This window comes from Brevibacterium daeguense, assembly GCF_021729135.1.
Classification (GTDB): Bacteria; Actinomycetota; Actinomycetes; order Actinomycetales; family Brevibacteriaceae; genus Brevibacterium; species Brevibacterium daeguense.
On the sequence record NZ_JAJTWW010000001.1, the window covers coordinates 1 to 230,686 of the forward strand.

General features: G+C 69.1%; 192 protein-coding genes, 5 tRNA genes, 1 other RNA gene and 2 pseudogenes (1 of these 200 cut by a window edge). 133 read left to right on the forward strand and 67 right to left on the reverse strand.

The window, feature by feature from the left end:
* Nucleotides 1-227: NAD(P)H-dependent flavin oxidoreductase (locus LXN01_RS00005; RefSeq protein ID WP_336885209.1), on the reverse strand; the 227-nt coding region annotated here is incomplete at its 3' end.
* 224 nt (nt 228-451) lie between these two features.
* Here LXN01_RS00005 and LXN01_RS00010 point away from each other — a divergent pair.
* On the forward strand, nt 452-1,648 hold the full coding sequence (locus LXN01_RS00010) for a C45 family autoproteolytic acyltransferase/hydrolase (RefSeq protein WP_236862485.1): 1,197 nt from the start codon (nt 452-454) through the stop codon (nt 1,646-1,648).
* 18 nt (nt 1,649-1,666) lie between these two features.
* Here LXN01_RS00010 and LXN01_RS00015 read toward each other — a convergent pair whose 3' ends face one another.
* A complete protein-coding gene (locus LXN01_RS00015; protein WP_236862486.1) occupies nt 1,667-2,077 on the reverse strand; it encodes a VanZ family protein in 411 nt (136 codons plus the stop codon).
* Between the two features lie 369 nt (nt 2,078-2,446).
* Between LXN01_RS00015 and LXN01_RS00020 the strand changes: the two genes are divergently transcribed.
* Together LXN01_RS00020 and LXN01_RS00025 are read left to right on the forward strand one after the other, a co-directional pair.
* Nucleotides 2,447-3,859, forward strand: a complete 1,413-nt coding sequence (locus LXN01_RS00020; RefSeq protein ID WP_236862487.1) for an APC family permease — start codon at nt 2,447-2,449, stop codon at nt 3,857-3,859.
* Nucleotides 3,860-3,878: 19 nt separating this feature from the next.
* Nucleotides 3,879-4,286 carry a universal stress protein gene (locus LXN01_RS00025; protein WP_236862488.1) on the forward strand — a complete coding sequence of 136 codons (408 nt, stop codon included), beginning with the start codon at nt 3,879-3,881 and terminating at the stop codon, nt 4,284-4,286.
* Nucleotides 4,287-4,297: 11 nt separating this feature from the next.
* Here LXN01_RS00025 and LXN01_RS00030 read toward each other — a convergent pair whose 3' ends face one another.
* The 4 genes from LXN01_RS00030 to LXN01_RS00045 form a co-directional block, all read right to left on the reverse strand.
* Entirely contained in the window at nt 4,298-4,675 is a 378-nt protein-coding gene (locus LXN01_RS00030; protein WP_236862489.1) for a VanZ family protein, read from the reverse strand.
* Entirely contained in the window at nt 4,676-5,419 is a 744-nt protein-coding gene (locus tag LXN01_RS00035) for an MBL fold metallo-hydrolase (protein WP_236862490.1), read from the reverse strand.
* Nucleotides 5,420-5,490: 71 nt separating this feature from the next.
* Nucleotides 5,491-7,218 carry a RecQ family ATP-dependent DNA helicase gene (locus LXN01_RS00040; protein ID WP_236862491.1) on the reverse strand — a complete coding sequence of 576 codons (1,728 nt, stop codon included), beginning with the start codon at nt 7,216-7,218 and terminating at the stop codon, nt 5,491-5,493.
* Nucleotides 7,219-7,367: 149 nt separating this feature from the next.
* Nucleotides 7,368-7,541, reverse strand: a complete 174-nt coding sequence (locus LXN01_RS00045) for a CsbD family protein (protein WP_236862492.1) — start codon at nt 7,539-7,541, stop codon at nt 7,368-7,370.
* 256 nt (nt 7,542-7,797) lie between these two features.
* Between LXN01_RS00045 and LXN01_RS00050 the strand changes: the two genes are divergently transcribed.
* The 6 genes from LXN01_RS00050 to LXN01_RS00075 all read left to right on the forward strand — a co-directional run bounded on the left by LXN01_RS00050 (nt 7,798) and on the right by LXN01_RS00075 (nt 14,087).
* Nucleotides 7,798-8,670 carry an HTD2 family dehydratase gene (locus LXN01_RS00050; protein ID WP_236862493.1) on the forward strand — a complete coding sequence of 291 codons (873 nt, stop codon included), beginning with the start codon at nt 7,798-7,800 and terminating at the stop codon, nt 8,668-8,670.
* Between the two features lie 201 nt (nt 8,671-8,871).
* A complete protein-coding gene (locus tag LXN01_RS00055; RefSeq protein WP_236862494.1) occupies nt 8,872-9,618 on the forward strand; it encodes a DUF5058 family protein in 747 nt (248 codons plus the stop codon).
* Nucleotides 9,619-9,638: 20 nt separating this feature from the next.
* Nucleotides 9,639-10,433: a hypothetical protein gene (locus LXN01_RS00060; RefSeq protein ID WP_236862495.1), complete on the forward strand. Its 795-nt coding sequence runs from the start codon at nt 9,639-9,641 to the stop codon at nt 10,431-10,433.
* A gap of 84 nt (nt 10,434-10,517) precedes the next feature.
* Nucleotides 10,518-11,777, forward strand: a complete 1,260-nt coding sequence (locus tag LXN01_RS00065; protein WP_236862496.1) for an amidohydrolase — start codon at nt 10,518-10,520, stop codon at nt 11,775-11,777.
* Nucleotides 11,774-13,207 carry an amidase gene (locus LXN01_RS00070; RefSeq protein ID WP_236862498.1) on the forward strand — a complete coding sequence of 478 codons (1,434 nt, stop codon included), beginning with the start codon at nt 11,774-11,776 and terminating at the stop codon, nt 13,205-13,207. Before LXN01_RS00065 ends, LXN01_RS00070 begins: the two co-directional genes overlap by 4 nt.
* A 355-nt stretch (nt 13,208-13,562) precedes the next feature.
* Nucleotides 13,563-14,087: a hypothetical protein gene (locus LXN01_RS00075; RefSeq protein ID WP_236862500.1), complete on the forward strand. Its 525-nt coding sequence runs from the start codon at nt 13,563-13,565 to the stop codon at nt 14,085-14,087.
* Between the two features lie 58 nt (nt 14,088-14,145).
* Here LXN01_RS00075 and LXN01_RS00080 read toward each other — a convergent pair whose 3' ends face one another.
* Nucleotides 14,146-15,168 carry a hypothetical protein gene (locus LXN01_RS00080; RefSeq protein ID WP_236862501.1) on the reverse strand — a complete coding sequence of 341 codons (1,023 nt, stop codon included), beginning with the start codon at nt 15,166-15,168 and terminating at the stop codon, nt 14,146-14,148.
* A 202-nt stretch (nt 15,169-15,370) separates the two neighbouring features.
* Here LXN01_RS00080 and LXN01_RS00085 point away from each other — a divergent pair, with 202 nt between their 5' ends.
* From LXN01_RS00085 to LXN01_RS00100, 4 genes are all read left to right on the forward strand, one after another.
* Complete coding sequence (locus LXN01_RS00085; RefSeq protein WP_236862502.1) at nt 15,371-19,474, forward strand: Pls/PosA family non-ribosomal peptide synthetase; 4,104 nt, start codon at nt 15,371-15,373, stop codon at nt 19,472-19,474.
* Nucleotides 19,471-20,742 carry a heparan-alpha-glucosaminide N-acetyltransferase domain-containing protein gene (locus LXN01_RS00090; RefSeq protein ID WP_236862503.1) on the forward strand — a complete coding sequence of 424 codons (1,272 nt, stop codon included), beginning with the start codon at nt 19,471-19,473 and terminating at the stop codon, nt 20,740-20,742. The genes LXN01_RS00085 and LXN01_RS00090 overlap by 4 nt, the downstream gene beginning before the upstream one ends.
* Before the next feature lie 14 nt (nt 20,743-20,756).
* A complete protein-coding gene (locus tag LXN01_RS00095; protein WP_236862504.1) occupies nt 20,757-21,464 on the forward strand; it encodes a 4'-phosphopantetheinyl transferase family protein in 708 nt (235 codons plus the stop codon).
* Between the two features lie 78 nt (nt 21,465-21,542).
* The gene (locus LXN01_RS00100; RefSeq protein WP_236862505.1) at nt 21,543-22,592 is read left to right on the forward strand and encodes a M20/M25/M40 family metallo-hydrolase; all 1,050 of its coding nucleotides are present in this window, start codon (nt 21,543-21,545) and stop codon (nt 22,590-22,592) included.
* Nucleotides 22,593-22,625: 33 nt separating this feature from the next.
* On the opposite strand, the gene LXN01_RS00105 is transcribed toward LXN01_RS00100, so the two are convergent.
* Nucleotides 22,626-23,309, reverse strand: coding sequence for a TetR/AcrR family transcriptional regulator (locus LXN01_RS00105; RefSeq protein WP_236862506.1), 684 nt, complete (start codon nt 23,307-23,309; stop codon nt 22,626-22,628).
* 133 nt (nt 23,310-23,442) lie between these two features.
* On the opposite strand from LXN01_RS00105, the gene LXN01_RS00110 reads away from it, so the two are divergent.
* Together LXN01_RS00110 and LXN01_RS00115 are read left to right on the forward strand one after the other, a co-directional pair.
* Nucleotides 23,443-26,280 carry an MMPL family transporter gene (locus tag LXN01_RS00110; RefSeq protein WP_236862507.1) on the forward strand — a complete coding sequence of 946 codons (2,838 nt, stop codon included), beginning with the start codon at nt 23,443-23,445 and terminating at the stop codon, nt 26,278-26,280.
* A complete protein-coding gene (locus LXN01_RS00115) occupies nt 26,280-28,769 on the forward strand; it encodes a YhgE/Pip domain-containing protein (protein WP_236862508.1) in 2,490 nt (829 codons plus the stop codon). The genes LXN01_RS00110 and LXN01_RS00115 overlap by 1 nt, the downstream gene beginning before the upstream one ends.
* 96 nt (nt 28,770-28,865) lie before the next feature.
* On the opposite strand, the gene LXN01_RS00120 is transcribed toward LXN01_RS00115, so the two are convergent.
* The 3 genes from LXN01_RS00120 to LXN01_RS00130 all read right to left on the reverse strand — a co-directional run bounded on the left by LXN01_RS00120 (nt 28,866) and on the right by LXN01_RS00130 (nt 32,710).
* Nucleotides 28,866-29,717: a PDDEXK family nuclease gene (locus LXN01_RS00120; protein WP_236862509.1), complete on the reverse strand. Its 852-nt coding sequence runs from the start codon at nt 29,715-29,717 to the stop codon at nt 28,866-28,868.
* A 354-nt stretch (nt 29,718-30,071) separates the two neighbouring features.
* Nucleotides 30,072-30,965, reverse strand: a complete 894-nt coding sequence (locus LXN01_RS00125) for a hypothetical protein (protein WP_236862510.1) — start codon at nt 30,963-30,965, stop codon at nt 30,072-30,074.
* Nucleotides 30,962-32,710: an NAD(P)/FAD-dependent oxidoreductase gene (locus LXN01_RS00130; RefSeq protein ID WP_236862511.1), complete on the reverse strand. Its 1,749-nt coding sequence runs from the start codon at nt 32,708-32,710 to the stop codon at nt 30,962-30,964. Before LXN01_RS00130 ends, LXN01_RS00125 begins: the two co-directional genes overlap by 4 nt.
* A gap of 368 nt (nt 32,711-33,078) precedes the next feature.
* On the opposite strand from LXN01_RS00130, the gene LXN01_RS00135 reads away from it, so the two are divergent.
* Together LXN01_RS00135 and LXN01_RS00140 are read left to right on the forward strand one after the other, a co-directional pair.
* Nucleotides 33,079-33,444, forward strand: a complete 366-nt coding sequence (locus tag LXN01_RS00135; protein ID WP_236862513.1) for a UBP-type zinc finger domain-containing protein — start codon at nt 33,079-33,081, stop codon at nt 33,442-33,444.
* Nucleotides 33,445-33,671: 227 nt separating this feature from the next.
* Nucleotides 33,672-35,084, forward strand: coding sequence for an MFS transporter (locus tag LXN01_RS00140; RefSeq protein ID WP_236862514.1), 1,413 nt, complete (start codon nt 33,672-33,674; stop codon nt 35,082-35,084).
* On the opposite strand, the gene LXN01_RS00145 is transcribed toward LXN01_RS00140, so the two are convergent.
* Nucleotides 35,068-37,134, reverse strand: a complete 2,067-nt coding sequence (locus LXN01_RS00145) for an FAD/NAD(P)-binding protein (protein ID WP_236862515.1) — start codon at nt 37,132-37,134, stop codon at nt 35,068-35,070. The genes LXN01_RS00140 and LXN01_RS00145 overlap by 17 nt on opposite strands.
* Entirely contained in the window at nt 37,131-39,062 is a 1,932-nt protein-coding gene (locus tag LXN01_RS00150; protein ID WP_236862516.1) for an LCP family protein, read from the reverse strand. Before LXN01_RS00150 ends, LXN01_RS00145 begins: the two co-directional genes overlap by 4 nt.
* Nucleotides 39,063-39,655: 593 nt before the next feature.
* On the opposite strand from LXN01_RS00150, the gene LXN01_RS00155 reads away from it, so the two are divergent.
* A tRNA-Ser gene (locus LXN01_RS00155) sits at nt 39,656-39,744 on the forward strand.
* Between the two features lie 89 nt (nt 39,745-39,833).
* Here the strand turns inward: LXN01_RS00155 and LXN01_RS00160 are convergent.
* The 3 genes from LXN01_RS00160 to LXN01_RS00170 form a co-directional block, all read right to left on the reverse strand.
* A complete protein-coding gene (locus LXN01_RS00160) occupies nt 39,834-40,913 on the reverse strand; it encodes a site-specific integrase (RefSeq protein WP_236862517.1) in 1,080 nt (359 codons plus the stop codon).
* 629 nt (nt 40,914-41,542) lie between these two features.
* Nucleotides 41,543-42,112, reverse strand: a complete 570-nt coding sequence (locus LXN01_RS00165) for a hypothetical protein (RefSeq protein ID WP_236862518.1) — start codon at nt 42,110-42,112, stop codon at nt 41,543-41,545.
* A 267-nt stretch (nt 42,113-42,379) separates the two neighbouring features.
* A complete protein-coding gene (locus LXN01_RS00170) occupies nt 42,380-42,727 on the reverse strand; it encodes a hypothetical protein (RefSeq protein WP_236862519.1) in 348 nt (115 codons plus the stop codon).
* A 389-nt stretch (nt 42,728-43,116) separates the two neighbouring features.
* On the opposite strand from LXN01_RS00170, the gene LXN01_RS00175 reads away from it, so the two are divergent.
* The 3 genes from LXN01_RS00175 to LXN01_RS00185 all read left to right on the forward strand — a co-directional run bounded on the left by LXN01_RS00175 (nt 43,117) and on the right by LXN01_RS00185 (nt 46,377).
* Nucleotides 43,117-43,521, forward strand: a complete 405-nt coding sequence (locus tag LXN01_RS00175; protein ID WP_236862520.1) for a TOBE domain-containing protein — start codon at nt 43,117-43,119, stop codon at nt 43,519-43,521.
* 45 nt (nt 43,522-43,566) lie between these two features.
* Nucleotides 43,567-44,367, forward strand: coding sequence for a class I SAM-dependent methyltransferase (locus LXN01_RS00180; RefSeq protein WP_236862521.1), 801 nt, complete (start codon nt 43,567-43,569; stop codon nt 44,365-44,367).
* A gap of 273 nt (nt 44,368-44,640) precedes the next feature.
* Nucleotides 44,641-46,377, forward strand: coding sequence for an ABC-F family ATP-binding cassette domain-containing protein (locus LXN01_RS00185; RefSeq protein ID WP_236863098.1), 1,737 nt, complete (start codon nt 44,641-44,643; stop codon nt 46,375-46,377).
* On the opposite strand, the gene LXN01_RS00190 is transcribed toward LXN01_RS00185, so the two are convergent.
* A complete protein-coding gene (locus LXN01_RS00190; RefSeq protein ID WP_236862522.1) occupies nt 46,307-46,858 on the reverse strand; it encodes an adenine phosphoribosyltransferase in 552 nt (183 codons plus the stop codon). The two genes, LXN01_RS00185 and LXN01_RS00190, sit on opposite strands and share 71 nt — an antisense overlap.
* An 88-nt stretch (nt 46,859-46,946) precedes the next feature.
* On the opposite strand from LXN01_RS00190, the gene LXN01_RS00195 reads away from it, so the two are divergent.
* From LXN01_RS00195 to LXN01_RS00210, 4 genes are read left to right on the forward strand one after another with little or no spacing between them, the layout of a single operon-like run.
* Nucleotides 46,947-47,705, forward strand: coding sequence for a LamB/YcsF family protein (locus tag LXN01_RS00195; RefSeq protein WP_236862523.1), 759 nt, complete (start codon nt 46,947-46,949; stop codon nt 47,703-47,705).
* The gene (locus LXN01_RS00200) at nt 47,702-49,474 is read left to right on the forward strand and encodes a 5-oxoprolinase subunit B/C family protein (RefSeq protein WP_236862524.1); all 1,773 of its coding nucleotides are present in this window, start codon (nt 47,702-47,704) and stop codon (nt 49,472-49,474) included. Before LXN01_RS00195 ends, LXN01_RS00200 begins: the two co-directional genes overlap by 4 nt.
* Nucleotides 49,471-51,357 (forward strand): acetyl/propionyl/methylcrotonyl-CoA carboxylase subunit alpha, encoded by a 1,887-nt coding sequence (locus tag LXN01_RS00205; protein ID WP_236862525.1) that lies wholly within the window; start codon nt 49,471-49,473, stop codon nt 51,355-51,357. Before LXN01_RS00200 ends, LXN01_RS00205 begins: the two co-directional genes overlap by 4 nt.
* Nucleotides 51,347-52,012, forward strand: a complete 666-nt coding sequence (locus tag LXN01_RS00210; RefSeq protein ID WP_236862526.1) for a GntR family transcriptional regulator — start codon at nt 51,347-51,349, stop codon at nt 52,010-52,012. Before LXN01_RS00205 ends, LXN01_RS00210 begins: the two co-directional genes overlap by 11 nt.
* 82 nt (nt 52,013-52,094) lie before the next feature.
* Here the strand turns inward: LXN01_RS00210 and LXN01_RS00215 are convergent, their stop codons facing one another.
* Both LXN01_RS00215 and LXN01_RS00220 read right to left on the reverse strand, forming a co-directional pair.
* Nucleotides 52,095-52,892: a putative hydro-lyase gene (locus LXN01_RS00215; RefSeq protein WP_236863099.1), complete on the reverse strand. Its 798-nt coding sequence runs from the start codon at nt 52,890-52,892 to the stop codon at nt 52,095-52,097.
* 4 nt (nt 52,893-52,896) lie between these two features.
* A complete protein-coding gene (locus LXN01_RS00220) occupies nt 52,897-54,189 on the reverse strand; it encodes an NRAMP family divalent metal transporter (protein WP_236862527.1) in 1,293 nt (430 codons plus the stop codon).
* 132 nt (nt 54,190-54,321) lie between these two features.
* Between LXN01_RS00220 and LXN01_RS00225 the strand changes: the two genes are divergently transcribed.
* Nucleotides 54,322-54,639, forward strand: a complete 318-nt coding sequence (locus tag LXN01_RS00225) for an XRE family transcriptional regulator (RefSeq protein ID WP_236862528.1) — start codon at nt 54,322-54,324, stop codon at nt 54,637-54,639.
* A 152-nt stretch (nt 54,640-54,791) separates the two neighbouring features.
* Here the strand turns inward: LXN01_RS00225 and LXN01_RS00230 are convergent, their stop codons facing one another.
* Nucleotides 54,792-56,624, reverse strand: coding sequence for a phosphoenolpyruvate carboxykinase (GTP) (locus LXN01_RS00230; protein WP_236862529.1), 1,833 nt, complete (start codon nt 56,622-56,624; stop codon nt 54,792-54,794).
* Nucleotides 56,625-56,983: 359 nt separating this feature from the next.
* Between LXN01_RS00230 and LXN01_RS00235 the strand changes: the two genes are divergently transcribed.
* Nucleotides 56,984-57,056, forward strand: a tRNA-Arg gene (locus LXN01_RS00235).
* A 233-nt stretch (nt 57,057-57,289) separates the two neighbouring features.
* Here the strand turns inward: LXN01_RS00235 and LXN01_RS00240 are convergent.
* Nucleotides 57,290-60,139, reverse strand: coding sequence for an ExeM/NucH family extracellular endonuclease (locus tag LXN01_RS00240; RefSeq protein WP_236862530.1), 2,850 nt, complete (start codon nt 60,137-60,139; stop codon nt 57,290-57,292).
* Nucleotides 60,140-60,502: 363 nt separating this feature from the next.
* Here LXN01_RS00240 and LXN01_RS00245 point away from each other — a divergent pair, with 363 nt between their 5' ends.
* Nucleotides 60,503-62,026: a hypothetical protein gene (locus tag LXN01_RS00245; RefSeq protein WP_236862532.1), complete on the forward strand. Its 1,524-nt coding sequence runs from the start codon at nt 60,503-60,505 to the stop codon at nt 62,024-62,026.
* A gap of 107 nt (nt 62,027-62,133) precedes the next feature.
* Here LXN01_RS00245 and LXN01_RS00250 read toward each other — a convergent pair whose 3' ends face one another.
* Nucleotides 62,134-65,772, reverse strand: coding sequence for a bifunctional proline dehydrogenase/L-glutamate gamma-semialdehyde dehydrogenase (locus tag LXN01_RS00250; RefSeq protein ID WP_236862533.1), 3,639 nt, complete (start codon nt 65,770-65,772; stop codon nt 62,134-62,136).
* Between the two features lie 108 nt (nt 65,773-65,880).
* On the opposite strand from LXN01_RS00250, the gene LXN01_RS00255 reads away from it, so the two are divergent.
* Entirely contained in the window at nt 65,881-67,569 is a 1,689-nt protein-coding gene (locus LXN01_RS00255; protein ID WP_236862534.1) for an FCD domain-containing protein, read from the forward strand.
* 223 nt (nt 67,570-67,792) lie between these two features.
* A complete protein-coding gene (locus LXN01_RS00260) occupies nt 67,793-69,808 on the forward strand; it encodes an acetoacetate--CoA ligase (protein ID WP_236862535.1) in 2,016 nt (671 codons plus the stop codon).
* Here LXN01_RS00260 and LXN01_RS00265 read toward each other — a convergent pair whose 3' ends face one another.
* Nucleotides 69,809-71,797 carry a hypothetical protein gene (locus LXN01_RS00265; protein ID WP_236862536.1) on the reverse strand — a complete coding sequence of 663 codons (1,989 nt, stop codon included), beginning with the start codon at nt 71,795-71,797 and terminating at the stop codon, nt 69,809-69,811. It lies immediately after the preceding gene.
* 242 nt (nt 71,798-72,039) lie between these two features.
* Between LXN01_RS00265 and LXN01_RS00270 the strand changes: the two genes are divergently transcribed.
* The 3 genes from LXN01_RS00270 to LXN01_RS00280 all read left to right on the forward strand — a co-directional run bounded on the left by LXN01_RS00270 (nt 72,040) and on the right by LXN01_RS00280 (nt 76,482).
* Nucleotides 72,040-73,515, forward strand: coding sequence for a malate:quinone oxidoreductase (locus LXN01_RS00270; protein WP_236862537.1), 1,476 nt, complete (start codon nt 72,040-72,042; stop codon nt 73,513-73,515).
* Between the two features lie 430 nt (nt 73,516-73,945).
* Nucleotides 73,946-75,277 carry a PrsW family intramembrane metalloprotease gene (locus LXN01_RS00275; RefSeq protein ID WP_236862538.1) on the forward strand — a complete coding sequence of 444 codons (1,332 nt, stop codon included), beginning with the start codon at nt 73,946-73,948 and terminating at the stop codon, nt 75,275-75,277.
* Entirely contained in the window at nt 75,277-76,482 is a 1,206-nt protein-coding gene (locus LXN01_RS00280) for a MarP family serine protease (RefSeq protein WP_236862540.1), read from the forward strand. Before LXN01_RS00275 ends, LXN01_RS00280 begins: the two co-directional genes overlap by 1 nt.
* 50 nt (nt 76,483-76,532) lie before the next feature.
* Here the strand turns inward: LXN01_RS00280 and LXN01_RS00285 are convergent, their stop codons facing one another.
* From LXN01_RS00285 to upp, 3 genes are all read right to left on the reverse strand, one after another.
* Nucleotides 76,533-77,456, reverse strand: a complete 924-nt coding sequence (locus LXN01_RS00285) for an endonuclease/exonuclease/phosphatase family protein (RefSeq protein ID WP_236862541.1) — start codon at nt 77,454-77,456, stop codon at nt 76,533-76,535.
* A gap of 109 nt (nt 77,457-77,565) precedes the next feature.
* A complete protein-coding gene (locus LXN01_RS00290; RefSeq protein WP_236863100.1) occupies nt 77,566-78,261 on the reverse strand; it encodes a winged helix-turn-helix domain-containing protein in 696 nt (231 codons plus the stop codon).
* 323 nt (nt 78,262-78,584) lie between these two features.
* On the reverse strand, nt 78,585-79,220 hold the full coding sequence (gene upp / locus LXN01_RS00295) for a uracil phosphoribosyltransferase (RefSeq protein WP_236862542.1): 636 nt from the start codon (nt 79,218-79,220) through the stop codon (nt 78,585-78,587).
* A gap of 103 nt (nt 79,221-79,323) precedes the next feature.
* On the opposite strand from upp, the gene LXN01_RS00300 reads away from it, so the two are divergent.
* From LXN01_RS00300 to LXN01_RS00335, 8 genes are all read left to right on the forward strand, one after another.
* Nucleotides 79,324-79,878, forward strand: a complete 555-nt coding sequence (locus LXN01_RS00300) for a tRNA adenosine deaminase-associated protein (protein ID WP_236862543.1) — start codon at nt 79,324-79,326, stop codon at nt 79,876-79,878.
* Nucleotides 79,875-80,336: a tRNA adenosine(34) deaminase TadA gene (tadA, locus tag LXN01_RS00305; RefSeq protein ID WP_272902087.1), complete on the forward strand. Its 462-nt coding sequence runs from the start codon at nt 79,875-79,877 to the stop codon at nt 80,334-80,336. The genes LXN01_RS00300 and tadA overlap by 4 nt, the downstream gene beginning before the upstream one ends.
* A 98-nt stretch (nt 80,337-80,434) precedes the next feature.
* A tRNA-Ser gene (locus LXN01_RS00310) sits at nt 80,435-80,522 on the forward strand.
* Nucleotides 80,523-80,993: 471 nt separating this feature from the next.
* Nucleotides 80,994-83,669: a helix-turn-helix transcriptional regulator gene (locus tag LXN01_RS00315; protein ID WP_236862545.1), complete on the forward strand. Its 2,676-nt coding sequence runs from the start codon at nt 80,994-80,996 to the stop codon at nt 83,667-83,669.
* Between the two features lie 453 nt (nt 83,670-84,122).
* Entirely contained in the window at nt 84,123-84,506 is a 384-nt protein-coding gene (locus LXN01_RS00320; protein ID WP_236862546.1) for a hypothetical protein, read from the forward strand.
* Nucleotides 84,507-84,753: 247 nt separating this feature from the next.
* Nucleotides 84,754-87,528 (forward strand): helix-turn-helix transcriptional regulator, encoded by a 2,775-nt coding sequence (locus LXN01_RS00325; RefSeq protein ID WP_236862547.1) that lies wholly within the window; start codon nt 84,754-84,756, stop codon nt 87,526-87,528.
* A gap of 483 nt (nt 87,529-88,011) precedes the next feature.
* Entirely contained in the window at nt 88,012-89,553 is a 1,542-nt protein-coding gene (locus tag LXN01_RS00330; RefSeq protein WP_236862548.1) for a tyrosine-protein kinase domain-containing protein, read from the forward strand.
* Between the two features lie 55 nt (nt 89,554-89,608).
* Complete coding sequence (locus tag LXN01_RS00335; protein ID WP_236862549.1) at nt 89,609-90,211, forward strand: arsenate reductase/protein-tyrosine-phosphatase family protein; 603 nt, start codon at nt 89,609-89,611, stop codon at nt 90,209-90,211.
* Here LXN01_RS00335 and LXN01_RS00340 read toward each other — a convergent pair.
* On the reverse strand, nt 90,202-91,419 hold the full coding sequence (locus LXN01_RS00340) for an aminotransferase-like domain-containing protein (RefSeq protein WP_236862551.1): 1,218 nt from the start codon (nt 91,417-91,419) through the stop codon (nt 90,202-90,204). The two genes, LXN01_RS00335 and LXN01_RS00340, sit on opposite strands and share 10 nt — an antisense overlap.
* 78 nt (nt 91,420-91,497) lie before the next feature.
* Complete coding sequence (locus LXN01_RS00345) at nt 91,498-92,541, reverse strand: alpha/beta hydrolase (RefSeq protein ID WP_236862552.1); 1,044 nt, start codon at nt 92,539-92,541, stop codon at nt 91,498-91,500.
* Nucleotides 92,542-92,619: 78 nt separating this feature from the next.
* Between LXN01_RS00345 and LXN01_RS00350 the strand changes: the two genes are divergently transcribed.
* From LXN01_RS00350 to tgt, 4 genes are all read left to right on the forward strand, one after another.
* The gene (locus LXN01_RS00350; protein ID WP_236862554.1) at nt 92,620-93,702 is read left to right on the forward strand and encodes a histidinol-phosphate transaminase; all 1,083 of its coding nucleotides are present in this window, start codon (nt 92,620-92,622) and stop codon (nt 93,700-93,702) included.
* 158 nt (nt 93,703-93,860) lie between these two features.
* Nucleotides 93,861-95,003 (forward strand): agmatinase, encoded by a 1,143-nt coding sequence (gene speB / locus LXN01_RS00355; protein ID WP_236862555.1) that lies wholly within the window; start codon nt 93,861-93,863, stop codon nt 95,001-95,003.
* A gap of 88 nt (nt 95,004-95,091) precedes the next feature.
* Complete coding sequence (locus LXN01_RS00360; protein ID WP_236863101.1) at nt 95,092-96,522, forward strand: FAD-binding oxidoreductase; 1,431 nt, start codon at nt 95,092-95,094, stop codon at nt 96,520-96,522.
* 109 nt (nt 96,523-96,631) lie between these two features.
* The gene (gene tgt, locus LXN01_RS00365) at nt 96,632-97,927 is read left to right on the forward strand and encodes a tRNA guanosine(34) transglycosylase Tgt (RefSeq protein WP_236862556.1); all 1,296 of its coding nucleotides are present in this window, start codon (nt 96,632-96,634) and stop codon (nt 97,925-97,927) included.
* Here the strand turns inward: tgt and LXN01_RS00370 are convergent.
* The 4 genes from LXN01_RS00370 to LXN01_RS00385 are packed head-to-tail and all read right to left on the reverse strand — an operon-like array spanning nt 97,918 to nt 102,180.
* Entirely contained in the window at nt 97,918-98,724 is an 807-nt protein-coding gene (locus LXN01_RS00370; RefSeq protein WP_236862557.1) for an SGNH/GDSL hydrolase family protein, read from the reverse strand. The two genes, tgt and LXN01_RS00370, sit on opposite strands and share 10 nt — an antisense overlap.
* A gap of 40 nt (nt 98,725-98,764) precedes the next feature.
* Nucleotides 98,765-99,562, reverse strand: a complete 798-nt coding sequence (locus LXN01_RS00375) for a queuosine precursor transporter (protein ID WP_236862558.1) — start codon at nt 99,560-99,562, stop codon at nt 98,765-98,767.
* A complete protein-coding gene (locus tag LXN01_RS00380; protein ID WP_425547669.1) occupies nt 99,549-100,022 on the reverse strand; it encodes a YbaK/EbsC family protein in 474 nt (157 codons plus the stop codon). Before LXN01_RS00380 ends, LXN01_RS00375 begins: the two co-directional genes overlap by 14 nt.
* A complete protein-coding gene (locus LXN01_RS00385; RefSeq protein WP_236862559.1) occupies nt 100,012-102,180 on the reverse strand; it encodes a M3 family metallopeptidase in 2,169 nt (722 codons plus the stop codon). The genes LXN01_RS00380 and LXN01_RS00385 overlap by 11 nt, the downstream gene beginning before the upstream one ends.
* Nucleotides 102,181-102,229: 49 nt before the next feature.
* Here LXN01_RS00385 and LXN01_RS00390 point away from each other — a divergent pair, with 49 nt between their 5' ends.
* From LXN01_RS00390 to LXN01_RS00400, 3 genes are all read left to right on the forward strand, one after another.
* Nucleotides 102,230-103,474 carry an MFS transporter gene (locus LXN01_RS00390; RefSeq protein ID WP_236862560.1) on the forward strand — a complete coding sequence of 415 codons (1,245 nt, stop codon included), beginning with the start codon at nt 102,230-102,232 and terminating at the stop codon, nt 103,472-103,474.
* Between the two features lie 84 nt (nt 103,475-103,558).
* Nucleotides 103,559-104,653, forward strand: a complete 1,095-nt coding sequence (locus tag LXN01_RS00395) for an AI-2E family transporter (RefSeq protein ID WP_236862561.1) — start codon at nt 103,559-103,561, stop codon at nt 104,651-104,653.
* Nucleotides 104,654-104,701: 48 nt separating this feature from the next.
* The gene (locus LXN01_RS00400) at nt 104,702-106,003 is read left to right on the forward strand and encodes an APC family permease (RefSeq protein ID WP_236862562.1); all 1,302 of its coding nucleotides are present in this window, start codon (nt 104,702-104,704) and stop codon (nt 106,001-106,003) included.
* A gap of 90 nt (nt 106,004-106,093) precedes the next feature.
* Here LXN01_RS00400 and LXN01_RS00405 read toward each other — a convergent pair whose 3' ends face one another.
* Nucleotides 106,094-107,725 carry an ABC transporter transmembrane domain-containing protein gene (locus LXN01_RS00405; RefSeq protein ID WP_236862563.1) on the reverse strand — a complete coding sequence of 544 codons (1,632 nt, stop codon included), beginning with the start codon at nt 107,723-107,725 and terminating at the stop codon, nt 106,094-106,096.
* A complete protein-coding gene (locus LXN01_RS00410; RefSeq protein ID WP_236862564.1) occupies nt 107,722-108,891 on the reverse strand; it encodes a DUF1611 domain-containing protein in 1,170 nt (389 codons plus the stop codon). The genes LXN01_RS00405 and LXN01_RS00410 overlap by 4 nt, the downstream gene beginning before the upstream one ends.
* A 312-nt stretch (nt 108,892-109,203) precedes the next feature.
* On the opposite strand from LXN01_RS00410, the pseudogene LXN01_RS16455 reads away from it, so the two are divergent.
* Nucleotides 109,204-109,473, forward strand: a pseudogene (locus tag LXN01_RS16455) (ClpP family protease); the annotation flags it as partial.
* A 62-nt stretch (nt 109,474-109,535) separates the two neighbouring features.
* A complete protein-coding gene (locus LXN01_RS16460; RefSeq protein ID WP_369127328.1) occupies nt 109,536-109,769 on the forward strand; it encodes an ATP-dependent Clp protease proteolytic subunit in 234 nt (77 codons plus the stop codon).
* Here LXN01_RS16460 and LXN01_RS00420 read toward each other — a convergent pair.
* The 6 genes from LXN01_RS00420 to LXN01_RS00445 all read right to left on the reverse strand — a co-directional run bounded on the left by LXN01_RS00420 (nt 109,766) and on the right by LXN01_RS00445 (nt 114,796).
* A complete protein-coding gene (locus tag LXN01_RS00420; RefSeq protein ID WP_236862566.1) occupies nt 109,766-110,179 on the reverse strand; it encodes a helix-turn-helix domain-containing protein in 414 nt (137 codons plus the stop codon). The genes LXN01_RS16460 and LXN01_RS00420 overlap by 4 nt on opposite strands.
* Before the next feature lie 64 nt (nt 110,180-110,243).
* On the reverse strand, nt 110,244-111,551 hold the full coding sequence (locus tag LXN01_RS00425; RefSeq protein WP_236862567.1) for a L,D-transpeptidase: 1,308 nt from the start codon (nt 111,549-111,551) through the stop codon (nt 110,244-110,246).
* Between the two features lie 161 nt (nt 111,552-111,712).
* The gene (locus LXN01_RS00430; protein WP_236862568.1) at nt 111,713-113,122 is read right to left on the reverse strand and encodes an MFS transporter; all 1,410 of its coding nucleotides are present in this window, start codon (nt 113,120-113,122) and stop codon (nt 111,713-111,715) included.
* A 66-nt stretch (nt 113,123-113,188) separates the two neighbouring features.
* Nucleotides 113,189-113,284: signal recognition particle sRNA small type (ffs, locus tag LXN01_RS00435), an RNA gene on the reverse strand.
* A gap of 57 nt (nt 113,285-113,341) precedes the next feature.
* A complete protein-coding gene (locus LXN01_RS00440; protein WP_236862569.1) occupies nt 113,342-113,875 on the reverse strand; it encodes a type 1 glutamine amidotransferase domain-containing protein in 534 nt (177 codons plus the stop codon).
* A gap of 129 nt (nt 113,876-114,004) precedes the next feature.
* The gene (locus LXN01_RS00445) at nt 114,005-114,796 is read right to left on the reverse strand and encodes a ZIP family metal transporter (RefSeq protein ID WP_236862570.1); all 792 of its coding nucleotides are present in this window, start codon (nt 114,794-114,796) and stop codon (nt 114,005-114,007) included.
* Nucleotides 114,797-114,935: 139 nt separating this feature from the next.
* Here LXN01_RS00445 and LXN01_RS00450 point away from each other — a divergent pair.
* Nucleotides 114,936-115,020, forward strand: a tRNA-Ser gene (locus tag LXN01_RS00450).
* A gap of 255 nt (nt 115,021-115,275) precedes the next feature.
* Nucleotides 115,276-115,623 carry a hypothetical protein gene (locus tag LXN01_RS00455; protein WP_236862571.1) on the forward strand — a complete coding sequence of 116 codons (348 nt, stop codon included), beginning with the start codon at nt 115,276-115,278 and terminating at the stop codon, nt 115,621-115,623.
* Between the two features lie 122 nt (nt 115,624-115,745).
* Here the strand turns inward: LXN01_RS00455 and LXN01_RS00460 are convergent, their stop codons facing one another.
* Entirely contained in the window at nt 115,746-116,426 is a 681-nt protein-coding gene (locus LXN01_RS00460) for a Crp/Fnr family transcriptional regulator (protein ID WP_236862572.1), read from the reverse strand.
* 210 nt (nt 116,427-116,636) lie between these two features.
* Here LXN01_RS00460 and LXN01_RS00465 point away from each other — a divergent pair, with 210 nt between their 5' ends.
* The gene (locus LXN01_RS00465; protein ID WP_236862573.1) at nt 116,637-117,026 is read left to right on the forward strand and encodes a DUF4190 domain-containing protein; all 390 of its coding nucleotides are present in this window, start codon (nt 116,637-116,639) and stop codon (nt 117,024-117,026) included.
* Between the two features lie 198 nt (nt 117,027-117,224).
* A complete protein-coding gene (locus tag LXN01_RS00470; RefSeq protein ID WP_236862574.1) occupies nt 117,225-118,469 on the forward strand; it encodes an FAD-dependent oxidoreductase in 1,245 nt (414 codons plus the stop codon).
* A gap of 79 nt (nt 118,470-118,548) precedes the next feature.
* On the opposite strand, the gene LXN01_RS00475 is transcribed toward LXN01_RS00470, so the two are convergent.
* The 7 genes from LXN01_RS00475 to LXN01_RS16275 form a co-directional block, all read right to left on the reverse strand.
* Nucleotides 118,549-119,001, reverse strand: coding sequence for a flavodoxin family protein (locus tag LXN01_RS00475; protein ID WP_236862575.1), 453 nt, complete (start codon nt 118,999-119,001; stop codon nt 118,549-118,551).
* Between the two features lie 66 nt (nt 119,002-119,067).
* Nucleotides 119,068-120,669, reverse strand: a complete 1,602-nt coding sequence (locus LXN01_RS00480) for a polyamine aminopropyltransferase (RefSeq protein ID WP_236862576.1) — start codon at nt 120,667-120,669, stop codon at nt 119,068-119,070.
* A 19-nt stretch (nt 120,670-120,688) separates the two neighbouring features.
* Nucleotides 120,689-121,114: a DUF350 domain-containing protein gene (locus tag LXN01_RS00485; RefSeq protein ID WP_236862577.1), complete on the reverse strand. Its 426-nt coding sequence runs from the start codon at nt 121,112-121,114 to the stop codon at nt 120,689-120,691.
* Nucleotides 121,115-121,156: 42 nt separating this feature from the next.
* On the reverse strand, nt 121,157-121,675 hold the full coding sequence (locus LXN01_RS00490) for a hypothetical protein (RefSeq protein WP_236862578.1): 519 nt from the start codon (nt 121,673-121,675) through the stop codon (nt 121,157-121,159).
* Nucleotides 121,672-122,241, reverse strand: a complete 570-nt coding sequence (locus tag LXN01_RS00495) for a DUF2617 family protein (protein WP_236862579.1) — start codon at nt 122,239-122,241, stop codon at nt 121,672-121,674. The genes LXN01_RS00490 and LXN01_RS00495 overlap by 4 nt, the downstream gene beginning before the upstream one ends.
* Nucleotides 122,241-122,858 carry a DUF4178 domain-containing protein gene (locus tag LXN01_RS00500; protein ID WP_236862580.1) on the reverse strand — a complete coding sequence of 206 codons (618 nt, stop codon included), beginning with the start codon at nt 122,856-122,858 and terminating at the stop codon, nt 122,241-122,243. The genes LXN01_RS00495 and LXN01_RS00500 overlap by 1 nt, the downstream gene beginning before the upstream one ends.
* 78 nt (nt 122,859-122,936) lie before the next feature.
* Nucleotides 122,937-125,000 carry a SpoIID/LytB domain-containing protein gene (locus LXN01_RS16275; RefSeq protein ID WP_236862581.1) on the reverse strand — a complete coding sequence of 688 codons (2,064 nt, stop codon included), beginning with the start codon at nt 124,998-125,000 and terminating at the stop codon, nt 122,937-122,939.
* Between the two features lie 111 nt (nt 125,001-125,111).
* Between LXN01_RS16275 and LXN01_RS00510 the strand changes: the two genes are divergently transcribed.
* The gene (locus LXN01_RS00510; RefSeq protein ID WP_236862582.1) at nt 125,112-126,020 is read left to right on the forward strand and encodes a Sir2 family NAD-dependent protein deacetylase; all 909 of its coding nucleotides are present in this window, start codon (nt 125,112-125,114) and stop codon (nt 126,018-126,020) included.
* A complete protein-coding gene (locus LXN01_RS00515; protein ID WP_236862583.1) occupies nt 126,017-126,655 on the forward strand; it encodes a TIGR03085 family metal-binding protein in 639 nt (212 codons plus the stop codon). The genes LXN01_RS00510 and LXN01_RS00515 overlap by 4 nt, the downstream gene beginning before the upstream one ends.
* 1 nt (nt 126,656) lies before the next feature.
* Here the strand turns inward: LXN01_RS00515 and LXN01_RS00520 are convergent, their stop codons facing one another.
* Complete coding sequence (locus LXN01_RS00520) at nt 126,657-126,869, reverse strand: hypothetical protein (protein ID WP_236862584.1); 213 nt, start codon at nt 126,867-126,869, stop codon at nt 126,657-126,659.
* 1 nt (nt 126,870) lies between these two features.
* Nucleotides 126,871-127,530, reverse strand: coding sequence for a DUF1707 SHOCT-like domain-containing protein (locus LXN01_RS00525; RefSeq protein WP_236862585.1), 660 nt, complete (start codon nt 127,528-127,530; stop codon nt 126,871-126,873).
* A gap of 163 nt (nt 127,531-127,693) precedes the next feature.
* Between LXN01_RS00525 and LXN01_RS00530 the strand changes: the two genes are divergently transcribed.
* The 10 genes from LXN01_RS00530 to LXN01_RS00575 all read left to right on the forward strand — a co-directional run bounded on the left by LXN01_RS00530 (nt 127,694) and on the right by LXN01_RS00575 (nt 139,477).
* Nucleotides 127,694-130,564 (forward strand): DNA polymerase III subunit gamma and tau, encoded by a 2,871-nt coding sequence (locus LXN01_RS00530; RefSeq protein ID WP_236862586.1) that lies wholly within the window; start codon nt 127,694-127,696, stop codon nt 130,562-130,564.
* Nucleotides 130,561-131,169: a recombination mediator RecR gene (gene recR, locus LXN01_RS00535; RefSeq protein WP_236862587.1), complete on the forward strand. Its 609-nt coding sequence runs from the start codon at nt 130,561-130,563 to the stop codon at nt 131,167-131,169. The genes LXN01_RS00530 and recR overlap by 4 nt, the downstream gene beginning before the upstream one ends.
* A gap of 156 nt (nt 131,170-131,325) precedes the next feature.
* Nucleotides 131,326-132,627: an aspartate kinase gene (locus tag LXN01_RS00540; protein WP_236862589.1), complete on the forward strand. Its 1,302-nt coding sequence runs from the start codon at nt 131,326-131,328 to the stop codon at nt 132,625-132,627.
* Entirely contained in the window at nt 132,624-133,664 is a 1,041-nt protein-coding gene (locus tag LXN01_RS00545) for an aspartate-semialdehyde dehydrogenase (RefSeq protein WP_236862590.1), read from the forward strand. The genes LXN01_RS00540 and LXN01_RS00545 overlap by 4 nt, the downstream gene beginning before the upstream one ends.
* A gap of 4 nt (nt 133,665-133,668) precedes the next feature.
* The gene (locus tag LXN01_RS00550) at nt 133,669-134,565 is read left to right on the forward strand and encodes a metallophosphoesterase (protein WP_236862591.1); all 897 of its coding nucleotides are present in this window, start codon (nt 133,669-133,671) and stop codon (nt 134,563-134,565) included.
* Between the two features lie 102 nt (nt 134,566-134,667).
* Complete coding sequence (locus tag LXN01_RS00555; RefSeq protein WP_236862592.1) at nt 134,668-137,022, forward strand: transglycosylase domain-containing protein; 2,355 nt, start codon at nt 134,668-134,670, stop codon at nt 137,020-137,022.
* Between the two features lie 42 nt (nt 137,023-137,064).
* Nucleotides 137,065-137,220 carry a Sp36 family protein gene (gene sp36 / locus LXN01_RS00560; protein WP_236862594.1) on the forward strand — a complete coding sequence of 52 codons (156 nt, stop codon included), beginning with the start codon at nt 137,065-137,067 and terminating at the stop codon, nt 137,218-137,220.
* Between the two features lie 18 nt (nt 137,221-137,238).
* On the forward strand, nt 137,239-137,721 hold the full coding sequence (locus LXN01_RS00565; RefSeq protein WP_236862595.1) for a RidA family protein: 483 nt from the start codon (nt 137,239-137,241) through the stop codon (nt 137,719-137,721).
* A complete protein-coding gene (locus tag LXN01_RS00570) occupies nt 137,705-138,673 on the forward strand; it encodes an NUDIX hydrolase (RefSeq protein ID WP_236862597.1) in 969 nt (322 codons plus the stop codon). The genes LXN01_RS00565 and LXN01_RS00570 overlap by 17 nt, the downstream gene beginning before the upstream one ends.
* Before the next feature lie 84 nt (nt 138,674-138,757).
* Nucleotides 138,758-139,477, forward strand: coding sequence for an MBL fold metallo-hydrolase (locus LXN01_RS00575; protein WP_236862598.1), 720 nt, complete (start codon nt 138,758-138,760; stop codon nt 139,475-139,477).
* A gap of 74 nt (nt 139,478-139,551) precedes the next feature.
* Here the strand turns inward: LXN01_RS00575 and LXN01_RS00580 are convergent, their stop codons facing one another.
* Nucleotides 139,552-140,229 carry a Crp/Fnr family transcriptional regulator gene (locus LXN01_RS00580; protein ID WP_236862599.1) on the reverse strand — a complete coding sequence of 226 codons (678 nt, stop codon included), beginning with the start codon at nt 140,227-140,229 and terminating at the stop codon, nt 139,552-139,554.
* A 131-nt stretch (nt 140,230-140,360) separates the two neighbouring features.
* Between LXN01_RS00580 and nth the strand changes: the two genes are divergently transcribed.
* Nucleotides 140,361-141,143 (forward strand): endonuclease III, encoded by a 783-nt coding sequence (gene nth / locus LXN01_RS00585; protein WP_425547670.1) that lies wholly within the window; start codon nt 140,361-140,363, stop codon nt 141,141-141,143.
* Nucleotides 141,140-141,865, forward strand: coding sequence for an NUDIX hydrolase (locus LXN01_RS00590; RefSeq protein ID WP_236862600.1), 726 nt, complete (start codon nt 141,140-141,142; stop codon nt 141,863-141,865). Before nth ends, LXN01_RS00590 begins: the two co-directional genes overlap by 4 nt.
* Before the next feature lie 106 nt (nt 141,866-141,971).
* Here the strand turns inward: LXN01_RS00590 and LXN01_RS00595 are convergent, their stop codons facing one another.
* Together LXN01_RS00595 and acs are read right to left on the reverse strand one after the other, a co-directional pair.
* Entirely contained in the window at nt 141,972-142,379 is a 408-nt protein-coding gene (locus tag LXN01_RS00595; RefSeq protein ID WP_236862601.1) for a phage holin family protein, read from the reverse strand.
* A 94-nt stretch (nt 142,380-142,473) separates the two neighbouring features.
* Nucleotides 142,474-144,444: an acetate--CoA ligase gene (gene acs, locus LXN01_RS00600; RefSeq protein ID WP_236863104.1), complete on the reverse strand. Its 1,971-nt coding sequence runs from the start codon at nt 144,442-144,444 to the stop codon at nt 142,474-142,476.
* A gap of 273 nt (nt 144,445-144,717) precedes the next feature.
* On the opposite strand from acs, the gene LXN01_RS00605 reads away from it, so the two are divergent.
* From LXN01_RS00605 to LXN01_RS00645, 9 genes are all read left to right on the forward strand, one after another.
* The gene (locus LXN01_RS00605; protein WP_236862602.1) at nt 144,718-147,030 is read left to right on the forward strand and encodes a hypothetical protein; all 2,313 of its coding nucleotides are present in this window, start codon (nt 144,718-144,720) and stop codon (nt 147,028-147,030) included.
* A gap of 2 nt (nt 147,031-147,032) precedes the next feature.
* Nucleotides 147,033-147,875, forward strand: coding sequence for a Fic family protein (locus tag LXN01_RS00610; RefSeq protein ID WP_236862604.1), 843 nt, complete (start codon nt 147,033-147,035; stop codon nt 147,873-147,875).
* A 137-nt stretch (nt 147,876-148,012) separates the two neighbouring features.
* Nucleotides 148,013-149,023 (forward strand): septum site-determining protein Ssd, encoded by a 1,011-nt coding sequence (ssd, locus tag LXN01_RS00615; protein ID WP_236862605.1) that lies wholly within the window; start codon nt 148,013-148,015, stop codon nt 149,021-149,023.
* Nucleotides 149,020-150,177 carry a TadA family conjugal transfer-associated ATPase gene (locus LXN01_RS00620; protein ID WP_236862606.1) on the forward strand — a complete coding sequence of 386 codons (1,158 nt, stop codon included), beginning with the start codon at nt 149,020-149,022 and terminating at the stop codon, nt 150,175-150,177. The genes ssd and LXN01_RS00620 overlap by 4 nt, the downstream gene beginning before the upstream one ends.
* Nucleotides 150,174-150,851, forward strand: coding sequence for a type II secretion system F family protein (locus LXN01_RS00625; protein ID WP_236862608.1), 678 nt, complete (start codon nt 150,174-150,176; stop codon nt 150,849-150,851). Before LXN01_RS00620 ends, LXN01_RS00625 begins: the two co-directional genes overlap by 4 nt.
* Entirely contained in the window at nt 150,848-151,462 is a 615-nt protein-coding gene (locus LXN01_RS00630; protein WP_236862609.1) for a type II secretion system F family protein, read from the forward strand. Before LXN01_RS00625 ends, LXN01_RS00630 begins: the two co-directional genes overlap by 4 nt.
* 149 nt (nt 151,463-151,611) lie before the next feature.
* Nucleotides 151,612-151,821 (forward strand): DUF4244 domain-containing protein, encoded by a 210-nt coding sequence (locus LXN01_RS00635; protein ID WP_236862611.1) that lies wholly within the window; start codon nt 151,612-151,614, stop codon nt 151,819-151,821.
* Between the two features lie 4 nt (nt 151,822-151,825).
* A complete protein-coding gene (locus LXN01_RS00640; RefSeq protein WP_236862612.1) occupies nt 151,826-152,176 on the forward strand; it encodes a TadE family type IV pilus minor pilin in 351 nt (116 codons plus the stop codon).
* Complete coding sequence (locus LXN01_RS00645) at nt 152,173-152,574, forward strand: Rv3654c family TadE-like protein (RefSeq protein WP_236862613.1); 402 nt, start codon at nt 152,173-152,175, stop codon at nt 152,572-152,574. Before LXN01_RS00640 ends, LXN01_RS00645 begins: the two co-directional genes overlap by 4 nt.
* A gap of 35 nt (nt 152,575-152,609) precedes the next feature.
* On the opposite strand, the gene LXN01_RS00650 is transcribed toward LXN01_RS00645, so the two are convergent.
* Complete coding sequence (locus tag LXN01_RS00650; RefSeq protein ID WP_236862614.1) at nt 152,610-154,913, reverse strand: DEAD/DEAH box helicase; 2,304 nt, start codon at nt 154,911-154,913, stop codon at nt 152,610-152,612.
* Between the two features lie 30 nt (nt 154,914-154,943).
* On the opposite strand from LXN01_RS00650, the gene LXN01_RS00655 reads away from it, so the two are divergent.
* From LXN01_RS00655 to LXN01_RS00665, 3 genes are all read left to right on the forward strand, one after another.
* Nucleotides 154,944-156,506 carry a DUF7059 domain-containing protein gene (locus LXN01_RS00655; RefSeq protein ID WP_236862615.1) on the forward strand — a complete coding sequence of 521 codons (1,563 nt, stop codon included), beginning with the start codon at nt 154,944-154,946 and terminating at the stop codon, nt 156,504-156,506.
* 85 nt (nt 156,507-156,591) lie between these two features.
* Complete coding sequence (gene topA / locus LXN01_RS00660) at nt 156,592-159,426, forward strand: type I DNA topoisomerase (RefSeq protein ID WP_236862616.1); 2,835 nt, start codon at nt 156,592-156,594, stop codon at nt 159,424-159,426.
* Between the two features lie 98 nt (nt 159,427-159,524).
* A complete protein-coding gene (locus LXN01_RS00665; RefSeq protein WP_236862618.1) occupies nt 159,525-160,202 on the forward strand; it encodes an alpha/beta hydrolase in 678 nt (225 codons plus the stop codon).
* A 27-nt stretch (nt 160,203-160,229) separates the two neighbouring features.
* On the opposite strand, the gene LXN01_RS00670 is transcribed toward LXN01_RS00665, so the two are convergent.
* Nucleotides 160,230-160,976 (reverse strand): lipoate--protein ligase family protein, encoded by a 747-nt coding sequence (locus LXN01_RS00670; protein ID WP_236862619.1) that lies wholly within the window; start codon nt 160,974-160,976, stop codon nt 160,230-160,232.
* Between the two features lie 83 nt (nt 160,977-161,059).
* On the opposite strand from LXN01_RS00670, the gene tmk reads away from it, so the two are divergent.
* Nucleotides 161,060-163,639, forward strand: a complete 2,580-nt coding sequence (gene tmk / locus LXN01_RS16280) for a dTMP kinase (RefSeq protein WP_236862620.1) — start codon at nt 161,060-161,062, stop codon at nt 163,637-163,639.
* Nucleotides 163,636-164,796, forward strand: a complete 1,161-nt coding sequence (locus LXN01_RS00680; protein ID WP_236862621.1) for a DNA polymerase III subunit delta' — start codon at nt 163,636-163,638, stop codon at nt 164,794-164,796. Before tmk ends, LXN01_RS00680 begins: the two co-directional genes overlap by 4 nt.
* An 18-nt stretch (nt 164,797-164,814) precedes the next feature.
* Here LXN01_RS00680 and LXN01_RS00685 read toward each other — a convergent pair whose 3' ends face one another.
* Both LXN01_RS00685 and LXN01_RS00690 read right to left on the reverse strand, forming a co-directional pair.
* The gene (locus LXN01_RS00685; protein ID WP_336885210.1) at nt 164,815-165,924 is read right to left on the reverse strand and encodes a M20 family metallopeptidase; all 1,110 of its coding nucleotides are present in this window, start codon (nt 165,922-165,924) and stop codon (nt 164,815-164,817) included.
* Nucleotides 165,925-165,998: 74 nt separating this feature from the next.
* Nucleotides 165,999-166,412, reverse strand: a complete 414-nt coding sequence (locus tag LXN01_RS00690) for a helix-turn-helix transcriptional regulator (RefSeq protein ID WP_236862622.1) — start codon at nt 166,410-166,412, stop codon at nt 165,999-166,001.
* A 120-nt stretch (nt 166,413-166,532) separates the two neighbouring features.
* On the opposite strand from LXN01_RS00690, the pseudogene LXN01_RS00695 reads away from it, so the two are divergent.
* The 5 genes and pseudogenes from LXN01_RS00695 to LXN01_RS00715 form a co-directional block, all read left to right on the forward strand.
* Nucleotides 166,533-166,865 (forward strand): annotated as a pseudogene (locus LXN01_RS00695) (DUF485 domain-containing protein); the annotation flags it as partial.
* A gap of 110 nt (nt 166,866-166,975) precedes the next feature.
* Nucleotides 166,976-168,595, forward strand: coding sequence for a monocarboxylic acid transporter (locus LXN01_RS00700; protein WP_236862623.1), 1,620 nt, complete (start codon nt 166,976-166,978; stop codon nt 168,593-168,595).
* Nucleotides 168,596-168,645: 50 nt separating this feature from the next.
* Nucleotides 168,646-168,718: transfer RNA gene (locus LXN01_RS00705), tRNA-Thr, on the forward strand.
* Between the two features lie 150 nt (nt 168,719-168,868).
* Nucleotides 168,869-169,741, forward strand: a complete 873-nt coding sequence (locus LXN01_RS00710; protein WP_236862624.1) for a universal stress protein — start codon at nt 168,869-168,871, stop codon at nt 169,739-169,741.
* Nucleotides 169,742-169,763: 22 nt separating this feature from the next.
* Nucleotides 169,764-170,408 carry an NUDIX hydrolase gene (locus LXN01_RS00715; RefSeq protein WP_236862625.1) on the forward strand — a complete coding sequence of 215 codons (645 nt, stop codon included), beginning with the start codon at nt 169,764-169,766 and terminating at the stop codon, nt 170,406-170,408.
* Here LXN01_RS00715 and LXN01_RS00720 read toward each other — a convergent pair.
* Entirely contained in the window at nt 170,382-171,086 is a 705-nt protein-coding gene (locus tag LXN01_RS00720) for a TetR/AcrR family transcriptional regulator (protein WP_236862626.1), read from the reverse strand. The genes LXN01_RS00715 and LXN01_RS00720 overlap by 27 nt on opposite strands.
* A 54-nt stretch (nt 171,087-171,140) precedes the next feature.
* Between LXN01_RS00720 and LXN01_RS00725 the strand changes: the two genes are divergently transcribed.
* From LXN01_RS00725 to LXN01_RS00805, 17 genes are all read left to right on the forward strand, one after another.
* On the forward strand, nt 171,141-172,748 hold the full coding sequence (locus LXN01_RS00725; RefSeq protein WP_236862627.1) for a carboxyl transferase domain-containing protein: 1,608 nt from the start codon (nt 171,141-171,143) through the stop codon (nt 172,746-172,748).
* Nucleotide 172,749: 1 nt separating this feature from the next.
* Nucleotides 172,750-174,801: an acetyl/propionyl/methylcrotonyl-CoA carboxylase subunit alpha gene (locus tag LXN01_RS00730; RefSeq protein WP_236862629.1), complete on the forward strand. Its 2,052-nt coding sequence runs from the start codon at nt 172,750-172,752 to the stop codon at nt 174,799-174,801.
* Nucleotide 174,802: 1 nt separating this feature from the next.
* A complete protein-coding gene (locus LXN01_RS00735; RefSeq protein ID WP_236862631.1) occupies nt 174,803-175,996 on the forward strand; it encodes an acyl-CoA dehydrogenase family protein in 1,194 nt (397 codons plus the stop codon).
* An 82-nt stretch (nt 175,997-176,078) separates the two neighbouring features.
* Nucleotides 176,079-176,600, forward strand: a complete 522-nt coding sequence (locus tag LXN01_RS00740; RefSeq protein ID WP_336885211.1) for a MaoC family dehydratase — start codon at nt 176,079-176,081, stop codon at nt 176,598-176,600.
* Nucleotides 176,597-177,400 carry an HpcH/HpaI aldolase/citrate lyase family protein gene (locus LXN01_RS00745; RefSeq protein ID WP_236862632.1) on the forward strand — a complete coding sequence of 268 codons (804 nt, stop codon included), beginning with the start codon at nt 176,597-176,599 and terminating at the stop codon, nt 177,398-177,400. The genes LXN01_RS00740 and LXN01_RS00745 overlap by 4 nt, the downstream gene beginning before the upstream one ends.
* Before the next feature lie 311 nt (nt 177,401-177,711).
* Complete coding sequence (locus LXN01_RS00750) at nt 177,712-179,637, forward strand: hypothetical protein (RefSeq protein ID WP_236862633.1); 1,926 nt, start codon at nt 177,712-177,714, stop codon at nt 179,635-179,637.
* A gap of 42 nt (nt 179,638-179,679) precedes the next feature.
* Nucleotides 179,680-179,946, forward strand: coding sequence for a hypothetical protein (locus LXN01_RS00755; RefSeq protein ID WP_236862634.1), 267 nt, complete (start codon nt 179,680-179,682; stop codon nt 179,944-179,946).
* Nucleotides 179,947-180,011: 65 nt separating this feature from the next.
* Entirely contained in the window at nt 180,012-181,040 is a 1,029-nt protein-coding gene (locus LXN01_RS00760; RefSeq protein ID WP_236862635.1) for a hypothetical protein, read from the forward strand.
* Nucleotides 181,041-181,067: 27 nt separating this feature from the next.
* Entirely contained in the window at nt 181,068-183,056 is a 1,989-nt protein-coding gene (locus tag LXN01_RS00765; protein ID WP_236862636.1) for a hypothetical protein, read from the forward strand.
* Between the two features lie 262 nt (nt 183,057-183,318).
* Complete coding sequence (locus LXN01_RS00770; protein WP_236862637.1) at nt 183,319-183,597, forward strand: hypothetical protein; 279 nt, start codon at nt 183,319-183,321, stop codon at nt 183,595-183,597.
* Nucleotides 183,594-184,571 carry a hypothetical protein gene (locus LXN01_RS00775; RefSeq protein WP_236862638.1) on the forward strand — a complete coding sequence of 326 codons (978 nt, stop codon included), beginning with the start codon at nt 183,594-183,596 and terminating at the stop codon, nt 184,569-184,571. Before LXN01_RS00770 ends, LXN01_RS00775 begins: the two co-directional genes overlap by 4 nt.
* Nucleotides 184,572-184,709: 138 nt before the next feature.
* Nucleotides 184,710-185,696 (forward strand): hypothetical protein, encoded by a 987-nt coding sequence (locus LXN01_RS00780; protein WP_236862639.1) that lies wholly within the window; start codon nt 184,710-184,712, stop codon nt 185,694-185,696.
* Between the two features lie 57 nt (nt 185,697-185,753).
* Nucleotides 185,754-186,275: a peptide-methionine (S)-S-oxide reductase MsrA gene (gene msrA, locus LXN01_RS00785; RefSeq protein WP_236862640.1), complete on the forward strand. Its 522-nt coding sequence runs from the start codon at nt 185,754-185,756 to the stop codon at nt 186,273-186,275.
* Entirely contained in the window at nt 186,272-186,847 is a 576-nt protein-coding gene (locus LXN01_RS00790; RefSeq protein ID WP_236862641.1) for a nitroreductase family protein, read from the forward strand. Before msrA ends, LXN01_RS00790 begins: the two co-directional genes overlap by 4 nt.
* Nucleotides 186,848-186,852: 5 nt before the next feature.
* On the forward strand, nt 186,853-188,196 hold the full coding sequence (locus LXN01_RS00795; RefSeq protein WP_425547677.1) for an MFS transporter: 1,344 nt from the start codon (nt 186,853-186,855) through the stop codon (nt 188,194-188,196).
* A gap of 132 nt (nt 188,197-188,328) precedes the next feature.
* Nucleotides 188,329-191,709 carry an efflux RND transporter permease subunit gene (locus LXN01_RS00800; RefSeq protein ID WP_236862642.1) on the forward strand — a complete coding sequence of 1,127 codons (3,381 nt, stop codon included), beginning with the start codon at nt 188,329-188,331 and terminating at the stop codon, nt 191,707-191,709.
* Nucleotides 191,706-192,524 carry a CPBP family intramembrane glutamic endopeptidase gene (locus LXN01_RS00805; RefSeq protein WP_236862643.1) on the forward strand — a complete coding sequence of 273 codons (819 nt, stop codon included), beginning with the start codon at nt 191,706-191,708 and terminating at the stop codon, nt 192,522-192,524. Before LXN01_RS00800 ends, LXN01_RS00805 begins: the two co-directional genes overlap by 4 nt.
* On the opposite strand, the gene LXN01_RS00810 is transcribed toward LXN01_RS00805, so the two are convergent.
* Together LXN01_RS00810 and LXN01_RS00815 are read right to left on the reverse strand one after the other, a co-directional pair.
* Nucleotides 192,514-193,155: a VOC family protein gene (locus LXN01_RS00810; RefSeq protein ID WP_236863108.1), complete on the reverse strand. Its 642-nt coding sequence runs from the start codon at nt 193,153-193,155 to the stop codon at nt 192,514-192,516. The two genes, LXN01_RS00805 and LXN01_RS00810, sit on opposite strands and share 11 nt — an antisense overlap.
* 198 nt (nt 193,156-193,353) lie before the next feature.
* Entirely contained in the window at nt 193,354-193,950 is a 597-nt protein-coding gene (locus tag LXN01_RS00815) for an inorganic diphosphatase (protein ID WP_236862644.1), read from the reverse strand.
* A 118-nt stretch (nt 193,951-194,068) separates the two neighbouring features.
* Here LXN01_RS00815 and dacB point away from each other — a divergent pair, with 118 nt between their 5' ends.
* From dacB to LXN01_RS00900, 17 genes are all read left to right on the forward strand, one after another.
* Nucleotides 194,069-195,508, forward strand: coding sequence for a D-alanyl-D-alanine carboxypeptidase/D-alanyl-D-alanine endopeptidase (dacB, locus tag LXN01_RS00820; RefSeq protein WP_236862645.1), 1,440 nt, complete (start codon nt 194,069-194,071; stop codon nt 195,506-195,508).
* The gene (locus tag LXN01_RS00825; protein WP_236862646.1) at nt 195,508-196,560 is read left to right on the forward strand and encodes a zinc-dependent metalloprotease; all 1,053 of its coding nucleotides are present in this window, start codon (nt 195,508-195,510) and stop codon (nt 196,558-196,560) included. The genes dacB and LXN01_RS00825 overlap by 1 nt, the downstream gene beginning before the upstream one ends.
* A complete protein-coding gene (gene tilS / locus LXN01_RS00830) occupies nt 196,557-197,543 on the forward strand; it encodes a tRNA lysidine(34) synthetase TilS (protein ID WP_236862647.1) in 987 nt (328 codons plus the stop codon). Before LXN01_RS00825 ends, tilS begins: the two co-directional genes overlap by 4 nt.
* Nucleotides 197,544-197,600: 57 nt before the next feature.
* Nucleotides 197,601-198,152, forward strand: a complete 552-nt coding sequence (hpt, locus tag LXN01_RS00835) for a hypoxanthine phosphoribosyltransferase (protein ID WP_236862648.1) — start codon at nt 197,601-197,603, stop codon at nt 198,150-198,152.
* Between the two features lie 172 nt (nt 198,153-198,324).
* On the forward strand, nt 198,325-200,427 hold the full coding sequence (gene ftsH, locus LXN01_RS00840) for an ATP-dependent zinc metalloprotease FtsH (RefSeq protein ID WP_272902062.1): 2,103 nt from the start codon (nt 198,325-198,327) through the stop codon (nt 200,425-200,427).
* A gap of 1 nt (nt 200,428) precedes the next feature.
* Complete coding sequence (gene folE, locus LXN01_RS00845; protein ID WP_236862649.1) at nt 200,429-200,992, forward strand: GTP cyclohydrolase I FolE; 564 nt, start codon at nt 200,429-200,431, stop codon at nt 200,990-200,992.
* A 2-nt stretch (nt 200,993-200,994) separates the two neighbouring features.
* Entirely contained in the window at nt 200,995-201,837 is an 843-nt protein-coding gene (gene folP / locus LXN01_RS00850; RefSeq protein ID WP_236863110.1) for a dihydropteroate synthase, read from the forward strand.
* On the forward strand, nt 201,834-202,829 hold the full coding sequence (gene folK, locus LXN01_RS00855; RefSeq protein WP_236862650.1) for a 2-amino-4-hydroxy-6-hydroxymethyldihydropteridine diphosphokinase: 996 nt from the start codon (nt 201,834-201,836) through the stop codon (nt 202,827-202,829). The genes folP and folK overlap by 4 nt, the downstream gene beginning before the upstream one ends.
* Nucleotides 202,826-203,287, forward strand: coding sequence for a DUF3180 domain-containing protein (locus LXN01_RS00860; RefSeq protein ID WP_236862651.1), 462 nt, complete (start codon nt 202,826-202,828; stop codon nt 203,285-203,287). Before folK ends, LXN01_RS00860 begins: the two co-directional genes overlap by 4 nt.
* Nucleotides 203,284-203,751, forward strand: coding sequence for a PH domain-containing protein (locus LXN01_RS00865; RefSeq protein ID WP_236862652.1), 468 nt, complete (start codon nt 203,284-203,286; stop codon nt 203,749-203,751). Before LXN01_RS00860 ends, LXN01_RS00865 begins: the two co-directional genes overlap by 4 nt.
* A gap of 67 nt (nt 203,752-203,818) precedes the next feature.
* On the forward strand, nt 203,819-205,519 hold the full coding sequence (locus tag LXN01_RS00870; protein WP_236862653.1) for a PH domain-containing protein: 1,701 nt from the start codon (nt 203,819-203,821) through the stop codon (nt 205,517-205,519).
* Nucleotides 205,520-205,549: 30 nt separating this feature from the next.
* Entirely contained in the window at nt 205,550-206,443 is an 894-nt protein-coding gene (locus tag LXN01_RS00875; RefSeq protein WP_236862654.1) for a Rossmann-like and DUF2520 domain-containing protein, read from the forward strand.
* A gap of 37 nt (nt 206,444-206,480) precedes the next feature.
* Nucleotides 206,481-208,016: a lysine--tRNA ligase gene (lysS, locus tag LXN01_RS00880; RefSeq protein ID WP_236862655.1), complete on the forward strand. Its 1,536-nt coding sequence runs from the start codon at nt 206,481-206,483 to the stop codon at nt 208,014-208,016.
* Nucleotides 208,017-208,121: 105 nt separating this feature from the next.
* Nucleotides 208,122-208,349 (forward strand): hypothetical protein, encoded by a 228-nt coding sequence (locus LXN01_RS00885; RefSeq protein ID WP_236862657.1) that lies wholly within the window; start codon nt 208,122-208,124, stop codon nt 208,347-208,349.
* Complete coding sequence (locus tag LXN01_RS00890; protein ID WP_236862658.1) at nt 208,330-208,641, forward strand: histone-like nucleoid-structuring protein Lsr2; 312 nt, start codon at nt 208,330-208,332, stop codon at nt 208,639-208,641. The genes LXN01_RS00885 and LXN01_RS00890 overlap by 20 nt, the downstream gene beginning before the upstream one ends.
* A 142-nt stretch (nt 208,642-208,783) precedes the next feature.
* On the forward strand, nt 208,784-211,396 hold the full coding sequence (locus LXN01_RS00895) for an ATP-dependent Clp protease ATP-binding subunit (RefSeq protein WP_236862659.1): 2,613 nt from the start codon (nt 208,784-208,786) through the stop codon (nt 211,394-211,396).
* 87 nt (nt 211,397-211,483) lie between these two features.
* Entirely contained in the window at nt 211,484-212,047 is a 564-nt protein-coding gene (locus LXN01_RS00900; protein WP_236862661.1) for an amino-acid N-acetyltransferase, read from the forward strand.
* On the opposite strand, the gene LXN01_RS00905 is transcribed toward LXN01_RS00900, so the two are convergent.
* The gene (locus LXN01_RS00905; protein ID WP_236862662.1) at nt 212,048-213,022 is read right to left on the reverse strand and encodes an iron-sulfur binding domain-containing protein; all 975 of its coding nucleotides are present in this window, start codon (nt 213,020-213,022) and stop codon (nt 212,048-212,050) included.
* A 166-nt stretch (nt 213,023-213,188) separates the two neighbouring features.
* On the opposite strand from LXN01_RS00905, the gene LXN01_RS00910 reads away from it, so the two are divergent.
* Nucleotides 213,189-213,935: a hypothetical protein gene (locus tag LXN01_RS00910; RefSeq protein ID WP_236862663.1), complete on the forward strand. Its 747-nt coding sequence runs from the start codon at nt 213,189-213,191 to the stop codon at nt 213,933-213,935.
* A gap of 2 nt (nt 213,936-213,937) precedes the next feature.
* On the opposite strand, the gene disA is transcribed toward LXN01_RS00910, so the two are convergent.
* The 4 genes from disA to LXN01_RS00930 all read right to left on the reverse strand — a co-directional run bounded on the left by disA (nt 213,938) and on the right by LXN01_RS00930 (nt 219,399).
* Entirely contained in the window at nt 213,938-215,050 is a 1,113-nt protein-coding gene (gene disA / locus LXN01_RS00915) for a DNA integrity scanning diadenylate cyclase DisA (RefSeq protein ID WP_236862664.1), read from the reverse strand.
* A gap of 94 nt (nt 215,051-215,144) precedes the next feature.
* Nucleotides 215,145-216,503 carry a DNA repair protein RadA gene (radA, locus tag LXN01_RS00920; protein WP_236862665.1) on the reverse strand — a complete coding sequence of 453 codons (1,359 nt, stop codon included), beginning with the start codon at nt 216,501-216,503 and terminating at the stop codon, nt 215,145-215,147.
* 73 nt (nt 216,504-216,576) lie between these two features.
* A complete protein-coding gene (amaB, locus tag LXN01_RS00925) occupies nt 216,577-218,151 on the reverse strand; it encodes an L-piperidine-6-carboxylate dehydrogenase (protein WP_236862666.1) in 1,575 nt (524 codons plus the stop codon).
* A gap of 90 nt (nt 218,152-218,241) precedes the next feature.
* Nucleotides 218,242-219,399 (reverse strand): NAD(P)/FAD-dependent oxidoreductase, encoded by a 1,158-nt coding sequence (locus LXN01_RS00930; protein WP_236862668.1) that lies wholly within the window; start codon nt 219,397-219,399, stop codon nt 218,242-218,244.
* 133 nt (nt 219,400-219,532) lie between these two features.
* Between LXN01_RS00930 and LXN01_RS00935 the strand changes: the two genes are divergently transcribed.
* Genes LXN01_RS00935 through LXN01_RS00950 form a run of 4 tightly spaced genes read left to right on the forward strand, consistent with a single transcriptional unit; the run spans nt 219,533 to nt 222,409 of the window.
* The gene (locus LXN01_RS00935; RefSeq protein WP_236862669.1) at nt 219,533-220,429 is read left to right on the forward strand and encodes a LysR family transcriptional regulator; all 897 of its coding nucleotides are present in this window, start codon (nt 219,533-219,535) and stop codon (nt 220,427-220,429) included.
* A gap of 5 nt (nt 220,430-220,434) precedes the next feature.
* Nucleotides 220,435-221,055, forward strand: coding sequence for a class I SAM-dependent methyltransferase (locus LXN01_RS00940; RefSeq protein ID WP_236862670.1), 621 nt, complete (start codon nt 220,435-220,437; stop codon nt 221,053-221,055).
* Nucleotides 221,052-221,618: a hypothetical protein gene (locus tag LXN01_RS00945; protein WP_236862671.1), complete on the forward strand. Its 567-nt coding sequence runs from the start codon at nt 221,052-221,054 to the stop codon at nt 221,616-221,618. The genes LXN01_RS00940 and LXN01_RS00945 overlap by 4 nt, the downstream gene beginning before the upstream one ends.
* Complete coding sequence (locus tag LXN01_RS00950) at nt 221,615-222,409, forward strand: class I SAM-dependent methyltransferase (RefSeq protein ID WP_236862672.1); 795 nt, start codon at nt 221,615-221,617, stop codon at nt 222,407-222,409. The genes LXN01_RS00945 and LXN01_RS00950 overlap by 4 nt, the downstream gene beginning before the upstream one ends.
* Nucleotides 222,410-222,465: 56 nt before the next feature.
* On the opposite strand, the gene LXN01_RS00955 is transcribed toward LXN01_RS00950, so the two are convergent.
* Nucleotides 222,466-223,005 carry a DUF4916 domain-containing protein gene (locus tag LXN01_RS00955; protein WP_236862673.1) on the reverse strand — a complete coding sequence of 180 codons (540 nt, stop codon included), beginning with the start codon at nt 223,003-223,005 and terminating at the stop codon, nt 222,466-222,468.
* Nucleotides 223,006-223,235: 230 nt separating this feature from the next.
* Between LXN01_RS00955 and LXN01_RS00960 the strand changes: the two genes are divergently transcribed.
* From LXN01_RS00960 to proC, 7 genes are read left to right on the forward strand one after another with little or no spacing between them, the layout of a single operon-like run.
* Nucleotides 223,236-224,732 (forward strand): MmgE/PrpD family protein, encoded by a 1,497-nt coding sequence (locus tag LXN01_RS00960; RefSeq protein ID WP_236862674.1) that lies wholly within the window; start codon nt 223,236-223,238, stop codon nt 224,730-224,732.
* Between the two features lies 1 nt (nt 224,733).
* A complete protein-coding gene (gene prpB / locus LXN01_RS00965) occupies nt 224,734-225,639 on the forward strand; it encodes a methylisocitrate lyase (RefSeq protein WP_236862675.1) in 906 nt (301 codons plus the stop codon).
* On the forward strand, nt 225,636-226,760 hold the full coding sequence (locus LXN01_RS00970; RefSeq protein WP_236862677.1) for a bifunctional 2-methylcitrate synthase/citrate synthase: 1,125 nt from the start codon (nt 225,636-225,638) through the stop codon (nt 226,758-226,760). Before prpB ends, LXN01_RS00970 begins: the two co-directional genes overlap by 4 nt.
* Nucleotide 226,761: 1 nt before the next feature.
* Nucleotides 226,762-227,529 (forward strand): enoyl-CoA hydratase/isomerase family protein, encoded by a 768-nt coding sequence (locus tag LXN01_RS00975; protein WP_236862678.1) that lies wholly within the window; start codon nt 226,762-226,764, stop codon nt 227,527-227,529.
* Nucleotides 227,530-227,561: 32 nt separating this feature from the next.
* Nucleotides 227,562-228,557 (forward strand): Ppx/GppA family phosphatase, encoded by a 996-nt coding sequence (locus tag LXN01_RS00980; protein ID WP_236862679.1) that lies wholly within the window; start codon nt 227,562-227,564, stop codon nt 228,555-228,557.
* A 3-nt stretch (nt 228,558-228,560) separates the two neighbouring features.
* Nucleotides 228,561-229,481: a sugar phosphate isomerase/epimerase family protein gene (locus LXN01_RS00985; RefSeq protein ID WP_236862680.1), complete on the forward strand. Its 921-nt coding sequence runs from the start codon at nt 228,561-228,563 to the stop codon at nt 229,479-229,481.
* Between the two features lie 7 nt (nt 229,482-229,488).
* The gene (gene proC / locus LXN01_RS00990) at nt 229,489-230,307 is read left to right on the forward strand and encodes a pyrroline-5-carboxylate reductase (RefSeq protein ID WP_236862681.1); all 819 of its coding nucleotides are present in this window, start codon (nt 229,489-229,491) and stop codon (nt 230,305-230,307) included.
* Here proC and LXN01_RS00995 read toward each other — a convergent pair whose 3' ends face one another.
* On the reverse strand, nt 230,308-230,686 hold the 3' portion of the coding sequence (locus LXN01_RS00995) for a potassium channel family protein (RefSeq protein WP_236862682.1). Its footprint extends 299 nt past the window's final position; the window shows 379 of its 678 coding nt (coding positions 300-678); its start codon lies off the right edge, out of view — the gene reads right to left on this strand; its stop codon occupies nt 230,308-230,310.

Here is a 230,686-nt window from a genome sequence, read left to right on the forward strand (position 1 = left end):
GGCAGGATGGTGAGGTTGACCCCGAACGGCTTGTCGGTCAGCTCGCGGGTCTTGCGGATCTCATTCCGGAGGTCCTCAGGTGTGGGCTGGGTCAGGGCGGTGAGGATGCCCAGCCCGCCGGCGTTGGACACCGCGGCGGCCAGCGGGGCCAGGCCGACCCCCTGCATGCCGCCCTGGACGATGGGATGATCGATGCCGAGCAGATCAGTGAAACGTGTCGAGAGCACGGGAAATCTCCTTCGATGAGCCGTGATGGATGGACAACTGCCGCGCCCAGTCGAGAGATCAAAAGACCCTGATCGAACGAACGTACAGTGTTAACGCTAGACGCTACGGCACGACGTCCGGTATTTCAAGATGCAATCTCGCTGCGACCCTGCTCTCCTGCGGGCTCCTGAAGCTGGTCGATCGCACCTTCAGACCCGGCGGTCTCACGACTAAGCTGTGCCCTATGTCACCCACACAGGTGTCCGACCGCTTCGATCCGGACCGCATCACCCAACCCGCAGCCAGGCAGCCGGAAAACCTCGAGATCGCGGGAGCCGATCCGCGATCCCGCGGCCTGAGCCGAGGCGCCCTGGCCGGTCCCGGCCTCTCCCGGGCAATCGCCGGCTACTCCTCCCTGTTCTCGCGAACGGGCATCACCGCGGTCCGGCAGCAGGAGGCCGCCGAACGGTCCCTGGCCGCCCTCGCCGAATGGGATCCCGCCCAGCACGAGGAGCTCGCCGGGGTGGCCGAGGGGAGTGGCTGCCCGCTGTGGCAGATCGGGCTGGTCAACGCCCGCACCGAGATCCTGGCACTGGCCGGAGTCGAGCCGCTGGAGTGCTCGACTCTGGTCCACTCGGCGCCTGGCCGCTCGCTCGCGGTGCAGACCTGGGACTGGCACTCAGAGTTCGCCGACATCTGGCACTGTCAGCGAGTGACCGGACTGCCTGAAGCGGCGAGCGCGGTGGAGGCCGGCCCACGACCGCAGCCTGCGGCGACACTGTGGGAGTACGACCACGCTGGGTTCGCGGAGTACGGGATGCTCGGCAAGATCGGGCTCAACTCCGCCGGCGTGGGGGTCATGCTCAACATCCTCAGGAACGAGCGGGATGCGGTCGGCGGGGTGCCCATCCACTCCGTTCTGGCTGCGGTGCTCGCCCGCGCCGGTTCCATGGCCGAAGCCCTCGAGATCATCCATTCGGCCCCGACCTCCTCGTCGTCGGTGATCACCGTCTCCACGGCCGACGAGGTCGTGATGGTCGAGATCGGCCCCACCGGAAAGGCGGAGCTGCGCGGCTCCGGCTGGTTCGCCCACACCAACCACTTCCTCGCACAGGAACTGCAGGACGGCGTTCAGCCGCTGTCGGCCGCAAGCCGATCCGAGGAGCGACTCGAGCTGGTGCTTTCCAGGGTGGCGGACGCCTCGGCCCCGGCGAGCACCGCCGACATGCTCGAGCACATGTGCACCGGACCGAGCGACGTTCCGGTCTGCCGGATCGCCGAGGCGGGCGCCCCCTTCGGGGAGCGAGTGGCCACCCTCGTGACCGCCCAGTTCGATCCGGCGGCCGGAACCGCAGTGCTCAGCCCCGGCAGCCCGGTCGACCTCGCAGCCGGACGCGTGACTGCCATGGAATTCCGAGTGGCCCCAGCCCGGCCGTCCTGAGCCCTGCCGGGCGGATCCTCACCTGCGGAACCGAGCACTGCCGGGCGGATCCTCACCCGCGATGAACCGGCCGGACGCCAATCGCACCCAGCGGGCGATGAGGACTCCGACGAGCACCCCCACGCAGTCGGCGACGAAATCGAGGAGCTCACCGCTGCGGCGGGGGATCAGCGTGTGTTGGATGAGCTCGCTCAGCGCCGCGTGGGCTGCTGCGAGGACGCACACGAGCCGGGCCGGGAAGCCGAGCAGCAGCGCGGGAGCGACGACGACGGCGAAGATCGCCATGTGTCCCAGCTTGTCCTCACCCTCGAAGAATGCCGGGCCGCCGGTGCCGCCGGGCAGGTACAGTCCGAGCAGGTGGACCACAAGGGCAATGGCGAACAGGGTCCACAGCACCGCTCGGGCGGAGTCTCGACTGCGCTGGGGCATGGGGCCAGGCTACCGTCGCCGTACCGGTGCGGAGGCCGCGCGGTCGGCAGCGCAGAGTCGTCTGATGGCCCGCCCAGATCCGCGCGGTCGGCCGCCCAGATCCGCGCGGTCGGCCGCGGAGGCACTGCGGGCGGCGCAGGAGCGCTCAGCGGGCAGCGCGGACCGCCGCGATCGGGCGGTGGCGGGGCGTTGGCCGCCCCTCTCAGCGCGGAAGTCCGCACCTTTGGCAGAGACGTGCGAGTATTACAGGGACATGTACGTTTCCGAGGAGTACTCTGTGTGGATGCGGCGTCCGCCACGGCAGCCCTGAATCCTCCCCGCCGTGGTCTGCCCCGAGGGGTGCACGATGTCGCAGGGAAGGCGAGAACAATGAGCAGCGACATCAGCAGCCGCGAAACGGATCAGCCCGCACTCAAGAGAGTGATGGGCCCGAAGCTTCTGCTCCTCTTCATCGTCGGGGACATCCTCGGCACCGGCGTCTATGCCCTCACCGGGCAGGTGGCCGCCGAGGTCGGCGGAGCCGGCTGGGCTCCCATCCTGCTGGCGTTCGCCGTGGCCGCCGTCACTGCGTTCTCCTATCTGGAGCTGGTGACGAAGTATCCGCAGGCTGCGGGAGCGGCGCTGTACACCCACAAGGCGTTCGGCGTCCACTTCCTGACATTCATCGTCGCGTTCGCGGTGCTGTCCTCCGGCATCACCTCGGCCTCGACCGCCTCTCGGTTCTTCGCCGCCAACCTGGTGGAGGGCTTCCGCCTGGACTGGGGCACCACCGGCATCACGATCACCGCGGTGTGCTTCATGGCTCTGCTGGCGCTGATCAATCTGCGCGGCGTGGGCGAGAGCGTGAAGTTCAACGTCGTGCTCACCCTGGTGGAGCTGATCGGTCTGCTCCTGGTCATCTTCGTCGGCTTCTGGGCGATCGCGCAGGGCAACGCCGATTTCAGCCGGATCCTCATCTTCGAATCGAGTGAGGACAAGTCCGTCTTCCTCGCGCTGACCGGCGCGACGGCCCTGGCGTTCTTCTCGATGGTGGGCTTCGAGGACTCCGTCAACATGGTCGAGGAGGTCAAGAACCCCCTCAAGATCTTCCCCAAGGTCATGCTCACCGGCTTGAGCGCCGCGGCGGTCATCTACGTGCTGGTCTCGATCACCTCGGTGGCGCTGGTGCCGGTCGGGCTGCTGGCAGAGAGCGAGACCCCGCTGCTCGAGGTGGTGCGCACCGGCGCGCCGGGAGTGCCGATCGACATCATCTACCCGTTCATCTCGATGTTCGCCGTCGCCAACACGGCCCTCATCAACATGCTCATGGCCAGCCGGCTGCTCTACGGGATGGCCAGGCAGCGGGTGCTGCCGCCGGTGCTGGGCCGCGTGCTGCCGGGCCGTCGCTCGCCGTGGGTGTCGATCGTCTTCACCACCCTGATCGCCTTCGGCCTCATCATCGTCATCAGCCAGCTCATGGCCGAGGAGACCGCGAGCGCTCTCGGCGGCACCACGGCACTCCTGCTGCTGGCGGTCTTCGCCGTCGTCAACGTGGCTGTGCTGGTGCTGCGACGGGACAAGGTGGACACCGACCACTTCCGCTCGCCCAGATACCTGCCGTACCTTGGCGTTGTGACCTGCGCGTTCCTGCTGGGGCCGTGGGCCCAGGACCCGATCGAATACCAGATCGCCGGCGTCCTCATCGCGCTGGGCATCGTCCTGTGGGCGGGCACCTGGCTGTGGAATCGCAGCGTCAGCGGTGCCGAGACCAGGTTCCGGCACCCCGAGGATCTCGAAGGATGAGCATGAGTCTGGAGGCATTATGAGCATCGTGGTCGGCTACATCCCCACCCCGGAGGGCGAGGCCGCACTCGAGCGCGGCCTGGCAGAAGCGCGGAAGACCGGCGTGACGGTGGTCGTCGTCAACGGCTCCCGGGAGCAGGGTCGCTCGGACCGGCGGCGGTTGACCGGCGAGGCGCTCGCCGAGCTGCGACGGCGACTGGACGAGAGCGGCGTCGACCACCGTGTCGTGCAGCCGGCGAATGAGAACGAACCGGCCGAGCAGCTCCTCGACGCCGCGCAGGAGCACGACGCCGAGCTGATCGTGATCGGGCTGCGCCGGCGCACCCCCGTCGGCAAGTTCCTGCTCGGCAGTGCGGCCCAGCGCGTGCTGATCGAGGCGAGCTGCCCCGTGCTGGCAGTCAAGTCCGATCCCGGCCGGGAGGGCTGAGAGACACGAGTTCAGCGGGGGGAGCGGGTGGGCTGGCTGCGGTCCTCGGGCAGGGCTCGCCAGATCAGCCAGCCCAGGCCGATGCCCAGCAGGTTCGCCAGCAGGTCGCCGAACTCGCCGCTGCGGTGAGGCACTGCGAATGCCTGGATGAACTCGCTGAGCACCGCGTAGCCCGTCGCCGCCAACAGGGTCGAGCCGATGGGTGTGCCCAGGCACAGCAACGGCGCGACGAGGATCGCGAACATCGCCGTATGCCCCATCTTGTCCACCCCTGTGCTCGTGCTGTCGCCCGGGGTGCCGGGGGAGTAGAGCACGAGGACATGCAGCACCAGGGCCGCGGCGAAGACCAGCCGCAGACCCCAGCGGGTACCCGAGCCGGAGGGAGCCACTCAGGCAGGACCCGCCTCGCGTGCCATGCCGACTGCGACCGCCGCTCCCGTGTGCCACGGTTCGCCGTGGCCGGGCAGCAGGTGCCGGGCGTTCGTGGCCGCGATCGCATCCAGGGACTTCAGTGCCTGGACGCTGTCGGCCGTGGCTGCTCCGGCCACGATCCGGGGGCCGGTCCGCCCGGTGTAGGGATCCAGGGTGACGAGCGCGTCGCCGGTGATCACGGCATCACGCTCGGGCAGGTGGAGAGCACAGTGTCCATAGGTGTGACCGTCGGTCAGCAGCACTTGCGGGTCACCGGGGACGGGAATGGGCCGTCCGGGCAGGAGCGGCTCGCCGGGGTCGGTGCCGCGGACGGCGAAGGCGCCGCCGGACAGCACTCCGGCCAGGATCGGCAGTGCACGCGGGTGCCGGATCGGATACAGCGCGATCGGCTTCTCGTGGGCGTACCGGTAGGGATGCCGAGCGAGGAAGTGCTCCTTGGCGTGCGCGTACACGGGCAGGCCGAGCCGATCGACCAGCCTGCGGGCGACGCCGACATGGTCGAAGTGCGCGTGCGTGAGCACGAGGGCTTTGAGGTCCTCGGGACTGTGCCCGAGCTCGCGGATCGCCACGCCGATCGGGCGCCAGAAGTCGGGCAGGCCCGCATCGACCAGCGTCAGACCGTCGTCCCCCTCGATGAGATAGCAGTTGACGCTGTGACGAGTGATCAGATGGATGCCGGGTGCGACGTCGCGGTGGAGCATTCTTCCTCTTCTCCAATCAAGCTGGTGAAACTGCTGTGGTCGGTCGGATCGGACGTGAGGCTGCCGGCGCCTTACGCGCTCTCGGCCGGTCGGAGGATGTCGGTGCCGGCGATGAGCTCGCGAGCCAGGGTCTTGTAACCCTCCTGCTCGAAGAACACGGTGATGCGGTCGTCCTCGTGGGACATCACCGTGCCGGGGCCCCATTCGGCGTGGACGACGGCCGCCTGGAGAGGGAAGTGATCGTCGGCCTGCCCTGCGGCGCCCGCATCCGGTGGTGCGGCCTCCTGCTCCGCCTGCTCCTCCCGGGCCGCGGCCAGCGGTCCGTCCAGGTTGATGACCGAGTCACGCTCGCCCTCGGCGTCGTCGGCTCCGGTGCAGTTGTCGCAGTTCCCACACGGTCCTGCGAAGTCCTCGCCGAAGTACCCGATCAGCAGCTCGCGGCGGCAGTTCGGCGTCTCCGCGTAGGACCGGGCATACTCCAGCCGGGACTGCTCGATGTGCTCCCGGCTGACCGCCTCGGCGAGCGCGGCCTTCACGGCGGCACCGGGCGTGATGTCGTCGAGTGCCTCGAAGCCCTTGCGCCCGGTACGGAGGGACCCGCTGTCGGCCAGCAGGTTGAGGAGGCCCGTCACCTTGCGGGTGGACAGCTCGGCGAGCCCGGCGACCTTCTTGGGCCGGAGCGGGCCGTCGGCCTTCTGCACCGCTGCGAACACCTTCCGGACATCGTCCTCGTGCGGCTTCCGAGCGTTGAAGAAGCGGCGGAGCCCGAGGTCCTCCGGCCGATAGTGAAGGATCGCGACGGCCGGCTCGTCGTCGCGCCCGGCCCGGCCGATCTCCTGGTAGTAGCTGTCGAGGGAGTCGGGGATGTCGGCGTGGACGACGAACCGCACATTCGGCTTGTCGATGCCCATCCCGAATGCCGAGGTGGCAGCCACGACGTCGAGCTCGTCGTCCAGGAACCGCTCGTGGGTGCTGTGGCGGTCGGCGGCCTTCATCCCGGCGTGATACGCGGCGGTGCGCAGCCCGCGCTCGGCGAGTTCCGCGGCATAGCGCTCGGTGTCCTTCCGGGTGGCCACATAGAGCAGCCCGGGACCTGCCAGCTCGGCGACCATGTCGGTGACGGCCCTGCGCTTGTCCTCGTCCGAGCGGTGCCAGTTCACTCCCAGCTCGAGATTGGCGCGGTCGAAGCCGCGCACACTCACCCGCGGATCGGTCAGCCCGAGGCGTTCGATGATCTCGTGCTGCACCGGGGTCGAGGCGGTGGCCGTCAGCGCGAGCACCGGTGGGCGTCCCAGGCGTCGGACGGCGCCGTCCAAGCGGAGGTAGTCGGGCCGGAAGTCATGACCCCAGGAGGACACGCAGTGGGCCTCGTCGACGACGAACAGCGACACCTCGGCAGCGGCCAGCCGGTCCACCACCACGTCCTTGGCCAGCTGCTCGGGGCTGAGGAAGGCGAACGTGGCCGTCCCGCTGTCGATGGCCTGCCACGCGGCAGTCTCCTCGGCGGACCGCGCTGCCGAGTTGATCGCGAAGGCGCGCTCCTCGCCCAGAGTGTCGTTGAGGTTCTCGACCTGGTCGGCCTGGAGCGCGATGAGCGGGGACACCACGACGGTCAGACCCGGCCGGAGCACGGCCGGAAGCTGGTAGACGGCGGATTTCCCGTAGCCGGTGGCCATCACCACCAGCGCGTCACGATCGTCGAGCAGCGCCTGCATCGGTTCGAGTTGGCCCGGCCGGAGCTCATCCCAGCCGAAGCGCTCGGCGGCGATGTCCTGCAGGCGGGTTGCGGCAGCGGCCACAGTTGTCTCCTAGCGGAAGATGATGGGACAGATGGCTGATGCCAGCGGGTCGGAAAGGAAGGCGAATGGGGGGGGGACGAGCAGCAGGGGCGAAGCAGAAGGTCCCACCACCTCGGGGGGCGATGGGACCTGCGCAGACGGGAGGACCCTTACTTCTTGAAGGAGTCCTTGGCCTTCTCCCCGGCCTGCTTGAGATTCGCGGTCGTCTCCTGCGCGCGACCGTCGGCCTGGAGGTCCTTGTCGTCGGTGGCCCTGCCGGCTCCGGCCTTGGCCTTGCCCGCGACTTCTTCGGCCTTGTTCGAGATCTTGTCGCCGAGTCCCATTTCGATCTCCTTCGGGTGGGAAGGTCCGCCTGGCTGGTGGACCTGGTGCGTTCACGCTAACGCCGAAACATCAAGATATCTTGTGAGAACCGAGTTCATTTTCAGGGGACGGCGCCCAAGCGTTGACAGTCCGCTTCCGCCGAGCCGGTCGTGGTCGCGCTGCGGGCCGGGCGCCCCGCTCCGCTGGGCGGGCAGGCGAGTCGAATACAGTGTGAGTCGAATGATCGACCCGGAACGTATCTCTCGAAGGAGTCCGATGAGCGAGACAATCGACATCGCCCAGCTGCAGGAATGGACCGGTCGCACCCAGACCGTCGAGGACATCGCCACCGCGGCGAAGTCCGCCGGCCTGCGCGCGACACTCGACTACGACGCCGACCCCTGGGACGGGATGCTCTTCCCCGTGGGCCATTGGCTGCACTTCACCCCGGATGCCCCGCAGCACGAACTCGCCGCCGACGGTCACCCGCACAAGGGCGGCTTTCTGCCGCCGGTGCCGCTGCCGAGGCGGATGTGGGCGGCCTCCGACATCACCTTCCACCGCCCTGTTCGGGTGGGGGAGTCGCTGCGCGAGGTGCAGACGATCAAGGACGTCGCCCACAAGTCCGGTCGTTCCGGCCAGCTGGTGTTCCTCACCGTCGACCACGAGGTCTACGCCTCCGAGGAGCTCGCCGTCACCGACGTCCAGACCATCGTCTACCGGGAGGCGACCGCCGGTCAGCAGGCGCCGGCCCAGTCGGCGGCCGAGCGCGCCGCGCTCACCCCGGCCGACACCTCGGAATGGGACTACGCGCACGTCGTCCGCCCTGACGAGACCCAGCTGTTCCGGTATTCGGCACTGACCTTCAACGCCCACCGAATCCACTACGACCGGGACTACTGCATCAATGAGGAGGGCTATCCGGGCCTCGTGGTCCACGGGCCGCTGTCGGCGACCCTCATGGTCGACGCCTTCATGCGCCACAACCCGGGAGTCGCGCTCCAGCAGTTCAGCTTCCAGGCCCGCAGCCCGATCTTCGACAACACCGCTGTCGCCTACGTCGGCCGCAGGGTCGAGGACGGAGGCTTCGAGGTCGCCGCGCTCAACCCCGAGGGAACTGTCTGCCTGAAGGGCACGATCAGGATCTGAGCTGCACTGGGGCCGGGGCCGGCCGGCACGCGGGGACCGCTGCGAGGCTTCGACGTGGTCGGCCCCCTGCCCGGCATGAGCCGACTGCTCGGAACACCTGGCCCTCGCGCTGGATTCACCTGTTCAGCGGACCTGGATCTCGCTTATAGTTGAGGATGGCAGCCACCGAAGTCTGCCACTGTTCCTCCTGAGGAGACCGCCGTGATCTGGGCTCAGAGCACGTCTACGGACATCATCGGCATCGCCAACATCCCGGTCCTCTGGGTCCTGGCGCTCGCTGTCTTCGCCGTCATCATCCTGCAGTCGGTGATCTACCTGATCGCGGTCAAGCGCGCCGCCAGGGCCGCGGATATGACGCAGCGCGAGGTCAACCAGTCCTTCAGGGCCGGCGCGGTCGCGGCGATCGGACCCTCGCTGGCCGTCGTCCTCGTGTCGGTCGCGCTGCTGCCGCTGTTCGGCACCCCGCCCGTGCTCGTCCGCATCGGCCTCATCGGCTCGGCCGCGACCGAGGTGGCCTCGGCCTCGCTGGCGACCAACACCCTGGGCGTCGACCTCGGCGGCAGCGGCTACACGCAGGCGGTGTTCATCGTGGCCCTCATGGCGATGAGTCTGTCGGGGGCGATGTGGCAGATCTGCACGATGATCCTGACCCCTCTGCTGGGCAAGGGCACCGACGTGTTGCAACGGGTCAATCCGGCCCTGATGTCGATCGTGCCGTCGGCGGCGCTGCTGGCGGCGTTCGCCTCGCTCACCATCACCGAGATCCCGAAGTCCCTGGCGCACATCGCCGCCGTCGTCGCCTCGGCGCTCGTCATGGTCGCCTGCCTGCTCCTCGCCCGGGCACTCTCGCAGGCCTGGCTGCGCGAATGGGCGCTGGGATTCTCCATCATCGGCGGGCTGATCGTCGCGTACTTCGTCCACTACGCCGGCTACGGCGCGGCGGCCTGAGACAGCAAGGAGCGAAGACGATGTCGTCGAACACCACCGAACTGGCGGCCCTCGACCGCAGCTACCGGCGGACCATCTATCTGTGGGGCAACCTCACGATGGCCGCCTGTCTCATCCTGGCCACCGCAGTGCCCTTCTACCTCTTCTTCACCGTCGACGTCGATGTCCAGGTCTCCCAGATCGTCACCGCCTTCATCGCCGTCGCCGCCGTGTACGGCGTCTTCTGGGTGGTCGAACCCGTCACCTACTTCCCGATCCTCGGGCCGGCAGGGATGTACCAGGCCTTCATGATCGGCAACATCGCCAACAAACTCCTGCCCTCGGCGATCGTCGCCCAGTCGACGATCGGCGCGCTGCCCGGCACCAAGAAGGCATCCTTCGCCGCGACCGCCGCGATCTGCGGTGCGGCCGTCATCCACGTGGTGTCCATGCTCGTCCTCGTCGGGCTGCTGGGAACCTGGCTGGTGTCGATCACCCCGGACGAGATCACGCTGATCGCACAGCTGTACATCCTGCCGGCGATCCTCGGCGGCGTCACGGTCCAGCTCATCGCCACGCTCAAGCAGGTGCGGGCGACGATCATCGCCCTGGTGATCTCTGCGGTCGTCATCCTCGCCATCGTGCCGGTCACCCCGCCGATCATGAAGTCCTTCGCCGTGGCCATCGCGGTGATCGCCACGATCATCGCCACCTGGTTTCTGCGCGACCGGACGGAGGAGCGACGCCGGGCCGGCGCAGCCGCCCAGGGCTCTGCCGCCGGCAGCAGCACGCCGCCGGGCGCCGCAGGAGGCAGGGACGACGACAGCACCACGTGATCTGCCAGACTGAGAGCTCCGAAGGCGGACTGTGAACCTTGGAGCACCACCGAAGATTCCTGAAGTCGAGAAGAAGGAGATCCCATGGCGCTCGCGCCCCCGCTGAGTGAATCGCTCGCCGCCGACCTGCCCGGCCTCGTGTCCCTGTACGAGGACTTCCACCGCAGCCCGGAGCTGTCGATGCAGGAGCACCGGACCGCCACCGCGATCGAGGAGACGTTGAGCTCCTTCGGCCTGTCGCCCATCCGCCTCGGCGGCACCGGCGTGGTCGCGGTGATCGAGAACGGCGCAGGCCCGGTCGTCGCCTATCGCGCCGACACCGACGGGCTGCCGATCGAGGAGAAGACCGGCCTGCCCTACTCCTCCAGCGCCACCGGCACCCTCGGCGACGGCACCGAGGTCAGGGTCATGCACGGCTGCGGCCACGACACCCACATCACGGTGGGCCTGGAGACGGCCAAGCTGCTGGCCGAGCACCGCGGGCTGTGGAGCGGCACCGCGGTGATGATCTTCCAGCCCGGCGAGGAGGTCAGTGCCGGAGCCGCCGCGATGCTCGCGGACGGGATCTGGGACACCGTGCCGAAGCCGGAGGCGATCTACGGCCAGCACGTGTGGCCGGGGGTGGCCGGGACAGTCAACGTCTCCATCGGCACGGCCATGGCGATGGCCGACTCGATGGAGGTCATCATCCACGGCAGGCAGGCTCACGGCTCGCAGCCGGAGAACTCGATCGACCCGATCGTGCTGGGCGCCTACATGATCACCCGGCTGCAGTCGATCGTGTCGCGTGAGATCTCCGGCCGCGACATGGCAGTGCTCACGATCGGGCGCTTCAACGGCGGGCTCAAGGAGAACATCATCCCCGCGGAGGCACGCTTCACCATCAACCTGCGGACCTTCGAGGAGAAGATCCGCGAGCAGGTGCTGGAGGCCATCGTGCGGATCATCACCGCTGAGGCCGAAGCCTCCGGCGCTCCCGCCCCGGAGATCCGCAAGCTCTACGACTTCCCGCGCTGCTACAACGATCCGGCGCTGGCCCAGGCGCTCGTCGACAACCTCGGCGTCGAGCTCGGCAGCGAGAACGTCCACGAGACGCCGCCGGTGACCGGCTCCGAGGACTTCGGCCGGTTCGGCGACGCGATCGGAGTGCCGTACGTGTTCTGGTTCTTCGGCGGCTACTCCGCGGAGAAGTTCCACGGGGAGGAGCCGGTCCACGGCAATCACTCGCCGCACTTCGCCCCCGACTCGGTGCCCACCACCTTGGAGACCGGGGTGCGCGCGGCGCTGACTGCCCTGCTGAGCCACCTGGGCTCGCTCGACGAGGGATTCGCGGGGCACGCATGACGAGCGAACTCACATGGCTCTCGACCCGCGAGCTCGCCGACCAGATCGCCACCGGCCGGATCAGCGCGGTCGAAGCCGCCGATGACCACTTCGAGCGGATCGACGAGGTCAACGCGACTCTCAACGCGGTCGTGACGATGGACGCCGAGGCGGCACTCGCCCGGGCAGTCGAGGCGGACGCGGCATTCGCGAAGGGGGAGCGGCTCCGGCCGCTGCACGGGGTGCCGATGACGCACAAGGACACCCACAGCACCGCGGGCATGCGCACGACACTCGGCTCGCCGATCTTCGCAGAGACCGTTCCGCAGACCGATTCGCTCATCATCGCGCGTCTCAAGGCCGCCGGCGTCAACACGACCGGGAAGACGAACGTGCCCGAGTTCGCCGCGGGCTCGCACACCTTCAACCCGGTGTTCGGCACCACGGTCAACCCCTACGACTCCGGCAGGTCCGCGGGAGGGTCGTCCGGCGGAGTGGGAGCCGTGATCGCCGCCGGAGTCCAGGCGTCCGGGGACGGCTCGGACATGGGCGGTTCGCTGCGGATCCCCGGCTCGTTCAACAACGTCGTCGGGCTGCGGCCGTCCAATGGCCGAATTCCGCACGTGCCGCCGGAGAATCCCTGGTCGTGGCTGTCTCAGGGCGGCTTCATGGCGCGCACTGTCGGTGATATCGCGCTGCTCATGGAGCTGGTCGCGGGGCCGGCCCCGGACGGGCCGGGCTCGATCGTGGAATCCGGTCGGGTCTTCGACCTGCCCGAGTTCCGCCTCGGCGCCTGGTACGAACCCTCGCTCGACGGGGTGCGGGTGGCTTTCGCCCCCGATCTGGGCGGGATGATCCGCGTGGAGTCGGAGGTCCTCGACATCGTCCGGAAGGCGGCTCCGGTGTTCGAGGAGTTGGGCGCGCAGGTGTCGGATGAGTGCATGCGCCTCATCGACGCCGATGAGGTCTTCGATGTCCAGCGGGCCTACGACTTCCTCATGAGCTGGGGCGACCTCGTGCGGACTCGGCGCTCTGAGATCAAGGAATCGGTGGTCTGGAACACCGAGCGCGGGATGGCGCTGACGAGCGCCGACCTGGTGAGCAAGGACAATGCGCGGGCGCGGCTGCTGCAGGCGACGCAGGAGTTCTTCGCCGAGCACGACGTGCTGGTCACGACCACAGCGCAGGTGCTGCCCTTCGACGCGGCGATCGAGTATCCCACGGAGATCAACGGCCGGCCCCTGGACACGTATCTCGACTGGATGCGGTCGGCGACGCTGATCTCCGCCACCGGGTGCCCGGCGATCTCGGTTCCTGCCGGGTTCTCCGCGTCCGGACTGCCGGTGGGGATCCAAATCGTGGCCGCCCCCGGCCAGGACGTCAGGCTGCTCCAGATCGCCCATGCGTTCGAGGAGGCGACGGCGTTCCACCGCCGGCGTCCGCCGGTGTGAGAGCCGCCGGCGGCTGATCCGGCACCGCAGGGTGCCTCGCGGAGGCGGTCCTGCCCGGCGACGAGATGGGCTGATCCGGCACCGCAGGGACGCTGCGGGAACCCGCCACCCGCGGAGGGAAGAGCGCAGGTCTGAGCGGACCGGTGGCGTTCTCCCTCCGCGGCCGCGGAACATGATTCGCAGGAGGCCTGCCGACCGGCCGGCTTCTGATGCGAACACAGGAGCCGAAATGTCCTACCAGCCGCAGCCCCCGAATCCCGCCTCTCCGCAGCAGGGCCCTCCGGCAGGCTTCGGAGCACCTCCCGGAACCACGGCAGTGCCGCCCCCCGGAACTACGGGCCGGCGAGGAGCCAAGATGAAGAAGTGGGGGATCGCCCTGACCTTGATCGGGGCAGCCGTCCTCGTGCTGTCCGTGGTCCTCGCCGCCATCCTCGGCGCCGTCGGCCTCGGCGGATCGACCCCCGACGAGGGCGAGGTCGTCGCGATCTCCGGGCCGACCACCATCCCCGTCGCCGCAGACGAATCGATGTTCCTCTACCACGCGGAGACCGGCCCGAGCACGTCCTGCGGCATCTTCGATCCCAGCGGGCAGATGCTCACCGATGCTTCGTCGCTCGTCACGAGCAGCTTCACCCACGAGGGCGAGACCTACACCTCGTTCGCGGAGTTCGGCGGTTCCGGCATGCCGGCGGGCGACTATGTCGTCGAATGCGATCAGGACGGCATCATCGCGGCACCGGCAGTGGACGCGGCGGGCATCGTCGGCGGAGTGTTCGGGATCCTCGGCGGGGTGTTCGGCGGATTCCTCGGCTTCGCGCTCCTCGTCGTCGGCGTGGTCCTGTGGATCGTCGGTGCCAGGAGGATGCAGCGCTCCCATTGAGCCGGATCCGAGCTCGGGCGGAAGCACCGCCCGAGCCGATCCGGATCGGCGGGTCCCGTCAGGACCCGCCGGTCCGGCCGGCCTGACCGGCGGCTGCGACAGCGTGGTCGTAGGCGGCGGTCAGCGCTCCGTCACCAGTGAAGGTCCGGCGGAGGAGCTGCCAGGGCACGAAGTCGGCGCTGCGGGTGGATCCCTCGGCGTCGGCCGTGGTGCTGATCCGCACGAACGGTTGGCCGGCGCGCGGATCGTCGGGCTCCAGCTCGGCACCGTAGCGCCAGCTGCCGCTGCCCGCCCGGCGCAGCACTTCACCCACGAACCGCACGGCACCCGCAATGAAGAACTGCTCGCGCTCCGCGGAGAGTTCCGCGGCGTCGTCGAAGCGCGCTCGCAGCTGCCGTTCGAGGCGAGCCAGGGAGGCGCGATCGAACTGCCATTCGCCCGGGTTGGCCTGGTCGCCCACCCAGGCGGCGACTGCCGGCTCCACGGTCCCCAGGAAGGTGTCGAGAAACTCCTGCTCGCTCTGCGACGGACGGTCGGCCGAGGCGCCGGCCGGCTCCAATCCGGTGCTCCTGCGCGGGGGCATGCCGCCCTCGCCGAAGCCGGCCAGTGTCCGGGCCAGGGCGGTCACGAACACCTCGGCTCTGCGCTGCTCGAGCGCGGTCAGCAGCAGGCCGACGACCGAGACCGGCTCGCCCTGCGCCTGCCCGGCGGCGGAGTCCGGGCGGATGAAGGGCATTCCGTGCCCGCCCACCCCGCGCGGGTCGAAGTCCCATTCCCCTCCGACCGCGCGGAGGAACGTCTCGCCGACGTAGCGCATGACGCCCTCGGAGAACGTCTGGTTCTCCGGCATCGCCAGGGCTGAGGGCCCGGGCAGCCGAGTCAGCGCGTACGCCTCGACCCAGGGCAGGGAACCGGGTGAGAAGTCCTTGACGAACTCCTTCTCCCCGCCGTCCTCGACGGTGATCGTGTCCGGCAGCTCGATGTCGACGAAGGTGCGCAGCTTCACTGGCATGTTCGTGAGGAAGGCGCGGAATTCCGCGTGCTCGGCAGCGTCGGCGGGCTGCGGCGTGTCAGTGCTCATGTGCACCAGCCTAAGTGCACCCGGCCGTTCGCGGCTCTCCGCAGGGAGGATTCGGGAAGCCGCAGAACCACTGCTGATCCGGCTTCGAAGGCGGGGCGCGGTCACTAGCGTGATCCTCATTCCAGCACTCGGAGTGCCTCCGTTCGGACCGCCTCTGGGTGCGGACGTGCCGAGCACGTCCGGCAGACCGAAGGGGACCTTGATGGAGAAGATCGCGGAATCGGATTCCGGCGCTGCACGAAGCGCTGTCGTCTGGGACGAGCCGACTCAGGAGATACCGGTGGGACTCGGTTCGGCGAGCGCTCTGAGGGAGACGATGCTGCTGCGCTCTCACCACGATCAGAGCGTGCGGTGGACTCCGGGGGAGCGCCTCGCCTCGCTGTTCGAAGAGGTGTGCGACCGGCTGCGCGCCGGCGAAGCGGCAGACCGGCTGGCCGTGGATGCCGGCACCGTGAGGCTGTCCTACGAGGAGCTCGATGCGCGGGCCAATCAGCTCGCCCGCCATCTGCTGGCCGACGGCATCCGCCCCGGCGATCGGATCGCCCTGCTGTTCGACCAGGCCGTGTGGTCGTACATCTCCATTCTCGCGGTGCTGAAGATCCACGCGGCCTTTGTGCCCCTGGACGCCGGCTTCCCCGCGGACCGGATCGGCTACATCGTCGACGACGCAGAAGCATCCCGCGTGCTGACCCTGAGCCACCTGGCGCACCTGCTGCCCGGAAACGGCGTCCGCGCGCTCAAGCTGGACCTCGCCGCAGGGGAGATCGAGCACGCGTCGACGGACCGGCTCGGCGAGGACGAGCAGGGCGAACCGGTCTCGGACCTGGCCTACGTGATCTACACCTCCGGCTCCACCGGGCGGCCCAAGGGCGTCGCGATCGAGCACCACAGCATCTGCAACTTCGTCCGGGTGGCCAGTGAGGTCTACGGCTACCAGGCCGACGACCGGGTGTACCAGGGCCTGACGATCGCCTTCGACTTCTCCGTCGAGGAGATCTGGGTGCCGTGGATGGTCGGAGCCACCCTGGTGCCCAAGCCCTCGCCGACGAGCCTGCTGGGCGCCGACCTCGCAGAGTTCCTCATGGAGCAGCGCATCACCGCAATGTGCTGCGTGCCCACTCTGCTGGCCACCATCGAGGACGATCTGCCGGATCTCCGCTTCCTGCTCGTCTCCGGCGAGGCCTGTCCGCCGGATCTCGCCGAGCGCTGGCATCGGTCCGACCGCCGGTTCCTCAACGTCTACGGGCCCACCGAAGCCACTGTGACCGCCACCATGGACGTGGTCCGCCCCGGCAACCCGATCACCCTGGGCCAGCCCCTTCCGACCTACACGGTGATGATCCTCGATCCCGAGGAGCCGCGCGCATTGCAGCACGGGGAAACCGGCGAGATCGGAATCGCCGGCATCGGCGTGGCCGCCGGCTACATCAATCGGCCGGACAAGACCGACGAGGTCTTCATCGACGACTTCCTCGGCATCGACAACAACACCTCCGGACGCATCTACCGCAGCGGGGACCTGGGCCGGATCACCGAGGACGGGCTGATCGAGTACTTCGGCCGGATCGACACCCAGGTCAAGATCCGGGGGTACCGGATCGAGCTCTCGGAGATCGAGTCGGTGCTGTTGCAGGTGCCGGGCATCGCCCAGGCCGTGGTCGACACCTATGAGTCGGCCCCCGGGATGAAGGAGCTGGCGGCGTACTACACCCTGCGCAGCTCCGTCAGCGAGCTCGACCCGCGTGACGTCTGCGAACAGCTGCGCGAGCGGCTGCCGGCGTACATGGTCCCCACGTTCTACGAGCAGCTGGCGACGATGCCGATGCTGCCCAGCGACAAGGCCGACCGCAAGAGCCTGCCGATTCCGCGCAACCGCGTCAGCACCGGCAGCGAGGTCGAGTACGTCGCTCCGGAGACCGAGGTGGAAGCGGCCTTGGCAGAGAACCTGGGCCGCATCCTCAGTCTCGAGCGGGTTTCGGTCGAGGCCGACATCTTCGACGATCTGGGCGCCAACTCCCTCCTCATCGCCCATTTCTCCGCCGCTCTGCGCTCCCAGACGGAGCTGCCTCCGGTGGGAATCAAGGTCATCTACGAGAATCCGACGATTCGCGGGCTCGCAGCGGTGCTGCACACTGAGCCGGCTCCCTCTGCCTGGGCCGAGGACGATGTCCGACGCCTGCCGGGGCGCGCCTCTGCTCTCGAGCACGTGATCTGCGGCTTCCTGCAGACCGTCATCGCCGGAAGCTACTTCTTCCTCATGATGTTCGCCGTGGTGGCGGGTTACGAGTGGACCATCAGGGGAGCCGGACTGCTGGAGATCTGGGGACGGTCGCTCGTTGTCGGGGTGGCCTTCTTCATCGTCCTCTCCATCGCTCCGATCTGCCTCAAGTGGCTCATCATCGGCCGCTGGCGGGAGCAGGAGATCCGGATCTGGAGCCTGTCCTACGTCCGATTCTGGTTCGTCAAGACGCTGATCCGGATGAATCCCCTGGTCTTCTTCGTCGGCACCCCGATCCTGCCGCTGTACCTGCGTCTGCTCGGCGCGAAGATCGGCTCCGACGTCCTCATCCTGTCTCCGACGATTCCCGTCTGCGCCGACCTGCTGACCATCGGCTCCGGCACAGTGATCTGCAAGGACAGTCATATCCTGGGCTATCGCGCCCGGGACGGCTGGATCGAGACCGGTCCGGTGACGCTCGGAGTCGACGTCGTGGTGAGCGAGAAATCGGTTCTGGACATCGGCTCGACAATGGGCGACGGCGCTCAGCTGGGTCACGGCTCATCGCTCCAGAAGGGTCAGACCGTTCCCGCAGGCGAATCCTGGCACGGGTCGCCGGCAGTTCGGGCCGAGGTGGAGTACCGCCAGGTCGAGTCGGTCCGACCCAGCAGACTGCGCCGATTCCTCTACGGCGCGGCGGTCCTCATCGGGAGCAGTGTCTCGCTCGCACCGACGGGCCTGCTGCTCATCGCAGTGGTCGTGCCCTGGTACGTGGGAACGGGCCACATGAACTTCGCCGACCCCTGGTTCTACCTCGATCTGCTCCTCGTAGCGTTCGCGCTGCTGACCGCGGCGCTGCTGTTCGCGCTGATCACGGTGGCGACGGTGCCGCGAGTGCTCAATCGGCTGCTCGTTCCCGGCAAGGTGTACCCGGTCTACGGTCTGCATTACGCTGTCCATCGCCTGATCCTGACCATGACCAACTACTTCCCCCTCATGCACATCACCGCAGACAGCTCCCTGGTTGTGCATTACCTGCGCCTGCTGGGCTACAAGCAGCCGAACCTCGTGCAGACCGGATCGAACTTCGGACCTGAGGTCACGCACGAGAACCCGTATCTGACGACCATCGGATCGGGGACGATGGTGTCGGACGGGCTGTCCGTGATGAATTCCCATTACTCGAACAACTCGTTCCGGCTGAACCCGGTGGTCGTAGGCTCCAGCAACTTCTTCGGCAACGACGTGGCCTACCCGGCAGGTGCACGAACGGGTGAGAACGTGCTCTACGGGAGCAAGACCATGGTGCCGATCGACGGACCGGTCCGGAACGACATCGGTCTCCTCGGGTCGCCGGCGTTCGAGATCCCCCGCTCTGTCGACCGGGACGCCGCCTGGCAGCTCAGCGGTCCGCAGCTTGCCGCCGGCCTGCAGAGCAAGAACATCCACAATGCGGTGTCGATCGAGCTCTACCTGATCAGCCGCTGGATCCTCGTCTTCGCCGCGCTGCTGTCCTTCGCGTTGGCCCTGACCCTTCTTCCGGACGTCACCGGGTTCGGACTCTTCGTGGGGTGGCTGGTCTTCTCCACCTTCTCGATCTCCTTCGGCATCGCGCTGGAGTGGGCCACCCAGGGCTTCCGGCGGATGAGGCCGACTGTCTGCTCGATCTACGACGAGAGGTTCTGGCGGCACGAGCGCTTCTGGAGGTTCATCGAGTATCCGCCGCCGTTCCTCGACGGCACCCCGTTCAAACCGCTCGTGTGGCGTCTGCACGGCGTGAGGATGGGCAAGCGGGTCTTCGACGACGGCTGCGTCATCCCGGAGAAGACCCTGGTCACCATCGGCGACGACGCGACCCTCAACTTCTCCAGCATCGTCCAGTGCCACTCGATGGAGGACGGGGCCTTCAAGCTCGATACCATCAGAATCGGCAACGGCGTGACACTGGGCATCTACATCTATCTTCACTACGACGTCGAGATGGGTGATGGCTCGATCCTTGAGTCGGACTCCTTCCTGATGAAGGGTGCCCGAGTTCCGGCAGGTGCGCGGTACGGCGGGAATCCGGCCGAGGAGATCTCGACGTGAGCCAGGCGGACCACCGGACTGCCGAGCTCCGGCGGCCCGGTGGTGCCGGCGGCACAGGCTCGGGCGCACGCGCCGGAACCCGATTGATCGGAATCGATGCGGCGCGCGGGCTGGCTCTTGTCGGGCTGATCGCCGTTCACATCCTGCCGGCCGAGATCGACGAGACCGGTGACCCAACCGTTGCGTTCCATCTGTTCTACGGCAACTCCGCCGCCCTCTTCGCACTTCTCGCCGGGGTGGGACTGGCGCTGTCCTCTGGCGGGCGCAGCCCACATCAGGGGCGGCGGATGGTGGGGGATCGCCTGGGGCTCGCCGTGAGGGCAGCCCTGATCGGGACCATCGCACTGATCGCGGCGGCGATCATGCCGAACGGCGGTTCGGAGCCCGGCATTCTGCTCTATTACTCGGTGTTCTTCCTGCTCGCGATTCCGTTCCTGCACCTGGGTCCGCAGTCTCTCTTCCTCAGCGCAGCGCTCTTCGGGCTGGCGGGTCCGCTGCTCCTGCAGTACGTGGGCCCGCTGCTGCCGGAGTCGTCGGCCGACAACCACACCCTGGTGAATCTCGTCGGCGAACCCGCGGGCACAGCATCCGAACTGCTGCTGACCGGCATCTATCCGGCGCTGCCCTACATGTGCTTCATCCTGGCCGGCCTGGGCATCGGCCGCCTGGATCTGCGCAACACCTCGGTCGTGGCCCGGATTGCCGGAATCGGCGCCGCACTGGCTGTTGCGGCCACCGGAATCTCATCGATCCTGCTCTACGGCTTGGGCGGTTACGAGCGACTGCTCGAAACCCCCGGGATGACCGAGGACCTCCTGTACGAGGCGATCGCCTTCGGACCCGACACAGTTCCCAATGACTCCGCGTGGTGGTTCGCCCTGGTGACTCCCCACACGAACATGCCCTTGGCGATCGCCGACAGTCTCGGTCTCGCACTCCTGGTGACCGCGCTCTTCATTCTGGCCGGACGAAGATTCGTCCGCTGGTTGACGCCGCTGGCCGTCACGGGAACCATGACCCTGACCCTCTACACCACGCATCTGCTGGTGCTCAGCACCGAGATCCACGAGGGTCTGCCCGCAGTGTGGTTCGTCGTGCACCTTGCAGTCGCCGTGGCGTTTGCGATGTGCTGGAGCCATTGGCGGGGACAGGGTCCGCTGGAGCGACCCGTGACCGCGATCGTCAGGCGCTCGCGACAGCTCGTCGACCCTCCGAGTCCGGGCGACTCGACGGGCCCGATGGCGAAGCGCGATGCGATGAGCCGGTGAGCGTCGGAGCGGCGATGCGACGATCCATGCTCAGCGACGTGCTGCCTCCGGGCGCCTGCGGTGAGGAGTGCTGCGGGGATCTGGCACCGGTCGGAGCACCGGCCGCCGAGCTGGCGGTGGTGCAGACGGCCGCACCGGGGCGGCGCAGGGAGTACGGCACGGTCCGGGTGCTCGCGCGACGCGCACTGACAGCGCTTGCTCCGAACGACCGGCTGCTGGTCGCCTCCCACGCGCTGGTGCCCGGTGCCCGCGGCGCGCCGACCTGGCCCGAGGGTATCGTCGGGAGTATGACGCACTGTGCGGATTACCGTGCGTCAGTGGTGGCACGGTCGAGCCGGTATGCGACGATCGGTCTGGATGCCGAGCTCAATCACGAGCTGCCGGCGGCGGTGCAGGATCTCATCTGCCGGCCGGAGGAGCACGCGATGATCGCGGAGCTGCAGCGGCGGGACGCGCGCGTCGCGTGGTCAGCGGTGGTGTTCAGCGCGAAGGAATCGGTGTACAAGGCCTGGTATCCGCTGATGGGAACGTGGTTGGACTACGGTGACGTCGCAATCCGGATCGACCCGGAAAGGCGGACGTTCCGGGCCCGTCTGGAGGGACGCCTCGGCGCCGGTCACGTGCGCATGCTGCGCTCCCGCACGATGAGCAGCCTGACCGGAACCTGGTGCGCCGGTGAGTCGCTCATCCTCACATCCGCCAGTGTGCCCCGTCACAGGTGACTGACAGGTGCGAGTCTGTACACTTCACCTACTGCAAAGACGTCCCGTGTTGCAGCCCTGCTCGACTTCAGGAATGTCATGAGACTGCGAACTCGTCGGAAGACTCTCGTCATCGCCGCCGCAATCGGCGCGGTACTCGCGTTGCTCCTCGCGCTCATCCTTGCGCTCTTCGCGGTGGGAAACCTGGCTGGTGACTCCGACGTGCTCGTGGACGATTCCGACCCGACACCGGACGACCCGCCGCTGGTCCAGCATCTCAAGAAGTTCCAGGCACTGGCCGACGAGTACGGCGACCGGTCAGCACGGGGGCCCGGTTACGAGGCGGCTGCCGAGTATGTGGAGGAGCAGCTGGCAGCGGCCGGCTACGACACCGAACGCCAGTACTTCACGTTCGAACGGCGCGGCGAGGAGTACGAGACATTCAACGTCATCGCCGAGACTGACGGCGGCAGCGAGGACTCCGTCGTCATGCTCGGAGCCCACCTCGACGGAGTGCGCGGGAGTGCTGCGATGAACGACAATGCATCGGGTGTCTCGGCGCTGCTCGAGGCGGCGAAGGCCGTCCAAGCGCAGGGTGAGCCGACCAACACCGTGCGCTTCGTCTGGTGGGGCGCGGAGGAGTACCGGAACTCTCCGGGTTCGCGACACTACGTTGAGGACCTGGCGGAGAACGACCCGGACGAGCTCGACGCGATCGCGGCGTATCTCAACTTCGACATGATCGCGTCGCCGAACTACGTGATCGCGGTGTACGACGCACGGTCCGGCGAGGACGAGGCGCGGTTGGAGGTTCCCGACGGCTCGGTCGAGGTGATGGACATGTTCACGGACTACTTCGACTCGCAGGACCAGCCGTGGGTCGGCACCGGTTGGGACTTCGATTCCGATCAGGTGGCTTTCGCGCACGAGGGCGTGGCGGTGGGCGGCCTGTACTCGGGTTCCGATGAGCGGAAGACACCGCGCGAAGCGGCGCTGTTCGGCGGCACCCCCGGCAAGAACCGTGACCCCAACTATCACACCGACGACGACGACATCGAGAACATCAACATGGAAGCGCTGACGATCATGTCGGATGCGATCACCCACGCCGCGACGACTCTTGCCCGCGACGCCACCGCGCTCGAGTGAGCGGGTGTAGGGCGAGCGCGTTGGCCGCGAGCGTCAGTCGAACTCGACGAATGCGAGCAGGACCCGCAGCGCCGGCGTCGAATCGATGACCAGCGGACCGGTGCCGGAGTGCCTGGCGATCGCCCGCATCGCGGCATCCTCCGTCACAGTGGCCAGCAGGCTCACGAGCTCCTGCAGCGCGATCGTCGCCCGACCGCCGAGGCGCTCCAGCAGTGCCCCGATCACAGCTGCGAACTGCTGCCGGTGCGCCTGCACCAGTTCCTCGTACTTGTCCCGCAGCTCCGGGACGCGCATCGCGTGCAGGCTGATCTCCCGCTCTGCGAGGACCCAGTCGACGGTGTAGGCGTTCTCCGCGAAGTACTGCTGCACCGCATCGGCGACAGCGGTGTGCTTGTCCGCCATGTCGGCCGCCGAGTTGAAGGCCTCCTCCAAGCCGTCGTCGGCCACCGCGTGGATGCGGTCGACGGCCTCATGGATCGCCGAATCGCAGACCGCCAGCACGAGTTCGTCTCGCGAAGTGAAGTTCGAGTAGAAGGCTCCGCGGCTCAGCCCTGCCGCCTCGGTCAGCTCCTCGATCGACGTCCCGGCCACGCCCTTCGCTGCGAATACCGGGATCGCGGCGCTGATGAGCTTCTCCCGGGTGCGCTTCCGGCGGGGGGTGATGGGCACACTGCTGCACGCGTTCCCGCCGGTGACCGACTCCTCGCCAGCCTTCATTCGGTTCTCGACCTCTTCGCCTCTCGCGCTTTGCCGGACTCATGACACGGAGCAGGGGTGATTTGCCAAGCTTCGCGCGTCAACGAATAATACACAATTGTATTCAATACATCTTTGTATCGAGAGCGGTAGCGTGTCCACATTCCTGTACGAACTCGGGCGCAGCGCCTTCCGGCGGCGCAAGACCGTCGTTGCCATCTGGGTGGCTCTCCTCGTGGCCCTCGGCGCGCTCGCAGGGATCCTCGCCAAGGACTTCGACGATGAGTTCACGCTGCCGGGTTCCGAGTCGCAGCAGGCGCTCGACTCCCTGAACCTGACCTTCCCGGAGGTCAGCGGGACCGGCGCCTCGGTCATCGTCGTCGCCGCCGAAGGGGACGAGATCACCGGCGATCCCTACCGCGCCGAGATCGAGGAATTCGTCGAGGACGCCGAGGACTTCGCTGATGTCACCGCCGTGACCTCACCGTTCATGGCGGGACTCGAAGGCGTCGTCAACGCCGAGGAGACCGCCGCCATCGTCAACCTCCAGTACGACGGCGACCCGGCCGAGCTCGGTGACCCCGCCAAGCAGGTCCTCGTCGACGCTGTCGACGCGCTGGCCGCCCAGCTGCCGGCGGGAGCCGAGGCGTCCGCCGGCGGTGGACTCTTCTCCGTCACCGGGGTCCATATCTCCTGGGTCGAGGCCGTCGGCGTGGTGATCGCATTCTTCGTCCTGCTCTTCACCCTCGGTTCGCTGCGGGCGGCCGGGATGCCGCTGATCACCGCGCTGCTCGGGGTGGCCATCGGCATGATCCTGATCGTGCTGTCGACCGCAGTCGCCACGGTCAACTCGACGACCCCGATGCTGGCGCTCATGCTGGGTCTGGCCGTGGGCATCGACTACGCACTGTTCATCGTCTCCCGCGCCCGCGACCTGATGGCCGAGGGGCACTCGGCCGAGGAGGCGGCCGCCCGGGCGACCGCCACCTCGGGCTCGGCCGTCGTGTTCGCCGGCGTGACCGTCATCATCGCCCTCGTCGGACTGGGCGTGGCTCGGATGCCCTTCCTCACGGTGATGGGCGTCGCCGCTGCCGCCACGGTCGCGATCGCCGTGGTGATCGCCGTGACGATGGTGCCGGCGCTGCTGGGTCTCGCGGGGGACAAGGTGCGACCGAAGCCGGCGAAGAAGCGCGCCGACGGCACCGATCGCCCGCGGCCGGACCAGCGGTTCTTCGGCGCCTGGGAAACCGTCGCCACCAAGGTTCCGGCGCTGACGGTGGTCCTGGTCGTCGTCGGCCTGAGTCTGTTCGCGCTGCCCGCCTCGCGGCTCGAACTCGCCCTGCCGGACAACGGCAGCGCGGAGGAGGGGTCGCCTGCCAAGATCAACCACGACCTGACCGAGGAGCACTTCGGTCCCGGCTACAACGGGCCGCTCGTCATGACGGCGGGAATCCTCTCCTCGACCGATCCGTTGGGCGACATGCAGGCCCTCGGCGAGGACGTCGAAGCGGTGGACGGCGTCGAAGAGGTCGTGCTCGCCGTCCCCAACCCCACGGCCGACACGGGAATCGTGCAGATCATCCCTGAGTTCGCTCCTGACGACCAGCGCACCAACGACGTCGTCCACGAGCTGCGGGAGATGGCCCCGCAGATCGAGGACGAATACGGCTTCGAGACGGCAGTCACCGGCAGCACCGCCGTGGCGATCGACGTCTCCGAGCAGCTCGGGCGGGCGCTGCTGCCGTTCGGCATCTTCGTCGTCGGCCTCTCGGTGATCCTGCTGACCATGGTGTTCCGCTCCATCTGGGTGCCCGTCAAGGCGACCTTCGGCTATCTGCTCAGCGTCGTCACCGCCTTCGGCGCGGTCGTGCTCGTCTTCCACGACGGGCTGTTCGCCTCCGCCCTCGGACTGTCGGAGACCGGTCCGGTCATCAGCTTCCTGCCGATCATCCTCATGGGCATCCTGTTCGGCCTGGCCATGGACTACGAGGTGTTCCTGGTGTCCGGCATGCGCGAGGCCTACGTCCACGGAGCCGGTGCCCGCGGCGCCATCCGGAAGGGCTTCATGTCCTCGGCCCGGGTGGTCAGCGCGGCCGCGATCATCATGTTCTCGGTCTTCGCCGCGTTCGTGCCGGCCAGTGAATCGATCATCAAGTCGATCGCGCTGGGCCTGGCGGTCGGCATCTTCGTGGACGCGTTCATCGTCCGGATGACCCTGGTGCCGGCGGTGATGGCGCTGCTGGGGGACAGGGCCTGGTGGCTGCCGGGCTGGCTCGACCGCATCATGCCGCGCTTCGACGTCGAGGGCGAGGGCCTGTTCCACCAGGTCGAGCTGCGCGACTGGCCCGAGCCCGACTCCCCGTATCGCGCATATGGGGAGGGCCTCGGCGTGGGCGACCCGGCGAGTGCTCGACCGGGCGGACTGCGCTCGGGAGCTGGGGGCGCCTCGGGAGCACTGTTCGCCGGCGTCGACGTGGCGCTGCTGCCGGGCCAGGTGCTGACCGTCACCGGACACGGCACCGTCGCATTCCTCCTGACCCTGACCGGCCGGCTCAATGCGGACCGGGGCGAGCTCAAGATCGGCCGGTTCGTCATGCCCGAGCAGGCAGGCAAGGTGCGCGCCCGCACACCCCTGGTCGTGCTCGACTCCGCCGAGGACTCGCTCGTCTCCTCGGCGCGAGAGCTGGCGAAGCTCGCCCAGGAGCCGCCGGAGCTGCTGGTCGTCGACCGGGCCGACAGCCCCCGCGACGAGCGGACCGCGCGGCTGCTGACCGAACTGGTCCGGTCGGCGGTGGACTCCGGCTCGGCCGTGGTGCTCGGCGTCGACGATCCGGACGCCGATTGGATGATCCCGCCGCAGTCGACCTACACACTCCTCGACCTCGACATCCACCGGGGCGAGTCGGAGCCCGGCAGCGCGGATTCCGCGTCCGCGCCTGCTCCCGCGAGTCCAGAATCCGCTCCCGCGCAATTCCTTGGAGGACACCGCTGATGGCCCTGTTCGAACGCGCCGACTCCGGCCGCAGAGTCACCTGGTTCTCGATCCTCGGCCTCATCCTGATTCCCGTCGTCATCGCCGGCGGCTTCGTCTTCGCAACCTGGCAGGCCAACGACCGACTCGACTCCGTGCGCGCCGCGATCGTCAACAACGACGAAGGCGCCGAGGTCGACGGCCGGCAGGTCCCGCTGGGACGCCAGCTGACGGCCGGCCTCGTCGACACCGAGGAGGACAACTTCGACTGGGTGCTGTCCGATGACGAGGACGCGGCTTCGGGCCTGGCCGCCGGCGACTATGCCGTCGTCATCACCATTCCCGAGGGCTTCTCCCGCGCGGTCATGTCCTCGGCCGGGGACGACCCGCTCCAGGCGCGGCAGGCGACGATCGACGTGGAATCCTCGCAGGTGTCGCCCGTCGCCGACGCCACGATCGGGCAGGCGATCGCGAACGCGGCACGCAACCGGTTCAACACCGAATTCACCGCCCAGTACATGGACGGCATCTACCTGGGCTTCAATGAGATGGGCGAGCAGTTCCGCGACGTCGCCGACGCTGCCGGGCAGCTCGACGAGGGCACGTCCCAGCTCGCCGAGGGCACCGGTGCGGCCGCCGCGGGAGCGGGGGAGCTGGCCCGGGGCATCGAGGAGCTCGATGCGGGATCCGGCCAGCTGACCGACGGCGCGGAGGGCCTGGCGACGGGGGCGTCCGAACTCGCCGACGGGACTCGCGGGCTCTCGGACGGAGCCGGGGAGCTCGCCGATGGTCTCGGACAGCTGGCCGACGGCACCGCCGAGCTGCCCGACCAGACCCGGCAGCTGGCAGACGGCGCCGGGCAGCTCTCCGAGGGGGTCGACGAGTACACCCGGGGAATGGACGAGCTTGTCCGACAGCTGAGCTCCTTCGGCGAAGGTGGTTCGGGGGACGACGCCGGCGGTTCGCCTGACGAGCTGATCGACGGCGTCGACGAGCTCGCCGACGGCTCCTCGGCACTGGCCGAGGGCATCGAGGGGATCAAGACAGGGCTGGGCCGGTACCAGCAGGAGCTGGCGGACCAGGCCGACGGGGCCGAGCGGCTCGCCGGTGCGCAGCCGGACCTCGACGGACTCGTGGAGGCCGGTTTGATGACCTCCCAGGAGGCCGAGGCGACCCGCAGCCGGATCTGCACCGCACCGGACGCTGGCGGGCAGCTTCCGGCGGAACAGTGCGAGCCGCTCGAACGCGTCTTCGCCGCCGGGCTGCTCGCGGGCACCGCCGGCGGCCTGGGTGGTGCCGCGGCGGGCCTCGATGCCGAGGATCCGAACACGGGAGAGTCCCTCACCTCAGGTCTGACCGCCCTCGCCGACGGTGCGCAGGTCCTGGACGAGGGAGTGAGCCGGCTCCGCGACGGACTGCAGGAGGGCCTCGGCGGTCTCGGTGAGCTGATGGACGGACTGGGCCAGTTCTCCGACCAGGCCGACGAGCTGCTCGACGGCTCGCAGCAGCTGCGGGAGGGCGCCTCGGGCATGGCCGACGGGACGGACCAGCTGGCGGACGGAATGGGCGAGCTCAGCGAGGGGATCGGCGCCTCGGCCGACGGCGCGGATCAGCTGGCCGACGGCACCAGCCGGCTGGCCGACGGCGCCGACCAGCTTGCGACCGGCGCCGGGGAGTTCAGCACGGGGCTGAGCCAGTACACCGATGGCGTCGGCCAGGTGGCGACCGGCACGGGAGACTTCGCGCTCGGCCTGGAGGAGCTCGACTCCGGCACGCAGGAGCTCGTCGAAGGCACGAGCCAGCTGGCCGACGGGCTCGAGGAGGGCGCGGACCAGGTGCCGTCCTACACCGCGCCCGAGCGGGATTCGCTCACCGAGGCCGTCGCGCAGCCGATCGCCGAGGACGAAGACCTGCTCAGCTCGATCTCGACGGCCTCGACCATCGCACTGCTGCTCGTGATGACGCTCTGGCTGGGTGCGCTGATCACCTACACGGTGGTCCGGGCAGTGTCCGCCACCGCGCTGACCTCGTCGAAGTCCTCGTGGGCGATCCTGGCCCGGGGACTGCTCCCGGGCATCCTGGTGTCGCTCGTGCAGGCCGCAGGGCTGACGCTGCTGGCACAGATCGTGCTCGACCTGAACTTCTTCGACCTCAACGCGCTGCTCATGCTCGGGCTGTTCGCCGGGGTCGTGTTCACGGTGGTCAACTTCGCGCTGGTCGCGTGGTTCGGGGGTGTCGGACGGTTCATCTCGGTCATCCTTGTGGTGCTGGCCGTGGCAGGCCGGGCGCTGAGCGCGACTCCGGAGTTCTTCTCCGCGGTGCAGCCGTTGCTGCCGCTGACGCCGGCGTTCCAGGGGGCGACGGCGATCGTGACGGGAGTTCCGGGACTCGGCGGGGCGTGGGGCGGCCTGCTCGGCTGGCTGATCCTGGGCCTGGGCGCGTCGATTATCGCGGTGGCCCGGAACCGGGTGCTGAAGCCGGGCCAGGTCAGCCGCCTGGCGCGCGGGTAGGGCGCTTATTCGATCTTGCGGTTACTGATCGCTGAAATTCCTGCAACTCCCAGCGATCAGTAACCGCAACTTGGAGCTTATTCATGCGCTCGGCGGTCATCGCCGACCCCGACCCAAGTGTCTTCGGACGCTGTCGACCACATTGCGCGTCGGCGTTCTGCGAGTGACTCGGATGATGTGCCAGCCTGCTTCGGCCAGTGCCTCGTAGCGGCGAATATCGGTCTCCCACTGCCGCACATCAGTTCGATGGTGATCGCCCTCGTACTCCACCGCGAGCTTCTTCTCGACATAAGCCATGTCGGGGTGGACTGCGGAGCTGAGCCGCGGCAGCCAGACGGCCGGTTGAACTGATGGCTCCGGCAACCCGGCGTGAATCAACGCCCGGCGCAACTCGGTCTCCTTGGGCGAACCCGTGCCAGAGCGCGAGTCGACCAGCGCCCTGCGAAGAACACTCCGACCAGCGAAGTGCTTGGTTCTCTCCAGGAATCGTGCGAGGTCGACGTGTCGGGCGTGGGGGCCGCCGTGCCAGTCGCCCATCAGCGCTTCCAGCACGACGATCGCGTTCTCGTGGTCGAGGTCGGGAGCGATCTGCGCCAGTGTGAACGGGATCGGAGTGACTCTGATGTCGAGAAGTTCTTCACTGACCAGATGGCGGGACCTGTGTCCGCGAATCCCGGTGATTCGCACCTGCGAGCCACTATTGGGCGTGGTGACTTGGACAGCATCAGGCACACCTCGCGGAACCGGCAAGCCGTGCAGCACCGCCGCCGACCAGTGGCTGGCAACTGCGTCGGGGCGGAGGTCCTGGACGGCCGACACCGTCGTGTAGACCTCTTTCCACCTGGAGTCGGCCCAGCTCGGAACCGCGCGGGCTTCACCGTCCCCGACGTAAGCGCCGGTGATGATGCGCCGAGCGCGACTGTCCTTCCGAAGTGCGTGATCAGTCACCTGATGATCAGATCGATCCCCGTATCGGAAGGTCGTGGGCAGGTGCTCGTACTTCATGAGCCGTGACGATAATGTCCGCCGACTCGGCACAGGTGCGCCTGGCCGAAGCTGTGGACAGGGACACCTCATCCCCACCAGCAGGCTCCCGACGATTCCGGGCCGTCCACAGGTGCGGATGCTGCCGATTCTGGTGCGGCTGAAGGGGCGGCCGAACTTGAGGGGTGGCTGCGGAACTCTGCGGTTACTGATCGCTGAAAGGAGAGGATTTTCCGACGATCAGTAACCGCAAGTTGGTCCTGCCGCCCGCGGGCTATGTGACTGCCGCCCGCGGGCTACGTGGCTGCCGCCCGCGGTCTACGTTGCTGTGGCGCGGCCTTCGCGGGCAGCGGGGTCGGGCTCGACGACTCGGGAGCGCACCAACCCCAGCGCCCATACGCCCGCTGCTCCGATGGCCAGCAGCATGACTGCGTAGCCGATCGCCTGGGGGCTGGTCCAGCTGATCGCCTCGCCGTGCCGGAGCAGAGCGATCACCTGGAGCACGAAGAAGGCCACCGCGGTGAGTCCGACGGGGCGCACCGCGTCGGCATCACCGCTCAGCTGACCCTGTCCGGCCGCCCAGCCGAGTCCGACCAGCCACGCGCCGACAGCCCTGCCCGTGAGCTCAGTCAGCTCCCACGGCCACAGCACTGCTGCGCTCAGCGGCGCCACCAGGAGGGCGACTCCCAACACCATCAGCACGATGGCGATCGCCACCAGGAGCACCCGGAGGCCGGGGGGAAGCGGCAGCCGGACAATTGTCACGACCTCCGCTGCGGGCCGGCGCACCCGCGTCTGCACCCAGCTGAGGACCAGCATCGCGACCGGCACGAAAGCATAGATCCCCAACCAGATCCAGGTGGCGAGGTGAGCGAGCGGCGGGAACTCGCCGCCCACATGAAAGCGGTCGAGGTGGAGCAGGGTCACTCCGAGTATCAGAGTGGTGAAGACGAACACCGGCCAGACGGCCAACTGAGCCCGGTCCCAGCTCGCCGAGCGTGCACCCGCCACTTCCAGCACCGCGCTCGCCCAGTACGACGCGCCCAGGAAGACCGCGGTCATCGGCGGGTTGACCGTCCAGGCGAACCAGTCCGCCGTGCGCAGCGGGAACACGAACAGCTCCACTCCGGCGAGGAACACCAGCACAGCGGCGATGTACAGCAGCCAGCGCATCGGCGGGATCAGAGGGGTCAGCTCGATTCGGGTTGTCATCGTCCGTCGCCCCTCCGCTTTCGGCCCGGCGGTTCGTCGTGCCGTTCGCGGGCCGGATCGGCAGCTGAATCCGCGGCAAGGCGGCTGTGCAGCATCGAGACCACCGTGGCTCCGTCGCCGACCGCAGTCGCCACCCTCTTGAGCGACCCCTCGCGCACGTCGCCGATCGCGAACACGTTCGGAACGCTGGTCTCCAGCGGCAGCGGCATCCGGCTCGGCACCAGCGTTCCGATGCCCCGGTCTTCCCAGCCGGCGCCGGTGCAGATGAAGCCCGCATCGTCCCGATGCACGATCTCGGGCAGCCACGCGGTGCGCGGCACCGATCCGATCAGCACGAACAGGCCGCCGGCCGCAAGCTCTTCGTCGGCCGCCCCCGTCGTGGCCACGCGGACCGCGGCGAGGAACCCGTCCTCCTCGCGCACACCCGCGACCGAGGTGCTCACCCGGATCGTGACGTTCCGCGTCGCCTTGAGCTGGGCGATCAGGTAGTCGGACATGGTGACGACCAGCGTAGGCCCGCGCACCAGCAGCGTCACGTGCTTGGCGTAGCGAGCGAGGTGGAGCACCGCCTGCCCCGCCGAATTGCCACCGCCGACGACGCACACATCCTTGCCGATCATCGAGGGCGCCTCGGAGACGGTCGCGCCGTAGAAGACCCCGCGGCCGATCATCCCCTCAACCTCCGGAATCCCGAGGCGGCGATAGTTCACCCCGGTGGCGATGACGACGGTGCGGGCCCGCACCTCACTGCCGTCGGAGATGCGCAGGGTTCGGATGCCACCGTCGACCCCGAGCCCTTCCACCCTGCGCATGAACAGGAAGTCGGTGCCGAAGGTCCAGGCCTGCTGGAAGGCGCGGTACGCCAGATGAGCGCCGCTGACGCCTCGGGAGAAGCCCGGATAGTTGCGGATCAGCGAGCTGGTGCCGGCTTGGCCGCCCACGGCCTCCTCCTCGACCATGAGAGTCGAGATCCCCTCCGAGGCGGCGTAGACCGCGGTTGCCAGGCCGGCCGGACCGCCGCCGACGATCACCAGGTCGAAGACCTTGTCGGCCGGGGGCGGGCGGGTGACTGCCAGCGCCTGCGCCACCTCGAGGTCGCTGGGATTCTGGAGCACCGTCGGCGTCGGGGTGAACTCCAGCACCAGGACCGGCAGCTCGGGGTCGTGCAGTCCGAGGCTCCGCAGCGTCTGCTGGGCGTCCTCGGAATCGACCGGGTTGAACGCGACCGGGAAGTGGTTGCGGATCAGGGAGTCGCGCAGCAGGTGGGTGCGCTCGTCGCGCAGCTCGCCGATCAGGCGGACCGGCTGGTACTCGCCGCCCTGCGCGAGGTGCCAGTCGTCGAGGATGTCGGTGATGGCGCCGTGGAACTCCTCGTCGCGCGGACGCTCCGGCCGGATGGCCAGGAAATCGGCGTGGCCTTGGGCCAGGGCCCGGAAGATCGTGGGGGCGCTGGCAAAGTCTCCCCAGGTGGCGATGACCCCGCGCTTGGCCGCAGGGTGGTAGCCGTAGGCCCGCCGCAGGAAGTCGAGGCCCTCCCGGTCGCCCGGACCGTAGCAGCCGAGGATGAGCGCCACCGGCCTGCTCCAACGCCTGAGCCCTTCGAGCACCGCGCGCCCGTGGGCGCGGCTGGCGCACTCCAGGACCTCGTAGTCAGCACCGTATCTCCGACGCATCTCGTCGGCCAGAATGCGCCGCGAGGTCGGATCAGTCGTGGCCAGCAGGATGACCGGCACCGAGCGTTCCATGAGCTTCTTCCGAGCGAACCCCTAGTCGGGGTCGAGGACGATGAAGCGCATGGCGCGGTCGGATTCCTGGCCTTCCACAGCCATCTCACACCTCCGGTCTGACTGGGGGGCTGGGAGCCAAGGGGCTGGAGCCTTGAAGCTGAAGTCAGATGGCTGAAGCCGAGGAGCTGGAATCGTCTGCCACCATGATCCGCCCGGCGCGACGGCAGGTCAATAGAATTCCCGGTCCTTCCGCGCGGGCCTGTTCTCCTTTCCGCCCGCGCATGCCCTCCCTTCTGCCCGCACAGGCCCTCCCTTCCGCACGGGTGCGCATTCTGCCAGAATGGCGTCCCCGGGAGCCTCCGGGCGAGGGCACGCAGGGAGCTTCGATGGACGATCACATCCGCCGCGGCATCAGCCTCACCGCCGTGCCGAGCGGCACCGGCTGCGTGGAATGCCTGAGCGGCGCCGAACCGGGCTGGTGGTTCCACCTCCGCCGGTGCGCCGAGTGCGGTCACATCGGCTGCTGCGATTCGTCGCCGTCTCAGCACGCCAGCGCCCACGCGCTGACCGCTGGCCATCCCGTCATCACGTCGTTCGAGCCGGAGGAGGACTGGTTCTACGACTTGACGACCCAGCAGACCTTCGACGGTCCGCGGCTGCCGGATCCGCAGTCCCGACCGTGGAATCAGCCGTCGCCCGGTCCGGAGGGCAAGGTGCCGAAGGACTGGAAGCGCCACCTGCACCGTGCGTGACGATATGTGTCGTCCCGTGACAAGGATTGACACGCGCACGCTCCGGAGCTGCTCCCGCGTGTGATCCTCCTCGCATGAGCCCAGATTCCCGGAGCGCCGCCACGGCTGCACCGACAGACCTGACAGCCTCGACAACTCGGACAGCTTCGGCAAGCCCGCCTGCATCGACAGGCCCGACATCCCCTGATGCCACCTCCCAGCCCGACATCCGCACCCAGCGGCGGTCGATGCTCGCGAGCGTCACCGGCCAGCTCCTCGAGTGGTACGAGTGGAGCGCCTACGCGGTGTTCGCCCCCTTCATCGCCGGAGCGCTCTTCAACCCCGACAACCCGGTCTCCGCGCTGCTCGGCACCTTCGGCGTGTTCGCGATCGGCTTCCTGTTCCGACCGCTGGGTGGGATCGTGTTCGGCCGGATCGCCGATCGCCGTGGGCGCCGGTTCGTCCTCGTCACCACGATGCTGATGATGGCGGGCGGCTCCGTGCTGATCGGCCTGCTGCCGACATTCGAGTCGATCGGCGTCCTCGCCTCGATCCTGCTGCTGCTCGCCCGCGTGATCCAAGGCTTCGCCCACGGCGGCGAGTCGGCGACGGCGAACTCCTACATCGCGGAGATCGCCCCGGCTCGCAGCCGCGGCCTCTGGGGATCGACGGTGTTCATGACGATCTTCGCGGGCGCCTTCATCGCGTTCGTCGTCGGCGGCATCATCACGTCCTCCTTCTCCGAGGCGGAAGTCCAGTCGTGGGCCTGGCGGATCCCGTTCCTGCTCGGCGCGCTCCTCGCTCTCGTCGCCCTCTGGCTGCGGGTGGGAATGGTCGAGTCGCAGGTGTTCCAGCAGGACGAGGAGTCCCCGGCCGTCGCGGCCACCTCCGCCCACGGTGCCCTCGCCGAGGCGCCCGCCGGCCGGTCCGCCTCCGCGCCCGCTGGCCGGTCTGCCTCCGCGCCCGCCAACCGGTCGGCTCTCGCCGGGGCTCCCGCCGGCTCCTCGGGACCGGCTCGCATCCCGCATCGCGGACTCGGCGCCGAATCGTTTTCACCGGACACCCTCAAGCCGCTGAGCACGCCGCTGTCCATCGTGCTGATCTTCTTCCTCGTGTCCGGCGTGGCCGCGAGCAACTACACCTGGACCTCGTACGTCTCCACCTACGCCGTGACCCAGGAGGGTATGGACGCCTCCGGCGCCTACTGGGCCCTGGTCGCCGCGCTCGTCGTCGGGCTGGCGGCCCTGCCGTTCTGGGGTGCGGTGTCGGACCGGGTGGGTCGCAAGCCGGTGCTCATCACCTTCGCCGTCGGCGTCATGGTGACGCAGTTCCCGCTCATGTCCTTCATCGACGAGCGTCCGTGGACCCTGTTCGTCGCGACGTCCGTGGCACTGTTCGTGCTGTCGGCGGGTGCGGCACTGCTCGCCTCGGTGATGGCGGAGACCTTCCCGACTGCGGCGCGCACGGCCAACATCGGCCTGGCGTACTCGCTCGCGACTGCGGTCTTCGGCGGCACGACGCCCTACGTCAATCAGCTGGCGGCGTCCCAGGGTGTTCCCTGGGCTTCGAATCTGTTCATCGTGTTCGCGGCCGCGCTGGCCCTCTGGGCCGCGTTCCGCCTGCCCGAGCGGAAAGGCATCGACCTCACGATCGTGCGGTAGACAGCCGGCCCGCGCCTCGGCCGTCGGCCGACTCGCCCGCGCCGCGGATGTCGAGCGGTCCACGCTCGCCCGCGCCTCGGGTATCGAGCGATCCGCGCTCGCCCTCGGGCGCCAGACCGAGGATCGACTCCGCGATCCGGTGGGCGTCGATGAGGGACTGAGCACGTTTGCCCGGGTTGGCGGCGATCGCCAGGCCCAGCTGCACCGCGGACAGCTGGATGGACAGGCAGTGGCGGCGCGGGTGAGCATGCCCGCGGGCGTCGACCGTGCGATGGGCGGGGCCTTCGACGACGATGCCGCTCAGCGGCTGCTCGATCCCGTCGGGGCCGATGTGGGCGGCGACCGCCAGCTGGCCGCGCTCGAGCATTCCGGAGATCAGCTCGTCGGCGGCATAGCGCACCTGATTCGCCGGGGACGCCGCATCGACCAGGGCCGGAGCGCGCACCGGCTGAGGCACGGCGGGGGAGTCCGCGATGAATGCTGCGGGCTCTCCGGCGCGGGAGGTCGTGATGCGCACCTCCGGACCGACGAAGTCGACGAGCCCCGCCTCCGTCAGCGCGATGAGCTCGGCATAGCGCTGCGGGGGAGGGCCATCGCAGATGCCGGCCACGAAGTCCTCGAACCAGCCGCGGATCTCGGTGACCAGGCTGGCCTCCGCGATCCGCCCCGCCGCCACGAGCTCCTTGAGGTAGGCGCGCGCGGACCACAGGACCGCGAACAGCGACTTCTCCGGGGACCGCTCGGGTCCGAGCCTTGAGGCGGCGAGGTCGGCGCGCAGGAAGTCGAGCATCCATGCCGCCAGCGAACCCGCCCCGCCGCGTCGCTGAGCGAATTCCAGCCCTTCCAGGGGACGGAGGAACCGGCGCAGGTCGAGTCTGCGTGAGGAGTCGGCGACGACGTCCGCCTCGATCGCCGACCACGCCGGGGACTCGCGGGTGAGCCGGCCGGGTCGATGGTCGGTCTCCCGGGTCTCGGCCGCGGCGCGCCGGCTCAGGTGCCGGTCGACGCCCTCGACGAGGGCCTCCTTGAGGCGGCCCGGATCGGCGGCGAACGCCTCGCGCTCGGACAGTGCCAGCGCGGCGTACCAGCCATGCCGGACGTCGGCGAGGATCAGCGGCCACAGCTGGTCGTTGAAATGCAGCGGCTCGTCGTCACCTGCGAGCCGTTCGACGTTCTCCGGTGTGAAGTAGCGGAGACGGTGGTCGGTCAGCGGATGCTCCGGGGTGATCGGCTTGGTCCGGTAGGGCACCCCGCGGCGGGACGAGGGAGCGAGGATCGGCTCGTGCCCGCTGGGGTGGTAGGCGAGGCCGTCGGCGGTCTCCTCGAACCGGCCGCCTCTGCCGGTCGTCAGCAGGGTCTGGAGGTCGAAGAAGTTGAGCCCGAACCCGCGGAAGATCACCGGTTCGCCCGCTGGGAGGCGCTCCACCTGTGCTTCCGCGGGCAGTCCGGGCGGCAGATAGGTCAGGTGCGAGTCGGCGGCGAACCGCGCCCAGGCCGCTCGCTCGTCAGTGAGCTGGGCGGGAATGTGGCCGACGCTGAGGACGACCGCCTCGGCCTCGACGGTGGTGCCGTCGGACAGCCGGACGAGCTGGGCCTGATCGCGGGAGTCGATTCCGGTCGGCTCCACGATCGCCGTCGCCGAGGCGGGATGATGCACCGTGGTCACGTTCGCCGCTGCATGGGCGCGGATATGGTCGTGGGCCCAGCAGAGATAGCGGCCGTAGAGCGCTCGGCTGGCGAAGGTCGAGTCCGGCTTCGCAGTGCCGCCGCGGGTGCGATACCACTCGGCCATGTCCGGGCCGGTGTCGGCGAAGTCGACGCCGCAGCTGGCATCCGGGAAGACCGTCTGCTCCCCGAGCGTGGTGTTCATGAGCAGTTCCGGATGCTGATCCGTCCGCCACACCTGGCCCGCACCGGGCGGGTGCGGGTCGATGAGATGGATCTCGAGGTGGGATTCCACCCGCGGGGCCAGTGCGGTCAGCCGTTCGAAGACGCTCAGTCCGCGCGGGCCGACGCCGATGATCGCGATCCGCAGCCGGTCACCCGTCATCCCCGACCGGCCTCTGCTCCGGCACCTCCGGCAGCTCCGGCTCCGGTGTCAGCGCCGGTCCCGTCTGCGGCGCCGGCCGCGCCTGCTCCGGCACCTCCGGCAGCCCCGGCGTCGGTGGGTCCGGGGTAACCCGGCCACGGATCACCCGGCGTGTAGCCCTCGGGGAAGCACATGCCCTCGGTGTTCTCGATGCCCGGTGCCGGGTCCTCGCCGCCCTGACCGCCTTCGCCGCCTGCGTCCTCGGGGGCGGGTTCATCCGTCGGTGCCGCCGGGGACTCCTCGCCCGCGGCGCCCGCCTCGGTGGTCTCCTGCTGGGCCTCCTGCTCGGCCTGGCTGTCCACCTGCGGGTTCACCTGATCCTGCACCCACGTGTGGAGCGCCTCGAAGTCGGGGTTGGTGGTGTCCACGACGTCGTTGTTGATCTGAGCGGACTTGATCTCCGCGCTCTGCATGTCGACGGCGAGCTCGACGAATGCCGGCACCTCGTGCTGGGGAATGTCAGTGGCCACGTTCTTCCCGGCGCTGCCGGCGAGCTTCGGGTAGGCCATCGCGATCTCCTGCGGATCGACCTGGTCGAGCGTCGTCTTGATCATGCGCTGCTGGCGGCACATGCGGTCGTAGTTGTCGCTGCCCTCGCGGGAGCGGACGTACCACAGCGCTTCGTAGCCGTCGAGCGTCTGCGGGCCGGGATCGATCCAGCCGTGGATCTTGTTCTTCATCCCGGTGTTGAGGTTGGTGCCGCCGCCCATCGGGATGGGCCGCTCGACCACGATATCGACGCCGCCGATCGCGTCCACGACGTCCTCGAAGCCCTCCATGTCCACCGAGGCGAAGTAGTCGAGCTGCAGCCCGAGCGATCCCTCGACCGCCTGCATGGTGGCGAACATGCCCGGCTCGAGGCCGCCGGTGTCGCCGACCTGGTCCGGGTTCTGCTCCGCCCAGGTCCACACGGCGTTGATCATCGACTCCTGCGGGCCGAAGGCGTTGAAGCCGTAGGGGAAGACCGATGCGAGCTGGGAGCCCTCGGGGAAGATCGGCAGCGCCAGGTTGCGGGGAACGGAGATCAGCGTGGTCGCTCCGGTCCGGGTATCGATCGAGGCGACGAGCTGAGTGTCCGGCCGGGTGCCCTCGCGGCCCTCCCCGGTGTCACGGCCGATCAGGAACACATTGATGCGCGGCGTGTCCGCCCACAGATCCTGCTTGTCCTGCACCAGTCCACCCGAATTGCCGAACACCTGCGAGATCGTTGAACCCTGGACCCGTGCGTAGCCGGCGCCCACACCGAGGGGAACCGCGATGCAGATCATCAGCGACGCGACGAGCACCCCGCCGAGCAGCTTCTGCGAGCTCCGCAGGAGCTCGCCCCGCTTGAGGATCGCGTAGGTGCGCAGGATCACGAACAGCCACAGCAGGGTGCCCAGGATCAGCAGGATCGCCGTAGTGTTGAGGATCAGGGGGCTGGAGATGATGCGGCCGGCGGCGCGGACGGGTCCGCGGTAGATGACCCAGGCCATGACAGCCAGGATGCCGGCGAAGAAGCCGATGAGGAGGAACCAGCCGAGCCTCGAGTTCTTGCCCCGGATCATCCCCAGACCGGGGAAGGCCGTGCCCAGACTCGTCCAGCCCACGATGCCCGGGAAGCCGTCGCCCACGCGGGTCGATCGGCGAGGGCTGGGGTTCTCCTCCCGCGCGGCCTCCCGCAGCGAGGGCGAGGACAGTGCCGGCAGCGATCCGCCGCCGGAGCGATCGCGACCGCCGCGGCCGGACCTGCCTCCGGTGGCCGCGCCTTCGCGCTTCGGCGGCACCCAGCGCTTCCGGCTGCGGCGCCGGCGTTCGGCCTCGCGCGCCTCGGCCCGGGTCGAGGGGGAGTCCGCCGCGGCCGCGGCAGCCGCGCCGGCGCTCGCCGCTGCCGCCTTCCGTGGGTCCACGCCGCGGCGGGTTCCTGCGGAGGAGTCGCCGGCGTGACGCGGTCGAGCGCTCGCGCCGGGTTCGCGGCGATTCACATGCTGTTCGGCAGCCCGCGGCCGAGGCGCCGGCGGGTGGGGGCGATCCGCCGGCTGCGCGCGGCGCGGCGTCCGACCGGACTCGGCCCGGTCGGCGGCGTCCGCACGGGCGGACGCGCCCCGGCCCGGAACCGCCTGCTCGGGAAATGTGCGCTGGCTCGGGGGAGTGGGGCTCGACTGGCTGGGGGTGGACGTCTGCTGCTCGCCGCGGAGGCGGGGACGCTTGGATGCCCTGAAGGCAGCGCTGTTGGGCTGGCTGCCAGTTCCCGACTCAGGGTCCCCGTTCTCGTGCTGCGGCAATTCCTCACTCCTTGGGCTGCTTCAGCAGGTGTCAGAACACAACTGCGGGGTCGACGTGCGGCCCCGTCGCGCTCGTCGACGTACTTTCACAATGATCGGTGGTCGAGTCTACGGCGATTACATGTGGTTTCAGTGTAATTCGGGTGAGCGGCGGCTCCGCTTTGCCCGGACCGCGCCGAGTCGGTAGTCTTGTGCTGGTCGCGCTCGTCGTGACCTCTGGAGTCGTGGCTGAGCGGCCTAAAGCACCACCCTGCTAAGGTGGAGTCCTCTGAATTGGGGACCGTGGGTTCAAATCCCACCGGCTCCGCACCGGATCGAAGCCCTGAGAACCGCTAGAACAAGCGGCTCTCAGGGCTTTCTCGTTTCATCAGAATCGGTCCGTGAGCACATCTGATTTCAGACCGCCTCGGCGCGTGCCTTGTCGAGAGCATCGGCTACGACGTCGAGATCGTCATCGAAGAGGTCGCTGTACACGTCGAGCGTCATCGCCGCCGAGGCGTGCCCGAGCATCCTCTGCACGGCCTTCACGTTCGCCCCGGCTTGCACCGAGAGCGAGGCCGCAGTGTGGCGCAGCTCGTGCACCGTTAGCGACGGCAGACCGGAGACCCTGATCGCAGTCTTCAGCCATGACCGTTTCGTTTCACCGCTGTTCGGTCGGCGCAGGTGCCCACCCTCGCGGCCGGGAAACAGAATGTCGTCCGGTGTCTTGCCGGCGCACTGGGCGGCGATGTCGGCAGCGAGGAACGCCGGGTACACCACCTGCCGGCGCTCGTGATTCTTCGGTGTGCTGACGATGATCTTGGAGCCCACCTCGACGGCATTCTGAATGATACTGAACCGCCGACGTAGCGGGTTCACGTCTCGCACCCGGAGCCCCGACAGTTCGCCCCATCGCATCCCGCAGTAGGCCAATACGCGGATAATGAGAGCGTGCTCGCCGGACGCTACCGCGAGATCGTCAACCTGCTTGTGAGTCAGGTAGATGTGCTCCGAGCGACGCTTGCGCGGCAGGTTGTCGATGAGGCGGGCGGGGTTCGCATTAATCCGCCGATCCTTCACCGCGTCATCGAGGATGCCGGCCAGCACACCATAGGCGCGGATCGTAGTGGTGGGGGAGGCGTCGAAACCAGCAACCCAATCCGCGACTTCGCTGGTAGTGATCGTGCCGACCTTATAGGAGCCCCAACGTGGCTGCACTTGCACGCTCCATGCCGATTTCAGTGGCCGGAGCGAGGACGGCTTGAGGTGCGACTGTCGAGATAGCCATTCACTGCCGAGCGTGTCGATAGTGGCCCTTGTCAGCGCTGGATCAATGAAAGTGCCCCACGCCTGCGAAACCTCGTTGTCAGCAGCCCACAGTCGGGCATCCCGCTTGGTCTTGAATCCACGTTTCGTAGATTGCTTCCGGTCGGGCTTGCGATACCGCACCGCGTAACGTCTGCCGGCTTTTGTCTGGCATTCCTCAATCGTTGCCACGGTCCAGCTCTTCTCGAATCTCTGTCAGCAGTTTTCTTGTGACTTGGCCTTTCGCTTGGGCCGACGCCCCTGGAGGTGACCGCTTCTCGACCTCTACGGAGAGGATGTCTCCCCACAGCTTCACTGTGCGGATGCCGGATGAGGTGGAGCAGGGGAATGTGAAGGCGCAGCGGGCGGCGCAGGCTCATTGGAGGCGGGAGTCGAGGAGGCGTAATGGCTCGGTGGCGCAGTGACAGTGTTGGGGAGGTGTCTGGTCCGCGCCGGTTCACGGTTGGGGAGTTGGAGCGGATCAGTGAGCTGACGTGGGGTTTGACGACGTTTGATCGGGGCCGGTTTTGGGATTCGGATCATGTGGAGTTGCGGGAGTCGTGGCGTCGGGAGTTGGAGGGGTTGCATGAGGCTGCGGACCGGCGTCGAACGAGTCTGCATTCGCTGTGGGAGCTGTCGCGCGTGCTCGATCCTGAGGAGGCGTTCTACACGGAGGTGACGGGTGAAGTGTATGCGCCGGGATCGGGGCATTGCTTCGCCGCTGGGGAGCCGTGGAGTAGCGCTGCCGACTGATGTGGGGAGGGGGTGGCCGGCGTTTCTGCCCGAGCCGTGCCCATCCCTCTGCCCGACGCTGGTGCGGCTTAATCTGTAGACGCGGAATCGAGCCAGCCGGCGTCTCTGCTCTGCTCAATGAACTTGACCGTCTTGATGACGGTCTCGCGGATCATCGCTGAATCGTAAAGTCGGATCAGCAGAGCTTCGTTCTCGGGCAGACTCTTCAGTTCACGATACTTGTCAAAGTCGGCGTGCAGGAGGCGTCCATAGGCGAGCAACTTCCATGTGTGGCGGTACCCGATGTTCTTTCCGTTGGCTACCACCTTGCGGCCAGCTTCAGTGCCGGCATAGACGCGCTTATACGTTGCATCGGCCTCGTCCATCGCATTAGATGCATCAACGCCGACCGACCCTGCGAGAACTCGCAACGACTTGAATACTGCCGGAAGGTGGACGGTTTCCCCTTGCGTCAAGAATTTGCGCTCAAGCATCGTTCGCACGCTCAAGGCGATCCTCTCGGCGCGAGTGAACGGCCGACCTACCACGCGCGATTCGAACAGGCCGAGTTCGTCAACGAAGCTGAGATAATCGCGTGCAAGATCATGGAACATGTCGATACGTTGGCCGTCGCTCGGTTCTGTCGTCCCCTGGGTCATGCATCGAGGATATGTCACCACTCAACCGGCGAACAGCCGCACATCACCGACCTCATGGAGCCCGGTAACGGTCACCGCGACCTCATGGACGTTCAGCGTGTCGAGGCGGTAAACGCGATGTTGCCCGGTTCGGCGCTGCGGAGCGGTCGCCTTATTGTTCGTTTTTCGTATTGTTTACTTTTACAATTTGACAGTCGTGGCAGCTGGATCGTGATTGCAGGAAATCGACAAAGGGCGTTTTGTAGGGTGGGCTCGACTCGGATGCTGTCAGCCGAGCCTGTCTGCCCTGGTCGACTCGTCGAAACGGGCGACGACTCCTTCAAGGAACCCGATCAGCTGCCCGAGATCCCCAGCATCCACCGCGAATCTCTCCCGATCGTTGAACTGGAGAGAAACGAAAACGGGCTTGTTCGGGTCACCATCCCAGTCCAGCTGCTCGATGTTGGCGGTCACCGTCCACTCGCCGAGGTCTCGACGGAAGGAGCGGCCAGTGGTGTAGTCAGTCGACCGGTGATCGAACTCTCCGGGGGATACATTGCAGTTGTCGTGGACGCACCATTCCGGGTGCAGGGCTTCGCTGTTCAGCATCTCGACGGTCTCAGTGTTCGTGCGCATGATGTCCTCCCTAGGAATGATGTGGTGCGGTGAAAGGCTAGACAGAGGTGCTGACACGGTGTGTCATGTTCTCCGGCGCGGGGGAGGTCGGCGCGTAGTCCGTGAGCACATTTTGAGCACATTCTTCCGAGAAACCATCTGATCCAGCGTTATCCCGAATCACCCGTAGGCGCTTAAACGCTGGGGTCGGCGCTCTGACCAGCACGTATCCGGGGTTTCAAATCCCACCGGCTCCGCAGATCGAAAAGCCCCTGAAGATGCGCCTCGGTGAGGACGTGCTTCGGGGGTTTTCTCGTTGTCGCTCGCCGCGCCGGTCAGGACCTCGAGGAGCGCCCGGGGCCCGTGTTCGAGGGCTCTGCAGTCGCAGTCCCAAGTGCTATCTTCGGGTCATGACGCAGCTTCGCATCTCCGTCGCCGCCGGCCTGCTCGGGGTGTCCGATGACACGATGCGCCGCTGGGTCGACCAGGGTCGCGTCGCGGCCGCCACGGAGGAATCCGGCCGGCAGGTTGTCGATGGTGCTTCGCTGGCGAAGCTTGCCCAGCAGATCGCGGCGGAGAAGAACATCGACGCGCTGGACGCGGGGGCGGGACACCGCTCGGCTCGCAACCACCTCATCGGGCTGGTCACGAAAGTCACCTCGGACCCGGTGATGAGCCAGGTGGAGTTGCAGTGCGGACCGCACCGGATCGTCTCGCTGATCTCGACCGAAGCGGTCGAGGAGCTGGGACTTGAGGTGGGTTCGCTGGCCACGGCGGTGGTCAAGGCCACGAATGTGAGCATCGAGGGCCGGTAGGAGGGGTGGTACCGACCATAGCCCTCCCGAGGAGGCGATCACGACATGACCGAACCCACTGCGGCATCTCAACTGTCAGTCACCGTCGCCGAGATCTACGAGTCCCGGTTCGTCCCTTCCGTCTTCGCCGGCTGGGCCCGAGCGCTCGTCGACGCCGCTGATGTCGGTCCTGGAGACGCCGTCCTCGATGTGGGCTGCGGCACCGGAATAGTGGCTCGGACGGTCGCCGACCGAGTGCCGGGTCACGGGTGGATCGTCGGCGTGGACATCAGCGATGGAATGCTGAGCGTCGCCCGCAGGCTGCAGCCCGACGTGGAGTGGCAGCAGGGGGATGCAACGCGCCTGCTGTACGCGGACGAAGCGTTCGACGTCGTTTTGAGCCAGGCCATGCTGATGTTCGTGCCCGCGCCCATGGACGCGGTGCGGGAGATGGCACGCGTGGCCAAGGAAGGCGGGACGGTCGCCGTGCACGTGTGGGCGTCGCTCTCCCAGCAGCGAGGATGGGGGCCGTTCCACGAAGCGATCCGGCGGCATGCGGGGCCCGAGGCGCTCGACATGGTCTCCGGCTACTGGCGGATGGGGAACCGCGAAGCGGTCGTCAAGATGTGCACCCGGGCGGGACTGCGTGTCAAGCAGGCCAGCACGGTGGAGCGCGACGCGGTCTATCGGTCGGTCGAGCAGTTCGTCACCACGGAGATCGCAGGGACGCCGCTGGAGGCCGCCCTCGATCCCGGTGCACTGCAGCACATCATGGAGGACACCGCCGCCGGCCTCACGCGGTTCCAGCGCCCCGACGGCCGCCTTGCGGTGCCGCTCGCCGGGCACATCGTCGTCTGCCGGAAATGAGGCGCGACTGGTAGAATCTTCGCCATGTGCTCCCACCTCGGCATCGCCTCGATGAGGCTGCGCAGCCGCCGCTGACGGCGGCGCAGCGCTTCATCACCCTTCAGATTCCTGCGGCCGTCGTCCGAATGACCTTCCGGGCGGCCCCTTGAGGCGTGCCCGGCTCACATTCGAGCTTCGGAGCACACATTGTCTTCCAACATCAGCCACCACGGGCGATCCCTCACCGCTCACCCACCAGTTGCCCCCTCCCACAGTGGCACCGCCGGCAGCGCCCTGCCCGCCGGTGATCGCTCCCACATCCGTGCCGCCGGCATCCGCGTCGTCCTGGGCGGCCGGCCGATCCTCACCGACGTCGACCTCACCATCTCCGCCGGCACGCGGCTGGCGGTCGTCGGAGAGAACGGCCGCGGCAAGTCGACCCTGCTGCACGTGCTCTCCGGGGCGCTCACCCCGGACTCCGGCACCGTCATCCGCCTGGGCACCATCGGGGTCGTCGAGCAGGAGATGACCGCCGAACCCGGCGCAACCGTCGGTACCGTCGTCGCCGACGCGATCCGACCGTCGACCGCAGCACTGGAACAGCTCGACGCCGCAGGCGAGGCGCTGGCAGCGGGAACTCCGGGCGCCGACGACAGCTATGCCTCGGCCTTGGAAGCCGCCACCATGCTGGATGCCTGGGACGCGGAACGCCGGATCGACGTCGCGCTCGAGGCGCTGGGCGCATGCACCGATCGGTCCCGCCCGCTGGCCGAACTGTCGGTGGGCCAGCGCTACCGGGTGCGGCTGGCGTGCGTGCTCGGAGCGCGGCACGACATCCTGCTGCTGGACGAGCCGACCAATCACCTCGACGCCGGCAGTCTGACCTTCCTCACCGAGAAGCTGCGCGCGCAGCCCGGAGGGCTGGCGATCGTCACCCACGACCGGGCGCTGCTGCGCGCCGCGGCCGGCGAGTTCCTCGATCTCGACCCGTCGATCGACGGCCGACCGGTGCTGTACTCGGGCGGCTACCAGGAATGGCAGGCCGGACGTGCCCGTGCGCGGGAGCACTGGGAGCAGGAGCATGAGCGTCAGGTGACCGAGCAGGCGAAGCTCCAGGAGTCGCTGACGTCCGCGCAGAGCAGGCTGACCACCGGGTGGCGGCCGGACAAGGGCACCGGCAGACATCAGCGGCAGTCCCGGGCGCCGGGGATCGTGAGCCAGGTCAAGCGGCAGCAGGCCGCGCTCGAGGCGCATCGGATCACCGTCCCGCCCCCGCCGCAGCGGCTGCGGTGGCCGGAACCGGGCACCCGCCTCGGCGTCCCACTGCTGCGCGCCAGGGACGCGGTCGTTCCGGGCCGGCTGACCGCACCGGTGTCGGTGCACCTCAGCGGGGGCGACCGCCTGCTCGTCACCGGGCCCAACGGTGCAGGAAAGTCGACGCTGCTCAGCGCGCTGGCGGGGGAGTTCTCCGAGTGCGACGTGTGGCGGCTGTCAGGGGCGCGGGTCGGATACCTGCGCCAGGAGGTGGTGCAGTGGCCGCAGCGGCGAACGGCGGCGGAGGTGTTCGACATGCACGTCGGGAAGCTGGCGCTGGAGCGCGAGGCGACGGCAGGGAAGCACGAGGCGCGGGCCGGGGGGCACGAGGCGTGGGCTGGGAAGCATGGGGTGATGCCCGGTGAGCACGAGGCGACCTCGCTCAAGGCCACCGGGCTGCTCGGCGCCGATGCAGCCGGCACCCCGGTGGGGCGGCTGTCCGTCGGTCAGCAGCGCCGACTGGAGCTCGCGATGGTGCTCGCCGCTCGTCCCGACGTGCTGATCCTCGACGAGCCGACGAACCACCTGTCGGCGACTCTGGTCGACGAGCTCACCGAGGCGCTGCACACCACACGGGCGGCGGTCGTCGTCGCCACCCACGACCGGCAGATGCTCGCGGACTTCGCCGACTGGCCGGTGCTGGCGCTCACATCCGGAACAGCGTCCGGCAGTCCGGGACCCGACCGCGGCCGCCCAGACCGTCGAGCTCCAGGATGACGGCCGAGCCGACCAGCTCCCCGCCCAGCTCCGCTATGACGTCGTACGCCGCCCGCATGGTGCCGCCGGTGGCGAGCACGTCGTCGACGAGCAGAACTTGGCGGCCGCGCAGGTCTCCCGAGGCCTCCATCACCGCCGAGCCGTACTCCAGGTCGTACTCGACCCGCACGTCCGGGTTGGGGAGCTTGCCGGCCTTGCGCACGGCGAGCATGCCGGTCCCCGCCGCGGCAGCCAGCCCACCGGCGATGAGGAAGCCGCGCGCCTCGATCCCGGCGACGAGGTCGAACTGCCCGGCGAACGGGGCGGCGAGGCCGTCGAACACCACCCGCAGCGCCTCGGGGTCGGCGAGCATCGGGCTGATGTCGCGGAACTGCACGCCCGGCTCCGGGAAGTCGGGAGTCGTGGTGATGAGCGCCTGTGCCCTCTTGAGATCGGGGGAGCCTGCTGCGAGCGGGACGTGGGCGAGGAGTGATTCAGTCACGTCTCCAGCCTAGCCCTGTGAGCCACTTCACCCGGGCGGCGTCGAGTGCTAGGATTGTTCAACAATCCTTGGGGAGGGATCGACGGACATGGTCACCATCGACGTGAACTCGGATCTGGGCGAGACGACAGCCGGGAACCCCGTCAGCGATGACGCCGCCATCATCGAACTCGTGTCGAGCGCGAACGTGGCCTGCGGATTCCATGCGGGCGACCCGCACGAGATCGCCAAGACCGTGGAGGCCGCTGCCAGGCGCGGAGTCAGCGTGGGAGCCCACCCGGGCTATCGCGACATCTCCGGCTTCGGTCGCCGCTTCATCGACTACGCGCCAGACGAGCTCGCCGACGAGGTGCTCTACCAGATCGGCGCGCTCGACGCGCTGGCGCGGGCCAAGGGAACCCGGGTCAGCTACGTCAAGCCGCACGGCGCCCTCTACAACGCGATCGTCCACCACGAGGAGCAGGCACGCGCGGTCATCGACGGCATCAAGGCCTTCAGCGGAGACCTTCCGGTCCTGCTGCCCCCGGGTGCGGTCGCGATCGAGATCGCCGAGCGCGCCGGCCTCCGGACAGTCCGTGAGGCATTCGCCGACCGCCAGTACACCCCCGACGGCACCCTCGTGTCCCGCCGGGAGCCCGATGCGGTCGTCTCCGATCCCGACGTCGTCGCCCAGCGGGTGGTCAGGATCGCTGAGAGCGGCACCCTCATCGCCCGCGACGGGAGCGAGATCCGAATCCGCGCCGAATCGCTGTGCATTCATGGTGACTCGCCGGGCTCGGTCGAACTTGCCGGGCGCATCGTCGCCGCGCTGCGCGAAGCCGGCATCGAGATCCGCAGCTTCGCATGAGCCCCGCCCGCGCCGCTGCCCTCCACCGCGTCGGAACGCGGGGCGTCCTCGTGGATCTCGACAGCCTCGAGGACGTCCTGGCCTGGCATGCGGCGCTGACGGCGGATCCGCTGCCGGACCAGCGCGACGTGATCGCGGCAGCCCAGACGCTGCTCGTCACCCTGCAGACGCCGGCCGCGGCGCGACGCGCCTATGAGCGCCTGAGCGAGTTCGCGCCCGAATCGTCCCTGCCGTCCGGCGGTCGCGAGATCGTCATCGACGTCGTCTACGACGGTGAGGATCTGGACGCGGTGGCGGACGCCCTGGGGATCTCGGCGCAGGCGCTCATCGATCGCCATACGGAGGAGACCTGGGCGGCCGCGTTCGGCGGCTTCGCCCCCGGCTTCACGTACTGCGTTGCCACCGACGGCACCTGGGACATCGCGCGCAGGGACTCGCCGCGCACCGCGGTTCCGGCAGGATCGGTCGCCCTCGCCGGCCACTTCTCCGCCGTCTATCCGCGTGAGACTCCCGGTGGCTGGCAGCTCATCGGCCGGACCGAGGCGCCGATGTGGGACGAGTCCGCCGAGCCGCCGGCCAGAATCACCCCCGGCGACACCGTCCGCTACCGGGCGGTGCGCTCCCACGCCGAGGCGGCACCCGGCTCCAGGGCCGACCCGGCACCCGAGTTCGCGGCTGAACCGGCTCGCGCTTCCGCGGACGCCGGCAGTGCCGCTCGGCCGGTGCTCGACGTCGTCGACGCCGGCCTGCAGACCCTGTTCCAGGACATGGGGCGGCCCGGGTTCGGTGACCTCGGCGTCGCGTCGTCCGGCGTGGTCGACCGGGCATCGGCCTGGACCGCCAACCGACTGGTGGGCAACGGCCGGTCGGCAGCCGTGTTGGAGAACGTCGGCGGACTGCGCCTGCGCGCCCTCGTCGACACCGTCCTCGCGGTCACCGGCGCCGAGGCGCCCCTCACCGTCTCCGGGTCCGCGCCTCGGTCCTCCGCGTCCGTGCCGCGGTCGCATCCGCTGGCGCACCCCGTGCTGCTCAGGGCGGGGGAGGAGCTGCAGGTGGGCGCTGCCGGCGTCGGGATGCGCAGCTACGTCGCCGCGCGGGGCGGCTTCGCCGCCCGGGAGGTGCTCGGCTCGGCCGCCACCGATGTGCTGTCCGGGCTGGGCCCGGAGCCGGTGCAAAGCGGGGATCGGCTCAAGGTGCGGGTGCCGAAGGGAGTGGGCGCGGTCGAGCTGTCGGCACCCAACCCGCTGCGCATCATCGGGACCGAGGCCACGCTCCGGTGCGTGCCCGGTCCCCGCGAGGAATGGTTCGACCCCACGGAGCGTGCGCGCTTCGCCGCGGTGACGTGGTCGGTCACCGGGCAGTCGAACCGGATCGGGCTGCGCCTGGCCCCGTCCGGTGATGCCGAACCGCTCCGGCGCCGCGGCAACGGGGAGCTCGCGAGCGAGGGCATGATCTCCGGATCCGTGCAGGTCCCGCCCAACGGCAATCCGGTCCTGTTCCTCGCCGACCATCCGGTGACCGGCGGCTACCCGGTCATCGCGACGGTCGTCGCGGAAGACCTCGACATCGTCGGTCAGCTGCCACCGGGCTCGACCGTGCGCTTCCTGCCCGTCGATCCGCGCACGCTCCTGCCAGTCCACGACGTGCCCGCCGCGGTCGACGACGCGCCCGCCGTGGACGGCGGCCGATCTGCCACGGGCGACGACGCCCCGACCGACGAGACCAGCCACGACTCCCATCCGAACGAGGAAGCCGAGGACCGGACATGACCATCACGACAGTGCTCATCGCGAATCGGGGCGAGATCGCCGTGCGCATCGCGCGGGCCGCCCGCGACTTCGGCCTGCGCTCGATCGCGGTCTACTCCGAGGCCGACGCCGACGCCTTCCATCCCACCGTCGCGGACGAGGCCTATGCGCTGCGCGGCACGAGCGCCGCCGACACCTACCTGAACATCCCCGCGCTGCTCGACGTCGCGGCCCGCGCCGGTGCCGACTGCGTCCATCCCGGCTACGGGTTCCTGTCCGAGAACGCCGATTTCGCCCGTGCCGTCATCGACGCGGGCCTGACCTGGGTGGGTCCGAAGCCGGAGACCATCGACCTGCTGGGCAACAAGGTCGCCGCCCGCCGGCTGGCCGCCGAGGTGGGCGCTCCGCTGGCGCCCGGCACCGAGGACCCGATCGAGAGCTGGGAGGCGGCACGCGACTTCGCGCAGGAGCACGGTGTGCCGATCGCCATCAAGGCGGCGTTCGGCGGCGGCGGCCGCGGCCTCAAGGTCGTCCACGACATTGCCGACGTCGAGGAGGCCTTCGCCTCGGCGGGGCGGGAGTCGCAGGCGGCGTTCGGCCGGAGCGAGTGCTTCGTCGAGAAGTTCCTGGTGCATCCCCGGCACGTCGAGGCGCAGGTGCTCGCCGACACCCACGGCAACACCGTCGTGCTCGGGACCCGTGACTGCTCTCTGCAGCGGCGGCATCAGAAGCTCGTGGAGGAGGCGCCCGCCCCGTTCCTCACTCAGGAGCAGCATCTGAGCATCGTCGACGGATCACGGGCGATCTGCGAGCGCGCCGGCTACATCGGCGCCGGAACCGTCGAGTTCCTCCTCGCCGAGGACGGCACGATCTCCTTCCTCGAGGTCAACACCAGGGTGCAGGTCGAACATCCTGTCACCGAGGCGGTCACCCGCGTCGACATCGTCGTCGAGCAGTTCCGGATCGCCGCGGGTGAGAAGCTGTCGGTGATCGACGACCCCGACCCGGTGGGCCACGCACTCGAGTTCCGGATCAATGCCGAGGACGTCGCCAACGGCTTCGTGCCCGCGCCCGGCACCGTCACCGTGTTCGCCGCCCCGACCGGTCCCGGCATCCGGGTGGACTCCGGGGTGCGCAGCGGTTCGGTGGTGCCCGGATCCTACGACTCGCTGCTCGCCAAACTCATCGTCCACGGCGACACGCGTGACATCGCGCTCGCTCGGGCGCGCGACGCCTTGGCCGAACTCCGGATCGAGGGCGTCCGCACCGTCATCCCCTTCCACCGCGATGTCGTCTGCCACCCCGACTTCACCGGCGGAACGCTCGATGTCCACACCGGCTGGATCGAGGCCGAGTACCGGCCGGGGATGGCGGCTGCGGTGCCGGAGGCCGCCGAGGAGTACACGGAGCGGACACGATTCAGCATCGAGATCGATGGGCGGCGGCATGAGATCGCGGTGCCGGCCGATGTGCTCGCCCGCGCGGGAGGCGGCGCCTCGGGCGGGGCCGGCCGGGACGGCTCGGCAGGTGGGGGACCGGCCGGCGCCCCGGGCAGCGGCGACGGGGGCGGGGCGAATGCCGCGGCCGGCTCCGGGAGCGCCGCCGGTGCGGGGGACCCGGCGGACGCCTCGGCGGGATCCTCGGACGGCGCGGCGGGCGCCTCGGGGGGATCCTCGGACGGCGTCGCGGTGACGTGCAGCTACACGGGAACCCTTGTGCGGTTCAGCGTCGAGGACGGCGCCGAGGTCGACGCGGGGCAGGAGATCGCCGTGATCGAGGCGATGAAGATGGAATCGGCGGTGAACGCCGAGGCGCCGGGAATCGTCCGCCTGGCCTCGCTGGCTCCCGGCGACGCTGTCGAGCAGGGTCAGCAGCTTGCGACCATCGACTCCCGTGCGCACTGAGTCGGGAGTGCCGGCTCAGGCCGCCGAAGACGCATCGAGCCTGCGCCAGCGCGCCGTCGGCGCCGTGCGGGCGCGCATCTCCGCCGGTCGGCTGCGGCCGGGTCAGAAGCTCAACGAACAGGTGTTGGCCGGGGAGCTGCAGATCTCCCGCAACACGCTCCGGGAGGCCTTCGCGACGTTGGCCGAGGACGGCATCATTCTGCGGATCCCTCATCGCGGAGTCTTCATCAGCTCGCCCGGCGCCGCCGACATCACCGACATCTACGGCGCCCGCGCGGCTCTCGAGCCGGCGGCGCTGCTGTGGGGGTCCCAGCGCGATCTCCCGCGGCTGGCCGAGGTGGTCGCCGTCGCCGAGGCGGCCCGTGCCCGGGGAGATGACTCGGCTGTCGCCGACGCCAACCAGGAGTTCCACCGGCGGGTCGTCGCCGGGGTGGGCTCGCCGACCCTCGACGAGACGATGGAGCGGCTGCTCGCCCGGATGCGGCTGGTCTTCGTGCGGGTGCTGGAGCGCGAGCCGGAGTTCCACGGCCCCTTCGTCGACGAGAACCGCGCGGTCGTCGAGCTGCTCGCCGAGGGCAGGACGGAAGAAGCCGCGGACCGGCTGCGCAGGTCGATCGAGTGCACAGGGCGGGAGCTGGTCCGAATCTTCGACTGATCGCGGAGCCGGTCATGGGATCATCGGGGCTGTGCGTCGGATCGGCGGCTGTGCGGCGGATCGTCGATCTTCAGGGTACGGGTCAGGGCACCTGGTACTCGAGATCCCGCGCATCGGTGACGAGCATGTGACCCGGGGCGTGGGCGATGGCCAGGGGCGGCTTGGACTCCATGACCGCGGCCTGGGGTGTGACGCCGCAGGCCCAGAACACCGGGATCGTCCCCGGCGCCACGTCCACGGGAGTGCCGAAATCGGGAGTCATCAGATCCGCGATGCCCAATGCCGCCGGGTCGCCGATGTGGACCGGGGCGCCGTGCACCGCCGGATAGCGGGAGGTGATGCGCACGGCGTCGGCGACACGGTCCGCGGCGATCGGGCGCATGGACACCACGAGCGGTCCGGAGAACCGGCCGGCGCGCTCGGCCGGCAGCGCGGTGCGATACATCGGGACGTTCACGCCCTGCTCGATGTGGGCGACCGCGATCCCGTTGTCGACCAGCGCCGACTCGAAGGTGAATGAGCAGCCGATGAGGAACGCCACCAGATCCTCGCGCCAGTGCGGGCGCACGTCGGGCGTCTCCTCGGTGAGTGCGCCATCGCGATACACGCGATAGAGCGGCACGTCGGTGCGGATGTCCCCGCCGGCGAGCAGCTCGGATTCGAGCTGCCCCGACTCGAGCACGCCGAGCACCGGACAGGACTTGGGGTTGCGCTGCGCGAACAGCAGGAAGTCGAATGCGCAGTCCTCGGGGACGGCGAGGAGGTTGGCCTGGGCGAAGCCCCGGCTGAAGCCGGATGTCGGCCGGACGAGCCCGCCTCGGAACAGGGCCCGCGCCTCGGCAGGGGAGAGAGCACCGGGATCCGCCGGCGGGTGCGTCATCATGTCAGCTCCAGAGGGCGGCGATGCCGGCGAGCGAATTCCACCCGAGGTAGATCGTCAGCAGCCAGGTGATGGTGCCGATGATCGCCAGCCACTTGGGATATCTGTAGCCCTGCAGCAGGTCCCGGCGAGTCCACGCGACCCACAGGACCAGGGCGAAGCCGATGGGCAGGATCAGTCCGTTGACTGCGCCTGCGAAGATCAGCAGGGTCTGGGGTGCCTGATTGAGCGTCAGGAACAGGACGGTGCACACCACGATGAACGCGACGGTGAGTCCGCCGCGCAGCCGGCGTGAGGCCGTCTGCCTGGTGATGAAGGTGATCGAGGTGTACGAGGCGCCGATCACCGAGGTGAGCCCGGCCGCCCACAGGACGACGCCGAAGACCCGCAGGCCGATGTCACCGGCGGCGGCCTGGAACGCGTCGGCGGCGATGTTGTCCCCGGCGAGGGTGACGCCGCCGGCGACGACGCCGAGGATCGCGAGGAAGAGGAGCACGCGCATCACGCCGGTGACGATGATGCCGAGCACGGACGCCTCGGTGATCACGCGGACGTTCCCCGGACTCGTGATGCCGGAGTCGATGAGACGATGGCCGCCGGCGAAGGTGATGTAGCCGCCGACCGTGCCGCCGATCAGGGTGGTGATGACGAGGAAGTCGACCTGCTCCGGCATCACGGTGTTCTTCAGCGCCTCGCCGATCGGCGGCTGCGAGACGACGGCGACGTAGATCATCAGCAGGATCATGAGCGCGCCGAGCAGCACGACGATCCGGTCGAGGGCGAGTCCGGCGCGCTTCGACAGGAAGACGAGGACGGCGATTGCGGCGGAGATCGCGCCGCCGATGCGCGGGTCCAGGCCGACCATCGCGTTGAGCCCGAGCCCCGTGCCGCCGATGTTGCCGATGTTGAAGATCATGCCGCCGATGAACACGAATGCGGCCAGCACCCAGCCCAGACCGGGAAGCACCGTGTTGCCGAGCTCGTTCGCGCGCATTCCCGAGACGCCCAGCACCCGCCACACATTGAGCTGAATGGCGATGTCGACGAGGATCGACACGAGGATCGCGAACGCGAAGGCCGCTCCGAGCTGGACGGTGAACACGCTGGTCTGGGTGATGAACCCCGGGCCGATCGAGCTGGTCGCCATGAGGAACATCGCGCCCAGCACAGCGGTGCGCCGGGCGCGGTCCGAGCGCAGGGTCGACGCCCCCTGAGTGCCGCCGCCCGAGGTGCGACTGTGCTGGGCGTCGGAAGAGCCGGATGAGCTGGATGGGCTGGATGAGCCGGTGTCGTTCATGATCAGCCTTTCACCGTGGTGCCCATCACTGTAAGGATTGTTCAACAACGTGTAAAGGGTCCTCCTCCGGCGCCGCAGGTCGGCCTGCGAGCGGACGAGAGGGTCGCCGGCATTTCTGGCATGCTGGGGAACATGACTACAGACGAGTCCCTCATCACCCCTGAACAGGCACGAGCAGCTCGAACGCTGGTGCAGATCTCACCCGAATACCTCGCCGGCGAGATCGGCGTGGAGACCTCAGCGCTGCGCGGCTTCGAATACGGCCTGAGTGATATCGATCCCGCGCAGAACGGCCGACTGCGCGAAGTCCTCGAAGCCTACGGCGCGGTCTTCATTCCGGAGGATGACGAGGGCGGCTGCGGCGTGCGCCTGAAGTTCAACCGGAGCAAGGTGCGCTCGCTCAACCGCTGGGAGAACGAAGGCGGCCCGGCGTACGAGGACGACGTCTGAGAGCTCGACGCTCGGAACACGCTCGACGCTCGGCGCTCGCTTTGCGCCGAGCGCAGGAGATGGGCGATCGGATGCCCTGAGCGATGAATGGAGAAGCGGGCACCACCCCGGCTCAAGGATGGTGCCCGCTTCGGTCGTGTCCGGCCGTAGGGTCAGGCCAGGCCGAGCCGCCGGCGCAGCTGGTCGACCTCGGTGCGGAGCGCCTCGGGAACGTGGTCGCCGAGCTGCTCGTACCACTCTTCGATGGACTCGATCTCGTCGGCCCACTCCTGCGGCTTGATCGCCAGCGCCTTCTGGAGCTGCTCCGGAGTGACGTCGAGGCCGTCGAGGTCGAGAGCCCCCTCTGCGGGAGTCATGCCGAGTGGGGTCTCGACTGCCTCGGTCGTGCCGTCGACGCGTTCGAAGACCCACTTGAGAACGCGCGAGTTCTCGGTGAAGCCCGGCCACAGGAAGGAGTTGTCCTCGTCGCGGCGGAACCAGTTGACGTAGAAGATCTTCGGCAGCTGCGCACCCTCGGTCTGTCCGATGTCGAGCCAGTGCTGGAGGTAGTCGCCGACGTTGTAGCCGATGAACGGACGCATCGCCATCGGGTCGCGGCGGACGACGCCGACCTTGCCGGTGGCGGCGGCGGTGGTCTCCGAGGACAGGATCGAGCCCATGAAGACGCCGTGGTTCCAGTCGGAGGTCTGGGTCACCAGGGGCATGGTCGTCTTGCGACGGCCGCCGAACAGGATCGCCGAGATCGGCACGCCGTCCGGGTTCTGCCACTCCGGGGCGAGCGTCGGCACGTTCTCCAGCGGGGTGCAGAAGCGCGAGTTCGGGTGCGCGGCCGTGTTCTCCGATTCCGGAGTCCAATCGTTGCCGCGCCAGTCGGTCAGGTGAGCCGGCTCATCCTCGGTCATTCCCTCCCACCAGATGTCGCCGTCGTCGGTGAGCGCCACGTTGGTGAAGATGTTGCTGCCGGCCTCGACAGCCGCCATCGCGGTCGGGTTGGTGTGGTATCCGGTGCCCGGCGCAACACCGAACAGTCCGAACTCGGGGTTGACGGCGTAGAGGCGGCCGTCCTCGCCGAAGCGCATCCACGCGATGTCGTCACCGAGGGTCTCGGCCTTCCAGCCGGGGATCGTCGGCTCGATCATGGCCAGGTTGGTCTTGCCGCAGCCGCTCGGGAACGCGGCGGCGATGAACTTCGACTCGCCCTCGGGGTTGGTGAGCTTGAGGATGACCATGTGCTCGGCCAGCCAGCCCTCATCGCGTGCCATGGCCGAGGCGATACGCAGGGCGTAGCACTTCTTGCCCAGCAGGGCATTGCCGCCGTAGCCGGAGCCGAACGACCAGATCGCACGCTCTTCGGGGAAGTGGGTGATGTACTTGGTGGAGTTGTGCGGCCACGGCACGTCCGTGTCGCCCTCCTCGAGCGGGGCGCCCACGGAGTGGACGCAGTCGACGAATTCGCCGCCGTTGGCGTCGATCGCCTCGAGCACCTGGTTGCCGCAGCGGGCCATGATGAGCATGGACAGCACCACGTAGGGGGAGTCGGTGATCTCGATGCCGAACTTCGGGTCCTTCGCATCGATGTGGCCCATGACGAACGGGATGACGTACATCGTCCGGCCCTTCATCGCGCCGGCGAAGAGGCCGTCCAGAATCCCCTTCATCTCCTGCGGGTCCATCCAGTTGTTCAGAGGGCCGGCGTCGGCCTCCTCCTTCGAGCAGATGAACGTCCGGTCCTCGACGCGAGCAACATCCTCGGGGTCGGAGGCCGCATAGTAGGAGTCCTTCTTCTTGCTCAGCTTCACCAGTGTGCCGGCTTCGACCAGCTGGTCGGCGATTGCCTGTCGCTGATCGTCTTCGCCAGTGACCCATTCGATGCGGTCAGGGGTGGTCAGCTCCGCGATCTCGCGGACGAACTTGAGCACCTTCGCGTTCGAGGTCGGTGCAGTCTTGAGCTGGTCATCGACAGAGCCACGGTCGAGGACGGTCATGGACTTCTCCTAGGTTTTCGGGGATCTTCCCGTCGATGCTGCTGACAGGGAAAAACTGATGCTTCAACCGTAGGAAGTTCGGAAGCGCCGGATGCGCGAAAAGCCACGGCGCACTCCTGTGCATTGACTCACAAACTCAGAAGTAGTGAACGGGCTACGTCATTTGAATGACGGCTTTTACCATATGAGAGACGAGTCTTGTCACGACTGTCGAGTCGGAGATTCCGTTTCGATTCTATGCCTTGCGGTTCAGCCGCTTTGGCTGCGGGCCGAGGCTTGGGGAGGCCTCGCGGAGGTCCTGCCGAGCGATTTTTGAATCGGTTGGGACCTGTGTATAGTTGATTCGGTCATCGCGACCTGCGCCACTAGCTCAACGGATAGAGCATCTGACTACGGATCAGAAGGTTGGGGGTTCGAATCCCTCGTGGCGCACATCAGGAAAAGGCCCTCGCCAGCGAAAAGCTGAACGAGGGCCTTTTCGGTTCCCGATTCCGGATGCACCACAGTCCACTGCGCGGGGCACCGGGAATCGCTGTCCAGACCGGGAGCTGTCCAGAGGGCCTGAAGTCTCTGTGCGGGGCGCATCGAAATGCTGCGCAGGGCGCCTCGAGTCATCTCGAGGCGCCCTGCGAACACAGTCCCGGGGGACCACCGGCCCCGGGGAACTACCGTCGCGCTCTGCCCATCAGCACGGCTGCCGCTCCGCCGAGGAGCAGCAGGAGGCCGGTGACGGCGAGTCCTGTCATTGCCACGCCCGTGCGCGGCAGGCTTCCACTCTCGCTGCCGCCGGAGGCGCTGTTGTCGGACCGATCGCCGCCCGAGGCGCCCTTGTCGGATTCGTCGCGGTCGGAGTCATTCCCCTTGCCGGGTGACTGATCGTCGGTGCCGTCGTCACTGGCACCCTCGCCGTCGGTCCGACCGTCACCGGCGCCATCGTCACCGGCTTCGTCCTCACCGGTGTCATCGTCACCGGTCGGCGCTTCGTCCTCACCCGGCGCTTCGTCCTCACCGGGCGCCTCGTCCTCACCCGGCGCCTCGTCGTCTTCCGCCACCGGCAGGTCGACGCCGACGAGCAGCGGGTCGTGGTCGGAGGAGCGGAAAGGGCTCTCGTCATGCAGGTTCGTCACGTTGCTGTTGAACCGGCTGTACTCGAGTCCGATCGACTCCACGGAGTTGATGTTCCAGATGTCTGCCCCGGTGATGTCGTCGAACAGCGCCTCGGTCGCCAGGGCGTGGTCGAGGCTGCCGGTCAGGCCGTCGAACAGGTAGGTGCTCTCGTCAGTCATCTCCTTGCCGATGTTGCGGTAGCCGGCCTCGTAGAGGACGTGCATCGGGTCCTCTTCGGTGTAGGAGTTGAGGTCGCCGAGGAGGAAGACACTGTCCGTGTCGTGCTCGGACTGCTGCGCATCAGCGAAATCGACGAGCGCCTCCGCCTGTGACACACGGTCCGCATTCGAGTGCCCCTGCCCGTCGCCCGAGTCCACGTTGCCCGGCCCTTCGCCGGAGCCCTTGGACTTGAAATGGTTGACGATTGCGACGAAGGTCGAGTCCTCGGCGCCGTTCGCCGGAGCGAACGCCTGGGCGAGCGGCGCACGTGCGTTGTCGAAGGCGATGTCATCCAGCAGCTCGGATTCGCCGACGGTCTCGACCTCGGAGGGCTGGTAGATGAAGGCCGTGCGGATTGCGTCCTCGCCGTAGGTGGGCAGCTCCTCCGGCGATTCGGCGAACGCCCACTTCTCGGTGCCGGCCTCGGCGTTGAGCTTCTCGACCAGATCCAGCACTGCGGCATCCCGGTCCTTGCCGAACCGCGCAGAGTTCTCGATCTCCTCCAGGGAGACGACGGAGGCGTCCAGGGCGTTGATCGCGGCGACGATCTTCGGCCACTGCCGGTCGAAGCTCGCCTGGTCGTAGGCCCCGCGCACGTCGCAGGAGTTCGCGGTCGTCGGATTGCCCTCGCGGTCCTCGTAGTAGTCGCAGCCCTCCTCGTCCTCGCCGAGCGTGATGAAGTAGTTGAGCACATTGAAACTGGCGACGCTCACGTTGCCGCCCACCTCGCGAGGAGCATCCTCGCGAGTGTTCTCGAACGTCACCGGCTGGACCTCTCCGGCGTTCTCGCCGGTGAGGTGGGTGAGCGGCTGCAGCCGCCAGGAGTCGAACCCGAACCCGAGCACTACCGGCGAGGTGAAGGTCGCGGGCGCTCCCACGCGCACCGGGTCCTCGGTCGACACGTACGGCAGCGGCACGTCCGAGGCGCCGCGGGTGTAGTCGCCGGTGGAGCCGTCGTCGAGCAGGTAGCCGCGCTCGGCATTCGAGGCGGCCAGCGCCTCGGCCTCGTCCGTGCCCGGCCGGTGGACGTCGGTGGGCTGGACCAGCGTCTCGGTGCCGTTGGCGAGCCCGAGCTCGCCGTAGCGGTTGGTGGGGTACGTGTCGGTCACCGTGATCGGTCCGGCGGGATGCAGGAGCATGCCTTCGAGGGATTCGCGCGCATCGTCACCGTCGGGCAGGACACCCTCGACCGGCTTGGGCGCCTCGGCGGGTTCCTCCAGGTGGCGGAGCCCTTCGGCGGCGACGGTGAGCTGGGTCTGCTCGTAGTACTCGGAGACCCGACCGGTGAGTTCGACGTGGTCGCCGATCCGCACCTCATCCGCCGTGTCCCGCGAGTACACGAAGATCCCGTGCGAGGCGTCCTCGTCTGCGTGCGCGTCCCCGCCGGTGCCTGCGGTCTGCACGAAGTAGCCGTTGAGGCCGCCGGTCGGGTAGGCGGCGGTGACGACACCGCGGGTGGTCACGTCCTGTCCTGCCAGTGGGCTCTCCGCGCTGGTGCCCTGGATGTCGGCGATGGGAGTGACGTCGGCTGGGTCGACCGGGGCCGGTTCTCCCGGAGCGTCCGGGTCCGGATCGCCCGGGTCGGCAGGAGCGTCCGCATCATTCGCGATTCCCGGGGTGGGGTCGCCGGCAGTCCAGGAGCCGTCGGTCCAGGCGATCGACTGGCCGTTCGGGGCGGTGGCACCGGTGGGGGTGGCCGTCTGCCCGCGCAGCGCCTCCGGCACCGTGCCGCCGGACTCCGCGGTGACTCCCCGCCCGCCGACGACTCCGCCGATCTGGTCGAAGTCGACGACAGTTCCCGCTGCGTCAATGAGGAAGACCGAGGAGCCGTAGCTGCCGTCGGCGCGCGAGCCGGTGTTGACCGAGTTGGTGATCGGCAGCTCCACGACGAGCACGCCGGACTCGTCGACGACCGAGCCTGCCGGCAGGGTCGTCCAGTGATCCGGTGACTGCGGGCTGCCGCCGCGCGTCACCGAGCCGACGACGTAGCCCGACAGGTCGACTCCCGGTTCGGCCTTGACCTCGATGAAATCGGTGTCGTCGGGGCCCGCGTAGGCGATCTCGGAGATCTCCGTCGGGCCTGCGGCCAGCGCGGGGCTGAACCCGGGGAGGACGGTCAGGGACAGTGTGACGGCGGCGGCGAGGGCGCCTGCGGCCGTCCTCCTGCCCGGGAGGGAGAGTGAGCGCATGGGACTCCTTGTTCGGTTCGGTCGTGGTTGCCGGGGATGGCGCGCCGGGGCGGGCATCCTCGGGGCAATGGTGAGAACCGTACTCAGCGAACGCACAGCTGGGGTTTCCCGTTGCGCAATAGAAGTTGAATTCCGGGCCAACGGAACGAGGTGCCGGAGGACCGAGCGGCGGGGCGCAGCGCGCGCCGGCACCCCGTGCCCGTCTACACTGAGCGGGATTGTCATCCGACAAGCCGGCCTGCGGGAAACGGTCGGTCGACGGTGGTGATTTCAGCAATCGGCCGGGCTGCGGTTCAGTGAACGCGCCGGCTGCGGTCCCGGCGAACCGGCCGACGATTGTCGGCCACACGAGTGGAGGTCTCGGTGCACGCACTGCACGCACGACGAACACGATCCGCCAGGCGGCGCATCACGGCGGCATCTTCGGCTGTGGTGCTGCTGGCGGGAATCGCGGCCTGCTCGCCCGGCGGGCAGGACCATCGGGTGGAGTTCGTCGATGAGGCACCCGCCTCCGAGGTGATCGAGGGTGACGACCCGACGGCCACGGCCCTCGCCACGAGCTCGGCCCTCTTCGAATCCGCCGACGTCGCCGTCGTCGCCGCCGCCGACTCCGCCGAGGCGCTCGGCAGCCTCAGTGCCGAAGCCCGGCTGCCGCTGCTGGTGGGCACGGACTCCGCAGTCACCGAGGAGCTCGACCGCCTAGGTGCCGACATCCTGGTGACGGCCGCCGGCACCGACCTCGGGGAGCTCGCCGAGGGCCGGGAGGTCATCGAAGTCGATCCCGCCTCGGACGATGCGGCAGACTCCCTGCCAGAGGTGGCTGTCGATGAGGAGCCCGCCGGCGCCTCGGCATTCGTCGACCCGGACGACCCGGCAGCCGCTCAGGCGGTTGCCATGGCCAACGTCGAGGCGGCCGGCGGCACGGTCGTCGAGGTGTCCGGCGGCGACCCGCGCTTCAACGGCGACACCGTCGCCGCCACCCGCGATGCGCTCGGCGAGGACGGTTCGGGCACCGGCGGACTGCTCGCAGTCGGCGCGGGGTTCGGCAGCGCAGAGGAGTTCGCGGGCAACGTCCAGACCGCGCTCACGGTGCCGGAGCTGCCCGGCGGCGGCCAGGTGGCGTTCCCCGGCCGGCGGATGGTCGCTGCGTACGGCTCGCCGGGAGTCCCGTCCCTGGGGATCCTCGGCGAGCAGGACCTCGAATCGACGATCGAGCGCGTCACGGAACTGGCCGAGGACTACGAGCCGCACTCCGAGGTGCCGGTGGTGCCGGCATTCGAGATCATCACCACTGTCGCCTCGGCCTCGCCCGGGCCGGACGGCAACTACTCGACCGAGCTCGACGCGGAGCTGATCAGGGAATGGGTGGACGCCGCGGGAGAGGCCGGCGTCTACGTGGTGCTCGACCTGCAGCCCGGGCACACGGACTTCCTCACCCAGGCGAAGCTGTACGAGGATCTGCTCAGGGAACCGCACGTCGGCCTGGCGCTGGATCCCGAGTGGCGGCTGAAGCCCGGGCAGCGGCACATGGCGCAGATCGGATCGGTGCCCGCGGCCGAGATCAACGAGACCGCGGACTGGCTGGCCCAGCTGACTGCGGAGAACGGCCTGCCGCAGAAGGTGTTCATCCTCCATCAGTTCTCACACGGCATGATCACCGATCGACAGGACGTCGACACGTCCCATCCCGAGCTGGCCATGCTGCTGCACGCCGACGGCCACGGCACGCCCGACCTGAAGATGGGCACATGGAACGCCCTGCAGGAGGGACTGCCCGAGGGGATCCGGATGGCGTGGAAGAACTTCTACGACGAGGACACACCGACCTTCACCCCGGAGCAGACCTACGAGGTCGAGCCGCGCCCGTGGTTCGTGTCGTACCAGTAGCGGCGGCGCGTCGGCCGGACCACCGAGCGGCGGCGGGGCTTACTCCGCCAGGTGGGCGCGCCGGCCGGGGCAGAGCTCCTCGGCGCGGCTCACTCCGTCAGGTGGGCTCACTCCGTCAGGTGGTCATACTCCGCCAGGTGGGCGCGCCGGCCGGGGCAGAGCTCCTCGGCGAGCCGATGGAAGTCGCGGCTGGGATTGCCGAACCGATGCAGGGTCATGGAGATCGCCTGCTCCAGCACGAAGTACCGCATCTCCACCCGGCCCGAGGCGGTCACCGGGTCATCGATGACGGTGACCTCGGGGCGCGCTGCCGCGGCCGTCCTGAGCTCCGGTTCGGCCCGCCCGATGACGCGGATGCGGGCGCCAACCATGTCGTCGCAGTCGCCGCGCTCCACCCGGGCCGCGAACTCCGCGGCGGTCTCCGTGGTCGGCTGGGCCTCACGAGCCGCGGACTGTGAAACCTCACGAGCCGCGGACTGTGCGTCCGCTGCCGGTTCCCCCGACGCCGGCGCGTGTTGGGCGTCGGCTGCCGCCTCCGCGGCGTCGCGCACCTCGATGGGAACGTCGGGCGCCAGCGAGTAGCGCAGAGGAGCCCCCATCACCTCGGCCGCGTGGGCGGTGCGCGTCACGGCGTGGGGCGAGGCGTCGGCGGTGACGCGCACCGTCACCGGGCGCGGCCGGCAGCGGAAGATGTTGGCTTCGGCGCGCAGTCCGGTCGGATCCGCCGGCCTGCCGAAGACCTCGCGATGCACGGCGATGTCGTCGGCTGCCGCCCGCTCGAGCCACCCCGCCGGGGATTCGGCGGTCCGGCCGCCGGCCGCCTCGCTGCCGGCCGCCGCCTCGGCGTCGTGAGACCCTTTGCCCTGGCGGGGAGCGTCGGCCCACGTGCCGAACTGCATGAGGTAGTTCGGCCCGCCCGCCTTCGATCCGAGCCCGACCGAGGATTTCTTCCAGCCGCCGAAGGGCTGACGGCGCACGATCGCGCCGGTGATGCCGCGGTTGACGTAGACGTTGCCGGCCTGCACCTGGTCGAGCCAGGCGGCGACCTCCCGGGTGTCGAGCGATTGGATGCCGGCTGTCAGCCCGAAGTCGACCTGGTTCTGCAGCCGGATCGCCTCCGCCAGTGAGTCCGCTCGCATCAGTCCGAGCACGGGTCCGAAGCATTCGGTGAGGTGGAAGAAGGAGCCCGGCTGCACACCGTCCTTGATGCCCGGGGACCACAGCCGGCCGGAGTCATCGAGCTGCCGCGGTTCGACCAACCAGCTCTCGCCCGGCTCGAGCGTCGTCAGCGCTCGGTGCAGCTTGTCGGAGGGCTGTTCGGTCAGAGGGCCGACCGTAGCTGACAAGTTCTGCGGCCAGTCGACGACGAGGGAGGACGCCGCGTCGACCAGCTGCCTGCGGAAGCGCGGGGAGTCGTAGACGGAGCCGACCATGATCGCCAGCGACGCCGCTGAGCACTTCTGCCCGGCGTGACCGAATGCGGACTGGACGAGCTCGGTCATCGCCAGGTCACGGTCGGCTGCGGGGGTGATGACCATGGCGTTCTTGCCGGAGGTCTCGGCGCTGATGCGCAGTCCGGGGTTGAACCGGGCGAACAGCTTCGCCGTCTCCGAGGCGCCCGTGAGCACCACTCGATCGACTCCGGGATGGGCCACCAGCGCCCGGCCGATCGCTCCCTCGGTGGGCTTGACCAGCTGCAGCACCGCGCGCGGCACTCCGGCCTGCCACAGGCAGTCGACGAGGAGCGCCGAGCAGTGCGGGGTGGGCGAAGAGGGCTTGTGGATCACCGAGGCGCCCACCGCCAGGGCGGAGACCGTGGAGCCGGTCGGGATCGCGACAGGGAAGTTCCACGGCGGGGTGACCAGAACCAGCGCATCGGGGGTGAACTCCGCTCCGGGAATCGCCTCCAGCTCGAGGGCCTGGCCGGCGTAGTAGCGGATGAAGTCGATCGCCTCGGACACCTCCGGGTCGGACTGGGCAAGCGTCTTGCCGGCCTCGACGGCCATCGTGGCCAGGAACTCCCCGCGGCGGGCGGCGAAGACGTCCGCGGCGCGCATGAGGATCTCCCCGCGCGCCCGGGCGCCGAGCGCTCGCCAGGCGGCGGCCGCCTCGCGCCCGGTGGTCACTGCGGCATCGACCGCCTCGGGCGAGGGGAGCGGTGCGGGGGTGGGCCGAGTGTCGAGCCAGCCCGGAGTGAAGGCCTCGGTGATGAGTGCCGCCGCCCACCGCTGATTGGCGGGCAGGGACGGGTCGGTGTCGGGCTCGTTGACGAATTCGCCCAGTCGTGCGTTCGACGTGCAGGGTGCGCTGCGGTCCTGCCGGCGGCGCGGGACCGGTGCAGACTCGCCCTGGGCCACGAGGATCGCGCCCAGGTCCTCGACCGAGGCGCGGAACCGGTCCTCCTCACGGCGGAACACGGCATTGCCGTTGCGGAGCTCGAAGATGCCCGACATGAAATTCTGATCCGCGGAGTTCTCCTCCAGCCGCCTCACGAGATAGGAGATCGCGACATCGAACTCCCTGGGGTGAACGGCGGGCACGTACAGCAGCAGTCGGCCGACGTCGGCGCTGACGGCTGCCGCCTGCTCCGTCGCCATGCCCTGCAGCATCTCGAACTCGACGCGGTCGGCGACCTCGCGGATCTTCGACAGCTCGTGGGCGAAGGCGATGTCGAACAGGTTGTGGCCGGCCACCCCGATCCGCAGGCCCCGCATCCGTTCGGGGGTGAACAGCCAGTGCAGCACGCGCTTGTAGTTGGCGTCGGTTGCCTGCTTGGAGGGGCAGACGGCCGGCTCCCAGCCGGCGATCTCCGCGTGCACGGTCTCCATCGCGAGGTTGGCACCCTTGACCAGCCGGACCTTGATGCCGGCACCGCCGTCGGCCACGCGCTGCTCGGCGAACGCGGCGAGGCGCTGCATCGCCCCCAGCGCGTCGGGCAGGTAGGCCTGGAGCACGATCCCCGCTTCCAGACCCTTCAGCTCCGGTTCGGCGAGCAGGCGCATGAATACCTCCAGCGTCAGCTCCAGATCCCCGTACTCCTCCATGTCCAGATTGATGAACCGGCTCCCGCGGTCGGCTCGGGCGGCTTCCCGGTAGAGCGGGCGCAGCCGCTCGAGCACGTACTCGACCGAGTCCGCGAAGGCCCACATCGACACCTGTGAGGCGATCGAGGAGACCTTGATCGACACATAGTCGACGTCGTCGCGGTCCAGCAGCCGCCGGGTCTCTGCCAGATGGCGGTCGGCCTCCTCCTCGCCGAGCACCGCCTCGCCCAGCAGGTTGATGTTGAGGCGGTGCCCGTCGGCGCTGAGTCGGGCAACGGCTGCGCCGAAGGGTTGGTCGCGGGCGTCGATGATCATGTGCCCGACCATCGAGCGGAGCCGAGCGCGCGCCGCTGGGACCACGATCCGGGGCAGCACGGGCGCGAGGGCGGCGCCGGCGCGGATCTGAGCACGGTCGAGCGCCGACATCGTCTCCGGGGTGAGCTCTGCGATGTCGGTCAGCGCCTCGGCGGCTGCGTGGATGTCGTCCGTGCCCACGACCCGATCGACGAAGCCGACCGTGAAGTCGAGCCCGTTGGGATCGGAGAGGACGGCGGCCAGGCGGGCGGCCGAGGGATGCCGGTGGTTCTTCTGCCCGGCTGAGGCCGCCGAGATCCGCAGCCAGCGGCGGACGGTTGCGACCGCGGTGTCGACGACCTGCTGCAGTTCATCGGTGGTGCGGGCGGAACCGGGGTTGACGAGCATGGGAGCCTCCGTGACGGCGGGACCGGCATTCGCAGCGGCGATCGGTGAGACGGCGTGCGCCGTTGTCGACCAGTGTCCTCCGAACTGCCGGCCGGAGGGAGGGCGCGAGTGACTTACACCACATACAATGATTCGGAAGTGATGTTCGAGGCCTGGGGAGGTTGGGTGCCGATGGCGGGGCGGCGTGTCAGCACCGAGCTGAGAGAGAATGCCTGTGCTCGAGTGCGGGAAGGGAGCGCTCCCGCCGAGGTGGCCGTGAGCCTGGGCGTCTCAGTGGCCTCGGTGCGGCGCTGGGTCGCTCGCGCCGCGGTGGGCGAATCCCTGGGGGACCGCCCGCGACAGGGGCGGCCTCGGATCCAGGACACGGCTGATCAGGTCGTGTCCGCCGTGCTGGCGACGGCCGGGCCGAGGATCGACTCGTCCGACTACTCGACACGAGCTGTTGCGCTCGCCACCGGTCTGAGTCAGAGCGTCGTCGCCCGGTCCATGAAGTCGCTGTCGGTCCCGCCCGCCCCTCCGACCGCCGAACTCAGGCTCATCGCAGCCTGGTTCCCGGTCCTCGTGGTGGGAACGGCGGAGCTTCCCGCTGCTTCCGGGCTGCGGCACGACGTCGCGCGGGAGCGGGCCCGCTCGGCGAGGTCGTTCAGCCGTCGCGGTGCTGGCGTCGTGTCCGCGCTCCGGAGCGGAGGACTCGCCCGGTGGGAGCAGCGCTCGAGCGATCCCGACGGCCGCGAGATCCCGCGGATGATCGAGGAGCTCGGGACACGGTCGCGAGCCGAGCGCGTCATCGCCTTCGACCCGCACCGCCTGCTCGCCCCGGGCGCGCAGCAGCGGCCGCGCCACGACCGGGAGGGGCGCCGGGTGCCCGCGGAGTCGGACCTCGGCGGGACCATCGAGTGGAGGCTGCACAGCGGCTGGGAGGGGTTTCTCGCCGAAGTGCGCGAGGAGCTGAGCACGACGCTCGACATTCCGGGATCGCTGCTGAGGACCCTGTCGTCAGATGTGCCCCGTGGGCTGGAGCGACTGGCGTGGCCCGTCGGGATGTCGGATCGGCCGTCCACCGGATTCAAGAGTTCTGACTCGGCAGGCCCGGTGCCCGATTCCCGCTGGCTGCCGCGGGAGAACCTGTCCTTGACGGAGCAGCTCGCCCTCGCGCTGCGCCAGGAGATCATCGACTCCGGGTACCGTGCCGGTGATCGGATCCGAGCCTCGCACCTCGCTTCACGCCTGGAGCTGCCCCGGGCGGCGATCGAGGCGGCCCTGCGGCGGATGATCGACGATGAGCTCCTGGACGGATCGCGCGAAAGTGTCCGCATCCCGACCGTGACGGCGGCGGACGTGATCGACCTCTACGCTGCACGCCAGGCACTCGGCATCGTGCTGCTGCGCGCGCTCGCGGCGCGCCCCAGACGTCATCTCGTGCCGGTGCGGCAGGCGCTGCACCGCGTCGAGACGGTTGTCCGGAGCCGCCGGGGCACCGAGGTCGACGACGCCGACCTGCGGTTCCAGCAGGAGCTGGCGCGTGCCTCGGGGCTGGAGCAGACCGCACGCTCCTTCGAGTCGCTGACCCTCCGTCTGCGGATGTACATCTCGGTGCTGCTCCTCGACTACACCCCTGCCGCCGAGCGCATCGTCCTCGACGACCGGCGCATCGTCCGCGCTCTCGAATCAGGGGATTCCGCGGCCGCCGAGGAGGCATGGCGGGGCAAGCTCGACAACGCAGTCCGGCACATGGCGGGAATCGCCCAGCACCGGGGATTCGACGTGGCGCTGTGGACCCGTCTGACCGCCGGCTGATGCACGTGACCGAGCCACGAGCCCGACGATCAGCGAAGGTGGCGCGGAGCGCGGGATCGTCTGCTAGAACTGTTCTCGAACAGACCTGTTCCCCAACAGAACTGTTTCCGGACAGGCCTGTTTCGGGACAGACTTGTTTCCGGACAGCCCTGTTTCCCGCGGCGGTGCGACCGGCCCCGCGGGGCCCGGCCCAGCACTTCCCGACGACGTGAAGGAACCTTCCATGACCGAGCGAACCGTTCTCTGGACCCCACCGCCGGAGAGGGTCGAGCACAGCGAACTCCGGCGCTATCAGCAGTGGCTCGAGCGCGAGCACGGGGTTCGGACGACCACTTACCAGGACCTGCTCGACTGGTCGGTGGAGAACATCGAGCAGTTCTGGGAGACGATGTGGACGTTCTTCGGCGTCGTCGGCGACCGCGGCACGGGACCCGCGCTGGTGGGCGACACCATGCCGGACGTCCGCTGGTTCCCCGGCGCGAGCTGCAACTACGCCGAGAATGTCCTACGACACGCCATCACCCGGCCCCACGCAGAGGCGATCGTCGGTCTGCACGAGGACGACCGCCGGGAATCCTTCTCCTGGAAGGAGCTCAACGGCCGGGTGGGCGCGCTTGCGGACTGGCTGCGCGACCACGGCGTCGAACCCGGCGACACCGTGTGCGCCGTGCTGCCGAACATCCCGCAGGCCGCGGAGGCCCTGCTGGCCTGTGCCGCCGTCGGTGCCGTCTGGTCCGTCGTGAGCCCGGACTTCGGCGTCCAGGGAATCGCCGACCGGTTCGCCCAGATCGAGCCGAAGGTGCTGCTGACGGTCGACGGCTACCGCTTCAACGGCCGACTGCTGGAGATGACCGGCACCGTCCCCGAGCTGCTGACAGCGCTGCCCACTGTCGAGCACCACATCCTCGTCGATCAGCTGCCCGTCGCCGCAGACGGCATTCGCCCGGGCAGCTCGACCACGCTGTACTCCGAGATCGTCGCCCGGCACATCGACCCGGTCTTCGAGGACGTCGAGTTCTCCCACCCCCTCTGGGTCCTCTACTCCTCCGGCACCACTGGACGGCCCAAGGGGATCGTCCATGGACACGGCGGGGTCGTGCTCGAAGCGCTCAAAGCCAACGCCCTGCAGCAGGAGGCACGCGAGGGCGGCCGGCACTACTCGGCGGTGTCGACGACATGGGTGGTGTGGAACCTCCTCGTCAACTCGCTGCTGGTCGGCGCGACGATCGTGACCTACGACGGCTCGCCCGTGTTCGAGGTGCCCGACAAGCAGCTCGAGATCTGCGCCCAGGAGAAGGTGACCAATTTCGGGACCGGAGCGGCGATCCTGTCGATGATCGAGAAGTCCGGGGTGTCGCCCGCAGCGCGCTACAATTTCTCTCACCTGCAGTCGATCCTCTCGACCGGCTCCCCGCTTCCCGATTCGACGTGGGACTGGGTCTACGCCAACGTCAAGGAGGACCTCCACCTGGGCTCGGACTCCGGGGGCACGGACATCGCCACCGGGTTCATCGGCTCGAACCCCTTCGACCCGATCGTGCGCGGTGAGCTCCAGGGCGCCTATCTGGCCGTCGCCGCGGAGGCATTCGACTCCGACGGCCGGCCGGTGGTCGGTGAGCTCGGCGAATTCGTCGTCACCAAGCCGATGCCGTCGATGCCGGTGAAGTTCTGGGACGACCCCACCGGGGAGCGCTACCGGTCGGCCTACTTCGATGTGTTCCCGGGAGTCTGGCGCCACGGCGACTGGGTGACGAAGCTGCCCGGTGGGCAGTATGTCATCCACGGCCGCTCCGACTCCACCATCAACCGCGGCGGGATCCGAATGGGCTCCGCCGATATCACCCAGGCTGTCGACACCGTTGCAGGGGTGCAGGCCTCGATGGTGATCGGAGCCGAGCTGCCCGGGGGTGACTACTACATGCCGCTCTTCGTGGTTCCGAAGCCCGGCATCGAGGTCGACGACGAGCTCCGCGCCGCGATCGTGGCGCGCATTCGGGAGCGTCTCTCGCCGCGCTACGTTCCCGACGAGATCATCGCTGCTCCCGCAGTGCCGACCACCCGCACCGGCAAGCTCATGGAGATCCCGATCAAGCAGATCTTCCAGGGAGCTCCGAGCGACAGCGTCAACCGGGGGACCGCTGCCGACCCGGACGTCCTCGACTGGTACGTGGACCTCGCCCGTTCCTTCGCCGAGACCCGATCGCCGGAGAAGAGCCCCGCAGACCGAGAGCACTCGTGATCAGGTCCCGTCGCTGCGACGCGAGCTGAACACGAGGGCGCCGATCCCGGTGCCGATCAGCACGAGCGCCAGGCCCACCATGCCGGCCGCACGCGGACCCGTGCGCGGCAGCGCCTCCGAGCTCGTGCCGCTCGCCGGCCGCGCCGGCGAACCGGACTCGGACGACGGCGGCGCAATCACCGGGCCGGGCTCGGAACCGGGGTCGGAATCCGCAGGGCCGACCGGGGGAGCCGGGGACCCGGGAGTCGTCTCCGCAGGCGCCGTCGGGGCCGGTGTCGCGTCCCGGATCGGCAGCGCGTCGAGGCTCGGCTGCGCCGTCGGATCGTCCGCCGGGTCGCCCGGCGGCGGTCCCGGATCCTCCGGAGCGGTCGACTCATCCGGAGCGGCTGGGACTTCGGGGAGCTCGACGGTCTCCTCGGGCACGCCCCAGTCGGACTGCCAGCCGGCAGAGGCCTCAGCGGCGGCTATCGACACGACCCAGGTCACCCAGCCCGACGAGACGGGAATCGACACCGGCTCCGTGGCGAGGTCGGCGGCGCCGTCGGCGTCGACGTCGACCTCGAGGCTCTCGGTGCCGAGCTTCTCACCCCGCGGCTCCTGACCGCGGACCGGCTTCTCCGCAACGTGATAGGCCGTCGCCGTCACCGAGAGGCGGGAGCCCGGTTGGGCGCTGGTGATCCGGATGGTGTCCACGGTGGTGCCCGCCTCGCTGTCGAGCAGGGCCCGGGTGGTCGCCGACGGGGTCCAGGCGACCAACCCGGTCTCTGTCGGCAGACCGTGCTCGGAGCGCCATGGGCGGGTCGCCTCGTCCTCGGAGATCGTCTCCGTCCAATACACCCAGCCCCGATAGTCCTCGGGGACCAGCACTCCGTCGGAGGTGTGAGTCCCGTTGCCGACGTCGGTCGAGCTGACGCGACCGATCTCGAAGGCCTCCTGGTGCGGTTCGGTCCGCACCTCGGGCTGGTGCGGCGAGGCCCACAGCACATGCTCGACGTCGACGGTCTGGTCCGGTGCGAGCCCGCTGATGGTGAACTCGTCGGTGACTTCCGAACCGGGTGCCGGCGAGTCGTCGGTGATCGTCGTGTCCACCGTCGGGTGCGAAGGCAGGGTGTACTCCCGCTCTGCGCTGCCGCGCACTGTTGAGGGCGGGCTCACGGTGACGACGTTCTGCACCCGCTTCGAGCCGGAGCCGGTGGCCTCGTGGAACCGCACCTGCGTCGCAGGCAGCCCTTCCGCGCGAGCCTCGACGCGCACCGTGCCGGAAGCGCTCACTGTCAGGGGGACGCTGACGGGGGTCTCGGCGGTGCTGACGGTCGCCTCGCCGAGATCGGCTCCTTCGGCGATGAGATCCACCGCGATGCCGGGCAGCAGCTCACCGGCGGCGCTCTCGATGCTCACGGCGAGCTCGGCGCTCTCCGCGGCCGGATCGAGCTCGTTCAGGTGGAGCTGCAGGGTGTACGGACCGGCTTTCGCCTTCGCTTCCGCGCTGATCTCGGAGAACCGCTCCGCAGCACCGGCGAAGCCCTTCCCGAGATCGGCCGGCACCCGGGGGGCGATGGCATGCCGGTGAGGCACCGCGTCGTCGAGCTTGACGATCGCGGACAGCGCCGAGTGGACGTCGCGCTTGTCGGAACCGCTGTGGGTGTGCAGCGCCCACGCAGTCTGCGGGCTGTCGATCAGCTGTCCCTCCGAACCCTGGAAGTAGCGCGGATAGGGAGTGCCGAGCCCCGCGTCCACGCAGTAGGCGAGCGAGTCGGTGAGCGACCGGTAGGCGCCGTACCAGGTCTTGTCGCCGTCGGACTTGTGCCAGCGGCCGGGGCCGAGCACGTCCTCGGGACTGCCCACGCTCGGAGCCGAGCCCAGCGGGGCGGCGAGCACACGCGGCGGCTGGCTGCCGGGCAGGAGAACGAGCGCGGCGATGCTCAACGCGGTCAGGAGGATGGAGACGAGGGTCCGGAGAGGGGATTCGGAACGGCTGCGAGAAGTCATGTGCCCATGTCACTGCGGGCCTGGGCGGCCCGTCAGCCCGAGTTCGAAGCCTGTGGATGAGGCAGCGCTGTCCACAGCCGGATCGGCGCATCCGCAGGCCGTTGCTCCACAGTCCTCGGCGCCTCAGTCCGCGGCCTGCAGCGGTCGGCCCGAGTTCGGCTCCCTGCGCGGTCGGGAGTAAAGTCGGTGCAGGAAGCGGCGCCGACCAGTGGCGTCCGTCTGCAGACTGATCCGAGGGATTTATGACGTACACCAAGGAAAGCGTTGACGTGGTCCTGATCGGCGGCGGCATCATGAGCGCGACGCTCGGTGCCATGCTCGCCGAACTTCAGCCCGAATGGGAGATCCGCCTGTACGAGCGGCTCGACTACGTGGCACGGGAGAGCTCCGATCCCTGGAACAACGCGGGCACCGGGCATGCCGCTCTGTGTGAGCTCAACTATTCCCCGGCCGACGCGCAGGGCAACGTCGACATCACCAAGGCCGTCAACATCAACGAGCAGTTCCACGTGTCCAGGCAGTTCTGGTCCTATCTCGTCGATGAAGGCGTCATCACCGATCCCAAGACCTTCATCAGCCAGGTGCCCCACATCTCGTACGGGCGTGGCGAGAAGGGCCGCGACTACATCAGGGCCCGCTACGAGACGATGGTCCGCAACCCGCTGTTCGCGGACATGGAGTACAGCGATGACCCGGCGCAGCACGCCGAATGGCTGCCCCTGATGTTCGAGAACCGGGGACCCGGACAGGTCAACGGCATCTCTCGCTTCGAGCTCGGCACCGACGTGGACTTCGGCTCCCTGTCCCGTCAGCTGCTGACCCACATCAGCAGCAAGGGCGCACAGATCCGGACCGGCCACTCCGTGACGGACCTGAACCGCAATGCCGACGGCTGGCGCGTCACGGTGAAGGACTCCACGGCGGCCGACAGCTTCAACGTCAACGCCAAGTTCGTCTTCATCGGCGCCGGCGGCGGGGCGCTGCAGCTTCTTCAGAAGTCGGGCATCGCCGAGGGCAAGGGCTACGGCGGCTTCCCGGTCTCCGGTCTCTTCCTCCGAACCTCGAACCCGGACCTGGTGTCCCGACACCATGCGAAGGTCTATGGCCAGGCCGCGATCGGCGCTCCGCCGATGTCTGTCCCGCACCTGGACACCCGGGTGGTGGCGGGCAAGGAATACCTGATGTTCGGGCCGTACGCCGGCTTCTCGCCGAAGTTCCTCAAATCGGGCCGGATCACCGACCTGCCGTTCTCGGTGCGCGGCAACAACCTGCCGGTCATGCTCAACGTCGCCAAGGACAACTTCGACCTGGTCCGCTACCTGGTCGGGGAACTCGCCTCCTCGAAGAAGTCGCGGTACTCCGCGCTTGCCGACTTCACCCCCGAGGTGGACCCGGCCGACTGGGAGTTCATCACCGCCGGGCAGCGCGTCCAGGTCATGAAGCGCGACCCCGAGAAGGGCGGCGTCCTCGGATTCGGAACCGAACTCATCTCGGCCGCAGACGGTTCGATCGCCGCGCTGCTGGGAGCATCACCCGGCGCCTCGACAGCGGCCCCGATCATGCTCAATCTGCTGGCCACCTGCTTCCCGCAGCAGTACGCGGGCTGGGAATCGAAGCTCAAGACCATGGTGCCGTCGCTGGGGCGCAAACTCCACGAGGACGAGACGCTCCTCCACGAGCTCTCGGAATACACCGCGCGCACGCTGCAGCTGACGTGATGGGCTGACCAGCAGGCGCGCACCCGGAGGGGTCGGTCGGACGGGGAACCGTCGGCCGGCCCCTCTCGGGCGCCAGGAGTGCTGCAGGACCTTGACCGCATGCTCCAGGACGCGTCCGCGGCGATGGCTACACTTGAGCGAACGCATCTCCACAGAGGCAGGCATGTCCCAGAATCCGAACGCAGACCGCTTCCGGCCCCCGCAGCGCCCGCCGGTCGACCACCGCAATCAGCCCGGCCCGGACCAGCAGTCGAACTCGGGCCATGGCCGGCTCGGCGCGCCCCAGCGACCTGCGCACGGTCCGGTTCAGCAGCAGTCGCAGCCTCCGGGCGCGATGCCTCGATCCTGGGATTCGGGCGGCCGTCCGGTCCCGCCCGCACGGCACCAGCCGGGACTGCCCGGTCATCCCGGTCCCGGCCACCCTGCACTTGTGGGTCCGCCTGACCAGCGCATGTACTCGCAGCCGCGCTTCTCTCCGACCGTCACTCAGGAAATGCGCCTCCGGGCTCAGGTGCAGCAGCATTCGGGCGGCCCGGCGCAGGCGTCCTGGGCGGCGCAGGCAGCCCAGCGCCTCCCGCGCCAGGATCCGACGGCCGGGGCCGACATCGCCCGCATCATCGTCGCCTCGATCGTCGGCGCCGTCCTCGCTCTCGGCCTGCTCGTCATCGTGGTGATAGCCGCTCTCTCATTCGAGGGAGTGGGCGCTCTCATCGTGGGGCTGTCGGCCATCCCGCTGGCATTCATCATCCTCATGGTGATGTGGTTCGACCGTTGGAAGCCCCAGCCCAAGCTGCTGCTTCTGGTGTGCCTGCTGTGGGGCGCAGTCGCGTCCGTGATCATGACGCTGATCGCGAGCCTCCTCGGCATCGTCGCCCTGGCTGTCGTGGGCATCGACGCGACCGGCGACGTGATCGGCGCAGTCATCATGGCTCCCGTCACCGAGGAGATCACGAAGGGGATCCTCCTCGTCGTCATCGTGCTGACGGCCAGGAGACACTTCGAAGGACCGCTGGACGGCTGGGTGTACGGCTCACTGATCGGCGCCGGCTTCGCTTTCACGGAGAACCTTCTCTATCTCAGCGCGGCCTATGCCGAAGCCGCCGAGGTGGGCCTGTGGATGACCTTCGTCATGCGCTGCCTGCTCAGCCCGCTGCTGCACTCGGCCTTCGTCGCGTGCGCGGGAGTGTCGATCGGCCTGGCCGCTCGTCGCGGCGCGTGGTGGCTGACGGTCGTCATGTGGATCCCCGGACTTATCGCCGGGATGTTCCTGCACGGACTGTGGAACGGCGTGGCCACGCTGACCGCGGGGCTCGAGAACGCGATCCTCACCTTCGTCATCGTGATCGCGCTGTCGGGACTCATCGCAGTCGGGTGGTTCGCCGTCGGACTCGTGCTTCGCTTCAACGAATCGAAGCACACGCGACAATCGCTCGGCGACTACGCGAATGCCGGCTGGATGACGCACGCCGAGGTCGACATGCTCGGCACCTGGAAGGGCCGGCGAGCGGGAAAGTCGTGGGCCTCCCAGTTCCCCGGCGCCAAGGACCAGATAAAGAAGATGATCAGGACCGCGGCCGACCTCGCAGCCACTCGCACCAGGGTGCTCGCCGGGGTCGGCGGAAGCACCGAACGCGAGGTCGAGCTGTACCTGCTCGAGCGATTCACCCGTGAGCGTGCGGGATTGATGGCTGCAGCGAGCCGCCGTCCCGCCTACGGCAGCGGTGCGTCCTTCGGCAGCTCACCGGTCGCCGGCAGGATGTGATGAGCCCCGTCGATCTCGTCCTGCTGCTGCTCGTCCTCGCAGCGGCAGCCGCTGGTTGGCAGCAGGGGTTCCTCGCCGGCGTCGGAGCCGTCGTCGGGTTTCTCCTCGGACTCGTAGGGGGCCGCTTCCTCGGTCCCTGGGCCGGGGACCGGATGATGGCGCTCGGCTGGGTCGACGAATCCGTGGTCCCCGCGCTCACCGTCGCACTCCCGCTCGTGCTCGGGGTGCTGTTCTCCGGGATCGGCGGCTTCCTCGCGGCGTCGCTGCGCGATCGGATCACCAACCCCCTCGGACGGGGTGCTGATGCCCTGGGCGGGAGCATCTCGGGGATCGTCGCCTTCCTGCTGCTGGTGTGGCTGGGAGCAGGGTGGGTGACGACCACTCCGCTGCTCACCCTGAATCGCTGGGCAGCGGAATCAGCTGTCGTAGCCACCTTGAACAGACTCGCTCCCGTCACCTCGACCGAGGCGCTGGGCAGCATCGGGTCCGCGCTCGCTGACAACGGATTCCCGCAGGTGTTCGCCGGGCAGCGCGAACAGATCCGCGGTGTGGGCGAACCGAGCACCGCGATGGTCGACGTCGGGCGCACTGCCGACGACTCGGTGGTCAAGATCGTCACCACCGAGACCGAGTGCGGGCGCCTGCAGGAGGGCACCGGCTGGGTGTTCGACTCCGGATTGGTGGCCACCAACGCCCACGTGGTCGCAGGAGCCCGGTCGCTGAGCGTCCAGGTCGGCGGTACGGGGGAGCCCTACTCCGGCGAGGTGGTCGCGTTCGACCCCGATACCGACGTCGCGGTGGTTCGGGTGCCCGAGCTCGGCGCTCCGGCACTGCCGCTGGGCGGAGTCCTGAATGTCGGTGCCGACTCGGTGGTCGTCGGATTCCCCGAGAACGGTCCCTACACCATCTCACCCACCCGCGTGCGCGACCGGCTCGAGGCGCGCGGCCTCGACATCTACAACGATGACTCCGTCGTGCGCGAGGTCTACTCGCTGCGCGGCATCATCCGGCCGGGCAACTCTGGCGGGCCGGTCCTCGACGCCGAGGGTCAGGTCGTCGGCATGGTCTTCGCCAAGTCCGCCTCGGACCCCGAAACCGGCTATGCCCTGACTCTCGACGAATTCGACGAAGTGCTTCGCACAGCCGATGAGAGGACGACGCCGGTGCCGACGAGCGCGTGCGCCTCACAGTCGCCGACAGGCTGAACCTGCCCGGTCCGGTGACAGCCGCGTAGGGCCGGGAGCCGGGGAGCCAGCTACTCGATGTTGAGATGGCCGAGTACCGCGCGGTGGTCGCTGGTTCCCCGATCGAGCACTTCATCGCCCACGGGCTCGAGCCCCCGAACCATGATGTGATCGAGTCTGACGACGGGGAACAGCGACGGCCACGTGAAGCCGAAGCCTCCGCCCACTGCTTCGCGGGTGCCGACCAATTGCTCGTCGAGCTGTTCGAAGTACCGGTCGGTGGAACTCGCGTTGAAATCGCCGGCCACGATCACCCGGTCGGCGTCATCGGCCGCGATCGACTCGCTCAGCCTGCTGAGGGCGCTGTTGCGCAGCGATTCCTCTCCCGGCCGCACCGAAGGCAGGTGCACGGAGTAGAAGCTGACGTCCCCGTGATCGGTGCTGATGGTGGTCACGAATGCCCGGGGCCACTGGATCCCCAGATCGATCTCCCTGGGCTCGCTCATCGGCCACTTCGACCAGACTCCGATCGTGTCGGCGACCGTGGCGTGCGGATAGTGTCCCGAGAGCTGCTCGGAGATGATCTCGCCGGACAGCGACTCGATCTCCTGCATCGCGACGATGTCGGGATCGGCCGCGATCAGGTTCTTGGCGGTGGCGGTCGGCTGCGGCATGCGCGCGCCGACGTTCTGGGTCGCGACGGTGATATCCGCCTCAGCAGGTGTCTGCGCCGGGCGCAGATAGCCACCGAACATCGTCAGCCACACGATCGCGGGAAGGAGCACGCCGACAATGCTGAATGCTGAGAACCGGAACAGCGCCACGATGAAGATCAGGACGATGATGACCCAAGTCCACGGCAGCATCGATTCGACGGCGAGAGCGAGACCGTAGGACGTGGGAACGAGTTCGTGCATCGCCAGCAGGGCAGCCAGCAGGGCACCGACCACGAAGGTCATGATTCCCTTGCTGTAGGTGCTTCGAGTAGCAGACATCGCGGTCGAGTCTAGAACCAGAATCTGACTGAAGCCTGGAGGACGCCCGGCAGCTTCCGGGGTCTGTCGTCACGGGATGAGAAGCCGGCGTCAATGAGAAGCGGTCGCGTCATCGGGAGGCGGTCGCGCGCCACACGATCACATCGGGGTGCTCGTCGAATCGGTAGCCGCCGCCCCGGATCGTGCGCACAACCGAGGAGAAGGGGCCGAGCCGCTTGCGCAGCCGGCGAATGTGGACATCGACCGTGCGTTCATCGGGCGCCTCCCCGCTGTGACCCCAGAGACTTTCGATGAGCTCGAGGCGGGACAGCGTCGTACCGGGCTGGGAGACCAACGTCGCGAGAAGGTCGAATTCCTTCGTCGTCACGCTGACCAATTCGCCGTTGACAAGGACTTCGCGGCGCGGAAGGTCGATCCGGAGCTGATGATCGGACCCGGCAGCAGAGTCGAGGTCCTCACGGGCAGCCGGCGGATGGAGTCGGGCGGGTATCCGCGATCGCACGGGGCCGTGCCGACCGGCCGGAGAGCCAGTGGCGGCAGGGGACCCGGTGGCGACAGCACGGACCGCATCGAGGTCCCTGCCCGGTCCTTCCGGGGCGAGGGCGATCACAGCCTGGGTCTCCGCGTGCGAAGCGAGCTCCTTCGCGTATTCCTGCAGCGCCTGGGCGACAGCTGCGAGGTTGGTTCCGTCAGCCGCGGCCTTCGCTTCGTCGAGGCCGATGTAGAGGACGATGCCGCGGGCGGCGCGGGGGGAGGAGCGCACACCTGCGGGACCGAAAGTGCGGGGCGCGGATTGCGGATCCACAGGGGTCAAACGTGCTCCCTGGCGACGAGTGGCAGCGGCGCTGCGCGGGTGGACGGGGCCGGACTGGGGTTCGGGAACTGACATTCCTGCTCTTTCCTGAGTGCGAACGGACGCGCCACTGGGTTCTGCGTTCGCGACGGGTGGCGTCAGATCAGCGAGGATCGCGAACGCGCGGCATGCAATGCAGCGCAGAGGTGCGACAGGGACAGCAGAGGAGAGCAAGCATGGCTGTCATTATTCTTCACGCCGTGAAGCGGAATCAAACCCCGGAGTCATTTCTCGACGGAATGTGACGTTTTGTTACGTGAGTCGGCTCGCTGATCTCAGACGACGCCGTACATGCGGTCGCCGGCGTCGCCGAGTCCGGGCACGATGTAGCCGTTCTCGTCCAGCCGCTCGTCCAGCGCGGCCGTGTAGACGGTGACCTCCGCCCGTCCGGCGTAGGTCTCCTCGATCCGAGCGACGCCCTCGGGTGCACTCACGAGGCAGATCGCGGTGACTTCCGAGGCGCCGCGCTCCAGCAGGAAGTCGATGGCCATCACCAGCGTGCCTCCCGTGGCGAGCATCGGGTCGATGACGAAGATCTGACGACCCTGCAGGTCCGCCGGCAGGCGCTCGGCATACGTCGTCGCCTCGAGCGTCTCCTCGTCACGCACCATGCCCAGGAATCCGACCTCGGCCGTGGGGAGCATCCGGATGAGTCCCTCGAGCATTCCCAGTCCGGCTCGCAGAATCGGCACGACGACCGGACGCGGATTCGACAGGGCCGTGCCGGTGAACTCACTGACGGGAGTGTTCACGAGCTTGTCCTCGATCCGGATCCCGCGGGTGGCCTCGTAGGCCAGCAGCATGACGAGCTCCTCGGTGAGCAGGCGGAAGCGCGAGGAATCGGTCCGCTCGTCTCGGAGAACGGTGAGCTTATGGGCAATCAGCGGATGGTCGACCACGTGAAGGTGCATGGTCCGACACTACCGGAGACTCGGTGCCCCACAGAGGCCATCGGCTCCCCGCGAGGGTGTCGATCCGGTGGTGTCGAAACCGCAGAGAGGCCACAATGGGACCATGGCTTACTTCACCGCGGTGCTGGCAGAATCCGACGACGGCTACCGGGCTCTCGACATCGATGTGCGCGATGCCGCCGACCTCGACGACCTGGTCGACATGATGCGCAATGCAGGTGATGCCGAGGGCGAGGCGGTGGCAGTCGTCGAACACGAGGACGAGTGGTTCGCGATCGTCCGGGTCACCGTCGAAGACGATGTGAAAGTCTTCCTCTCGGATGTGCATGCCGTCGCCGAGAGCCCCTTCGCCGAGCTCTTCGTCGACTACCTCGACTCCCGCCCCGATGAGTACGAGACGGAGGACGGAGTCCCGGATGCCGAGCCGGAGCTCGACGAAGACGCCGAGGTCGAGGACGCGGACGAGGACGAAGTCGAGATGCTCGACTTCGATGCGGATGCCGAATGGGGTGGCGACGCGGACATCTTCGAGGACCAGGGTGTCGCCTCTGGTGAGCTGCTGGAGCAGACGAAGACCCACGCATCGGACCCGGCTCGCGTGGTGGCCCACATCGGTGAGACCGTCGGATTCGCCGATCAGCTCGAGGCGACGCGCTGAAGCACCACCCGGAGCACGAGGTGTGGATGCGCGCAGCGCTTGCGCAGGCGGCACGTGCCGGCTCGGCAGAAGACGTCCCCGTCGGCGCGGTGGTGGTCTCCGGCTCAGGTGAGGTGCTCGGCGCAGGTTTCAACCGGCGCGAAGTCGACTCCGATCCCACCGCTCATGCGGAGGTGGTCGCTCTGCGCGAAGCGGGCCGGCGCCTGGGCAGCTGGCGGCTCGAGCGAGCATCCCTGATCGTCACGCTCGAGCCCTGCGTGATGTGTGCCGGTGCCGCGGTGGCTGCCCGTGTCGAACGAATCGTATTCGGCGCCTTCGACGAGAAGGCCGGGGCCTGCGGATCGGTGTGGGATCTGCCGCGGGACCGGGCGAGCCTGCATCGGCCCGAGGTGTATGCCGGCGTGCTCGCGGCGGAATGCACTCGGATGCTCTCCGACTTCTTCGGCAGGCGCCGCTGAGTCGACGGCGTACTCAGGGTCGGCTCGTGGCGATCGAGTGCTCGACGTCACCGACTCGCGGTTTGGGTGAGAGACCACCACCGGGTAGAGTGTTCCGCGGTAGCGTGTCCGAGCGGCCGAAGGTGCAACACTCGAAATGTTGTGTACGGCAACCCCGTACCGTGGGTTCAAATCCCACCGCTACCGCTCGCGGAATGGGCCGCGGCATCCATCGGGTGCCGCGGCTTTTCCTGTCTCCCGGGGCACCGCTCAGCGCATCGCCTTCGCGGGTGCGGCACTCTTCGAGTTCGGAAGTCGGGTAATGCGGTTCCCCCCGGACCAAGTGCGGTACCAACCCGGGGCGCGGCACTCAGCGGGCGGTTTGCCGCAGATTCCGAGCCTGCGTTGGTTCCTGCAACGTTATCGATCCGTTGCATTCCTGTGACCCGGACTCGAACTTCTATTCGAAGACTCCCGCATTTTCCCAACTTCGGCGTCCGTTGAGATGGACTTGCACCAACATCACGAATTTCGAACAGTTGTGGATTCATCCATCGCGGAGCAGGTCTGGCCGGCGCTCCATTGCGGGACTGCGCATGTTTCCGGACTGTTGAGGTGGCGCTCCATCTCCTGTACACCGGAGTGAGATTCAACTCGAAACTCCTTCGGAGGCCAGGAATGCGATCATCTAGCCGCCGCAGCGATCTGACTCGTCTGCGCTCACTCGTCGACGATCACATCAACGCGGCTGTGGTCGGCAAGCACGGAACCGGGAAGACCTCCCTGCTCCAGGCTCTGGCCGAGGAGAGCGAGGCACGCACCGTCTTCGTTCCAGTCAACCCGACCGAATCCGGACTCGCGAACTCAGGGCTCGCCGTCCTCGCCGCCTCCCTGAGGCCGGTGGAGGGAGGGCTCCTGTCGAGGGAGGTCGAGGAGCTGCTCTCCGATGACGGCCCCGCTTCCGTCATTGCTGAGAGCCTGATCGCCGCGATCCGAGCCGTCGACGCCTCGGAGAACGTGCTGATCCTGGTCGACGGTGCCGATCAGCTCGACGGCCGCTCACAGCTTGTGCTGGGGTACCTGCTGCGGCGCGTGACGAGCGGACCCCTGCGCTTCGTGATCAGCATCGACGGCGTCGATCCGAGCGGCGCGTTCGTCGGGGTGCAGACAGTCGAGCTCAAGCCGCTGGAGCTGGTCGAGATGGTTGACCTCGCTCAGCGCCAGCACCCGGGCCTGTCGGACGAAGCCGCGTACTGTGCTGCACGGGCCTCGTCCGGGCACCTGCTCGCCCTGGAGCACATCCTCGAGCTGATGAACGAGCGCCAGCGCAGCGGCAGCGCGCCCTTGGCCCAGCCGCTGCGCACCAGTCGGGCGATCGACGGGCTCGTCTTCGACTGCCTGGGCGACATCTCGGAGGACTCCCGAAAGCTGCTCAAGTGTCTCGCCGTGGCGCCCCGCACCTCGATCCGACCGCTGCTGAAGATCGTCCCGAGCCTGTGGGAGGAGCTCGAGGAGCTCGAATCGCGGGACATCATCGATCGGGTCGGCCCTCATGTCCACATCCAGGACCAGTTGGTGCGCTGCAGCATCTACTGGTCGATGACAGCCGGGGAGAGGTCCGAGCTCCACTCCCAGATGGAGCGGAACTGCTCCTCATTCGACCGTTCGATGTCCATCTGGCACGGCAGCTTCGTCGGTGATGAGGACGACACTCCGGCGACGCTCCTCGAGATCGCCCGCGACATCGTCATCGAAGGGAAGCCGCATATCGCAGTGGAGTTCGCCGAGCGGGCACTGGTGCTGTCGCCGGATGCTTCGGCCATCGCCGCACCGCTGCTCGAACTTGCCGAATCGCTGCTCGTCCACGGAGACTTCGTCTTCACGCGCCGCTACATCCGGCTGGCCCGCCGGTCCGCCCGATCGGCCGACATCCGGCTGCGAGCGGCCCGGCTGGCGCTCGAGATCGAGTTCCTCGAGACTCAGTCCATCTCTTCGGAAGCCGTGACGTCCTGGCGGGGAGGCGACACGGGCGCCAGCCCTGCGCAGGCTGCTGCGCTGCGCCTGCAGCTGAGCGCTTGCCATGCTGAGCGCTGGGAGCTGGCAGAGGCGGAGGAGGACTGGAAGGCCGCACACCAGATCTTCGAGCAGACGGGCGTTCCTGCGACCCCGGCCGCGGAGAGTGTGCGCGCACTCATCGACGGCTTCCAGGGTCGCGCGGATTCGGCACTCAAGCTCTATTCGTCGCAGTCGAACACCGGTTCACGACAGGATGAGATGTTCGGAGCCCTGGCAGTTGCCCGGAACCTCATCTACACCGAGCACTACGAGGAAGCACGATTCGCTCTGAGCGCGCTCGAGCTGGCGGCGCCGCCGCCGACCATCTTCCACGAGTCGGCCCGGCTGAGCCGAGTCGAACTGGAGTTCCGGGCCGGCAACATTCACCGAGCAGCGCTCATTCTTGCGCAACCGCGCCAGTTCGGCACCGAGCACCAGGTGCGAGGCGATCTCGAGCTGCTGCTCCGATGCTGGCTGATGCTGCACGAGGGTCGGGCTGTGGAGGTCGAGCCGATGGAGCAGGAACTCGTCAGGCTCGCCGGCCGCGGCGGCAACCGCAGCCTCACCGCACGCCTGAGCGCGCTGCAGGGAACGTTCCTGCTCCGCCACGGTCTGGCGGCGGAGGCGCTGCGTCACCTGCAGCGCTGCGAGGAACTCGGCGGCGGCGGACAGCCGAATCCCAACCTCTACCGACATGAGCCCGAGCTGATCGAAGCCCTGCTCAAGGTCGGCCGCCGGGAGCACGCTGTGCTGGTCCTGCAGCGGTTCCGGAAGCGCCTCGAACGGTGCCCCTCACGCTGGGGTGAGCTCGCTGCGCTGCGCTGCGACGCTCTGGTCGCCGTCGGGGAGAAATCGGTCGAGCCGTTCCGGCGCGCCCTGCGCGCCTTCCGGCTGGGCGATTCCGATCACGAGAAGGCCCGCACCCTGGCTGCCTTCGCCCAGCGGCTGAGCGAGCTCGGGATGAAGGCCGAGAGCAGGGAGCAGATGCTGAATGCGGCGGCGCTCTACCGGGAGACCGGTGACCACGCCACCGCCGATCTGCTGACTCCCGCCGCTCCGGCCCTGGCCGCCGCCCCGGCTCGCCCGCACCCGCTGCTCAGCCAGCTCAGCGAGGAGGAGCAGGCCGTCGTGGAGCTCGTGCGCGAGGGGTATCGCAACCGGGAGATCGCGGAGAAGATCTTCGTCTCCCTGCGCACCGTGGAAATCCGGCTGACCGGTGTGTACCGCAAGTTCGGCGTGCGCTCACGCACGGAGCTCATCGCGCGTCTGTCTGAAGCGGACGTCGTGGCGACCGGCTGAGGACCGGCTCACATCTGAACTGCAACGGCCCCAAGGCTTTCTGCCTTGGGGCTGTGTCGTTCCTGGATTGAGTGGCGCTTCCGATGCTGCTATCGGCGACATTCATATTGCAGACCTGACGATCCTCGCGGTGGCTTGCCGCATCTCCGCTGTGGTGCACCGCAGCCGCCCCGCACAGGCGACGGATTCCCGGTCCGCCGAAATTAGCGTGGCTGCTACCTCGCATCCAGCGCGGCTCCAGCTCGTCGATGAGGGACATCTGCGGCCCGTCTGCGTCGATGACCCACGGAAGGCACAGGCCATTCAGGGGGGACGATGGCGCTCATCACCAGAGATCTTCCGGCACGCTCTGGCGTGTCGGGCACTATCGCACAGCGAATCGCGACAGGAGCCTGGAACAGGCGGTTCCGCGTCCAGGGGTGCCTGGACAGTGGAGCGTGGGCCGCAGGCTTCATGTGCTCCTGGCTGCTGCTGGGCGCTGGGTCGGCCTCTCCGACCGGAATCACGCTGCTGGTCGTGGTGGCGATGCTGCTGCAGGCCCTCGTCGGGTGGACCTTCCGGCTGTACCATCATTGCTATCAGTTCGGCAGCTTCGCCGAGTTCGGCATCGTGGGCAGCTCGGCCTTCCTGATCGTGCTGGCACTGGTGCTCGTCACCGCGGAGCGCCCAGTGCTCACGCTGCTCGCATCGCTTATCGCTGTCGCGATGATGGCCGCCAGCCGTTACTGCATCCGGTTGGGCCACGACACCGTCACCCGCCCGTGTCCGGTGAATCGGTCGTGCTCGGCTCCGCAGTCGGCTCGCCCTGCCCAGCAGTTCGGTGCTCGCCGACCATGACTTGGTGCGGATCGAAGATGCGATCCGGCATCTCGCGATCCGGCATCTCGTGGACGGCAGTTCTCCGGGCAGCGGCGCCCGAGCACAGATCCGACGATCAGCCCTGCAGCCCATTTCATCAATCAGCCCTGCGAAATACGAAGAGCGGCAGGTATGATGACCAGAAATCGCACGGCTGCTCGCGTTCGGTCGGAATCACCGTCGACTCGCTCGGCCGCGCCGCCGTGAAGAAGCGGGATTGAGCCATATGAAGCACGCACGGGGATTCTCCGATCGCAGCTCGTTCGCGGAGCGACAGCGCGCAGAAGTGGCACGCCTGCGCCTGCCTGCCGGAAGGGTTCGTCGGGATGCTCTGCTGCGTCGGCTCGATCGGCTCGAACCACTGACGTTCCTGCACTCGCTGCCGGGAACCGGCAAGACCACCCTGTTGGCGGATTGGGCGATCCACCGGATGGACGCCGGCGATGCCGTGATCTGGATCAGCGCCACAGCAGCCCACAACAGCCTGGGTGAGTTCGGCGCGGCGATCGCGGACATCGTGCTCGGGCGGTCGGCAGCAGATGCGGAATCAGCGGAGCCGAAAGCTGAGGAAGCCGCAGAGCGGCGGGAGTGCCTGGGGCGGCTCTGCGCAGAGCAGCCGAACCGGAAAGTCATCGTCCTCATCGACAATGCCGAGCACATCACGAGCGCCGAGTTGCGCTCCTGGATTCTGGCACTGCTCCGCGAGCATCCCAATCTCTATTTCGCCGGAGCCTTCGACCGGGTGCAGCCCTCGGGGGAGCTGGCGCGGGAGGCGGGCATGTCGATTCACATGATCTCTGGTCAGCACCTCATGATCCCGCGCACCCACGCGGCGAGTTTCGCCTCGTCCTGGGGACACGACACCACGCCGGAGGAAATCGACCGGCTGCACTCGATGGCGGGCGGCTGGCTGCTGCTCATGCGCACCATTCTCGACACCCCTTCCGACTTCATTGGCACCAACGTGGTCAGCGGGATGGAGCGTTTCCGTGATGACCACCTCCGGGAGAAGCTCAACGGCCGACTGGTGGCGAGTGCTGTTCCCATGTCGCTGCTGGAAGAGGTATCGGTCGAGCTCGTGGATGTCCTCTACCGCGAAGTGCACGAACTCGCTCGGGAAGCAGCCGGGGCCACCGCGCACGAGAGCGTGCGGATGCTGGTGGACAGCGGGATGCTGCGGCCGTCCGGATCCGGCTCGGCCGATTCCGGCCCGCTCGGATCCGGCCCAGCCGATGCCGGCCCGCCCATCTCCGGTCCGGCCGAGGACGGGCTGTGCTTCCCGGGAGTGGTGCGCGCGTACCTGGCATACCTCGTCGAGACGCTGGATCCCCGCACCGCGAAGGCGACGCATGCTGCTGCCGCCGACCACTATGAGCGCAGAGGTCGTCCGGAGGACGTCCGGCGCCTGCTGCGGCACGCCCGGCGCGCAGAGGACTGGGAGCTGCTCAATCGCACTGTCGCCCGTCACGGGTGGTGGCTGGCGGTCCGCCATCAGGCGGACGCATACTCCGCGCTCAGTGACATTCCGGAGGCGGCGAGGCGCCGCCACCCAGTGCTCTCGATGGCCTACGCCCTGTCGCACGCCCTGCCGGTCGCGACGATCGACCCCAGTCCTCGCTCGCCCATGGTGCACCGAGTGCTGGCGAGCGTCAGCGACCTCACGCTCGACCTGATCAACGGCACGGGTGACCCCGACGAGATGGCATTCCTCACCTCGGCGGCGATGCACGGTCTGCGTCAGCGAGGCGAGTTCGTCGCAGCGCTGCAGCGCAGCGAGCACTTCCGCAACGCAGTCCTGAGAGGAAGCTCCAACGGGCTCTCGGCTCTCAACAGCGCGATGTACTACCTGCAGTCGGGATTGTCGGAGCTGTCGACGGGTGACCTTGAGCGGGCCGTGCGCCGGTTCACCCGCTCCTACGAGGAGAGCACCAGCACCCAGGCCCAGTTCGTCGGGGTGTCCGCTGCCGGTCACAACGCCCTGATCTTCGCCTACGAGGGCCGACGCGCAGTTGCGGAGCAGTGGTTCGAGCGGGCCGAACAGGGACTCGAGCGCGTGCCCTGGGTTCGCCCGCTGGTCCAGACTCCGCTCGTGCTGGCGGCGGCCGACCTCGCAATGGACTCATTCGACGCCGAGCAGGCGCGCAGGAACCTGGAGGAGGCGGGCAGTCTGCTGGACTATTCCGAGGTGTGGGCCTTCAACGCCCATGCTCAGACACGCTTCGCGCTGCTGTTCGGCAGTACCGCGAGCACTCTGAGTTCGATCGAGCACGCGGAGGAGCTGCGGTCCGAGAGGTCGCCGCTGGGCCCCCTCGGCGACGCGCTGCTCACCCGCGCCCGCGTCGACCTGCTGATCGCGGAGGGCGAACTCAACCGCGCGGAGCGCCTGATCCTCGAGGCACTCGGCGATGATCCGCTGCGGGGACTGGAGACGGAGTGCACCATTGCGCGACGCACTCTCTTCATCGCATATGCGCGGTTGTGTCTGATCTCGGGCAGCTTCGCGGATGCCCGACAGGCGGTCTCGATTGCACTGGCTCGGAAGCTGACCCAGCGGAAGGTGATCGATCTGCTACTCATCGACGCTGCGGCCGCCCATGCGATGGGCAGTGATTCCGATGCGGTCAAGAGCTTTCGCCGTGCGCTCGCCCTGACCAAGCGCGCGGGTATTCTCTCCCCTCTGCTGTCCATCGATCGAGTGACGCGTCAGGCGCTGCTCGACCTCGTCGATGAGGCGGTCACCGAAGAGGGGGAGACGGCTCAGCAGATCATCGACAGTCCGGGAGTGTTCCCGGCGCACGGTGAGCTGGTGGTGCTCACCGAGCGGGAGCGGTCGGTGCTCAACGAACTGGTGGGCGGAGCATCGATCCCGGACATCGCCCGCACGCACGTGCTGTCCGTCAACACCGTGAAGAAGCAGACCGTCAGCCTCTATCGGAAGCTCGGGGCCGACAACCGCACGGACGCCGTGCGGAGAGCCTACGAACTCCGTCTGATCGGCTGAACCGCCGCCGAGGCACAGTCATCCCGGCGGCCGAGGCACAGTCATCCCGGCGGACGGCCGCGCAGTGCGGCCCTCCGCAGTGCAATTGCGGTTTGCCTCTCTCCGTGATGCTCAGACCGGCGTTGGGGCTGAATTCCGCGCGGTCGACAGCGCTGAGAACCGCAGGCGCCGGCAGACAGTGCACCGTGCCTGCGCCCGCGAACCGCGTGCAGGCCGCCGGCGCTCCGGAGATCGGCCGACGGGCGATCCGGCGCGGATAGCATGAGCGGCACGCTCCCCGCGAATCGTCTCGGGGAGCGGCCGACTGCCCTGACGGACTGCCGTCGGGCCGAACCGGAGGATCGAATTGGCTGCGGTGCACGGGATGTTCCGAGTGGCTGGGACAGCGGCCCAGCGCCGACGCTGTGTCCTGCGCCGCTCCGCAATCGGCGACGAGACCGACTGGCTGCTCTCGCACAGCTCCGACTCACAGATGGAACAACCATGGACCTGAAGAACTGCCTGCGCGTTCTGCGACGGAACGTCGTTCTGATCATCGCGGCTGCTCTTGTCGGCGCCCTCGGTGGCCTGGCCGTTGCGCTGCTGGCCCCGACGACGTACACCGCGCAGACGGAGCTGTTCGTCTCGATTCCGAACGCCGGAAGCACCGCGGACCTGCAGCAGGGCTCGGCGTTCACTCAGGATCGACTGCAGACCTACGTCAAGATGACCGAGGGCAGGTCGGTGCTGCAGCCGGTCATCGACGAGCTCGGGCTGGACGAGACCACGCAGGAACTCGCGGAGCGGATCAAGGCGAAGAGCGATCCGGACACCGTGCTCATCTCCATCGAGGTGACCGACCGGGAGCCGGCGGAGGCGGCGCGGATCGCGGAGGCAGTCGCGGCCAGCCTGGTCGATGTCATCGCCGAGCTCGAGAACCCGCAGTCCGAAGGGTCTTCCCCGGTGCGGCTGTCGGTGGCCAACCCCGCCGCGGTGCCCACCGAGCCGAGCAGTCTTGGGCTCGGTCTGGAGACCGCTCTCGGCGCGCTGGTGGGAATCGTCCTCGGAATCGGGGTCGCGCTGGCGCGGTCCGCCTTCGACAGCCGGCTGCGCAGCAGGGAGGATCTGCGCCGGATCACACAGGCACCGGTGCTCAGCGCCATCCCGGCTGATCCGTCGACCACTCGGACGCCCTTGATCACCGATCTTCCGGCGCACAGTCCGCGGGCAGAGGCATTCCGACGGCTCCGCACGAATCTGCGCTTCGTCCAGGTCGACGACCCGGTGAACTCGGTGCTCGTCACCTCGGCGGTGGCCGGTGAGGGCAAGACCACCACCAGCATCAACCTCGCGCTCGTGATGGCGCAGGCCGGGAAGCGGATCGCGCTGGTCGACGCTGACCTGCGCCGCCCCCGAGTCGCTGAGACACTGGGATTGGAGAACTCGGCGGGTCTGACCACCGCCCTGATCGGAGCAGCCGACGTGTTCGACCTCCTGCAGCCGTGGGGTCAGGACGAGCTGTACGTGCTGACCGCCGGTGAGATCCCGCCCAATCCTGCTGAACTGCTCGACTCGCGCGCCATGCAGCGCCTGCTCGGGGCGCTGACGGCGGACTTCGACCTGGTCATCATCGACGGACCGCCAATGCTGCCGGTGGCAGACAGCCTGATCCTGGCCCAGCGCGTGGGCCGGGTGCTGTTGGTCACCGGCACGGGACAGGTGAACATCGGAGAGGTCCGGGAGACCTTGACGTCGCTGCAGCTGGTCGATGTCACCCGAGTCGACATCGTGTTCAACAAGGTCTCGGCGTCGGGCGGCGCGGGCGGGTGCTGCGGTGCCCGCGCGGACGCGCCCTCCGAGGCCGGATCCGACGGGCACGGCCGGCCACGGCAGCAGCAGGAGCCCCCGGGGGAGCGTCAGGCGTCGGACGACTGGGAGGCTCCGCTCGAGCGCTGGGCCGCCTCGCGCCGGGAGCGCACGGGCAGAGTGCGCGAGGACGAACCGGCCGAGGACGACCACAGGGGATACCTGGGGGCACAGCAATGAGAATCGGCGACCTGACGACGCTGGTCTCGATGACGCGAATTCTGAGCACGGTGCGATGAGCGGCACGTGGGACGTGCTGGACTCGCCATTCCAGATACTGACCGTATGCACCGGGAACGTCTGCCGCTCGCCCCTGGCCGAACGGCTGCTGCAGTCGGGCCTCGACGAACTCGCCGCCGGCCATTTCCGGGTGCAGAGCGCTGGCACGCATGCGCTCGTCGGGGAGCCGGTCACACCCCAGACCGCCGTGATCGCCGAGCAGCTGGGCGTGGAGATCGGCAGCTTCCGCGCGCGGCAGCTCGAGACTGCTCAGATCCGGCAGGCCGACCTGGTGTTGGCGCTGGACAGAACCCACCGGGCGGCAGTCGTCGAGCTGGTCCCGCAGGCGGTGCGGAAGACGTTCACGCTGCGCGAGCTCGCCCGGTTCCTGCCGCTCGTGACGCCCGAACGCGAGGCGCGGCCGGATCAGCGCTGGCGCTCGGCGGTGGCGCTGGCCCAGCGACAGCGGCGCCCTCCGACGGACGACCCCGGCTCGGTCGACGTCGTCGATCCCTTCCGGCAGTCGGATGAGGTGTACCGGCAGATGGTCGGTCAGCTGGTGCCGGCTGTCGACGCGCTGCTGGTGTGGGAGGCCCGGGCCGGCCGTCCTCAGCGCTGACGGAACCGGTCGATCGCGCGCGCCAGCCGGCGGACGCCCTCGGCCATCCGGTCGGGTGAGGTTCGAGAGAAGGACAGCCGGAGGTTCGGGCTGCTGACCGGATCGGCGAAGAACGGTGCACCCGGGACGAAGGCCACTCCGGCGTCCACGGCGACCGCGGCCAGTGCGCGGGTGTCGACGTCGGGCACGTCCAGCCAGGTGAAGAATCCTCCTTCGGGCACGGTCCAGGTGGCCCCTCCGGCCAGCTCCGCGTCGAGAGCGCTGAGCAGGGCCCGGGCTCGCTCGGCGTACCCGGCTCGCAGCCGAGGCAGCGCTGCGACGTAGTGGCCCTCCCGGATCATCGCCTCGAGGATGCACTGGCCCAGCGCTCCTGCGCACTGGTCGGTGTTGGTCTTGGCCTGGGCCATCGCATCGATGACGGTGGCGGGTCCGCATGCCCAGCCGAGCCGGGTGCCCGGAGTGAAGGTCTTGGAGAAGGTGCCCAGCTGCACCGTGACGTCCGGGCCGAGCTCGTAGAGCGAACGAGTGTAGGAGCCGTCGAATGCGAGGTCTCGGTAGGCGACGTCCTCGACGATCAGCAGACCCAGCCGGCGGCAGATCTCCACCAGTCGGATCCTGCGCTCCTCGCTGAGGCGCAGCCCCGAGGGGTTCTGGAAGTCGGGAATGACGTAGACGAGCTTCGGAGTGATCGACCGGACCTGCGCGTCCTCGACCACCTCGATCACCGATTCGGGGATCAGGCCGTGCTCGTCATTGCGCATCGACAGGCAGACGCCCTCGTGGGTGCGGAACACGCTGAAGGCACCGAGATACGATGGCGCCTCGACGAGGACGCCGTCCCCGACGTCGAGCATCGCCTTCGAGATCATGGTGAGACCATCCACTCCGCCCGAGTCCACGATGAGCTCGTCCTCGGCCGGAGTCACGCCCTGGGTGCGGGCGACATCCTCGCGCAGCGCCTCGCGCAGCCCCGGCAGGCCCAGGTTCGACGCGTACTGGAGCGCTACCTCGGGCCGGGTCTCGATGACCTTCGCGGAGGTCTGGGCCAGCAGCTGGGTGTCGAACAGCCCGGGATCGGGAAAGCCGCCGGAGAAATCGACGAGGTCGCCGCCGGAGGCCGCGAGCGCGAGCACCGCCGACAGTTCGCTGGGGCCTGCCTGCGCACGCTCGGCCAGCCGGGAGAACCACGGGTCCTGAGTTGTCGTCATGGCGTCATGCTAGCGGCCGACGCGCCAGGTCCGGGAAGTCGGGCGGGATCGGCCGGGGCCGTCACAGGAGCCCGGCCGTCACAGGTACCCGGCGAGGAAGCGGTCGATGCCGGCGAAGGCGGCGCCCTGCACGTGCCTGCTCGACAGGAACACGTCGTGCATGGCGCCCTTGATCCGGTGGATGACGACTTCCGAGCCGAGCGAGGGCGCTCGCTGGGCGAGCAGGTCGACGTTGAGGACGATGTCGGCGGTCGACATCTCCTCGGTGTAGGTCGACTGGCGCATGCTCATCGTCGACATCTGCACGAGCACGGGAACATCGATCGACAGCCCCTGCTCGACGGCCTCGTGCCCGGCGAAGACCGCTGCCAGCCAGGCGGGGTAGACCGGGAAGCTCTCCGCCGGCTTGAGCCTGATGTCGTAGGGGAGCCGGCCGTGTGATTGGAACACCGACTGCGAGTAGAAGTTCGGCAGGTTGACCTTGAGCGGGGAGTCGGCAGATCTGCGCGAACGCCACTGCAGCAGGGGGGTGATGAACTTCCGGGTGGCGGAGCTGAGCTGGAACTCCAGCCACGGCGAGTTCAGCACCAGCGCCGAGATCCGGCCGGGATGGCGATCCGCCCACAGGGACACGATGAGGCCGCCGGTCGAATGTCCCGCCAGAATCAGCCGGCTGCCGGGATGCTCCGCCTCGATGATCGCCATCGCGGCCTCGAGCTCGTCATCGTATTCGGTGAGATCCTCGATGTATCCGGGTCTCACCTCCGGGTCGTCGAAGTCGATGCTGCGGCCGTAGCCGCGTAGATCGACCGCGTAGAAGGCGGCGCCGTGATCGGCCCAGAACTGTGCCACGTGCGACTGGAAGAAGTAGTCCGACCAGCCGTGGATGTAGAGCACGACGCAGTCGTCGGCGAGTCCGATCTCCGCCCGGCCCTCGCGGTGCGCGATCAGGGTGGCGCGGTCTCCGCCGGGCAGCGGGAGCACCGCCGACTCGAACCCCTCGCCGAGCAGGTCGGCATCCCACCGGACCGGCGGGTCCTGGGCATCCCACCGGACCGGCGGGTCCTGGGCATCCCAGCGGACCTGCGGGTCCTCGGCTGAGCTGCTCGGAGTCGTCGGCATGGGGCCAGTATTGCAGAGCGCGGAACTGTCCCCTCGGCTGCTTCGGACCCGCCGGACCGGCTGTGGCAAGATCGGCTCATGACCGAGAAGTTCGCCGTTCGTCCCGCCCTCTCCACAACCCCCGCCTACATTCCGGGCAAGCCTCCGGCCGCGGTCGAGGGCATCGAGTCGTACAAGCTGTCCTCGAACGAGAACCATCTGCCGCCGCTGCCCGGCGTCGTCGAGGCGGCAGCACGGGCAGCCGGCACTCCGTCCCATTACCCGGATCCGGCCGCGGTGGCGCTCACCGAGCAGCTCGCGAACCACCTCGGCGTCCCGGCCGAGCGGATCCTGTTCTCGGCAGGCGCCTCGGAGATGCTGGCCTCGCTGGCTCGCATCACTTTGGAAGCCGGCACCGAGGTCGTCTACCCATGGCCGTCCTTCGAGATGTATCCGCAGGTCACCGCCTTGGCCGGGGCCACCCAGCACGCAGTCGCGCTGACCGCCGACTTCCGCCATGACCTCGATGCGATGGCGGCGGCGATCACGGAGAGCACCCGGCTCGTCCTGCTGTGCTCGCCGAACAATCCGACCGGCTCCGTCATCCGCCGGGCCGAGTTCGACGCCTTCATGGCGCGCGTGCCGTCCCGCGTCCTCGTCGTCCTCGACGAGGCCTACTGGGAGTTCGGCACCGATCCCGAGGCGGTCGACGGCCTGGCCGCCCAGCGCACCCACCCGAACCTGGTAGTGGTGCGGACCTTCTCCAAGGCCCACGGTCTGGCCGGCCTGCGGATCGGCTTCGCGGTCGCGGATCCCGAGATCATCCTCGAGCTGCGCAAGGCCGTGCTGCCGTTCTCGGTCACCGCAATGGCGCAGGCCGCTGCTCGGGAGTCGCTGAGCCGGGTCTCCGAGGTCGAGGTGCGGGCCAAGGAGATCGCCGGACTCCGCGACGAGCTGATCTCCGGGCTGCGCGAGCAGGGCTGGCAGGTGCCGGAATCCCATGGCAACTACGTCTGGCTGCCGCTGACCGCCGGCGCCGCCGACTTCGAGGCGCAGGCGCTGGCAGCCGGCGTCGCCGTGCGCAACCTCAAGGACGGGGTGCGGATCAGCGTGGGTCCCGAGGCGGCGATGAGTCGCGTGCTCGAGGTGGCCGGTCGTTTCCGTGCCGCGGTGGAACGCTGAGCACCCGCTCCGCTTCGAGAGCGACCGCGACCAGTATGCGGTGACCGGCCTCGAACAGTTCCCGACCGAGCAGCGCCCCGCGCTGTCCGGACGCACCTCGGCGACCGTCCGCGGCGGTAGTGTGCTGGTCAACACCGGATTCTCGAGGAAGGACCGAGATGAGCGAGGATGTCACTCCCTGGGGCCAGCAGGACGCTTCCGTGATCCCCCGATTCGCAGGGCCGCCGACCTTCGGCCTGCTGCCCCGTCTCGACCAGGTCGAGGGGAGGTCGGGACCGGGCAGCGCGGATGTCAAGATCGTCGGCATCCCGTTCGACTCCGGGGTGAGCTACCGCCCCGGAGCGCGCTTCGGGCCGGCCCACATCCGGCAGTCCTCACGGCTGCTGCGCCCGTACAACCAGGCGACCGGGAGCTATCCCTTCGACGACCAGCAGGTCGCCGACTGCGGGGACATCGGGGTGAGTCCCTTCGACATCGAGCGCGCCATCCGGGAGATCGAAGCCTCCGCCGACGAGCTTCGGGCCGACGGCGCCCGCCTGCTCACCCTGGGCGGGGACCACACGATCGCCCTGCCGAACATCCGCTCCGTCGCCCGCACCCACGGGCCGATCGCGGTGCTGCACTTCGACGCCCACCTCGACACCTGGGACACCTACATGGATGCGCCCTACACGCACGGCACACCGTTCCGCCGAGCCAGCGAGGAAGGCCTGCTCGACCTGGAGCGGTGCATGCACGTCGGGATCCGCGGGCCGCTGTACGGCCGTGAGGACCTGATGGACGACGCGGTCCTCGGATTCCAGATCCTGCGCAGCGACGACTACCAGTTCTCCTCCGTTCCCGAGGTGGTCGCCGCCATCCGCCGCCGCCTGGGCAAGGCGCCGGTGTACCTGTCGATCGACATCGACGTGCTCGACCCGCAGGCAGCACCCGGCACCGGAACCCCGGAGGCGGGCGGGCTGACCAGCCGGGAGCTGCTCAACTCGCTGCGGGGACAGCAGGGCCTCGACATCGTGGGGGCGGAGATCGTCGAGGTCTCGCCGGCGTACGACCACGCCGAGATCACCGGCCTGGCGGCAGCCCAGGTCGGCTACGAGATCCTCTCCCTGTGGGCCGGTGACGCGCGCGGCGCGACCGGGCCGACCGGACGTGCTGCCGACGATTTCGGCATCGAGGCCGGCACGGTGGGCACGGTCGGCACAGCGGGCACGGTCGGCACGGCGGAGCGCCCGGAAGGCGCCTCGACCTCATCGCCGGCTGCCTCGCGGCCGGCCGAGCACGCAGCCGGCGAGGACCGGTGACGAGCACGTCCGGCCGCGGACGCCCCCTCCCGGGCGGTCACCGCGCGGCGACGGGACCGACTGCAGCGGGGAATAGACTGTGCGGGTGATGTACCCGAATCTGTCCGAGGCCGCCACCGCGCTCGACCTGGCTCCGCTGGAAGCCGAACTGTCCCCGGGAGCGCTGGTGACGGAGCCGGACGTCGTCGCCGCCCACTCCACCGACCGCGCGCTGTTCTGCGCGGTCGGCACGGCCCGGGGTCTGGTGCGGGCGGTCACCGTCGAAGACGTGCAGGCCACCCTGCGATTCGCGCACGAGCACCGGGTCCCGGTCGTCCCGCAGGGCGCCCGGACGGGGCTGTCGGGGGCCGCGAACGCGGTCGACGGCGCGCTCCTGCTGAGCGTGGCCAAGCTCGACCGGGTGCTGGAGGTCGACACGGTCGAGATGACCTGCACCGTGGAGCCGGGCATCCTCAACCAGGACCTCAAGGACCACCTGAAGTCGTTCCGGCTGGCCTATCCGCCGGACCCCGGCTCGGTGGCGATCTCGACCATCGGCGGCAACGTCGCCACGAATGCCGGTGGGCTGTGCTGCGTGAAGTACGGGGTGACGCGGGACTACGTCCGGAGCCTCACGGTCGTGCTCGCCGACGGCAGGATCACCACGGTGGGCCGGCCGACGGCCAAGGGCGTGGCCGGGTTCGACCTGTCCCAGCTGTTCATCGGCTCCGAGGGATCCCTGGGCGTCATCGTCGGCATCACCCTCGAGCTGGTCCCGGAGCTGCCCGAGGCGATCACCGCCATCGCGCTGTTCCCGGACGTGGTGAGCGCCTCCGGAGCGGTGACGGACTTCATGGCCACCGGTGCCCGGCCCTCGCTGCTGGAGTTCCTCGACCGGCAGTCGCTGAGGATGCTCAACGCATACGGCGACTTCGGCCTGCCCGCCGACTCCGGCGCGATGCTGCTCGCCCAGTCCAACGGCGACGGCAGCCCGGAGGCCGCCGTCCGCGAGCTCGAATCCTTCACCGAGGTCGCCCGGGCCTGCGGAGCCGACGAGGTGATGTTCTCCGACGACCCGAACGACTCCGATCTCCTGATCGCGGCACGGCGGGCGGTCTCCCCGGCCGCGGAGAAGTACGCGATGGCCCACGGCGGCGGCGAGCTCATCGACGACGTGTGCGTGCCGCGGGGCCGGCTGCGCGAGTTCTTCGCCCGGGTCGTCGAGATCGGCGAGCGCCATCAGGACATCGTGGTGTCGACCGCCGGTCACGCCGGCGACGGCAACATGCATCCGACGGTGTTCTTCGACGCCTCGGATCCGGGATCGGTCGCCCGTGCACAGCAGGTCTTCGACGAGATCATGGCCGCCGGCCTCGAACTGGGCGGGACGATCACCGGTGAGCACGGCGTCGGCTACCTCAAGCGCGAATGGCTCGCACGCGAGCTCGACCCGGTCTCCCGGGAGCTGCATATGAGCGTGAAGAGGGCGCTGGACCCGCACGGGATCCTCAACCCGGGGAAGATGCTCGCCGCGCTGTGAGGCCGGCATCGGTCGGACGCCGCTGCTGAGGCCGAACGCCCCGGCCGGCCGGCCGGAATCGGTCGGTCGACTCGGCATCGGCGACCTGGCCTGGCCTAGACTTGTGCGGATGACTTCCACCCAGCAGGACCCCCAGCTCGACGGCGGCGATCAGCAGCTGCGAGACGGCGACCGACAAGGACCCGCCGAGGGCAGGATCAACGACCGCTCGCGCTTCGGCTTCGAGATCGAGGCGCGGTTGGCGACCGGCGGGAGGGCCGGCACCATCCGGACCCCGCACGGCGACATCCGGACGCCCGCGTTCGTCCCGGTCGGCACCAAGGCGACGGTCAAGGCCGTCCGCCCGGACGACGTCGCCGCGCTCGGCGCGCAGGCCGTGCTCGCCAACGCCTATCACCTCTACCTGCAGCCCGGCGCCGACATCATCGACGAGGCCGGGGGGCTGGGCGCGTTCATGGGCTGGTCCGGGCCGACGTTCACCGACTCCGGCGGCTTCCAGGTCATGAGCCTGGGATCGGGCTTCAAGAAGGTCATCCCGATGGCGGCAACCGGCGAGCAGAACGACGATGCGATCGCCGTCGGCAAGGAGCGGATGTCGAACGTCGACGAGGACGGCGTGACATTCAAGTCCCACCTCGACGGGACGATGCACCGCTTCACCGCGGAGGTGTCGATGCAGGTCCAGCATCAGCTCGGGGCCGACATCATCTTCGCGTTCGACGAGCTCACGACGCTGATGAACACGCGCGGCTATCAGGAGGAATCCCTCGAGCGGACCCGGCGCTGGGCGCTGCGCTGCGCAGCCGAGCACCAGCGGCTCACCGAGGAGCGCTCGCACCGCCCGTATCAGGCGCTGTTCGGGGTGCTTCAGGGCGCTCAGTACGAGGATCTGCGCCGCAAGGCGGCCCGTGACCTCGGTGCCATGGACTTCGACGGATTCGGGATCGGCGGCGCGCTGGAGAAGGAGAACCTCGGCACCATCATCGGCTGGGTCGCCGACGAGCTGCCGGAGCTCAAGCCGCGTCACCTGCTGGGGATCTCGGAGCCGGACGACCTGTTCACCGCGATCGCCGCAGGCGCCGACACCTTCGACTGCGTGTCGCCGTCCCGCGTGGCGCGCAACGCGGCCGTCTACACCCGCGACGGGCGGTTCAACATCTCCGGGGCGAGGTACCGCCGGGACTTCGGGCCGATCGACCCCGAGTGCGGCTGCCACACCTGCCAGAACTTCTCGCGCGCCTACCTGCGCCACCTGTTCAAGGCCAAGGAGATGCTGTTCTCCACGCTGTGCACCATCCACAACGAGTACTTCATCGTCAACCTCGTCGCCGAGATCAGACAGTCGATCCTCGACGGCCGATTCCGGGAGCTCGAAGCCGAGGTGCTCGGCCGGTACTACGCCTGAGCACCGGCCGAGGCGCCCGCGAGCCGCGCTGCCGGCTGCTCCCCGGCCTCGGCGCCCCGGCGGTCGAGGAAGGAGCGGGCGACGGCCTCCCAGATCGCGTCCGCCCACACCCGGTAGCCGCGCTCGTTGGGGTGGAAGAAGTCGCCGGCCACATGGAAGAAGTACTTGATCGGCCACAGGGCATAGGTCGCGGAGTAGAGGTCGGCGAGGTAGAGCCCGTGGTCGTGGGCGTAGGCGCGGATGAGCTGATTGGCCGCCCGGACCTTCTTCTCGAACGGGGGAAGCCCGAAGCTGGGAATGGTCGACACCACCGTTCCCCGGGGCAGCCGGGGGAACAGGCGCACCAGGGTCCACTCGAAGCCCTCGATGGTGAACTTCGGGTCGATCATGTCGTTGCCGCCGATGATGCAGGTGACGACATCCGGCTCGGGCAGCTGCTCGAACAGCGGCAGCTGGTCCTCCAGGAGCAGCCAGGTACTCGCGCCGGGCACCGAGAGATTGGCGGTGCGCACACCCTGCCCGGACAGCTCGCCCAGCCGCTGCTCGATCCGGGACACGTAGCCGCTCTCCGGGTCGTCGACGCCGACGCCGGACGCCGCCGAATCGCCCAGCGCCACGTAGCTGAGAGTGCTGCGCTGCGAGGGCATGTCGGCGACGATTCGGGAGGCCCAGAAGCGGGGATGCTCGCTGGACTGGCGCCGGATGGTGCGCAGGGACAGACCGTAGTGCACGCCCCCTGCCACCAGTGCTCCGCCAAGAGTCGCGCTGGCAGCGGTCAGCAGGGGGCGTGTTCTCATGGTGTCCTTCTCGCGGGGGTCGTGGCCGTCGCGGATCTCATCAGACCCGGGCGGCGCGGCGGGCGAGATCGGTGTCGACGGAGTAGGTGTGCTCGTGCTTCTTGAATACCTTAATCACCCGGTATGTGACCGGCATGAGGATCACCTCAACGGCGACCTTGTAGACGAAGCCGAAGATCACGTAGCCCAGGAAGTCCCAGCCCGGAATCACCCCGGCGAAGGCCACGGTGCAGAAGATGACGGTGTCGGCGGCCTCGCCGACTCCTGTCGAGGTGAGCAGTCGGACCCACAGGCGCTTCTCTCCCATCGCCCGCTTGATGCGGACGAGCACGAAGGAGTTGAGGAGCTGGCCGACCACGTAGCCGAGCATGGACGCCAGCACGATCCGGGGATAGAAGCCGATGACGGCCTCGAAGGCATCCTGGTTCTCGTAGCCGGGGCCGGGCGGGGAGACCTGGACCAGGAAGAAGACGGCAGTCGCGAGCAGCTGCATCGCGAAGCCGGTGATCACGGCCTTGCGGGCGGCGGCGAAGCCGTACACCTCGCTGATGACGTCGCCCAGGATGTAGGCGATCGGGAACAGGAACGCGCCGCCGTCGGTGACGATCGGTCCGAAGCCGATGACCTTGGTGGCGGCGATGTTGGAGATCAGGAGGATGCAGCAGAAGAGCGCGAGGACGACGGCGTAGTACCTGCCGCGGGTCGAGGCGAAGGCGGCGACTCGGGAGCTGTCGGTCCGGGAGTCGGCGAGGCCTACACCGGCAGGAGCGGTGCTGGGGGTTTCGGCCGGATCGGAGAGCCGATCCGGCTGCCCAGATGCGGGGTCAGTCGGGTTCAACAGGGATTTCCCTTCCATCGGTGAGTGCGAGCAGTTGGTCGTAGCGCAGCGGGAACAGCGAATCCGCGGTTCCGCCGGCGGCCCAGATTACCGGAAACTCGGCGAGCGCGATGTCGACGTAGGTCTCCACCGGGGCCGGATGACCGCATGGGGCGACCCCGCCGATGACCTGTCCGGTCGCTGCCCGCACCATTGCGGGATCCGCCCGGCGCAGCTTTCCGCGGCCGATGCGGTCCGCCACGAACTCCGTGTCCACCCGGTGGGCGCCCGAGGTCATGATGAGCACCGGCTCGCCGTCGGCGGAGAACACCAGGCTGTTGGCGATCGCCCCGAGCGCGACGCCCAGGTGCTCCGCCGCGGCCTTGGCGGTGTGCGTCTCCGCATCGAGGAACCGCATCTCCGTCTCGATCCCGGCCGCGGCCAGATCCCGGGCGACCGCCGCGTTGCGCTCATGTCTCATCCGGGTCCTCCTGCTGGCGTTGCTCGTGGGCTGCTGCGGTCTGTCCCGGCTCCGATTCCGGGTGCTCGTGAGTGATCGTCGGCCGTGCCGGATCCGATTCCGCCTCCGGTGGGGCGGAGGTGACCTCCTCCCGAGGCGCCAGCCCCCGTCTGCGCAGCAGCGCGCCGGTCTCCGGGCCGCCGCCGAAGAAGTCGGTGAAGACCGCCAGCGGATCCGCGGAGTTGCCCAGGGCCAGGACATTCTCCCGGAAGGCCTGGCCGGCTTCGGGGGCCAGTCCGCCCTGGGAATCGAACCATTCGGCGGCCTGCGCTGCGAAGACCTCGGACCAGAGATAGGAGTAGTAGCCCGCGGCGTAGTCACCGCTGAAGACGTGGGCGAAATAGGTCGAGCGGTAGCGCGGCGGCACCAGCGGATCGAGACCGGCCGCGGAGAGCACCGCATCCTCGAAGGAGAGCACATCGTCGACCTGCTCTCCCGCTTCCAGCGAGTGCCAGCCCAGGTCCAGCAGCGCCGCGGCGAGGTATTCGGCGGTGGCGAATCCCTGCCCGAAGGTCAGCGCCTGCCGGATCCGGTCCGCCAGCTCGTCCGGCAGGCCCTCTCCCGTGTCGACGTGGACGGCGTAGTTCGGCAGCACCTTGGGATGGAACGCCCACACCTCGTTGAGCTGGGACGGGAACTCGACGTAGTCCCGGGGAACCGCGGTCCCTGCCAGCGACGGGTAGGTCACGTCGGAGACCAGGGCGTGCAGCACGTGACCGAACTCGTGGAACAGCGTGCTCGTCTCCTCGAGGGTGAGGAGTGTGGGCTCCTCGGGTCCGGGTGCAGGCAGGTTCAGGGACATCGTGATGATCGGGCGCTCTCCGGTCAGCCGGGCGGGGCTGACCAGCTGGTCCATCCACGCCCCACCGCCCTTGGCGTCCCGCTGGTACGGGTCGACGCAGATCAGGCCGATGGTCCGATCGTCCTCGTGGGCGGCGAAGACGCGGACATCCGGATGCCACCCCTGTGCCTCGGGCAGCTCCGTGAACTCGATTCCGTAGAGCCCGGTCGCAGCGTAGAAGACCCCCTCGCTCAGGACGCGCTCGAACTCGAAGTGCTTCGACAGCTCCTCGGGGTCGAAGGCGAAGGTGTCGGCCGTCAGGCGGTTGAGGTAGTGCACGAGGTCCGCGGAGCGCACCTCCGAAAGCCCGTACCGCTCGCGGATCAGCGAGATCTCCTCGGCCAGCCGAGCCCGGGCCGGGGCGATGAGGTCGGCCAGCAGATCGCCGGCCTCGTCCGGGCTGCCCGCAGTCTGGTTGTCGATCGCATAGTCGGAGTAGGACTTGTATCCGAGCAGGTTCGCCAGCGCGGCGCGCAGCGCCGTCAGATCCGACACGATCTCCCGAACGTCACCGGGACCGCCTCGGGAGCCGCGCTCCATCGACTGCGCCAGCAGCGCCTCGCGAACGGCCGGGTTCGTGAGTTGGGCCAGCGCCGACTGCTGGGTGGTGTTGTCCAGGCTCAGCACGTATCCCTGGAGTCCGCGAGCGGCAGCCCTCCGGGCGGCGGCACTCAGTGCGGAGTCGCCGAGCCCGGCAAGCGCCTCGACGTCGGTGAGGTGCAGGGCCAGATCCTTCGCCTCCCTCGGGAGGAGGCGAGTGAACTCGGTCTGCAGCCGCTCGATCTCCACGGTGATCGCAGCCGCGCGGCCGCGGGCCTCCGAGTCGAGCCGGACGCCGGTGCGGACGAAATCCTCCATGAGCAGCTCGTGGTGGCGCTTGTCCTCCGGATTGAGGAGGTTGGTCGGCACTGCCTCCACGCGGGCGAACAGCTCGGCGTCGAGCCGGGAGTCCAGCCGCGCGCTCGTGAGGACGGCGGACACCTCGGCGAGCGTGTCGGCCAGCTCGTCCGTGAGGACGTTCGCCTGCAGCACTCTGACGAGCGCAGTGAGGCGGAAGGCGGGGTAGCACGCCCAGCCGATCCCGAGCGTGGTGTTGGGGAAGTCGGGGTCCTCGGTCGAGTCGAGGATCGCCTCGATCCGGCGCTGCTGGTATCGCACGACTCGGTCGGCGGCGTCCGCCAGCAGCTCAGGGGTGAAGGAGGAGAAGTCGGGCAGTCGCAGGTCGACCTTCTCCGCGATGAAATCCCACACGGGGTTCGGGGTCGAATCGGTCTGCACTGCGGACTCCTCGGATCAGCGACGTCACGTATCAGTAGTGTTGATGGCTATGAGCGGATTCGAGGGCTACCGCAAGGGTGACCCCGTGACGAAGAGGATTGAGATCGGCCTGCTGATGGCCGGGCTCGCAACCTTCACTCTGCTCTACAACACTCAAGCCATACTGCCGTATTTCACCCGCGACTACAGCATCAGCCCGGCGACGGCTGCGCTGTCGGTGTCGGCCGCCACCGCGGGTCTGGGACTGGGTCTCCTGGTCGCGGTGCCGATCAGCGAGCGGATCGGCCGCGTCCGGCTGATCCGGTGGTCCATGACGCTCTCTGCCCTGCTGGGGATCGGGGTGGCGCTGGTCGACAGCTGGGAGCTGTTCCTGGTCACCCGGTTCGTCATGGGCTTCGTGCTGGCGGGGCTGCCGGCGACGGCCGCGGTCTACCTCAGGGAGGAGATCCACCGGTCGTACGCGACCTCTGCCACCGGCGTCTACATCTTCGGCACCACTCTGGGCGGTCTGGCCGGCCGCATCGTGTCGACCGGGATCATCGACCTGCTCGACCGGACAGGGCTGGGGGAGCGGGTGCCGTTCAGCGCCTCGCACGCCGCTATGCTCGGCACCGCAGTGATCGCCCTGGTGTGCGCCGGTGCCTGCTGGGTCCTGCTCCCGGAATCGCGCGGGTTCTCCCCGCAGCGGGATTCGGCCGGCGAGCTGGTGCGGAAGTTCGGCCGCGCGTTCAGGGATCCCGTCCTGCTGGCCCTCTACGTCACCGGCGGACTGGGGATGGGGACGTTCGTGGGCGCCTTCAACGTCCTGGGCTTCCGGCTCGAGGCCCCGCCCTACAGCCTCGGGATCGGCGCCATCGGACTGCTCTACCTCATCTACCCGGTCGCCGGGTATGCGAGTGTGCTCGCCGGCCGGGCGGCCGACCGCTACTCGCTGCGCGCAGTCCTGCCCTTCGGATCGGTCATCGGGCTGGTGGGCGTGCTCGTGCTCGCGGCACGCCCGCTGGTGCTCGTGGTGCTGGGGATGGCGATCATGGCGATGGGCTTCTTCATCATGCACTCGCTGGCCTCGGCCTGGGTGGCGGTGCGCGCCACCGCGACGGTCCAGGTGCCCGCGCAGGCGGCATCGATGTACATGCTGTTCTACTACGCGGGCTCATCGATCAACGGCAACCTCGCGCCCCTGGCCTGGGAGAGCTTCGCGTGGCCCGGGGTGACGGTGCTCTGCGGGTCGATGATGGCCAGCGCGTTCGTGCTGGCTCTGCTGCTGCACCGCTCCAAACCCGCGGTCACATGAGGGCGGCCGACCTCGTCGCGGCTGCGGTGGACCGACCGCCGCCGCGCCGGTGGGACGCGGTGATCCTGCGCATAGACTGACACTGTGGCAGCCGACAAGGCCGGCGAACGTGAGACGCCGGTGCTCTCTCCGACAGTCCGCATCCCGGCGTTCTGGATCGGATTCGTCGGGATGCTCGGAGCCGGGCTGGCGTGGGCCCTGCTCAACAGCGTCAACTCGATCAGCACGGTCCTCACCTATGTCGGCCTCGCACTGTTCCTGGCGCTCGGGCTCGAGCCGATCATCCTGTGGCTGGTGCGCCATCGGATCGTCCGTCCCTGGGCAGTCACCATCGTGGTGCTGGTGGGCCTGCTCGTGGTCTCCGGAGTGGTGGTGCTCATCGTCCCGACGGTGATCCGCCAGGTGCAGGACTTCGTCGCCGAGCTGCCGGACATCATCGCCCGGGTCTCGCTCTCGGGCTGGGCGCGGGACCTGGAGGAGCAGTTCGTCGGGGTCGTCGACATCGACGCACTGTTCAATTCGGCCGGGGCCTGGGTCTCCGACCCGGCCAATCTGGTCTCGGTCGGGGGCGGCGTCGTCGCGGTCGGGGCAGGGATCGCCGGCTTCGCCACCGGCGCCCTGATCGTGGGCATCCTCACGATCTACTTCGCTGCGACCCTGCCGGGCATCAAGGCCGCCGCCTATTCGCTCGTCCCCGCCAGCCGCCGACCGCGGGTGCGGTCGGTCACCGAGGAGATCACGCGCTCAGTGGGCCGCTACGTGCTGGGGCAGGCTAGCCTCGCGGCGATCAACGGCGTCGGATCCTTCATCTTCCTCACCCTCATCGGCGCCCCGCTGCCGGCGCTGCTGGCATTCGTGGCGTTCCTCGGGTCGCTCATTCCCCTCGTCGGCACGATCAGCGCATCGATCGTCATCGTGCTCGCGTGCCTGGCGGCGTCTCCCGGCCTGGCCGTCGTGGTCGGCGTCTACTACCTGATCTACATGCAGGTGGAGGCGTACCTCTTCAGCCCCCGCATCATGAATGCTGCGGTGAATATCCCCGGATCGCTCGTCATCATCGCCGCGGTCACGGGCGGCACCCTGGGCGGGGTGCTCGGCGCCATCGTGTCCGTCCCGCTCGCGGCGAGCATCCTCATCATCGTCCGCCGCGTCGTCATTCCGCGCCAGGCAGGTCGCTGACGGCGCACGTTCACCTCGGCGGCGCCTCGGTCTGATAGGACGTGGGGAATGAACACTCAGCTCTCCCGCTCTCTCGGTCTCTCGGATGCCGTCATCATCGGGCTCGGCTCGATGATCGGCGCCGGGATCTTCGCCGCTCTGGCGCCGGCCGCAGCCGAGGCGGGCAGCTGGCTGTTCCTCGGCCTCGCCCTGGCCGCCCTCGTCGCCTACTGCAACGCCACGGCCTCCGCCCAGCTCGCCGCGCAGTATCCGACCTCCGGCGGCACCTATGCGTACGCCCGCGCGCAGGTCAGCCCCTGGCTCGGGCTCGTCGCCGGCTGGGGGTATGTGATCGGGAAGACCGCCTCGACCGCTGCGATGGCGCTCACCTTCGCAGCGTATGCCGCCCCAGCCGGGTGGCAGCAGCCGCTCGCGGTCGCGGCCCTGATCGCCCTGACGGTCGTCAACTCGCTGGGCATCTCCCGGACCGCTGCGATGACCCGGGTCATCGTCATCGCCGTGCTGGCGATCCTGACGGTCTTCCTCGTCGTCATCGCCGCCGGCGGGCAGTTCAGCCTGTCCTCGCTCTGGGCGCCTGAGGCGGTCGGTGCGGCCGGCGCGGTCGGTGGGCCAGGCGCGGTCGGTGGGGCAGGCGACTCCGGAGTGCCGAACGGCTTCGATCTGCTCGGTGTGCTGCAGGCCGCGGGGATCCTCTTCTTCGCCTTCGCCGGCTATGCCCGCATCGCCACTCTCGGCGAGGAGGTCAAGGACCCGCAGCGCACCATTCCCAGGGCGATCATCCTGGCCCTGGGCATCACCACGACCGTCTATGCCGTCGTCGCCGTCGCGGTCATGGGGGTGCTCGGCCCGGTCGGACTCGCGCAGAGCCAGGTGCCCCTCGCCGATGCGGTGGGCAGCTCTGCCTGGGCGCAGGCGCTGGTCCGGGTCGGCGCTGCCCTCGCCTGCCTGGGCGCCCTGCTGGGCCTCGTCGCAGGCATCGGGCGGACCTTCTTCGCGATGGCCCGCGACTCCCGACACTTCCAGTTCTTCGCCCAGGTCAGTCGATTCGGGACTCCGGCGCGGGCGGAATTCCTGGTCTGCGCAGTCGCCATCGTGCTCGTGCTCCTCGGCGACATCCGCACCGCGATCGGCTTCTCGTCCTTCGGTGTGCTGATCTACTACTCGATCACCAACATCACCGCGTTCACGCAGACCGCCGAGCGACGGCGCTACCCGCGGGCACTCCAAGTGCTCGGTGTGATCCTGTGCGTGGTGCTGGCATTCACCGTGTCGCTGGAGGCGGTGATCGTCGGGGCGATCCTGTTCGCGGTGATCGGTGCGGTCGTGCTCCTGCTGCAGCGGCGGGGCTGATCCCCTGGTCTCGGCCGCGGGCTGCGCCGGGACCGAACGGCCATCCGGTCGACTGCGGCGACGAAGCTCACAGGGCAGCCGGCGCCGGCTTCAGAGCACCCAGCGGCGCCACGTGCCGGGCAGCCGGCCGTCGGTGGTGATCACGACGCCGGGGTAGTCGGCGACAAGGGCGTCGACCCGCGCCCGGGCCGCGTGATCGAGCGTCTCGAGCAGACGGTCGATGACGAGCACCTCGGGGGAGCCGAACGCCGCCCGCGCCAGGTGCACGAGACCGCGCTGGGAACCCGTGAGCGGTTCGCCGCCGCGTTTGAGCGGCGTCTTCTCCTGCCGGGGCAGCTGTGCGATGACCTCGTCGAGGCCCAGCTGCCGGACGATTCGCTCCGCGTCATCGGGACCGGAGCTGGGGTCCCGATACCGGATCGCGCGGTCGATCGTGCCGCGCGGCAGCAGATCCGAGCCGCGCGCCACGCCGAGCACGCGGCGGCGCACCGCCCCCTCGGCTCGCGACATGTCGATCCCCGCGATCCGCACGACCCCTGCCCGGTTGCGGCCGATGCCGGCGACCGCCTCCAGCAGCGCGGACACCGCCTCGGGATCCTCGGACTCGATGCGGATCCGGTTCCCCGCCCGGGCGAGCAGAGTGGGCACCCGCCGGTCGTCGGCGAAGACCAGGTTCCGAGCTTCGAAGGTGTAGCAGCCGTCCTCATCGGCCCGGTCGAGCGCGACGTCGAACTCCCGGGTCCGCTCGTCGACCGGTGCCTGTTCGAGCGCCGGCAGCAGGACGCGGCGGGCGGCCTTGAAGTTCTGCCGGTACTCGACCACCCGCCCCAGATCATTCAGGGGAGTGGCGATGATGCCGACGACGAGCAGCGCGGCGGTCACCTGCGCGACCGACACCGTGCCGAACACCCCGAGCACCACCACAACCGCCGTGGCCAGCGCGCCCGCCGTGGCGGCAGTCCCCCGCAGCACGCCGGTGGCCCGGGAGCGGTGGATCGCTGCTTCCACGACCTTCGAGCCGATCCTGTCGATGTGGTTGCGCTCGCGGTTCTCGCCGCCGTTGGTCCGGATCGAGTCGAGCGCGTTCACGGTGTCCGCGGTGGTGGCGGCGAGCCGTCCGCGCATTCGCCGCACGGCGCGGGCGCGCTCGAACACCACCCCGGAGACGGCTGCGAAGACCGCGACCATGAGGCTGCACACCATCAGCAGTGCGAAGGCCAATGCGGGATGGATGAGGGCGAGCACGACCACCACGCCGAGGACGAGCGGGACGGTGACGATGAGGGGGGCGATCCCCAGGGCGACCCAGTTCCGCACAGCGGTGAGGTCGTTCGTCGTCCGCGCGATGATGACCCCTGGGGAGGTCTTCTCGTTCCCGCGGAGCGCGGAGCCGATGAGCAGCACCCGGATCCGGTGGATGTAGTGCTGCCCGAGGCGTTCGGCCAGCACCCGCTCCAGTGCCCGGACAGCGCCGATGCCCAGCGCCGCGCCGAGGATCACGAAGACGAGTGACTGCCTGCTCGTGCTCATCGCGGTGTGCGTGGCCCAGGCGCTCGCCCCGGCAAGCGCCGCCGTCAGCAGACCGCAGGCGAGCAGGCCGGCCAGATGCCACCGCCGGGCGCCGGCGGCGAGCTTAGGGAGCCGGACGGTCGACCGGACGGCCTCGGCCTCATCGGCAGGAGCCGCGGCGGTCATGCCGCGCGCCTCGAGGAGGGGCTTCACCGATCCTCACTCCTCCCGGCCAGCCCGGTGATCTGCAGTGCAAGCTCCGGCTGGGCGAGCTCGAAGGTCGGGGCGACGGGCACGTCGAGAGCCGCGCGCGCCTCGGCGGCGGCCAGTGGCGAGGCGGTCAGGACGCCGGACACGCAGGCGACATCGACGCCGCGGGCGGTGAGGAAGTCGACGCCGGCGACTGCTCCGAGGGCATCCGTCGCCGCGAACACGACGGTGTCGACCGCGGCGGCGAACACCGGATCCTCGAGCAGCCGGCGGGTCTCGGCCTGGTAGAGCCCGTCGGCGATCTCGAGGACGATGACCTCGGAGTCGGCGCTGGTGAGCGCCCGGATCTGAGCGGTGAGCAGGGCTTTGATGAACGGGTAGTCAAGCTTGAAGGTGGTCGGGTAGCCGAAGTCGGTGAAGTCGAGGACCGCGGCCGCGCCCGCGTCGCGGAACTGGCCGGGGTCGTTGCCCGCCCCGGTGCCGGTGACCTTGACCGCGCCCACCTGCCGGCCGGCGGCGGTGAGGCCGTGGATGAGCTGGGCCGCGGTGGTGGACTTTCCGGAGTTCATCGAGGTGCCGAAGACGGCGATGACCGGCGGCCTGCCGGGCGTGGACTCGTCGACGATGTCGACGGAGAGATCCGCCAGACCGGCCATGGTGAGGCGCTGCGTCTTCGTCGACAGCAGGCCGAGCGGTTCGATGACCGTGGCGTCCTCGACCGCCGCGTGCTGGTCGATGACGAGTCCCGCCACGCCGCCCGCGGCGACCATGCTGCACGGCCCGAGGCCGTCGGGGACGACGGCGTGGAACTGGTCGGCGGCATAGCGGTTGCCGTAGGCGAGGACGACCTCGTCGCCCGCGAACAGGCCGGCGCGGCGGGACGTCGGAGTCTCGATCCGCTTGTGCTTGCCCAGGGTGACGACCCTCGCGAGCAGGATGTCGCCGGGCAGCGGCCGGACCGAGTCGCCGGACAGCAGGTAGAGCCCCGCCTGGCCGTCATGCGCGAGCTGGGCGGCGCGGCGGGTGGTGTAGGAGAACTTGGCACGCCGCAGTCGCGCCGGGGCGAGCGCTTCGAGACGGACCTGCTCGTCGACCGCGGCGATCGGATTGAGAGCCGACGGGGTGTGGGGGAGGGCGGGGATCTGAAGGGTGTCGGAGACCTGTTCCATGAGCGTGCCTTTCGCGGGGGGCGGGGGGAGCGGTGCCGGGTGTCCGGCGCATCCTGTTCGGTTGCGCCGGCATCAGTCTCCGGGTCACGGATGAGCGGGGGATGAATCGCTGATGAGAGAGTTCTCAGCTACTCCTGAACTGTGCCTCCAGCCCTCTCGTCAGCCGCTGGACCGAGCCTCCAGCCCCCCGGCGGCTGTTGGGCCGAGCCGCGGTCGCTACGCAGCCACCCGCCCCACTGCTGACAGCAGAATCCCACTGCTGACAGCGGAGCCGGGCTGTGCGGCGATCGGAGTCCGGGCACTGTGGTCGTCATGAATGCTCCGACCTCAGACCCCCACGACTTCCGAACCGCCGCTCGCCTCGATACGCTGCGCGAACTCCACTCCCGCCGGGTCGTCGTCTTCAACGGCGAGCTCGACGACGACAGCGGGATGGAGATCATCTCCCGCCTGCTCCTCCTGTCGGAGGAGAATCCGGCCGACGACATCCACCTGTGGATCAACTCGCCGGGCGGGTCAGTCCCGATGCGCTACATCACCGCTCCGGTGAGCACGATGTGCGTGAGACAGGCGGTCGCCGATGCCGCGCTGCTGCTGGCAGCCGGCTCCCGGGGGACGCGAGCCATGCTGCCGCACGCCCGGCCGTGCTGCGGCAGCCGCAGATCGAGGGCGGCCGAGCATCGATCCCGGACCTCATCGTCGCCGCGGACGAAGTCATCCGGCAGCGAGACGAAGTCGAGCAGATCCTCGCTGCAGGCACCGGTTGCAGCAGCGAGCAGCTGCGGCAGGATCTTGATCGGGACTTGGTGCTGACCGCGGAGCAGGCGCTGGCCTACTGCCTGATCGACAGAGTCGCCGCCTCCCGCCGAACTCCCTAGGCGGCGAGCAGCACGGCCCTGCCGTGTGATGTCCGAGCAGGTGGAGAGCTCGAAGCGGAGCCGCGAGCGGTTCCCAGGTGCACGACGCCGAGGTTCTGGCGAATCTCGGGAGCCGGTGGAGTTCGGCGCCTGCCCGGATGATCGCGGTCTGCCGCGACGGAGGGCAGTGAGGTGACGATGATGACGAGGAGTTCGCGCAGCTGCAACCCCAGCGCGGCGCTGATCGCCGCGAGCATCTCCGAGGACGGATCCTTCATCCCGCGCTCGACCTCGGACAGGCACTGCGCGGAGATGCCCGCCCGGTCCGCCACCTCGGCCAGAGTCAGCCGCCGCACTGCACGCTGGACGCGCAGGGCCGGGCCGAGGTGCTCTCGCAGAAGTGCGGAGGAGGCGACGGGGGCAGGACTCATGGCACAACGGTAAAGCGGCGCGCTCGAACAGTGGAAGGCCTCTCCGCTGTCAGCAGAACAGGGCTCAGAGGGCGCTGAGGTCCTGCCACTCGTCCCACTCGTACACCCAGTCGGAGACGTCCCCCGACTCTGGCGTCAGCGAGACCGAGGACCCCGTGATCTCCACGGGATCACCGTAGAGCGCCGACTCGTAGTACTCCCGTGCGCGCTCCGTGCTCAGGTTGATGCAGCCGTGGGAGACGTTCCGAGCGCCCTGGGCGCTGACGGACCAGGGGGCGGCGTGGATGAACTCGCCGTTGTTGTGGATCCGCACGGCCCAGTTGACCGGGGTGGAGTAGCCCCACGTCTCCGAGGTCATCGTGTAGCTCTCGGCCTTCGACATCACGATGTGGGTGCCGTTGAAGGACGGCGCCCGGGGCATGCCGAGCGAGGCGGGGAAATCCCAGATCTCCTCGCCGTCGCGGGTGACGACCATGCGGTGGGATTCCGCGTCCGCCTCGACGAGCTGCTCCCGCCCGATCTCGAAGTCGAGAGTCATGTCCCGGCCGCCGTGGCTCGAGTCGGAGAACCGCACCCCCTCGAAGGGCAGATCGACGGAGATCTGCGAATGTGCGGGCCAGAACTCCTTGGGTCGGTAGTGCACGCGGGAGTGGCCGGCGATGTCGGGCAGCCAGGCCCAGCCGCCGTCGACCTCTCGGAGCGATCCGTCCTCGTCGGTGACCTCGACGCTGAGCCGGTGCTCGACGTCGTCCCGGTACTCCTCCGTCACGGTGCCGGCGAAGTTGATGATGATCGGCGCTGCCACACCCACCGTCTCGTCGTCGGCGATCACCGAGCGGGCGCGCAGCGGGCTGCCCGTCGCGGAGGCGGTCTCGATCGTGCCCGAGGTTTCGTGCCGCTGCCCGTCCGTGCTCACTGTTCTCGCCCGCCACTCGTAGGCGGCGCCGCCGGCCAGCCCGGCAGAAGCCTGCCAGTGCGTTCCGCCAGCCGCCACCGAGCCCGCGTCCGGAGCAACCCGATCGTGGTCGAGGTCCACGAGCTCGACCGACTCGAACTCTCCGCCGTCGACCTCCAGCGCCAGCGTGTCGCCGGCGACGAATTCGATGCCCGCCGGGTCGGCGGATGCGGAGCTCGCCTCTTCCGAAGTCGCTGTTCCCGGAGCCTCCGCGCCGGGTGAGTCGGTTCCCGAGGCGCTCGCCGCCTCGGCGTCCGGGCTGACCACGGTGACCTCCGGCGCGACGGCGGTGGTTGCCTGACCGGCGCTGTCGGCGTCCGGGGAAGGTGCGGCGTCCGGCTGACGCACGGCGCAGCCGCCGAGCAGCATCGTGGAGACCGTCAGCGCGATGCAGGGAACAAGGATGCGACGCGTCACGCGCAGGCCTTTCGTCGTGGAGGTGGGGGCGAGTCAAGAATAGGCCGCTCGCTGCCACAGATCTCCGGTATTCGGCGTCATCGTTGTGCGATTGTGCCGAGGGACGCGGGTGACCAGCGGATTTGGCGACCACGCAGGTTGCAGGATTGTGACAGCCCGTTCTACTCCGCGTGCTGCCCGAGCAGGCGGGAGGCGACGGCGGCGAAGGCCAGCGAGCACACGATCGACGCGCACACGACGAGCCCGAAGGCGGTATGGACCGGCAGGAGCGCGATGAGCACGGTGAACATGCTCGACAGCGTGGCCACGCCGATGCCCATCCCGGCCTGCTGCGCGGTCGCGATGAGGCCGCCGGTGAGCCCGGCCACGCGATTCGGGACATGGTTCATCACCACGGAGATGAGCGGACCGAACATCAGGCCCTGACCGCCGCCGATGAGGACGGCGGTGAGCTGGAACCACAGGATGAATGGCTGCAGGTCCGCGAAGGCGAACACCGCGAGGACGCTCAGGCCCGTCGCCTGGAAGACCGCGCCGACGATCAGCACTCGGGGCCCGAATGCCGCCAGCAGCCGAGTGGCGAACGTCGACACCAGCACGAAGGAGGCCGCCAGTACCAGCAGTGACAGCCCGGAGGCCAGCGGATTCCAGCCGAATCCCTGCTGAGTCAGGATGGCGTAGTTGTACATGAACGACGACAGCATGAGGAAGAACAACGCGGCGAGCACCATGCCGACTCTGACCGCGGGTTCGGTGATGACGTGCAGCGGAAGCACCGAGGGCAGCTTCGACAGCTCGCGATTGAGCAGGTGGCGTGCCAGCAGGAAGAAGCCCACCGCCGAGGCGAGGAGCAGCCCCAGCGTCATCGCCAGCATGCCCGGAGTCCGCAGGGGATTGATGGGGTCGAGCGCGGAGGCGTTCGTCAGCCCGGTGATCAGGCACAGGAGTGAGGCGGCGACCAGGCCCGAGCCCGGGAAGTCGAATCCTTCCGGGGCGTTCGACTTCGATTCGGCGAGATAGCCGGTGCCGGCCCATGCGATCGCCGCGATCACCGCGATGCTCAGCAGCGATGCCCGCCAGCCGTATTCGACCGGGAACATGCTGTTGATGGTGCCGCCGACGATGTTGCCCCCGATCGTGCCGACGCCGGCGAAGATGCTGTAGCCGCTGATCGCGCGGATGCGCGCCCGGCCCCTCAGCGTGGCCTGGATGCTCGAGAGGATCTGCGGGGTCGTCAGCGCTGCTGCGCAGCCCTGGAGGAGTCGGCCCAGGACGAGGAAGCCCAAGGTCGGTGCGAGCGCGGTGAGCACCGACGTGACCAGGATCGACAGCGTGCCGATCCGGAAGAGGCGGCGGCGTCCGAAGTTGTCGCCCAGCCGCCCGCAGATGATCAGCCCGGCCGCGAAGGACACGGAATAGGCGCCGATGACCAGCGTCGTGCGCGATCCCGGGATATCGAGAGCGGCCTGCATTCCGGGCACGGAGATGTTCGCGACGGCGAAGATGTACGTCGACAGGAAGGTCGCGATGTACAAGGGCCAGATCCGAGGTGAAAGCGCCTGTGCTTCCATGAACTGCACCCTAGCGCACGTTCAGGACCTTTGAAATCCGAGAGCGGCGCTTTCGCGCCCCTGAATCGAAAGGACTCTCCGTGCACCCGCCAGAGCCTGCTTACCCTTGCTGTCTTCCGACCCTGGGGGAGTTCGCAGGATGACGCCGCACGGAGAGCCAACGTCCAGTGTAGTCCACAACCCTCAGCGGGATGAAATCACCGCATCGCAGGTTCGGGCTCAGCTCAGAGCATCGACGACTGCGGAATTGAAGGCGTCGAGGTCGCCCGGATTGCGGGAGGTGATCAGCTTGCCGTCGACCACGACCTCCGAGTCGACCCAGTCGGCTCCCGCGTTGCCCAGGTCGACCTTGAGCGACCGGTAGGACGTCATCCGACGGCCCTTCACGAGGTCGGCCTCGGCGAGGATCCACGGTCCGTGGCAGATCGCCGCGACCGGCTTGTCTGCGGCGAAGAACTCCTTCACCAGGGCCACGGCACTCTCATCGGTGCGCAGCGCATCCGCGTTGAGGGTGCCGCCGGGCAGGACGAGCGCGTCATAGTCCTCGGCCTTGGCCTGCGCGACGGGCACGTCGACATCGAAGACATCGCCGTGGTCCCAGTCGTTGTTCATGGCCTGCAGCGTGCCTTCGGAAGGCGAGATGATCGTGGTGGTGGCGCCGGCCTCGCGGAGCGCTTCAACTGGGCTGGTGAGTTCGACCTGCTCGACTCCGCGGGTGAGCAGGAATGCAACCTTCTTGTCAGAAACCGCCATGGGTGTGCCTCCGTTTCGGATTGGATGCTGTCATACCGCACAGCGAACTCGCGCGGCGGATTATTCCGTGGCGGGTCCACACTGCGGTTCCTCGTCGCCGATCGCTGCGCCCGGCGGTCGCGGATCGTCTCAGGCCAGCGAGAGCGCGTACGCCGTGACGAACCCTGCGGAGGTGCTCAGGGCGACGGCAGGCCCGCCCGTCTCGTACGCCTCGGGCATGAGCGTATCCGCGAGCGAGGCGATCACGGCGCCGGCGGCGACCGCCAGCGGGATGGAGATCACCGCCGGGCTGCTGGCGGCCAGCGGGCCCGCTCCCAGCATCACGGCGAGGACGAGCACGACTGCGCAGACGGTCCAGACCGTGATGGTCCATGCAGTCGAGCGTCCCTGCTCGCGCATGGACGAGGCACCGACGATCGACTCGGGCAGATTCGACGCGAAGATCGCGGCGAGCAGCGCGATTCCGCCGGTCCCCTCGGTCAGGGACACTCCGAGTGCGATGTTCTCCGGCGCGCCGTCGAGAGTCACGGCCGCCAGCAGCGCCAGCCCCGCTGTCCCCCGCACCGACGCAGAGGAGGCGGATCTGTCCGACGCCGCGGCGTCGAGGTCGAGCTTGGCGCTGCCGGGGTAGTCGTGTGCCGCCTCTTCCCGACCTTCCGGTTGGGCGGCCCGGTCGAGCAGAGCGCTGAGGATCGTGAAGGCGAGAGCACCGGCGAGCAGGCCGATGATCGCGGGCACCAGCCCGGCGCGATCGTGGGCGTGCGCGAACAGCTCGAAGCTCAGCGCGGTGATCAGCGCGCCTGCGGCGAAGGACAGGAGGATGGCCAGGACGCGTTTGGGCAGCTCGAACCGCGCTCCGATGAACGCCCCGATGACGAGCGGGCTCGAGGCGATCACTCCGAACAGCACTGCGGTCAGCATGGGATCAGAGTACGGCGCGGGGGTGCCTGCCGCCAGAGACGTGCCGGTGTCGGGAACCAGAGGCGTGCCGGTGCCGGAGGCGAGAGGACGGCTGCGTGGGATTTCGCGGTTCATCCGCCGTTCGGGTACAGTTGCCTGCGGAGGATTCGCCTAGCGGCCTATGGCGCACGCCTGGAACGCGTGTTGGGTTAACGCCCTCAGGGGTTCAAATCCCCTATCCTCCGCGCGAGCAAGGCCCCTGACCCCGTGAATGGTGTCAGGGGCCTTCGCGGTGTTCGGGCATCGTGCCGAGTGCAGCGATCGTTTCATCGGAAGCGCTGGCTCCCAGGAAGACCTGGTGGTGAACCGGGTGGCGCGCATCGATTCGGAGACAACGCGACTTGCCGGAAATGCGGAGCGCCTCTGCTGGTCAATCGGCGATCGGCAGGACTAGAGTGGACGGCAGTCGATCGTTGTCGAGAAGTGCTCCAGGGGGAGTGATGACCGAGAATTCCGGTGATGCATTCGAAGAGGCCCGTGCGGGAGTCTCCGACCAGGAGCTGCAGGCGGAGACCTCCGCCGCGCCGCTGTCGCAGGAGTCAGAGATCTCGACCGAGCAGGTCGAGCAGTGGGAGGACGATCAGGCGCTGGCAGAGCCCGACAGCGCGATCGATCCCGTGCCGATGGACGGGCGCGACGGGCAGGCCGTGGTCGGCGGCTCCGATGATCCTGAGCTCATCGACGCCTCGGATCCGCTCAAGGACCCGCTCCGGTATTCCGATGAGACGGGCGAGCTCCTCGCGGAGATTCCCACTCCGGACTCGCCGGAGGGCGAGGAGATGCGCTGAGGCGGCTCCCGCCTCGGGCGCGGCCCGTACCGACCGGCTCCGGCGAACTCGCCGGGGCCGGTCTGCCGTCCGAGCTTTCGACCGTGCAGGACTGTGCAGGACTGTGCTCGACCGGGGCAGGTCTATGACTGCGCGAGGCGGCCGAGGAGAGCGGGGTCGCTGACCACCACTGTCCGGGCGTCCGGAGTGGTGATCGCACCGGCCTCGGCCAGGCGCGACAGGCTCCGGCTGAGGGATTCGGGGGTGGTGCTCAGCAGGGAGGCGATGTCCTTCTTGGGCAGCGGCAGGGCGATCCGGTAGCCGTCCGGAGTCCTCGCGCCCGGCAGTCCGCTGAGGTACTCGGCCAGCCTGGTGTCGACGCTGGACGAGGTGACCGAGGTCAGACGCTGCTCGGTCTCGGCGAGCCGGCGGGAGACATCCGAGAGCATCGCCAGCCCGATCTCCGGGCGTCTGGCGATCAGCTGCGACAGGTCCGAATGGCGGAAGACGCACAGCCGGGACGTCTCCGCGGCAGTGGCGTCGTGATCGGGGCGGGATCCCGTGAGGAATGAGTTCTCGCCGACGTAGTCGCCCGGTTCGAGAACCCGCAGCAGGTGCTCTCTGCCGTCCGCGGTGATCGAGGATGTGGTGACCAGCCCCTCGTGGAGGACCATGAGCTGGGAGACGTCGTCCCCGCTCGAGTACAGGCGCTCATGGCGGGTGACGGTGGTCGGCCGCGCGATTGCGGTGACCTCCTGCTGCTGCTCTGCGGTGAGGTGGGCGAAGATCGGGACCCGGCTCACGCAGGAGTGGACTGGGCTCATGCTCGTACGGTAGCAGGCCCGCTGATCACCGGGCGCAGGCGTGCGCCGGTCCCGCTGTCGGCCCGCCGCCTCGGCACGGCTCGGCGTGCTTCCCGCTCCCCGGGCCGCGGCGGTAGTATTGGCGAGGCAGTCACTCGTCGATCCACCCCAACCCCATTCGTCCCCAGAATTCGTCGGGCCCGCTTCGGTGTCCGCAAGAAGGAGGTCGCCATGAGCGATCAATACGGTTCTCAGCCGCCTCAGTACGGCCAGCAGCAGTACGGCCAGCCCCAGTACGGTCAGCCTCAGTACGGTCAGCCGTACTCCTCCGGTCCCGGCGGAGGTCAGCAGGATCCGGGTCAGACGCTCGGCATCGTGTCGCTGGTGGCTTCGATCGCCTCGTTCTTCATCCTGCCGCTGATCGGATCCATCGTGGGCATCATCTGCGGCCGGATGGCCCGCACGAAGTCGCGCGAAGCCGGGTTCGGCGACAATGCGCTCGGCAAGTGGGGCTTCATCATCGGCATCATCTCGCTGATCCTGGCCGTGCTGGGCATCATCATCGGCATCATCGTCGTGATCATCGGCGTCTCGTCGGCCGGGATGTCGGCGGGCTACTGAGTCCGCTCCGCCGAAAGCGGTCGGCAGCCGGACTGTCGTGTCGGGCCGGAAGGATCTGCGGGTCCCTCCGGCCCTTCTGCTATGCGGCGACGGCCGTGAGACTGTCCGTGAGCCGGCGCCTCGGCTACCGTGAGAACAGCGCCGTGAGAACAGCGGCCGCGACGGACAGCGAGGCGGGCGACCCGAGGAGAACCAGCCATGAGCGAAGTCATCGTCATCGGAGCCGGACCGGCGGGATTGCGCACAGCAGCGCTCGTCGCTGACGCCGGTCACACGGTGACGGTCCTCGAGGCGACCGGCCGCATCGGAGGCCGAGTGGGCAGCCGCCGGGTGGGCGAGTACCAGCTCGACACCGGGTTTCAGCTGGTCAATCCCGGCTACCCGGCGCTCCGCGACGCCCTGGACATCGCGGCGCTCGACCTCAGACCGTTCGCGGCGGGGGTCTTCGTGCGCACCGCCCGCGGACGGAGGATCGTCGCCGATCCCGCTCGGGAGCCGCAGCTGGCATTCCGCACCCTCCGCTCCGGACTGCTGTCCCCGCGCGAAATTCCCAGGCTGCTGGCGCTGATCGGTCGGGTCCCCAGCATCGACAAGCCCTTCGGCGAATGGCTCGACGAGCACCGGATCATGGGCCCGCTGCGCCACGCCGTCATCGAACCCTTCGCGGCGGGCCTGGTCGCGCAGGATGCAGCCACCGCGAGCACCCAGTACCTGCTGTGGCTGTTCAAGCTGTTCGTCTCGGCCACCCCTTCGGTGCCGGCAGGCGGAATGCAATCCGTCGCCGAGGCGCTCGCCGCCTCCGCCCGTGCGTCCGGGGCGCGCATTCGGCTGGACACGGAAGTCGTCGGCATCGAACGCCTCGGCTCGGGGGTCCGGGTGCGGACCGACGAGGAGACGCATGAGGCGGGTGCGGTGGTGCTGGCCGCGGGTCTGACAACCGACCTGGGCCTGGCGGTGCCGCCCGTGCGCACCCTCGGGGTCACGACCTGGTGGTTCGGTGCCGAGGTGCCCCCGCAGCGCCAGGGACTGCTGGCGCTCGACGGGCGTGCACCTGTCGGGATCGTCAACACGGCCGCGGAGATCACTGCGGCAGCCCCCGAGTACGCTCCCGCCGGTCGCCACCTCGTCGCCGCCAACACGCCGATTCGGCGAGGCGCAGGCGGTGGCGATCCGCAGGAATCCGAAGTCCGCCGGGCGATCGCCGATCTGTACGGAGTGAGCACCCAGCGCTGGGAGCTGCTGGCGGTCGACGTCTGGGAGGATGCCCTGCCGACCTCCGGTGTCGGTGTGACCGACCGCAGGGAGCCGGTTGTCGACGGGCCGGTGTTCGTCGCGGGTGACCGGTACCGGACGAGCTCGCTCAACGGCGCGCTGGAGTCCGGTGCGGCGGCGGCGCGACGGGTCAACTACCACCTGGCTTCGGGGCGCAGCCTGAGATCCTGAGGCTCACGTCAGGGACGACCGGGTCAGGACAGCGCCGGGACGAGCGGGCGTAGGCAGGGGCCAGCCTCTTCCAGCCGGTTCAGGACAGCGTCGCGGCGGCGACGGTGGCTGCCATCTCGGTCAGGGCGCTCCGGTGGTCATCGGTGACCTCGCCGGTGAAGATGACGGGGTCGCTGGCCAGCCGCCAGCCGAGCCCGGTGGTGATCGACTCCATGGCGCGCTCGGCACCCGTCGTGTCGTAGCCGCCGTGGATCCAGTACGAGAACGGCCGCTTGGCGGTCTGCTCGCGGACATCGTAGTAGGTGGTGTCGAAGAAGTGCTTGAGCGCTCCGGAGATATAGCCGAAGTTCGCCGTTGTGCCGAGCACGTAGGCGTCGGCGGCCAGCACGTCGTCCACCGTGGCTTCGAGCGCCTGCCGCTCGACGAACTCCACGCCCTCGAGCTCGGGCATCGAGAGGCCTTCCCGCGCGGCTTCTGCCAGCTGCGCAGTCGCCGGCGAGGGGGAGTGGTGGACCAGAAGCACTGTGGTCATGCCGCCAGCTTAGGGAAGACGAACGGATCCGTCGAGGGTTCGGACGCGGTCGGATCTGTCGACCGGTCAGTAGCCGACCCAGGCGCCGCGCTGCTGGTCGATCACTCGGGGGTGCAGGAGCGATGAGGGCTCGACCTCTCCCACCGAGTCGCGGTCCCGGTCCGGCGGGAAGACGAGCGCGGCGGCGAGCACCTCGGGCGTGGCGAAGCGGAGGTCAGCGGGCGCGGCGGCGGGCAGCTCGACGGCCGGCGCCTCCCCCTTCGCGGCCAGGAAGTATCCCCAGTCCCCGAAGCTCGGAACGTCGACGTGATAAGGCGTGGTCCGGAAGCCGGCCCGGGCGACACTCTCTCCGATGCCCCAGTACGCCTCGGGCGCGAAGTAGGGCGATCCCGCCTGGACCACGAGCCGGGCGTCGGGCTTCATCGCCCGGTCGACGAGGCCGTAGAACTCGATGCTGTAGAGCTTCGAGGTCCCGACGTCATCCGGGTCCGGCAGATCCGCGATCACCACGTCGTAGGCCTCCGAGTTCTCCTCGCGCAGCCAGGTGAAGGCGTCGGCGGGGACGTACTCCACCCGGGGGTCGTCGAAGGCGCTGTCGTTGAACTCGGTGAAGTGCTCGTCGGTGCGGGCCAGCTCGACGACCGCGGGATCGAGGTCGACCAGGGTCACCTGCTCGACATCGGGGTATCTGAGGACTTCGCGGATCGCCATGCCATCACCGCCGCCGAGCACGAGCACCCGATCGCGGGAGCCGTTCAGGGCCGGATGGACCAGGGTCTCGTGGTAGCGGTACTCGTCATTCGATGCGAACTGCAGGTCCCCGTTGAGGAACAGCCGCGTGTCCTGCGTCCGCGGGTGCCGGGTGACGACGATGTCCTGGTACTGGCTGCGCTCGGCGGTGACGATCGGGTCGCGGTAGATCCGCTGCCGCGAGGTGATCTCGATGGCGTCGGTGTAGATCCACGCGAAGGTCAGGAGCGCGAGGATCACAGCCAGCCCCGCAGCGAGGCCCGCGCGCAGCCGTCGGTTCAGCCGGCGGCGGAAGAGCCACAGGACGATCACGATCCCGGTCGTCGCATTGATCATCCCGACCGCCAGCACCCCGCGCGGCAGCCCGAGGAGCGGCAGGAGCAGGAAGGGGAATGCCAGCCCACCGATGAGCCCGCCGACATAGTCGGCGGCGAACAGATCCGCGACGGCGGTCGAGGCGCGCTGGGCCCGGATCCGCTGGATGAGCTCCATGAGCAGCGGGATCTCGGCGCCGATCAGCGCGCCGATGACGAAGGCGAGCAGCACCATCGCCGTGGTGTACATGTTGATGTAGGCGAACGCCAGGTAGAGCAGGAGGATCGACAGGCCGCCGATGACCCCGAGGGCCGCCTCGATGACGGCGAACGACAGCGCGGCGTGGGACGTCAGCCGCTTGGCGAGCAGAGACCCCACACCCATCGCGAAGACCATGACGGACAGCACGATCGAGGCCTGGACGATGGTGTCGCCGAGCAGGTAGGAGCCCAGCGCCACGAGTGCGAGTTCGTAGACCATGCCGCACGACGCACACACGAAGACGGCGAACATCACGAAGAAGCGCGCCGGTCCGGGGCGAACGGGCAGGTTGAGCGGGGCGTCGTCCGCGGTGGGACCCGTGGTGGCGGTGGGCGAGGTCACAAGCGGTTCAGGTTGGGAATCAGAGCAGTGCCGACGCCATGATGATGGCGATGCCGATGTGCGTGGAGGCGTTGACCCACACGGCGGGGTGGATATTCTCCGCGTGCACGAGGTCGCCGAGCCTGCCCGGTGTCAGCGCATCGACGATGAGGAAGCTCAGCGCCATCACGATGATCCCGACGAGCCCGTAGACGATCGTCGAGACGATGCCCCAGAACAGGTCGGCAGCGCTGGCGCGGATCGCGGCGGCGACGATGATCGACACGCCGAGCAGGTTCGAGGCCACGAGGATCGCGGCATTGCGGGACTTCTCCTTCCACAGGAGCTCGTGCAGCTTGCCCGGGGTGATCAGATCGACCACGCCGTAGCCGACGAGCATCAGCAGCAGACCGGAGAACGCGAAGGCGAGGACGATGCCGGATTCGATGAGCAGGGCAGTGAACATGGTGGGCCTTTCGTGCGCACTGAGAGGTCAGGGGGATGGGTGCTACTTGCCGGAGCCGGATCCTCCGCCGCGGTAGCCGGAGCCCCCGCCGTAGTTGGACCCGGAGTCGGACCCGCCGCCGGTGAAGAACGGCAGGAACCAGATGCCGCCGCCGCCGGATCGGTTGGAGGTGTCGCAGCCCACGTAGCGGTAGTCGGCGCCCTCCTTGACGTAGTCCCCGCGGTCCGGGTTCGACACGTATTGTCCGTCCCGCAGGTCGTAGTCCCCGCAGTTGTACGAACCCGACCGGTTGGAGCACGAGCCGATGAGGGTGAGCAGCACGAAGACGAGGATGAGCAGACCCACGATGCAGCCGCAGCCCTTGCCGGCTCGCTTGCCGCCCTCGTTCCCCCCGAAGTTCTGGGGGTTGCTGAACTGATGGGAGCCCGGGCGTTCGTGCTCGTCGTCGGAGTTCTGCGCCCTGTCGAAGTCGAAGGAGCCGCCGCTCATCGAGACGCGGGGGTCCCGCGGCTCTCGGGAGCCTCCCGCGCGCTGACCGTCGGAGTCGAAGGGAGAGCTCATGCGGGTACCTCACAGAGACCGTGCTCGTCAGCGTGCAGGGACCATGGGAGGTCCGCGACGCGGGTGCGGGTGTGCACGATCTCGCCGTGCTGCGGATAGCAGTGCCAGGTGCGCCAGCGGAGTCCGCCCGCTTCAGGACGCTCGAGCGCCAGCGCGGTGACGGCTGCGGGATGGCCGGGGAACCGGGCGATGCAGTGGAAAGGACGAGCCTGTGCCGTGTCGACGATGCGGTCGACGGCCCGGCGGAAGCCCCTCGGCTCGGCGCGCTCGACCCGGGAGCGGAAGCTGTGACCGGCCCCGGCAGTGGTCTCGTCGCTGCGGCTGTCGGAAGCCGGCAGATCGGGTGGTGTCCCAGGCAGGCAGGCGAGGGTTTCGACGAGGACGTCGCGAGCGCCGTCGACGATGATGACCTGGTGTGAGCAGCCGAGCACATTGAGCTCCAGCCGCACGTTCGGCGCCAGCGGCACCACGGTGCTGCTGACCGCGGGCAGCCGCGGGAGTGTGCGCGCGAACGTCAGCTCAGCGGCCGAGGTGTCCGCGAACGGAAGCGACAGGCTCTCGATCATCAGCTGCCCGGGTAGATGGTGAAGGAGCCAGGGGCGATCGGCTCGCCGGTGCTGACCTCCCACCGGCCGTGGTCGTAGCGTTCGAAGGACAGGTGCCGCCCATCTGCGGCCTCGTAGTCGACGTAGTCGAGCGCACCGGTCGGCTTGAGTCCGGTGGTGCCTTCGGAGCGATAGGACGCGGTGCCGTGCTCAACGAGCTCATAGGCGGTTCCGTCGATCTCGATCCGATTGGACTTCGGCTCGATGTCGAGCTCCGGCCGGTCCTGCCAGATCGACAGCTGGAGATCAGGATCCTCCTCGACGGTGAGCCAGCGCCGCTGGGCGGAGGAATCGGCCTGGAAGAAGTGCTCGGTCCAGGTGTAGCCGCCCTCGGAGATCCGCAGGCTGCCACGCACGAAGTACTTGTCGTTGCCGAACTCCAGGAGATCGCCCGCATGGATCTTCAGCGGGTCGCCTCCGGTGTCCTGGCCGGGTGCGAAGGGGTCGTGCGCGCGCGGGCCGGCGTCGACGTGAACCGGTTGGCCGGCGGCACGGCGCCGGCGGACCACGAGGACCACGATGATGACGACCGCGACGATGAGTGCGATGACGAGAAGTGTGAGGATGCCGTCACCCATGGGAGCCTCCCGGCCTAGATCCGCCAGTTACTTCGCCAACTGTACAGAAGGGGGCGGGCCGGCACGTCATGGGCAGGATCAGAACTCGACGTCGAAGGTCGCCGAGCGCAGTCCCAGGGCAGTGCGCAGCTGCGGGCCGGTCCGCGTCGACGCGGCGCCGGTCGAGGAGACCGCGCGGATGGACTTGACCATTCCGGACCCCGTGCGGGTGATCTGCAGGTCGGCGACGTCCGCCAGGCCGAACGCGGTGCGCATCCGCGCCTGGGTCACCGAGGTCGTCCATGAGGAGTACGGATTCCCGGCCGCCTGCGAGTGGGCTGCCGCATCGTCGCGCTCCTGCAGGTAGGGCACATCGCTGCCCCAGACGTCAGCGGCCCGATTGGTGGTGCCGCCCGAGGACGAGGAGTACACCGCGTCGATCAGGGCGCCGTTGTGCCGCACGACCTGCGCGTTGGTGACGTTCGAGCCGGAGACGGTCTGGGTGGCGGCGACCGCCGAGGTCCAGTTGCTGCCGCCGGAGCCGTTCTCGTGCGTCCAGCCGGCGAACACCTGCGACCGGACCTCGTCGTAGACGTGACAGCTGCAGTCCGCCTTGAGCGAGCTGAGATTGCGGTAGGCGTAGGTGCGGGCGGCGATCGCCTGCGCGCGGAGCGCCTGCGGATTCCAGCTCGTCGGCATCTCCGCGATTCCCCGCATGTACTCCGTATTGACTCGGAGCACATTGACCGCGTTGAGCGAATTGTTCAGCACCCCGACCTCGATCCGCCCATGTCGGTACTGACCGGTGGAACCGGCCCGCGCCCCATCGACGGACACCGTCGTCGGCTGGGTCCCGCCGGGCCAGTACCGGGTGTTCTGCCATTCGACGGAGATCCAGGAGGCCGTGTAGGTCTGGTCGCCGACCTGAGCTTTCACCCGGTTGTCCGAAGTGCGCGTCAGGGTGATCGGGTGCCAGTGATCGTCGACGGCAGGGCCGGCCTTCACCCGCAGCATCCCGCTGTTGGGGGAGATCGTGACGCTCTGGGTGCCCGTGAGGAGCTGCACCCGGATGTCCGCGTTGGCGTTCGCGCTGATCGACTCGACCTTGGCAGGCCGGTAGTAGTGCTCGAGGATCTCGGTGGCGGACTTCCCGGCCGCCGCCATCCCGCGGGCACCGTACTGGCTCATGCCGACACCGTGACCGAAGCCCGAGCCGGTCAGCTCGAAGGAGCTCGGCACAGCCGTGAGCTGAACGGTTGTGCCCTGGCCGGGCTTCCAGGTGATCCGGCCGAACTCGAAGTCCTGCGCCATTCCCCCGGAAATGCTGTATTCGTCGGACTTCGGGTATCCGAGTCGCCCCTTCTCCCAGCCGTTGTCCCGCCAGGTGCTTCGGATCGCACCCCAGGTGGGGTGCGCTCCGGTGTTCGGTGACCAGTGGATCGATCCGCCCTGGAACGGCTGGTAGCAGCCGGAGTTGCGCAGTCCGCAGCGCTCGTTCGTCGTCGGGTAGCGCCGCTTGCCGTTCTCCCAGCCGGTCCTGCTCCACGCGGAGCGGATGCCGCCCCAGGTGGCGTGCGCACCGCTCGCGCGGGACCAGTGGATCGATCCGCCCTGGAACGTCTGGTAGCAGCCGGAGTTGCGCAATCCGCAGCGCTCGTTCGTCGTCGGGTAGCGCAGCTTGCCGTTCTCCCAGCCGGTCCTGCTCCACGCGGAGCGGATGCCGCCCCAGGTGGCGTGCGCCCCGCTCGCGGGGGACCAGTGGATCGATCCGCCCTGGAAAGTCTGGTAGCAGCCGGAGTCCCGCAGTCCGCAGCGCTCGTTCGTCGTCGGGTAGCGCAGCTTGCCGTTCTCCCAGCCGGTGTCGCGCCAGGCATTCCGGATGGCACCCCACGTGGCGTGGGCTCCGCTGGCGCGGGTCCAGTGGATCGATCCGCCCTGGAAGCTCTGGTAGCAGCCGGAGTCCCGCAGCCCGCAGCGCTCATTGCTGGTCGGAGCGCCCAGCCTGCCGGCTGCTCCTCCCAGTGCCTGGTAGTGATTGCCGATGGCGCCCTTGACGGTGTAGGCGGATGCCGGGGGAGCAGAGGAGAAGACGATGACCAGTGCCGTGCAGATGACCGTGAGGGCAGCCCCGAGGGCGCGCAATCCTGCAGGAGGGGTTCGCATGCGCCGATTGTAAGCTTGAGAAGGACGCCGGTCCGGCTTCTGGCGCCGCCGATGCCGAACCGATACCGGACCGATCCCTGAACCGTGACCTGCAGCGCGAGGAGGAATGTCATGGCGGTCGTGAGAGACCCCCTCCGCGGGCGGTCCCGTCCTCTGCAGACGCAGCCGGATGAGGAGATCATCGACAGGATGCTCGAGCTGCCCCCGGAGCGGTGGGTGACACTGACCGGGGCCGGGATGAGCACGGATTCGGGGATTCCGGACTACCGCGGCCCCGACGCGGCTCCCCGGTCCCCGATGACGTTCCAGACGTTCCTGTCCCATCCCGCTCACCGCTCGCGGTACTGGGCGCGCAGCTGGCTGGGATGGAAGCACATGACACAGGCGGCTCCCAACTCCGGGCATGTGAGCCTGGCGGCCCTGAATCCCCGGGGCGTGATCACTCAGAACGTGGACGGGCTGCACCAGGTGGCGGGCTCGGAGCCGGTGATCGATCTGCACGGGCGCCTGGACCGCGTGCGCTGCCTCAACTGCGGGCTGATGCTCGACCGCGACGAGGTGCAGGCCGCGCTCGATGCGCTCAATCCTGATTTCATCGACTCTCTGTCGGTCTCCCCGGAGACGCTCGAGACCGCCCCCGACGGCGACGTCGAACTGGAGGAGACGGCCGGCTTCCGCGTGCTGGACTGTCCGCGATGCGGCGGGATCATCAAGCCCGACGTGGTCTTCTTCGGCGAGTCGGTGCCCAAGGATCGGGTTGCCGAGGCGCACGCCCTGGTGGATTCCGCTTCCGGTCTTGTGGTGCTCGGCTCGTCCCTGGCCGTCCACTCGGGGCTCCGGTACGTGCGCGCGGCGGTCAAGGAAGGACGTCCGGTCGTGATCGTCACGGATGGTCCGACGCGTGCTGACGACCTGGGGGTGGTGCGCTCCGTGAGCCGAGTGGCCGATTTCCTCTCCGCCTGGCAGGCCCGGGTGGAGCAGTCGACACAGCCGCCCGGCACGGTCAGACTGGAGCCATGACGAATCACGCGCGCACCGAACGTCTGGCACTGGCCGCACTGCTGCGGGAGCTCGGTCCTGATCAGCCCACGCTCTGCGAGGGCTGGGACACGCGCGATCTGGCGGTCCACCTGGTGATCCGCGACCGGAAGCCGCTGGCATCGATCGGCAATATCGCTCCGGAGGTCGCCGGTCGGATCCCCGCTCTCGGACGCCGCGCCCAGCAGGCTGAGGACGAGCTTCACGCGTTGCCGTGGGCGCAGCTGGTCGGCCTGGTCGCCGAGGGCTCGCCGAAGTGGAATCCGATGGCGTGGGGTCCGATCGATCGTCTGATGAACACCTCCGAGCTCCTCGTTCATCACGAGGACGTGCGGCGGGCGCAGCTGGAGTGGCAGCCGCGCGAGCTCAGCTGGGAGCTGCACGGGGAGTGCTTCAGGATGCTGCAGGCGATGATCCTGCCCTTCAGTCTCCGCGCCGGTCGCCGCTACCTGCTCGAAGCCCCCGGCTTCGGCACGGTCTCGGCCGGGCCGACGGCCCGCGGCACCGTTCGGCTGCACGGCTCGCCGGTCGAGCTGCTGCTCTACCTCTTCGGGCGCGAGGACCACGCCCGGGTGGAGGTCAGCGAGGAGTCGCAGGTGCACATCGACGCGGAGTGATCTAGCTCCGCTCGCCGTCGCCGTCCTCCGAGCCGAGGTCGGGCGGGAGGCCGGTTTCGGCGGAGGGCTCGAACGACTCGTCCATGGGCAGTCGCGCACCGATGTGACTGTTGGGCCTGGTCATCGTGCGGTGGATCAGGAATCCGCCGAGGGCCAGCACGACTGCGAAGAAGCCGATGATGATGAGGATCGCAAGGAGCTGCGGCTCGTTCACGTCACTTCTCCAGGCGTTTCCGCTCGAAGTAGCCGGCATGGCGAGCGACGAAGCTCGCCATGCCTACCGAACCGTGGACGCGGATCAGGGGTCGTCCCTGCGCCGGCACCGCCGGCACGCGTGACTTCACCGCGCCCCAGCTCGAGGACAGGCGATCGATGTTCACGCCCCAGTCCTCGGGAATGACCACAGCGGCGGTTCCAGCGCCTGCGGTGACCTCCACGTCGATCACCTCGAGGTCGGTGACGGCTTCGAGGAAATTCGCCTCTGCGGTGGCCGCCACCGGTTCGAGGCGGATGAAGGGAGGCGGACTCCACCGCCCGGTGCGCTTCGCGTTCTCCCAGGACGCGCGCAGCACCAGAGGATCGAGCGGGTGCTGGCCAGGTTCGGTGTGCACATTCGGCCGCATCAGCGCCTGAGCAGGCCTGGGTCGGATCTTGTCCGAAGGCGGGGGCGTGGGGAGGTCGGCGACGATCTCGTCGAGTTCGGCGAAGAAGCGGGCTTTCGTCGTGGCCTCGATCCGCTCGGTGAGCTCCTCGGTGGTCAGGCGCCCCTCGGCTGCGGCGTCGCGGAGGACCTCGATGACCTCGTCCCGGTCGGCGTGGCCGATCCGAAGGGTGAGCGAGGGATCAGAGGGAGGGTTCTCCGCTGGTTGTGTCATGCCCCATATCCTGCCCGACCTGTCCGCAGGCGCTCAATGCAGCGGGCCGACGGTGGGATCAGCCGCAGCTCGGCTCCCCTTCCGAGAGCGGGCGAACAGCGGTCTCCCGGCCGGAGGATCAGCAGCCGGCGCCCGTGTCCGCGACGGGCAGTAAGGTAGTTCCGTGTCCACCGCACTGTATCGCCGCTATCGCCCGGATACCTTCGACGAGGTCATCGGGCAGGATCACGTCACCGGTCCCCTCAAGGCCGCCATCGCCAACGGGCGCATCAATCATGCCTACCTGTTCTCGGGGCCGCGCGGCTGCGGGAAGACGACTTCGGCACGCATCCTCGCGCGCTGCCTCAACTGCGAGCAGGGGCCCACACCCCAGCCGTGCGGTGAGTGCCCCAGCTGTCGGGATCTCGCCAACGGAGGGCCGGGCTCGCTCGACGTGGTGGAGATCGACGCCGCCAGCCACAATGGTGTGGACGATGCGCGGGATCTGCGCGAGCGGGCGGTCTACGCTCCGGCGCGCGACCGCTTCAAGGTCTTCATCCTCGACGAGGCCCATATGGTCACGACTCAGGGCTTCAACGCGCTGCTCAAGCTCGTGGAGGAGCCGCCGGAGCATGTGAAGTTCGTGTTCGCCACGACCGAGCCGGAGAAGGTCATCGGGACCATCCGCTCGCGGACCCACCACTACCCGTTCCGGCTCGTCCCGCCCGAAGGACTGACCCGCTATCTGGAGGAGCTCTGCGACCGGGAGCAGGTGCCCGTGAGCAAGGGTGTGCTCCCGCTGGTGGTCCGAGCAGGAGGCGGCTCGGTTCGCGACACGCTGTCCGTGCTGGACCAGCTGATGGCCGGGGCCACCGCTGACGGCATCGACTACCAGACTGCGGTCGCGCTGCTGGGCTACACACCGGATTCCCTGCTGGGGGACATCGTGGACGCCTTCTCGGCCGGTGACGGCGCAGGGGTGTTCCGCGTCGTCGACAGGGTGATCGAATCGGGTCAGGATCCGCGCCGGTTCGTCGAGGATCTGCTGGAGCGATTCCGCGATCTCATCATCATCGGCGCCGCTCCGAGCGACGCCGCGGCGTTCATGCCCGAAGTCCCGGCGGATCGGCTCGAGCGGCTGATCCAGCAGGCGCGGTCCTACGGGCAGGCGGAGCTGTCCCGCGCCGCGGACCTCTTGAACACCGGGCTGACGGAGATGTCCGGGGCGACCTCACCCCGGCTGCAGCTCGAACTCATCTGCGCGCGGATCCTCCTCCCGGGAGCGGAAAACTCTCGGCGATCGGCGCTGACCCGCCTGGAGCGGCTGGAGCGCCGGATCGGAATGGGCGCCACCGGTTCTGTACCGCAGGGACAGAGCGCGGCTGCGAGCACAGGCATCGGGGGAGCAGCCCCCGGAGCTCCCGCAGCCGCTTCTACGGCCGTTTCCGCCGGCCCAGTCGCAGATCAGGACGATCCTCGGCCTGCGGCGACTCCGCCGGCTCGCCCGGATGCGGCCGATCGCAGCATGGACGACGACCTGGACGACTTCGCGGCCGCCGCCGCGGCTGCCGAATCACTTCTCGGCGAATCCGAATCGCCTGCCCGATCACAGCCACCTGCACCGCCGGAGGCGCCCGCTCAGCCACACGTGGCCGCACGGCCGGAGGCGCCCGCTCAGCCACCCGTGGCCGCACGGCCGGAGGCACCTGCTCAACCACACGCGGCTGCCTCGCCCCCTGCCCCCCGCGCATCGGCTGCCCAGCCGGAGGAGGGCCGTCCCGCCCGGTCGCAAGCGCCTCAGGCTTCACCTGCCGGATCCGCTGTCGGAGCCGAGATCGATGCCATCCGCCGATCGTGGCCGGACATCCTGGAAGCACTCGGCAGACGCAGCAAGCTCGCTCGCGCCATCGTGAGCTCGAATGCGGTGCCGCAGTCGTTCACGGCAGGCGTGCTGCTCCTGGGCTTCAACAACCAGGGCTCCGTCGCCGGGTTCGCCCGCGGCGGCAACGCGCAGAAGCTGGCCGAGTCCATCAGCGAAGTGCTCGGAATCCAGACGCGCGTGGAAGCCGGCATCGCCGGAGACCCGGTCAATCGGACTCCGGCAGCGACAGGTGGGGGTGCCCCTCCGTCAGGATCCCGGCCCGCCCCCGGCCCCTCGGGTCCCCGCAGACCCACTCAGGACGAGGTCGATTCCGTTGTCGGACCTCGCGAGGCCGACCGTGCACCGGTCGACCACGAGAAGTTCTGGCAGGCGCCCCCCGCCGGCGGCCCGTGGGGTGCCGACGACGGCGGCGACGACGATGCGGAGGACGACCGGCGTGCCTCTCTGAGCGCACCTCCCGACCAGACGCCTGAGGCGCCGACAGCGCCGGCAAGCTCGACTGCTGACTCGACACGCGCCTCGGATCCGGGCGACCGCCGCACCGAATTCGGGGGCTACGCCCCGGCCCCGTACGGGGAAGCGCTCACCAGCGCCGGCAGCGGTGCCGTCGACGTTCCATTCGTGGCGGTGCCGCCGCCCGCGGACATCCCGGAGCCGGACTACGCGGATGAGTTCGAGCCGGACAGCGGAGGCGCCCGGGAGCCGGGCGACGAGGCACCCCCGGAGCCGGACAGCGAGGCAGGGCCCGAACAGGACCACGCGGAAGCTCCCCGGCCGGACACTTCGGAAGCCTCGGAACCCGCGGACGGGAGCGATCATCAGGCGGCCCGGGACGAAGCCGGCGGCTACGACGACCTTGACTTCCTCGGGGCCTACGCGGACCCGGATATCTCGTTCACCGACAATCACGAGCTCCCGGCAGCTCCCGCTGCGGAGACGCAGACCGGTGCGGCGGATCCCTTCGCCGCGATCGCCGCGCGTCACGCGCGCGGCGTCGTCCCGACGGGCCCGCAGGCCGGTCGGGCGGCGGCGGTCCCGGAGCCGGATCCCGTGGAGAACTACGTCGACTACGACCCGGAGGGTGACATCGACATCTCCGAAGCACCCGAGTTCGGAGTGCCGGTGGTCGAGCGGCTGCTGGGTGGCGTTGTGATCGAGGAGAAGAACGAATGAGCATGCTCTACGAAGGCGCCCTCCAGGACCTCGTCGAGGAATTCGGCAAGCTGCCCGGCATCGGGCCGAAATCCGCGCAGCGCCTGGCCTTCCACATCCTGCAGAGCCCGCTGGAGGAGGTGGAGGCGCTCAGCTCCGCTCTGACCGAGGTCAAGAAGAGGGTGCGGTTCTGCGAGATCTGCGGCAACGTGGCAGAGGACGAGCGCTGCGTGATCTGCAAGGACGGCAGGCGGGATCAGAGCATCATCTGCGTGGTCGAGGAGCCCAAGGACGTTGTCGCGATCGAGCGGACACGCGAGTACCGCGGCCTGTACCACGTGCTCGGCGGTTCCATCGACCCGATGGCGGGAGTGGGACCTGATGACCTGCGGGTCAAGGAGCTGCTGCCTCGGCTGCAGTCCGGCGAGGTCGCCGAATGCGTGATCGCGACCGATCCCAATCTGGAAGGCGAGGCGACCGCCACCTACCTGGTGCGGCTGCTGTCCTCCGTCGGGGTCACCGTGAGCCGGCTCGCCTCCGGGCTGCCGGTCGGCGGCGACCTCGAATACGCCGACGAGGTCACCCTCGGCCGGGCCTTCGAGGGGCGGCGGCCCGTCACCGGCTGACACGCAGGCTCCGTCTGCGGCAGGCCCGCAGGATCGGTCGGTGCGGAGTACCGCATCACGTCCGCACTGCGCACCGCACCGACTGCGGGCTACTGATTCCGCGAATCGGACGCCCCGTACAATGGAGCCGAATCAACGCCTACGAAAGTGACTGCTGTGAGCCTAGTCGTCCAGAAATACGGTGGTTCGTCCGTTGCCGATGCCGCTTCCGTCAAGCGAGTCGCGCACCGCATCGTCGAATACCGCAAGGCCGGACACGATGTCGTGGTCGTCGTCTCCGCGATGGGCGACAGCACCGACGATCTCATCGACCTGGCGCAGGAGGTCTCACCGGTCCCGCCGGCCCGCGAGCTCGACATGCTGCTGACTGCCGGGGAGCGGATCTCGATGGCAGTGCTCGCGATGGCCATCGCCAACCTCGGCTACGAAGCGCAGTCCTTCACCGGCTCCCAGGCCGGCGTCATCACCGACGAGTCCTTCGGCAAGGCACGCATCATCGACGTCACCCCGGGCCGCATCCGGTCAGCGCTCGACGACGGCAACGTCGCCATCGTGGCGGGATTCCAGGGCGTGAGCCAGACGACCAAGAACATCACCACGCTCGGCCGCGGCGGCTCGGACACCACAGCCGTTGCGCTCGCGGCGGCCCTGGGCGCTGATGTCTGCGAGATCTACTCCGACGTCGACGGCGTCTTCACCGCTGATCCCCGGATCGTTCCCTCAGCACGCAAGATCGACAGCATCAGCTACGAGGAGATGCTCGAGATGGCGGCCTCGGGGGCCAAGATCCTCATGCTGCGCTGCGTGGAGTACGCCCGGCGCTATCGGGTTCCCGTGCATGTCAGGTCCTCCTTCTCTCAGCTCCAGGGCACCTGGGTGACCGACTCTCCCATTCCGGCCGAATTCCGCACTACGAGCCAAGAAACGGAAGAATCCATGGAACAGGCAATCATCTCCGGGGTCGCCCATGACCGCTCCGAAGCCAAGCTCACGATCGTCGGGGTGCCCGATGTGCCCGGCAAGGCTGCGGAGATCTTCAAGACGGTCGCCGACCAGGAGATCGACATCGACATGATCGTCCAGAACATCTCCACTCGTGATCCCGGCCGGACCGATATCTCCTTCACCCTGCCCATGGACGACGGGGCGAAGGCGATCGAGGCGCTGGAGGCGATCAAGGAGACGGTCGGGTTCGACCATCTGCAGTACGACGACCAGATCGGCAAGCTCTCGGTGATCGGCGCCGGAATGCGCTCTCACCCGGGCGTGACCGCGAGGCTGTTCGAAGCACTGTCGAAGGCCCACATCAACATCGACATGATCTCCACCTCGGAGATCCGCATCAGCGTCGTGACTCATGTGGACCTGCTCGACGACGCGGTCAGGGCCGCTCACGCGGCCTATGGGCTCGACTCGGAGGAAACCCAGGCAGTCGTCTACGGAGGGACAGGACGATGACGGCATTGAACGTCGGAGTGGTCGGCGCGACCGGGCAGGTCGGCGGCGTGATGCGCGACCTGCTGGCCGAGGATCCCGGATTCGAGATCGGCGACATCCGCTTCTTCGCCTCGGCCCGGTCGGCCGGCACCACCCTGGATTTCAAGGGCCGGGAGATCACGGTGGAGGACGCGGCGACGGCCGACCCCACCGGTCTGGACGTGGCGCTGTTCTCCGCCGGCGGCTCCACCTCCCGGGCACAGGCCGAGCGGTTCGCCGCCGCCGGCGTCACGGTCATCGACAACTCCTCCGCGTGGCGGCTGGATTCCGAGGTCCCGCTGATCGTCAGCGAGGTCAACCCGGAGGAGATCGACAACGCGCGCAAGGGCATCATCGCCAACCCGAACTGCACCACGATGGCTGCGATGCCGGTGCTCAAGGCACTCCACGACGAGGCCGGGCTGAGCCGACTCACCGTCAGCACGTATCAGGCGGTATCGGGATCGGGTCTGGCAGGCGTCGACGAACTCTACGGCCAGGCCGAATCGGCACTGCCGAATGCTCGGGAGCTCGTCCGGGACGGTGCGTCCATCGCAGCGCAGCCCAAGGTCTACGTGGAGCCCATCGCCTTCAACGTGCTGCCGATGGCCGGCTCGGTCGTCGATGACGGCGAGAACGAGACCGATGAGGAGAAGAAGCTCCGCAACGAGAGCCGGAAGATCCTCGGACTGCCCGACCTCAGGGTGGCGGGAACCTGTGTTCGGGTGCCGGTGTTCACCGGGCACAGCCTGAGCATCCACGCCGAATTCGACGGTGACATCTCCCCGGAGCGGGCTCGCGAGGTGCTCGGAGCGGCTCCCGGGGTGGAACTCGACGAGGTCCCCACTCCGCTCAAGGCCGCTGGACGCAACGCCAGCTTCGTCGGACGGATCCGCGCCGACCAGTCGGCGCCGGAGGGCAGAGGCCTCGTGCTCTTCGTGTCCAACGACAACCTGCGCAAGGGCGCGGCGCTCAACACCGTCCAGATCGCCGGTCTCATCGCCGCGCGGAAGGGCTGAGCGCTTGGCCAATCCGCTCCTCGCCGGCCTCGGCGCCCTCGCCGCAGTCGGCGCGGCCGGCGGGGTGTGGGCGGCCGGCATCGAGCCCCATCTGTTCCGGGTGCGCCGCCACCGGCTGACCGTGCTCCCGGCCGGTGCGCCCGTGCTGCGGGTTCTTCACGTGTCCGACCTGCATCTGGCTTCCTGGCAGCACCACAAGAAGCGGTGGGTGCACGGCCTTCGCTCACTGGAGCCGGACCTCGTCGTCAACACCGGTGACAATATGTCAGCTGATCTGCTCGACGATCTGCTCGACACCTATGGTGATCTGCTCGATCTGCCCGGAGTCTTCGTGCTCGGGTCCAACGACTTCCACGCCGCGGAGATGAAGAACCCCGCGCGCTATCTCTTCGCCCCGTCCGAAGCCGGCGGAGAGCGCTCGAAACCGGGTCTGCCGACACGGGAGATGGTGGACGCATTCACGGCACGCAGCTGGTTGCAGCTCGACAACCGAGACGCCGAGCTCACGGTGAAGGGGGTCCGCATCTCCTTCTCCGGCCTCGGCGACGCGCACATGGACGCCGATCGGATCACCGCCGGACACCCCGCATTCGCCTCGGGCGCCGGTGTGCGCATCGGGGTGACCCATGCACCGTACCTACGCACGCTGGACGCATTCGCCGAGGCGGGGGCCGACGTCGTCTTCGCCGGCCATACTCATGGCGGCCAGCTGCGCATTCCCTTCTGGGGAGCACCGGTGACGAACTGCGACCTGGATCGGTCACGTGCGCGCGGCGTCTTCGATCATCGAGGGACAGCCGTCGAGATCTCTGCCGGACTGGGCTTCTCGCCGTATGCCCCGGTCCGCTTCGCCTGCCCTCCCGAGGTCTCCCTGGTGGAGCTGGCGCCGCGCACGGCCTGATCCGGCGAGAGCGGGACGACAGGCGGCGGTGTCGTAACGATTCAGCCGAGCTTGCGCGCTGTCTGACAGTCGGGGCGCGGGCCCTTCGCTATCATTGCGGCCATGGTGTCTCCTGCGTCCGATTCCCACCAGGGCAAGCTTCAGGCCTGGTTCCAGTTCATCGCCGTCAGCGTGATCGCCGGCGTTGTCGGCGCCGGTCTGGCAATCCCGTCGGTCGGCGTGGCCTCTGCCGGCGCCGAAAGCGCGGTCGACATCTTCCAGGCGCTGCCCGCCGAGCTCGAGGAGCGGCCGCTTGCCGAACAGTCGCGGATGTTGGCCGCCGACGGCTCGGAGATCGCGACCTTCTACTGGCAGAACCGCAGGGAGGTCCCGCTCGAGGAGATCTCCCAGGAGATGCAGGATGCCACCATCGCAGTGGAGGACGCTCGGTTCTACGATCATGGCGGAGTCGATCTGCAGGGCATCGCCCGCGCCGTCGTGCACAATGTGCTGTCCGACCAGACGCAGGGCGGATCAACGCTCACCCAGCAGTACGTCAAGAACGTGCTCGCCGACAACGCGCATGCGGCCGGAAACCGGGAAGGCGTCGAAGCCGCCACCGAGAGCGAGGGGACTGCCGGCTATGCGCGCAAGCTGCGCGAGGCCAAGCTCGCCGTGGCGGTGGAGAACAAGTACAGCAAGGACGAGATCCTCAACCGCTACCTCAACATCAACAACTACTCCGGATCGCCCAACGTCTACGGAGTGGAGGCCGCCGCCTACCGGTACTGGGGCAAGTCAGCCGCGGACCTGAGCATCGCCGAAGCCGCCATGCTGGCGGGCATCGTGAAGAACCCATCGGCCTTCAACCCGGAGCGCTTCCCGGAGCAGACTCTCGAACGGCGCAATGTGGTGCTCGGGCTGATGCTGCAGCACGAGAAGATCAGCCAGGAGGAGTACGACGAGGCGGTGAAGACCGACCTCGCACTCGACATCCACACCACCCCGAACGGCTGTGCGGCCGCCGGGAACATGGCCTACTTCTGCGACTACGTGCAGCGGGTGATCGAGAACGATGCCGCGTTCGGTGAGACGAAGGAGGCGCGCCAGGACTTCCTCCAGCGCGGCGGCCTGACGATCAAGACGAGCATCGTGCCGGACATCCAGAAGGCCGCCGACAAAGAGGTCAAGAAGCGGGTTCCCGTCGGTGATCCCTCAGGCGCCGGCCACGCCGCCGTGACTGTGGAGCCGGGCACCGGCAAGGTGATCGCGATGGCCCAGAACCGCAACTACGCGGTCGCTGAGGGGGAGAAGGGATCAGACACCCAGATCAACTTCAACGTCGACAACGCCCACAACGGAGCCAACGGCTTCCAGGTGGGCTCGACCTGGAAGCCCTTCGTGCTCACGGAATGGCTGAAATCCGGGCGTGGGCTCGACGACAAGGTCAACGCCACCAAGCGCGGCTACCCGGCCAGTTCGTGGAGATACGAGGGATGTGAGGGCTACCCCGCGGCCTGGGCACCGAGCAACGCCGGTGACGGCAAGGGGTCGAGCTCGATGAGCGTGCTGCAGGCGACGAAGAGCTCGGTGAACACCGGCTACGCGGCGATGGCCAATCAGCTCAACATGTGCGGCATCGTGGAGACGGCGATGGACCTCGGTCTCAAGCAGGGGACCGGGGAATCGCTGGACGAACCCGACAAGGACACCGGACTTGTGCCTGCGCTGATGCCCTCCTCGGTGCTCGGCACCAATGAGGTGGCACCGATCGACCTGGCCAGCGCGTACGCGGTCTTCGCCTCCGGCGGCACCTACTGCCGGCCCAGCCCGATCACGGAGATCACCGATCGCGACGGTGAGAAGGCTCAGCTGCCGGACGCGGGCTGCACGCGCGTCCTCGACGAGAAGATCGCCGACACCGTCGCCTACGCGCTGTCGCAGACCTTCAACGGCGGCACCACCAGCTCCTTGAAGATCAGCGCCCCCGCAGCCGCGAAGACCGGTACGACGAACTTCGAAGTCGGTCACACCTGGCTCGTCGGGTTCACCAAGACCCTGTCGACCGCCGTGTGGACCGGGCACCCGGACAAGAGCATGGACTGGCGCACCAACTCCAAGGGCACCGTGCGCGGCTTCGTCTACGGCGCAACCTACTCGGGCAAGACCTGGCAGGCCTACATGGACAAGGCCGTGAAGCACACGAAGGGCAACACCGGATTCCCCCGCCCGAGCGGGACCTCCGGCGGCTCCGCGGGTGGGTCCTCCGGCGGCTCGGACGATCCTGCCCCGGCACGCGAGCAGGACGGCGGCAATGAGCCCGACGCACGCGGCGCAGGTCAAGACGCCCGTGAACCCGCAGCTCCGGCCCAGGAGCAGGCGACAGGCGACGACGGCGGCGCAGAGGACAGCGCTCCGGCTCGCGAACCCGAGAACGAAGGCGACGGAGCCACCGGTGCTCCGGGCCTCGGCGGCTGACACCAGCCGGACAGATCAGCCCGACAGAAAGGCGGACGATCCATGCAGAAGTGGGAATACGTCACCGTGCCCCTCATCGTGCACGCGACCAAGCAGATCCTCGATCAGTGGGGTGAGGACGGCTACGAACTCGTCCAGGTCGTTCCCGGTCCCGACAACACCGGACTCGTGGCCTACCTCAAGCGGCCCAAGCAGTAACGCGGAGAGGAGCAGAACGTGACGCGCATCGAAGCGCAACTGGCCGAACTCGGCTACACCCTCCCCGAAACCGCGGCTCCCGCGGGCGCCTACGTGCCGGCCGTGCGAGCCGGGGAGTTCGTCTACACCTCCGGCCAGCTGCCGCTGGTCAGCGGTGAGCTCGCGGCGAAGGGAAAGCTCGGAGCGGAAGTGGATCTGGAAACCGGCTACGCGGTGGCGCGCATCGCCGCGCTCAACGCGCTGGCCGCCGTCAAATCGGTGATCGGGGATCTCGACGAAGTCGAGCAGGTTGTCAAAGTCGTCGGATTCGTGAACTCGACCCCCGACTTCACCGCGCAGCCCAAGGTGATCAACGGCGCATCCGAATTCCTCCATGAGGTGTTCGGGCAGCGGGGAGCGCACGCTCGCAGCGCTGTCGGAGTGGCTGCGCTTCCGATGAACACCCCGGTCGAGGTCGAACTCGTGGTCAAGGTCCGTGCACTGAGTGTCCCCTCCAGCTAGGGAGTTCGCCGCCTCACGTGAGCTGTCGCGGCTGCTGACGATGTTCGCAGGCGCGGAGCGGCCGCTGCACCCCGACCGCCCCGCCCCGGCGGCCGCTCTCGTGCTCCTGCGGGAAGCGGCGGCCGGGGTGGAGGTCTTCGTGACGCGGCAGTCCGACGCGCGCGGCAACGCCGAGCGCAACCGTTGGGCTTTTCCGACCACGGAGCTGATCGCCTCGGACCTCCGCCGCCTCCGCACCGCCGGCTGGAGTGCTGAGCAGTGCGCCGCGGCTCTCCGGATCGACAGCCCCAGCAGAGCGCTGGCCCTCTACACCGCCGCGGCCCGGATCGGTCTCGTGACGATGGGGATCCTGCTTGCCGAGGACATCGACGGGCGGGTGGTGACTACGGCGGGGATACCCGTCGAGCGCAGCACCCGGGAACTGGTGGCCGCCAAGCGGCTGTCGTTCCCGCAGGTGCTCGATGATCGCGACCTGCGGTTCCGGCCCGACCTGCTCCGCCCCTGGCTGCGCTGGATCAACACCCCGTGGCAGCTGCGGCGCTTCGACACGGTCTACTTCACGGCTGCGCTGCCTCACGTCCAGCACGTGGACTTCCTCTCGCACAACGACGCCTGGGGCGGGTGGAAGGCGCCGGCCGAGGTGCTCGCCGCGAGCGATCCCGATCGCTCCGAGCACATCTCGGTGGCCACGCGTCTCGTGTGCGAGAGTCTGGCCGAGATGCCCTCGATCGGCAGCGCGATGACCCGAATCCGCGATCTGCGTCCGATCATTCCGGAGATCGCGCAGCGCGGCGACCGATGGTGGGTGACGGTGAGCCCGCCCGCGGATCCGTCTCAGCGGGGAGCGCTGCGCGATTCGGGCACGGTCGAATCGGGGGAGGACGACGCGGATTCGCCCCCGCTCGTCGCCGAAACCGAGGAGGAATCGGAGATCGACCCGCGGGCGGAATGACCGGGCTGCGTCGGTAGACTGGAGTCGACCCACCCCTCGACGACGAGAGTGACCATGCGGATCCAAGCTGACAATCCCTCACCCATGACCCTGGACGGGACCAACTCCTATGTTCTGGACAGTGCCGGTGGCAGCACCGCCCTGCTCATCGATCCCGGTCCGGAGCTGGCCGAGCACCGCAGCGCACTCCTGGCGGCGGTGGGCGATCGGGACCTGCGCGGCATCATCCTGACGCATCAGCATGCCGACCATTCCGAGATGCTGGGATCGATCGAAGCCTGGGCCCCCGAGGTGCCGGTCCACGCGGTCCTGGAGCGGTTCGCACGGCATTCCGAACCGGTGCACGACGGCCAGCGCATCAGCTTCGGCTCCGCCGCGGAGGATGTGGTGGAGGTGATCGCCACCCCCGGGCACACCGCAGACAGCATCAGCGTGCTGCACGGCACCACCCTCTATTCGGGGGACACCGTCCTCGGCAGGGGAACAACAGTCATCACCCACCCGGAGGGGTCGGTGGGCGACTACCTCAACAGTCTGGAGACCCTGCGCAGCCTGGTCTCCGTCGGTCGCATCGAGACTATCGAGCCCGCGCACGGCCCCCGAATCGAGAATCCTGCCGCGGTGCTGGACTACTACCGCACCCACCGGGCGGAGCGGATCGAGCAGGTTCGGCAGGCGCTGGCCGCTGGGGCTTCGGGAGCCGAGGAAGTCCGGGACATCGTGTATCGCGATGTCCCGGACAACGTGCGCGAAGCGGCGCTGCAGATCGTGCGGGCGCAGCTGGAGTACGTCAGCGCAGACTGACCTCGGCGCCTCGCCGCAGGGCGGTCCGGCGGGGGCGAGCGCCGCCGCGCCGGGGACGTCGGCTGCGTGTCGAATCAGTGGGCGCGGTTGCGCAGCCGTTCGATGTCGAGAATGACGACGGCGCGGGCCTCGAGCCGGATCCACCCACGGGCGGCGAAGTCTGCGAGCGCCTTGTTGACGGTCTCGCGGGACGCGCCGACGAGCTGCGCGAGTTCCTCCTGGGTCAGATCGTGGGCGACGAGCATGCCGTCCGGGGCCGGTTTGCCGAATCGGGTGGACAGATCCAGGATCGCCTTCGCCACCCGGCCCGGCACATCGGAGAACACCAGGTCGCCGACGATGTCGTTGGTGCGACGCAGCCGCTGAGCCAGTGCCTTGAGGAGATTCATTGCCGCCTGCGGGCGCTCCCGCAGCCAGGACATGAGGTCCTCGTGCTTGAGGCTGAGGAGCTCGGTCTGCGACACGGCAGTGACCGTGGTGGACCGAGCGCCCGGATCGAAGAGGGTCAGCTCGCCGATGATCTCGCCGGGACCGATGACCGACAAGAGGTTCTCCCGGCCGTCCGGGGACTCCCGGCCGATCTTGAGCTTGCCGCTGGAGACGATGTAGAGCTCATCGCCCGGATCCCCCTCGGTGAAGAGCACAGTGCCGCGGCGCAGACTGCGCGGCTTCATGAACTTGACGAGGGCGCTGGTCGCCTCATTGTCCAGTCCTGCGAATAGGGTGGCGTTCCGCACTACCTCGATGTCCACTGAAGTCCTCCTGTCGTTGAAAGTTCGCCCCCCAATCTACCTGCTCAGTGTGGTTTCGCACACGTCCCGCCCTGGGGAAGCGGGCCCGGGCCGACCGCCGCGGAGGAGACCCCTCGGATAAGCTGGAACGCGTGTTGACGACTGCCGAGAAGAGCGCGCGCAGATTCGCGAGGGAGACACCGCTGGGCAGGACCCGGCGGGCACGGAAGATCGACCGGATCCTCACGGAGGTCTATCCGCACGCGCGGTGCGAGCTGGACTTCGAGAACCCGTTCCAGCTGCTGGTGGCGACGGTGCTGTCGGCGCAGACCACCGACATCCGGGTCAATCTGGTCACGCCCGAACTGTTCGCCGCGTTTCCCGATTCCCGTGCGCTGGCGGCTGCCCCTGTCGAGGAAGTGGAGCAGATCATCCGCTCGACCGGGTTCTATCGCGCCAAGGCCCGCAACATCGTCGCGCTCGCCCAGGAGCTCGTCGAGCGCTTCGACGGCGAGGTGCCGGACCGGATGGCCGATCTCATCACCCTGCCCGGCACCGGTCGCAAGACCGCCCACGTCGTGCTCGGCAACGCCTTCGACCAGCCCGGAGTCACCGTCGACACCCATGTCAGCCGCCTCGCGCAGAGATTCGCCTTCACCGGGGCGACGGATCCTGTGAAGATCGAACACGATATCGCGGCACTGTTCCCGCGCAGGGACCTGACGATGCTGTCGCATCGGCTGATCTTCCATGGGCGGCGGATCTGCCACGCGCGCAGGCCCGCCTGCGGCGCGTGTCCGGTGGCAGCTCTGTGCCCGAGCTTCGGGATCGGCGAACTCGATCCCGACGCGGCGCGCAGCCTGCTCAAGTACGAGATGGCGCCCGGCGCCGCGAAGCAGGGGCAATCACCCACGGAGCCAGGAGTGCAGCGATGAACGTCTCGGACACTGGGGCAGAGGCGATGGGAGCGGTCACCGATCCGGCGCGCCACGCCCTGGACCGCCTGCCGCGGTCGATCGGCCATGAGCAGTGGCTGCGACGTCACCACGCGGAGCCGGACGAACGCGTGCGCGACGCGGCGGTCCTCATGCTCTTCGGCCGCGGTCAGAAGCCGCGCACCCGAGCAGGTGCGGATGAGGTCGAGCGGCTGGAGGGCATGAATGCCGCTGATGTCGACGTGCTGCTGCTGCAGCGTGCTTCGACGCTGCGCCACCACCCCGGGCAGGTGGCCTTCCCCGGCGGCGGACAGGACCCGGAGGACGCAGACGCGGTCGCCGCAGCGCTGCGGGAGGCCGAGGAGGAGACCGGCGTGGACCGCTCCGGCATCGAGATCGTCGGGACGATGGATTCGCTCTACATTCCGGTCAGCCGCTTCGACGTCACGCCGGTGATCGGCTGGTGGCAGCGCCCGTCCGCTGTGCGCGTGATGGATCGGGCGGAATCGGCCCGCGTCTACCGCGTGCCGATCGCGGACCTCGTCGCGCCGGCCAACCGGGGGACCTTCACGCCGCCGAACCGCGCCTACTCCACCCCGGCCTTCGACGTCGGAGTGCTGCGCGTATGGGGATTCACGGCAGGGCTCCTGGAGTTTGCGCTCGAGGAGCTCGGCTGGGCCCGCGACTGGGACCGGGAGACCCATATCGAGATCCAGATCTGAGCCGAGACCTCAGCCGCTGACGAATCACCGCTCTGCATGGCATGAGCCCGAGGACGAGATGTCCTCGGGCTCATGCCATCTCACTGCTCCGGGTGCTCCGAGCGGATCAGACGCGCGGTCCGCTGGGGTTGCGCAGGGCGCGGGTGATCGCCTCGAGCGCAGACTTGCCGCCGTTGATCGCCGCAGTCGGAGTCGGGTTGCCCTTCTTGAACAGCGGAATGGCGACCGCAACCAGGATCAGCGCGATGACCACGAGGATGCCGAACACCATGAGGAAGCTGCCCCACCACGGCCAGCCGAGCCCTTCGTGGAATCCCGCGGCGGCCGCGAAGATCGCCATGATGCTGCCGAGGAACAGCAGGAACAATCCGGCACCGGCAAGCCCGGCGCCGATTCCGAGGTTCTTGGCGCCGACCTGGATCTCCGACTTGGCGAGCGCGGTCTCTTCCTGGGCCAGGGCCCGGGAATCCGCCTTGATGTCCTGGATCAGCTGGGAAATCGACCGCTCGGGCATGGAGGCTCCTCTGTATGTATGCGAACAGCTGTCTCTGAGTTCCAGCCTAATCCCTCCCGGCGCTCCCACGGGAACGGCGCGGCGTTCGAGGTCCTCACTCGTCAGCGCCTGACTTCTCGGCCGCCACCGAGGCGGAGATGACATCCATCACCGAGGCGTCGGCCAGGGTGGTGGCATCCCCGACCTTGCGGTGCTCGGCAACGTCCTTGAGCAGCCGACGCATGATCTTGCCCGAACGGGTCTTCGGCAGGTCAGCGACGATGTGGATCCGCTTGGGCTTGGCGATCGGGCCGATCTCCCGGCCGACGTGCGCCCGCAGCTCCTCGACCGTGCCCTCGGTCTCCTCGATGCCGCCGCGCAGGATGACGAAGGCCACGACTGCCTGTCCGGATGTCTCGTCCTCGGCGCCGACGACCGCCGCCTCCGCGACGGCCTCGTGCGAGACGAGTGCTGACTCGATCTCCGTGGTCGAGAGCCGGTGGCCCGAGACGTTCATCACGTCATCGACGCGGCCGAGGAACCAGATGTCGCCGTCCTCGTCGTAGCGGGCCCCGTCGCCGGCGAAGTACATGTTCTCGAACCGGGACCAGTAGGTGTCCTTGAACCGCTGCGGATCGCCGTAGATTCCGCGCAGCATCGCCGGCCAGGGCTCGGTGATGACCAGGTAGCCGGCGGTGTTCCTGTCGACCGGCTTGCCCGAGTCGTCGACCACGTCGACGACGATTCCGGGCAGCGCCCGCTGGGAGGAGCCGGGCTTGGTCGCCATCGCGCCGGGCAGGGGCGCGATCATATGGGCGCCCGTCTCCGTCTGCCACCACGTGTCCACGACCGGGCACCGGTCCGCGCCGATGACCCGCCGGTACCACATCCACGCCTCGGGATTGATCGGCTCGCCCACGCTGCCCAGCAGGCGCAGGCTCGACAGGTCGTGCTCGGCCGGGATGTCGTCGCCCCATTTCATCGCGGTGCGCAGGGCGGTGGGGGAGGAGTAGAAGGTCGTGACGCCGTGCTTGGCGATGATCTCCCACCAGCGACCGCGGTGCGGGGTGTCCGGGGTGCCCTCGTACATGATCTGAGTGGCGCCCATGGCCATCGGGCCGTAGACGATGTAGGAGTGCCCGGTGACCCAGCCGACGTCGGCCGTGCACCAGAAGACGTCGCTCTCCGGTTTGAGGTCGAACACCGTCTGCATCGCGAAGGCGTTCTGCACGAGGTAGCCGCCGGACGTGTGCAGGATTCCCTTGGGCTTGCCGGTGGTGCCCGAGGTGTACAGGATGAAGAGCGGATTCTCGGCGTCGAAGGACTCCCACCGGTGTTCGGCAGGCTGCTCGGCGACCACATCGTCCCACCACAGGTCGCGGCCGTCGACCATGTCGACGTCCTCTCCTGTGCGCTTGACGACCAGGACCTTCTCCACCGGGGTGTCGCCCTTGGCCAGCGCATCGTCGACCGCCGGCTTGAGAGAAGACGGCTTGCCGCGCCGGTAGCCCCCGTCGGCGGTGATCACGACCCGCGCCTCGGCGTCGATGATGCGGGAGTGGAGAGCGTCGGATGAGAACCCGCCGAAGACCACGGAATGGGCTGCGCCGAGGCGCGCGCAGGCGAGCATCGAGATGGCCGCCTCGGGAATCATCGGGAGGTAGATCGCCACGCGATCGCCCTGCCCCACCCCGAGGGAGGCCAGCGCGTTGGCTGCGCGGCTCACCTCCGCGGTGAGCTCAGCATAGGTGAGCGACCGAGTGTCACCGGGCTCGCCTTCGAAGTGGATCGCGACCCGGTCACCGTTTCCGGCCTCCACATGACGGTCCAGGCAGTTGTAGGCCACGTTGAGGCGTCCGCCGACGAACCACTTGGCGAACGGCGGGTCCGACCAGTCGAGCGTGTCGGTGAAGTCGGTCTCCCAGGAGATGAGTTCCCGAGCCTGCTTGGCCCAGAACCCGAGACGATCAGCTTGCGCCGCAGCGTAGAGATCGGCGCTCGCGTTGGCCTGCGCGGCGAACTCCGGGCTGGGATCGAAAGTCCGGCCCTCGTGATGCAGGCTTTCCATGGCTGTCTCGTCCGACATGTCGTCCTCCGGCTTCATCGATGGAGTTTCTCAAGGGTGCGGCAGGTGGTGGTCGGGCCTCCGCCTGGTTCCGTTCGAACTCTACAACGATTGCCGGTTCCGGTTAAGGGAATCGTGGGCTCCGCTCGGCCCTGAGCCGGGCTGCTGGAACGGCAGAATCGAGCGCATGAATCAGGTGCGGGGTGTGAAAGACTCGGTGTGGTTTGTCAAGATGAATGCCGTAAATCCCCTGCTCCGGCGACCGTCGGGGCGTCCCAAGGAGAAATTGAGCACATGAGCACTCTGAATCAGCCCTCCGGCGGAGGTCCCCACTGGGGGCAGACACCCCAGGGGGAGCAGGCCCCTGGGCAGCAGGGACTTCGCGCCGAGGATTCCCACCCGGGGCCGTTCGGCTCGCAGCAGACGCCTGACGGCGGCCAGTCGGCGCCCCACGGCGCGCACGCGGTCGGTCAATTCGGCGGGCCTCCGGGGCAGCCGGGTCCCTTCGGGGGACAGCAGGGCCAGTTCGGTGGCCAACCGGGACCTCAGTTCGGACAGTCCGGTGACTTCGGCCGGGGGCCCCAGCAGCCCACGCCTTACGGCTCGCAGCCTGGCGCCTATGGCTCCCAGCCTGGTGCCTATGGCTCGCAGCCTGGCGCCTATGGCTCGCAGCCTGGTGCCTATGGCTCGCAGCCTGGTGCCTACGGCTCGCAGCCGGTTCCGTACGGCGGTCCGGGTTCCCCTCAGCAGCCCGGCTTCGTCGCGACACCAGCCCATCGTCAGGGTCCGGCAGCGCAGCGCAGGCCCGGAGCCGGGGTGCTCGGCCCACTGACCGTCCGGGACATCCTGCTGCTCGTGGGCGCTCTCTTCGCGCTGGTCGGCATGGTCGCTCCGGTCTATCGGTTCGACGCGCCGTTCGGCGACGGCGGCGCGAATCTGTGGGTGTGGAACTGGGCCGGCGGCTCGCTGGCCTGGGCACTGATGGGAATGCTCACCGTCGTCGCCGCCGGAGTCATCTCCCTGCTCAACAAGCTCATCGCGGGCTTCCCGCAGCGGATCGGCTCACTGAGCCCGGACCAGCTGATCGCGGTGCTCACCACTGTCGGCTTCGCGACGAACTTCCTGTTCCTGATCACCGCCGTGCCCAGTTTTCACGTCGGCGGGTACTTCGCGTTCTTCGGCTCTCTCATTGCGTGCTTCGCCGGCGTCTTCACCATGATCCCGTTCCTCGGAGCGGAGTTCGCCCAGCGCGACGAGGTGACCGCCCACCCGAAGGCCCGGCCGGTCAAGCGCATGTCCAAGCAGGCGCAGACCATGCAGCCCGCCCCGTTCGGCAGCGCACCCCAGGGCTACGGGCCCGGCCCCCAGGCGTTCGGCGGTGCTCCGCAGGCTCACGGCTCGGGCCCCCAGGCGTTCGGCAGTGCTCCGCACGGCTATGGCTCGGCGCCGCAGGGATACGGTTCCGGTCCCCAGGCCTCCCGGGCGGCTCAGGCCGATGGCACTGCGCAGGGCTACGGAACGGCACCGCAGGGCTACGGGTCGGACATGCAGGGCTACGGCTCGGCACCGCAGGGCTACGGCTCGGGTCCGCACGATTTCGGGTCAGCGCCGCAGAGCTATGAGCCCGCGCCGCAGGAGCCGCAGCAGACCTCCACCGACGACCGGACGTATCTGGGAACCCGCTCCGTCGATTCGCCGGAGTTTGCGCAGAGTGAACCGACGCAGGCGTTCATGGCGGGCTCCTTCGGGCGTAACGATGCCGGGGTCGAGTCCAGCGCAGCGCCGGAGACCCCGGACGTCAATTCTCCGGCCTCCGAATCCGAGGCACGCGATCCCGAACCCCAGGAATCCGCAGCAGCCGGGACCGCAGTCTCCCAACTCGCAGATCAGACCCTGCCGGCCGCCAGGGCAGACGAATCCGCCGACGCCACCGGACTCGCAGTCTCTCGCAGCGCAGACAGCGCGGAGAATGCCGACGCGGGAGGGTCGACCACGTCCGTCACCGGCTCCTCCGAGTCTGATTCCTCGACGCCTGCACCGGCAGACCACGATGGCGAAGCCGGCCTGGGAGACACCATGCGCTTCGATCCCATGTGGGGAGATGACGTTCCGTCGTCGGACTCGGCGGCACGGACGGACACGGGATCTGAGCTTCAGGCCGGCGGCTCGACGAGAGCGGACATCAGCAACGAGGACGGCACCGCCGTGATTCCGGCCATCGGCCGGGAGGACGGCACGGCTGTGATGCCCGCAATCGGTTCCGGGGAGAACGCGTTCCAGGGCGACCACCCGCAGAGTGCGCAGGCTGCCGGTGACCCCGACGAGCCCACCCAGTGGTTCAGGGCATTCGACCACTCCGGTCGGGAATCGGGAGAAGCAGAGGGGCAGGTAGGGCAGCAGGCTCAGCCGCCGATCCAGCAGGCGTTCTGGTTCGCTGTGCCCGAGCCGCGCGACGCGGTCGATCCCTCCACCGGCGCCGCCGCCTTCACCATCACCCCGGGCGAATGGTTCCTGGCACTGGCCGATCACGGCACCAGCTTCACCGTCCGCAATTCCGATGGTCGAGAGGGAGTCCTGCACAACGTCGAGGGAATCCAGCGGGGCTGACGATGAGCGAGCTGAGTTCGGCATTGCGCATCCTCGCAGCGCTCGATCCCGTCGAGGAGGCCGTCGCCCGAGCCCGTGCCGCCTGCACGGACCTGCGATGGCACAACGCGCTGCGCAAGCGGATGTCGGAATGCAGGGCCGAGGCGACCGTCCGCGCCGCCCGGTCATCGGCGGCACTGGAGGGAGCGCGATTCCCCATCGCATTCGTCCGCGAAGTCATCGCAGGAGCACGTGAGGTGCCCGACGACCTCTCGGGCACCCAGCTCTCCGCCGCGATCAGGGTGGCGGCAGTCGCCCAGGAGCTGTCGGAGAAGCCCGATGCGCTGCGCGGCGGACTTGCCCACGTGATGTCGAAGCTCTCGCTGGCGGCCGGGGCCGGACTGGTCCCCGACGAGCAGCTCGGTCGGCCCAGGCTGGCCGGAGAGGAGCCCGGAGACCTCGGCGGACTGCCGCAGGCCCCGGGGCCGGCGGAGGTGGCCGACCGGATCGGTCAGCTCGACGAACTCCTCGCCGACCCGACCCTGCCCGGTCTGGTGGTGGCGGCGATCCTGCAGGGAGAAGTCATCGCCCTGCGTCCTTTCGTGGTCGGCAACGGGCTGATCGCACGGGCGCTGTTCCGGATCCAGCTCGTCTCCGCAGGTGTCGACCCGACCGGCGTCGGCGTGCCGGAGGCCGCCTTCCTGTCAGATGTCCAGGGCTACGGCCAGGCAGGAGCAGCCTACACCTCGGGCGCAGATGTCCCCGGCTGGATCGTCTCGTGCGCGACAGCTGTGGAGAAGGGCGCCGGAGAGGGCCGCACCGTCTGCCAGGCGGTGCAGGCCGGAAAGCTGCCGAAGACGGCCTGACCAGGTGCGGGATCCTCTCACCGGATCCCAGGTCACAGGGCCGGCACCGGTGGTCACACCGGGGCCGGCCCTCGTCGGCTGTCCCCAGTGCGATGCCCGCGATGCACAGGTGACCTTCCGATGGACAGGGTTGCACCATGGCCCGCATCGCTCTGCTCACCCAACTGACCAGCCTCGTCGAACATTGTGCGGCGATCGCCGACAGCATCGGCATCGCCCTCGACGTCCTCGCCCCGCAGTCGGGCGGCTGGCAGGACGCCGTTCTGATCCTGCTCGGCGAGGACGTCGTCGACCCGCCCAACGCCGTCGGCGTCCCCACCGTCCTCATCGCCCCCGCCGAGGCGCACAACGCCTGGGTCAACGCCGCCCGGCTGGGCGTGGATCACGTCGCCCTCCTGCCGGCGGCCGCCGAATGGCTCACCCAGCGCATGATCACCGCGGTCGAGCCCCCGTCGACCCCGGCCACGACGGTGGGCATCGTCGGCGGATCCGGCGGGGCGGGCGCCTCGGTGCTCGCCTGCGCGATCGCCCGCCACGCTGCCGGAACGAACACCTCGACCGTGCTGCTCGACGCCGACCCGCTCGGTGGGGGCCTCGATCTGGTGCTCGGCTGCGAGGACATCGCAGGGCTGCGCTGGCCGGCCCTGACCGCGTCGAAGGGCAGGCTGCGACCGTCGACGCTGACACAGGCGCTGCCCCGGTTCCACGATCTGGCAGTCCTGTCCTGGGACCGGGAGGGGCGTGAAGAGCTCTCCGGGGACGTGTTCGACGCGGTGCTCACCGCCGCTCAGCAGGCATTCGACCTCGTCGTCGTGGATCTGCCGCGGCACGCGCCCGCCGACTGGGCACGGGCCTGCCACCATCTCGTGCTCGTGACCCCCGCGCGGGTCAGAGCCGCTGTCGCGGCGGCGCGGGTCGCGCGGCGGCTGGCCGACGTCCATCCCGGGGTCAGGCTCGTGGTGCGCGAAACCGACCGCTTCGGACTCGACCCCGAACTCGTCGCAGAGACGATCGGCCTGGACCTGATCGGGACACTGCACGACGACGGCAGCCTGGCAGCGCGCATCGACCGCGGGGAGGGAATCCCGGCAGGCCGCACCCACCTGAGCAGGTTCGCCGAGCTCGTGCTGACGGGCCTCGCGTCGTGAGCGAGTGGATCGAACCGGCGCTGATCTCCGAGGTCCGGGACTACCTGCTGGAGAATCCCGGCCCCGTGACCGCCTCGGCCGTCGCGACCGCTGTGCAGCGCACCGGTCGAGTGCTCGGTGCCGGTGCGCTGCTGGAGCTCGTCTCCAGAATCTCGGCGCAGCTCGCCGGTGCCGGTCCGGTGCAGCCGCTGCTCGACGAACCCGGCACCACCGACGTGTTCGTCAACGGCCCGCGCGACATCTGGGCCGACCGCGGACACGGCCTGCAGCCGGTGCCGATCTCGCTGGGCAGCGAATCCGACGTGCGCGCCCTCGCCGTGCGGCTGGCAGGGCTGGGTGGTCGCCGCCTGGACGATTCGAGCCCGCTCGTCGACGTCCGCCTGCCGGACGGGGTGCGACTCAATGCGGTCATCCCCCCGCTGTCGGGGGAGCAGACGGTGATGTCCTTCCGCGTCCCGCGCCCCACCGGCTTCCGGCTCGCCGAGCTGCTGGCGACGGACTTCGTGCCCCGGGAGATCCACGAGCTCCTCACCGAAGTGCTCGAACGACGGGCGAACTTCCTGATCTCCGGCGGGACAGGATCGGGCAAGACGGTGCTGCTCGGAGCTCTGCTGTCCGAGGTGGCCGCTGACCAGCGCATCATCGTCGTCGAGGACTCGCGGGAACTGCTCATCGACCATTCGCATGTGGTGCAGCTGGCCGCCCGGCAGAGCAATGTCGAAGGCGTCGGCGAGGTGGGCATGTCGGACCTGGTCCGCAATGCCCTCCGCATGCGCCCGGACCGCCTCGTCGTCGGCGAATGCCGCGGCTCGGAGGTGCGGGACATGCTCACCGCGCTCAACACGGGACACGAAGGCGGCTGCGCGACCATCCACGCGAACACGGCACAGGCGGTGACCGCGCGGCTGGAGGCGCTCGGAGCGCTGGCCGGGATGACCCCGGCGGCAGTGAGGTCCCAGATGAGCACCGCCATCGACCTCGTCATCCACGTGCGCAGGGAGGGCGGCCGCCGGGGAATCGCGCAGGTCGCCGTGCCGGCTCCCGAGGGCGGCGATCGCATCGAGATGTCGACCGTCTGGGAGCGCGCCACCGGCTTCGCCTCTGCAGGAGTCGAGGCGGCCCGGCGGCTGCTCGAGCAGCGCGGCGCGTCATGAGCTGGCTGATCGGTCTGCTGGTCGGCCTGGGATTCTGGCTGCTCGCAGAGTCCTCCGCCGCAGCCCGGCTGACCAGCCTCAGCGCTGCCGCGCAGCCGGCGGCCAAGCGGGCGCGGAAGCGGACGGACGAGGACCGTCAGTCAACGGCGGTGGCCGTCATCGACCGGGCCGCCGAGCTGCTCCGTGTGGGCATGCCGCCGTCGACCGTGATGGCGCAGCTGTCCGCCCTGGCCGAGGACGAGGACCTCGGGCAGGCGCTCATGCGCATCAGCCGCTCGCTCGAGCTCGGGGACCCGCCGCAGGACGCGCTCCGGCGCCACACCAGCGAACTCAGCGCACCCGTCGCCGAGGTGTTCGAAGGCATGGCAGCCGTGTGGTACGTGGCGGAGACGGCAGGTGCGCCGGCCGCCGACATGCTCTCCCGGTACGCCGAGACCTGTCGGGAGAAGGCCGACTCCAGCCGGGAGCGGGCCGTGGCGCTGGCCGGGCCGGCCTCCACCGTCACGGTCCTCACCTGGCTGCCGATCCTCTCGCTCGGACTCGGGCTGCTGATCGGTACCGACCTCGGAAAGCTGCTCGCATCGGTGCCGGGAGTGCTGAGCCTGGGGCTCGGCGCCCTGCTGCTCATCGGCGGCCGGCTGTGGATGCGCGCACTGCTCAGGAGGGCCGCATGATCGAGATCATCGTGGGAGCGCTGGCCGGGGGGCTGGTGGGGTTCGGCTGGTGGCTGCTCGGCGGGGGAGTGGGCCATCGGCTGCGCGAGCTGACCCGGGTCGGCGCGCAGCGCTCCGGGGCCGTGACTTGCGCCGCAGACATTCGATCCGGAGCGCCGAGTGAGCGCGGTGGGGCAGCCATTGCGGGAACCAGCCGGGTCGACGCGCTCGCCTTCGACCTCGATCTCGTCTCGATCTGTCTGCAATCCGGGCTCCCGACGGAGCGCGCCCTGTCGCTGGCGGCCTCGGCGGGCGGCGATCGGACCGGGCTCGACCGGCTCGGCCGTTCGCTGGCGCTCGGCGAGGTCGACGGCTCGAACGAGGAGCTGGCCGCGGTCGGCCGCCTGGTGCTGTTCTCCCGGTCGACCGGCGTCGCGCTTGCGCCGCTGCTGCGCGGCCTGGCTGGGGACCTGCGCCGCGCCGAGCACCGACGCCGGCAGGTCGCGGCGGCTCGGCTGGGAGTCGAGCTCGTGATTCCCCTGGGCGTCTGCATTCTGCCGGCGTTCATCCTGCTCGGAGTGGTGCCGGTCGTGCTGAGTCTGGTCGACGACATGGGCATCCTCTTCGGCTGATGGGTCCTCCGGTCACAGCTCCGTCCTCCGTCGCTGCAGAGCCGCTGTGGACGAACGCAGGCCATCCACAGACCGCGCGTGGTGGTGGTCGGGGCCGGCGGCGGAGCGCAGGATCGAATCACCATCGCTCGACACGGAAAGGATTCACGATGGCAACGACAGATCTCAACACCCGGAACACGCCCTCGACCATCATCACCGACCTGCAGGACGACACAGGAGCCACCACTGCCGAGTACGCGATCACCACGCTGGCCGCCTGCGGCTTCGCGGCGGTGCTCGTCCTCGTCCTCAAATCCGACGGAATCCGCGAACTCGTGACCGGCGTGATCTCCAGCGCACTCGGTCTGGGAGTGTGACCTGATGTCCGCGTCCCGCGATGACCGCGGTGCTGCAACTGCGGAGTTCGCCATGATCATGCCGGCGCTCGTATTGCTCATCGCGCTCATTGCGGGCGCGGGCACCATCGGCCTGTCCCAGCTGCGCGCACACGACGCGGCGAGGGCGGCCGCGCGGGAAGCCGCACGCGGCGAGCCGGAGAACGACATCCGCCGGGAGGCCCGGGAGCGCGCCGGGACCGGCGCGGTCGTGGAGATTCGGCACGAGGGCGGCTACACCGCCGTCGAGGTCTCCGTGCCGCTGCCGGAATCCCTGCACCCGATCCGCGACTCCGTCGCCGCCACCGCCACAGCTCGCACGGAGGGGATCCGATGACCGACATCCTTCAGCGGGTCACCGCACGGGTGCGGCGCATCGGCGTGGACGACCGAGGCTCGTCCACGGTGGTCTCCGTCGCCGTGGGAGCAGCCGCACTCGGGCTGACGGTCGGTCTCGGCCTGGGTGCTCAGGCCTTTCTCGCACATGCCCGAGTCGACAGTGCTGCGGACCTCGCAGCGCTCGCCGCCGCCGACGCCGCCCGCGGCATCACTCCGGGCGAGCCCTGCGCGGTCGCGCAGGAGACGGCCGAACACGGCGGAGCAGAGATCACCGAGTGCATCGCCAGGCCGGATCTTGGCACGGCCAAAGTCGTCGCCGAGATCGACCTGCCGTCCCCACTCGGATCGGTCAGCGCCACGGCGGTGGCCGGAACGCCGACCGCTCGCAGCGGCTGATGGCACAGGGCGTCGTAGGCAGCCCACCCGGCCCCTCAGCTCAGCAGAGCACGCAGGATCCTGACTGCTCCGTCCTTGTCCAGCGGCTCGTTGCCGTTGCCGCATTTGGGCGACTGGATGCAGGAGGGGCAGCCGGTCAGGCATTCGCAGGCCTCGATCGCCTCCAGCGTGGCCCGATGCCAGGAGTCGAAGCAGTCGAAGCCGCGCTCGGCGAACCCGGCTCCGCCCGGATGCCCGTCGTAGACGAACACCGTCGTCATTCCGGTATCGGCATGCATCGCCGTCGACACTCCGCCGATGTCCCACCGGTCGCATCCGGCGAACAGCGGCAGCAGCCCGATCGCCGCATGCTCGGCCGCGTGGACGGTGCCCGGCACATCGACCTTCGTCAGCTCCGCCTCGGCCAGCAGATCAGTCGGAGCCGTCCACCAGACAGCGGCGGTGCGCAGCGTGCGGGCCGGCAGGTCGAGCGGATGCTCGCCCAGCACCACCCCGGTGCGCTGCTGGCGCAGCTGGTACGCCACGACCTGGTCGGTGACCTCCACCGTTCCCTGGAGCACTCGCGCCCCGGAGGGAAGAGTGCGCGAGCGGGCTGTCGACTCGACTCGGATCTCCGTGACCGACTTCGCCTGAGTCGTGTAGTCGACGATCGCCTCCTCGACGAGGGCGACCCTGGACTCCAGGTCGAGGTCGCCGACGGCGAAGGTCCGTCCCTGGTGGATGTAGATCGCCCCGGGGTGGCTCTGCGTGTGGGCACCGGCCTCGTCGATCGTGCCCAGGAGCGTGCCGGTCGATCCCTCGACGATCCGGACCTGCCCACCGCCGGATCCTCTGATGTCCGTGAGATCGGCCGCCGACTCCGCCTTCGCCCAGAACCAGCCGGTCGGCCGCTTCCGCAGCATCTTCGCGGCCGTCAGCGAGTCCACCACCTGTCGGGCAGTGTCGCCGAAGCCGGACAGATCGGCAGCGGTCAGCGGCACCTCGGCCGCGGCCGCGCACAGATGACCGGCCAGCACATAGGGATTGCCCGGGTCGATCACCCCGGCATCGACCGGTGCCCCGAAGATCGCCTCCGGATGATTGACGACGTAGGTGTCGAGCGGATTGTCCCGGGCGATGAGAACCGCCGCCCACTGCTGCCCCGCTCTGCCCGCACGGCCGGCCTGCTGCCACAGGGAGGCGAGCGTGCCGGGCCAGCCGGCCATCACCACCACATCGAGGCCGGCGATGTCGATGCCGAGCTCGAGGGCGTTCGTCGAGGCGACCGTGCGCAGCCGGCCGTTGCGCAGTCCCGACTCGAGCATCCGCCGCTCCTCCGGCAGGTATCCCCCGCGATACGCGGCGACCTGCCGGGGAAGGGTGTCATCGATCAGTCCGACCTCCCGCCGGACCGCCTCGGCCAGGGTCTCCGCGCCCCGTCGGGATCCGATGAATGCGATCGACCGGCGGCCGGCGCAGGTGAGATCGGTGAGCACATCGGCAGTCTCCGCGAGGGTGCTTCTGCGGGTGGAGTCGGCCACCTCGGTCTCCGGAAGGAACGGCGGCTCCCACAGGATGAACTCGCCGGCCGCGCGGGGGGAGGCGTCCTCGGTGACCGCCGTGCACTCCCGACCGGTCAGGCGGGCGAAGGTCTCGGCCGGGGCCGCCATCGTCGCCGAGGCCGCGATCACCACCGGATCCGCACCATGGTGCCGGGCCAGGCGCACCAGTCTCCGCAGCACCAGGGCCACATGCGAGCCGAACACTCCGCGGTACCGATGGGCCTCATCGACCACCACGAAGCGCAGCGTCCGCAGCCAGCGGCTGAACAGGGAGTGCCGCGGCAGCACCGAGCGGTGCAGCATGTCCGGATTCGTGAACAGCACGTTGGCATGCGAACGCGCCCAGGCCTTGTCCGCCTGCGAGGTGTCCCCGTCATAGGTGCCCGGTCGCAGCCCGCGCAGCACCAGCGACCGCAGCTTCGAGAACTGGTCGGCGGCCAGCGCCTTCGTCGGCGACAGGTAGATCGTGGTGGCCTGCCGCAGCGGGACCTCGTCCCGGGTTCGGGCGACGGAATCGAGCACCGGCAGCAGGAAGCCGAGGGACTTGCCCGAGGCGGTGCCGGTCGAGATCACGGTGTCGGCGCCCCGGTGCGCGGACTCGGCTGCTGCCGCCTGGTGAGCCCAGGGCCGCTCGATGCCGGAGGAGCGCAGCGCTTCGACGACCTCGGCGTGGACCCAGTCCGGCCATGCCACCGGCCTGCCCGTCCGTGCCGGGAAGCGCTCGATGTGGCGGATCCGGTCGGCACGGCGCCCGAAGTCGCCGATGAGATCCACGAGCACGGAGGGGGAGTCGACCATGCCGGACATTCTCCCATCTACGCTGGGCGGGTGACGGATACACCTCAAGCTCCTGCCCCCGGAGCGGACAGCCTGCGCGCGCTCGCGGAGATCCTCGTGGGCAGCCAGTACACCCCCGCCGGGCTGCGAGGGCTGTGGGGGATCGACGCCGACGCCGCCCTGCAGCGCAGCAACGCCGCGCCGGCGCGCTGGCAGATCCGCCGGAGCCGCGATCCCCGCGCGGTGCTCGCAGGCCTGTTCCTGCTCGAGGTGCCGCAGCCGCGCACGCGGGTCGACGCCGTGCTCGGTCCCGTGCTCGTCGAGCGCCTCATCACCGCCGGACTGCTCTCCGTCGCCGAGGCGACCGTCACCTCGCGCCTGGCGCTGACTCCCTGGGCGGTTCCCACCGGGGTGCCCCGCGGCGCCCGGCCCGGTGACGAGACCCTCTTCCTGCTGGCCGACCACGGCACTCTCGCCCGGCCCGTGCCAGTGCCGGGAGACTTCGTGCTCGGGCTCGGCGGTGCCGGGCGGACCCTGGCCGACATCACTCCGCGCCACGCCGTCGGAACGGCCGTCGACATCGGAACCGGCTGCGGGATCCAAGCGCTCCTGCTGGCCCGGCACGCGGACCATGTGGTGGCCACTGATGTCTCGGAGCGCGCGCTGCGGATCGCCGCCCTCAATGCGCACCTCAACCACGCCCCGAACATCGAGTTCCGGCAGGGCTCGCTGTTCGAGCCGACCCCCGAGGCATTCGACCTCGTGGTGTCCAACCCACCCTTCGTCATCACGCCGCAGGGCCGGACGCCGGCCTTGGAGTACCGCGACGGGGGCATGACCGGCGACGGGGTCATGCGCCGCCTCCTGGAGCAGACACCCGCCCACCTCACCGCTGACGGCCACGCGGCCTTCCTCGGCAACTGGGAGTACGGGCCGGGGCGCACGGAGCCGAGCAGCTGGAGCGACGCCGCCGACACCTCGGTGATGGTGATCGAACGGGAGCGGCTGGACCCGGCCGCCTACTCCGAGACCTGGATCCGCGACGGCGGAGTGCAGCGGGCCGGCGAGCGCTTCGAGCGCGACACTGCCGCATGGCTGTCGGACTTCGCCGCCCGCGGCGTCGAGGAGATCGGCTTCGGCTGGGTGCGGATGCATCGGGGCGAGCCCGAGGCGGGCGCCGGCGTGAGGCATTTCGAGCGGCTGGCCGGCCCGCTGGGCGCCAACCCCGTCGGCACCGGCGCACACCTCGACACCCGATTGGCTATGCTGGAATGGCTGCACACCGCCGACGACGATGAGCTTGCGACCACTGCATTCGTCCGCTCCGGCGACGTCACCGAACACCGGCACCACACCCCGGGCTCCGAGGCGCCGACCATGCTCACGATCGAGCAGGGCATCGGCTTCGGGCAGACGTTCGCCTCGGACCCGGCGCTGTCGGGCTTCCTCGGAGTGGCCGACGGCAGCCTGAGCCTGGGGGCGATCAGCGGTGCGCTGGCCAGTCTGCTGGACATCGAGGAGCCCGCCCTGCGGACCCAGCTGATCGGCCAGGTCCGGAGCCTCGTGCCGGCCGGTGTGATGTATCCCGCTGTGTCGGAGCCCTCCGAACACTAGTGTTAGATTCTTATGAGTTCCCTCGGGGGATGTGCTCGGCGCAGCACCGAGCAGCCCTGGGACTGTACCCGTTGAAAGGAACGCAGTGGCATCAACTGCTACGCAGCCGCGGCGCCTCGTCATCGTCGAGTCGCCGACCAAGGCCCGCACCATCGTGGGCTATCTGGGCGAGGGCTACGATGTCGAAGCCTCCGTCGGCCACATCCGCGATCTGCCGCAGCCCTCGGAGCTGCCCGCGGATATGAAGAAGGGTCCTTTCGGGAAGTTCGCGGTCGACGTCGACCACGGCTTCGAGCCGTACTACCGGGTCGATCCCGGCAAGAAGAAGAAGGTCGCCGAGCTCCGCGCGCTGCTCAAGGATGCCGACGAGCTCTACCTGGCGACAGATGAGGACCGCGAGGGAGAGGCCATCGCCTGGCACCTGCTGGAGGTCCTCAAGCCGAAGATCCCCGTCAAGCGGATGGTGTTCCACGAGATCACGCCCGAGGCGATCTCCCGGGCGCTGGAGAACACCCGCGAGCTCGACACGAACCTCGTCGACGCGCAGGAGACCCGGCGCATCCTCGACCGGCTGTACGGCTATGAGGTCTCGCCGGTGCTGTGGCGCAAGGTCAACCGCGGCCTGTCCGCCGGACGCGTGCAGTCCGTGGCGACCCGGCTCGTGGTCGAGCGCGAACGCGAGCGGATGACGTTCGTTCCCGCCAGCTACTGGGATCTCGACATCGAGCTCGCGGCACCCGGGAACGGGAACGCCTTCGCTGCCAGGCTCACCGCCTATCACGGCACCAAGGTCGCCTCCGGCCGCGACTTCGACGACCGGGGACAGCTCAAGTCCGGTGCCGACGTCGTCGTCCTCGACGAGGCCATGGCCACCGAGCTGGCGGAGACTCTCAACACCACGGCCAGGGAGGCGCTCACCGTCTCCAGCCTGGAGACGAAGCCGTACTCGCGCCGGCCCGCCGCTCCGTTCACCACCTCCACGCTGCAGCAGGAGGCCGGCCGCAAGCTGCGGATGTCGTCCCGGCACGCGATGCGGGTGGCGCAGTCGCTCTACGAGAACGGCTATATCACCTACATGCGAACCGACTCCTCGTCACTGTCCGCGCAGGCCATCAGCGCCGCCCGCCGCCAGGTGTCCGAGCTCTACGGTCCCGAGTACGTGCCCGACTCCCCGCGCCTGTACGCGAGCAAGCAGAAGTCCGCGCAGGAGGCCCACGAGGCGATCCGACCCGCCGGTGACTCCTTCCGGACCCCGGCGCAGGTCTCCAACAAGCTCTCCGGGGACGAGTTCCGGCTCTACGACCTGATCTGGAAGCGCACGGTCGCCTCGCAGATGGCCGACGCCAAGGGCAGCACCGCGACCATGCGGATCACAGCGGACCTGGGGGACTCGCAGACGGCCGGCCTGACCGCCTCGGGAACGGTGATCACGTTCCGGGGCTTCCTCGCCGCCTACGAGGAGGGCAGGGACGTCGACCGCTACGACACCGCCGGCGGCGAATCGCGCCTGCCTCAGGTGTCCGAGGGCCAGCAGCTGCGGGTCGACCGGGCCGAGGCGGACGGCCACACCACCGCGCCGCCGCCGCGCTACACGGAGGCCAGCCTGGTCAAGACGATGGAGGAGCTCGGCATCGGCCGGCCCTCCACCTACGCCGCGATCATCTCGACGATCCAGGACCGCGGCTATGTGCGGACGCGCGGCAACGCGCTCGTGCCGACCTGGGTGGCCTTCGCAGTGGTGCGCCTGCTCGAGCTGCACTTCGCCGGACTCATCGACTACCAGTTCACCGCCGCGATGGAGTCGGACCTGGACCGGGTCGCCGCCGGTGACGAGGACGGGTCCGAGTGGCTGTCGACCTTCTACTTCGGCGACGAGTCGGAAGACCACCCCGGTCTCAAGCCGACGGTCGACGACCTGGGCGACATCGACGCCCGGGAGATCAACACGATCCCGATCACCGAGGGCATCGATCTGCGCGTCGGCCGGTACGGGCCGTACCTGGAAGTCGCGCAGGAAGAGGGCGAGGAGCCCAAGCGCGTCTCGGTGCCCGACGAACTGGCGCCGGACGAGCTCACCGCCGACAAGGCCCGCGAGCTCGTCGAGACCTACGGCAACGGTGACCGGGAGCTCGGCACCGACCCGGAGACCGGCCACACCGTGGTCGTGAAATCGGGTCGCTACGGCCCCTATGTCACCGAGGTCCTCCCGGAGGAGGAGCAGACCAAGGGCAGCAAGAAGGTCAAGCCGCGGACTGCGTCCCTGTTCAAGTCGATGGAGCCGGCGAGCGTCACCCTGGAGCAGGCGCTCAAGCTGCTCAGCCTCCCGCGCGAGGTGGGCACGGATGCCGACGGCACGGCGATCACCGTGCAGAACGGCCGCTACGGCCCGTACCTCAAGAAGGGCACGGACTCCCGATCACTGACCGACGAGGAGCAGATCTTCACGATCACCCTCGAGGAGGCACAGGAGATCTACGCCCAGCCCAAGCAGCACGGACGCAGGGCAGCAGCCCCGCCGCTGCGGGAGTTCGGCGAGGACCCCGAGTCGAAGAAGCCGGTGGTCGTCAAGGATGGGCGGTTCGGCCCCTACGTCACCGACGGGGAGACGAACGCGACCCTGCGCAAGGACGACTCCCCGGAGGCGATCACCGAGGCGCGCGCCTTCGAGCTGCTGGCGGAGAAGCGGGCGAAGGGCCCGGCCAAGAAGCGCACCACCACCCGCAAGACGCCTGCGAAGTCGACGACCAAGCGCACGACCGCCGCGAAGAAGACGACGACTCCCAAGAAGGCGCCGGCGAAGACCGGTGCAACCGGGAAGTCGGCGTCGGGCACGACGCGCACGTCGACCAGCGGCGCGACCGGGAAGTCGGCGTCAGGCACCGCGGAGACGTCCGGCTCCTCCGACTCGAGCACGTCCTGATCCGACCGAGCCCAGCTCGAGCGAGACCAGCCCGAACACAGCTTGAGAATGAGACCAGCCCGAACGCTTCCGCCGCTCCCACTTCGAATCGAGGATCGATGCAGGACCCGTCACGCAGCCGAGCCGCCCACCAGTCCGCAGAGCCGTTCGTCCGCTGGTCCCGCCCCGAATCCGAGCGGGCGGGCAGCGCCCTGCTGGTGGTGCTGCACGGGCTGGGGGCCGACGAGAACGACCTGTTCGGCATCGTGCCGGAGCTGCCGGAGAAGTTCACGGTGGCGTCCGTGCGCGCGCCGCTGGCCCTCGACTACGGCGGGTTCAGCTGGTTCCCCGTGACCCCGCAGCTCGCAGCCGATCCGCACGAGGTGCGGTCCTCGGTCGAGGGCCTGCAGCGATGGGTGGCCTCGCAGCGCGAGCAGTTCGCGAGCACCTCGCTGCTCGGGTTCTCCATGGGAATGGCCATGGCGACCTCGCTGCTGCGCATCGAGCCGGAGGCGTACGCCTGCACCGTCGGGCTGTCCGGCTTCGCCATCGACCCGGGCGAGAGCCCGCTGGCGGGCGTCTTCGACGATGACGCCGTCACCGCCGTCCGGCCGAAGGTGTTCTGGGGCCGCGACCAGCACGACCCGATGATCGATCCGCAGATGATCGCCTACACCCGCAGTTGGGCCTCCGACCGCGTGCAGCTCACGGAGCAGCTCTACACCGGGGTCGGCCACGGCATCAGCCCGCGCGAAGTCAGGGACGTCAGCGAATTCCTCGGCGCCGCAGTCGGCTGAGCGAGCCGGACGCTGATCGCTCCCCGGCTACAGCACGTGCCTGTCGCGCTGCTGGGAGGCGGCGCGCGCCTCGTCGGCAGTGAGCTTCCCGGGAATCAGGCGGCAGCGCTCTGCGAAGGCATTCGTGAACGCCTCCGTGGCCTGGTCGACGGTGATCTCCGGGTGGATCTCCGAGATCGCCCCGCCCGTGGCCGGATCCCACGTGACGCCCAGGGCGGACTCGATGTCGATGAGCACCGCGCGGATGGGATCCGGATCGGTGATGATGATCGAGGAGGAGAACAGCCAGCCGCGGCTCGTCACCCGCTGCGCTGTGCCGATGGCCTTGATCCGCCCCGCGACATTGACACTGTGCTCTCCGGGGCAGTACTCGCCGGGGATCTCACCGAGGCGTGCGTCGACGCCGATCCCGCGCAGCACCTGGGTGTAGAACTCGCCGAAGCTCGAGAACCGCTGCTGGGTCCCGCTGAGCAGGTCGTCAGCGGGCTCCAGATGGTCAATCACCAGGCTGCCCGGATGATAGACGGCGACCCGACCGCCCAGGGAGCGCAGCACAGGAGTGAAGCCGTGGTCCCGCGCCGCGTCGACCGCCTGGGAGAAGCCAGGCAGGAAGCGATCGCGTCCGCCGAAGGCCGCAGTCGGCTGCGGACGATAGATGCGCAGCACCCCGGCGCGGCGTCCCGCCTTGACCTCGTCGAGGAGGACGAGTGCCTCGGCCAGGGCCGTGGCGGGGTCGTCGGAGGCGGAATCCAGGAGGGTGAGCGGGACTGACACTCCAACAGGATAGGCCGAGCCGGCCGGGAGCAGGTGCCCGCGCCGGTGTCCCGGTGTCAGCGCCGCGAAGTAGAGTTGAAGGCGTGAATAGCACCGTCCGACCCTCAGCGCCCCCGCCGACTGCCGCTGCCGCCTCTCGGTCCCCGGTCTTCGGTCCGACCGCGATGGAGATCGCCTGCTGGATGGTCGGGCTTGCTCTTGCCGCCCTCTCCTCGGGCATCGCGGGTGTTGTCGGCTTCACCGAGGTCCTCGAGCCGACCGCCATGCGGGACATCTTCCTCGAAGTCGAGGGCACCACCTTCGACGTTCGGCAGGCCGTGCTGGCGCTGCTGCTGGTCTTCGTGCTCACCGCCGCCGGGGTCTTCCTTCCGCACCGGGTGCTGGGCGGGCTCGCCCCTCCGGCGCGCCGGACTGTCCTGGGCGTGACATCGGTCGCCACCGCGGTGGCGGCGCTGGCGCTGTTCTTCTTCCCGGTGGTGTGGCTGTCGTGGCTGGTGGCCCTGCTGCTGGGCGTCGCGGTGGCGGTGATGGTGCTGCAGTCGCCGGATGCCAACCAGAAGCCCTGGCGCACTGCCGGTGTCGCGGCCGGCCTGCTGCTGTTCGTGACCTATGCCTTCCAGATCGTCGGCGGAGTGGAGGCCGGAGCGCTCGGAGTTCGCTGGTTCCTGCTGCTCGGCGCGGTGCTGCTGCTCGTCGCCGCCGTGCTCGTGCTGCTGGGACCCGCCCAGCCCCAGGCGCCGCCGGAGACCGGGACATTCCCCCAGGCGAGCGCGGCCCTGCGCGCTCCGGAGGAGATCGCTCGGCCGTGGGCCTGCCACCTCCTCTTCGGAGTCCTGGGTGCAGTCTTCGCATTGGCCCAGCCCGCAGTGATCGACGAGGGCTTCGGGCAGGCCGGATTCGCCGTCATCGTGTGCAGTGCTCTGCTCGGCTGGGCGATCGGCTACGAGGTCGGCCCCACGTTCGCGCCGGGAATGACTCGACCGCGACTGACCTCCTTCGCGCTGCTGGGATCCGGCGTGCTGATGGGTGCTGCGGGGATCATCGAGGAGCTGTCGGGCAAGGCAGTCCTGTCAGGCGCTGTGGCGTTCGCGGTCGGAGTGGGTGTGCGCGCCCAGCCCTACGTCTTCTCCCGCCGGGTCGGTGTCACGCTCGGGGGCGTGCTCGCGCTCCTGCTGGCCTCCGCCGGCTTCCGCGCAGAGGTCCCGCTGAGCACCTACGCACACTGGTCGGTGTCGTCCATCGGAATCGGGTACGGAGCAGTGGGACTCGCAGCGCTCATCGCCGGGGTGGTCGCGCTGTTCACCTTCTCGCCCCAGGGGCTGCAGGGACTCGCCGTCGACGTCGTGCATGCCTTCCGGTCGCCGGCTGCGGTCCCGGAGGGGCACAGCCGCGGCCTCCCATCCGGAGGGGCGCTCGGTCCAGCCGGTGATCATGCTGCCGCCACCGGGGTCTTCGTGGCCTTCGAAGGCGCAGACGGCTCCGGCAAGTCGACGCAGGCGAGTCTGCTGGCTGAGCATCTGCGCTCCCGCGGACTCGGCCCGGTCACCGTGACCCGCGAGCCCGGCGGCACCGAGGCCGGTCGGGCGATGCGCTCAGTGCTCCTCGACGGAGAGGGCGTCGCCGCGCGCAGCGAGGCGCTGCTGTTCGCTGCGGACCGCGCCCACCACGTCGCCGCCCTCGTGGGTCCCGCACTGGAGCGCGGTGAGGTTGTCATCACCGACCGCTACATCGACTCCTCCCTGAGCTATCAGGCAGCAGGTCGGGAACTGCCGCGCGACGAGATCGCCCAGCTGTCGCGGTGGGCGACCGAAGGGCTGGTCCCGCACCTGACGATCGTGCTCGACATCGATCCGCAGACCGCGGCCGCGCGAACTGCATCCCGGGGTGAGCAGAACCATCTCGACAGCGCGGACATCGAGTTCCGCCGGAGGGTGCGTGAGTCCTTCCTCGACCTGGCCGCCAAGGAGCCCTCGCGCTACATCGTGATCGACGCCGACAGGACAGCGGCGCAGATCGCTGCGGATGTCCACGCCGCGGTGGACCGGCTGCTGAGCACGCGCGCCGCACCGCAGGTGCGTCCCGACCAGGCCCGGTCGGCGCCCGTCCCGCCCGGCGTGCCTGGCTCTGCTGTCCCTGCTGACCACTCGGGGGAGGCGGTGACCACGGTGCTGGACCGGGGTGGGGCAGCACAGTCCGCTCACCCGCCCGCCGACCGGTCGACCCCGGACCGGTCGACCCCGGACCGGTCGTCGGCGACCCCGCACCCAGCGCCGGCGACCCCGAACCTAGCGCAGGCTCCGAAGCAGACTGGTCCGGTGCTGCCGACCGACCAGGGAGAGGCTGCCACCACCGTGATCCCGACCCGCGGAAGTGAGTCGGCGGCGGTCCGCCCGGACGAGGAGCCGACCACGGTGCTGCCGGGCCGGCCGGCTGCTGAGGAGCCGCAGTTCAGGCAGACGAAGAGCCGTGAGCGTCTGCAGGCCCAGGCCGAGATCGAGCGCAGGGCGCGGGAGCGGCTGCGCCAGGCCCGGATGCGATCCTCCGGACGTGAGCGGCCGCAGAACTCGGGACCGCAGAACTCGGGACCGCAGGGTCCAGGACCGCAGGAGCCGGGATCGCAGGAGCCGGGACCGCGGGACGACGGCCCGGGACGGCGGCGGTGAGCGTCTGGCGCGAGCTCGTCGGCCAGGACCGCGCCGTCGAGCAGCTTAGGAACGCGGCTCGCGCAGCCGGGACCGGAGCCGCAGCGATGACACATGCCTGGCTCATCACCGGCCCGCCCGGATCCGGGCGCTCGAATGCCGCCCGTGCCTTCGCCGCTGCCCTGTTGAGCGGGGACGCCGGGGAGACCACGAGCCCGGCTGCCGTGCGTGCTCTGGCCGGCACCCACGAATCGATGACGGTGATGTCCACACAGAAGTCGCTGATCTCCATCGACGAGGTCCGCGATCTGGTCTCCCGCGCGCAGAGCGCGCCCGTCAATGCGGAGTGGCGCGTGGTGATCATCGAAGATGCAGACCGGATGGCCGAACGCACGTCCAACGTGCTGCTCAAGGCGATCGAGGAGCCCCCGCCGGCCACCGTCTGGATCCTGTGCGCTCCGAGCCCGCAGGACGTGCTGACGACGATCCGCTCCCGCTGCCGCAACGTCAATCTGCGGATCCCGCCCACGGAAGCGATCGCGGAGCTGCTTCACGTGCGTGACGGAGTGGACCGGGACACGGCCATCTGGGCGGCGGCCGCGGCCCAGAACCACATCGGACGCGCCAAGTACCTGGCCACCAGCGGCACCGCTCGCGCTGAGCGCGCCCGTGTCCTCGACATTCCGGAGAAGCTGACCTCGCTCGGCGCCACAGTGCGGCTGGCCGGCCGGATCGCAGACGAGGCGGCCGAGCGGGCGAAGACGCGCACGGAGGAGCGCAACGCCCGTGAACGCGAGCACCTCCTCGAGACCTTGGGTGTCGAACCGGGCAGAAGCGTTCCCCCGGCCGTGCGCGCGCAGGTCAGACGACTCGAGGAGGAGCAGAAGCGCAAGAGCGTGCGCGCCCGCAACGACGAGATCGACGCCATCCTGCTCGAGCTGCTCTCGCTCTACCGGGATGTGCTGCTGTGTCAGCTGGGGCTCAGCGACGGCTGGATCAACCGGGGCGAAGAGGAGCGGATCCGGGCTCAGGCATCGGCCTCGGACGCGGCGAGCACCCTGCGCCGGATCGATCTGATCGGACAGGCACGCGACAGGCTCGCCACGAATATGACGCCGCAGCTCATCGTCGAAGCGGCGTTCATCGGCCTGTCGAACCCCTGGCTCACCGCCGACTGAGCTGCAGCTCCCGCGCGCTCAGCCGAGGAGATCCGCGACCAGCGCAGCCACCAGCTCGATGCGCCGCGGAATCCATGCCTTGACAGCGTGCTCGCTGTCGGCGTGTGATCCCCCTCCGACTGTGCCCAAGCCGTCGAGGGTCGGCACTCCCAGGCCGGCAGTGAAGTTGCCGTCCGAGCCGCCGCCGACTCCGATCGACCGCAGCGGCGGATGCCCCAGCCGAGCGGCGATCCGCTGCGCGCGACCGTACAGCCCGAGAGACTGCTCGGTCTCGAACGGCGGCCGGTTGATGCCGCCGTGCAGCAGCAGCCGCGAACCCGGATGGACCGGTCGCAGAGTGCGCAGCGCGACATCGACGCGCTGCTGCTCGGCGACGGTCTTCGCCCGGGAATCGATGCCCACGCGGGCGGTCGCGGGAACTGTGTTCGTCGTGGTGCCCGAGTTCAGCACCGTCGGGACCACGGAGGTGCCCGCCTGGGCGTTGCCGAGCTCGGCGATCCGCAGCACCTGGGAGGCGACCTCGATCGTGGCATTGATGCCGCGCTCGGGTTCCACCCCGGCATGGGATGCCCGCCCGCGGACCTCCAGCTGGTAGATCGCCACTCCCTTGCGCGCGATCTTGACGGCGCCGTCGGTCCCGCCGCTCTCGAAGACGAGGGCGGCATCCGCGCCTCGCGCCTCGTCCTCGATGAGGCGCTGGGAGGTGATCGACCCGAGTTCCTCGTCGCCCGTGACCAGCAGGCTGACTCCGTCGAGATTCCCGCGCCTGTCCTGGGCAGCCGCCAACCCGTGCAGCGCGATCAGGACTCCGCCCTTCATGTCGTCGGTGCCCGGTCCGCGGATGATGCCGTCGACATCCGAGAACGGCAGTCGGCGGATGGTGCCCAGCGGCCACACCGTGTCGTGATGGCCGATGAGGACGACGCGCCGCGGCCCGTCGCCGAACCGCCACAGCACATGCGGATAGCCTTCGGGAGCGAGAATCCGCGGTCGGACGCCGAGCAGGTCGGTGCCGACGGTGGAGACGAGCGCTGCGCTGCGCGCCAGAGATTGCAGATCCGCGGAGGGCGATTCGCATTCGACGAGCTGCTCGAACTCGCGCATGAAGCGATCCATGTCTGCTGACACCGCGGCATTCCTTTCCTGGTGGGACAGTTGTCCACTGTACCCGCGGCGGACGGCGGCCCTGCGATCGACAATGGCTACGGCAGTGCCCCGAGGCGCCGTGCAGCGGACACCGCGGCGTATCCCGTGGACGCGTCGAGCTTGGCCATCGCGGCGTTGAGGTAGCTCTTCACCGTCGACTCCTTGAGCCCCAGCGCTGTGGCCACACCCGCGTTGCTCAGCCCGAGGGCGACGTGGGCGAGCACGTCGAGCTCGCGCGGAGCCAGCCGGGGCTCGCGGCCCCCGGACGCCGCGGCCACCGGTCCCTCGTGCAGGGCTTCCGCCAGCCGGTTCTCCAGGGAGCGGATCCGCTCCGCCGACTCCGGTTCCCGCCACCCCGCACGGATGCCGCGCAGCTCGGCGAAGACGCTTCGCAGGAGCTCGCGGTGCGCTCCGGTCCGATCCGTGTGTCCCTCCGCCCCGGCCGCTGTCGTCGAAGACATCGTCGTCATCGGGTTTCCTTACCAACTTCGGATGGTATTCCGGCTATTTCGGCTCCGCTAAGTTTACCCGTGGAGTGACGCGGGTCACCTGTAACGCCTGATTCCGCCCGAATCCGATGTGAGGATGCAATGGAGCAGAACACCACTCACGCAGTGGACTACCCGGGAGTGCAGCAGTCGGAGAAGTTCACGCGACTGCGCAGGCGACATCGATCGTTCGTGGTGCCGGTGAGCATCGCCTTCCTGGCCTGGTACTTCCTCTACGTCCTGCTCGGCGCCTACGCCCACGACCTCATGGCCCAGCCGGTGCTGGGGAACATCAACGTCGGCGTGGTGCTCGGGCTCGGGCAGTTCGTCACCACCTTCGCCATCACCATGGCGTACGTGTCCTACGCCAATCGTCGCCTGGACCCGCTCGCGGCCGAGCTGCGCGACGACCTGGAGCAGATCGAGGCACAGGCCGCCGCTGACAGCACCGCCGGATCCGCTCGGACCACGACCGGAACCACCGGGACCGCTGCCGGGAGTGCCGGTGCTGCCGGCACCGAGACCGCCGAAGGAAGGGAATCCCAGTGAACCAGCTCGACGTGCTGTCACAGCCCGGGGCAGCGGAGAACAACCCCGTCCTCAACATCTCGATCTTCCTGGCCTTCGTCATCGTCACCCTGGTGATCGTGTTCCGGGCCAGCCGCAACAACCGCTCGGCCGCTGACTACTATGCCGCCGGGCGCTCGTTCACCGGCCCCCAGAACGGCTTCGCGATCTCCGGCGACTACCTCTCAGCCGCTTCGTTCCTCGGAATCGTCGGCGCGATCGCGGTCAACGGCTACGACGGGTTCCTCTACTCGATCGGCTTCCTCGTGGCCTGGCTGGTCGCGCTGCTGCTGGTCGCGGAGCTCATGCGCAACACCGGCAAGTTCACCATGGCCGACGTGCTGGCCTTCCGTCTCAAGCAGCGACCCGTCCGCCTGGCCGCGGCCACCACCACCCTCGCCGTGTGTTTCTTCTACCTGCTCGCGCAGATGGCGGGCGCCGGTGGACTGGTGTCGCTGCTCATCGGCATCGACTCCGAACTCGGCCAGTCACTGGTCGTCGCCGTCGTCGGCGCGGTGATGATCGTCTATGTCCTGGTCGGCGGGATGAAGGGCACCACGTGGGTGCAGATCATCAAAGCGATCCTCCTGATCAGCGGTGTCGCAGCGATGACGCTGTGGGTGCTCGCCCTGTACGGCTTCAACTTCTCCGCAGTCCTCGGCGATGCGGTGGCCCGTTCGGTGTCCGACCCGCCCGAGGCGATCCTCGCTCCCGGACTGCAGTACGGGGCCATGCCCATCGACTTCATCTCACTGGCGCTGGCCCTCGTCCTCGGCACCGCAGAGCTGCCGCATGTGCTCATGCGGTTCTACACCGTGCCGACGGCCAAGGAGGCCCGGCGCTCGGTGGTGTGGGCGATCTGGCTGATCGGCATCTTCTATCTGTTCACGCTGGTCCTCGGCTACGGGGCCGCAGCGCTCGTCGGATCGGACACGATCTCGGCCGCGCCGGGTGGGGTGAATTCCGCGGCCCCGCTGCTCGCCCTCGAGCTCGGCGGACCGCTGCTCCTGGGCTTCATCTCGGCCGTCGCCTTCGCCACCATCCTCGCGGTCGTCGCGGGGCTGACCATCACGGCGGCCGCCTCCTTCGCCCACGACATCTACTCGAACGTCGTCAAGAAGGGGAAGTCCGACCCGGACGCGGAGGTCAAGATCGCCCGCCGGACCGTGATCTTCATCGGGATCGCCTCGATCATCGGCGGCATCGGCGTGCAGGGGCAGAACATCGCCTTCCTGGTGGCGCTCGCCTTCGCGGTCGCCGCCAGCGCCAACCTGCCGACCATCCTGTACTCGCTGTTCTGGAGCAGGTTCAGCACCCGGGGAGCGGTGTGGTCGATGTACGGCGGCCTCGGCACCGCGGTCGTCCTCATCGCGCTGTCGCCGGTTGTCTCCGGCAACGAGACAGCAATGCTCGGCGCGGCTGTCGACTTCGCGATCTTCCCGCTGAAGAACCCCGGGATCATCTCCATCCCGGTCGGCTTCCTGCTGGGCTGGCTGGGCTCGGTGACCTCGCCCGTCAAGGAGGACCCGCGCATCGCCGCGGAGATGGAGGTCCGCTCGCTGACCGGTCACGGCGCAGAGAAGGCCGTGGAGCACTGACTCCTGCATTTTGACCGCTTCGCGCGTGCTCGGTATCCTGAGTCGGTGTTGCCTCTTTAGCTCAGTCGGCAGAGCGTCTTACTCGTAATAAGAAGGTCGCCGGTTCGATTCCGGCAAGAGGCTCGTCACGGCGGCTCCGGTGCTTCACCGGAGCCGTTCTCGTTCTCCAGCCGCAGTGCGGCGACTACCGCCGGTGCGCAGAGTTCTCTACGATCGAGAAGTACGCGTGCGTCGTCGGCGCGAAGCCGGCGAACAGACAACAAGGTGGGTTACATGCAGATCAGCGGCGACATCATCGTCGGCATCGATGGGTCCCGGTCCTGCAGGGAGGCCGCGGCCTGGGCGCTGAAGGAGGCACGGCACCACGACTGCGGCCTCCGGCTGATCTCGGTCGTCTCCCCGGAGAACCGCAAGTTCGGCTCCCTCGGCGAGGCGCAGGACGCCAGTGCGAACGCGCTCGCCACGATCTCCGAGCAGCTGCGCGCACTCGTGCCCGAGGCCGAGTTCGAGACCGTGATCGAACAAGGGGATCCCGCCGAGGTGCTCGCCGCCAGGTCCGAGAAGGCCGGACTCGTCGTGATCGGCCATCACGGCTCCGATCAGGAGGTCGGCGGCAGGATCGGCACCATCAGCTTCGGGTTGCCCGGCCACGCGCTCAGCCCCGTGCTCGTCTACCGCGAGTCGGAGGACAGCGAGTTCGATTCCGCCGATTCCCACGTGCTCCGCGGCGGGGGAGTGGTCGTCGGCCATGACACCTCCGACTACGCAGGCGTGGCTGCGCTGGACGCCGCCGACTATGCCTCCCGGACCGGTGCGGCCCTGCGCATGGTCGTCGCGACCCAGGCCGACGGCGACGAGCGCGACCGCGCCCAGACCGATCTCGACATGGCCTGGCTGCGCTCCCAGTACCCCGGACTCACGGTGAGCGCCGAATACCACGAAGGTGACGCGGCGGCGGTGCTCGCCGCACGCTCGGCCGATGCCGACCTGCTCGTGATCGGCAAGCGCGGTCTGGGGCGCTTCGCCAGCATGCGCGTCCAGCTGGGCCGGACCGCCTCACGGGTGCTCCACGACGCGCAGTGCTCTCTCCTGCTCGTCCCGTTCCGCGAGGACCCCGCCCTGGCCCTGCGGCGGTTCGTCGACTGAGGCGGCCCGGGCCGGAACCCCAGTGCGCAACCCCTCTGATCTCACGGACTACCCGCGGCCGTCGCTCGCGGTCGACACGGCGACCTTCACCGTCGCCGACGACGTGCTCCACCTCGTGCTGGTCAGGGATCGGCACGGGCGGCTGCTGCTGCCGGGCACCTTCGTCCACGAGCGCGAACGGCTGGCCGACGCCGTACTGCGATCGCAGGCGCAGAAGGCCGGCATCTCCGGCCGCGAACCCCAGCAGCTCAAGGTGTTCGACGATCCGGACCGGGACCCCCGCGGCTGGGTGGTCACGGTCGCCCACCTCGACGTGGTCGAGTCCGAGGTGGTGCGCGCCGGCATCGCCGCGGGCCGGATCTCGCTCGTGCCGGTGGTCGAGGTGGGCCCCGGCGGATCGGTCGTCCTGCCCTACGATCAGCCGCGGGTCGTCGCCGAGGCGCTCGCGCGGGTCCGCGCCGACTACGCCGACCGGCCCGACCCCTGGGGGCTGCTGGCCGAGCCATTCACCCTCAGCGATCTGCGTCTGCTCCATGAAGCAGTCGCGGGCGAGGAACTCCAGCGTGACGCGTTCCGCCGCAGAATGCAGCCTCAGCTGGTGCCCACGGGACAGATGACGGACGGGCGACGCGGCCGTCCCTCACGCCTGTTCGTCCACCGCGACTGACGCCCGCCCGGCCCTGCGCCCCGCAAGGCGGGTTGCTCCGCTCCCTGGCAGGCGGTCTCCGCCGCCCTGCTTCGAGCCGCGCACGCCCAGTGCGGCCAGGGCCGCATTGCGCAGCTGCGCGGCCACCACCTCGCCGGGGATCCGGCGGACCACGTACGGCGTCGAGTTGACCATCCCGAACAGCGCATGGACGGAGACGGTTGCGGCATCGGCGGACAGGCCCGGATCGTGCGCTCGCAGCGCGCCCGCCCAGCCCGTCACATAGCTGCGCTGCAGACGCCTGACCTGTCGACGCGCCTCAGCGGGCAGCGAAGCGAGGTCCCGGTCCTGGATCCGGATGAGCTCCGGCTCGCCCAGCGCGAAGTCGAGATGGAAGTCCACGAGCGTGCGGAGGGTCTCCTCGGGGCCGAGGCCCGCTGCCAGGATGGCGCCGCCGCCCGCGTGCAGGTATGCGGAGATCCCGAGCAGCAGCTCTTCCAGGATCTCCTCCTTGGAGGCGAAGTGGCGGTACACGGCCGGGCCCGACACCCCTGCCCCGGCACCGATGTCTTCGATCGAGACTGCCCGGAAGCCCTGTGCGGCGAACAGCGCCTTGGCGCTGTCGAGGATCGCCTGCCGGCGCTGCGCCTTCGCCGCCGACCTGCTGTTCGGTCCAGCGCTGTTGTCCAGCTCACTCATGCTGGGTATGCTAGCACTTGAGTTAGCGACTATTAACTGAGATGGGGTTGGTCCATGAAGGTGATCGGTTCGCCACCGCCGGCGGACTCCGTGCACGCCGCCGTTCACGCCGAGCTCATCGCCGAGCTGCGCGAGCGGGTCGAGCGGACAGCGGTGGGAGGTTCGGAGCAGTCACGCCGGCGGCACGTCGAGCGGGGCAAGCTCCTGCCGCGCGACCGCCTCGAACTTCTTCTCGACCCCGGCTCGCCGTTCCTCGAGCTGTCCCCGCTGGCCGCGAACGGAATGTACGACGACGCCTCGCCGGCGGCCGGGATCATCACCGGCATCGGACGAGTTGCCGGACGGGAGTGCGTGATCGTCGTCAACGATGCGACCGTCAAGGGGGGCACCTACTACCCGATCACGGTCAAGAAGCACCTGCGGGCCCAGGAGGTCGCCGCGCAGAACCGGCTGCCCTGCATCTACCTCGTCGACTCCGGCGGGGCGAACCTGCCCAACCAGGACGAGGTGTTCCCCGACCGCGAGCACTTCGGCCGGATCTTCTACAACCAGGCGACCCTGTCGGCGGCCGGGATCCCGCAGCTGGCAGCAGTGCTCGGCTCGTCCACCGCCGGCGGCGCCTACGTCCCTGCGATGGCCGACGAATCGATCATCGTGCACGAGCAGGGCACGATCTTCCTGGGCGGCCCGCCCCTGGTCAAGGCCGCCACCGGCGAGGTCGTCACGGCCGAGGAGCTCGGCGGCGGCGCGCTGCACTCCCGCACCTCCGGCGTCACCGACCACCTCGCAGCCAACGACTCGCATGCCCTTCAGATCATGCGCGACATCGTCTCCACCCTTGCGCCCCCGGACGCCCCTGCCTGGGAGACAGCCCCTCCCGAGGCGCCCGCCTGGGACCCGGCGGAGCTCACCTCGGTCGTGCCGGTGGACTCGAAGGTCCCCTACGACGTCCGGGAGGTCATCGCCCGGCTGGTCGACGGCTCCCGATTCCATGAGTTCAAGGCCGAGTACGGCAGCACCCTGGTCACGGGCTTCGCCCGGCTCGACGGGCATCCCGTGGGGATCGTCGCCAACAACGGCGTGCTGTTCGGGGAGTCGGCGATGAAGGGCGCCCACTTCATCCAGCTGTGCGATCAGCGGCAGACGCCCCTGCTGTTCCTGCAGAACATCTCCGGCTTCATGGTCGGCCGGGACTACGAGGCCGGCGGCATCGCCAAGCACGGCGCGAAGATGGTCAACGCCGTCGCCACCGCCCGGGTGCCCAAGTTCACCGTGGTGATCGGCGGCTCCTACGGCGCCGGCAACTACTCGATGTGCGGTCGGGCCTATTCGCCGCGCTTCCTGTGGATGTGGCCGAACGCGCGGATCTCGGTGATGGGCGGGGAGCAGGCCGCCAGCGTGCTCGCCACCGTCAAGCGCGACCAGCTCGCAGCCCGCGGCGAGGAGTGGCCGGCCGAGGAGGAGGCCGCGTTCAAGGCCCCGATCCTCGACCAGTACGAAGCTCAGGGCAATCCCTACTACTCCACCGCCAGGCTGTGGGACGACGGCATCATCGAGCCCGGCGACACCCGGCGGGTCCTGGCACTCGCCCTCGAGGCCTGCCGCCGCTCACCGCTCACCCGACCGTACGATGCGCCCGGCTACGGCGTCTTCAGGATGTGACATGTACTTCGACACCGTACTCATCGCCAACCGGGGAGAGATCGCCCTGCGCGTCATGCGCACCTGCCGGCGCCTCGGGATCTCCACCGTGGCCGTGTACTCCGACGCCGACGCGCACGCCCCGCACGTCAGGGAAGCGGACCGGGCAGTCCGCCTGGGCCCCGCCTCGGCCGCGAAGTCCTACCTCGACATCGAGAAGGTGATCGCGGCGGCCCGGGCCACCGGCGCGCAGGCGATCCATCCCGGCTATGGCTTCCTGTCCGAGAATGCAGCGTTCGCACGCGCCTGCGAGGAGGCCGGGATCGTGTTCCTGGGGCCGGGCTCGCAGGCGATCACCACGATGGGCGACAAGATCACCGCGAAGCAGGCGGTGGCAGGCCACGGCGTCCCCCTCGTGCCGGGCATCGCCCAGGCCGGGCTCAGCGATGAGCAGCTGGTGTCCGCGGCCGGAGACATCGGGTACCCGGTCCTCGTGAAGCCCTCGGCCGGCGGCGGCGGCAAGGGCATGCGCGCCGTCCACGATCCGGCCGAGCTGCCGGCGGCGCTCGCCTCGGCACGGCGGGAAGCGGCGGCCTCCTTCGGCGACGACACCCTGTTCCTCGAGCGGCTGATCGACACCCCCAGGCACATCGAGGTGCAGATCCTGGCCGACAACCACGGCACCGTGGTGCACCTGGGCGAGCGCGAATGCTCGCTGCAGCGCCGGCACCAGAAGGTCGTCGAGGAGGCGCCGTCGGCGCTGCTCGACGCGGCGACGCGGACGCGGATCGGCGAGGCGGCATGCGCGACGGCCCGCGCAGTCGACTACTCCGGGGCCGGCACCGTGGAGTTCATCGTCTCCGCCGACAACCCGGAGGAGTTCTTCTTCATGGAGATGAACACCCGGCTGCAGGTCGAGCACCCGGTCACCGAGGAGGCCTACGGGATCGACCTCGTGGAGTGGCAGCTGCGGATCGGCGCAGGGGAGCGGCTCGACCTCGTGCAGTCCGAGCTCGTGCCGCGCAGGCACTCGATCGAATGCCGGATCTACGCCGAGGACCCCGCACGCGGCTTCCTGCCGACCGGCGGCACCGCCCTCGACGTGGTCTTCCCCGCAGGCGAGGGCATCCGGGTCGATTCCGGCGTCGCGGCCGGACAGGCGATCGTCAGCGAGTACGACCCGATGATCGCCAAGCTCATCACCACCGCCCCGACCCGGGCCGAGGCGCTCGTCCGGATGGCCGGAGCGCTGCGGAATTCGGCAGTGCCCGGGATCGTGACCAACATCGACTTCCTCAGCACGCTCATCGATCGGCCCGAGGTGCGCGCAGGAGACCTCGACACCGGGCTCATCGACCGGATGGCCGAGGCCGCCGAGCTCACGGGCGGACCCGCCATGGCAGCGCCGCCGGCGGACCTCGACTGGCGGTTCGCCGCCGCGGCGCTCGTGCAGCAGGCCGCCGGCCCGAACGGCTCGGCCTGGGGGAGCCCGAGCGCCTGGCGGAGCTCCCGGCCGGCGGTCACGCGGATCGCGCTCGTGCACGAGGGCGAGCAGCGCATCGTCGACCTCGACATGTCGGCCTGGCTCGGCGCGTCGGTCGGTGCGTCCGCTCCGGCCGCGGCCGGGGCGCAGGCGAACGGACAGCACCCGGCGGCCCGCGCCTCGGGAGCGGAGCACACCCTCCGTGAGGCCGGAGTGGATCACCGCGCCCGGGTCTGGGTGGGCAGCGTGTTCGACACCCGGGCCCACCGGCACACCGCCGAGGTCTGGGTCCGCTCGCCCCGCGGCGTGTTCCGGTTTACCCGCGCCGTCGCCGATCCCACCCTCGATCCCGGCGCGGCAGGGGCGGAGATCACCGCGCCCATGCCGGGAGCCGTGCTCGAGGTCCGGGCCGACGACGGCGAACGCGTCGAGGCCGGGCAGGCGGTGCTCGTGGTCGAGGCGATGAAGATGGAGCACGTGCTCACCGCGCCGATCAGCGGCATCCTGCACCTGCAGACCGCGGCAGGCGCCCAGGTGGCGCTTGACGAACTCCTGGCAGCTGTCACAGACGACGAAGAGAACGGAGACTGACATGGCCACCACCACGACCACGACGACCGGCTTCACCCCCGGGATGCTTCCCGACGAGTACGAATCCCTGCGCAGGCAGGTCGCCAAGTTCGCCGACACCGAGGTCGCCCCGGTCAGCGCGGAGCTCGACGCCGCCCACCGGTTCCCCTACGAGCTCGTGGCCCGGATGGGAGCGATGGGCCTGTTCGGGCTGCCATTCGACGAGGAGCACGGCGGGATGGGCGGCGACTACTTCGCGCTCTGCCTGGCGATCGAGGAGATCGCGCGGGTCAACCAGTCCCTGGCGATCACCCTCGAAGCGGGAGTGTCGCTGGGGGCGATGCCGATCCACCGCTTCGGCACCGAGGAGCAGAAGCGCGAGTGGCTGCCGCAGCTCACCGACGGCTCCGGACTGGCCGCGTTCGGGCTCACGGAACCGGAGGCCGGCTCCGATGCCGGCGGCACCAGGACGAAGGCGGTGCTGGAGGACGGCACCTGGACCATCAACGGGTCCAAGTCCTTCATCACCAACTCCGGCACCGACATCACCCGCCTCGTGACGGCGACCGCGGTGACCGGCACGCGGATCGGCGGCGACGGGCAGGAGAAGCCGGAGATCTCCACCATCATGATCCCGGCAGGCACTCCCGGCTTCACCGCCGAGCCCGCCTACGACAAGGTCGGCTGGAACTCCTCCGACACCCACCCGCTGACCTTCGACAATGTGCGCGTTCCGGAGGAGAACCTGCTCGGCGAGCGCGGTCGCGGCTACGCCAACTTCCTGCGGATCCTCGACGAGGGCCGGATCGCGGTCGCCGCCCTGTCCGTGGGAGCCGCCCAGGGCTGTGTGGACGAGTCCGTGAAGTACGCCGGGGAGCGCACCTCCTTCGGCAGGCCGATCGCCGAATACCAGGGGATCTCCTTCAAGATCGCTCGGATGGAGGCCCGGGTGGTCGCCGCCCGCACCGCCTACTACCTTGCCGCCTCCCGGATGCTCGCGGGCCTGCCGTTCAAGAAGGAGGCGGCGATCGCCAAGCTGGTGGCGGGAGAGGCGGCGATGGACAACGCCCGCGACGCCACCCAGATCCACGGCGGCTACGGCTTCATGAACGAGTACCTCGTCGCCCGCCACTACCGCGACTCGAAGATCCTGGAGGTCGGCGAGGGCACGACCGAGGTGCAGCTCATGCTCATCGCCCGCGAACTCGGGATCTGAGGCCGTGCGACCGACCCGCTGTCCGGTCGGCGAGCGCGTCGTGACAGGATTCTGCTGAGAGACAGTACGAGGAGGTACCACGGTGAAGGATGAGCAGACCGAGCCCGCGGAGACGGTCGTGGCCCAGCGGGGCCTGTGGTTCGACGAGATGCAGGTCGGAACGGTGTACCGGCACGCGCCCGGCCGGACGATCACGGAGGCCGACAACACCTGGTTCACCGCGGTGACGATGAACACCCAGGCCCTTCACCTCGACGCCGCGTTCGCCGCCACGGAGCCGTTCGGCCAGCGGCTGGTCAACTCGATGTTCACCCTGGCGACCCTGGTCGGACTGTCGGTCTCGCAGCTGACCCAGGGAACGATCGTCGGCAACCTCGGATTCTCGGAGGTGGCGTTCCCGAAGCCGCTGTTCCACGGAGACACCCTGTACGCGGAGACGCGGATCCTGGACAAGCGCCCATCCAGGTCGCGTCCCGGGCAGGGCATCGTGACCTTCGAGCACATCGGGCGCAATCAGCACGGGGTGGTCGTCGCGAAGGCCGTCCGCCAGACCATGGTCTTTCATTCCGAGCACGACAAGAAGAACCCGGAGGTACAGGTATGAGCTTCGAGCTCGCACCGGCATGGCTGTTCGTCCCGGCGGACCGGCCCGACCGCTACGCCAAGGCCGCGGAGCGATCCGACATCGTCATCGTCGATCTCGAGGACGCGGTGGCAGAGGGAGACAAGGACGCGGCACGCCAGGCGCTGCGCGCCAACCCGCTCGACCCCGCCCGCACCGTGGTGCGGATCAACGCCCGTGACACCGAGCACTTCGAAGCCGATCTCGAGCTCATCCGCTCGCTGCCGTACACCCACATCATGGTGCCGAAGGCCGAATCCGCCGAGGACCCGGCGGCGCTGTCCGGCTTCTCGGTGATCGCCCTCATCGAAACCGCCCGAGGCGCCTTCAAGCTCGCGGAGATCGCCTCGGCCTGTGAAGTCGTCGGACTCATGTGGGGTGCCGAGGACCTCATCGCGGACCTCGGCGGAGGCTCCTCGCGCGGTCCCGGGGGAACCTATCGGGACGTCGCCCAGCATGTGCGCTCGCAGACGCTGCTGGCAGGTCGGGCCCACGGCAAGTGGGTGCTCGACGCGATCTGGACGAACATCGACGACCTCGCCGGATTGGCCGAGGAGGCCGAGGACGCCGTGGAGAGCGGCTTCGCGGGCAAGGTGTCGATCCACCCCAAGCACATCGCTGTGGTGCGGGAGGCCTATTCCCCCTCGGGGGAGCAGCTCGACTGGGCGCGGCAGGTGCTCAAGCTCGCCGAGACCTCCAATGGAGCCTTCAGCTTCGAGGGAAAGATGGTCGACGCCCCGCTGCTCAAGCACGCGGAGCACATCGTCGCCAGGGCCCGCTGACGCCGGCCGCCTCGGGCGTGCCGCGCTGACCGCGGAGCGTGGTTCGGGTGTCGCCCTGAGGGCGGCACCCGAACCGCATTCACGGCAGCTCCCGCAGGGGACCCGGCCACCGCGCCGCGAGTACCAGTGAACCGAAGGTGAATCGGGAGCGGAAGGGGTCGCCGTGCACCCCCGGGCGGGCGGCGTCCGGTGAAGCCTGTGTGAACAACGCCGGCTCGACTCGCGCCTGCGTTGAATGCCGCCGACCGGTGTCCGAGAGTAGGACTGCACCACCCCTCTCGTACCCACCATCCCCATGCGGAGGCTTCACCATGGCACTGCCGGCCTGCCTGGAAGATCCTGACGGCGACGCGCCCCTGCTCCAATCGTCCGGCCAGACGCTCAAGTCCAAGGCCGCCACCATCGGCGGCACGGTCGGGGACTACATGTCGACCTCGTCCGAGGCCATGGACGCCATCGACGGCCCGCGTGCCCAGCAGCTCTACTACTACGTCGGCAAGGGCAAGTCGCTGCTGGTCAACGCGGAGGATTCGGCGCGGACCTCCGGCGACGCCATCAGCCGGTACGGCGATGAGCTCGCGGACATCAAGCGCATCATCGGCACGGAGCGGACCGAATGGCTGCTGCTCGAATCGCAGAAGGCCGCCGCCCTGCTGTCGAACAACCCAGCTGAGATCGCGCGCATCGAGGCTCAGCAGGCCGCCTGCGAGGCAGAGGGGGTCGAACAGAACCTGCGGCTGCTGGCCGCCCGCTCCGGGGCCGCCGAGCAGCTCGCCGCGATCTACCTCGAGCTCGACCCCATGGCTGTCTCCATGGAGGGCAAGGCGTACGAGGCGGAGCTGTTCGAGATCCGCGACGGCATGACGCTCCACGATCTCGGCTATCCGACACCGGAGGCCGTTGCCGAGTGGTTCATCGGCGAGGGGATAGCGCTCAAAGAGCACGAGATGACGTACAGCGAAGTCGCCCAGAGCGGCTTCGGGACGATGAGCGAAGCCGACATGGTCGCCGCCGGGATCATCTCCCAGGACGCGCTCGACGACGGATACTTCACTCCGGGTGCCATCCCGGGCTACTACCGGAAGGAGGAATGGCAGGGCATCGTCGAGCAGTACCTGGGCCATGAGCGGGTGGGCCAGCTCGATGCGATGTTCCCCGGGCTGTTCCACTCGACGGGCTCGCCGCTGACCGAACCCTACGTCCCCAGCGATGCGCAGGCGCAGACTCCGACTGCGCCCCAGAGCTCCGGTGGTCCCGGTGGTCAGCAGATCGACCCGAACGCCCCGACCTCCAATGCGGCGCACTCCCACTTCGTGCCGCAGGAGGTCACTCAGTGGGCCGGCTACGCCAGCGCCGCCCGTCACGTCTGGCGGTACTACCTCGACACGGACGGGCGCGCGCGACGGCTGGTGCGTCACTTCTCCGACGTGGCGAAGAACTACCAGGACTGGTCGCCGCAGTCGCGGGCCGAGGGCGGCCGGCTCCGGGTGCCCTATGACGACCTGCGGCCGTTGGACGGTGCGCACCGGACGAAGTTCTACAACCCCTTCGACGGCGACAACGGCTTCAAGCACGTCGGCGGCGGCAGGTCGGCGCTGTATCACGCCCTCGTCGACGGCAAGCGGGGCGTCGTGAAGTTCGATGGTCGAAGCGGGCACATCGCACACCTGCAGGAGGGGGTGGGCTCGACGTCCGCGTGGAAGCCGGACAAGTGGTCCGCCCGGTTCGAGGGGCTCGGCATCAACCCGAGGACCGCCGGCTGGATGGCCGACGCCTGGAGCTCGATCGATCTCAATGCGGCGCGGGGGCTCGGGATCCTCGGCGTCGCCGGCGATGCGCAGACGCTTTTCGGCGGATCGCAGTACGAGGGAGCGCGGGGCACGGTCGACCATGCGATGGCCGGCGTCGGACTTGCCTCCGGCGCTGCGGGACTCGCCTCCACGGCGGGGCTCGTCACACTCGGCACGGTGGCCGCTCCGGTCACGATCACGGCCGGCGTGGTCGCAGGCGCGTGGGGCATCGGCAACATGCTCTACGACAACGCGGACAGCTGGTCGGGAAGCCTCGACAATGCCGGCGCAGCGGCCGACCAGTGGCTCGGCGACAATCTGGGCGTGGTCGGCGAGGGTCTCGGCTGGGTGACCGACGGGGTGCTCAGCGGAACCGGAACAGCGCTCGGCGGCTACAAAGACGCGATCGACGGCATCGGGAATGCCTGGGACGACCTGTGGAACTAGCGACACGACGGCAGTCCGAACACTGACCAGAAGGGAAGACACATGACAGTCGGCGGCGACTACAGCGCGCTTGAGAGCTGCGCGGCCCGGTATCCCGGCCTGCGCACCGACTACGAAGGAGCCAACAGCGATGTCCGGGCAGCTCTGCAGGAGGCGTCCGGCGCCTCGGGAGATCCCGGAGTCGCGATGTCGATCGACGCGGTCGACGAGCGGGTCTTCTTCACCCTGGCGACCCTGCCCGAAGTCATCTCGGTGACCGGCGGAATCGTCCAGGCCAACGCGAACAACCTGCGCGGTGCCTTCGGCTGAGCTCGAGCCCCGAGCAGCCCTCTCCCACCCCGCCTCCCATTCGCCACTCGTGAAAGAGAACCTCCGTGGACTTCGTCTCACCCGCCACTGCCCTGCCCCTCGCCGAGGAGTTCCGCGCCCCCGTCGACCCGACGGCCGCCCTCTTCCAGGTGCTCGAATCCGGTCTCGAAGACGCCGTTCCGCTCGTCCAGCTCATCGATGAGGAGCTCGAGGTCCTGCTCGCCAATTCGCACCACCGCGGCGGATTCCCGTACCTGGAGAAGCTGACGGCCGAACGGCGGGCGCAGGCGGTGGAATCCGGCGCGCGCCATCTGCTCAACCGCCGGCTCATCCACCCGTACACCCGACCCGACGGGACGACGGGCACACAGGCCACGGCCGAGCTGCAGGGCACCGTGATGGCGATCCGCACCGCGCCGCAGACCGTGCTGGCCCGGCGCGTGACCGCCGACACCGAGATGACCCTCGTCCACTACCAGTTCGACTACGCCGGCGTCGCGGTCGAGGAGACGGTCTTCGCCGATGGCACCCACGTCTTCGCCGTCTGCCCGCTGCGGGCGTCCGCAGCGCGCCTGGCAGCGTTCGCCGATCCCTTCGGAGTCGCCGACAGCCGCGGGGAGATCGACCGTGTCAACCTCGCCGAGGTGATCCGCGGCAACGAAGACCTCGGTGACGTGCACAGCAGGTCGAAGATCGTCACCGTGATCGACGGGACGAGCATGCACCAGTGGTTCCCCGACGACGTCGACGAGGACTACCGCCCCGGCGACATGCACCGCTTCATCAAGGAGGAGTTCCTCGACAAGGGCAGGAAGCTGCCCGCCTTCATCAACCGTCGAGTCTCCGTGTACGTCACCGACGACGGTCTGACCGTCGCGGAAGCCGACTGGGACGGTCCTGTGCTGCGGATGCGGGAGGCGACCAAGGAGATGTTCGCCGGTCTCATGCTCGACTTCACCGTCCCGAGGATGAATCTGCCTGACCAGATCATCGAGAAGCAGCAGCGGGAGAACGCGATGGACCCGGAGGTCTTCGTCCGGGAGACCGCCTACCGGCAGCCGAAGCCTGCGAGCAGGACCCAGCACTCGGCCTAGCGCCGACCGGGCAGCGCGAGGAGAAGCATGGCCATCGCACCAGCAGTCCGGTCCGCCCCGGCGAGCCTGACGGAACCTGCCGGCGATCCCGAGGCACTGCGGGATGCGAGCTCGAACCTGCGGGCAGGGGCCGGCGCGATCGGCGCCGCCGAGGCGACCTACAGCACCACCTCGGCCCAGGCGATGGACGCCATCAGCGGTCCGCGCGCGCAGCAGCTGTACTACTACGTCGGCAAGGGCCGAGCACTGCTGAAGAACGCGCAGTCCGCAGCAGAGGGCTCCGGCCAGGACGTCGGCGATTACGCCGCGGAGCTCGCCGAAGCCGCTGAAGTCGTGCGCGCTCAGCGACGGGAATGGCTCGCGCTCGAAGAGGAGAGGGCCTCCCTCGCCACCCGGCAGTCGCTGCTGGCGCTGCCGGGCGGCGCCATCACAGCACTGGGCGTCCTCGGGGCCGATCCAGCGGTCCGGCGGCTCGGCGAGATCGAGCAGCACCAGGCGGAATGCGAGCGTGCCGGTGAGGACCAGCAGAGCCGCGTGCGGACCGCACGATCCCGGATCTCCGAACGGATGTCCGAAGTGTTCGTCGAACTCGACCCGCTCGAGGTGTCGATGGAGGGCAAGGCATACGAGGCGGAGCTGTTCGAGGTCCGCGACGGCCTGACGATGCAGCAGTTGGGCTACGACTCCCCGGAAGCTCTCATCGACTGGTTCACCGGAGAGGGACTGGCACTGCAGGCCCACCAGCTCAGGTACAGCGAGGTGGTGCGGAGCGGATTCGCCTCGAGGTCCGAGGAAGAACTCGCAGCCGACGGTGAGATCCCGCAGGACGCACTCGGCGACGGGTACTTCACTCCGGGCGCGCGGCCCGGATACGAGCGGGACGAACCGTGGCAGGGGATCGTCGAGAAGCACCTCGGCGATCACATCATCGGGGAGCTCGACGCACGTCATCCCGGACTCTTCTCCGGCACGGGCTCACCGCTGACCGCACCCTATGCGCCGCAGGCCGGGGATGCGCGGCAGTTCCCGCGCGAGTTCGAACCCCTCCCGCTGCGGGTGCCGTTCCCGAGCACCGCGCAGCCCCAGCAGCCGGTCGACTCATCGCCGAGCTTCATCGATCGGATGCTCGAGGTCAGAGGCAGCCTGAGCACGCTGCGCTCGATCTGGCGCAACTGGACCCACCAGGACGCGAAGATCAAGCGGATGCTCCGGCTGTTCGACGATTGGGCGGCTCTGCGGAACGGGGACTTCGTGGACCCCCGGCACCTGGACGCCCTGCATGACGTCGCGCGGACGACCTTCTACAACCCCCTGCGCGGCGACAGCGCGTGGAAGCACATCCCGGGATCCGAATCACCGTGGTACAGGGCGCTGGTCACCGGCAAGAAGGCGGTGCCGGAGTTCACGGACGCCACCGGCAGGACGGTCAAGCATCATCTGGCCCACATCCAGGAAGGCGTCGGCTCCCCGACGGCCTTCGACCCGGAGACCGTCGCGAAGTTCCTCGGCAGGTTCGATGTCGACCCCGCGGCGGCGAAGAAGGCCGGCCAGTTCGCCTCCTTCAGCGATCTGTGGTTCTCGCGCATCTCGACCGGCCTGAGCATGGTCGGGGACGCCCAGATCCTGCTCGGCGGATCGCCCTATCAGGGGCTGCGCGGAGACATCGATCAGGGAATGGCCGCGATCGGCCTGGCCGGCAGCACGGCGACCGCACTGTCGAGCGCCGGCCTCATCGCGCTCGGCCCGGTGGCGGCTCCCATCGTGATGGGAGCGGGCCTGGTCACGAGCGCCTGGGGTCTGGGCAACCTCGTCTACGACAACGCGGATGACTGGGCGCAGAACTTCGACAGCTGGGGCAATGCGGCAGACCAGTGGCTCGGCGACAACCTCGGCGCCGTCGGCGAACTCGCGGGAGGAGTGCTCGACACCGCCGGCGATGCGGCAGGCGGCGCGCTCCACCTGTACACGGACACGATCGACGCCATCGGCGCAGCATGGAACGACCTCTGGAGCTGATGTGGTTCCGGTGGCGGCGTGAATGGCGGGTAAAGTCCACACGCAGGTGGAAGGCGAGCTGCCGGCCGCCGTCCTGAGCCGATGAATCCTCGATGAACTCGGAGCACCTGCGCTGCTGCCTCGATTGTGATCGCCGCGATCCTGACAGAGGCTGGGGACAGTCGGACCGGACGCCAGGGGCAGAACGCCTGCAGACACCCCAACCGCTCCACCCCGCCCGACCCGTCCAACAGCACCACCGAAGCGCAGGAGAGGAGGCCTTGTGGTCGTCGGAGGCAACCCGCAGTTCCTGCGCGAGGTGGGAGCCCGAGTCCGGGCCGAGTCGCGCGCCGAGTCCCAGGCCTGCAGCGATTTCAGCGCCGCTCTGGCCCAGGCCGAGGCCGGCAGCGGTGACGCGGAAGTCTCCGCGGCGCTCGGGGACCTGCTCGCAGTCCTCACGGACTCGATGGGTCTGGCTGTCGACCTCGTCGAAGAAGCCGGATCAGCTGTCGAAGCGAACGCCCTGGCCCTCGACCGGGCATTCGGAGGGGGAGCGCAGTGAGGCCCGTGCCGTCGTGCTTCGACGCTCCGGCCGGTGACCCTGCGCGGCTCGACGAGGCCGCCTCGGGCATCCTGCGCACCACGGCCGTGCTCGGCCGCACCGCAGACGAGTTCGGGGCCGCCACTGCGTCGGCACTCGAACAGCTCGACGGCCTGCGCGGCGCCGAGCTGTTCACCTTCTCCCGAGGCGCTCTGCCCCTCCTCCGGCAGCTCGCCGACTCCGCCCATCGGAGCGGACTCGCGCTGCGCTCCCATGCCGGGGCTCTCGCCTCGGCTCAGCGGGAGATCGCAGCCCTGCGAGAGCAGTGGCTGAGCGCGGACTCGGAGCGGCTGACGTCCGGTGGAGCGGTCCCGTTTGCGGTTCCCGAACAGCTCGAACTCCGAGCAGAAGACCTGCGGACCGAGCTGGGCGAGCACGCTCGAGGCGTCGCGCGCTCCCTCCACGCGGCGGCGGTGGAGCTGGAGCAGGCGCGGCGCAAGGCGGATCGCGCCGGTCTGATCCAGGGGCTGCGCAGCGCGCTGCCTCCGGCGATCCGCCGTGTGCTGCAGGACCTTCCGGGACTCGGCGACGCCCTGGTCGGGGCGGCCGGGGCCGGCGCGGCCTCCGATCAGGGTGGGGCGGGAGCGGAACGGGCAGGGGCAGCGCGGGCCGCAGGCTCGATCGCGCAGGACCACCCCGGTTCCCGGGTCCATCCGGGCGAACTGCTCTCGGCTGCCGACGCGTGGGCGACACGGGAGCAGCACGGTGTTGAGCTTGCGGCGATGGCAGGTCGGATCGCGGCGATTTCGGCAGCGGAATCCGGTGCCCTGCCCGCGGCGACCTCGCAGGCCGAACCCGGCCGCATCGATGCTGTGGCGGCACAGCTGAGGATCTATCCGGATGGCGCCGCGGCTCGGAGTGACCGGGAAGCCGTGGCAGGGGAGGCCGCGCGGGCAGCGGCACTCGCCACCGGCTCCTGGGGCAGTGTGGCCTGAAGCCGCTGTGCCCGCCGGTGTCCATTGAACGTCGTGCGAACTTCAGCGGAACTCTTCCGGTATCTCCTGGAGATGCCGTCGCTGACAGGCACTCGGAGCAGTGACCGTGGAATACCATGAAGCGATCGCACGGAGTCGTTGACGAATAGGGGAGCAGTGGTCGGACCAGGGGCACAGGCCGGTCGGCCCGTCGATCCCGTCGCCGCGTTCCTTGCCGTTCTGGAGCTCGGCGCGGTCGAAAGCCATCAGCTGATGACGCTCACCGACGAGGAGCTGTACGCGCTGACCGGTGAGTACCCGCAGTTCGGCGGCTTCCCCCACCTCGACAGTCTGCCGCCGGACCAGCGCGTGCTGGCCCGCGACACCGCCTACCGCTCGATGCTCGCCCGTGATGTGATCCGTCCCGCCGGCTCCAGCTGGTGCCCGGTCGTCGACGTGTGCACCCGCCCCGACATCGTCGGCACCCTGCAGGTGCGACGGCTGGCGCCGCAGGCGGTCTCCGCCCGCCGGACCACGGTCGGGGAAGCGGAGACGCTGGTGGCGCACATCCTCGACTACGCCCAGGCCGCGCTGCTGGAGACCATCGATGCACGAGGCGCCCACACCTTCACGGTGATGCCGCTGGCGCACGCCTTCGACGCGCTCGGGGGCTTCTGCGACCCCGATCGAGTCGCGGAGCCGGATCTCGTGAAATCCGCCGAGCACCGACGCGCGGTGAATACCGCAGAGGTGCTGCGCGGGGTGGAGTCCTTGGGCGACATCGAACACGACGCCCGCGCGGTGACGGTGCTCCACGGCTTCTCCAAGCACGAGTGGATGCACCCGGCCGACAGCATCGAGGCCCTCACCGGCAGCCCATCGGCCGTGCTGGACTCCGACGGCGCACCACTCCTGGAGCGGCGTTCCACCGTCTACGCCGCCGCAGACCGGGTGGAGGTGGCCACACCCCGCTGGAAGGGACCGATTCTCGACCTCGTTCGAGTGGATCGGAGCCAGCTGCTGGAGCACATCCAGGCCTACCTCACCCCGCGGCTGGGCTTGAGCGAAGAGCTGATCGCCAAGCACTACGCTGCGGCCACGGCACGGCTGCACGGTCCCGCGCCGCGCCCTGCCGGCCGCCGATAGAGGTCCAGAGTGTGCACACTGCGGAATATTCCGTGACCGAACCGTGTCGTTAAGGATATGCAGACTCTGACTTTGGCCGCCGGGTGCTTCTGGTGCCTCGACGCGGTCTACCGCAGGACCACCGGCGTTCACGAGGTCCTCTCCGGCTACACCGGCGGCAGCATGCCCGATCCCGACTACTACTCGGTGTGCTCCGGCACGACCGGGCATGCCGAGGCGCTGCAGGTGACCTTCGACGAGACCGCCGTGCCCGAGAGCGTCATCCTCGGGCTGTTCTTCACCGGACACGACCCGACGAGCCTCAACCGGCAGGGCAACGACGTCGGCACCCAGTACCGGTCGGCGATGTTCTACCGGGACGATTCCGAGCAGGAGAAGTTCGCCCGGGCCATCGAACAGGCCCAGGAGCACTTCGACAAGCCGATCGTGACGACGCTGGAGCCGTTGGAGACGTTCTACCCCGCGGAGGAGGTCCACCAGGACTTCTATACCCGCAACCCCTTCAACGGCTACTGCACCTTCATCATCGACCCCAAGGTCGCGCGGGCGCGCGCACAGTATGCAGAATGGGTCGCATGAAGTTCTTCTCCGATCCCGTGCTGGAGGCCATGGCCACCCGGCGGTCGGTGTCGAAGGTGGGGCCGGAGACGCCCAGCGACGCCGAGATCGCCGAGCTGCTCGCGGCCGTCACCCCGGTCGCCGACCACAAGGCGCTGCGACCGTGGCGACTCATCCTGCTGCGCGGCGACGACCGGGCGCGCCTCGGGGCCGCCCTCGACGCCGCGGCGGGGACGGAGCGCGAACCCGGCGAGCTCAACCCGAAGCCGTTCCGTGCGGAGCTGCTGATCGCGGTTGTCGCGAGCCCGAAGCCGCATCCGAAGGTGCCGGAGTGGGAGCAGCACGCCACTGCCGCCGGCGCCGCCCACCTGCTCGAGCTGGCGCTGTGGCAGACCGGCTGGGGCGTGATGTGGCGCTCGGGCCTGCTCGCCAATGCCCCCGAGGTGCGGGCGGTGCACGGGCTGGCCGAATCCGAGCACCTGATGGGCTGGCTCTACGTGGGCAGCATCGACGAATCCTTCCGTGCCCGGATGCGGGAATCCAACCGCCCGGCCCTGGACCCGCAGCAGTTCCTGGGCCGGATGCCCCGGTGAGCCGGATCGGGCAGCGTCGGGCCGCCTCCGCCATCCCCGCCGACATCTGGGTGATGGTGGCGGCGGCCTTCATCGTCGCCATCGGCTACGGGATCATCGCGCCGGTGCTGCCCCAGTTCGCCGAGTCCTTCGGCCTGGGAGTCACTGCCGCCACCATCGTGGTCAGCTCCTTCGCATTCTTCCGGCTGATCTCCGCGCCCGCCGGCGGCAGCCTGGTCAATCGCCTCGGCGAGCGTCCCGTCTACGTGACGGGGCTGCTCATCGTGGCTGCCTCGACGTTCGCCGTGGCGCTGGCACAGAGCTACTGGCAGCTGCTGCTGTTCCGCGCTCTCGGCGGGCTCGGCTCGACGATGTTCACGGTGTCGGCGATGGCCCTCATCGTCCGCCTGGCTCCCGAGAACGCGCGCGCCCGCGCCTCGGGACTCTATGCGACGGCATTCCTGCTCGGCAACATCGCAGGCCCGGTGGTCGGGGGGATGATGGCCGGCTTCGGCATGCGCGTGCCCTTCGTCGTCTACGCCGTCGCGCTCGTGATCGCTGCCGCCGTCGTGCACCTCCGGCTGGGCCGCAACGAGCAGGTGGTGGCAGCCGAGGAGTCGAGCGCTGATCCCGACGGCACCGATGCCGATCGCACTGCTTTCGATGGCACCGATGCCGACGGCACCGATCCCGAGGCGCCCGCCGGCGAGTCGACCGCGCCCGCCGCTGTGCCCACAACGCTCGCAGATGAGCCCGGGGCACGTCCCGTGATGCGCTTCCGCGAGGCCTGGCAGGACTCGGCGTACCGGGCAGCGCTGTTCTCCGGAGCGGTCCACGGCTGGACCTCCATGGGCATCCGGGTGGCGCTCTACCCGCTGTTCGCGCTCCACGTGCTCGGCGCCGGCGCTGCGGTGTCCGGACTGGCCCTGACCGTGTTCGCCGCGGGCAACGCGGTGGCCGTGATGGTCGTCGGCCGCTTCGCCGACGTCCGCGGGCGCCGGCCGTTCATCCTCATGGGCCTGGTGATCCTCGGCCTGTCCACCATCGCGCTCGGCTTCTCCACGTCGATCCCGGTGTTCTTCGCCCTCTCGGTCGTCGCCGGTGTGGGCGCCGGCCTGCTCAACCCGGCGCAGCAGGCGACGGTCGCCGACGTCGTCGGGTCGCGGCGCTCCGGCGGCATCGTCCTGTCGCGGTACCAGATGGCCATCGACACCGGAGCGATCTTCGGGCCCGTCATCGCCGGCGCCCTGGCAGAGGGCTTCGGCTACTCGATGGCCTTCGTCGTCTCCGGAGCCCTCCCGCTGGTCGCCTTCGCGATCTGGCTCACCGGGAGGGAGACCCTGCCGCAGGCCGCTGAACCCGTGCGCTGAGCGCGCGGGGCAGCCCAGAGCCGACGGTGGGGAAAACCCGAGCGGAAGAGTGGGGGCAGTCGCGCGTCGGGCCGCCTTCCGACTCCGTAGGATGGAGCCCGTCGCCTCGCTCTCGCAGAAGGATCCCCGCCATTGATCTCGCTGACACGCCTCAGCCTCAAGAACCGTGCCCTCATCGCCCTGATCTCGGTCTGCGCGGTGATCTTCGGCGTGATCGGCGCAGGCGCCCTCAAGCAGGAGCTCTTCCCATCCTTCCAGCTGCCCCAGGCAGTCGTGATCTCCCAGTACGAAGGTGCCTCCCCGGAAGCCGTTGAATCCGAGGTCACCGACCCGCTCGAAGCCGCGCTGACCGGCGTGGAGGAGGTGGAGTCGGTGTCGTCGGTCTCGACCACCGGCTCCTCGCAGATCACGGTGGACACGGCGTACGGCAATGACTCCGACGACATCGTCCGGGCGCTCCAGCGCGCGGTCTCGCAGGTCGAGTCCCAGCTGCCCGACGGCGTCGAGCCCTCGGTCACCGCGGGCAGCCTCGACGACTTCCCGGTCGTCGTGATGTCGGCGACCGGCCGGGCGGACACCGAGCAGCTCGCCGCGGACCTCGAGGACATCGCGCTGCCGGAGCTGGAGGACGTCGAGGGCGTGCGCCAGGCCGCTGTCAGCGGCGACCCGGTGTTCGAGGTCGCCGTCGCCGTCAGAGAGGACGACCTCGAGGACGAGGGCGTGTCGGTGGACCAGCTGGCGTCCATCCTGCAGGCCAACGGCATCCCGACCTCCGCCGGCGCGCTGCGCACCGGAGAGGGCATTGCGCCGGTCGAGGTCGGCACCCGCCTGCGCAGCGTCGAGGACATCGCGAACATCGCTGTCACCGGCGCGGACGGCCCGGTGCTCGTCAGGGACGTGGCCGATGTCGAGCTGCGCGAAGCCGAGGCGACGTCGATCTCGCGCACGGACGGCAAGCCGTCACTGACCCTGTCCGTGACGAAGAAGCCCGACGCCAACACCGTGGACGTCTCCCACGGCGTGACGGCGGCACTGCCGCAGATCGAGCAGGCGCTGGGCGGCGACGTCGAGTTCTCCACCGTGTTCGACCAGGCGCCGTTCATCGAGCAGTCGATCGAGGACCTGATGGTCGAAGGCCTGCTCGGTCTGGTCTTCGCCGTCCTCATCATCCTCGTGTTCCTGCTGAGCGTGCGGGCCACGCTCATCACCGCGATCTCCATCCCGCTGTCGCTGCTCGTGACCTTCGTCGGGCTGTGGATGGGCGGCTACACCCTGAACATGCTCACGCTCGGGGCGCTGACGATCTCGATCGGACGCGTGGTCGACGACTCGATCGTGGTGATCGAGTCGATCCGCCGCAGGCATTCGCTGGGCGGCACGAAGTTCTCCAACATCCTCGCCGCGGTCGGCGAAGTGGCCGGTGCGATCACCGCATCCACTCTGACTTCCGTGGCGGTGTTCCTGCCCCTGGTCTTCGTCTCCGGCCAGACCGGGGAGCTGTTCCGACCCTTCGCGCTGACCGCGACGATCGCGCTGCTGAGCTCCCTCTTCGTGGCACTCACGATCGTCCCCGTCCTGGCCTACTGGTTCCTCCGGAATCGCGAGAGCCGGGTCAAGCTCACCGCCGAGCAGAAGGCCCGAGCCCGCCGCGATCGCGATTCGGCGCTGCGGCAGTGGAAGGCGGAGCGCCGGGCTGCCCGGCGCGCGGACGTGGACGTCGAGAACCCGACCGGTCGCCATGCGACGGACGAGCTGCCGATCGTCGGGACCGAGGCGCCGGAAGAGGCCGTCGAGATCGACGAGCTGGCGAGCCTCCGCTCCCCGGTCACCCGCCTGCAGAAGACCTACATCCCGGTCATCAACTGGACGACCAAACACCCGGTGCTCACAGTGATCGCCTCGGCCCTGGTGCTGATCGCGACCTTCGCCATGACGCCGCTGCTGAAGACGGAGCTGTTCGGCGACACGGGGCAGGACACCGTGCAGGCGATCCAGACCTTCGAGCCGGGGACGAGCCTCGAAGAGGCCGGCACGCTGGCAGAGCCGGTCGAGGACGTACTCGCCGAGCGACCCGAGATCGAGTCCTACCAGATGAGCGTCGGCAACGACCCGCTGCTGAGCGGCTCGGCCGAACTGTCGGCCAACTACCTCATCAACCTCGGGCCCGATGTCGACACCGCGGCCATCAGCGCGGACCTGCAGGCCGAGTTCGACGAGCTCGCCGACGTCGGGGACCTCGAGGTGCTCTCCGGAGGGGCGATTCCCGGCGGGGAGACGATCGACGTCACCCTGACCGCCAACGACACCGAGGAGCTCCACCAGGGCGCCGAGGAGCTCGCGGCCGAGTTCGAGGGGCTCGACGTCGTGCAGTCGGTCACGACGGACCTCGAAGCCGTGCAGCCGATCATCGAGGTCGACATCGATCGGGAGGAGGCCGCCGAGCGCGGTCTGTCGGAGACCGAGATCGGCAGCATCGTCTCCCGCGCAATGCGCGGGCAGCAGCTCGGCGAGGTCATCATCGACAACGTGTCGCACCGCGTGCTGCTCTTCAACGGCAGCGTGGAGACCGTCGAGGAGCTGCGCGAACTGGAGATCACCGTGCCCGCGCAGACCGCAGGCGCGGGAGCCGGTGCCGGTGCCTCGGGTGCCGCCGGTCCGGAAGGGCCGGCCGCGGCTCCGTCGGCCCCTGGCGGACTCGGGCCTGCCGCTCCGCAGACCGAGACGATCGAGCTCGACGAGGTCGCGGACGTCAGGGAGGAGCTGACACCGCCGAGCATCACCCACTCGGACGGCCTGCGCTCGGCCACGGTCAGCGTCACTCCCGGCGGGGACGACCTGGGTGCGGCGAGTGCGGAGGTCAGCGCAACGCTGGCCGGGGCAGAGCTGCCCGAAGCGGTCAGCGCCGAGATCGGCGGTGCATCCGCCGAGCAGCAGGAGTCGTTCCAGCAGCTCGGACTGGCGATGCTCGCCGCGATCCTCATCGTGTTCGTGATCCTGGTGGCGACCTTCAAGTCGCTGCTTCAGCCGCTCATCCTGCTGGTGTCGATTCCCTTCGCGGCCACCGGCTCGATCGGCCTGCTGCTGCTGACCGACACTCCGCTGGGGCTCACCGCGATGATCGGGCTGCTCATGCTCATCGGCATCGTGGTGACGAACGCGATCGTCCTCATCGACCTCATCAACCGCTTCCGCGCTCGCGGGGTGCCGCTGCGGACAGCCGTCGTGCACGGTGCGCGGCTGCGGTACCGCCCGATCCTGATGACCGCGGCCGCGACGATCTTCGCGCTCGTGCCGATGGCGCTGGGGCTCACCGGCGGCGGCGTGTTCATCTCCAAGCCGCTGGCGATCACCGTGATCGGCGGTCTGCTCAGCTCGACGCTGCTCACCCTGATCCTCGTGCCGGTGCTCTACCAGCTGCTCGAGGGAGTCAAGGAGCGGCGGGCCGAGCGGCAGGTGATCACGGAGATGGCCCGCGGTCGCGTGATCGACGAAGCCGAGGCGGCTGCCGGGTGACCGGCGACCGCCTCGGCCCCGGACCTGCCGCGGGGGACCGGCATCCCGCGTGGGGCTGGGAGCTGGCCCTGGTGGCCGGCGTCTCGCTCGCGCAGTCGGCGGTGTACGCCGTTGTCAACCTCATCGAGATCGCCACTCGGGCACCGCTGAGCGAGGCGCAGGCGCGGCTCAACGTCGAGCAGTCGACGCGGCCCTGGTTCGACCTGGTCTACCAGCTGCTGGGGATCGGCTTCGCGCTCGTGCCGGTCGCGCTCGCACTGTTCCTCATGAGTCGCGACCGGGTCTGGCAGGCGGCAGGGGCCGAGGTCGGTGACGTCCGCCCCGCAGCCCGCCGGATGGGATTCGACTTCGCCCGCCCCGGCAGGGACCTGTCACAGGGTCTCGCCCTGTTCGCCGTCATCGGGCTGGGCACGCTTGCGGTCTACTGGGCCGGCCGCGGACTGGGGCTGACTGCGGAGATCCTGCCGAACAACCTCAGCGCCCACTGGTGGACCGTGCCGGTCCTGGTGCTGGCGGCGGCGAAGAACGGAATCCTCGAAGAGGTGCTGCTGCTGGGCTACGGCGTCGACAGGCTGGAGAAGCTGCGGGTCTCGCCGTGGCTGATCATCATCGGCCTGGCGCTGTTCCGCGGCACCTATCACCTGTACCAGGGCATCGGCCCGTTCATCGGCAATGTGCTCATGGGCCTGCTGTTCGGCTTCCTGTACCTGCGCCATCGCAGGGTGATGCCGTTCGTGGTCGCCCACACGGTGATCGACGCGGTCGGCTTCCTGGCCCCCGGGATCCTCGCGGCCGTCGACCCGCTCAGATCGTGACGGGCCCCTTCGGGGTCTCGAAGGTCACCGACAGGAGGCCGGGCGTGCCGTGCGGCGCTGTCCAATCGATGTTGACCTCCGGGATGGGCTTGGGCTCATCGGTGCCGAGCCAGTCGCGCAGCCGGTCGCGGTCGCCGGCGATCTCCAGCGCCGAGATCGCGACTCCGGAGTTCGCGCCGCGGGCCGAGGGGTGGCGCTCGGCGGGGGAGATCCAGTGGATGAAGAACGGCAGCTGCGGGTCCGCGATCAAACCCTTGACACCGATCTGCTTCCACAGGATCTCGATGCCGTCGTCGGGCGTGCGGTTGCCGTCGACGGCCTTCCGCTCGAGGCGCTCCTCGACCGGTGCGAGCTCGTCCACGGAGACGCACCAGCCCATCCAGCCGCCGCCGAGCGCGCTGCGGGCGCGGACGGCCTGGCCGAACGGCGTGCTCAGCGCCGCGGGGTGCTCGAGCGCTTCGACGACCTCGACGTAATGCCCGTCGGCAAGCGGGAAGATGAGATTTCGGGTCCCGAACCTGGGATGGACACCGCCGTTGTAGGGCTGGATGCCGAGCTGCTCGGCCAGCCGTGCAGCAGTGGCCTCATAGCCGTCGGGTTCGCTGGCGAATGAGACATGATCGAGATACATGGTCAGAGAATTGCACATTGCCCGGGCACCCGCTCATAAGGGATGCCTTACTTGAAAAATGTGATTTCTGTCTCATCTGCTGCGCTGGGCGGACGACTGAGGCGGGAAGCCTCGGCTCCCCGCCTCAGTCGGTGATCGCCGCGGCGCCCGGACGCCGCCGCTGCGCTCAGCCCACTCGCCTCATGCCGCGCGGCTCGCCTACGCGTCGCGGCCCTGCCGGCCCTCGCGGTCATCGCCGCCGGCACCGGTCGGCTGCTCGTCCACACCGCGCCCCTGGCGTCCCTCGCGGTCCTCTTCCTCGCCGGTGGGCTGCCCTGCGGCCTTGAACCGCTCGACCGAGGCCCGCACCTCGGCCTCCGCCTCCTCGCGGCTCGCCCAGGTGGACCCCTTCACGTACTTGCCGGGTTCGAGGTCCTTGTAGTGCACGAAGAAGTGCTCGATCGCGTCGAGGGTGAACTTGTCGACGTCGGCGATGTCCTGCACCTCGTCCCAGCGCGGATCGCCTGCGACCACGGCCAGCACCTTGTCGTCGCCGCCGGCCTCGTCCTCCATGCGGAACATGCCGACCGGACGGACGTCGACATCGCAGCCGGGGAACACGGATTCGGTGAGGAGCAGCAGCACGTCGAGCGGATCGCCGTCCAGGCCGAGCGTGTCGTCCAGGTAGCCGTAGTCCGCGGGGTACGCCATCGAGGTGTAGAGATAGCGGTCGAGCTTCACCCGGCCGGTCTCGTGATCCACCTCGTACTTGTTGCGCGAACCCTTCGGGATTTCGATCGTGGCCAAGAGCTCCATGGATTCTCCTTGTGGATGAGTGCAGTTCGGGTCTCCATTAGCATAATGAAGGTGCGGACGCCGCCCGCAATCGGCGCAGGACCGGCGGATCGGCACTCGGCCGAGGACAGGACGGATTGTGGAGCAGAGCAGACGCGAAGCGCGGAGACGGCAGCGCAGCCGGTCGCGCCGCGGCGGCCTCATCGCCGGCGGTCTGGCGGTTCTGCTCGTCGGCTACGGAACCGCCGACGCGCTCGACGCCGTGCCCGGCATCCTCACCTTCGAAGCGCCCATCGAGGTCCAGCCCCTGCCCCAGCCGGTTGCCCGTGCGGTGCCGGCGGACGCCGCCGCACCGCTGCCCTCCGATGCGCCGATCCCGCAGTCGCTCGGCTCCCGCCTGCAGCCTGTCCTCGACCAGGACGGCATGACCGGTGCGCTGGGCGTCGACATCCGCGACGCGGCCACCGGCGAGGTCCTCTACGCCGTGGACGAGGCCGCCGCCCGGACGCCGGCCTCGGTGACCAAGGTGCTCACCGCGGCCGCGGCTCTCGGCGCCGTGGGTGCGGACACGCGGTTCACGACTGCGGCACGGCTGTCGCCGACCGAGGGAACCACCGGTACGGTCCACCTCGTCGGCGGCGGGGACGTGCTGCTGGGCGCGGGCGCCTCGGACCCGGATGCCGTGATCGGGCACGCCGGCCTCGCCTCGCTCGCCGAGCAGACGGCCTCGGGCCTGCGCGCGGCCGGCGTGGACACGGTCACGGTCGCAGCGGACCTGTCCCGCTACCCCGGCCCGAGCTTCAACGCCGGCTGGGACCAGGTCGACGTCGCCAACGGCTACATCGCCCCGATCGTGCCGCTCATGGTCAACTCCGCCCTGACCTCCGACGCTCCGGGCAGCGCGCGCCAGGACGACCCCGCCGGCGCGGCCGTCGCCGCCTTCGCCGCGGCCCTGGAGGACCGGGGCATCGCCGCGGCCACCGCTGATCCCGGCGCGGCGCCGGCGGACTCGGCGCTGCTGGGCACGGTGGAATCCGCGCCGGTCTCCGCTGTGGTGCGGCACCTGCTGCTCGCCAGTGACAATGTCGTGTCCGAGGTGATGGGCCGGGAGGTCGCGCTGGCACTGGACCGGCCCGGCTCCGCGGCCGAGGCTCCGGCCGCCGTCATCGCAGCGCTCGCCGCCCAGCAGCTCGACACCGGTTCGATCGAGCTGGCCGACACCTCCGGGCTCGACTACGCCAATCGGATCTCTGCCCACGACCTGACGACGATCCTGCAGGCGGCGGCCACCTCGGACGGGGATCTGTCCCTGCTGCTGCCGAGCCTTCCCGTCGGCGGACTGTCCGGCACGCTGTTCGACCGCTACCTCGACGAGGACACTGACGATGCCGCAGGTCGCGTGAGCGCCAAGACCGGCTCCCTGCGCACCGTGTCCTCCCTGGCAGGCTCGGTGCTCACGCAGGACGGGCGCCTCGTCGTGTTCTCCCTGCTGTCCGACGGGCTCGCCCCGGGCAGCGCGGGGGCGGCTCGGCAGGTCATCGATGAGGCCGTCACGGTGATCGCGGAGTGCGGCTGCTGATGAGCCTGATCTCCGAACGCATCGTCACCGCGACCGCCCGCGAGCTCATGCCCGCAGGTCCGATGCCCGCGCCGGCCGACGCCGCAGCGCTCGTCGAGAACCTGCACGATGCCGCTGAGACGGCCATCGACCTCGTGCTCGATGTGATGAGGCTGCAGCCGGACGTGGAGGACGGCGCGCGCGGCCGCCTGGCCGCCGGGCAGACGCGCGTGGTCGACCGACTCGGCTGGGTCGGCGCGAATGCGCGCACCTTCTCCCGGCTCCTCGACGACGCGTCCCCACCCGGCCGCGGCGGGATCGCGGACCGGATCCGGGACCGTGCGGCACGGACCGGCGCCTCGGTCGAGCTCGGCGGCGCGCTGGCGCTCGTCGGGAGCCGGGTGCTCGGCCAGTTCGACCCGTTCGCCGGTCCGGCCGGCACCCTCTATCTGGTCGCACCCACCGTGCTCGAGGTGGAGACGGCCATCCGTGCCCGGCCGCGGGACTTCCGGCTCTGGGTCGCGCTCCACGAGCAGACCCATCATGTGCAGTTCGCGGCCGCGCCCTGGCTGGCCGACCATCTGCGCGAGCGCATCGGCGCCCTCCTCGAGCCGATGCTCGACGCGTCCGGACTGGACGGCCTGCAGGACACGCTGCGGTCGCTGCCCGCGGCGCTGCGCAATCGGGAGAGCCTGCTGGATGCGGTGGTGGCTCCCTCGCAGCGGGCCCTCGTCGACGAGGTCGGCGCACTCATGAGCCTGCTGGAAGGGCATGCCGACTTCGTGATGGACGCGGTCGGCCCGCGGGTGATCCCCACTGTCCGCTCGATCCGCCGCTCGTTCGATGTCCGGCGGCACGAGGCCGCCGGCCTGCGCTCCCTGGTGTCCACGCTGCTGGGGGTCGACGAGAAGCTCGCCCAGTACCGGCGGGGCGCCGAGTTCGTGCGCGCGGTGGTCGCCGAGCGCGGCCACGGTGGGCTCGCCCCCGTCTGGCACGGCGCGGAGAACCTGCCCACGGCAGCGGAGATCGCCGCTCCCCGGCTGTGGCTGGACCGGACGGGCCCGACCCGGTGACGCAGCCGTCCGCCGGCCGGCTTCCGCGCCTCGACCCCGCCACGGCGCGGATCCGCAATGCGCTGCGCGAACTCCTCCCTGCGACTCCGGCCCGATTCGTCGTCGCGGTATCCGGGGGCGCGGACTCCATGGCACTGGCGGCGGCATGCGCGTTCTTCGCCGAGCGGACCGCCCACCGCTTCACCGCTGTCACGGTCGACCACGGCCTGCAGCCGGGTTCCGACTCCGTCGCGGCGGCAGTCGGGGTGCGGGTCCGGGATCTCGGGCTGGCCCATCGGGTCGTCGCGCGGACAGTCGAACCCGGCACCGCCGGCGTCGAGGCGGCCGCCCGGGATGTCCGCTACCGCGCCCTGGAGGAGGCGCGCGAGGAGCTCGGTGCCGTCGCGGTGCTCACCGGACATACGCGCGACGACCAGGCGGAGACCGTGCTGCTCGGGCTGGTGCGGGGATCGGGAGCCCGCTCCCTGGCCGGGATGCGACCGCGGTCCGGCACTGTGTGGCGTCCCCTGCTGGACGTCCGCCGGGAGGAGACCGCCGCCTCGTGCGCAGCTCGGGGGATCGCAGTCTGGCACGACCCGATGAACGCCGATCCCCAGTTCACCCGGGTGCGCGTGCGGACCCGGGTGCTGCCGGTGCTCGAGGAGCAGCTGGGGCCGGGGGTCGCGACGGCACTGGCACGGACCGCCTCGCGCCTGGCTCAGGACTCCGATGCGCTCGAGGAGCTTGCTGTGCGGCAGTCGGCCGCACACGTGAGCGGCACCGAGATCCGCGCTGCAGTCCGCGAGCTGCCGGCCGCCCTGCGCACCCGGATGATCCGTGACTGGCTGCGTGACCTGTCGGGCACCGCGCAGGAGGTCGGCTTCCACCACGTGTCCGAGGTCGATGCGCTGCTGTGCGGACGCCGCAGCGGTGCCGTGTCCGTTCCCGGCGGTGCTGAGGTGCGCCGCGCAGCAGGCGGAGGCGTCCGGTTCCACCGCTCGTGACCGCTGCGTCCTGCGTTAGTGTAGAGCGAGATCACCGAGCATCGAGGAGCTGAAGCAGTGGATCAGAACGACCTGGGCACCGACATCGAGAAGGTCCTGGTTACCGAAGCACAGATCAAGCACCGGCTGATGGAGCTCGCCTCCGACATCGACCGGGACTACCACGATCGGGAGATCCTGCTGGTCGGCGTCCTCAAGGGTGCCGTCATGGTGATGGCCGACCTCGCCCGCGCTCTGCACAACCCCGTCCGGATGGACTGGATGGCGGTGTCCTCCTACGGGTCGGGCACCAAGTCCTCCGGGGTGGTGCGCATCCTCAAGGACCTCGACACCGACCTCAAGGACCAGCACGTCCTCATCGTCGAGGACATCATCGACTCCGGGCTGACGCTGTCCTGGCTGCTGTCGAACCTGCGCTCCCGCGGTGCCGCCTCCGTCGAGGTCTGCACGCTGCTGCGCAAGCCGGAAGCGCTCAAGGTCGACCTCGATGTGCGGTACGTCGGCTTCGATGTGCCCAACGAGTTCGTGATCGGCTACGGGCTCGACTACGCGGAGAAGTACCGGAACGTGCCGTTCGTGGCCACGCTGGCCCCGCACGTCTACCGCTGAGGCGTCGGCACCGAACCGGCCGGCACCGACCCAGCCGTCCGAGGTCGGGGTGAGAAGCGGCATCGGGAACAGTTTCGGTCCCGGTGCCGCTGCTCACTCCGGACAGCCGACTCCCACCTTGCGCGGGTAGGCTGTCGGAGCCTTCATCGAACAGTTCTTCCTGAGAGGACCCATGGCCGAGACCAAGAAAAGCCGCACCGACATGAAGAAGCTGTCACGCGGACCGCTGGTGTGGATCGTGCTGGCGCTCATCATCGTGTCGATCGGCACGCTGCTGCTGTCCGGCGGCGGGTTCCAGCGGATCGACACCAACCAGGGCCTCCAGCTGCTGGCCGACGGCAAGGTCGAGCAGGCCAAGATCGTCGACAACGATCAGCGGGTCGACCTCGTGCTCAGTGAGGACTTCTCCTACGAGGACCGCGAATACGGCAAGCAGGTGCAGTTCTACTACGTGCAGCCGCGCGGCGACGAGGTCGTCGAAGCCGTCACCACGGCCGCGCCGGCCCAGGGCTTCACCGATGAGGTGCCCCGGCAGTCCTGGCTGACCAGTCTGCTGCTCAACCTGATCCCGTTCGTCATCATCTTCGTCGTCTTCTGGTTCCTGCTGTCGCAGATGGCCGGCGGCGGCAAGATCATGAACTTCGGCAAGTCCCGAGCCAAGCTCGTCAACAAGGAGAACCCGGACGTCACCTTCGCCGACGTCGCCGGCGTCGACGAGGCGCTCGAGGAGCTCGAGGAGATCAAGGAGTTCCTCGCGGAGCCCAAGAAGTTCCAGGACGTCGGCGCCAAGATCCCCAAGGGCGTTCTCCTGTACGGTGCCCCCGGCACCGGCAAGACCCTGCTCGCCCGAGCGGTGGCGGGTGAGGCGGGTGTGCCGTTCTACTCGATCTCCGGCTCGGACTTCGTCGAGATGTACGTCGGCGTGGGCGCCTCGCGCGTGCGCGACCTGTTCGAGCAGGCCAAGAACAACTCGCCGTGCATCATCTTCATCGACGAGATCGACGCGGTCGGCCGGCAGCGCGGCGCCGGCATGGGCGGCGGCCACGACGAGCGCGAGCAGACCCTCAACCAGCTGCTGGTGGAGATGGACGGCTTCGATGCCACCACCAACGTCATCCTCATCGCGGCGACGAACCGTCCCGATGTGCTCGATCCGGCGCTGCTGCGGCCCGGCCGCTTCGACCGGCAGATCTCCGTCGAGGCGCCCGACATGAAGGGGCGTCAGCACATCCTCGAAGTCCACGCGCGCAACAAGCCGCTGGCCCCGGATGTGGACCTGGCGATGGTCGCCAAGCGCACCCCCGGCTTCTCCGGCGCGGACCTCGCCAATGTGCTCAACGAGGCCGCCCTGCTGACCGCCCGGCACAACCAGGTGGTGATCGACAGGCACAACATCGACGAGGCGATCGACCGTGTGATCGCCGGGCCGCAGAAGCGCACCCGGCTGATGAATGACAAGGAGCGCCTGATCACGGCCTATCACGAGGGCGGGCATGCGCTGGTGGCGGCGGCCATGAACGACACCGACCCGGTCACCAAGATCACCATCCTGCCGCGCGGCCGCGCGCTCGGTTACACCATGGTGCTGCCGAGCGAGGACAAGTACTCGACCACCCGCAACGAGCTGCTCGACCAGCTCGCCTACGCGATGGGCGGCCGCGTCGCCGAGGAGATCGTGTTCCACGATCCGACCACCGGCGCCAGCAACGACATCGAGAAGGCCACGGCGATCGCGCGGAAGATGGTCACCCAGTACGGGATGAGCGAGAAGGTCGGCATGGTCAAGGTCGGCGACATCTCCTCCGAACCGTTCGCCGGCAAGGGCTATGGTCACGACGAGGCGTACGCGGACGAGACGATGCGCACCATCGACTCCGAGGTCCGGACGCTCATCGACGCCGCCCACGCCGACGCCTACTGGGCGCTGACCACCAACCGCGACGTCCTCGACACCCTGGCCCGTGAGCTGCTGGAGAAGGAGACGCTCGACCAGCACCAGCTCGCCGAGCTCTTCGCCCCGGTGACCAAGCGCCCCGTTCGCGAGGTGTGGCTGGCCAGCGACGACCGTCCCGTGTCCGAGCGCGGCCCGATCGCGGTCCCGACGCGAGCCGTGGTCTCCGAGGCCGAGGACCGGCAGCGCGCCGGAGGCAACGGCCTGGGTCCGGCGCCCACCGGCGGACTCCGACCGCCGGACGGCCCGCCCCCGGCGCCCACCGGCGGATTCCGACCGCCGGACGGCCCGCCCCCGGTTCCGCCGCAGAGCCCCGGTTTCTGACATGATCGACCACGCGCGGATCGAAGCCGCTGTGCGGGAGGTGCTGCTGGCGATCGGCGAGGATCCCGACCGCGACGGCCTGCGGGACACCCCCGCCCGGGTCGCCCGGTCCTTCGACGAGATGTTCTCCGGCGTCGGCCGGGACGCCTCGGAGGTGCTCGGGACCCACTTCGACGTCGGGTACGAGGAGATGGTGCTGGTGCGCAACATCGCCATGTACTCCACGTGCGAGCATCACCTCGTGCCGTTCCACGGAGTCGCCCACATCGGTTACATCCCGGGCAGGTCCGGCATCGTGACCGGGCTGTCCAAGCTGGCGCGCCTCGTCGAGATCTACGCCCGCCGCCCCCAGGTCCAGGAGCGGCTGACGAGCGAGATCGCCGACGGTCTGGTCGAGCACCTGCACCCGGCCGGCGCCATCGTCGTCGTCGAGGCCGAGCACCTGTGCATGTCCATGCGCGGAGTGCAGAAGCCCGGCGCCACCACCATCACCTCCGCGGTGCGCGGGCAGCTGCGGGACTCGGCTTCTCGCGCGGAGGCGATGAGCCTGATCATGGGGAAGTGAGCATGCGGACGAAGGTCATGGGCATCCTCAACGTCACCGCGGATTCGTTCTCGGACGGCGGCCGCTGGCTCGACTTCGACGCCGCGGTGTCCCACGGGCTGGCGCTGCTCGAAGCCGGCGCCGACATCCTCGACGTCGGCGGCGAGTCCACCCGCCCGGGCTCGGTCCGCGTGCCCGAGGACGAGGAACTGCGCAGGATCGTGCCGGTCGTGCGCGAACTCGCCCGGCAGGGAGCCGTCATCAGCGTCGACACGATGCGCGCGAGAGTCGCGTCGGCCGCCCTCGATGCCGGCGCGCAGATCCTCAACGACGTCTCCGCCGGGCAGAGCGAGCCGGAGATGCTGGAGGTCGCGGCGGCCGGCTCCGCCCCGATCGTGCTCATGCATTGGCGCGGCCACCTCGAGCGAGCCTCGGCGACGTTCGAGTACGAGGACGTCGTCGCAGAGGTGAGATCCGAGCTCGGCGTCCGCATCGAGGCGGCGCAGTCCGCCGGTGTGGCGGATCGGGACATCATCATCGACCCCGGGCTGGGCTTCTCGAAGAACGCCGAGCACAACTGGCAGCTCATGGCCGGCATCGAGACGTTCGCGCAGATGGGCTACCGCCTGCTCGTCGCCGGCTCCCGCAAGCGCTTCCTCGCCTCCCTGCTCGACCCGGACAACCCTGCCGGCGTCGACATCGCCGACCGCGACGCCGCCACCGCCGCGCTCAGCGCCGTGTCCGCCCGCGCGGGAGCCTGGGCGGTGCGGGTGCACGAGCCGCGCAGCTCCCGAATCGCGGTGCAGGTCGTCGAGGCCATCGCCGAGTGCGCCGCGCCGCAGCTGCCGCTCCCGGAGGCGCGATGACCGACTCGATCCGGCTGACCGGCCTGCGCGCGTACGGCCGCCACGGGGTGTTCGACCACGAGCGCCGCGACGGGCAGGAATTCCTCGTCGACCTCGAAGTCCATGCCGATCTGCGCACCCCGGGCCGGACCGACGAGCTCGCCGACACCGTCGACTACGGAGCCCTGGCGGCCGAGGCGGTCGCCGTCATCACCGGTCCCGCCCACAACCTCATCGAGACGGTCGCCGACGAGATCGCCGAACGCTGCCTGGCCCACTGCGCGAGCCTCACCGTGACCGTGCACAAACCCCACGCGCCGATCGCGCACGAGTTCGCCGACGCCTCGGTCACCGTCCACCGCAGCCGCCGGGCCGCCAGCGGGGCCGGACAGGAGCGGGCGGGCACCGCTGAGCCGGGGGATGCGCCGGAACCCGCCGCCCGGCCGGAAGATGACCGGGAGCCGACGGTCGAACACCCCGCGACGGCGGTGGTGGCGCTCGGCTCCAACCTCGGCGAATCGCTGCAGACCCTGCGCGATGCTGCCGCCGCGCTCGACCGTCATCCACGGATCCGCCTGACCGCCGCCTCCCGAGTGTACCGCACCGCACCCGTTAGCGGCGTGGCGCAGCCGGACTTCCTCAATGCGGCCGTGACCGTGTCGACCACCCTCCCGCCGCTGGAGCTGCTGGCCGTCTGCCAGGGGATCGAGGTCGCCGCCGGCCGCACGCGCACCGTGCACTGGGGGCCGCGCACCCTCGACATCGACCTCATCCGCTACACCCCGTCCGGCGGCGACCCCGACGGCCCGGAGGACGAGGTGCGCTATGACTCCGAGAAGCTGCGACTGCCGCACCCGCTGGCGGCCCGGCGCGCCTTCGTGCTGGCCCCGTGGCTGGACCTCGCACCGAACGCGCGGGTGAGCAGCGGGGCGGGCGCTGTGCCCGTCGAGCTGGCGCTGTCGCAGGCTGGGGACGCCGCAGGACTGACGGTGACGGAAGAGCCGCTGACATGACCCAGACCAGGCCTCCGCAGCTCTTCACCTGGGGCATCATCGGGCTCATCCTGTCCTTCGGCTTCCACTACATCTGGGAAGCCAGCGGCGGAGCGCTGCCGGGAATTCCGTGGCCGGCGATCCTCGGCATGGTGATCCTGTCGATCGTGCTGCTGGTCCTCGGCTGGCCGATCAAGAAGTGGAATGACGGGGACCGCACTCGCGACATCGACCCGGTGCGGGCGGCGCGGGTCGCGATGATGGCCAAGGCCGCCGCCCTCGCCGGAGCACTGCTCACCGGCTGGTACCTGGGCGCGGCCCTCTACCTCGTGCTCAGCGCCGGCGGAATCCGCGCGCAGTCGGCGTCGGGCATGCTGGTGGCGGTGGGCGCCTCTGCTATCGTCATGGTCGTCGGGCTCATCGTCGAGTCCTACTGCAAACTGCCGCCCGATGACTCCGCCGGAGCAGATGCCGCATGACTGCTGTCGACTTCGTTCCCGTCAGCCCCGCGCTGGCCCGGGTCCACCTGCTGACGCTGGCGCTCTTCATGATTCCCGTCCTGGCCGCGATCATCGTCGGGGGCATCCTGCTGGACTCGCTGGTTCTCTGGATCGGGCTGCCGGTGTGGCTGCTCGCCGGAATTTGGATCGCGGTGGTGGTGGTGCGCCAGGTCAAGCGCCTCGGCTATGCCGAACGCGGCGATGACCTGCTGATCCGGCGCGGCATCCTCTTCCGCTCGACCACGGTCGTGCCGTTCGGGCGCATGCAGTTCGTCGACGTCAGCTCCGGACCCGTCGAGCGGATGTTCGGGCTGGCCACGGTCAAGCTCCACACCGCCTCGGCGGCCACCGATGCCACGATCCCCGGCCTGCCCAAGGACGAGGCCGACCGGCTTCGGGACATCCTCGCCGCGCGCGGGGAGGCCCAGCTGGCTGGACTGTGAGGTCGAGCCCCTGATGCCGGAGGAGAGCTCAGCAGAGTCGTTCAGCCGATGGCATCGCGTTCATCCGATGACCCCGGCGCTGAAGACCTGGATCATCCTGCTGGCCATCGTCGGAGCCCTGCTCGCCCAGAGCCAGCAGCTCTTCGAAGGCGTCGTCGAGCGGGCGCTCACGGGCAGCGGCGGCGAGGAGACGGACTGGATCCTGGCCCGCCCGTGGGTGCTCGCCGCGATCCTGGGCGGACTGGTCGTCACCATCGGCGTCATCGTGCTGCTCAACTGGCTGGTCTGGCGGGTGATGGGCTATCGGATCGACGACGATGCCGTGTATCTGCGCAAGGGCGTCCTCAGCAAGCAGCTGCGCAAGGCTCGGCTCGACCGGGTGCAGTCGATCGACATCAGCCAGCCCCTGGTGCCGCGGCTGTTCGGGCTGGCCGCGCTGAAATTCGACGTCGCCGGCGGTGAGGGCTCCTCCGTCGACATCGAATACCTCAAGCGCGGCCGCGCCGAGGCGCTGCGCGACGAGATGCTCGCCCGGGTCCGGTCTGCCCGCGACGCGACCCGCACCGAGCAGGCACCGTCACCCGACCCGACCGGACCGGCCGGAGCCGGCGAGTCGGAACAGCCGGCTCACACGGCGAGCGCCGCAGACCTCGCGCCGGTCGGCCCGGCACCGACCGCCTCGGCCGGGGCCGATCGCGCTGGGGCCGAGGCGGTCCGCCGAAACGTCGTCGCCCGCCGGGTCGGCTCCAATCTCGGCACCCGGCTGCTCGCCGCCATCGACAGCACCTCCGAGGATGTCGTCAGCGACATCGGGCACACACTCACCGATGTGCTGGCCCCGTACCGGGTGACGGCGCGCGCCGAACACGACGGACGCATCCTGCGCGTGCCCGCCCACCGCGTCCTGCTGGCCGCGCTGCTGTCGACCGGCACACTGTTCGGCGTGCTGATCGGGCTGGTGGTCCTCGTCGGCCTCGTGGTGCTCGCGGCCTTCGGCATCTGGGAGGCGGTGACCGGGATCCTGTTCGGGATCATCCCCGCCATCGCCGCCGTCGCCACGATGGCCAAGGGCGCGCTGGACGAGGCGAACTTCTCGGTGCGGATCACGCCGGATGGCCTCTCGGTGACTCACGGACTGTTCACCACCACCCGCAAGATCATCCCGCTGCAGCGGATCCAGGCGGTGAAGCTGAGCCAGCCCCTGCTCTGGCGGCTGACCGGCTGGTGGCGGGTCGAGTACAACATCGCCGGCCAGAAGTCGGACCAGCTGACCTCCAGCACGGTCCTGCTGCCGGTCGGCGACATCGACCAGACCCTCATGATGCTCGGGCTCGTCCTGCCCGACCCCAGAGTCCCCGCCGGGGTCAGCGGCCGGGCGCTGATCACCTCGGCGATGCTCGCCCGGAAGTCCCCCGACCCCGAGGCGCCGGCCGCCGAGGGCCTGTTCGTGGACCAGGCTCCCGCCTCCAGATGGCTGGACTGGATGACCTGGAACCGCAATGCCTGGGCGGTGACGGGCACGATGCTCGTCATCCGCTCGGGCTGGACGACGCGTGCGGTCGAGTGCGTTCCGCATGCGCGGGTGCAGTCGATGAAGCTGCGCTCCGGACCGCTGCAGCGCGCGCTCGGGCTCGCAGAGGTGGAGCTCCACTCGACCGAGGGGCCGGCCAAGCCGGTGCTCCGGCACCAGGCGGCCGAGCGGGCCGAGGAGTTCTTCTTCACCCATGCCGACACGACCCGCAGAGCGCGCGCCGAACTCGACGCGTAGCCTGGTCCACATCCGTCGAGAGGGAGTGCGATGAATCACGAGGACGAGACGCGGCTGGGCGTGGGAATCATCGGGTGCGGTCGGGTGGGCGCGGTGATGGGGCGAGCCCTGCGGGAGGCCGGCCACGCCCTGATCGGGGTGACGGCCACCTCGGAGGCCAGTCTGGACCGGGCCGAGGCGATGCTGCCGGGCGTCCCGGTGCTCGACATCGAGACCGTGGTCGAGCGCGCCGAACTCGTGCTGTTCACCGTCAGCGACGACGTTCTGCCGGAGCTCGTCAGCGGCCTGGCGCAGCTCGGCCGGTTCAAGGCCGGACAGATCATCATGCACTGCGCCGGCCGGTACGGCACCGAGGTGCTGGCGCCCGCGGCCGGCTCCGGTGCGATCCCGATCGCACTGCATCCCGCGCTGTCCTTCACCGGCACCAGCATCGACCTGCCCCGCCTGCGCGAGGCCACGATCGCCGTCACCGCCGCGCGGACGGTCCTGCCGATCGGCCAGGCCCTCGTGGTGGAGATCGGCGCCGAGCCGATCGTGGTGCCCGAGGCCGACCGCGCCCTGTACCACGCGGCACTGGCCCACGCCTCCAACCACACGGTGACGATCCTGTCCCAGTCGCTGGAGATGCTCACCGGCCTGGGGGTGGAGAATCCGGCCCGCGTGCTCACCGCCCTCGTCGAGGCCAGCGTGGGCAACACGCTGCAGGCCGGGCCGTCAGCGCTCACCGGACCCGTCAGCCGGGGCGACATCGACACCGTCACGGCACATCTCGATGCGCTGGGTGAGCTGGCTGTCGAGCAGGGTTCGACGGAGGTGCGGGACGCCTATCGCTGCCTGGCGAAGGCAACTGCAGCGCGGGCTGTTCGCAACGGCACCATCAGCGACGCTCAGGCGCTGGCGCTGATCGAGCTGCTCGGCTCCTGATTCCATCGCCTCGGGAGCCAGGCGGTAGCCTTGACCCATGCCCGTGAACGAATCATCCAACCCTGCCGTCGACCTTGACGAGACCCCGGAGCACCTGGACCCCGAGCAGCTGCGGATCCGCAAGGACAAGCGCGCCCGGCTGCTGGAGGAGGGGCACGAGCCCTACCCGGTCAAGGTCGAGCGCACCCACACTCTCGCCGAGGTGAGGGCGTCCTACCCGAGCCTGGAGCCCGGCGAGGAGACGCAGGATGTGGTGGGCGTGGCCGGCCGCGTCGTGTTCTTCCGCAACACCGGCAAGCTGTGCTTCGTCACCCTGCAGTCCGGTGACGGCACGCGGCTGCAGGGGATGCTCTCGGAGAAGGAAGTCGGCAAGGAGCGCCTCGACGCCTGGAAGTCAGACGTCGACCTCGGCGACCACATCTGGCTGCGGGGACGTGTGATCTCCTCGCGGCGGGGCGAGCTGTCGGTGATGGCGGAGGAATGGCGGCTGGCGGCCAAGGCGCTGCGGCCCCTGCCTGCGCTGCACACGGAGCTGACGGACGAGACCCGGATCCGGCAGCGCTACATCGACCTGATCACCCGCGAGGAGGCGCGCCGGACGGTGAGGCTGCGGTCCGAGGTCAATGCCTCGCTGCGCCGCTCCTTCGCGGAGGTCGGCTTCATGGAGATCGAGACTCCGATGCTGCAGACGCTGCACGGCGGCGCCTCGGCCCGGCCCTTCTCGACCCATATGAATGCCTACGACATCGAGCTGTACCTGCGGATCGCCCCGGAGCTGTTCCTCAAGCGGGCGGTCGTCGGAGGGCTCGAGAACATCTTCGAGATCAACCGGAACTTCCGCAACGAGGGCGCTGATTCCACCCATTCCCCGGAATTCGCGATGCTCGAGGCATATCAGGCTTATGGCGATTACCATTCGATTGCAGAAATCACGAAGATGCTCGTGCAGAATGCGGCGAAGGATGCGGTTGGATCGCTGCAGGTGACCCTGGCGGACGGCACGGAATACGATTTCGGCGGCGAATGGCCCGTCATCAGCATGTACGAATCCCTGTCGGCGGAAGTCGGCGAGGAGATCACGCCGGACACGGGCGTCGACGAATTGGCCGCCCTGGCGAAGCGATTCGATATCGATCTGGAAGGGGTATTCCGAGGGCACGGCAAATACGTCGAGGAGATGTGGGAGCATTTCCATTCCGACAGGCTGTGGGGGCCGACCTTCGTCGTCGACTTCCCCGTCGACACCTCGCCGCTGACACGGGAGCACCGGACCAAGCCCGGCGTCGTGGAGAAGTGGGACCTCTACGTGCGCGGCTTCGAACTGGCCACCGGCTATTCGGAGCTGGTCGATCCGGTCGTGCAGCGCGAGCGGTTCGAAGCCCAGGCCGGGGACGCCGCCCGAGGCGACGATGAGGCAATGCAGGTCGACGAGGAATTCCTCATGGCGATGGAATACGGAATGCCGCCGTCGGGTGGAATGGGCATGGGAATCGACCGACTGCTGATGGCGCTGACCGGCCTGGGAATCCGCGAGACCGTGCTGTTCCCATTGGTCAAGCCGATCGAGAATTGAGCAGCGGAAGGCTTTCCGCCGGGAAGAGAGATGCTGATCCGGATTTCCCAGCGGGAAGTATTTCTGTTCGCGGGTATTCATCAGTAAAGTGAGTGAGGAAACTCAGTGGAATACATCAAGGTTCTTCTTCCGTCGATCGGTGTCGCGCTGATCTTCTGGTACGTCATCCGAGCGGTCGTGAGATCCGACAGCATCGAACGGCGGGAAATGGACCGCTACTACGCAGAGATCGCGGATGCGAAGGCTGCCGGGAAACCCATTCCCCGCCCCGCATCCGCCGCTGCAGATCGGGACGGCGCTGGTGGTCAAGGAGATGAGACTCGTTCTGACTGACGACCTGGACGGCAGTCCGGGTGCGGAGACCGTCAGCTTCGCTCTCGACGGGAGCGCCTACGAGATCGAACTGTCGGAGAAGAACGCCGCCGCTCTGCGCGAGGCGTTGGCGCCGTACATCGCGAAGGCCCGCAGTGCGAACCGCCCTGCCCGCACGGCGTCGCGACGCAGCAGCGGGCCGAAGACGGACACTGCCGCGGTGAGGGCATGGGCCAAGGACAGCGGGTACGAGATCTCGGAGCGGGGACGGATTCCCTCGGCAGTCCTCGAAGCCTACGAAGCCGCCCACTGATCGACGTTCGCGCAGCCTTCTCCCAGGAGTCTCGAAGAGGATTTCGCCCTCAGCCGAATCGGGTTCGGCTGAGGGCGAAACCGCAATAAAACCACCCATCCCTTGGTTAGAGTCATAGGAATCAATTGACCGAGGAGGGCAAATGTTCGAACGGTTCACAGATCGTGCCCGTCGCGTAGTGGTCTTGGCGCAGGAAGAGGCCAAGCTGCTCAAGCACAACTACATCGGCACGGAGCACATCCTGCTCGGGCTCATCCATGAGGGCGAGGGGGTCGCCGCCAAGGCGCTTGAGGGAATGGACATCTCCCTCGATCAGGTGCGTGAACAGGTCACGGAGATCATCGGACAGGGACAGCAGGCTCCCAGCGGCCACATCCCCTTCACTCCGCGGGCCAAGAAGGTGCTCGAGCTCAGCCTCCGCGAAGCCCTGCAGCTGGGCCACACCTACATCGGTACCGAGCACATCCTGCTCGGCCTGATCCGCGAGGGCGAGGGCGTCGCAGCCCAGGTGCTCGTCAAGCTCGGGGCAGATCTGTCGCGCGTCCGGCAGGAGGTCATCAAGCTGATCTCCGGGTACCAGGGCAAGGAGCCCGTCGCCGCCGGCGGACGCGAGGAGGGCACCCCGTCGGGGTCGCTCGTGCTGGACCAGTTCGGACGCAATCTCACCGCCGCTGCGCGCGAGGGAAAGCTCGACCCGGTGATCGGCCGGAAGGACCAGATGCAGCGGGTCATGCAGGTGCTGTCCCGCCGCACCAAGAACAACCCGGTGCTGATCGGCGAGCCGGGCGTCGGCAAGACTGCAGTGGTCGAGGGACTCGCTGCCATGATCGTCAACGACGAGGTGCCGGAGACGCTCAAGGACAAGCAGCTCTACACGCTCGACCTCGGATCCCTGGTGGCCGGATCCCGGTACCGCGGTGACTTCGAGGAGCGCCTGAAGAAGGTGCTCAAGGAGATCCGCACGCGCGGCGACATCATCCTGTTCATCGACGAGATCCACACCCTGGTCGGTGCGGGTGCCGCCGAGGGTGCGATCGACGCCGCCTCGATCCTCAAGCCGATGCTCGCCCGGGGTGAGCTCCAGACCATCGGAGCCACGACCCTGGACGAGTACCGCAAGAACATCGAGAAGGACGCTGCCCTGGAACGGCGGTTCCAGCCCATCCAGGTGCCGGAGCCCACGCTGTCGGACTCCATCGAGATCCTCAAGGGACTGCGCGACCGCTACGAATCGCACCACAAGGTCACCATCACCGATGGTGCGCTGGCAGCGGCCGTCAACCTGTCGGATCGGTATGTCAACGACCGCTTCCTGCCGGACAAGGCGATCGACCTGATCGACGAGGCGGGCGCCAAGCTGCGCATCTCCCGGATGTCGATGCCGCCGGAGATCAAGGAGCTCGAGGAGCAGATCCTCGCGGCTCGGCAGCGCAAGGAATCCGCTATCGACGCGCAGGACTTCGAGCTCGCAGCCAACGAGCGGGACGCGGAGATGAAGCTGCAGGCGCAGAAGGACCAGGCCGAGAAGGACTGGCGCTCGGGTGCCAAGAGCGGATCCGCTGTGGTCGATGACGAGGTCATCGCCGATGTCCTCGCGGCGGCCACGGGCATCCCGATCTTCAAGCTCACGGAGGAGGAGTCCTCGAGGCTGCTGCGGATGGAAGATGAGCTGCACAAGCGGATCATCGGCCAGGAGGACGCAATCAAGTCGGTGTCCCGAGCGATCCGCCGCACGCGCGCCGGCCTCAAGGACCCCAAGCGGCCGTCGGGCTCGTTCATCTTCGCCGGACCCACCGGTGTCGGCAAGACCGAGCTGGCCAAGGCGCTGGCGGAGTTCCTGTTCGGCGACGAGAATGCGCTGATCTCGCTGGACATGAGCGAGTACTCCGAGAAGCACACGGTCTCGCGGCTGTTCGGCTCGCCCCCGGGCTATGTCGGGTACGAGGAGGGCGGCCAGCTGACCGAGAAGGTGCGGCGCAAGCCGTTCTCCGTGGTGCTGTTCGACGAGGTGGAGAAGGCCCACGCGGACATCTTCAACTCGCTGCTGCAGATCCTCGAAGACGGGCGGCTGACCGATTCGCAGGGTCGTGAGGTGGACTTCAAGAACACCATCATCATCATGACCACGAACCTGGGCACCCGCGACATCTCCAAGGGCCAGCAGCTGGGCTTCCAGGTCGAGGGCGACACCGGCACGACCTACGAGCGGATGAAGCAGCGGGTCAACGACGAGCTCAAGCAGCACTTCCGGCCTGAGTTCCTCAACCGTGTCGACGACACGATCGTCTTCCCGCAGCTGAGCAAGGACGAGATCATCAAGATCGTCGATCTCTTCGTCGTCCGGCTCGAAGATCGCCTGGCCGACCAGGGCATGGCGATCGATCTGACCCAGGAGGCCAAGAACCTGCTGGCGGATCGAGGCTACGATCCGGTCCTCGGAGCACGTCCGCTGCGCCGCACCATCCAGCACGAGATCGAGGATCAGCTCTCCGAGCGGATCCTGTTCGACGAGCTGAAGTCGGGCCAGACCGTGTACGTCGATGTCGAGGGAGAGGGACCGGACGCCAAGTTCACCTTCCGCGGCGTCGAGACCGAGCGGGTCCCGGTGTCAGTCGGGGCCGACGATTCCGATGACGACGCCAGTGGCGCGATCCCCGAGGCCGGCGGCGCCAACGCCGCTGCCTCGTCGCACTCCGACTCCGGCCGCAGCGGCGGCGGGGAATCCGGTGGGAGCAGCGCCGAGCGCACGGCCTGATATTCACCCCTGACTCCGCTCAGGACACACCGATCGGGTCCCGCAGGAACAATTCCTGCGGGACCCGATTGGTGTTGAATGGGGAGCATGGAATCCCAGCCCGCCCCTCAGTCGATCTACGCACCACGCGAGCTCCGCGGAGGGCTGCGCATCCGGCGCGCCCGCACGCCCGATGTCCTGGCCATCAAGGAGCTCGTCGATCCGCTGGCGGAGCAGCGGATCCTGGTCGCCAAGGACACGGTGAACTACTTCGAGGGGCTGCAGGAGTTCCAGGTCGTGGTCGACCCCCAGCCGGACGGAACCGAGCGGGTGGTCGGCTGCGCGGCACTGCACGTGCTGTGGGAAGACCTGGCGGAGGCCAGGACAGTGGCGACACATCCCGATTACCGAGGCCGGGGAGTCGGACGGGCCCTGCTGGAGCAGCTGCTGTTCGACGCGCGGGAGATCGGCGTGACGCGGGTGTTCTGCCTGACCTTCGAAACCCAGTTCTTCGGCTCACTGGGCTTCGAGGAGATCAGCGGCACGCCGGTTTCGCCGGAAGTCTACGTCGAGCTGCTCCACTCCCAGGACGAGGGCACCGCCGAGTTCCTCGATCTGGCCCGGGTCAAGCCGAACACTCTCGGCAACAGCCGGATGCTCAAGCACCTCTGATCAGCCCGGCAGCCGCAGGCGGTTCCCTGCGGCGCGCTCGGCCAGACCGTCGTCGATGAGGTCGGCGATCAGCCGGGCGACGCGTTCGGAGGATCCGAGCTCGCGGACCCGGGCGATCGCCTGCTGCACCGGGTCGGGAAGAGCGGCGAGCGCCTCGGCGTCGAGCTCCCGGGCGCTCGCAGTGAGGAGATCGGTCCGGACGCCGGCGGGTCCGCAGCTCCGCAGCACCGCCATCACGGCGCCGCGCAGCTGCCTGTCGGTGCCGTTCCACGCCTGCGTGGTGGGCTTCCGCTGCGGGTCGATCGGCTTGCCCGCGGCCAGCCAGCGGCAGTGCTCGGCCACCGGGCACTCCTCACATGCCGGTCTGCGGGAGGTGCACACGAGGGCGCCGAGCTCCATCGTTCCGGCATTCCACTCGACGTGCGAGCGCTGCGGGACGAAAGCGGAGGCCCATGCGCGCTCTCGCGTGCTCGGCGCGGGCGCGGGGTGGGACCGGCCGGCGAAGATGCGGTGGAGGACTCGGCGGATGTTGACGTCGAGCACCGTGGTGCGGGTGCCATGGGCGAATGACGTCACCGCTGCCGCGGTGTAGGGGCCGATCCCGGGAAGGCTGCGGAGGACCTCCTCACCGACGGGCACGACGTTGTCGTGGTCGGCGGCGATGGCGGCGGCGGCCTCGCGGAGCCGGAGCGCGCGCCTCGGGTAGCCGAGGGAATCCCAGGCCAGGAGCACCTCGGCGGGGGAGGCGGCGGCGAGATCGGCCGGAGTCGGCCAGCGGTGAAGCCACTCCTCCCAGCGGGGAGCGACCCGTGACATCGGCGTCTGCTGCGACATCACCTCGCTGACGAGGACGCCCCATGCGCTGGTGCCGGGACGCCGCCACGGAAGATCGCGGGCGCTCTCCGCGAACCAGTCGACGACGGCCCGCTGCACGGGGGATGCGCGAGGTGTTTCGGAGGGAGTTCGGAGTGTCACGTCGATGTCGGCACTCGAGCGATCTAGGCTCGAGGCGATGTCTCCTTCCCGTCGTCCTGCTCCGAGCTCGCAGCGCTCACGCCCCGCGGGGCGCAGCGGCGCTCCTCGGCCTGCCTCCGGGAAGTCTACTCAGAACCAGCAGCAGCGGAAGCAGAAGAAGAAGGCGGTGTACCGACGCCGCCGGCTGGTGGTCGGCGCGCTGGCGCTGGCCGTGGCCGCGGCTGCCGTGGTCGGGATCATCCTCCTCGTGCAGGCCGTCGGTGATCTCGCGACTGCGGGCGACGCGGATCCGGTGGCGGCGCCGACGGAGTCGGCCGAGCCGACCGCTCCGGTGCCCACCGGTGACGCCGCCAGCGGAGCCTGTCCGCCGGAGGCGGTGGTCGTCGGCGCCGCAGTCGAGAAGAAGTCGTTCGAGCCCGGCGATTCCGCACTCCTCGAGCTGGTGGTGAAGAACACCCACCACGCCGCCTGCATGATCCCGGTGGGCACCAGCCTCCAGACCTTCGAGGTCCGCAGGGACGGCGACACGGTCTGGAGCTCCGAATACTGTGCCGATCCGGAAGCGGACGCCGATGCCGCCGAGGCCAGCATCGTCTTCGCCCCTGGAGCCGAGAAGCGCTCGGCTCTGCGCTGGACGATCGAACCGGTCACCGAGGACTGCCGGCGCAGCGATGAGGCGCTGGCAGGGGGGAAGTACCAACTGGTGACGAAACTCGGCGAGGCCGAGAGCACGCCGGCCGAGTTCGAGATCGACGTTCCGGAGCCGCCCTCCGAGCCGCCGTCGGAAGAGCCGCCGTCCGAGCAGCCGACTTCGGACGAGTCGTCGGATGAGGCGGACGAGGACACTCCCGAGGAGCAGTCGGATGAGGACCAGCAGTCGGATGAGGCGACCGGCGGTGGGGACGGGAACTGAGCTCAGTTCTCCGTGGCCTCCTCGACGATCCGATTGAGCCCCTCGCGGACGATCCGTGCCCGATGCTGGCCCACTCCCTCGATCGAGACCAGTTCGTCGATGTCGGCGGCGAGGAGCTCGCTGAAGCGCCCGAAATGCGTCGCGAGCCGCTCGACGACGAGCGAGGGAACCCGGCGAATCGAGGACAGGACCCGATAGCCGAGCGGATAGACGTGCCTGTCGAGCGCTTCGCTGGAGGCAGAGGTGCCGATCGAGCGGGCGACAAGATCGATGTCGATGAGCTCGGTGCCGGAGAGCAGCGCCAGGTTGCGGAGCACGTCGTCGATCTCGGCGTGCTCCGGGATCGCATCGATGTAGTCGCGCAGCAGGTTGAGCTGGGCATTCCCGTAGGAGCCCATGAGCTCCTCATGCTGCAGAGTGACCAGCCGGCCATCCTGGCCGAGCTCGAGGATGTAGGTGGAGATCTCCGCCGAGATCCGTCGTACCATCTCCTGGCGCTGCAGCACGACGAGGACATCCGCCATCGTCGCCCGGTCGACGACCTCGAGGTAGGTCAGGGTCGCCGTGACCTCGTCCAGCCGGGACTTGTAGCGCTCGAGCGTGTCCAGCGCCTGATTGGCGTGGGAGAGGATCCGGTCGGACGCTTCCAGGACGTGGCGGATGTTGTGCACATAGAGCTGGATGATCTGCATCGACTGACTCACGGAGATCACCGGGAAGCCGGTCTGCTTGGCGACGCGCTCGGCGGTGCGGTGCCGGGTGCCCGACTCCGTGGTCTCGATCGCGGGGTTCGGCAGCAGCTGCACTCCCGCCGAGTGGATGCGCCGGGCATCGCGGTCGAGGACGATCGCGCCGTCCATCTTGGCCAGCTCGCGCAGGCGGGTCGCCGAGAACTCGATCTCGATGGAGAACCCGCCGGTCGAGATGCTGTTGACAGTCCGTGAGCTGCCCAGGACGATGAGCGCGCCGGTGCGGCCGCGCAGGATCCGCTCGAGTCCGTCGCGCAGCTCGGTGCCCGGAGCCGCCGCGGCCAGAGTCGACAGCAGCAGCTCGCTGCTGGCCCGATTCGCCGCCGCCTGAGGGTCGAGCGAGTGCAGATTCGAGGGGGAGCGCACTGGAACCGCCTTTCCGAAGACGCGTTGTGACGTCTCACTCACATTATCGGCCGGGGTCCGCGTGTGCCCAACGCCCTGCGGGAAGACCGCTCCTTCACGAGCTGACGCGCGGCTTGAGCACCACGTCGACGGCTTCGCGCACCGTCTCGCACTCCCGGACCCGCATGGTGGGCGGCACCTTCACATTCTCCAATGCGCCGCGGGCGACCACCGCATTGGTGACGCCGAGCCTGGCCGCCTCCGCCAGTCGCAGCCCGAGGTTGGGCACCTTCCGGATCTCCCCGGAGAGGCTGATCTCGCCGATCCCCACCAGCCGCGAATACAGGGAGGCGTCCGCAGCGGCCGAGGCGAGGGCCAGGCTGACTGCCAGGTCTGCGGCCGGTTCGATGACGCGGACTCCGCCGACAGTCGCGACGAAGACGTCGTGGCTGCCGACGTTCGTGACCTTCGACAGCACCGCGAGGATCATCGCCACCCGATTGCCGTCGACCCCGCTGACAGTTCGCCGCGGCGACCCGCCGTTCGACCGGTCCACCAGAGCCTGGATCTCCACCACCATCGGCCGGCGTCCCTCCTGCACGACGGTCAGGCAGGAGCCGGGAGCCTGGGCCGAGGAGCGGGAGAGGAACAGCCCCGAGGGGTCGGCCAGGCTCTCGATCCCGTTCTCGGTCATGTCGAAGCATCCGACCTCATCCGTGGGGCCGAACCTGTTCTTGACCGCGCGCAGCAGGCGCAGCCGGGAATGGCGGTCGCCCTCGAACGAGCACACCACGTCGACGAGGTGTTCGAGCAGGCGGGGCCCTGCGACGGTGCCCTCCTTGGTGATGTGCCCGACGAGGACCGTGGGGATGCCGTTGTCCTTGGCCGCCCGGATGATGCCGGCGGCGACCTCCCTGACCTGGGTGACGCCGCCGGGGACGCCCTCCACCTCCGTCGAGGCGAGGGTCTGGACAGAGTCGATGACGAGGAGGTCGGGCGCCTCGGATGTGATCATCCCGAGGACCACGCCGAGGTCGGTCTCGGCCGCCAGCAGCAGGGATTCCTCGAGGGCGCCGATCCGCTCGGCGCGCAGCCGAACCTGACCGGCGGACTCCTCACCCGTGACGTAGAGGACGCGGGCCGAGCTGCGGGCGGTCCGGGCGGCGACGTCGAGCAGCAGGGTCGACTTGCCCACTCCCGGCTCTCCTGCCAGCAGCACGACGGCACCGGGGACCAGCCCGCCGCCGAGCACCCGATCGAATTCGCCGATCCCGGTCGGGCGCGCCTGCGCTGTCGTCCCGTCGACTCCGGTGATCGGCGCAGCCTTCCGGCCCGCGGGCGCAGGCTTGGCCTTGGTGCGCACGGCGGCGGTGTCTCCCGCTGCCTCCTCGAGGGTGCCCCAGGAGTGGCACTGGGGGCACCTGCCCAGCCACTTGGGACTCGAGTAACCGCAATCAGTGCACGAATAGGCCATGGCTATCAGTCTCGCACGAGCCACGGACTGCCCTCCTGCGGATCCCGCTTCTCGGTGCCGTGCGGTCCTGGCCTCAGATGAACTCCACGCCCTGGGCCAGCGGCAGCTCGCCGGAGTAGTTGATGGTGTTCGTCGCCTGGCGCATGTAGGCCTGCCAGGAGTCGGTGCCGGACTCACGGCCCCCGCCGGTCTCCTTGTTGCCGCCGAACGCGCCGCCGATCTCCGCTCCCGAGGTGCCGATGTTGACGTTGGCGATGCCCGTATCCGAGGTGGCGATGAAGCGTTCCGCCTCGGCCAGGTCGGAGGTGAAGACCGCCGAGGACAGGCCCTGGGGGACGGCGTTGTTGAGCTCCACGCCCGCGTCGAAGTCCGTGTACTCCATGACGTAGAGGATCGGAGCGAAGGTCTCCTCCTCGACGATCGGAGTCTGCCCCGGCATCCGGACGACCGCGGGCTCGACGTAGTAGGCCTCCGGCGCGGCCTCGGCAAGCACCCTGCCGCCGCCGCAGAGCACCTCCCCGCCCTGGGCGACCGCGGCCTCGAGCGATTCCTGCATCTTCCGGAAGCCGGCCTCGTTGATCAGCGGACCGACGAGCACGCCCTCGGCGGTCGGCGAACCGATGCTCAGCGTGCGGTAGGCGGCGACGATCCGCTCGGTGAGCTCCTCGGCGATGTCGGAGTGGACGATGAGCCGACGCAGTGTGGTGCATCGCTGGCCGGCTGTCCCGGCGGCGGCGAAGACGACCCCGCGCAGGGCCAGGTCGAGGTCGGCGCTCGGGGCGACGATGGCGGCGTTGTTGCCGCCGAGCTCCAGCAGGGACCGCCCGAAGCGCTGAGCGACCCGGGGTCCGACCTCACGGCCCATCCGCACCGAGCCGGTCGCCGACAGCAGCGCGATCCGGGGGTCGTCGACGAGCAGCTCGCCGATGCCGCGGTCGCCGACGAGCACTGTGGCCAGGTCTGCGGGGGCGCCCTGCTCCTCTGCCGCACGCCGGAGCAGGGCGCTGGCTCCGATCGCCGACAGCGTCGACAGCTCCGACGGCTTCCACACCACGGTGTCCCCGCAGACCAGCGCGAGAGCGGTGTTCCAGGAGTACACGGCCACCGGGAAGTTGAAGGCGGAGATCACACCGACCACGCCGAGGGGATGCCAGGTCTCCATGAGGCGGTGGCCGGGCCGCTCACTGGGAAGGGTCTTGCCGTAGAGCTGCCGCGACTGGCCGAGCGCGAGCTCGCAGATGTCGATCATCTCCTGCACCTCGCCGGCTGCCTCCGACGGAGTCTTGCCCGCCTCGACGGTGACGAGTCCAGCCAGCTCCTCCTTGTGCTCCGTCAGCAGCCGGCCCCAGCGCTGGACGACCCTGCCGCGGACCGGAGCCGGCACCTCGCGCCACTGCTCGAACGCCGCCTGGGCGGCTGCGATCTTCCGGCTCACCGAGTCGGGCGTGTCACCGGGGAGATGGCCGAGGGTCTGTCCGGTGATGGGGGAGCGCACGGGCAGCGTCCCGGAGGACTCCGCGCTCAGCAGGGAGTCGAAGTCGACGCCGCAGGCGGACAGGCCGGTGCGGACCAGCTCCTGGATCTCCTCGGGCCGGGGCAGCTGCGTCTGCGCGGTGGCGGTCTGCGGATCGGTCGATGCTGGATTCACTGTGGACTCCCTGTCGTTGTCGTGCGGTCCGGTGGACGTGGGGTGATCGTTCGCGATTGCTGCTCGGATCCCATCGTGGCATGCGTGCGATCACACGATGTTGAGTTCGACGCGCAGCTCGTCGGTGTCGAAGCGCTCGGTGCTCATGCCGCTGACGTCGACGAACGGTTCCACCCCGAGGAAGAGGTCGCGCATCACCTCGCCGACGGCCGGTCCCTGGAGGAAGCCGTGGCCGGAGAAGCCGCAGGCGTAGAGGAAGCCGGGGACTTCCGGCGAGCGGCCGATCAGCGCGTTGTGGTCCGGGGTGCACTCGTACAGCCCGGCCCAGCCGCGGCGGATGCACACGTTCTCCAGGGCCGGGGTGCGGCGGCTGATGAGCTGGGAGAGGTGTTCGGGCCAGCGGGGGTCGAAGTGGGTGTCGAATTCCCGCACATCGTGCTCCTCCGGCGCACCGAACAGCAGGCCGTCTCCTTCGGAGTGGAAGTAGTACGACGTGGAGAAGTCGATGGTGAAGGGCAGCCGGCGGGCATCGAAGTCGACCGGCTCGGAGACCACGATGTGCCGGCGCAGCGGGGTCACCGGCAGGTCGACGCCGGCCATCCGTCCGATCGCCTGCGACCACGCCCCTGCCGCGCACACGACCGTGTCGGTCGCGACCGGCCCGGCGGTGGTCTCCACCCCGGTGATCCGGCCATCCGCCACCACGATGTTCGTGACCTCGGTGTGCTGGACGATCGACACGCCTCGGGCGCGGGCGGCGCGGGCGAACCCGGCCACCGTGCCCTCGGGCGTGCAGTGGGCGTCGTCGGGGTTGAAGACGCCGGCCACGAGTCCCTCGGTGCTGATGACGGGGGAGAGCTCGTGCGCCTCCGCCGGGGTGATCATCCGCGAGTTCTGGCCCAGCGATCGCTGCAGCGCCACGTTCGCCTCGAAGGCGGCGGCGTCGGCGTCGTTGTCGAGCAGGAACAGGTAGCCGCTGGCGACGAAGTCGATGTCCTGGGCGAACAGCGACTCGAATGACCGGAACACCTCCAGGGAGCGCGCTCCGAGCTGGATGTTGACCGCGTCGGAGAACTGCGAGCGCAGTCCGCCCGCGGCACGCGAGGTCGAACCGGCCCCGAGCTCATCGCGCTCGATCACGACGACGTCCTCGACACCGGCGGCGGCGAGCCAGTAGGCCGTTGCAGTGCCCATGATGCCGCCGCCGATGATGACGACCGACGCCGTGGCAGGCAGGGGTGTCCTCATTGACCCTCCCGATCTCATGCGAACCTGTGACGAAGATCACCTGGTTCAATAGTGGGCTCGGTGGTCGTTTCAGACAAGCGATATTCCGTTAACGCCTCTGTCAGGAAGACTGAATGCTCGCTAGGCTCGGCTCATGCAGTGGACCCTGATTCAGCTGCGGACATTCGTCGCGGTCGCGGAGCACTCGACCATGACCGCCGCAGCGGCCTCCCTCGGCTACACGCCCGGTGCGGTGAGCCAGCACATGAGCGCGCTGCGCCGGGTCGTCGGCAGCGATCTGTTCGTATCGACCGGGCGGCGCCTGCAGCTGACCCAGGCCGGGCGGCTGCTCCACGCCCGTGCCCGGGCCGTGCTCGCCGCTGAGGCGCAGGCCGCCGAGGCGGTGCGCGGCCGTTCCTTCGACAGCACCCAGCGCGTCACCCTCGGGGTGTTCGGCTCGGCATCGGTCGTCGCCTTCGGGCCGGCCGTCGGCAAGCTCGCCGGTTCGGGGATCACGCTGCAGGCCCGCGAGATCGATGTCGAGTACATGCAGGCCGCGGTCCTCGACGGCCGGATCGACGTCGGCATCGGCATCGACTACCCGTCGTCCCCGCTCGCGCCTCAGCGCGGGCTTCGCATGGAGCCGATGCGCGAGGAGCCATTCGGCGTCGTCGTCGCGGCGGAGCGTCCCGACCCCTCTCCGGACGAGCTCGCCGCCGAATCCTGGATCCTGCCGGCCAATGACTCGACCTTCGGACGGGCGGTGCGGTTCGCGTGCGCCGAACTCGGCTTCGCCCCGCGCGAGACCCACATCGTCGTCGACTCCGCGGTCGCGCTCGCCATGGTCGGCAGCGGGATGGGGCTGAGCCTGGCCACTCCGATCATGATGTCGCTGGCTCCGCGCAGCGCGCGACTGGTCGACGGGACCGCGGCCGGCGGGCGCAGGATCGTCGCGATGGTCCGGGAGGGCATGGCCGAGCAGCCCGCGATCGCCCACGTCGTCGACGTGCTCGGCGAGGTCTTCGCGGAGCTGAGATTGTCCGTAGGATGACTGCCATGAGCTATTCGCACCTGTGGGACCGGCTGCGGGAGCAGGATCCGGACCATTCCGTCCGCTACGCGCAGCGCTGGCGGGACCTGGCCGCCCAGGGCCACGATCTCGATGGGGAGGCGCGCTTCGTCGACGCAATGGCACCTCGGGGATCGCGGATCCTCGATGCGGGCTGCGGCACCGGGCGGGTCGGCGGCTATCTCGCGGCCGCCGGCCATGACGTGGTCGGGGTCGACCTCGACGACTACCTGATCGCCGATGCCCGGGAGACCTACCCGAGTGCCGACTGGCATGTCGGCGACCTCGCCCGATTCGACTTCTCGACAGTCGGCGCCGGCTTCGACATCATCGTCTCCGCCGGCAACGTGATGACATTCCTGGACCCGCACAGCCGCCATCGGGTGATGGCGAACCTGGCCGGCGCGCTGGCGGCCGACGGGCGCCTCGTGAGCGGCTTCGGCGCCGGGCGCGGCTACGAGTTCGCCGACTACGAGGCCGACCTCCGGGCCGCCGGCCTTCAGCCGGCGATCAGCTTCTCCACCTGGAACCTCCACCCATTCACCCCGGGCTCGGGCTTCCTCGTCTGCGTGGCGCAGCGGGCGGGAGCGCAGCAGGAGGAGCGATGACGGCGCGCTCGGCGAACATCCCGGCGATCGAGAAGGCGACGGGCCTGTCGTGGGAAGCCGTGACCGCTGTCCTCGAGGAGGCAGGCGGCAAGGACCTCGCCCATCCGGTCCTGGCGGAGACCGCGCACGAGCTGTTCCGCGGCAGGGTCGACAATGCCGGTTGGTGGGCCCAGGGCGCGGCGGTCGCCTACGAGCAGCAGATCGGCAGGCGAGTGCCGGGGCAGCGCGGCGACGGCTCATTCCAGACCTCGGTCTCGAAGACCTTCGCCGGCGACCCGGACGCGGCGCTCGCCGCGGTCGCTGCGCTGCTGTCCGGCCGCGAGGAGCTCGCCGGAGTGCCCTATGCGGAGGCGCCCCGCACCTCGGCGACGGAGAAGTGGCGGTACTGGCGGTCGACGATGGCGGACGGAAGCCGGGTCGGCATCACGATCGGCGCCAAGGCCGCGCGGCGATCCGAGGACCCGGAGAAGTCCACGATCGGGATCCAGGTCGACCGGCTCCCCGACGAGGATTCGGCCGCCCGCTGGCGAGCGTGGTTCAGGGAGCTGGTGAAGGAGCTGTGAGCTACACCCACGGCTACGACGAGTCGGTGCTGCGCTCGCACTCCTGGCGCACGGCGCAGCGCTGCGCCCCGGACCTGCTGGCTCGCCTGGATTCCGGGATGCACATCCTCGACATCGGCTCGGGGGTCGGCACTATCACCTGCGATCTGGCCGAGGCAGTCGAGCGCGTGACGGCCGTGGAGGTCGGCGAGGACAGCGCGCGGCTGACTCGCGAGGAGGCGCAGCGGAGGGGGCGGGACAACATCGAGGTCGAGATCGCCGACTGCCACGAGCTGCCGTTCGAGGACGGAGAGTTCGACGCCGTCCACATCCACCAGGTCCTCCAGCACGTGGCAGACCCCCGCCGTGCGCTCGCCGAGGCGGTGCGCGTGGTGAGGTCCGGGTCTCTCGTCTCCGTGACGGAATCCGACTACGGCGGGTTCCGCTGGCATCCGCAGGCGCCGGGCCTGGGGCGGTGGCTGGCGCTCTACCGTGCGACAGCCCGGCGCAACGGCGGTGAGCCGGACGCGGGCATCCACCTGCGCGCCTGGGTGGCCGATCTGCCCGAGCAGCCGGCCGGTGTGGAGTACCTGTCCCGTCCTTGGGTCTTCGCGACTCCGGAGGACTGCGGGTGGTGGGGCGACACCTGGGCCGACCGCATCTCCCGCTCGAAGCTCGCGGCGGACGTCGTGGGCTTCGGGCTGGCGGACGCCTCGGAGCTCGAGGGGATCGCCGCCTCCTGGCGGGGCTGGTCCGCCCACCCGGACGCCTGGTTCACGGTCGCCCACAGCACGGCGCTGATCACGAGATAGCGGTGTCGAGGGGTGCGGGGACTTCGAGGGGTGCGGGGACTTCGACGGCCGGCATCTCAGGGGAGCAGGTCGAGATAGGCCAGCGCGCTCTTCACGATGTGCTCCTGACCGTGGATCATCTCGGCGACGATGTCCTGCCGCAGTGTCTCCGCAGGCGTCAGCCAGTCCAGGCTCAGCGCATCCTGGCGGGGCGTGCACTCGCCCCGCACCGGCAGCACATAGCACAGTGCGACCGCGTGCTGGCGCGGGTCGTAGTACTTCGACTCGCCCTCGGTGGGGAAGTACTCGGCCACGTGGAAGGGAACCAGCGACGGCGGCAGCGTGGGGAACGCCATGGGCCCCAGGTCCTTCTCGGCATGCCGCAGCAGTGCGGCCCGGATGGGCTCGTGGAAGCGCACGCGGCCACCGACGAGCTCCCGGCCCAGCGTTCCGTCTCCCAGCGTCCGCAGCAGCAGGCCGATCTTCTCCGGCAGCCCGCTGTCGCCGAGCTTCACCGGCACCGCATGCACGTAGGTGATCGGCATCCGCCGTCGCAGCGACTTCAGCTCGTCCGGATCGAGCCAGTTCTCGTCGAAGTCCAGTGCGGTGCGAGTCATGATCCGTGTCTACCACAGACAGCCCTGCGGATGCAGAATCGAGTATCGGCGGCTGCGCTTCGGTATGTGGGTTGCGGGCGGCTTTCGGGACCAAGTATCTTGATATCGAGATAAAATGTTGGCCACAGCACATGGGCGTCAGACCAGACGCCTAGAGTGGATTCGAACCCGCTCGCATCCCGCCTGAGGGACTGCCGGCGGTCAATGACGACACAAGGAGACTCTTCTTCATGATCAACCACGAAGTCCGCACTTACCGCAGCTCGGAGCACCTTCCCCGTGAAGAGCAGCTCGCTTGGAAGATCGCCGAAGTCGCGGCTGATCCGGTCGACATCGACCCGGCAGTGACCGACATGGTCATCAACCGCATCATCGACAACGCCGCAGTGGCCGCCGCCTCCGTGCGCCGCTCGGCTCCGACCCACGCCCGCGAGCAGGCGCAGCCGCACACGACGGAGCCCGGTGCGACGGTGTTCGGACTCCCGCTCCAGGACACAGTCTCCCCGGAGTGGGCCGCATGGGCCAACGGAGTGGCGGTCCGCGAGCTCGACTTCCACGACACGTTCCTCGCCCAGGACTACTCGCACCCCGGCGACAACATCCCGGCGATCCAGGCCGTGGCCCAGCACCTGGGCATCGGCGGCAAGGACCTCATCAACGGCATCGCGACCGGGTACGAGATCCAGGTCGACCTCGTCAAGGGCATCTGCCTCCACGAGCACAAGATCGACCACGTCGCCCACCTGGGCCCCTCGGCGGCCGCGGGCATCGGCGCGCTGCTGAAGCTGCCGACCGAGGTCATCTACCAGGCCGTCGGCCAGGCCCTGCACGTCACCACCGCCACCCGCCAGTCGCGCAAGGGCGAGATCTCCTCGTGGAAGGCCCACGCTCCGGCATTCGCCGGCAAGATGGCCGTGGAGGCAGTGGATCGCGCGATGCGCGGAGAAGGTGCACCGTCGCCCATCTACGAGGGCGAGGACGGCTTCATCGCGTGGATCCTGTCCGGCCCGGAGGCGCGCTACACCGTGCCGCTGCCGGAGAAGGGCGAGGCCAAGCTCGCGATCCTCGACACCTACACCAAGGAGCACTCGGCCGAGTACCAGGCCCAGGCCCTGATCGACCTCGCCCGCAAGCTCGGCGGGCAGATCGAGGACAAGTCGCAGATCCGCAGGATCACCATCCACACCTCGCACCACACCCACAACGTCATCGGCACCGGCGCCAACGACCCGCAGAAGATGGACCCGAAGGCCTCGCGTGAGACCCTCGACCACTCGATCATGTACATCTTCGCGGTCGCCATGGAGGACCAGGGCTGGCACCACGAGCGCTCCTACGCCCCTGAGCGCGCTGCTCGCCCGGAGACCGTGGAGCTGTGGCACAAGATCGAGACCCGCGAGGATCCCGAGTGGACCCGCCGCTACCACTCGACGGACCCGAACGAGAAGGCCTTCGGCGGCCGCGTCGTCATCGAGATGAACGACGGCTCGGTCATCGAGGACGAGATCGCCGTCGCCGACGCCCACCCGCTGGGTGCTCGTCCGTTCGTCCGCGAGAACTACGTCCAGAAGTTCCGCACCCTGGCCGAGGGCATCCTCTCCGACGCGGAGCAGAACCGCTTCCTCGACCTGGCGCAGAACCTCGAGAACCTCAGCCCGGCCGAGGTCTCCCAGCTCAGCTTCGCCGTCGACGGCCTGGAGCACTCCGGATCGAAGGGAATCTTCTGACATGCTCGGCGCCACCACCACCGCGGCCGACCGCCGCAAGCGGTTCCGAGAGCTGCTGGGCGGAAGCGACATCGTCCAGTTCCCCGGAGCCATCAACCCGATCAACGCACAGATCATCGAGCAGACCGGGTTCGAGGGCGTCTACATCTCCGGCGGCGCGTTCTCCGCGTCGCTGGGGCTGCCCGACATCGGCCTGACCACCCTCTCCGAGGTCGCCGACCACGGCCGCGCGATCTCGCGGGTGACGAACCTGCCGACCTTCATCGACGCGGACACCGGCTGGGGCGAGGCGATGAACGTCGCCCGCACCGTGCAGGAGTTCGAGGACGCCGGCATCGCCGGGATGCACCTGGAGGACCAGGTCAACCCCAAGCGCTGCGGACACCTCGACGGCAAGGAGGTCGTTCCCACCTCGGAGATGGTCAAGCGGATCTCGGCCGCGGCGAAGGGCCGGCGGGATGACAACTTCGTCATCTGCGCCCGCACCGACTCCCGCGCCGGCGAGGGGCTGGACGCCGCGATCGAGCGTGCCAAGGCCTATGTCGACGCCGGTGCCGACATGATCTTCCCCGAGGCGATGCGGGACCTCGGCGAGTTCGAGGCCTTCGCCACGTCCGTGGACGTGCCGATCCTGGCCAACATGACCGAGTTCGGCAAGAGCGAGCTGTTCACCACCGAGCAGCTGGCCGGTGCCGGCGTCCGCCTCGTGATCTACCCGGTCACGACCCTGCGGATCGCGATGGGCGCGATCAAGCGGGGACTGGAGACGATCCGGTCGACGGGCACCCAGGCCGATCTCGTGGACGGCATGCAGACACGGGCGGATCTGTACGAGACAATCGACTACGCCGCCTACAGCGACTTCGATTCCGATGTCTTCAACTTCTCTCAGGAGGGTCACCAGTGACCGAGCAGGAAATCAAGAAGGGGCTGGCCGGTGTCGTCGTCGACACCACCGCCGTGTCCAAAGTCGTCCAGGAGACCAACTCCCTGACCTACCGGGGCTACCCGGTGCAGGAGCTGGCCGCCAACTGCAGCTTCGAAGAGGTCGCCTACCTGATCTGGCACGGCGAGCTGCCGACGCCTGAGCAGCTCGCGGAATTCACCGCCAAGGAGCGCTCGCAGCGGGCCATCGACCAGCAGCTCATCGATCTCGTCCGCTCCATGCCCGAGGACTGCCACCCGATGCACGTCGTGCAGACGGCCGTGGCCTACCTGGGCGGCGTGGACCCGGAGGCCGAGGTGGAGACCCCGGAGGCGAACCAGGCCAAGGCCGAGCGCCTCTACGCGCAGCTGCCGACCATCGTGGCGATCGACCACCGTCGCCGCCACGGGCTCGACCCGGTCGCGCCCACCGAGGACCTCGGCTACGCCGCCAACTTCTTCAAGATGGTGTTCGACGAGGTGCCGGCCGAGGAGGTCGTGCGCTGCTTCGACGTGTCGATGATCCTCTACGCCGAGCACTCCTTCAACGCCTCGACCTTCACCGCCCGCGTCATCACCTCGACCACCTCGGACATGTACTCCGCGGTGGCCGGCGCGGTCGGCGCGCTCAAGGGCCCTCTGCACGGCGGCGCCAATGAAGCCGTCATGGCGATGCTCGAGGAGGTCGGCACCGCCGACAGGGCCTCGGCGTGGATCGACCAGGCGCTGAGCGAGAAGAAGAAGATCATGGGCTTCGGACACCGGGTCTACAAGAACGGCGACTCCCGGGTGCCGACCATGCGCAAGGCATTCGAGGACATGGTCAGGGCCAAGGGCGCCGACGACCTGCTGAACCTCTACAACACCTTCGAAGAGGACTTCGTCGGCCGCAAGGGGATCTACCCGAACCTCGACTACCCGTCCGGTCCCGCCTATCACCTGATGGGCTTCGACACCCCGCAGTTCACCCCGATCTTCGTGATGAGCCGCATCACGGGATGGACCGCGCACATCATGGAGCAGCAGGCGTCGAACGCTCTGATCCGTCCGCTGAGCGCGTACAACGGGCCCGAACAGCGCGAAGTGCCGGTCAAGAACGGCTGAGATGACCGAGCACAACCTCGTCGAGGGTTTCGACCTGACCGTCAGCGGCCGGGTCGGAACCCTCGTCATCGATCGGCCGGAGAAGCGCAACGCGCTCTCCCGGGACATGTGGCTGGCCCTGCCGGACATCGTCTCCGGCATCGATGAGGACCCGGCGATCGACGTCCTCATCCTGACCGGGGCGGGCGGGCATTTCTCCGCCGGCTCCGATATCGCAGACCTGCGCGTGCCGCTGGCGGACTTCTGGGAGACGAATGCGACCGCCGAGGCCGCCCTCGCCTCGGTCGACATCCCCACCATCGCCGCGATCGAGGGCAACTGCATCGGCGGCGGCACGGAGCTGTCGGCGGCGTGCGACATCCGGGTCGCCGCGCCGGGTGCCAAGTTCGGGATCACCGCCGCCAAGCTCGGCCTGGTCTATCCGCCCGGACCCACTCGGCGGCTGGCCGAGATCATCGGCCCCACCTGGACCCGCTATCTGCTGCTCACCGCCGAGGTCATCGACACCGAACGCGCCGATTCCCTCGGCTTCCTGCACCGAGTGAGCGACACTCCGCTGGATACCGCCCGGGAGCTCGCCGAGCTCATGATGCGGCGCTCGCCGCTGAGCCAGACCGGCGCCAAGCGGATCCTCGTCGGCGAGGACCCTGATCCGGCGGCCGGCGGCTGGCTCGACCAGGCCTACCAGCAGGAGATCAGCACTGGTCAGGAGGCCTTCTTCGCCAAGCGCCAGCCCGAGTTCGGCTTCCGCCGACTGGACTGGCGGTAGAGCCCGCCCGTGCTGGCAGTAGACTGGGTGCCGTGCGCTTAGCAGTTCTCGACATCGGATCCAACAGCATTCACCTGCTCGTGGTGGACGCCCATGTGGGCGCCCCGCCGATGCCGGCGACCTCCCACAAGGAAGTGCTGCGGCTGGCCGAGCACCTCAAGGAGGACGGCTCGATCACGAGCTACGGGCAGAACCGGCTGGTGGAATTCTGCAAGGAGTCCATCAGCATCGCCGAGGAGCAGGGATCGGAGCAGATCCTCGCGTTCGCCACCTCCGCACTGCGGGAGGCGCCCAACGGGCTGGCCACCGTCGAGCGGATCTCGCAGGAATCCGGGATCAACCTCAACGTCATGACCGGCGAGGAGGAAGCGCGCATCACCTTCCTCGCCGCCCGCCGGTGGTTCGGCTGGTCGGCGGGCCGGATCCTGCTGCTGGACATCGGCGGCGGTTCGCTCGAACTGGCCGCCGGCAGCGATGAGTACCCGGATGCGGCGCTGTCGGTGCCGCTGGGCGCGGGGCGCATGCACAAGCGCTTCCTCAGCGATGATCGCCCCAGCCAGGACGACATCGACGCCCTGCGCAAGCACGCCCGTCACACCATCGGCCGTGTCGCCGGAGCGATCAATCGGGTGGGCAAGCCGGAGAAGATCGTCGGCTCGTCCAAGACCTTCCGCTCGCTGGCTCGGATCGGCGGTGCGGCCGCCAGCAGCCAGGGCATCTTCGTCCCGCGCCAGCTGCAGCGCAAAGACCTGTCGCGGATCATCGGAGAACTGGCCAGCCGCAGCCCGAAGGAGCGCTCGGAGCTGCCGGGCGTCTCCGAAGCGCGCGGGGGACAGGTGCTCGCCGGCGCCATCGTCGCCGAAGCCGCATTCACGATCTTCGACATCGAGTCGATGCATGTGTCGCCATGGGCTCTCCGGGAGGGGATCATCATGCGCAAGCTCGACCTCCTCGACTCCTCGGAGGAGATCTCGATTCCGCGGTGGGGAGCCCCTGAACCGCAGACCTCGGTCATGCTGCGGAGCTGAGAGTTGTTCCCCAGGAAGAAACCCGAGCGGAAGGTCCTCACCTCCAAGAACGCCGCCCGTGCCAATGCCCGCAGGCACCGCGAGGAGCTGGAGCAGAACCCGCTGTACGAGCACGACATCGTCCATTCCTCCGAGAACGTCATCCGGGTCGGGCTGTCGACCTCCTCGGTGTACCCGATGACGGTCTCCGAGTGCTTCTCGACAGCGGCCCGTCTGGGCTACGACGGGGTCGAGGTGATGGTGACCAACAACGCCGAGACCCAGGACGCGGATCTGATGCGCGACCTCGTGCAGGAGACGGGTCTTCCCGTGATGTCGCTGCACGCACCCACGCTGCTGTTCATGCCGCGGGTGCTCGACCGCGACCACTGGCAGAAGCTGCGGCGCACGTGCGATCTGGCCGAGACGGTCGGCGCGCGCACGGTGGTCCTGCATCCGCCGTTCCGATGGCAGGGCGAGTACGCCAAGAACTTCGCCGCCGGAGTCAAGGCGATCTCCGAGGAGACCGGGATCACGCTGGCCGTCGAGAACATGTATCCGTGGCGGGCAGGGATCCGCGAAGTGCTCGTGTACCTGCCGCATTGGAACCCCGTCGGCCAGGACTACGATGCGGTGACCTTCGACTTCTCCCATGCCTCGACGGCGGGGATGAACGCGATCGACACCGTCAAGGAGCTCTTCGACGTCCTCCAGCACGTCCATCTGACCGACGGATCCGGATCCCTGCAGGACGAGCACCTGGTGCCCGGCCGCGGCCGGATGCCGGTTGCGGAGACGCTGCAGCACCTCGCCAAGCACGACTGGGAGGGCGACGTCGTCGTCGAGGTCAACACCCGGTTCGTGGCCAAGAAGTCCACCCGGGACGAGATGCTGGTCGAATCGCTCGAGTTCGCCCGGCGCCATCTCGGACTCGAAGATCTCTAGGAGCCTCATGACACTCGCATTCCTCGGAACCGGATCGATGGGATCGGCGTTGCTGGCAGGGATGATCGGCGGCGGTGTCGCCGCCGGCGACGTGGTCGCGACCACCCGCTCGCGGGAGTCGGCGGCTGCGGTGCGCGAGCGCCTCGGCGTGACGGCGCTGTCGCTCGAGGAGGACGAGACCGCCAATCGGACCGCGGTCACCGGAGCCGATTTCGTGTTCGTCGGCGTGGAGCCGGTGCATGTGCGGGACACCCTCGCCGAGGTGGCAGGAGCCCTCGAGCCGGACGCGGTGCTGGTGTCGATGGCGGCCGGAGTGTCGATCGAGCAGCTGGCGGTGGCCGCGGGCAGCTCCCGGATCATCCGGATCATGCCGAACACACCCGCCGCGATCGGGCACGGTGTGGTCTCGATCTCGGCCGGTCGCGAGGTGCCCGCTCAGGCGGTGCGCACGGTGTCCGAACTCCTCGCCGGTGCCGGCGATGTCGTGGAGATGCCGGAATCGGACATCCACGCGATGACCGCGGTGGCAGGCTCCGGTGCCGCATACTTCTACCTGCTCGCGGATGCGCTCGTCACCGCGGGCGTGGAGCAGGGCCTGAGCAGCGAGGTCGCCACCCGGCTGGTGGTCGGAACCGCGAACGGCGCAGGTCGCATGCTGGCCCAGCGGCCGGAGTCGCCGGCCGAGCTGCGTGAGTCCGTCACGAGCACCGGCGGAACGACTGCCGCGGCGATGGCGGTCTTCGAATCCGAGGGGTTTCGGGACGCGGTCGTCCGGGCTGTCGGAGCGGCGACGGCGCGCTCGCGGGAGATCGAGGCCGGAGGGTGATCAGGGCCGGCCGGCGAAGCGCCCGAGCAGCTCGACGTGCCCTGCGACGATCAGCAGGTCCTGGCTGCCGATCCGGCTGGAGGGCTCCGCGTAGGTGAAGTCGCGGCCTGGACTCTTGATCCCGACCACGGTGACGCCGTAGGCATCCCGGATTCCCGCCTCGGCGAGGGTGAATCCCTGGACCTCCTTGGGCGGACGCATCTTCACGACGGCGAAATGACCCTCGTCGAACTCGAGGTAGTCGAGCATCCGGGAGGAGACGAGGTGCGCCACGCGTGCGCCGGCCTCGGATTCGGGGTACATCACGTGCTCGACGCCGATCCGGCGCAGGATCTTGCCGTGGGCGTTCGAGATCGCCTTGGCCCAGATCTGCTCGATC

What these genes read in the sequence shown, in the direction of transcription:
- LXN01_RS00010 (WP_236862485.1), top strand. Translation starts at nt 452, where the DNA reads ATGTCACCCACACAGGTGTCCGACCGCTTCGATCCGGACCGCATCACC.
- LXN01_RS00015 (WP_236862486.1), bottom strand. Translation starts at nt 2,077, where the DNA reads ATGCCCCAGCGCAGTCGAGACTCCGCCCGAGCGGTGCTGTGGACCCTG.
- LXN01_RS00020 (WP_236862487.1), top strand. Translation starts at nt 2,447, where the DNA reads ATGAGCAGCGACATCAGCAGCCGCGAAACGGATCAGCCCGCACTCAAG.
- LXN01_RS00025 (WP_236862488.1), top strand. Translation starts at nt 3,879, where the DNA reads ATGAGCATCGTGGTCGGCTACATCCCCACCCCGGAGGGCGAGGCCGCA.
- LXN01_RS00035 (WP_236862490.1), bottom strand. Translation starts at nt 5,419, where the DNA reads ATGCTCCACCGCGACGTCGCACCCGGCATCCATCTGATCACTCGTCAC.
- LXN01_RS00045 (WP_236862492.1), bottom strand. Translation starts at nt 7,541, where the DNA reads ATGGGACTCGGCGACAAGATCTCGAACAAGGCCGAAGAAGTCGCGGGC.
- LXN01_RS00050 (WP_236862493.1), top strand. Translation starts at nt 7,798, where the DNA reads ATGAGCGAGACAATCGACATCGCCCAGCTGCAGGAATGGACCGGTCGC.
- LXN01_RS00060 (WP_236862495.1), top strand. Translation starts at nt 9,639, where the DNA reads ATGTCGTCGAACACCACCGAACTGGCGGCCCTCGACCGCAGCTACCGG.
- LXN01_RS00065 (WP_236862496.1), top strand. Translation starts at nt 10,518, where the DNA reads ATGGCGCTCGCGCCCCCGCTGAGTGAATCGCTCGCCGCCGACCTGCCC.
- LXN01_RS00070 (WP_236862498.1), top strand. Translation starts at nt 11,774, where the DNA reads ATGACGAGCGAACTCACATGGCTCTCGACCCGCGAGCTCGCCGACCAG.
- LXN01_RS00075 (WP_236862500.1), top strand. Translation starts at nt 13,563, where the DNA reads ATGAAGAAGTGGGGGATCGCCCTGACCTTGATCGGGGCAGCCGTCCTC.
- LXN01_RS00080 (WP_236862501.1), bottom strand. Translation starts at nt 15,168, where the DNA reads ATGAGCACTGACACGCCGCAGCCCGCCGACGCTGCCGAGCACGCGGAA.
- LXN01_RS00085 (WP_236862502.1), top strand. Translation starts at nt 15,371, where the DNA reads ATGGAGAAGATCGCGGAATCGGATTCCGGCGCTGCACGAAGCGCTGTC.
- LXN01_RS00095 (WP_236862504.1), top strand. Translation starts at nt 20,757, where the DNA reads ATGCGACGATCCATGCTCAGCGACGTGCTGCCTCCGGGCGCCTGCGGT.
- LXN01_RS00100 (WP_236862505.1), top strand. Translation starts at nt 21,543, where the DNA reads ATGAGACTGCGAACTCGTCGGAAGACTCTCGTCATCGCCGCCGCAATC.
- LXN01_RS00105 (WP_236862506.1), bottom strand. Translation starts at nt 23,309, where the DNA reads ATGAAGGCTGGCGAGGAGTCGGTCACCGGCGGGAACGCGTGCAGCAGT.
- LXN01_RS00115 (WP_236862508.1), top strand. Translation starts at nt 26,280, where the DNA reads ATGGCCCTGTTCGAACGCGCCGACTCCGGCCGCAGAGTCACCTGGTTC.
- LXN01_RS00125 (WP_236862510.1), bottom strand. Translation starts at nt 30,965, where the DNA reads ATGACAACCCGAATCGAGCTGACCCCTCTGATCCCGCCGATGCGCTGG.
- LXN01_RS00130 (WP_236862511.1), bottom strand. Translation starts at nt 32,710, where the DNA reads ATGGAACGCTCGGTGCCGGTCATCCTGCTGGCCACGACTGATCCGACC.
- LXN01_RS00135 (WP_236862513.1), top strand. Translation starts at nt 33,079, where the DNA reads ATGGACGATCACATCCGCCGCGGCATCAGCCTCACCGCCGTGCCGAGC.
- LXN01_RS00140 (WP_236862514.1), top strand. Translation starts at nt 33,672, where the DNA reads ATGCTCGCGAGCGTCACCGGCCAGCTCCTCGAGTGGTACGAGTGGAGC.
- LXN01_RS00145 (WP_236862515.1), bottom strand. Translation starts at nt 37,134, where the DNA reads ATGACGGGTGACCGGCTGCGGATCGCGATCATCGGCGTCGGCCCGCGC.
- LXN01_RS00165 (WP_236862518.1), bottom strand. Translation starts at nt 42,112, where the DNA reads ATGACCCAGGGGACGACAGAACCGAGCGACGGCCAACGTATCGACATG.
- LXN01_RS00170 (WP_236862519.1), bottom strand. Translation starts at nt 42,727, where the DNA reads ATGCGCACGAACACTGAGACCGTCGAGATGCTGAACAGCGAAGCCCTG.
- LXN01_RS00175 (WP_236862520.1), top strand. Translation starts at nt 43,117, where the DNA reads ATGACGCAGCTTCGCATCTCCGTCGCCGCCGGCCTGCTCGGGGTGTCC.
- LXN01_RS00180 (WP_236862521.1), top strand. Translation starts at nt 43,567, where the DNA reads ATGACCGAACCCACTGCGGCATCTCAACTGTCAGTCACCGTCGCCGAG.
- LXN01_RS00195 (WP_236862523.1), top strand. Translation starts at nt 46,947, where the DNA reads ATGGTCACCATCGACGTGAACTCGGATCTGGGCGAGACGACAGCCGGG.
- LXN01_RS00200 (WP_236862524.1), top strand. Translation starts at nt 47,702, where the DNA reads ATGAGCCCCGCCCGCGCCGCTGCCCTCCACCGCGTCGGAACGCGGGGC.
- LXN01_RS00205 (WP_236862525.1), top strand. Translation starts at nt 49,471, where the DNA reads ATGACCATCACGACAGTGCTCATCGCGAATCGGGGCGAGATCGCCGTG.
- LXN01_RS00215 (WP_236863099.1), bottom strand. Translation starts at nt 52,892, where the DNA reads ATGACGCACCCGCCGGCGGATCCCGGTGCTCTCTCCCCTGCCGAGGCG.
- LXN01_RS00220 (WP_236862527.1), bottom strand. Translation starts at nt 54,189, where the DNA reads ATGAACGACACCGGCTCATCCAGCCCATCCAGCTCATCCGGCTCTTCC.
- LXN01_RS00225 (WP_236862528.1), top strand. Translation starts at nt 54,322, where the DNA reads ATGACTACAGACGAGTCCCTCATCACCCCTGAACAGGCACGAGCAGCT.
- LXN01_RS00230 (WP_236862529.1), bottom strand. Translation starts at nt 56,624, where the DNA reads ATGACCGTCCTCGACCGTGGCTCTGTCGATGACCAGCTCAAGACTGCA.
- LXN01_RS00240 (WP_236862530.1), bottom strand. Translation starts at nt 60,139, where the DNA reads ATGCGCTCACTCTCCCTCCCGGGCAGGAGGACGGCCGCAGGCGCCCTC.
- LXN01_RS00250 (WP_236862533.1), bottom strand. Translation starts at nt 65,772, where the DNA reads ATGCTCGTCAACCCCGGTTCCGCCCGCACCACCGATGAACTGCAGCAG.
- LXN01_RS00260 (WP_236862535.1), top strand. Translation starts at nt 67,793, where the DNA reads ATGACCGAGCGAACCGTTCTCTGGACCCCACCGCCGGAGAGGGTCGAG.
- LXN01_RS00265 (WP_236862536.1), bottom strand. Translation starts at nt 71,797, where the DNA reads ATGACTTCTCGCAGCCGTTCCGAATCCCCTCTCCGGACCCTCGTCTCC.
- LXN01_RS00270 (WP_236862537.1), top strand. Translation starts at nt 72,040, where the DNA reads ATGACGTACACCAAGGAAAGCGTTGACGTGGTCCTGATCGGCGGCGGC.
- LXN01_RS00280 (WP_236862540.1), top strand. Translation starts at nt 75,277, where the DNA reads ATGAGCCCCGTCGATCTCGTCCTGCTGCTGCTCGTCCTCGCAGCGGCA.
- LXN01_RS00285 (WP_236862541.1), bottom strand. Translation starts at nt 77,456, where the DNA reads ATGTCTGCTACTCGAAGCACCTACAGCAAGGGAATCATGACCTTCGTG.
- upp (WP_236862542.1), bottom strand. Translation starts at nt 79,220, where the DNA reads ATGCACCTTCACGTGGTCGACCATCCGCTGATTGCCCATAAGCTCACC.
- LXN01_RS00300 (WP_236862543.1), top strand. Translation starts at nt 79,324, where the DNA reads ATGGCTTACTTCACCGCGGTGCTGGCAGAATCCGACGACGGCTACCGG.
- LXN01_RS00315 (WP_236862545.1), top strand. Translation starts at nt 80,994, where the DNA reads ATGCGATCATCTAGCCGCCGCAGCGATCTGACTCGTCTGCGCTCACTC.
- LXN01_RS00320 (WP_236862546.1), top strand. Translation starts at nt 84,123, where the DNA reads ATGTGCTCCTGGCTGCTGCTGGGCGCTGGGTCGGCCTCTCCGACCGGA.
- LXN01_RS00325 (WP_236862547.1), top strand. Translation starts at nt 84,754, where the DNA reads ATGAAGCACGCACGGGGATTCTCCGATCGCAGCTCGTTCGCGGAGCGA.
- LXN01_RS00330 (WP_236862548.1), top strand. Translation starts at nt 88,012, where the DNA reads ATGGACCTGAAGAACTGCCTGCGCGTTCTGCGACGGAACGTCGTTCTG.
- LXN01_RS00335 (WP_236862549.1), top strand. Translation starts at nt 89,609, where the DNA reads ATGAGCGGCACGTGGGACGTGCTGGACTCGCCATTCCAGATACTGACC.
- LXN01_RS00340 (WP_236862551.1), bottom strand. Translation starts at nt 91,419, where the DNA reads ATGACGACAACTCAGGACCCGTGGTTCTCCCGGCTGGCCGAGCGTGCG.
- LXN01_RS00345 (WP_236862552.1), bottom strand. Translation starts at nt 92,541, where the DNA reads ATGCCGACGACTCCGAGCAGCTCAGCCGAGGACCCGCAGGTCCGCTGG.
- LXN01_RS00350 (WP_236862554.1), top strand. Translation starts at nt 92,620, where the DNA reads ATGACCGAGAAGTTCGCCGTTCGTCCCGCCCTCTCCACAACCCCCGCC.
- speB (WP_236862555.1), top strand. Translation starts at nt 93,861, where the DNA reads ATGAGCGAGGATGTCACTCCCTGGGGCCAGCAGGACGCTTCCGTGATC.
- LXN01_RS00360 (WP_236863101.1), top strand. Translation starts at nt 95,092, where the DNA reads ATGTACCCGAATCTGTCCGAGGCCGCCACCGCGCTCGACCTGGCTCCG.
- tgt (WP_236862556.1), top strand. Translation starts at nt 96,632, where the DNA reads ATGACTTCCACCCAGCAGGACCCCCAGCTCGACGGCGGCGATCAGCAG.
- LXN01_RS00370 (WP_236862557.1), bottom strand. Translation starts at nt 98,724, where the DNA reads ATGAGAACACGCCCCCTGCTGACCGCTGCCAGCGCGACTCTTGGCGGA.
- LXN01_RS00380 (WP_425547669.1), bottom strand. Translation starts at nt 100,022, where the DNA reads ATGAGACATGAGCGCAACGCGGCGGTCGCCCGGGATCTGGCCGCGGCC.
- LXN01_RS00390 (WP_236862560.1), top strand. Translation starts at nt 102,230, where the DNA reads ATGAGCGGATTCGAGGGCTACCGCAAGGGTGACCCCGTGACGAAGAGG.
- LXN01_RS00400 (WP_236862562.1), top strand. Translation starts at nt 104,702, where the DNA reads ATGAACACTCAGCTCTCCCGCTCTCTCGGTCTCTCGGATGCCGTCATC.
- LXN01_RS00410 (WP_236862564.1), bottom strand. Translation starts at nt 108,891, where the DNA reads ATGGAACAGGTCTCCGACACCCTTCAGATCCCCGCCCTCCCCCACACC.
- LXN01_RS00420 (WP_236862566.1), bottom strand. Translation starts at nt 110,179, where the DNA reads ATGAGTCCTGCCCCCGTCGCCTCCTCCGCACTTCTGCGAGAGCACCTC.
- LXN01_RS00430 (WP_236862568.1), bottom strand. Translation starts at nt 113,122, where the DNA reads ATGGAAGCACAGGCGCTTTCACCTCGGATCTGGCCCTTGTACATCGCG.
- LXN01_RS00440 (WP_236862569.1), bottom strand. Translation starts at nt 113,875, where the DNA reads ATGGCGGTTTCTGACAAGAAGGTTGCATTCCTGCTCACCCGCGGAGTC.
- LXN01_RS00445 (WP_236862570.1), bottom strand. Translation starts at nt 114,796, where the DNA reads ATGCTGACCGCAGTGCTGTTCGGAGTGATCGCCTCGAGCCCGCTCGTC.
- LXN01_RS00455 (WP_236862571.1), top strand. Translation starts at nt 115,276, where the DNA reads ATGACCGAGAATTCCGGTGATGCATTCGAAGAGGCCCGTGCGGGAGTC.
- LXN01_RS00460 (WP_236862572.1), bottom strand. Translation starts at nt 116,426, where the DNA reads ATGAGCCCAGTCCACTCCTGCGTGAGCCGGGTCCCGATCTTCGCCCAC.
- LXN01_RS00465 (WP_236862573.1), top strand. Translation starts at nt 116,637, where the DNA reads ATGAGCGATCAATACGGTTCTCAGCCGCCTCAGTACGGCCAGCAGCAG.
- LXN01_RS00470 (WP_236862574.1), top strand. Translation starts at nt 117,225, where the DNA reads ATGAGCGAAGTCATCGTCATCGGAGCCGGACCGGCGGGATTGCGCACA.
- LXN01_RS00475 (WP_236862575.1), bottom strand. Translation starts at nt 119,001, where the DNA reads ATGACCACAGTGCTTCTGGTCCACCACTCCCCCTCGCCGGCGACTGCG.
- LXN01_RS00485 (WP_236862577.1), bottom strand. Translation starts at nt 121,114, where the DNA reads ATGTTCACTGCCCTGCTCATCGAATCCGGCATCGTCCTCGCCTTCGCG.
- LXN01_RS00490 (WP_236862578.1), bottom strand. Translation starts at nt 121,675, where the DNA reads ATGAGCTCTCCCTTCGACTCCGACGGTCAGCGCGCGGGAGGCTCCCGA.
- LXN01_RS00495 (WP_236862579.1), bottom strand. Translation starts at nt 122,241, where the DNA reads ATGATCGAGAGCCTGTCGCTTCCGTTCGCGGACACCTCGGCCGCTGAG.
- LXN01_RS00500 (WP_236862580.1), bottom strand. Translation starts at nt 122,858, where the DNA reads ATGGGTGACGGCATCCTCACACTTCTCGTCATCGCACTCATCGTCGCG.
- LXN01_RS16275 (WP_236862581.1), bottom strand. Translation starts at nt 125,000, where the DNA reads ATGCGAACCCCTCCTGCAGGATTGCGCGCCCTCGGGGCTGCCCTCACG.
- LXN01_RS00510 (WP_236862582.1), top strand. Translation starts at nt 125,112, where the DNA reads ATGGCGGTCGTGAGAGACCCCCTCCGCGGGCGGTCCCGTCCTCTGCAG.
- LXN01_RS00515 (WP_236862583.1), top strand. Translation starts at nt 126,017, where the DNA reads ATGACGAATCACGCGCGCACCGAACGTCTGGCACTGGCCGCACTGCTG.
- LXN01_RS00525 (WP_236862585.1), bottom strand. Translation starts at nt 127,530, where the DNA reads ATGACACAACCAGCGGAGAACCCTCCCTCTGATCCCTCGCTCACCCTT.
- recR (WP_236862587.1), top strand. Translation starts at nt 130,561, where the DNA reads ATGAGCATGCTCTACGAAGGCGCCCTCCAGGACCTCGTCGAGGAATTC.
- LXN01_RS00545 (WP_236862590.1), top strand. Translation starts at nt 132,624, where the DNA reads ATGACGGCATTGAACGTCGGAGTGGTCGGCGCGACCGGGCAGGTCGGC.
- LXN01_RS00555 (WP_236862592.1), top strand. Translation starts at nt 134,668, where the DNA reads ATGGTGTCTCCTGCGTCCGATTCCCACCAGGGCAAGCTTCAGGCCTGG.
- sp36 (WP_236862594.1), top strand. Translation starts at nt 137,065, where the DNA reads ATGCAGAAGTGGGAATACGTCACCGTGCCCCTCATCGTGCACGCGACC.
- LXN01_RS00575 (WP_236862598.1), top strand. Translation starts at nt 138,758, where the DNA reads ATGACCCTGGACGGGACCAACTCCTATGTTCTGGACAGTGCCGGTGGC.
- LXN01_RS00590 (WP_236862600.1), top strand. Translation starts at nt 141,140, where the DNA reads ATGAACGTCTCGGACACTGGGGCAGAGGCGATGGGAGCGGTCACCGAT.
- LXN01_RS00595 (WP_236862601.1), bottom strand. Translation starts at nt 142,379, where the DNA reads ATGCCCGAGCGGTCGATTTCCCAGCTGATCCAGGACATCAAGGCGGAT.
- acs (WP_236863104.1), bottom strand. Translation starts at nt 144,444, where the DNA reads ATGTCGGACGAGACAGCCATGGAAAGCCTGCATCACGAGGGCCGGACT.
- LXN01_RS00605 (WP_236862602.1), top strand. Translation starts at nt 144,718, where the DNA reads ATGAGCACTCTGAATCAGCCCTCCGGCGGAGGTCCCCACTGGGGGCAG.
- LXN01_RS00610 (WP_236862604.1), top strand. Translation starts at nt 147,033, where the DNA reads ATGAGCGAGCTGAGTTCGGCATTGCGCATCCTCGCAGCGCTCGATCCC.
- ssd (WP_236862605.1), top strand. Translation starts at nt 148,013, where the DNA reads ATGGCCCGCATCGCTCTGCTCACCCAACTGACCAGCCTCGTCGAACAT.
- LXN01_RS00625 (WP_236862608.1), top strand. Translation starts at nt 150,174, where the DNA reads ATGAGCTGGCTGATCGGTCTGCTGGTCGGCCTGGGATTCTGGCTGCTC.
- LXN01_RS00630 (WP_236862609.1), top strand. Translation starts at nt 150,848, where the DNA reads ATGATCGAGATCATCGTGGGAGCGCTGGCCGGGGGGCTGGTGGGGTTC.
- LXN01_RS00635 (WP_236862611.1), top strand. Translation starts at nt 151,612, where the DNA reads ATGGCAACGACAGATCTCAACACCCGGAACACGCCCTCGACCATCATC.
- LXN01_RS00640 (WP_236862612.1), top strand. Translation starts at nt 151,826, where the DNA reads ATGTCCGCGTCCCGCGATGACCGCGGTGCTGCAACTGCGGAGTTCGCC.
- LXN01_RS00645 (WP_236862613.1), top strand. Translation starts at nt 152,173, where the DNA reads ATGACCGACATCCTTCAGCGGGTCACCGCACGGGTGCGGCGCATCGGC.
- LXN01_RS00650 (WP_236862614.1), bottom strand. Translation starts at nt 154,913, where the DNA reads ATGGTCGACTCCCCCTCCGTGCTCGTGGATCTCATCGGCGACTTCGGG.
- LXN01_RS00665 (WP_236862618.1), top strand. Translation starts at nt 159,525, where the DNA reads ATGCAGGACCCGTCACGCAGCCGAGCCGCCCACCAGTCCGCAGAGCCG.
- LXN01_RS00690 (WP_236862622.1), bottom strand. Translation starts at nt 166,412, where the DNA reads ATGACGACGATGTCTTCGACGACAGCGGCCGGGGCGGAGGGACACACG.
- LXN01_RS00710 (WP_236862624.1), top strand. Translation starts at nt 168,869, where the DNA reads ATGCAGATCAGCGGCGACATCATCGTCGGCATCGATGGGTCCCGGTCC.
- LXN01_RS00720 (WP_236862626.1), bottom strand. Translation starts at nt 171,086, where the DNA reads ATGAGTGAGCTGGACAACAGCGCTGGACCGAACAGCAGGTCGGCGGCG.
- LXN01_RS00725 (WP_236862627.1), top strand. Translation starts at nt 171,141, where the DNA reads ATGAAGGTGATCGGTTCGCCACCGCCGGCGGACTCCGTGCACGCCGCC.
- LXN01_RS00730 (WP_236862629.1), top strand. Translation starts at nt 172,750, where the DNA reads ATGTACTTCGACACCGTACTCATCGCCAACCGGGGAGAGATCGCCCTG.
- LXN01_RS00735 (WP_236862631.1), top strand. Translation starts at nt 174,803, where the DNA reads ATGGCCACCACCACGACCACGACGACCGGCTTCACCCCCGGGATGCTT.
- LXN01_RS00745 (WP_236862632.1), top strand. Translation starts at nt 176,597, where the DNA reads ATGAGCTTCGAGCTCGCACCGGCATGGCTGTTCGTCCCGGCGGACCGG.
- LXN01_RS00750 (WP_236862633.1), top strand. Translation starts at nt 177,712, where the DNA reads ATGGCACTGCCGGCCTGCCTGGAAGATCCTGACGGCGACGCGCCCCTG.
- LXN01_RS00755 (WP_236862634.1), top strand. Translation starts at nt 179,680, where the DNA reads ATGACAGTCGGCGGCGACTACAGCGCGCTTGAGAGCTGCGCGGCCCGG.
- LXN01_RS00765 (WP_236862636.1), top strand. Translation starts at nt 181,068, where the DNA reads ATGGCCATCGCACCAGCAGTCCGGTCCGCCCCGGCGAGCCTGACGGAA.
- msrA (WP_236862640.1), top strand. Translation starts at nt 185,754, where the DNA reads ATGCAGACTCTGACTTTGGCCGCCGGGTGCTTCTGGTGCCTCGACGCG.
- LXN01_RS00790 (WP_236862641.1), top strand. Translation starts at nt 186,272, where the DNA reads ATGAAGTTCTTCTCCGATCCCGTGCTGGAGGCCATGGCCACCCGGCGG.
- LXN01_RS00810 (WP_236863108.1), bottom strand. Translation starts at nt 193,155, where the DNA reads ATGTATCTCGATCATGTCTCATTCGCCAGCGAACCCGACGGCTATGAG.
- LXN01_RS00815 (WP_236862644.1), bottom strand. Translation starts at nt 193,950, where the DNA reads ATGGAGCTCTTGGCCACGATCGAAATCCCGAAGGGTTCGCGCAACAAG.
- LXN01_RS00825 (WP_236862646.1), top strand. Translation starts at nt 195,508, where the DNA reads ATGAGCCTGATCTCCGAACGCATCGTCACCGCGACCGCCCGCGAGCTC.
- ftsH (WP_272902062.1), top strand. Translation starts at nt 198,325, where the DNA reads ATGGCCGAGACCAAGAAAAGCCGCACCGACATGAAGAAGCTGTCACGC.
- folE (WP_236862649.1), top strand. Translation starts at nt 200,429, where the DNA reads ATGATCGACCACGCGCGGATCGAAGCCGCTGTGCGGGAGGTGCTGCTG.
- folP (WP_236863110.1), top strand. Translation starts at nt 200,995, where the DNA reads ATGCGGACGAAGGTCATGGGCATCCTCAACGTCACCGCGGATTCGTTC.
- folK (WP_236862650.1), top strand. Translation starts at nt 201,834, where the DNA reads ATGACCGACTCGATCCGGCTGACCGGCCTGCGCGCGTACGGCCGCCAC.
- LXN01_RS00860 (WP_236862651.1), top strand. Translation starts at nt 202,826, where the DNA reads ATGACCCAGACCAGGCCTCCGCAGCTCTTCACCTGGGGCATCATCGGG.
- LXN01_RS00865 (WP_236862652.1), top strand. Translation starts at nt 203,284, where the DNA reads ATGACTGCTGTCGACTTCGTTCCCGTCAGCCCCGCGCTGGCCCGGGTC.
- LXN01_RS00870 (WP_236862653.1), top strand. Translation starts at nt 203,819, where the DNA reads ATGACCCCGGCGCTGAAGACCTGGATCATCCTGCTGGCCATCGTCGGA.
- LXN01_RS00875 (WP_236862654.1), top strand. Translation starts at nt 205,550, where the DNA reads ATGAATCACGAGGACGAGACGCGGCTGGGCGTGGGAATCATCGGGTGC.
- lysS (WP_236862655.1), top strand. Translation starts at nt 206,481, where the DNA reads ATGCCCGTGAACGAATCATCCAACCCTGCCGTCGACCTTGACGAGACC.
- LXN01_RS00890 (WP_236862658.1), top strand. Translation starts at nt 208,330, where the DNA reads ATGAGACTCGTTCTGACTGACGACCTGGACGGCAGTCCGGGTGCGGAG.
- LXN01_RS00895 (WP_236862659.1), top strand. Translation starts at nt 208,784, where the DNA reads ATGTTCGAACGGTTCACAGATCGTGCCCGTCGCGTAGTGGTCTTGGCG.
- LXN01_RS00900 (WP_236862661.1), top strand. Translation starts at nt 211,484, where the DNA reads ATGGAATCCCAGCCCGCCCCTCAGTCGATCTACGCACCACGCGAGCTC.
- radA (WP_236862665.1), bottom strand. Translation starts at nt 216,503, where the DNA reads ATGGCCTATTCGTGCACTGATTGCGGTTACTCGAGTCCCAAGTGGCTG.
- LXN01_RS00930 (WP_236862668.1), bottom strand. Translation starts at nt 219,399, where the DNA reads ATGAGGACACCCCTGCCTGCCACGGCGTCGGTCGTCATCATCGGCGGC.
- LXN01_RS00935 (WP_236862669.1), top strand. Translation starts at nt 219,533, where the DNA reads ATGCAGTGGACCCTGATTCAGCTGCGGACATTCGTCGCGGTCGCGGAG.
- LXN01_RS00940 (WP_236862670.1), top strand. Translation starts at nt 220,435, where the DNA reads ATGAGCTATTCGCACCTGTGGGACCGGCTGCGGGAGCAGGATCCGGAC.
- LXN01_RS00945 (WP_236862671.1), top strand. Translation starts at nt 221,052, where the DNA reads ATGACGGCGCGCTCGGCGAACATCCCGGCGATCGAGAAGGCGACGGGC.
- LXN01_RS00955 (WP_236862673.1), bottom strand. Translation starts at nt 223,005, where the DNA reads ATGACTCGCACCGCACTGGACTTCGACGAGAACTGGCTCGATCCGGAC.
- LXN01_RS00960 (WP_236862674.1), top strand. Translation starts at nt 223,236, where the DNA reads ATGATCAACCACGAAGTCCGCACTTACCGCAGCTCGGAGCACCTTCCC.
- prpB (WP_236862675.1), top strand. Translation starts at nt 224,734, where the DNA reads ATGCTCGGCGCCACCACCACCGCGGCCGACCGCCGCAAGCGGTTCCGA.
- LXN01_RS00975 (WP_236862678.1), top strand. Translation starts at nt 226,762, where the DNA reads ATGACCGAGCACAACCTCGTCGAGGGTTTCGACCTGACCGTCAGCGGC.
- proC (WP_236862681.1), top strand. Translation starts at nt 229,489, where the DNA reads ATGACACTCGCATTCCTCGGAACCGGATCGATGGGATCGGCGTTGCTG.